Origin of the sequence: Bradyrhizobium sp. CCBAU 53351 (genome assembly GCF_015291745.1) — a bacterium.
Taxonomy (GTDB): domain Bacteria; phylum Pseudomonadota; class Alphaproteobacteria; order Rhizobiales; family Xanthobacteraceae; genus Bradyrhizobium.
The window spans coordinates 6,337,814-6,563,746 of sequence record NZ_CP030059.1 but is presented as its reverse complement, the minus strand read 5'-3'; the positions used below and the strand labels follow the sequence as shown (position 1 = coordinate 6,563,746).

The 225,933-nt window shown below is 65.0% G+C and carries 215 protein-coding genes, 1 other RNA gene and 1 pseudogene (2 of these 217 only partly in view); 134 read left to right on the top strand and 83 right to left on the bottom strand.

The annotated features are described in order from the left end of the window. On the bottom strand, positions 1-759 hold the 5' portion of the coding sequence (locus XH83_RS31190) for a TauD/TfdA family dioxygenase (RefSeq protein ID WP_194404424.1). It extends 129 nt beyond the left edge of the window; only the first 759 of its 888 coding nucleotides appear in the window; the start codon lies at positions 757-759; its stop codon lies off the left edge, out of view. A 98-nt stretch (positions 760-857) separates the two neighbouring features. Continuing rightward, the gene (locus XH83_RS31185) at positions 858-1,637 is read right to left on the bottom strand and encodes an SDR family NAD(P)-dependent oxidoreductase (protein WP_194404423.1); all 780 of its coding nucleotides are present in this window, start codon (positions 1,635-1,637) and stop codon (positions 858-860) included. 97 nt (positions 1,638-1,734) lie between these two features. On the opposite strand from XH83_RS31185, the gene XH83_RS31180 reads away from it, so the two are divergent. Together XH83_RS31180 and XH83_RS31175 are read left to right on the top strand one after the other, a co-directional pair. Then, positions 1,735-2,472, top strand: coding sequence for an SDR family NAD(P)-dependent oxidoreductase (locus XH83_RS31180; protein ID WP_194404422.1), 738 nt, complete (start codon positions 1,735-1,737; stop codon positions 2,470-2,472). Positions 2,473-2,564: 92 nt separating this feature from the next. Beyond that, the gene (locus tag XH83_RS31175) at positions 2,565-2,936 is read left to right on the top strand and encodes a CsbD family protein (protein ID WP_194404421.1); all 372 of its coding nucleotides are present in this window, start codon (positions 2,565-2,567) and stop codon (positions 2,934-2,936) included. 170 nt (positions 2,937-3,106) lie between these two features. Here XH83_RS31175 and XH83_RS31170 read toward each other — a convergent pair whose 3' ends face one another. After that, positions 3,107-4,810 carry a DUF459 domain-containing protein gene (locus tag XH83_RS31170; RefSeq protein WP_194404420.1) on the bottom strand — a complete coding sequence of 568 codons (1,704 nt, stop codon included), beginning with the start codon at positions 4,808-4,810 and terminating at the stop codon, positions 3,107-3,109. A 170-nt stretch (positions 4,811-4,980) separates the two neighbouring features. Next, the gene (locus XH83_RS31165) at positions 4,981-6,366 is read right to left on the bottom strand and encodes a lytic murein transglycosylase (protein WP_371746192.1); all 1,386 of its coding nucleotides are present in this window, start codon (positions 6,364-6,366) and stop codon (positions 4,981-4,983) included. 231 nt (positions 6,367-6,597) lie between these two features. Here XH83_RS31165 and XH83_RS31160 point away from each other — a divergent pair, with 231 nt between their 5' ends. Further along, a complete protein-coding gene (locus XH83_RS31160) occupies positions 6,598-7,476 on the top strand; it encodes a UTP--glucose-1-phosphate uridylyltransferase (protein ID WP_194404419.1) in 879 nt (292 codons plus the stop codon). Between the two features lie 105 nt (positions 7,477-7,581). On the opposite strand, the gene XH83_RS31155 is transcribed toward XH83_RS31160, so the two are convergent. Then, on the bottom strand, positions 7,582-9,078 hold the full coding sequence (locus XH83_RS31155) for a diguanylate cyclase (RefSeq protein ID WP_194404418.1): 1,497 nt from the start codon (positions 9,076-9,078) through the stop codon (positions 7,582-7,584). 154 nt (positions 9,079-9,232) lie between these two features. Here XH83_RS31155 and XH83_RS31150 point away from each other — a divergent pair, with 154 nt between their 5' ends. Then, positions 9,233-9,496 (top strand): hypothetical protein, encoded by a 264-nt coding sequence (locus tag XH83_RS31150; RefSeq protein WP_194404417.1) that lies wholly within the window; start codon positions 9,233-9,235, stop codon positions 9,494-9,496. Between the two features lie 139 nt (positions 9,497-9,635). On the opposite strand, the gene XH83_RS31145 is transcribed toward XH83_RS31150, so the two are convergent. Together XH83_RS31145 and XH83_RS31140 are read right to left on the bottom strand one after the other, a co-directional pair. Next, positions 9,636-12,512 carry an EAL domain-containing protein gene (locus tag XH83_RS31145; RefSeq protein WP_194404416.1) on the bottom strand — a complete coding sequence of 959 codons (2,877 nt, stop codon included), beginning with the start codon at positions 12,510-12,512 and terminating at the stop codon, positions 9,636-9,638. A gap of 139 nt (positions 12,513-12,651) precedes the next feature. Continuing rightward, the gene (locus XH83_RS31140) at positions 12,652-13,650 is read right to left on the bottom strand and encodes an NAD(P)H-quinone oxidoreductase (RefSeq protein WP_194404415.1); all 999 of its coding nucleotides are present in this window, start codon (positions 13,648-13,650) and stop codon (positions 12,652-12,654) included. A gap of 116 nt (positions 13,651-13,766) precedes the next feature. On the opposite strand from XH83_RS31140, the gene XH83_RS31135 reads away from it, so the two are divergent. Both XH83_RS31135 and XH83_RS31130 read left to right on the top strand, forming a co-directional pair. Beyond that, the gene (locus XH83_RS31135; protein ID WP_194404414.1) at positions 13,767-13,958 is read left to right on the top strand and encodes a DUF1192 domain-containing protein; all 192 of its coding nucleotides are present in this window, start codon (positions 13,767-13,769) and stop codon (positions 13,956-13,958) included. 504 nt (positions 13,959-14,462) lie between these two features. After that, positions 14,463-14,972 carry a DUF1465 family protein gene (locus tag XH83_RS31130; RefSeq protein ID WP_018318720.1) on the top strand — a complete coding sequence of 170 codons (510 nt, stop codon included), beginning with the start codon at positions 14,463-14,465 and terminating at the stop codon, positions 14,970-14,972. Positions 14,973-15,128: 156 nt separating this feature from the next. On the opposite strand, the gene rpmE is transcribed toward XH83_RS31130, so the two are convergent. Further along, positions 15,129-15,356: a 50S ribosomal protein L31 gene (gene rpmE / locus XH83_RS31125; protein ID WP_008137002.1), complete on the bottom strand. Its 228-nt coding sequence runs from the start codon at positions 15,354-15,356 to the stop codon at positions 15,129-15,131. Positions 15,357-15,553: 197 nt separating this feature from the next. Here rpmE and XH83_RS31120 point away from each other — a divergent pair, with 197 nt between their 5' ends. Then, entirely contained in the window at positions 15,554-17,404 is a 1,851-nt protein-coding gene (locus XH83_RS31120) for an ABC transporter ATP-binding protein/permease (RefSeq protein WP_194404413.1), read from the top strand. Positions 17,405-17,572: 168 nt separating this feature from the next. Here XH83_RS31120 and XH83_RS31115 read toward each other — a convergent pair whose 3' ends face one another. The 4 genes from XH83_RS31115 to XH83_RS31100 all read right to left on the bottom strand — a co-directional run bounded on the left by XH83_RS31115 (position 17,573) and on the right by XH83_RS31100 (position 20,547). Continuing rightward, entirely contained in the window at positions 17,573-17,788 is a 216-nt protein-coding gene (locus XH83_RS31115; RefSeq protein ID WP_194404412.1) for a hypothetical protein, read from the bottom strand. A 108-nt stretch (positions 17,789-17,896) separates the two neighbouring features. Continuing rightward, positions 17,897-18,343 carry a GNAT family N-acetyltransferase gene (locus XH83_RS31110; protein ID WP_194404411.1) on the bottom strand — a complete coding sequence of 149 codons (447 nt, stop codon included), beginning with the start codon at positions 18,341-18,343 and terminating at the stop codon, positions 17,897-17,899. After that, positions 18,343-19,371, bottom strand: coding sequence for a peptidoglycan -binding protein (locus tag XH83_RS31105; protein ID WP_194408455.1), 1,029 nt, complete (start codon positions 19,369-19,371; stop codon positions 18,343-18,345). Before XH83_RS31105 ends, XH83_RS31110 begins: the two co-directional genes overlap by 1 nt. A 159-nt stretch (positions 19,372-19,530) precedes the next feature. Beyond that, positions 19,531-20,547 carry a flagellar motor protein MotA gene (locus XH83_RS31100; protein WP_194404410.1) on the bottom strand — a complete coding sequence of 339 codons (1,017 nt, stop codon included), beginning with the start codon at positions 20,545-20,547 and terminating at the stop codon, positions 19,531-19,533. Positions 20,548-20,716: 169 nt separating this feature from the next. On the opposite strand from XH83_RS31100, the gene XH83_RS31095 reads away from it, so the two are divergent. The 4 genes from XH83_RS31095 to XH83_RS31080 all read left to right on the top strand — a co-directional run bounded on the left by XH83_RS31095 (position 20,717) and on the right by XH83_RS31080 (position 27,608). Next, on the top strand, positions 20,717-21,736 hold the full coding sequence (locus XH83_RS31095; RefSeq protein ID WP_194404409.1) for a cyclopropane-fatty-acyl-phospholipid synthase family protein: 1,020 nt from the start codon (positions 20,717-20,719) through the stop codon (positions 21,734-21,736). A 219-nt stretch (positions 21,737-21,955) separates the two neighbouring features. Beyond that, positions 21,956-23,146, top strand: a complete 1,191-nt coding sequence (locus tag XH83_RS31090) for an efflux RND transporter periplasmic adaptor subunit (RefSeq protein WP_371746190.1) — start codon at positions 21,956-21,958, stop codon at positions 23,144-23,146. Positions 23,147-23,152: 6 nt separating this feature from the next. After that, complete coding sequence (locus XH83_RS31085; protein WP_194404408.1) at positions 23,153-26,311, top strand: multidrug efflux RND transporter permease subunit; 3,159 nt, start codon at positions 23,153-23,155, stop codon at positions 26,309-26,311. 169 nt (positions 26,312-26,480) lie between these two features. After that, on the top strand, positions 26,481-27,608 hold the full coding sequence (locus tag XH83_RS31080) for an AAA family ATPase (protein ID WP_194404407.1): 1,128 nt from the start codon (positions 26,481-26,483) through the stop codon (positions 27,606-27,608). Positions 27,609-27,633: 25 nt separating this feature from the next. Here the strand turns inward: XH83_RS31080 and XH83_RS31075 are convergent, their stop codons facing one another. The 8 genes from XH83_RS31075 to tkt form a co-directional block, all read right to left on the bottom strand. Further along, entirely contained in the window at positions 27,634-28,425 is a 792-nt protein-coding gene (locus tag XH83_RS31075) for an inositol monophosphatase family protein (RefSeq protein WP_194404406.1), read from the bottom strand. An 84-nt stretch (positions 28,426-28,509) separates the two neighbouring features. Continuing rightward, on the bottom strand, positions 28,510-29,592 hold the full coding sequence (locus XH83_RS31070) for a tetratricopeptide repeat protein (RefSeq protein WP_194404405.1): 1,083 nt from the start codon (positions 29,590-29,592) through the stop codon (positions 28,510-28,512). Positions 29,593-29,600: 8 nt separating this feature from the next. Then, on the bottom strand, positions 29,601-30,290 hold the full coding sequence (locus XH83_RS31065) for a thiamine phosphate synthase (RefSeq protein ID WP_194404404.1): 690 nt from the start codon (positions 30,288-30,290) through the stop codon (positions 29,601-29,603). Positions 30,291-30,293: 3 nt separating this feature from the next. After that, positions 30,294-31,319 (bottom strand): class I fructose-bisphosphate aldolase, encoded by a 1,026-nt coding sequence (locus XH83_RS31060; RefSeq protein WP_194404403.1) that lies wholly within the window; start codon positions 31,317-31,319, stop codon positions 30,294-30,296. Positions 31,320-31,545: 226 nt separating this feature from the next. Beyond that, a complete protein-coding gene (gene fba / locus XH83_RS31055; RefSeq protein WP_194404402.1) occupies positions 31,546-32,613 on the bottom strand; it encodes a class II fructose-bisphosphate aldolase in 1,068 nt (355 codons plus the stop codon). Between the two features lie 55 nt (positions 32,614-32,668). Beyond that, positions 32,669-33,865 carry a phosphoglycerate kinase gene (pgk, locus tag XH83_RS31050; RefSeq protein WP_194404401.1) on the bottom strand — a complete coding sequence of 399 codons (1,197 nt, stop codon included), beginning with the start codon at positions 33,863-33,865 and terminating at the stop codon, positions 32,669-32,671. Positions 33,866-34,010: 145 nt separating this feature from the next. Then, the gene (gap, locus tag XH83_RS31045) at positions 34,011-35,018 is read right to left on the bottom strand and encodes a type I glyceraldehyde-3-phosphate dehydrogenase (protein ID WP_194404400.1); all 1,008 of its coding nucleotides are present in this window, start codon (positions 35,016-35,018) and stop codon (positions 34,011-34,013) included. 148 nt (positions 35,019-35,166) lie between these two features. Continuing rightward, entirely contained in the window at positions 35,167-37,152 is a 1,986-nt protein-coding gene (gene tkt, locus XH83_RS31040) for a transketolase (protein ID WP_194404399.1), read from the bottom strand. Between the two features lie 375 nt (positions 37,153-37,527). Between tkt and XH83_RS31035 the strand changes: the two genes are divergently transcribed. The 5 genes from XH83_RS31035 to XH83_RS31015 all read left to right on the top strand — a co-directional run bounded on the left by XH83_RS31035 (position 37,528) and on the right by XH83_RS31015 (position 40,212). Further along, the gene (locus XH83_RS31035; RefSeq protein ID WP_018318703.1) at positions 37,528-37,848 is read left to right on the top strand and encodes a DUF4164 domain-containing protein; all 321 of its coding nucleotides are present in this window, start codon (positions 37,528-37,530) and stop codon (positions 37,846-37,848) included. Further along, on the top strand, positions 37,845-38,228 hold the full coding sequence (locus tag XH83_RS31030; protein ID WP_194404398.1) for a cell division protein ZapA: 384 nt from the start codon (positions 37,845-37,847) through the stop codon (positions 38,226-38,228). The genes XH83_RS31035 and XH83_RS31030 overlap by 4 nt, the downstream gene beginning before the upstream one ends. A gap of 201 nt (positions 38,229-38,429) precedes the next feature. After that, positions 38,430-38,590, top strand: a non-coding RNA gene (gene ssrS, locus XH83_RS31025) — 6S RNA. 223 nt (positions 38,591-38,813) lie between these two features. Then, entirely contained in the window at positions 38,814-39,410 is a 597-nt protein-coding gene (locus XH83_RS31020; RefSeq protein ID WP_194404397.1) for a 5-formyltetrahydrofolate cyclo-ligase, read from the top strand. Then, positions 39,388-40,212: a TIGR00282 family metallophosphoesterase gene (locus tag XH83_RS31015; protein WP_194404396.1), complete on the top strand. Its 825-nt coding sequence runs from the start codon at positions 39,388-39,390 to the stop codon at positions 40,210-40,212. Before XH83_RS31020 ends, XH83_RS31015 begins: the two co-directional genes overlap by 23 nt. Positions 40,213-40,391: 179 nt before the next feature. Here XH83_RS31015 and XH83_RS31010 read toward each other — a convergent pair whose 3' ends face one another. Together XH83_RS31010 and XH83_RS31005 are read right to left on the bottom strand one after the other, a co-directional pair. Beyond that, on the bottom strand, positions 40,392-41,816 hold the full coding sequence (locus tag XH83_RS31010; RefSeq protein WP_194404395.1) for a methyl-accepting chemotaxis protein: 1,425 nt from the start codon (positions 41,814-41,816) through the stop codon (positions 40,392-40,394). A 108-nt stretch (positions 41,817-41,924) separates the two neighbouring features. Further along, positions 41,925-43,673, bottom strand: a complete 1,749-nt coding sequence (locus XH83_RS31005; protein ID WP_194404394.1) for a methyl-accepting chemotaxis protein — start codon at positions 43,671-43,673, stop codon at positions 41,925-41,927. A gap of 218 nt (positions 43,674-43,891) precedes the next feature. Here XH83_RS31005 and XH83_RS31000 point away from each other — a divergent pair, with 218 nt between their 5' ends. The 9 genes from XH83_RS31000 (at position 43,892) to XH83_RS30960 (ending at position 49,556) form a co-directional block, all read left to right on the top strand. Continuing rightward, complete coding sequence (locus tag XH83_RS31000; protein ID WP_194404393.1) at positions 43,892-44,638, top strand: YebC/PmpR family DNA-binding transcriptional regulator; 747 nt, start codon at positions 43,892-43,894, stop codon at positions 44,636-44,638. Between the two features lie 122 nt (positions 44,639-44,760). Continuing rightward, the gene (gene ruvC / locus XH83_RS30995; RefSeq protein ID WP_194404392.1) at positions 44,761-45,288 is read left to right on the top strand and encodes a crossover junction endodeoxyribonuclease RuvC; all 528 of its coding nucleotides are present in this window, start codon (positions 44,761-44,763) and stop codon (positions 45,286-45,288) included. Then, the gene (ruvA, locus tag XH83_RS30990) at positions 45,285-45,902 is read left to right on the top strand and encodes a Holliday junction branch migration protein RuvA (protein ID WP_194404391.1); all 618 of its coding nucleotides are present in this window, start codon (positions 45,285-45,287) and stop codon (positions 45,900-45,902) included. The genes ruvC and ruvA overlap by 4 nt, the downstream gene beginning before the upstream one ends. Next, positions 45,899-46,957: a Holliday junction branch migration DNA helicase RuvB gene (gene ruvB, locus XH83_RS30985; protein ID WP_194404390.1), complete on the top strand. Its 1,059-nt coding sequence runs from the start codon at positions 45,899-45,901 to the stop codon at positions 46,955-46,957. The genes ruvA and ruvB overlap by 4 nt, the downstream gene beginning before the upstream one ends. 124 nt (positions 46,958-47,081) lie before the next feature. After that, positions 47,082-47,999 (top strand): metallophosphoesterase, encoded by a 918-nt coding sequence (locus tag XH83_RS30980; protein WP_194404389.1) that lies wholly within the window; start codon positions 47,082-47,084, stop codon positions 47,997-47,999. 58 nt (positions 48,000-48,057) lie between these two features. Next, the gene (locus XH83_RS30975) at positions 48,058-48,267 is read left to right on the top strand and encodes a hypothetical protein (protein ID WP_194404388.1); all 210 of its coding nucleotides are present in this window, start codon (positions 48,058-48,060) and stop codon (positions 48,265-48,267) included. A 6-nt stretch (positions 48,268-48,273) separates the two neighbouring features. Then, the gene (locus tag XH83_RS39835) at positions 48,274-48,417 is read left to right on the top strand and encodes a type II toxin-antitoxin system RelE/ParE family toxin (protein ID WP_246776358.1); all 144 of its coding nucleotides are present in this window, start codon (positions 48,274-48,276) and stop codon (positions 48,415-48,417) included. Positions 48,418-48,559: 142 nt separating this feature from the next. Continuing rightward, positions 48,560-49,009, top strand: coding sequence for a tol-pal system-associated acyl-CoA thioesterase (gene ybgC, locus XH83_RS30965; protein ID WP_194404387.1), 450 nt, complete (start codon positions 48,560-48,562; stop codon positions 49,007-49,009). 79 nt (positions 49,010-49,088) lie between these two features. After that, positions 49,089-49,556 (top strand): nuclear transport factor 2 family protein, encoded by a 468-nt coding sequence (locus XH83_RS30960; protein WP_194404385.1) that lies wholly within the window; start codon positions 49,089-49,091, stop codon positions 49,554-49,556. 75 nt (positions 49,557-49,631) lie between these two features. On the opposite strand, the gene XH83_RS30955 is transcribed toward XH83_RS30960, so the two are convergent. Continuing rightward, complete coding sequence (locus XH83_RS30955; protein ID WP_194404384.1) at positions 49,632-50,339, bottom strand: type 1 glutamine amidotransferase; 708 nt, start codon at positions 50,337-50,339, stop codon at positions 49,632-49,634. 50 nt (positions 50,340-50,389) lie between these two features. Further along, positions 50,390-51,316, bottom strand: coding sequence for a LysR substrate-binding domain-containing protein (locus XH83_RS30950; RefSeq protein WP_194404383.1), 927 nt, complete (start codon positions 51,314-51,316; stop codon positions 50,390-50,392). Between the two features lie 272 nt (positions 51,317-51,588). Here XH83_RS30950 and XH83_RS30945 point away from each other — a divergent pair, with 272 nt between their 5' ends. From XH83_RS30945 to XH83_RS30900, 10 genes are all read left to right on the top strand, one after another. Then, positions 51,589-52,623: an ABC transporter substrate-binding protein gene (locus tag XH83_RS30945; RefSeq protein ID WP_194404382.1), complete on the top strand. Its 1,035-nt coding sequence runs from the start codon at positions 51,589-51,591 to the stop codon at positions 52,621-52,623. A 24-nt stretch (positions 52,624-52,647) separates the two neighbouring features. After that, positions 52,648-53,688: an ABC transporter ATP-binding protein gene (locus XH83_RS30940; RefSeq protein WP_194404381.1), complete on the top strand. Its 1,041-nt coding sequence runs from the start codon at positions 52,648-52,650 to the stop codon at positions 53,686-53,688. Then, positions 53,685-54,560 (top strand): ABC transporter permease, encoded by an 876-nt coding sequence (locus XH83_RS30935; protein WP_194404380.1) that lies wholly within the window; start codon positions 53,685-53,687, stop codon positions 54,558-54,560. The genes XH83_RS30940 and XH83_RS30935 overlap by 4 nt, the downstream gene beginning before the upstream one ends. Further along, positions 54,557-55,366 (top strand): ABC transporter permease, encoded by an 810-nt coding sequence (locus XH83_RS30930; RefSeq protein ID WP_194404379.1) that lies wholly within the window; start codon positions 54,557-54,559, stop codon positions 55,364-55,366. The genes XH83_RS30935 and XH83_RS30930 overlap by 4 nt, the downstream gene beginning before the upstream one ends. A 9-nt stretch (positions 55,367-55,375) precedes the next feature. Further along, positions 55,376-56,512, top strand: coding sequence for an FAD-binding oxidoreductase (locus tag XH83_RS30925; protein ID WP_194404378.1), 1,137 nt, complete (start codon positions 55,376-55,378; stop codon positions 56,510-56,512). A 19-nt stretch (positions 56,513-56,531) separates the two neighbouring features. Further along, a complete protein-coding gene (locus tag XH83_RS30920) occupies positions 56,532-56,828 on the top strand; it encodes a (2Fe-2S)-binding protein (protein ID WP_194404377.1) in 297 nt (98 codons plus the stop codon). Continuing rightward, positions 56,825-58,243: an NAD(P)/FAD-dependent oxidoreductase gene (locus tag XH83_RS30915; RefSeq protein ID WP_194404376.1), complete on the top strand. Its 1,419-nt coding sequence runs from the start codon at positions 56,825-56,827 to the stop codon at positions 58,241-58,243. The genes XH83_RS30920 and XH83_RS30915 overlap by 4 nt, the downstream gene beginning before the upstream one ends. Next, positions 58,240-59,361 carry an FAD-binding oxidoreductase gene (locus tag XH83_RS30910; protein WP_194404375.1) on the top strand — a complete coding sequence of 374 codons (1,122 nt, stop codon included), beginning with the start codon at positions 58,240-58,242 and terminating at the stop codon, positions 59,359-59,361. Before XH83_RS30915 ends, XH83_RS30910 begins: the two co-directional genes overlap by 4 nt. Before the next feature lie 11 nt (positions 59,362-59,372). Next, positions 59,373-59,720, top strand: coding sequence for a RidA family protein (locus tag XH83_RS30905; RefSeq protein WP_018317734.1), 348 nt, complete (start codon positions 59,373-59,375; stop codon positions 59,718-59,720). 169 nt (positions 59,721-59,889) lie between these two features. Further along, positions 59,890-61,503: an ABC-F family ATP-binding cassette domain-containing protein gene (locus tag XH83_RS30900; protein WP_194404374.1), complete on the top strand. Its 1,614-nt coding sequence runs from the start codon at positions 59,890-59,892 to the stop codon at positions 61,501-61,503. 187 nt (positions 61,504-61,690) lie between these two features. On the opposite strand, the gene XH83_RS30895 is transcribed toward XH83_RS30900, so the two are convergent. Continuing rightward, positions 61,691-63,025, bottom strand: coding sequence for a dicarboxylate/amino acid:cation symporter (locus XH83_RS30895; protein WP_194404373.1), 1,335 nt, complete (start codon positions 63,023-63,025; stop codon positions 61,691-61,693). Between the two features lie 140 nt (positions 63,026-63,165). Between XH83_RS30895 and XH83_RS30890 the strand changes: the two are divergent. The 10 genes and pseudogenes from XH83_RS30890 (at position 63,166) to XH83_RS30845 (ending at position 77,580) form a co-directional block, all read left to right on the top strand. Beyond that, positions 63,166-64,454 (top strand): annotated as a pseudogene (locus XH83_RS30890) (solute carrier family 23 protein). Between the two features lie 73 nt (positions 64,455-64,527). After that, complete coding sequence (locus XH83_RS30885; protein ID WP_194404372.1) at positions 64,528-65,364, top strand: SDR family oxidoreductase; 837 nt, start codon at positions 64,528-64,530, stop codon at positions 65,362-65,364. 116 nt (positions 65,365-65,480) lie between these two features. After that, the gene (locus tag XH83_RS30880) at positions 65,481-67,280 is read left to right on the top strand and encodes a cation:proton antiporter (protein WP_194404371.1); all 1,800 of its coding nucleotides are present in this window, start codon (positions 65,481-65,483) and stop codon (positions 67,278-67,280) included. 55 nt (positions 67,281-67,335) lie between these two features. Continuing rightward, positions 67,336-68,157: an NAD-dependent protein deacetylase gene (locus XH83_RS30875; protein WP_194404370.1), complete on the top strand. Its 822-nt coding sequence runs from the start codon at positions 67,336-67,338 to the stop codon at positions 68,155-68,157. 141 nt (positions 68,158-68,298) lie between these two features. After that, on the top strand, positions 68,299-70,383 hold the full coding sequence (locus XH83_RS30870; RefSeq protein ID WP_194404369.1) for a hydantoinase/oxoprolinase family protein: 2,085 nt from the start codon (positions 68,299-68,301) through the stop codon (positions 70,381-70,383). 2 nt (positions 70,384-70,385) lie between these two features. After that, positions 70,386-72,044 carry a hydantoinase B/oxoprolinase family protein gene (locus tag XH83_RS30865; RefSeq protein WP_194404368.1) on the top strand — a complete coding sequence of 553 codons (1,659 nt, stop codon included), beginning with the start codon at positions 70,386-70,388 and terminating at the stop codon, positions 72,042-72,044. A 37-nt stretch (positions 72,045-72,081) separates the two neighbouring features. Continuing rightward, on the top strand, positions 72,082-73,083 hold the full coding sequence (locus tag XH83_RS30860; RefSeq protein ID WP_194404367.1) for a TRAP transporter substrate-binding protein: 1,002 nt from the start codon (positions 72,082-72,084) through the stop codon (positions 73,081-73,083). Positions 73,084-73,093: 10 nt separating this feature from the next. Beyond that, positions 73,094-73,687, top strand: coding sequence for a TRAP transporter small permease subunit (locus XH83_RS30855; RefSeq protein ID WP_194404366.1), 594 nt, complete (start codon positions 73,094-73,096; stop codon positions 73,685-73,687). A gap of 31 nt (positions 73,688-73,718) precedes the next feature. Further along, positions 73,719-75,023, top strand: a complete 1,305-nt coding sequence (locus XH83_RS30850) for a TRAP transporter large permease (RefSeq protein WP_194404365.1) — start codon at positions 73,719-73,721, stop codon at positions 75,021-75,023. Positions 75,024-75,429: 406 nt separating this feature from the next. Next, positions 75,430-77,580: a methyl-accepting chemotaxis protein gene (locus XH83_RS30845; RefSeq protein ID WP_194404364.1), complete on the top strand. Its 2,151-nt coding sequence runs from the start codon at positions 75,430-75,432 to the stop codon at positions 77,578-77,580. 69 nt (positions 77,581-77,649) lie between these two features. Here XH83_RS30845 and XH83_RS30840 read toward each other — a convergent pair whose 3' ends face one another. Then, a complete protein-coding gene (locus tag XH83_RS30840; protein ID WP_194404363.1) occupies positions 77,650-78,294 on the bottom strand; it encodes a glutathione binding-like protein in 645 nt (214 codons plus the stop codon). Positions 78,295-78,397: 103 nt separating this feature from the next. Between XH83_RS30840 and XH83_RS30835 the strand changes: the two genes are divergently transcribed. Continuing rightward, positions 78,398-79,042 carry a TetR/AcrR family transcriptional regulator gene (locus XH83_RS30835; RefSeq protein WP_194404362.1) on the top strand — a complete coding sequence of 215 codons (645 nt, stop codon included), beginning with the start codon at positions 78,398-78,400 and terminating at the stop codon, positions 79,040-79,042. A 174-nt stretch (positions 79,043-79,216) separates the two neighbouring features. Here the strand turns inward: XH83_RS30835 and XH83_RS30830 are convergent, their stop codons facing one another. Next, a complete protein-coding gene (locus tag XH83_RS30830) occupies positions 79,217-81,184 on the bottom strand; it encodes a methyl-accepting chemotaxis protein (protein ID WP_194404361.1) in 1,968 nt (655 codons plus the stop codon). 167 nt (positions 81,185-81,351) lie between these two features. Beyond that, positions 81,352-82,317 carry a glyoxylate/hydroxypyruvate reductase A gene (locus tag XH83_RS30825; RefSeq protein ID WP_194404360.1) on the bottom strand — a complete coding sequence of 322 codons (966 nt, stop codon included), beginning with the start codon at positions 82,315-82,317 and terminating at the stop codon, positions 81,352-81,354. 141 nt (positions 82,318-82,458) lie between these two features. On the opposite strand from XH83_RS30825, the gene XH83_RS30820 reads away from it, so the two are divergent. The 4 genes from XH83_RS30820 (at position 82,459) to XH83_RS30805 (ending at position 85,279) form a co-directional block, all read left to right on the top strand. Further along, entirely contained in the window at positions 82,459-82,827 is a 369-nt protein-coding gene (locus tag XH83_RS30820) for a YciI family protein (protein ID WP_194404359.1), read from the top strand. Beyond that, positions 82,824-84,110, top strand: coding sequence for an RNA polymerase sigma factor (locus XH83_RS30815; RefSeq protein ID WP_194404358.1), 1,287 nt, complete (start codon positions 82,824-82,826; stop codon positions 84,108-84,110). Before XH83_RS30820 ends, XH83_RS30815 begins: the two co-directional genes overlap by 4 nt. A 185-nt stretch (positions 84,111-84,295) precedes the next feature. Beyond that, entirely contained in the window at positions 84,296-84,835 is a 540-nt protein-coding gene (locus XH83_RS30810; protein WP_194404357.1) for an SRPBCC family protein, read from the top strand. A gap of 30 nt (positions 84,836-84,865) precedes the next feature. Then, the gene (locus tag XH83_RS30805) at positions 84,866-85,279 is read left to right on the top strand and encodes a VOC family protein (RefSeq protein ID WP_194404356.1); all 414 of its coding nucleotides are present in this window, start codon (positions 84,866-84,868) and stop codon (positions 85,277-85,279) included. A 121-nt stretch (positions 85,280-85,400) separates the two neighbouring features. On the opposite strand, the gene XH83_RS30800 is transcribed toward XH83_RS30805, so the two are convergent. The 4 genes from XH83_RS30800 to XH83_RS30785 all read right to left on the bottom strand — a co-directional run bounded on the left by XH83_RS30800 (position 85,401) and on the right by XH83_RS30785 (position 89,501). Continuing rightward, on the bottom strand, positions 85,401-85,772 hold the full coding sequence (locus XH83_RS30800; RefSeq protein ID WP_194404355.1) for a hypothetical protein: 372 nt from the start codon (positions 85,770-85,772) through the stop codon (positions 85,401-85,403). 538 nt (positions 85,773-86,310) lie between these two features. Further along, entirely contained in the window at positions 86,311-86,745 is a 435-nt protein-coding gene (locus XH83_RS30795; RefSeq protein WP_194404354.1) for a hypothetical protein, read from the bottom strand. A gap of 113 nt (positions 86,746-86,858) precedes the next feature. Beyond that, positions 86,859-87,647, bottom strand: a complete 789-nt coding sequence (locus XH83_RS30790) for an SDR family NAD(P)-dependent oxidoreductase (RefSeq protein WP_194404353.1) — start codon at positions 87,645-87,647, stop codon at positions 86,859-86,861. 189 nt (positions 87,648-87,836) lie between these two features. Beyond that, the gene (locus tag XH83_RS30785) at positions 87,837-89,501 is read right to left on the bottom strand and encodes a PAS domain-containing methyl-accepting chemotaxis protein (protein WP_194404352.1); all 1,665 of its coding nucleotides are present in this window, start codon (positions 89,499-89,501) and stop codon (positions 87,837-87,839) included. A 314-nt stretch (positions 89,502-89,815) separates the two neighbouring features. On the opposite strand from XH83_RS30785, the gene XH83_RS30780 reads away from it, so the two are divergent. The 7 genes from XH83_RS30780 to XH83_RS30750 all read left to right on the top strand — a co-directional run bounded on the left by XH83_RS30780 (position 89,816) and on the right by XH83_RS30750 (position 94,658). Further along, positions 89,816-90,181: a nuclear transport factor 2 family protein gene (locus tag XH83_RS30780; RefSeq protein WP_194404351.1), complete on the top strand. Its 366-nt coding sequence runs from the start codon at positions 89,816-89,818 to the stop codon at positions 90,179-90,181. A 109-nt stretch (positions 90,182-90,290) separates the two neighbouring features. Continuing rightward, positions 90,291-90,695 (top strand): YciI family protein, encoded by a 405-nt coding sequence (locus tag XH83_RS30775; protein WP_194404350.1) that lies wholly within the window; start codon positions 90,291-90,293, stop codon positions 90,693-90,695. Between the two features lie 59 nt (positions 90,696-90,754). Further along, complete coding sequence (locus tag XH83_RS30770; RefSeq protein ID WP_194404349.1) at positions 90,755-91,120, top strand: YciI family protein; 366 nt, start codon at positions 90,755-90,757, stop codon at positions 91,118-91,120. Positions 91,121-91,247: 127 nt separating this feature from the next. Further along, positions 91,248-92,000 carry a TetR/AcrR family transcriptional regulator gene (locus XH83_RS30765; RefSeq protein ID WP_194404348.1) on the top strand — a complete coding sequence of 251 codons (753 nt, stop codon included), beginning with the start codon at positions 91,248-91,250 and terminating at the stop codon, positions 91,998-92,000. Positions 92,001-92,118: 118 nt separating this feature from the next. Then, positions 92,119-92,604 carry a DUF2852 domain-containing protein gene (locus XH83_RS30760; protein ID WP_194404347.1) on the top strand — a complete coding sequence of 162 codons (486 nt, stop codon included), beginning with the start codon at positions 92,119-92,121 and terminating at the stop codon, positions 92,602-92,604. Positions 92,605-92,956: 352 nt separating this feature from the next. Further along, positions 92,957-93,850, top strand: coding sequence for a peptidoglycan-binding protein (locus XH83_RS30755; protein WP_194404346.1), 894 nt, complete (start codon positions 92,957-92,959; stop codon positions 93,848-93,850). Between the two features lie 106 nt (positions 93,851-93,956). After that, positions 93,957-94,658: a peptidoglycan-binding protein gene (locus tag XH83_RS30750; protein WP_194404345.1), complete on the top strand. Its 702-nt coding sequence runs from the start codon at positions 93,957-93,959 to the stop codon at positions 94,656-94,658. Between the two features lie 88 nt (positions 94,659-94,746). Here XH83_RS30750 and XH83_RS30745 read toward each other — a convergent pair whose 3' ends face one another. Next, a complete protein-coding gene (locus tag XH83_RS30745; RefSeq protein WP_194404344.1) occupies positions 94,747-95,907 on the bottom strand; it encodes an acyl-CoA desaturase in 1,161 nt (386 codons plus the stop codon). 319 nt (positions 95,908-96,226) lie between these two features. Between XH83_RS30745 and XH83_RS30740 the strand changes: the two genes are divergently transcribed. The 13 genes from XH83_RS30740 to XH83_RS30680 all read left to right on the top strand — a co-directional run bounded on the left by XH83_RS30740 (position 96,227) and on the right by XH83_RS30680 (position 112,003). Then, on the top strand, positions 96,227-96,994 hold the full coding sequence (locus XH83_RS30740) for a serine acetyltransferase (protein ID WP_194404343.1): 768 nt from the start codon (positions 96,227-96,229) through the stop codon (positions 96,992-96,994). Positions 96,995-97,122: 128 nt separating this feature from the next. After that, complete coding sequence (locus XH83_RS30735; protein WP_194404342.1) at positions 97,123-97,380, top strand: hypothetical protein; 258 nt, start codon at positions 97,123-97,125, stop codon at positions 97,378-97,380. Between the two features lie 535 nt (positions 97,381-97,915). Then, positions 97,916-98,632 (top strand): protein TolQ, encoded by a 717-nt coding sequence (tolQ, locus tag XH83_RS30730; protein WP_018641591.1) that lies wholly within the window; start codon positions 97,916-97,918, stop codon positions 98,630-98,632. 43 nt (positions 98,633-98,675) lie between these two features. Next, positions 98,676-99,125, top strand: a complete 450-nt coding sequence (tolR, locus tag XH83_RS30725; RefSeq protein ID WP_028152217.1) for a protein TolR — start codon at positions 98,676-98,678, stop codon at positions 99,123-99,125. Between the two features lie 3 nt (positions 99,126-99,128). Continuing rightward, positions 99,129-100,091, top strand: a complete 963-nt coding sequence (locus tag XH83_RS30720) for a cell envelope integrity protein TolA (protein WP_194404341.1) — start codon at positions 99,129-99,131, stop codon at positions 100,089-100,091. Positions 100,092-100,132: 41 nt separating this feature from the next. Beyond that, a complete protein-coding gene (tolB, locus tag XH83_RS30715; RefSeq protein ID WP_194408453.1) occupies positions 100,133-101,482 on the top strand; it encodes a Tol-Pal system beta propeller repeat protein TolB in 1,350 nt (449 codons plus the stop codon). A gap of 239 nt (positions 101,483-101,721) precedes the next feature. Continuing rightward, entirely contained in the window at positions 101,722-104,052 is a 2,331-nt protein-coding gene (locus XH83_RS30710) for a bifunctional diguanylate cyclase/phosphodiesterase (protein ID WP_194404340.1), read from the top strand. 192 nt (positions 104,053-104,244) lie between these two features. Continuing rightward, positions 104,245-104,979: a hypothetical protein gene (locus XH83_RS30705; RefSeq protein WP_194404339.1), complete on the top strand. Its 735-nt coding sequence runs from the start codon at positions 104,245-104,247 to the stop codon at positions 104,977-104,979. A gap of 331 nt (positions 104,980-105,310) precedes the next feature. Then, positions 105,311-105,799: a peptidoglycan-associated lipoprotein Pal gene (pal, locus tag XH83_RS30700; protein WP_151647458.1), complete on the top strand. Its 489-nt coding sequence runs from the start codon at positions 105,311-105,313 to the stop codon at positions 105,797-105,799. A 202-nt stretch (positions 105,800-106,001) separates the two neighbouring features. After that, on the top strand, positions 106,002-107,045 hold the full coding sequence (ybgF, locus tag XH83_RS30695; RefSeq protein ID WP_194404338.1) for a tol-pal system protein YbgF: 1,044 nt from the start codon (positions 106,002-106,004) through the stop codon (positions 107,043-107,045). Between the two features lie 76 nt (positions 107,046-107,121). Continuing rightward, positions 107,122-108,180: a tRNA lysidine(34) synthetase TilS gene (tilS, locus tag XH83_RS30690; RefSeq protein WP_194404337.1), complete on the top strand. Its 1,059-nt coding sequence runs from the start codon at positions 107,122-107,124 to the stop codon at positions 108,178-108,180. Positions 108,181-108,468: 288 nt separating this feature from the next. Further along, the gene (ftsH, locus tag XH83_RS30685; protein WP_097659839.1) at positions 108,469-110,394 is read left to right on the top strand and encodes an ATP-dependent zinc metalloprotease FtsH; all 1,926 of its coding nucleotides are present in this window, start codon (positions 108,469-108,471) and stop codon (positions 110,392-110,394) included. 163 nt (positions 110,395-110,557) lie between these two features. Continuing rightward, complete coding sequence (locus tag XH83_RS30680) at positions 110,558-112,003, top strand: hypothetical protein (RefSeq protein ID WP_194404336.1); 1,446 nt, start codon at positions 110,558-110,560, stop codon at positions 112,001-112,003. A gap of 1 nt (position 112,004) precedes the next feature. Here the strand turns inward: XH83_RS30680 and XH83_RS30675 are convergent, their stop codons facing one another. The 3 genes from XH83_RS30675 to XH83_RS30665 form a co-directional block, all read right to left on the bottom strand. Then, positions 112,005-112,688: a class I SAM-dependent methyltransferase gene (locus tag XH83_RS30675; protein ID WP_194404335.1), complete on the bottom strand. Its 684-nt coding sequence runs from the start codon at positions 112,686-112,688 to the stop codon at positions 112,005-112,007. A 7-nt stretch (positions 112,689-112,695) separates the two neighbouring features. Continuing rightward, entirely contained in the window at positions 112,696-113,691 is a 996-nt protein-coding gene (locus XH83_RS30670; RefSeq protein WP_194404334.1) for a glycosyltransferase family 2 protein, read from the bottom strand. Positions 113,692-113,865: 174 nt separating this feature from the next. Continuing rightward, entirely contained in the window at positions 113,866-115,428 is a 1,563-nt protein-coding gene (locus XH83_RS30665) for a hypothetical protein (protein WP_194404333.1), read from the bottom strand. Between the two features lie 351 nt (positions 115,429-115,779). On the opposite strand from XH83_RS30665, the gene XH83_RS30660 reads away from it, so the two are divergent. Further along, on the top strand, positions 115,780-115,944 hold the full coding sequence (locus XH83_RS30660) for a Flp family type IVb pilin (protein ID WP_194404332.1): 165 nt from the start codon (positions 115,780-115,782) through the stop codon (positions 115,942-115,944). A 69-nt stretch (positions 115,945-116,013) separates the two neighbouring features. On the opposite strand, the gene XH83_RS30655 is transcribed toward XH83_RS30660, so the two are convergent. After that, positions 116,014-116,931 (bottom strand): phosphatase PAP2 family protein, encoded by a 918-nt coding sequence (locus XH83_RS30655; RefSeq protein WP_246776357.1) that lies wholly within the window; start codon positions 116,929-116,931, stop codon positions 116,014-116,016. Positions 116,932-117,254: 323 nt separating this feature from the next. Next, positions 117,255-117,686: a RidA family protein gene (locus XH83_RS30650; protein WP_194404330.1), complete on the bottom strand. Its 432-nt coding sequence runs from the start codon at positions 117,684-117,686 to the stop codon at positions 117,255-117,257. 128 nt (positions 117,687-117,814) lie between these two features. On the opposite strand from XH83_RS30650, the gene XH83_RS30645 reads away from it, so the two are divergent. Both XH83_RS30645 and XH83_RS30640 read left to right on the top strand, forming a co-directional pair. Then, positions 117,815-118,801 (top strand): M23 family metallopeptidase, encoded by a 987-nt coding sequence (locus tag XH83_RS30645; protein WP_246776356.1) that lies wholly within the window; start codon positions 117,815-117,817, stop codon positions 118,799-118,801. Between the two features lie 274 nt (positions 118,802-119,075). Next, positions 119,076-119,756 (top strand): TetR/AcrR family transcriptional regulator, encoded by a 681-nt coding sequence (locus tag XH83_RS30640; RefSeq protein WP_194404328.1) that lies wholly within the window; start codon positions 119,076-119,078, stop codon positions 119,754-119,756. A 151-nt stretch (positions 119,757-119,907) separates the two neighbouring features. Here the strand turns inward: XH83_RS30640 and pyk are convergent, their stop codons facing one another. Together pyk and XH83_RS30630 are read right to left on the bottom strand one after the other, a co-directional pair. Then, positions 119,908-121,344, bottom strand: a complete 1,437-nt coding sequence (gene pyk, locus XH83_RS30635) for a pyruvate kinase (RefSeq protein WP_194404327.1) — start codon at positions 121,342-121,344, stop codon at positions 119,908-119,910. Continuing rightward, the gene (locus XH83_RS30630; protein ID WP_194404326.1) at positions 121,341-121,922 is read right to left on the bottom strand and encodes a DUF1036 domain-containing protein; all 582 of its coding nucleotides are present in this window, start codon (positions 121,920-121,922) and stop codon (positions 121,341-121,343) included. The genes pyk and XH83_RS30630 overlap by 4 nt, the downstream gene beginning before the upstream one ends. 186 nt (positions 121,923-122,108) lie before the next feature. On the opposite strand from XH83_RS30630, the gene XH83_RS30625 reads away from it, so the two are divergent. The 3 genes from XH83_RS30625 (at position 122,109) to XH83_RS30615 (ending at position 123,464) form a co-directional block, all read left to right on the top strand. Then, a complete protein-coding gene (locus XH83_RS30625; RefSeq protein ID WP_194404325.1) occupies positions 122,109-122,420 on the top strand; it encodes a DUF1244 domain-containing protein in 312 nt (103 codons plus the stop codon). Positions 122,421-122,610: 190 nt separating this feature from the next. Beyond that, entirely contained in the window at positions 122,611-122,883 is a 273-nt protein-coding gene (locus tag XH83_RS30620) for a DUF2312 domain-containing protein (protein WP_142250883.1), read from the top strand. Positions 122,884-123,038: 155 nt separating this feature from the next. Beyond that, positions 123,039-123,464, top strand: coding sequence for a DUF1801 domain-containing protein (locus XH83_RS30615; protein WP_194404324.1), 426 nt, complete (start codon positions 123,039-123,041; stop codon positions 123,462-123,464). Positions 123,465-123,585: 121 nt separating this feature from the next. Here the strand turns inward: XH83_RS30615 and XH83_RS30610 are convergent, their stop codons facing one another. From XH83_RS30610 to XH83_RS30600, 3 genes are all read right to left on the bottom strand, one after another. Then, complete coding sequence (locus XH83_RS30610) at positions 123,586-125,202, bottom strand: DUF882 domain-containing protein (RefSeq protein WP_246776355.1); 1,617 nt, start codon at positions 125,200-125,202, stop codon at positions 123,586-123,588. Positions 125,203-125,483: 281 nt separating this feature from the next. Further along, positions 125,484-127,718, bottom strand: a complete 2,235-nt coding sequence (locus tag XH83_RS30605) for a murein L,D-transpeptidase (RefSeq protein ID WP_194404322.1) — start codon at positions 127,716-127,718, stop codon at positions 125,484-125,486. 346 nt (positions 127,719-128,064) lie between these two features. Beyond that, complete coding sequence (locus XH83_RS30600) at positions 128,065-129,561, bottom strand: sigma-54 dependent transcriptional regulator (RefSeq protein WP_194404321.1); 1,497 nt, start codon at positions 129,559-129,561, stop codon at positions 128,065-128,067. A gap of 127 nt (positions 129,562-129,688) precedes the next feature. Here XH83_RS30600 and XH83_RS30595 point away from each other — a divergent pair, with 127 nt between their 5' ends. Further along, positions 129,689-131,647, top strand: coding sequence for a M3 family oligoendopeptidase (locus tag XH83_RS30595; protein ID WP_194404320.1), 1,959 nt, complete (start codon positions 129,689-129,691; stop codon positions 131,645-131,647). Positions 131,648-131,669: 22 nt separating this feature from the next. On the opposite strand, the gene XH83_RS30590 is transcribed toward XH83_RS30595, so the two are convergent. Beyond that, entirely contained in the window at positions 131,670-132,452 is a 783-nt protein-coding gene (locus tag XH83_RS30590) for a sterol desaturase family protein (RefSeq protein WP_194404319.1), read from the bottom strand. 87 nt (positions 132,453-132,539) lie between these two features. Between XH83_RS30590 and XH83_RS30585 the strand changes: the two genes are divergently transcribed. From XH83_RS30585 to XH83_RS30535, 11 genes are all read left to right on the top strand, one after another. Beyond that, positions 132,540-133,238 carry a TetR/AcrR family transcriptional regulator gene (locus tag XH83_RS30585; protein WP_194404318.1) on the top strand — a complete coding sequence of 233 codons (699 nt, stop codon included), beginning with the start codon at positions 132,540-132,542 and terminating at the stop codon, positions 133,236-133,238. A gap of 69 nt (positions 133,239-133,307) precedes the next feature. Continuing rightward, positions 133,308-136,280: a cell division protein gene (locus XH83_RS30580; RefSeq protein WP_194404317.1), complete on the top strand. Its 2,973-nt coding sequence runs from the start codon at positions 133,308-133,310 to the stop codon at positions 136,278-136,280. A gap of 139 nt (positions 136,281-136,419) precedes the next feature. Beyond that, positions 136,420-136,572, top strand: a complete 153-nt coding sequence (locus tag XH83_RS30575) for an aa3-type cytochrome c oxidase subunit IV (RefSeq protein WP_018317799.1) — start codon at positions 136,420-136,422, stop codon at positions 136,570-136,572. A gap of 138 nt (positions 136,573-136,710) precedes the next feature. Further along, positions 136,711-137,838 carry a Re/Si-specific NAD(P)(+) transhydrogenase subunit alpha gene (locus tag XH83_RS30570; protein WP_194404316.1) on the top strand — a complete coding sequence of 376 codons (1,128 nt, stop codon included), beginning with the start codon at positions 136,711-136,713 and terminating at the stop codon, positions 137,836-137,838. An 11-nt stretch (positions 137,839-137,849) separates the two neighbouring features. After that, positions 137,850-138,167, top strand: coding sequence for a proton-translocating transhydrogenase family protein (locus XH83_RS30565; protein WP_024337650.1), 318 nt, complete (start codon positions 137,850-137,852; stop codon positions 138,165-138,167). A 38-nt stretch (positions 138,168-138,205) separates the two neighbouring features. Then, a complete protein-coding gene (locus XH83_RS30560) occupies positions 138,206-139,603 on the top strand; it encodes an NAD(P)(+) transhydrogenase (Re/Si-specific) subunit beta (RefSeq protein WP_194404315.1) in 1,398 nt (465 codons plus the stop codon). A 215-nt stretch (positions 139,604-139,818) separates the two neighbouring features. Then, positions 139,819-140,616, top strand: a complete 798-nt coding sequence (locus tag XH83_RS30555) for an alpha/beta hydrolase (protein WP_194408452.1) — start codon at positions 139,819-139,821, stop codon at positions 140,614-140,616. A gap of 97 nt (positions 140,617-140,713) precedes the next feature. Further along, on the top strand, positions 140,714-142,048 hold the full coding sequence (locus XH83_RS30550) for a sodium:proton antiporter (protein ID WP_246776523.1): 1,335 nt from the start codon (positions 140,714-140,716) through the stop codon (positions 142,046-142,048). Between the two features lie 50 nt (positions 142,049-142,098). Further along, positions 142,099-143,196 (top strand): calcium:proton antiporter, encoded by a 1,098-nt coding sequence (locus XH83_RS30545; RefSeq protein ID WP_194404314.1) that lies wholly within the window; start codon positions 142,099-142,101, stop codon positions 143,194-143,196. 52 nt (positions 143,197-143,248) lie between these two features. Then, positions 143,249-143,533, top strand: a complete 285-nt coding sequence (locus tag XH83_RS30540; protein WP_194404313.1) for a cupin domain-containing protein — start codon at positions 143,249-143,251, stop codon at positions 143,531-143,533. Positions 143,534-143,625: 92 nt separating this feature from the next. Continuing rightward, complete coding sequence (locus tag XH83_RS30535; protein WP_194404312.1) at positions 143,626-144,606, top strand: hypothetical protein; 981 nt, start codon at positions 143,626-143,628, stop codon at positions 144,604-144,606. Between the two features lie 26 nt (positions 144,607-144,632). On the opposite strand, the gene XH83_RS30530 is transcribed toward XH83_RS30535, so the two are convergent. Together XH83_RS30530 and rpsU are read right to left on the bottom strand one after the other, a co-directional pair. Beyond that, positions 144,633-145,283, bottom strand: coding sequence for a tetratricopeptide repeat protein (locus XH83_RS30530; RefSeq protein WP_194404311.1), 651 nt, complete (start codon positions 145,281-145,283; stop codon positions 144,633-144,635). Between the two features lie 214 nt (positions 145,284-145,497). Next, the gene (gene rpsU, locus XH83_RS30525; protein ID WP_014492442.1) at positions 145,498-145,794 is read right to left on the bottom strand and encodes a 30S ribosomal protein S21; all 297 of its coding nucleotides are present in this window, start codon (positions 145,792-145,794) and stop codon (positions 145,498-145,500) included. A gap of 259 nt (positions 145,795-146,053) precedes the next feature. Here rpsU and aqpZ point away from each other — a divergent pair, with 259 nt between their 5' ends. Further along, positions 146,054-146,776, top strand: a complete 723-nt coding sequence (aqpZ, locus tag XH83_RS30520; RefSeq protein ID WP_194404310.1) for an aquaporin Z — start codon at positions 146,054-146,056, stop codon at positions 146,774-146,776. Positions 146,777-146,823: 47 nt separating this feature from the next. On the opposite strand, the gene XH83_RS30515 is transcribed toward aqpZ, so the two are convergent. Together XH83_RS30515 and purE are read right to left on the bottom strand one after the other, a co-directional pair. Further along, a complete protein-coding gene (locus tag XH83_RS30515; protein ID WP_194404309.1) occupies positions 146,824-147,930 on the bottom strand; it encodes a 5-(carboxyamino)imidazole ribonucleotide synthase in 1,107 nt (368 codons plus the stop codon). Continuing rightward, on the bottom strand, positions 147,927-148,415 hold the full coding sequence (gene purE / locus XH83_RS30510; protein ID WP_194404308.1) for a 5-(carboxyamino)imidazole ribonucleotide mutase: 489 nt from the start codon (positions 148,413-148,415) through the stop codon (positions 147,927-147,929). Before purE ends, XH83_RS30515 begins: the two co-directional genes overlap by 4 nt. Positions 148,416-148,556: 141 nt before the next feature. Between purE and XH83_RS30505 the strand changes: the two genes are divergently transcribed. Then, positions 148,557-149,282 (top strand): GGDEF domain-containing protein, encoded by a 726-nt coding sequence (locus tag XH83_RS30505; protein WP_194404307.1) that lies wholly within the window; start codon positions 148,557-148,559, stop codon positions 149,280-149,282. A gap of 75 nt (positions 149,283-149,357) precedes the next feature. Here the strand turns inward: XH83_RS30505 and XH83_RS30500 are convergent, their stop codons facing one another. The 3 genes from XH83_RS30500 to XH83_RS30490 all read right to left on the bottom strand — a co-directional run bounded on the left by XH83_RS30500 (position 149,358) and on the right by XH83_RS30490 (position 150,170). Further along, a complete protein-coding gene (locus XH83_RS30500; RefSeq protein WP_194404306.1) occupies positions 149,358-149,609 on the bottom strand; it encodes a hypothetical protein in 252 nt (83 codons plus the stop codon). Positions 149,610-149,631: 22 nt separating this feature from the next. Continuing rightward, positions 149,632-149,850 (bottom strand): hypothetical protein, encoded by a 219-nt coding sequence (locus tag XH83_RS30495; RefSeq protein WP_194404305.1) that lies wholly within the window; start codon positions 149,848-149,850, stop codon positions 149,632-149,634. 113 nt (positions 149,851-149,963) lie between these two features. Further along, the gene (locus tag XH83_RS30490) at positions 149,964-150,170 is read right to left on the bottom strand and encodes a YdcH family protein (RefSeq protein WP_008546179.1); all 207 of its coding nucleotides are present in this window, start codon (positions 150,168-150,170) and stop codon (positions 149,964-149,966) included. A 330-nt stretch (positions 150,171-150,500) separates the two neighbouring features. Here XH83_RS30490 and XH83_RS30485 point away from each other — a divergent pair, with 330 nt between their 5' ends. After that, entirely contained in the window at positions 150,501-150,680 is a 180-nt protein-coding gene (locus XH83_RS30485) for a YdcH family protein (RefSeq protein ID WP_061880823.1), read from the top strand. A gap of 147 nt (positions 150,681-150,827) precedes the next feature. Here the strand turns inward: XH83_RS30485 and XH83_RS30480 are convergent, their stop codons facing one another. After that, positions 150,828-151,931: an NAD(P)/FAD-dependent oxidoreductase gene (locus XH83_RS30480; protein ID WP_194404304.1), complete on the bottom strand. Its 1,104-nt coding sequence runs from the start codon at positions 151,929-151,931 to the stop codon at positions 150,828-150,830. Positions 151,932-152,133: 202 nt separating this feature from the next. Between XH83_RS30480 and XH83_RS30475 the strand changes: the two genes are divergently transcribed. The 6 genes from XH83_RS30475 (at position 152,134) to XH83_RS30450 (ending at position 159,867) form a co-directional block, all read left to right on the top strand. Beyond that, the gene (locus tag XH83_RS30475; RefSeq protein ID WP_194404303.1) at positions 152,134-154,821 is read left to right on the top strand and encodes an EAL domain-containing protein; all 2,688 of its coding nucleotides are present in this window, start codon (positions 152,134-152,136) and stop codon (positions 154,819-154,821) included. A gap of 36 nt (positions 154,822-154,857) precedes the next feature. Beyond that, positions 154,858-156,318, top strand: a complete 1,461-nt coding sequence (locus tag XH83_RS30470) for a glycerol-3-phosphate dehydrogenase (RefSeq protein ID WP_194404302.1) — start codon at positions 154,858-154,860, stop codon at positions 156,316-156,318. Between the two features lie 75 nt (positions 156,319-156,393). Beyond that, on the top strand, positions 156,394-157,566 hold the full coding sequence (locus XH83_RS30465) for an ABC transporter ATP-binding protein (protein ID WP_194404301.1): 1,173 nt from the start codon (positions 156,394-156,396) through the stop codon (positions 157,564-157,566). Then, a complete protein-coding gene (locus tag XH83_RS30460) occupies positions 157,563-158,477 on the top strand; it encodes an ABC transporter permease (protein ID WP_194404300.1) in 915 nt (304 codons plus the stop codon). The genes XH83_RS30465 and XH83_RS30460 overlap by 4 nt, the downstream gene beginning before the upstream one ends. Positions 158,478-158,481: 4 nt before the next feature. Further along, positions 158,482-159,294 carry an ABC transporter permease gene (locus XH83_RS30455; RefSeq protein ID WP_194404299.1) on the top strand — a complete coding sequence of 271 codons (813 nt, stop codon included), beginning with the start codon at positions 158,482-158,484 and terminating at the stop codon, positions 159,292-159,294. A gap of 174 nt (positions 159,295-159,468) precedes the next feature. Further along, entirely contained in the window at positions 159,469-159,867 is a 399-nt protein-coding gene (locus XH83_RS30450; protein ID WP_194404298.1) for a hypothetical protein, read from the top strand. On the opposite strand, the gene XH83_RS30445 is transcribed toward XH83_RS30450, so the two are convergent. From XH83_RS30445 to XH83_RS30430, 4 genes are all read right to left on the bottom strand, one after another. After that, positions 159,842-160,708: a carbohydrate ABC transporter permease gene (locus XH83_RS30445; RefSeq protein WP_194404297.1), complete on the bottom strand. Its 867-nt coding sequence runs from the start codon at positions 160,706-160,708 to the stop codon at positions 159,842-159,844. The two genes, XH83_RS30450 and XH83_RS30445, sit on opposite strands and share 26 nt — an antisense overlap. Further along, the gene (locus XH83_RS30440; RefSeq protein ID WP_194404296.1) at positions 160,705-161,577 is read right to left on the bottom strand and encodes a carbohydrate ABC transporter permease; all 873 of its coding nucleotides are present in this window, start codon (positions 161,575-161,577) and stop codon (positions 160,705-160,707) included. Before XH83_RS30440 ends, XH83_RS30445 begins: the two co-directional genes overlap by 4 nt. A 94-nt stretch (positions 161,578-161,671) precedes the next feature. Further along, positions 161,672-163,057 carry an ABC transporter substrate-binding protein gene (locus tag XH83_RS30435; protein WP_194404295.1) on the bottom strand — a complete coding sequence of 462 codons (1,386 nt, stop codon included), beginning with the start codon at positions 163,055-163,057 and terminating at the stop codon, positions 161,672-161,674. 226 nt (positions 163,058-163,283) lie between these two features. Next, positions 163,284-164,264, bottom strand: a complete 981-nt coding sequence (locus tag XH83_RS30430; protein ID WP_194404294.1) for a LysR family transcriptional regulator — start codon at positions 164,262-164,264, stop codon at positions 163,284-163,286. 118 nt (positions 164,265-164,382) lie between these two features. Here XH83_RS30430 and XH83_RS30425 point away from each other — a divergent pair, with 118 nt between their 5' ends. Beyond that, a complete protein-coding gene (locus XH83_RS30425; RefSeq protein WP_194404293.1) occupies positions 164,383-165,456 on the top strand; it encodes a 4-oxalomesaconate tautomerase in 1,074 nt (357 codons plus the stop codon). A 48-nt stretch (positions 165,457-165,504) separates the two neighbouring features. Then, entirely contained in the window at positions 165,505-166,890 is a 1,386-nt protein-coding gene (gene dctA, locus XH83_RS30420; RefSeq protein WP_194408450.1) for a C4-dicarboxylate transporter DctA, read from the top strand. 126 nt (positions 166,891-167,016) lie between these two features. On the opposite strand, the gene XH83_RS30415 is transcribed toward dctA, so the two are convergent. Next, a complete protein-coding gene (locus XH83_RS30415) occupies positions 167,017-168,903 on the bottom strand; it encodes an AsmA family protein (RefSeq protein ID WP_194408449.1) in 1,887 nt (628 codons plus the stop codon). Between the two features lie 287 nt (positions 168,904-169,190). On the opposite strand from XH83_RS30415, the gene XH83_RS30410 reads away from it, so the two are divergent. The 3 genes from XH83_RS30410 to XH83_RS30400 are packed head-to-tail and all read left to right on the top strand — an operon-like array spanning position 169,191 to position 171,222. Beyond that, positions 169,191-169,898 (top strand): CoA transferase subunit A, encoded by a 708-nt coding sequence (locus XH83_RS30410; RefSeq protein WP_018317833.1) that lies wholly within the window; start codon positions 169,191-169,193, stop codon positions 169,896-169,898. Between the two features lie 15 nt (positions 169,899-169,913). Continuing rightward, complete coding sequence (locus XH83_RS30405; RefSeq protein WP_027532494.1) at positions 169,914-170,564, top strand: 3-oxoacid CoA-transferase subunit B; 651 nt, start codon at positions 169,914-169,916, stop codon at positions 170,562-170,564. Positions 170,565-170,586: 22 nt separating this feature from the next. Further along, positions 170,587-171,222, top strand: coding sequence for a GNAT family N-acetyltransferase (locus tag XH83_RS30400; protein WP_194404292.1), 636 nt, complete (start codon positions 170,587-170,589; stop codon positions 171,220-171,222). Positions 171,223-171,256: 34 nt separating this feature from the next. On the opposite strand, the gene XH83_RS30395 is transcribed toward XH83_RS30400, so the two are convergent. From XH83_RS30395 to XH83_RS30380, 4 genes are all read right to left on the bottom strand, one after another. Beyond that, positions 171,257-172,135 (bottom strand): SUMF1/EgtB/PvdO family nonheme iron enzyme, encoded by an 879-nt coding sequence (locus tag XH83_RS30395; RefSeq protein WP_194404291.1) that lies wholly within the window; start codon positions 172,133-172,135, stop codon positions 171,257-171,259. 51 nt (positions 172,136-172,186) lie between these two features. Further along, positions 172,187-173,284 (bottom strand): copper-containing nitrite reductase, encoded by a 1,098-nt coding sequence (gene nirK / locus XH83_RS30390; RefSeq protein ID WP_194404290.1) that lies wholly within the window; start codon positions 173,282-173,284, stop codon positions 172,187-172,189. A 123-nt stretch (positions 173,285-173,407) separates the two neighbouring features. Beyond that, complete coding sequence (locus tag XH83_RS40430; RefSeq protein WP_194404289.1) at positions 173,408-174,283, bottom strand: copper chaperone PCu(A)C; 876 nt, start codon at positions 174,281-174,283, stop codon at positions 173,408-173,410. 25 nt (positions 174,284-174,308) lie between these two features. Further along, on the bottom strand, positions 174,309-174,509 hold the full coding sequence (locus XH83_RS30380) for a hypothetical protein (RefSeq protein ID WP_194404288.1): 201 nt from the start codon (positions 174,507-174,509) through the stop codon (positions 174,309-174,311). Between the two features lie 211 nt (positions 174,510-174,720). Between XH83_RS30380 and hemN the strand changes: the two genes are divergently transcribed. Together hemN and XH83_RS30370 are read left to right on the top strand one after the other, a co-directional pair. Continuing rightward, the gene (gene hemN, locus XH83_RS30375) at positions 174,721-176,073 is read left to right on the top strand and encodes an oxygen-independent coproporphyrinogen III oxidase (protein ID WP_194404287.1); all 1,353 of its coding nucleotides are present in this window, start codon (positions 174,721-174,723) and stop codon (positions 176,071-176,073) included. 133 nt (positions 176,074-176,206) lie between these two features. Next, positions 176,207-176,404, top strand: a complete 198-nt coding sequence (locus XH83_RS30370; RefSeq protein WP_028138343.1) for a DUF1858 domain-containing protein — start codon at positions 176,207-176,209, stop codon at positions 176,402-176,404. Between the two features lie 111 nt (positions 176,405-176,515). Here XH83_RS30370 and XH83_RS30365 read toward each other — a convergent pair whose 3' ends face one another. After that, on the bottom strand, positions 176,516-177,226 hold the full coding sequence (locus XH83_RS30365; RefSeq protein ID WP_194404286.1) for a Crp/Fnr family transcriptional regulator: 711 nt from the start codon (positions 177,224-177,226) through the stop codon (positions 176,516-176,518). 128 nt (positions 177,227-177,354) lie between these two features. Between XH83_RS30365 and XH83_RS30360 the strand changes: the two genes are divergently transcribed. Next, positions 177,355-178,566, top strand: a complete 1,212-nt coding sequence (locus XH83_RS30360; protein ID WP_194404285.1) for an NnrS family protein — start codon at positions 177,355-177,357, stop codon at positions 178,564-178,566. Between the two features lie 2 nt (positions 178,567-178,568). Here the strand turns inward: XH83_RS30360 and XH83_RS30355 are convergent, their stop codons facing one another. Next, positions 178,569-179,606 (bottom strand): AraC family transcriptional regulator, encoded by a 1,038-nt coding sequence (locus tag XH83_RS30355; protein WP_194408448.1) that lies wholly within the window; start codon positions 179,604-179,606, stop codon positions 178,569-178,571. Between the two features lie 205 nt (positions 179,607-179,811). Here XH83_RS30355 and XH83_RS30350 point away from each other — a divergent pair, with 205 nt between their 5' ends. Then, on the top strand, positions 179,812-180,432 hold the full coding sequence (locus tag XH83_RS30350) for a response regulator transcription factor (protein WP_194404284.1): 621 nt from the start codon (positions 179,812-179,814) through the stop codon (positions 180,430-180,432). Between the two features lie 168 nt (positions 180,433-180,600). Beyond that, positions 180,601-182,280, top strand: a complete 1,680-nt coding sequence (locus tag XH83_RS30345; protein WP_194404283.1) for a mucoidy inhibitor MuiA family protein — start codon at positions 180,601-180,603, stop codon at positions 182,278-182,280. 47 nt (positions 182,281-182,327) lie between these two features. Here XH83_RS30345 and XH83_RS30340 read toward each other — a convergent pair whose 3' ends face one another. The 4 genes from XH83_RS30340 to XH83_RS39820 are packed head-to-tail and all read right to left on the bottom strand — an operon-like array spanning position 182,328 to position 185,379. Then, positions 182,328-183,128 (bottom strand): heme ABC transporter ATP-binding protein, encoded by an 801-nt coding sequence (locus tag XH83_RS30340; RefSeq protein WP_194404282.1) that lies wholly within the window; start codon positions 183,126-183,128, stop codon positions 182,328-182,330. Then, the gene (locus XH83_RS30335) at positions 183,125-184,216 is read right to left on the bottom strand and encodes an iron ABC transporter permease (RefSeq protein WP_194404281.1); all 1,092 of its coding nucleotides are present in this window, start codon (positions 184,214-184,216) and stop codon (positions 183,125-183,127) included. Before XH83_RS30335 ends, XH83_RS30340 begins: the two co-directional genes overlap by 4 nt. Beyond that, the gene (locus XH83_RS30330; protein WP_194404280.1) at positions 184,213-185,166 is read right to left on the bottom strand and encodes a hemin ABC transporter substrate-binding protein; all 954 of its coding nucleotides are present in this window, start codon (positions 185,164-185,166) and stop codon (positions 184,213-184,215) included. The genes XH83_RS30335 and XH83_RS30330 overlap by 4 nt, the downstream gene beginning before the upstream one ends. 6 nt (positions 185,167-185,172) lie before the next feature. Then, positions 185,173-185,379 (bottom strand): hemin uptake protein HemP, encoded by a 207-nt coding sequence (locus tag XH83_RS39820; protein WP_246776352.1) that lies wholly within the window; start codon positions 185,377-185,379, stop codon positions 185,173-185,175. A 264-nt stretch (positions 185,380-185,643) separates the two neighbouring features. On the opposite strand from XH83_RS39820, the gene XH83_RS30320 reads away from it, so the two are divergent. The 6 genes from XH83_RS30320 (at position 185,644) to XH83_RS30295 (ending at position 191,034) form a co-directional block, all read left to right on the top strand. Next, positions 185,644-187,989, top strand: coding sequence for a TonB-dependent hemoglobin/transferrin/lactoferrin family receptor (locus tag XH83_RS30320; RefSeq protein ID WP_194404278.1), 2,346 nt, complete (start codon positions 185,644-185,646; stop codon positions 187,987-187,989). A 93-nt stretch (positions 187,990-188,082) separates the two neighbouring features. Then, positions 188,083-188,415, top strand: a complete 333-nt coding sequence (locus XH83_RS30315) for an antibiotic biosynthesis monooxygenase (protein WP_194404277.1) — start codon at positions 188,083-188,085, stop codon at positions 188,413-188,415. A 27-nt stretch (positions 188,416-188,442) separates the two neighbouring features. Continuing rightward, positions 188,443-188,952: a heme utilization cystosolic carrier protein HutX gene (hutX, locus tag XH83_RS30310; protein ID WP_194404276.1), complete on the top strand. Its 510-nt coding sequence runs from the start codon at positions 188,443-188,445 to the stop codon at positions 188,950-188,952. 24 nt (positions 188,953-188,976) lie between these two features. Continuing rightward, positions 188,977-189,753, top strand: coding sequence for a tonB-system energizer ExbB (gene exbB, locus XH83_RS30305; RefSeq protein ID WP_194404275.1), 777 nt, complete (start codon positions 188,977-188,979; stop codon positions 189,751-189,753). Positions 189,754-189,757: 4 nt separating this feature from the next. Next, positions 189,758-190,204, top strand: a complete 447-nt coding sequence (gene exbD / locus XH83_RS30300; protein WP_194404274.1) for a TonB system transport protein ExbD — start codon at positions 189,758-189,760, stop codon at positions 190,202-190,204. Next, the gene (locus XH83_RS30295; RefSeq protein WP_194404273.1) at positions 190,204-191,034 is read left to right on the top strand and encodes an energy transducer TonB; all 831 of its coding nucleotides are present in this window, start codon (positions 190,204-190,206) and stop codon (positions 191,032-191,034) included. The genes exbD and XH83_RS30295 overlap by 1 nt, the downstream gene beginning before the upstream one ends. Positions 191,035-191,167: 133 nt before the next feature. On the opposite strand, the gene XH83_RS30290 is transcribed toward XH83_RS30295, so the two are convergent. The 5 genes from XH83_RS30290 to XH83_RS30270 form a co-directional block, all read right to left on the bottom strand. After that, the gene (locus XH83_RS30290) at positions 191,168-192,523 is read right to left on the bottom strand and encodes an esterase-like activity of phytase family protein (protein ID WP_194404272.1); all 1,356 of its coding nucleotides are present in this window, start codon (positions 192,521-192,523) and stop codon (positions 191,168-191,170) included. Positions 192,524-192,608: 85 nt separating this feature from the next. Continuing rightward, on the bottom strand, positions 192,609-193,451 hold the full coding sequence (locus XH83_RS30285; protein WP_246776522.1) for a carbohydrate ABC transporter permease: 843 nt from the start codon (positions 193,449-193,451) through the stop codon (positions 192,609-192,611). A gap of 49 nt (positions 193,452-193,500) precedes the next feature. Beyond that, on the bottom strand, positions 193,501-194,457 hold the full coding sequence (locus XH83_RS30280; RefSeq protein WP_194404270.1) for a carbohydrate ABC transporter permease: 957 nt from the start codon (positions 194,455-194,457) through the stop codon (positions 193,501-193,503). A gap of 169 nt (positions 194,458-194,626) precedes the next feature. After that, positions 194,627-195,967, bottom strand: a complete 1,341-nt coding sequence (locus XH83_RS30275) for an ABC transporter substrate-binding protein (RefSeq protein WP_194404269.1) — start codon at positions 195,965-195,967, stop codon at positions 194,627-194,629. Between the two features lie 84 nt (positions 195,968-196,051). After that, positions 196,052-197,095 (bottom strand): C-terminal binding protein, encoded by a 1,044-nt coding sequence (locus XH83_RS30270; RefSeq protein WP_194404268.1) that lies wholly within the window; start codon positions 197,093-197,095, stop codon positions 196,052-196,054. 254 nt (positions 197,096-197,349) lie between these two features. On the opposite strand from XH83_RS30270, the gene XH83_RS30265 reads away from it, so the two are divergent. Further along, on the top strand, positions 197,350-199,035 hold the full coding sequence (locus XH83_RS30265; protein ID WP_194408447.1) for a methyl-accepting chemotaxis protein: 1,686 nt from the start codon (positions 197,350-197,352) through the stop codon (positions 199,033-199,035). 156 nt (positions 199,036-199,191) lie between these two features. Here XH83_RS30265 and XH83_RS30260 read toward each other — a convergent pair whose 3' ends face one another. Further along, positions 199,192-200,169 (bottom strand): tripartite tricarboxylate transporter substrate binding protein, encoded by a 978-nt coding sequence (locus XH83_RS30260; protein ID WP_194404267.1) that lies wholly within the window; start codon positions 200,167-200,169, stop codon positions 199,192-199,194. Positions 200,170-200,328: 159 nt separating this feature from the next. After that, the gene (locus XH83_RS30255; RefSeq protein WP_194404266.1) at positions 200,329-201,264 is read right to left on the bottom strand and encodes a DMT family transporter; all 936 of its coding nucleotides are present in this window, start codon (positions 201,262-201,264) and stop codon (positions 200,329-200,331) included. A 93-nt stretch (positions 201,265-201,357) separates the two neighbouring features. Between XH83_RS30255 and XH83_RS30250 the strand changes: the two genes are divergently transcribed. Further along, complete coding sequence (locus tag XH83_RS30250) at positions 201,358-201,759, top strand: DUF1330 domain-containing protein (RefSeq protein ID WP_246776351.1); 402 nt, start codon at positions 201,358-201,360, stop codon at positions 201,757-201,759. Positions 201,760-201,857: 98 nt separating this feature from the next. Then, entirely contained in the window at positions 201,858-202,082 is a 225-nt protein-coding gene (locus XH83_RS30245) for a DUF3551 domain-containing protein (protein WP_194404265.1), read from the top strand. Between the two features lie 4 nt (positions 202,083-202,086). Here XH83_RS30245 and XH83_RS30240 read toward each other — a convergent pair whose 3' ends face one another. Continuing rightward, entirely contained in the window at positions 202,087-203,019 is a 933-nt protein-coding gene (locus XH83_RS30240; RefSeq protein ID WP_194404264.1) for a DMT family transporter, read from the bottom strand. A 367-nt stretch (positions 203,020-203,386) separates the two neighbouring features. Here XH83_RS30240 and XH83_RS30235 point away from each other — a divergent pair, with 367 nt between their 5' ends. Further along, complete coding sequence (locus tag XH83_RS30235) at positions 203,387-204,679, top strand: adenylosuccinate synthase (protein WP_194404263.1); 1,293 nt, start codon at positions 203,387-203,389, stop codon at positions 204,677-204,679. A 37-nt stretch (positions 204,680-204,716) separates the two neighbouring features. Beyond that, positions 204,717-206,327: a hypothetical protein gene (locus XH83_RS30230; RefSeq protein WP_194404262.1), complete on the top strand. Its 1,611-nt coding sequence runs from the start codon at positions 204,717-204,719 to the stop codon at positions 206,325-206,327. Between the two features lie 153 nt (positions 206,328-206,480). Here XH83_RS30230 and XH83_RS30225 read toward each other — a convergent pair whose 3' ends face one another. The 3 genes from XH83_RS30225 to XH83_RS30215 all read right to left on the bottom strand — a co-directional run bounded on the left by XH83_RS30225 (position 206,481) and on the right by XH83_RS30215 (position 207,544). Continuing rightward, a complete protein-coding gene (locus tag XH83_RS30225) occupies positions 206,481-206,777 on the bottom strand; it encodes a hypothetical protein (protein WP_246776350.1) in 297 nt (98 codons plus the stop codon). A 265-nt stretch (positions 206,778-207,042) separates the two neighbouring features. Next, positions 207,043-207,267, bottom strand: a complete 225-nt coding sequence (locus XH83_RS30220) for a hypothetical protein (protein ID WP_194404261.1) — start codon at positions 207,265-207,267, stop codon at positions 207,043-207,045. 34 nt (positions 207,268-207,301) lie between these two features. Continuing rightward, entirely contained in the window at positions 207,302-207,544 is a 243-nt protein-coding gene (locus tag XH83_RS30215; protein WP_194404260.1) for a hypothetical protein, read from the bottom strand. 142 nt (positions 207,545-207,686) lie between these two features. On the opposite strand from XH83_RS30215, the gene XH83_RS30210 reads away from it, so the two are divergent. Continuing rightward, on the top strand, positions 207,687-208,112 hold the full coding sequence (locus XH83_RS30210; RefSeq protein WP_194404259.1) for a DUF5413 family protein: 426 nt from the start codon (positions 207,687-207,689) through the stop codon (positions 208,110-208,112). A 60-nt stretch (positions 208,113-208,172) separates the two neighbouring features. Beyond that, positions 208,173-208,712, top strand: a complete 540-nt coding sequence (locus tag XH83_RS30205) for a DUF4112 domain-containing protein (RefSeq protein WP_194404258.1) — start codon at positions 208,173-208,175, stop codon at positions 208,710-208,712. Positions 208,713-208,870: 158 nt separating this feature from the next. Here the strand turns inward: XH83_RS30205 and XH83_RS30200 are convergent, their stop codons facing one another. The 4 genes from XH83_RS30200 to msrA form a co-directional block, all read right to left on the bottom strand. Then, on the bottom strand, positions 208,871-209,164 hold the full coding sequence (locus XH83_RS30200) for a hypothetical protein (RefSeq protein WP_194404257.1): 294 nt from the start codon (positions 209,162-209,164) through the stop codon (positions 208,871-208,873). A gap of 213 nt (positions 209,165-209,377) precedes the next feature. Then, positions 209,378-209,539 (bottom strand): DUF3309 family protein, encoded by a 162-nt coding sequence (locus XH83_RS30195; protein WP_194404256.1) that lies wholly within the window; start codon positions 209,537-209,539, stop codon positions 209,378-209,380. Between the two features lie 108 nt (positions 209,540-209,647). Further along, the gene (gene msrB / locus XH83_RS30190) at positions 209,648-210,067 is read right to left on the bottom strand and encodes a peptide-methionine (R)-S-oxide reductase MsrB (RefSeq protein WP_194404255.1); all 420 of its coding nucleotides are present in this window, start codon (positions 210,065-210,067) and stop codon (positions 209,648-209,650) included. Positions 210,068-210,097: 30 nt separating this feature from the next. Next, entirely contained in the window at positions 210,098-210,802 is a 705-nt protein-coding gene (gene msrA, locus XH83_RS30185) for a peptide-methionine (S)-S-oxide reductase MsrA (protein WP_194404254.1), read from the bottom strand. 254 nt (positions 210,803-211,056) lie between these two features. On the opposite strand from msrA, the gene XH83_RS30180 reads away from it, so the two are divergent. After that, positions 211,057-212,733, top strand: coding sequence for a caspase family protein (locus tag XH83_RS30180; protein WP_194404253.1), 1,677 nt, complete (start codon positions 211,057-211,059; stop codon positions 212,731-212,733). Between the two features lie 10 nt (positions 212,734-212,743). Here XH83_RS30180 and XH83_RS30175 read toward each other — a convergent pair whose 3' ends face one another. After that, on the bottom strand, positions 212,744-213,859 hold the full coding sequence (locus tag XH83_RS30175; RefSeq protein WP_194404252.1) for an ATP-dependent RecD-like DNA helicase: 1,116 nt from the start codon (positions 213,857-213,859) through the stop codon (positions 212,744-212,746). 404 nt (positions 213,860-214,263) lie between these two features. Between XH83_RS30175 and XH83_RS30170 the strand changes: the two genes are divergently transcribed. From XH83_RS30170 to XH83_RS30110, 13 genes are all read left to right on the top strand, one after another. Further along, positions 214,264-214,611: a 4Fe-4S dicluster domain-containing protein gene (locus XH83_RS30170; RefSeq protein ID WP_194404251.1), complete on the top strand. Its 348-nt coding sequence runs from the start codon at positions 214,264-214,266 to the stop codon at positions 214,609-214,611. After that, entirely contained in the window at positions 214,604-214,939 is a 336-nt protein-coding gene (locus XH83_RS30165; RefSeq protein ID WP_194404250.1) for a chaperone NapD, read from the top strand. The genes XH83_RS30170 and XH83_RS30165 overlap by 8 nt, the downstream gene beginning before the upstream one ends. Before the next feature lie 26 nt (positions 214,940-214,965). After that, complete coding sequence (gene napA, locus XH83_RS30160) at positions 214,966-217,515, top strand: nitrate reductase catalytic subunit NapA (RefSeq protein WP_194404249.1); 2,550 nt, start codon at positions 214,966-214,968, stop codon at positions 217,513-217,515. A gap of 19 nt (positions 217,516-217,534) precedes the next feature. Continuing rightward, a complete protein-coding gene (napG, locus tag XH83_RS30155) occupies positions 217,535-218,299 on the top strand; it encodes a ferredoxin-type protein NapG (RefSeq protein WP_194404248.1) in 765 nt (254 codons plus the stop codon). After that, complete coding sequence (napH, locus tag XH83_RS30150) at positions 218,296-219,240, top strand: quinol dehydrogenase ferredoxin subunit NapH (RefSeq protein ID WP_194404247.1); 945 nt, start codon at positions 218,296-218,298, stop codon at positions 219,238-219,240. The genes napG and napH overlap by 4 nt, the downstream gene beginning before the upstream one ends. Next, positions 219,237-219,704 (top strand): nitrate reductase cytochrome c-type subunit, encoded by a 468-nt coding sequence (locus XH83_RS30145; RefSeq protein ID WP_194404246.1) that lies wholly within the window; start codon positions 219,237-219,239, stop codon positions 219,702-219,704. The genes napH and XH83_RS30145 overlap by 4 nt, the downstream gene beginning before the upstream one ends. A 7-nt stretch (positions 219,705-219,711) precedes the next feature. Further along, complete coding sequence (locus XH83_RS30140; protein WP_194404245.1) at positions 219,712-220,428, top strand: NapC/NirT family cytochrome c; 717 nt, start codon at positions 219,712-219,714, stop codon at positions 220,426-220,428. Between the two features lie 5 nt (positions 220,429-220,433). Next, a complete protein-coding gene (locus XH83_RS30135) occupies positions 220,434-221,030 on the top strand; it encodes a DUF2478 domain-containing protein (protein WP_194404244.1) in 597 nt (198 codons plus the stop codon). Between the two features lie 118 nt (positions 221,031-221,148). Then, positions 221,149-222,354 carry an LLM class flavin-dependent oxidoreductase gene (locus XH83_RS30130; RefSeq protein ID WP_194404243.1) on the top strand — a complete coding sequence of 402 codons (1,206 nt, stop codon included), beginning with the start codon at positions 221,149-221,151 and terminating at the stop codon, positions 222,352-222,354. A 226-nt stretch (positions 222,355-222,580) separates the two neighbouring features. Then, positions 222,581-223,357, top strand: a complete 777-nt coding sequence (locus XH83_RS30125; protein WP_194404242.1) for a LuxR C-terminal-related transcriptional regulator — start codon at positions 222,581-222,583, stop codon at positions 223,355-223,357. A 187-nt stretch (positions 223,358-223,544) separates the two neighbouring features. Further along, positions 223,545-224,429, top strand: coding sequence for an AraC family transcriptional regulator (locus XH83_RS30120; RefSeq protein ID WP_194404241.1), 885 nt, complete (start codon positions 223,545-223,547; stop codon positions 224,427-224,429). 198 nt (positions 224,430-224,627) lie between these two features. Then, the gene (locus XH83_RS30115; protein WP_194404240.1) at positions 224,628-225,701 is read left to right on the top strand and encodes a sugar ABC transporter substrate-binding protein; all 1,074 of its coding nucleotides are present in this window, start codon (positions 224,628-224,630) and stop codon (positions 225,699-225,701) included. 60 nt (positions 225,702-225,761) lie between these two features. Next, positions 225,762-225,933, top strand: partial view of an ATP-binding cassette domain-containing protein gene (locus tag XH83_RS30110; protein WP_194404239.1) — the 5' portion only. Its footprint extends 653 nt past the window's final position; the window shows 172 of its 825 coding nt (coding positions 1-172); its start codon is at positions 225,762-225,764; its stop codon lies off the right edge, out of view.

The following is a 225,933-nucleotide window of genomic DNA, read 5'->3' as shown; positions in this document are numbered from 1 at the left end:
GTCATGCAGCTTCCATTTGTGGACGTAGACGAACTCCGCCTGCGTCGCGTGCTCGTTGAGATCGCGCAGCAAGAGGCGTCCCTCCGGCACGCTCATGCCGACGATCTTGCCCGCATGCGATGACAGATACAGCGACTTGCGACGATGCACGGGATGGGTCCGCACCAGCCGTTGCAGCACCGGCTTGAACATCTGCTTCTCGTCGTCGGTGTATTCGGTGAAGCCGAGCGATCCCCGCGAATACATCAGCGAATGTTCGCAGATGAAATCCTCGATCTCCGCCTTGGTCTCGTCGTCGAGCGCATCATAGGCGGCGCGCATGTCGGCGAATTCGGTGTTGCCGCCCTTCGGGTTCACCACGCGCGCCGACAGCAGCGAGAATTTTGCCGGGATTGGGCGGAACGAGCTGTCGGAGTGCCACAGGCAATTGCCGAGGTTGAACAGATTGGCGCGGCTGTCCTTCGGCAGCGGCTTGCCGTCCTTGCCGAGGTTGGAGACGTCGTTCAGGCCCGAGCTGAGGCGGTATTCGTCGGCCTTGGTGATGTTGCCGCCCCGGGCGTCCTCGCGCTGGCCGAAATTGAGCGCAAAGGCCATCTGCTGCTCGTCGGTGATGTCCTGGTCGTGGAAGACCAGCACCGCGTATTTGTCCATGGCGGCCTCGACCTCGCGTGCTTCGGCCTCCGTGAGAGGCTTTCGCAGATCGAGGCCGGAGACCTCGCCGACAAAATGCTTCTGAAGCTGCCGGATGGCGATCGTCATGACGTTCTCTCCCGCGGGTCGCGAGCGGTTGGTCCCGCTCTGTCGGCGAAAAAGCTACTCTCCGACCCGGCGTTGTCAACGCTCGGCATGCATGGCTCTCACGCGTTCCGCGCCATCAACCCGCCATCCACCGGAATCACCGCGCCGGTGAGGAACGACGCCGCCGGCAGGCACAGGCTCAGTGTCATGTGCGCGACCTCCTCGGGGTCGCCGTAGCGTCCGAGCGCGGTGCGGCGCTTGGCGTAGATCGTCTTGTGCTCTTCCGAGATGCGGTCGGTGATCGCGGTGCGGATCGGGCCCGGGCAGATGCAGTTGACGGTGATGCCTTCGCGGCCGAGCTCGACGGCGAGCGAGCGGGTGAGGCTGGCAACGCCGCCCTTCGCTGCCGAATAGGGGCTGTGCAATGCGGTGGCGCCGAGCGCCTCGGTCGAAGCGATGTTGACGATGCGCGCGCACTTGGACTTGCGCAAATGCGGCAGCGCGGCGCGGATGATGCGCGGATGCGCCGTCAGCATCACCGCGATGCCCCTGGCCCAAGCGTCCTCATAGGCCTCGTCGTCGATCGCGACCCGCACGGAGATGCCGGCATTGTTGACCACGATGTCGAGCCCACCGAAATGCGCGGCGATCTCGTCAACGACGCGCTTGATCTCGCCGCCGTCGGCAACGTCGAGCTTCCATGCCTTTCCTGATCCGCCGCTCGCGGCGATCTCCCCGGCAACCGCCTGCGCGCCTTGCGCGTCGAAATCGGTGACGGCAACGTTCGCGCCTTCAGCGGCGAACACGCGCGCCGTCGCGCGCCCTATCCCGCTCGCCGCGCCGGTGACGAGAACGGTCAGGCCCTTGACGGACCGGCTGAGCTCCTTGAACTCGGACATGTTGTTTCCTCGGGAAGTCGCTTGTTCTTGTTATGATTGACAAGGCTGGCACCGATCCGCAGACAGGTCAAACAAGCAAGACAAAAGGGAGGCCGCGATGGCGAACGAGCTCGATTTCTCAGGCAAGCAGGTGCTGGTCGTCGGTGGTTCGAGCGGGATCGGCAACGGTATCGCGCAGGCGTTTCGCGCGCGGGGCGCGCAGGTCGCGGTTTGCGGCACGCGTGCTCGCGCAACGGAATATTCCGCGGAGGAGGGCTCCGATCTCACGGGTCTTTCCTACGCGCAGCTCGACGTCAGCAACCCCGCTGCGGTCGAAGCGTTCAAGCCGTCCTTCGACAGGCTGGACGTGCTGGTGCTCGCGCAAGGCGCGGTGCTCTATCGTCGCGGCGAATTCGAGATGGCCGGATTCCGCAAGGTGGTGGAGGTCAATCTCATGAGCCTGATGGCTTGCGCCACGCGTTTTCATCCCATGTTGCGGGATGCGAAGGGCGCGCTGATCATGGTGTCCTCGACCGCGGCCTATCATTCCACCATGGGCAATCCCGCCTATAACGCCTCGAAGACCGGCGCGGCCGGATTGACGCGGACGCTGGGCGAGGCCTGGGCCGAGGACGGCATCCGCGTCAACGGCATCGCGCCGGGGCTCGTCGACACCAAGATGACGAAGGTGACGACCGACAACCCGAAGCGGCTCGAAGGCGCGCTCGCGCGCATCCCGCTGCGGCGATTGGGCACGCCGGCCGATATGGCGGGCGCGGCCCTGTTCCTGGCCTCGCCGCTGTCGTCCTACATCATTGGCCAGACGTTGGTCGTCGATGGCGGGCTGATTTTGTAGTTTGTTGCCGGGCCACACATACACTTTCGTCATGGCTTGGAACTGCGCTGCTCCTGATCGGTTACTTGGGCTGACCCCCGAGGAGGAGCATCATGGATACGGATCGGATTGTTGGCGCGGCCAAGGACTACGCAGGTAAGGCGGAAAGCGCGATCGGAGACATGGCAGGCGATTCCAAGACGCAGGCCTCAGGCAAGGCACGCGAGGCTGCGGGCACCGTGCAGAATCTCTACGGCCAGGCCAAGGATGCCGTGCGTGACGCCGCGGACACCGCGACCAGCTACGCCAAGGACGCCTATGACAACAGCGGCGACACTTTCCGCGATGGCACACAGGCGCTGTCGAAGAAGGTGCAGGACAATCCGCTCGGTGCGCTGATGGTGGCCGGCGGCATCGGCTTCGCGCTCGCGCTGCTGATGTCGCGCCCCGCGCGTCGTCCCCCGCCGTCGCGCTGGCGCTACTGAGGGCTGAGCGACAAGCACGCATCTCGTGCCCCGGACGCAGCGCGCCACGCAGTGGTGCGCTGCTGAGCCGGGGCACGTTCTTTTTCGAAGGCCGTGAGAGGAATTGGATCCCGGCTCTGCGCAGCGTCTACGCTGCTGCGCGTGCGGGACACGCGATCGCCGTTCCGAAATTACCGGAACATCTCCGCCGAACGTCCGACGTTACCCGGCGGACGCGGGACCCCCGGATTGGGATTCGGATTGCGAGGTCCGGGCGCGGGCGTCAGTTGACGCGGCGGTGCCGGCTGCGGTGAGCCGAAGCCGAAGAAATCCCGGAAGGATGGGCTCGCCTGTGCCGGCTGTTGCGGCGGGACCGGCGGCTTCTTCGGCGCCAGCTTCGGCGGCGCGATCGCAGCGGCTGCCCCCGGTGCATTCGGGCCGTTGCCGTCAGGCGTCGTCGCGGCAACAGGCGTATCGCCCTTGGCCTGCTCGCGGCCGACTTCGCGGCGCGGCCAGGCATAATCGTCGGCGCGGCCGGCGGGAGCTGCCAGCGGCTCGCCCTTCACCATCGTTTTTGCTGCGAGCGCATCGACGGCGGCGGGACGCGAGCCCGGGCCGCCCAGCAATTGATCGGTCGAGATCGAGGCGGCAACCAGCGGCACGATCGGCCCCGCCAACGGCCGCGGCGCGGGCTTGCCGGGCTCGGCGCTGGTATCGGGGGTCGCAGGCTCGCTCGGCAGCGCGATCGGGCCGGAGCGTCCCGCCAACAGGCGCGTGATCTCGCGCTCGACATAATGCGCGAGCTTGCGCGCGCCGGCCTTGGTGAAATAGACGCCGTCAGAGCTGCGCAGCTGGCGGATCTGGCCTTCGAAGTCCGGGCCCTTCTGCAGGAAGCGGCCGGCTTCGTCGACGAAACCGTCCCAGACATCGACATAGGTGATGCCGGCCTTGGCCGCGCCCTCGCGATAGAGCGAGTCAAGGAACAGCGTATCCGCGGTGCCCTTGGGTCCGCGAACCGCGGGCAGGCCGACCCAGAGCACCGGCACGCCCTTGGATTTGAGGACGTTCGCGAGCTCCTCGATCTTCTTGCCGTAAAGCTCGATCCAGCGCTCGTCGCGGAATTCGTAGAGGCCGTTCGGATTGCGGGCGGTCTTTTCGGGGGCGGCCGCCGGCGTGTCGGCGTTGTCGGCGTCATCCTGCGGCAGGTCGGCATCGGCAGGCTTGTCGTCGGGCTTGGCGGCTGTATCGTGGCCGGGCTTCGTCTCGCCGGGCTTTCCGTCGCTTTTTCCCTGTGGCTTGCCGCGCGCGCCCTTGTCGCTCTTCTTGTCCTTGTCCGCAGGCTTCTCCGCCGCCGGCTCGCGGATCGCGGCGCGGTCGTTGAGGCCGAGCATGACGACGATGACGTCGGGCTTTTCGGTCTCCAGGATGCCCCTTGCCGCCGCCGCCCAGTCCGAGGGCTCACCCTTCGGCTGGTACTTGATCAGGCCTGAAACGGTCTTGTGCTTGCGGATCACGCCCATGTCGGGCTGCTCGGCATAGGCGTCTTCCAGGCCATAAGCGAGCCAGTCGGCCATCGCGTCGCCGAGCACCAGCACGTTCTTCTCAGGGATCGTGTCGCGCTTGGCCGGCCCCGGCGCGCGCGAAAAATCCTGGCGCGGTGCCTGCGGTTGTTGCTGTTGGAACGGTGCAAAGAAGTCGCCACCGAACCATCCGCCGCCACCACCGCCGCGTTGCGGCGGCGGCGCCGAGCGCTGCGGCGGACCGCCGAAGCCAGGGAAGTTGAAGAACTGTGCCGAGGCAGGCCCCGCAACCGACACCAGAATCGCAAGCGCCGTCCCCAGCGCGATCAGCGGGCCGGTCTCGGTCAGCGCCTTGAACAGGGACTTCTTCGACATGCGATCTCGGGCACGCGCAACGGGGATCGGGATTGGCTCAATATAGTAACGGAATCGGGCGCCAAACGGGCAAATTCCATCGCAGATTCTTGTCCCATACACCGGGGAACAGCCGCCTCCGTCAAGGTCGGCGGGCGAAATCCCTGTTCAGGGTTATTTTCGGGACGATTTTACCGCCCGCGCAGCCGGTCCAGCACGTCGGAGGAGGCAAATCCGTCGGCGGGCACCCCGATCGAGGCCTGGAAGTTACGCAGGGCTTCCCGGGTCTGGCCGCCGAACTGGCCGTCCGGGGTGCCCTTGTAGAAGCCGCGCTGGGCCAGCAGCTGCTGCAGTTCCAGCCGCTCGGTGCGCGACAGCTCGCGCTCCTGGCGCGGCCAGGGCTGCACGAAGGGCTGCCCGCCGCGCAGGCGGTCGGCGAAATGGCCGATGGCCAGCGCATAGGCCTCGGCCGGGTTGTATTTCATGATGACGCGGTAGTTCTGCAGCATCAGGAAGCCCGGTCCCTGCGCGCCCGCCGGGGCCAGCAGATAGGCTTTCTCGGCCGGATGCGGGAAGGGCTGGCCGGTCGCCCGCTTCAGCCCGAGCTTCTCCCATTGCGCGATCGGCATCGCCTTGGCGCGGTCGGCCAGCATGTAGTTGAAGCCCTGGGGCACCACGACCTCGAAGCCCCAGGTCTGGCCGGCCTGCCAGCCGTCCTTCTTCAGATTGTTGGCGGTGGAGGCGATCAGATCGGTGGGATTGTCGACGACGTCGCGGCGGCCGTCACCATCGCCATCGACGGCAAAGCGCTTGAACGCGGTCGGCATGAACTGGGTCGGGCCGAAGGCGCCGGCCCAGGAGCCGCGCATCTGCTCCGGCCTGAGATCGCCGCGGTTGACGATCTCGAGCGCCGAGAGAAACTCGTCCTTGAAATAGGCCTGGCGGCGGCCGATGCAGGCGAGCGTCGCGGTCGATTGCAGCACGCTGCGGTCGCCCATCTGTGTCGAGTAATTGGACTCGATGCCCCAGATCGAGGCGATGATGTAGCGGTCGACGCCGGTGGCCTTCTCGGTAGCGTCGAACTGCGCCTTGTATTTGGCGAGCACCTCGCGGCCCTTGGCGAGACGGTTGTCGTTCACGAGGATGTCGAGATAGTCCCAGATCGATTTGGTGAACTCTGGCTGCGAATCCATGAGATCCATGATGCGCAGATCGGGGCTGAGGCCCGCCGTGAAGCGCTGGAAGTTTTCCTGCGTGACGCCGCGTCGTGCGGCATCGGGCCACATCCCGGCGACGCAATTATTGAAATTGCCGGCGGCCTCGCGGATCGCCGTAGCCGCCATCAAGGGATGGCCGGAGGCGCCGTCCTCGCCGCTCCAGGGCTGGGGGCCGCCGGAGCTCGTCGGGGCTTGCGACGGCGCAGGATTGGGGCCGGAGAAGATGCCGCCGAACAGGTTGGACAGGCCGTTCTGCGCCTGGGCATGCGCGCCGGCAGGCAGCAGCAGAACGGCCGCAATCATCATTGCGCCCGTTGCGGATACCGCCCGTCTTGCTTGCCCTGCCACCGATCGCATCATGTCCCACCCGTCGGGCTGTTCAAAAATCCGCCATCAGGAGGCCTGGTTACGGTTGCCAATAGCTTAACAAAGGTGAAATTTTGGTGGCGGCCTTTTTCTTAACTCTGCGCGGATGAGGCCCCACATCCGCCTTTGTTGGCGGCTGCAAACAGGCTAGCAAGATGCCATTGCTCCATTCTTGGCTCCGCTTCCAGCTTCGTTCCATCTGCCCCCAGGTATTCGAACAATCCCATGAAAATTCGCAAAGCAGTATTCCCCGTCGCCGGCCTCGGCACCCGTGTCCTGCCCGCCACCAAGGCGATGCCGAAGGAAATGCTGACCATCGTCGACAAGCCGCTGATCCAGTACGTCTATGACGAGGCGAGGGAGGCCGGCATTGAGCACTTCGTCTTCGTCACCGGCCGCAACAAGAACGTCATCGAAGATCATTTCGACCGGATGTTCGAGCTCGACGCGACGCTTGCGGCGCGCGGCAAGAAGGCCGAGCAGGACATCCTGGCGCAGAACCAGCCCGAAGCCGGCGCCGTCAGCTTCACCCGCCAGCAGGCGCCGCTCGGCCTCGGTCACGCGGTCTGGTGCGCGCGCGACATCGTCGGCAACGAGCCGTTCGCCGTGGTGCTGCCCGACGAGCTCGTGCTCAACACGCCGGGCTGCCTCAAGCAGATGATCGAGATGGCATCCTCGCTCGGCGAGAAATCCAATCTGGTCGCCGTCGAGGCGGTGCCCGACCATCTCACTCATCAATACGGCATCTGCGGCGTCGGCAAGCGCAGCGGCAAGATGTTCGAGGTCGACGGCATGGTCGAGAAGCCGGCCAAGGGCACCGCGCCCTCCAACCTCTCGATCACCGGCCGCTACATCCTGCAGCCCGAGATCTTCAAGATCCTGGAGACGCAGGAGCGCGGCGCCGGCGGCGAGATCCAGCTCACCGACGCCATGATCGGCCTTGCCAAATCGCAGAAATTCTACGGCGTCGAGTTCGAGGGCGAGCGCCACGATTGCGGCTCCAAGCCCGGCTTCCTGCGCGCCAACATCGCCTACGGCCTGAAGCGGCCGGAGCTGCGCGACGGGTTGATCGCGGAGATGAAGAAGTATCTGGGGCAGTCATAGCCACCCACGCCGTCGTCCCTGCCTAGTGCGCAATTGCGCACTAGGCAGGGACGACACCGGTGGTGTGGCGGATTGCGTCGCGTTCAATAACGGCGGCGTAGCGCCTCACGCCACCAGCGACAGCTTCGGAAGGCTCGCCACCACCGACTGATTGCGCCCGCCCGCTTTCGCCGCATAGAGCGCCTTGTCGGCGGCGGCGACCAGGACCGACCAGTCCATGCCGGCGGTGGGAATGAGGCTGGCGACGCCGCAGGACACCGTCAAGATCACCTGCTCATCGGACCAGCCCTGCACCTTGGTGCGGATCGCCTCGGCGACCTTGAAGGCGTCGGCGGCCGAGATGTTCGGCAGCAGCACGGCGAATTCCTCGCCGCCATAGCGCGCGGCACAGTCGCCGGCCCGGCTCACCGAATCGGAAATGCAGATGGCGATGCCGACCAGCACCTGGTCGCCGGCCTGATGGCCGAACGTGTCGTTGTAGGCCTTGAAGTGATCGGCATCGATCATGAGCAGCGCGACCGGCGCCTTCTGGCGCATGGCGCGCCGCCATTCGACGTCGATGACGGAATCGAACTTGCGGCGGTTCTTCAGGCCGGTGAGCGCGTCCGTCGTCGCCATCTCCTCGAGCTTGCGCTCGGCCTCGGCGCGCCGGCCGATCTCCCGCGCCAGCACCAGGGTCGATCCCAGCACGAACAGCGCGAGCACCAGCACCACGGCGCCGATGCGAAACGCCTCTTTCTGCCAGAGCGCGAAAACCGCGGCCAGAGGCTTGCCCGCCACCACGAACAGCGGTCCGCTGTCGGCGCTGCGGACATAGAGCCGCGGCGTCGGATCGACCGGGCCCTGTCCGGAATAGGCGGCGCCGACCGGGAGGTTGTCCGCCTTCCAGGCCCGGCGGTCGTTCAGGTTCGTGCCGATGATGTCGAGATCGAACGGCCGCCGCATCATGATGGTGCGGTCGCGCTTGAGGACGGTGATGGTGTCTTCGGGGTCGAGGTTCAGCCGCTCGAACAATTCGTGGAAATAGCTGAAGCGGATCGAGCCGGCGACGACGCCGAGGAATCCACCGTCGGTGTCGCTGATGCGCCGGCTCAGCACGATCGAGTAAGCGCCGCGGAACAGCATCGGGCGGCTGATGAAGAGCCCGGCCTCGGGATTGTCGCGATGGACCCTGAAATAGTCTTCCTCGCTCCGGTTCTCCGGGAGGGGATCGAGCGTGGAGGCGTCGATGGCCAGCCTGCCCTCGGGGTCGAACACCTGGATGGCGCCGAAATGCCTCGCCGTCGTCGCGTGATCGAACAGGATCAGGTGACGGACCGGCTTCGACACCGTCGCCAGCTCGGGCAGCAGCATGTTGCTGGCGACCGCCTTCAGCGAGAGGTCGTAGATCTCGACGTTGCGGCTGACGTCGGACTGGATGGTCGTCGCGAGGTTCTCGAGCGTCTGACGGGCGAGCGCCTCCTCGCCGCGACGCATGTCGAGCATCACGTTGACGCAAATGGCGGAAAAGCCGATCACCGTCACCACGGACGAGATGATCAGCAGCTTCGCCGAAATCCGCCACGGCCGGCGGGCCATGACGTCGCGCCATCCAGATAACATCGCTCGCTCCCGATATTAGTGGATGCGCCCGAAAGCTTGAGCAGTGTTTAAGGCAGGACGGAGCTGCCGTAGTGAGTTAAGAATCGGTATACGCAGCCCACGGTTTTGGGCAGGCCCGGTGTGGGCAGACCCGGTTTCGGACAAGAGGACTGATGTGAACGACTACGACGCGTTGCGCGACTATCTGATGCGGCAGAAGCAGGATGAGCTGGTGCTGAGCTTCGAGCAGATCGAAGAGATCATCGGCGCGGCCCTGCCGCGCGCGGCCAATCGTGCCTCGTGGTGGGACAGCCTGCGCAGCCCCGACATCCAGATGCCGCAGCGCGAAGCGTGCCTCGCCGCGGGCTTCGTCGCGACGCGCATGCCCGATGGTACGAGCGTGCGGTTCACAAAGCGCAAGCCGCAGAGGCGCTGGTAGCGCAGTGGCACACTCTTCCCCTCTCCCCTTGTGGGAGAGGGTGGCTCGCCGCGTAGCGGCGAGACGGGTGAGGGGTTCTCTCCGCGAGCCAATCTCTTGCGGTTGAACTCGCGGAGACAACCCGGGAGAAAGAAGAAGATCAGCTCGCCGCTTCCAGCCGCACTTCCGTCAGCAGCCGCATCGCGGCATCGGCATCCATCGGCTCGCCGAAGGCGAAGCCTTGGGCGTATTCGCAGCCCATCTGGTAGAGCTCGACCGCGTCCGAATCCGTCTCGGCGCCCTCGGCGACGACGTCCATGCCGAGATCGTGGGCGAGCGCGATGATCGACTTCAGGATCACCGGCCGCGTGCCGCGGTTGGTGGTGCGCACGAAGGACTGGTCGATCTTGATGGTGTCGAACGGGAAGCGCTGCAGATAGGCCAGCGAGGAATGGCCGGTACCGAAATCGTCGAGCGACAGTCCGGTGCCGAGCTCGCGGATCCGCGTCAGCATCTGCGCCGCGTGCTCCGGGTTCTCCATCACCAGCGATTCCGTCAATTCCAGCTTCAGCGTGCCGCGCGCCACCGAGGAGCGCGACAGCACGGTGCGGATGTCGTGGATCAGGTCGTGGCGCAGCAATTGCCGCGACGAGACGTTGACGGAGGCGAAGATCGGCTCGCGCGAGCGCATCGCGCGCTGCCACACCGAAAGCTGCTTTGCGGTCTGGTCGAGCACGAACATGCCGAGATCGACGATCAGGCCGGTCTCTTCCGCGATGGTGATGAACTCCGACGGCGCCATGCGTCCGAGCTTGGGGTGATCCCAGCGCACCAGCGCTTCGAAGCCGGCGACGGAGCGATCCTCGAGCCGCACGATCGGCTGATACAGGATCGTCAGCTCCTGGCGCTCGATGGCACGGCGCAGCTCGCTCTCCAGCGTCAGGCGATCGGTCTTCCGCGCCCGCATCGCCGGCTTGTAGACGTCGATGCGGTCGCCGCCGATGCGCTTGGAATGATACATCGCAAGCTCGGCGTCCTTGATGATCTCGTCCGTGAGCTGCGTTTGCGGATCGGAGAGCGCGAGGCCGATCGACGCGGTCAGGAAGATCTCGCGGTCGTTGAAGGCGATCGGCGCGCGGATGGTCTTGCGGATGGTCTCGGCGAAGGCGGTGATGCGGGCCGGGTCCTGCTCCGACAGCAGGATCAGGCCGAACTGGTCGCCGGCCATGCGGGCCAGCGTGTCCTGCGGCTTCAGGATGCGGGTGAGGCGGCGGGCCAGCGTCAGCAGGATGGAATCGCCGACCGCGATCCCGACGGAATCGTTGACCTGCTTGAAGCGGTCGAGGTCGATCACCATCAGCGTCGGCCGCAGCGTCGGCATGGTCTTGGCGAAATGCGCGACCGCGCCGAGCCGGTCCATGAACAGCTTGCGGTTGGGCAGGCCGGTGAGGTTGTCGTGCACGGAATCGTGCAGCAGGCGCTCCTCGGCGTTGCGCAGCTCGGTGACGTCGGTGAGCGTGCCGACGACGCGCGAGACCTCGCCGTCCGAGCCGACCACCGGCCGCGCCTTCAGCGCGAACCACATGAAGTGGCCATCGGGGGTACGCAGCCGGAAGTCCTGCACCAGGCGGCCGCGGCGCTGGTCGAGCACGCTGTCGAGCGCGGCGCGGAAACGGTCCTGATCCAGCGGATGCAGTACCTCGAGCCAGGAGGCCGCAGGCCCCTCCAGCGTGCCGCGCTTGAGGCCGAGCAGGGCTTCCGTTTCGGGGCTGGTGAAAACCTTGTCGGCCGAAACGTCCCAGTCCCAGATCAGGTCGCCGGAGCCGGCCAGCGCCAGGGCGCGCCGCTCGATGTCGGAGACGACGCCGGTGGAGGCGCCGCCGCCGGCAAAGGCGTGCTGCATCACCGTGAAGCCGATCAGCATCACGATCAGCACGAGGCCGCCGAGCAGGGCGGGGCCGACGATGTCGTTGGTGACGGAGCCGGCGACCGTCATGCCGGCCGCGACCACCCAGACCACGAGGAGGAACCAGGTCGGGATCAGCAGCACGGCGCGGTCGAAGCCGTGGGTGGAGAGATAGACGATCAGCGCGAAGCCCGCGAAGGCGATCAGCACCAGCGAGATGCGCGCGATGCCGGAGGCGACGGCCGGATCGAACAGCGCGAGCGCGACCAGCGATCCCAGGAAGGCGAGCCAGCCCACCGTGATGTGCGAATAGCGCACGTGCCAGCGGCTGAGATTGAGATAGGCGAACAGGAACACCAAGAGCGTCGCCGCCAATATCGCTTCGCCCGCCGCGCGCCAGATGCGCTCGGCGTTGTTCGACATGTCGAGCACCTTGCCCCAGAAGCCGAAGTCGACGCCGATATAGACCAGCACCGCCCAGGCCAGTGCCGCGGCGGCCGGGAACATGATGCTGCCCTTCACCACGAACAGAATGGTCAGCACCAACGCGAGCAAGCCGGAGATGCCGATCACGATGCCCTGGTACAGCGTGAACGAGTTGACCTTGTCCTTGTAGGCTTCCGGCTCCCACAGATAGAGTTGCGGCAGCTTGTCGGTGCGCAGCTCCGCGACGAAGGTGATGACGGCGCCGGGGTCGAGCGTGACTCGGAAGACGTCGGCGGTCGGGCTTTCCTGCCGCTCCGGCCGGTCGCCGGTCGAGGGCGTGATGGTGGCGATGCGCGACAGGCCGAGGTCGGGCCACAACAGCCCTGAGGAGACGATGCGGTAATGCGGGGCGACGATCAGGCGGTCGAGCTGGTCGTCGGTGTTGTTGGCGAGCGCGAACACCACCCAGTTCTGGCCGCCCTCGCGGGCGCGCACCTCGATGCGGCGGACGATGCCGTCGGTGCCGGGCGCGGTGGAGACCTGGATGCGATCGGCATCGCTGCGCTGATGCTCGAGCACGCCGGTGAGGTCGATCGCGGGCGCGTCACTGCGAACGCTGACGGCGTCGAGCGCGCGTGCAGGGGACGCGGCAACGAGCATCATGAGGCCCAGCGCGATGGGCGCGAGGCACCTGATCAGACGCAAGGTCAGTTCTCCGCGTTCGACGCAAACTCTTCGGTGAAGACGATTTCAGACCGAACGAAAGTGGTTCGGTGCGTCGCGATAGATGCCACGAAAGCGAGGAAAATCAAAGGGTTTCCGCCTCGCCCTGTGGGCCGGCGGCCTAGACCTCCAACACAATTTTGCCAATATGTGCGCTCGTCTCCATGCGCCGATGCGCATCGGCTGCCTTTTCCAGCGGGAAAGTGCTGTCCATTAGCGGTTTGACGCGGCCTTCGCGCAAAAGCGGCATCACTTTCGCTTCGATTGCGGCCACCATCGCCGCCTTGTCCGCATTAGTACGGGGGCGCAGGGTCGAGCCGGTATGGGTGAGGCGTTTGACCATCACCTTGGCGATGTTGACGCTGACCTTGGGCCCGTTGAGAGTTGCGATCTGCACGATGCGGCCGTCCACCGCGGCGGCATCATAATTGCGATCGACATACTCGCCGGCGACCATGTCGAGGATCAGATTGACGCCTTCCTTGTTGGTCGCTTCCTTGACCACGGCGACGAAGTCTTCCGTCTTGTAATTGATGGCGCGGTCGGCGCCCAACTTGAGGCAGGCGTCGATCTTGTCCTGCGATCCCACGGTGACGAACACTTTCGCGCCGAACGCCTTCGCGAGCTGGATCGCCATGGTGCCGATGCCGGAGGAGCCGCCGTGGATCAGCAGCGTCTCGCCGGCTTTCAGGCCGCCGCGCTCGAACACATTGTGCCAGACGGTCATCAGGGTTTCCGGCAGCGCGCCGGCTTCCTTGATCGACAGCGCCGGCGGCACGCTCATCGCCTGGGCGTCCTGGGCGATGCAGTACTGCGCATAGCCGCCGCCGGCGACCAGCGACATCACCTTGTCGCCGATCTTGTGCCGCTTGGCGTTGCTGCCGACCGCGACCACTTCACCGGCGATCTCCAGGCCGGGCAGGTCGCTGGCGCCGGGCGGCGGCGGATAGGCGCCGGAGCGCTGCGCGACGTCGGGCCGGTTCACGCCGGCGGCCTGCACCCTGACCAAAATCTCGTCCGGTCCGGGCTGCGGAACGCTGCGCTGCTCAGGAATCAGCACCTCCGGTCCGCCGGGCTTGGAGATGGCGACCACGGTCATTTGCGCGGGCAGCTTGTCCATGATGTGTCCTTGAGCAAAGGTGCGGGAGGAAACGAGGCCTTTGCTTAGCCAGAGCGGTCCGGGCTGGCAACCGCTTCAGCCGTGGGTCCGGTCCGCGGACGAGAGGAGGAACGACGATGGCGATGGAAGACGACGACCGCCCGCGCAAGAAGATCACGCACGAAATCGGACAGGATCTCTCACTCTTGTCGGTGGAGGAACTGACCGAGCGCGTCACGCTGCTCAAGACCGAGATCGTCAGGCTGGAAGAAGCCGCCACCAAGAAGCGCGCCTCGCGCGATGCGGCGGATCATTTCTTCAAGAAGTAGCGATCTCGTGTCCCGGACGCGGTGCGGCCCTGGCGATGCGAAGCATCGTCCAGCGCGCCGCTCCGCAGAGCCGGGATCCACGCCTCACCCCATGCATCTGCCAAAGAACTGGGCCCCGCCTCAGCCGTGCAGCACTTCGTGCCGCACCGCGTCCGGGGCACGCTCGGCCACTGGCCGACATGGCTAACGAACTCTCAAAAAATTCGCTCGTTTACTCCGGATTAAGCTTTTCACTTTATGACTGGAACTGTCCTCGTTTGGACACCGAGTGGCTCCTGTCCACTCTGTTTGACGCCTCCCTGTTATCAACTTCAAAAGCCGCCGGTCTCCGGCGGCTCTTTTTTTGCTTTTTGCATCCCGTTGCGGTTGAATTCCTGGGAATGACCCGCGGAAACCATATCCGCGCTTGTCACTGGACTCGGCGTCCCGCCCGCGCAATGATTTGTTCATCATAAGCCGGCGCCAAAGCCGGACAGTCAAACAGTTGCGTAAGAGGCGTTAACCATGGAACGTTTGCAGGCCGACGGCGCTCTCGTTCAACTCAGCGAGCGGTTCACCAATTCTGCGGCGTTCGGCGTCCTGTTCCGCGAGGGCATGGATCTCGTCGAAGAGACCGCCGCCTATCTCGACGGTGCCGGCCGCACCGAGGCCAAGGCGCTCGACCGTGCCGTCAGCCTGACCTACGCAACCGAGAGCATGCGCCTCACCACCCGCCTGATGCAGCTCGCCTCCTGGCTGCTGCTGCACCGCGCGGTGAAGGAAGGCGAGATGACGCTGAGCCAGGCCAATCGCGAGAAGACCAAGGTCAAGCTCAGCGCCGCCGATCCCGGCCCCACCGACACCATCGAGAAGCTGCCCTCGCAGCTCCAGGACCTGATCCATCGCTCGATGAGCCTGCAGACCCGCGTGCGCCGCCTCGACACCACCATCCACACCCCGCCGGCCGAGCACATTGCGATCGGCAATCCGCTGGTGCCGCACCTCAACGCGCTGAAGGCCGCGTTCGAAAGGTAACGCCGCGTTGTCATTCCGGGGCGGCTCGTAGAGCCGAACCCGGAATCGAGGTTACGGGTTCGATGCTACGCATCGCCCCGGAACGACAGTCCCAAAAACACAAAAACGCCCCCGGCTCTCCGGGGGCGTTTTCCGTCTCCGGCCTTGCGGGCCGGATCAATCCTTTTTGAGGAAGCCCGAAAACTTCTTCTGGAAGCGCGAGACGCGGCCGCCGCGGTCCAGCATCTGGGCGTTGCCGCCGGTCCAGGCCGGGTGCGACTTCGGGTCGATGTCGAGGTTCAGCGTGTCGCCTTCCTTGCCCCAGGTCGAGCGGGTCAGGTACTCGGTACCGTCGGTCATCACGACCTTAATCGTATGATAATTCGGATGAATTTCGGCTTTCATGGCAAATTCCTCGGCGCCCGGCGCCTGTTCTGGTGGCTCGCGAATGACGGATTTGGCCGGCTCTATACCCCACGAAACCCCGTAAAACAAGCCGGGCTTGCGCGGTGAACCGGGTTTGCCCCTAAGGGACATCCCGGATTTGCCACTACTGTTGCACCGGCCTATTGGGAGCAAACGAATGCAATGGGTCGGATCTCATGAGCGCAGTGGAACGGCTTGATGGCCAATATGTCGATCAGCCCGGAATGAACGCCGCGGACACAACCTCGATCGAAGCCGAGCTGATCGAAGAGCCGGCCAAGGGCCGTGCCAAGCTGCGGCCGCTGCTCGCGCTGGCGCCCTATGTCAGCCGCTATCGCGGCCGGGCGGCGCTGGCCTTCGTCGCGCTCACGGTCGCGGCCCTGACCACGCTGCTGGTACCGATCGCGGTGCGCCGGATGATCGATTTCGGCCTGACCCCTGAAGGCATCGAGCTGATCAACAGCTACTTCTCGGTGATGCTCGCGGTGGTCGGCGTGCTCGCACTCGCCAGCGCCGCGCGCTACTATCTGGTGATGACGATCGGCGAGCGCATCGTCGCCGACCTCAGGCGCGACGTCTTCGCGCATCTGCTCTCGCTGTCTCCCGCCTTCTTCGATTCCGCGCGCAGCGGCGAATTGATCTCGCGGCTCACCGCCGACACCACCCAGCTCAAATCGGCCGTCGGCGCCTCCGTCTCGATCGCGCTGCGAAATCTGATGATGTTCCTCGGCGCCACCGCGATGATGGTGATCACGAGCCCGAAGCTGTCGGGTTTCGTGCTGCTGGCCATTCCCTTGATCGTGCTGCCGCTGGTCGCCTTCGGGCGCTGGGTGCGCCGGCTGTCGCGCAACGCGCAGGACACGCTCGCCGAGGCCTCCGCCTATGCGGGCGAACTGGTCGGCGCGATCCGCACCGTGCAGGCCTATACCAGCGAAGGGTTCGCCGAGAAGCGTTTCGGCGGCGAGGTCGAGCAGGCCTATGAGGCCGCGCGCACCTCGACCCAGGCGCGCGCCGTGCTCACGGCCATCATCATCTTCATCGTGTTCGCAAGCGTGGTCGCGATCCTCTGGATCGGCTCGCATGACGTCCTCACGGGCGCGATTTCGCCGGGCCGGCTCGGTCAGTTCGTGCTGTATGCGGTGTTCGCGGCAGCGGGCCTCGGCCAGCTCAGCGAGGTCTGGGGCGAGGTCTCGTCGGCCTCCGGCGCGGCCGAGCGCCTGTTCGAGATCCTGCATGTGAAGCCCGAGATCAAGGCCCCTGCGGCTCCGCGCGCGCTGCCTGTGCCGGCACGCGGCGAGGTCGGCTTCGATCAGGTCAGCTTCGCCTATCCGGTGCGGCGCGACGTCAATGTGCTCGATGCCGTGTCGTTCACCGTGCGGCCCGGCGAGAAGGTCGCGATCGTAGGTCCGTCCGGTGCCGGCAAGAGCACGATCTTCCACCTCCTGCTGCGCTTCTACGATCCGCGCAGCGGCGCGATCTCGCTCGACGGCGTGCCGGTCAAGTCCGCCGATCCCAGCGATTTCCGCTCGCGCATCGCGCTGGTGCCGCAGGAATCCAACGTGTTCGCCGCGAGCGCCCGCGAGAACATCCGCTTCGGCCGGCCCGATGCGACCGATGCCGAAGTCGAGCGCGCCGCCGAGCTCGCCCATGCCGCCGAGTTCATCCGCCGCCTGCCGGAAGGTTTCGAGACTCCGCTCGGCGAGCGCGGCGTGACGCTGTCAGGCGGCCAGCGCCAGCGCATCGCGATCGCGCGCGCCATCCTGCGCGATGCGCCGCTGCTGCTGCTCGATGAAGCGACGTCCGCGCTCGATGCCGAGAGCGAGACCCTGGTGCAGACCGCGCTGGAGGAGCTGATGCGCCACCGCACCACGCTGGTCATCGCGCACCGCCTCGCCACCGTGCTGTCCTGCGACCGCATCCTGGTGATGGACCAGGGCCGGATCGTCGAGCAGGGCACCCATGCCGAGCTCGTCGCCGCGAACGGACTTTACGCGCGGCTGGCGCGGCTGCAGTTCGAGGGGGCGTAAGGGGCTTCGATCGTCACCACAACCACAGTGTCATTCCCCGCGCAGGCGGGGAATCCAGTACGCCGCGGCGCCTCGGTTCTAACCTCACTGTCTCGGAGTACTGGATCACCCGCCTTCGCGGGTGATGACAGCGGAGCTTGGCGCAAGGGCTGGCGCCCCTCAGTCGACTTACCGGCACTTCGGCGAGAGCGTCGGCACGTTCGGCCACGGCCAGTTCTTCCAGCTGCCGTCCTCGCCGACGCAGGCCGTCGGGGCAGGGCCGTTCGCCGGAGCATGCGTCCCGATCGATGCAAAGCGCTGGTCGACATAGCTCGTCGACACATATCCGGCGACGATGACGGCCAGAAAGACCGAGGAACCTTGAGCCCAATCGCGCAGCTTCATCGCTCGTCTCCATCCGCTTGTCATCGCTGCTCTGCATCAACGACTAGCAGACGTTCCTGGATCCCTGCGTGACGGGCCTCACGCCCGCCGGAATTACTTACGTCGGGATCACGCCTTCCACGCCAACTTCAGCACCGGCCGGCCCGAGGTCGGGTTCACATCGTCGCCGGCATGGGCAAAGCCGTTGCGCTCGTAGAAGCGGATGGCGCGGGAATTGTCCTTGTTGACGAGCAGCGTCACGCCTGAGGGCGACAGGCGCTTGGCTTCATCGACGAGCAGCCGCGCGGCATCCGAGCCCCAGTGATCAGGATCGACCACGAGCTGATCGAGATAGCCCTCGCCGTCGATGGTGACGAAGCCGGTCAGCGCGCCGTCCTGTTCGGCCACCACGACCTGCGCCTTCGGCACCAGATCCTTGCGCCAGCGCTCGCGCCACCATTCCAGCCGCGCCGCGAAGTCGATCTGCGGATAGGCCTGCTGCCAGCTGCGATGCCAGAGGTCGATCGAGGCGGCTTCGTCCTCGGGCCGATAGGGGCGGAGGTGGATCGCGCTCACTACCGCTCCGTCAGCTTCAGCTCGATGCGGCGGTTGCGCTTGTAGGCTTCCTCGGTATTGCCGGGATCGAGCGGCTGGAATTCGCCGAAGCCGGCCGCGACGAGGCGCTGCGCGGGCACGCCGAGCGAGACCAGATATTGCACCACCGAGATCGAGCGTGCCGCGGACAGGTCCCAGTTCGATTTGAAGTTCGGGCCGTTGACCGGGCGTATGTCGGTGTGGCCGTCGACGCGCAGCACCCAGGGAATCTCGTTCGGGATCTTCTTGTCGAGCTCGATCAGCGCGGTCGCGAGCGTGTCGAGCTCGGCGCGGCCCTCGGGCAGCAGCATCGCCTGTCCGGTGTCGAAGAACACTTCGGACTGGAACACGAAGCGGTCGCCGACGATGCGGATGTCGGGCCGGTTGCCGAGGATGGCGCGCAGGCGGCCGAAGAACTCGGAGCGGTAGCGCGACAATTCCTGCACGCGCTGCGCCAGCGCCACGTTCAACCGGGAGCCGAGATCGGCAATGCGGTTCTGCGATTCCTTGTCGCGCTTCTCGCTGGCGTCGAGTGCCTCCTCCAGCGCGGCCAGCTGCCGGCGCAAAGCGCTGATCTGCTGGTTCAGCACCTCGATCTGCGCCAGCGCCCGCGCCGAGACCGCCTTCTCCGAATCCAGCGCCTTGCCGAGCTCGGAGGTCTTGCCTTGCGCGTCGTTGCCGGCGGCGGCGAGACCGTCATAGAGGCCCTTGATGCGGTCGCGCTCGCCCTCGGCCGAGGCAAGGCCTGCCTTCAGTTGCGAGACCTGGTCGTCGAGCGTGAGCTTGCCGAGCTTCTCCAGCGACAACAGCTCGTTGAGTTGCGCGATCTTGGCGTTGAGCTGCTCCAGCGCCTTGTCCTTGCCGGTAACCTCCTGGGACAGGAAGAACTGCACCACCAGGAACACCGACAGCAGGAACACGATCGACAGCACCAGCGTCGACAGCGCGTCGACGAAGCCGGGCCAGTAATTGAAGGAGCTGTCGCTGCGGCGGCCGCGGGCCAGTGCCATATCGTCGATCTCCACTCTCGTGTCCCGGACGCGCTGCAGCCTGCAACGCTGCTGCGCAGAGCCGGGACCCATCTGTCATTCAGAAGGTGCTGGGCCCCGGCTCGGCGACGCATCACTTCGTGCTGCATCGCGTCCGAGCACGAGACCTCCGTTTGATCTTCAGCTCTTCTCCGGCTGCCGGGCGAGGCGCTCCAGCAGGCGCCGGATCTCGCGGTTCTGCTCGCCCTGGCCGTCGGCCCATTCGCGGATCATCTGCTGCTCGGTGCGCATGTGCGAGACCAGGGCCTGGATGGCTTCGGCAAGGCTCGCCATTGCCGCCGTGGTGCCGCGGCTGGTGCCGCCTTCCTCGAGCACGGAGCGCAAGCGTTCGACCGCGGCCTGCAGTTCGCCGCTGGCGACCCCGCCGCCGCCGGACGCGACCGCGACGTCGCCGCTGCCATATTCCCGCACGGTGGTGGCGAGCCAGTCCTCGAGGTCGGTGTAGAAGCGGTTCTGCGCCTGGCTCGACTGCAAATCGAGGAAGCCGAGGATCAGCGAGCCGGCGAGGCCGAACAGGGAGCTCGAGAACGAAATGCCCATGCCGCCGAGCGGGGCGGCGAGGCCCTCCTTCAGGGTGTCGAACAGGGCGCCGGAATCGCCGCCGACCTTGAGCCCGTCGATCACCTTGCCGACCGAGCCGACCGTCTCGATCAGGCCCCAGAAGGTGCCGAGCAGGCCGAGGAAGACCAAAAGGCCGGTCATGTAGCGCGAGATGTCGCGGGCTTCGTCGAGGCGCGTCGCGATCGAATCGAGCAAATGCCGCATGGTGGTCTGGGTGATCGACATCCGGCCGGAGCGCTCGCCGCCGAGGATGGCCGCCATCGGCGCCAGCAGTTTCGGGTGCCGGGCCGGCGCCAGGCCGGGATCGGCGATGCGGAAATTGTTGACCCAGGAGACCTCAGGGTAGAGGCGGATGACCTGCCGGAAGGCCAGGATGATGCCGATGAACAGCACCCCGCCGATCAGGGCATTGAGCCCGGGATTGGCGAAGAACGCCTGGATGATCTGCTTGTAGAGCACCACGCCCACCAGCGTGCACAGCACCAGGAAGACCAGCATCCGCACCAGGAAGACGCTGGGCGAGGACAGTTTTGTGTACTCGATATCCATGGTGGAGCGGGAAGTGCCAGACGGCATGGCCGGTATCATCCGTTACGAAAACTTGCTTGCGGTGCGCACTATGGCACAGCGGCAGCCCAAAAAAAGCGCCGGATGCGCCGATTTCGGGGACGGCGCTGGGAACCCGGACCGGAAGCGGCGCTTTGATAGACAGGTATCTGCAGAAGTTCGCTATTCGGGGGGCCGCATGAGCGTCGTTTCCGCGATTATGGGGACTGCCGAACGCGTGCCGCTGCCGGACCTCGTGATCCGCGCCGCGATCCAGCGCCTGTGCTCCCGCACTGCAACGCGCCTCGCCAGCCATGACGCGGCCACCGACGCCGCCTTCGCCGGCCGGATGATGCTGCGGCCGATCGTCGAGGATTCCGAGGCCGGGCGTGACGAGGTGCCCGCTTCGTTCTTCGCCGACGTGCTCGGCCCCTGCCGCAAATATTCCTGCTGCTTCTACAAGACCGATTCGAGCACCTTGCAGGAGGCGGAGGAGGAGGCCTTGCGCCAGACCGTCGAGCATGCCGGTCTCGCCGACGGCCAGACCATCCTCGAGTTGGGCTGCGGCTGGGGCTCGCTGTCGCTGTGGATGGCGCGGCAGTTTCCGCACGCCAAGGTGACGGCCGTGTCGACCTCGCAGGCGCAGCGCGCTCATGTCGAGGCGGAGGCGCAGCGGCGGGGTTTGCTGAACCTGCGCGTCGTCACCGCGGACATGAACGTGTTCGCGCCCGACGGCCAGTTCGACCGCATCGTCTCGGTCGAGATGTTCGAGCAGATGATGAACTGGCGCAAGCTGATGACGCGCCTGCGCTCATGGCTCGCGCCCGAGGGGCGGTTCTTCATGCAAATCGTCAGCCACCGCTCCGGCTCGCAGCTGTTCGACCGGCTCGATCGCGACGACTGGATTGCGCAGCACGTCTTCACGGGCGGTCTGATGCCAAGCCATCACCTCGTCAGGCAATTCGACGACGTCTTCACGGTCGAGAAGGAATGGTGCTGGAGCGGCACGCATTATCAGCGCACCGCGAACGACTGGCTCGCCAATTGCGATAGGCATCGCGACACGATCGAGGCGTCGTTGCGCAAGGTCTATGGCGAGGAGACCGCGCTCTGGCTGCGGCGCTGGCGCTGGTTCCTGCTCGCGACATCGGGCCTGTTCGGCTACGCCGATGGAACCGAATGGGGCGTCAGCCAATATCGGTTGAAAGCTGCCGGGTAATTGCGAACTTCTGTCGCAGCACGCCGGAAGGGAACTCGATTCACGATCCGGTGACTCGCGAAATCGATCGTTTTTTCAGCGAGTTAGATCGTGTGACAATGAGCCGCCCACGCCCTCATTGCGTCGCAGCAAACACCGTCTATTTTCCTTTTCACGTCAGACTGTCCAGATCCTTTCTGGAAGCCTGAGAGCAATGTGATGAACGGGGCAACTACCTTTATGCCAGCGCTACATGTGCGATCCGCCTGCATGGCTATAATGCTCGCGGTCGCAGCGCCGCTGCTTGCGGGCTGCGAGGAATCCAACTCCGCCATAGTCCAAGCACAACCGGCCGAACCGGATGTCAGCGTCGTCACCGTCAGGCCGCAGCCTCGCTCCATCGTGCGGGAACTTCCTGGCCGCGTCGCGCCGACCCGGGTCTCCGACGTGCGGCCTCGGGTTTCGGGCATCGTGGTGGAGCGCCTGTTCCACCAGGGCAGCGAAGTAAAGGCGGGCGATCCGCTCTACCGCATCGATCCCCGTCCGTTCGAGGTCGAAGTGTCAGCCAACCAGGCGGCCCTCGCCAAGGCCGAAGCTGGGCTGATGCAGGCCAAACAGCAGGCGCACCGCATCGCCATGCTGACCAGCCAGCGTGCCGCCCCTGAAGCCGAGAACGAGAAGGCGATCGCGGCAGAGCGTCAGGCGCATGCCGAGGTCGAGGGCCGCAAGGCCGATCTTGCCCGGGCAAAGCTGCACCTCGACTACGCCACCGTGAGGGCGCCGATTGACGGCGTCGTCGGCGCAGCGTTGGTCAGCGAGGGCGCGCTCGTGATGCAAAACGAAACCAATCTCGCCACCATTCAGCAGCTCGATCCGATCTACGCCGACTTCACTCAATCGGTGAACGAGCTGAATCAGTTGCGCCGCGCCTTCGAGAGCGGCGACCTCGAGCGCATCGCACCCGATGCGGCCAAGGTGCGCCTCGTGCTCGACGACAACACGATCTATCCGCTGAACGGCAAGCTGTTGTTTTCCGATGCCAAGGTCGACGCCAATACCGGACAAGTGACCCTGCGCGGCGAGTTTCCCAATGCGAATCGTGAACTGCTGCCCGGCATGTACGTTCGCGTGCGGCTCGAGCAGGGCATCGACGCCGACGCGATCGCGGTGCCGCAGCAGGCGATCCAGCGTAACGGGGGCGGTGGCAGCGAAGTCTTCGTCGTCAAGGACGACCATCGCGTTGCGGTGCAGCCGGTGCGCACCGGCTCGGTGCAGGACGGTGTCTGGTTTGTCACCGAGGGCCTGAAGGCCGGGGACAAGGTCGTCGTGGAAGGGTTCCAGAAGTTCGCGGCTGGCGACAAGGTCAAGCCGCAATCCTGGGCCGAGGCAGGGACCATCGTGGAAAGTCAACGCGCCCAGATGATGCAGTAAGGCATCATGGCGAGTTTCTTCATCGACAGGCCGATCTTCGCCTGGGTGGTCGCGCTGTTCATCTGCTTGATCGGCGCGATCGCCGTGCCGCTGCTGCCGGTCGCGCAATATCCGATCATCGCGCCGCCCTCGATCTCGATCTCGACCAGCTATCCCGGCGCCTCGCCGGAAAACCTCTACAACAGCGTCACGCGGCTGATCGAGGAGGAGCTCAACGGCGCCTCCGGCATTCTCAATTTCGAATCGACCAGCGACTCGCTCGGCCAGGTCGAGATCATTGCCAACTTCCAGCCGGGCACCAATACCAACGACGCCTCGGTCGAGGTCCAGAACCGCATCAAGCGCGTCGAGGCACGCCTGCCGCGCGCGGTGATGCAGCAGGGCATCCTGGTCGAGGAGGCGTCCAGCGCGGTGCTGCAGATCATCACGCTCAGCTCGACCGATGGCAGCCTGGACGAGGTCGGTCTCGGCGACTTCATGATCCGCAACGTGCTGGGCGAGATCCGCCGCATTCCCGGCGTCGGCCGCGCTACGCTCTACTCGACCGAGCGCTCGCTTCGCGTCTGGGTCGATCCGGCCAAGCTCGTCGGCTACGGGCTCACCGCCGACGACGTCAACAAGGCCATCGCCGCGCAGAACGCGCAGGTCGCCTCGGGCAGCATCGGTGCCGAGCCGTCGACGTCGAGCCAGCGCACATCCGCGCTGGTGCTGGTCAAGGGCCAGCTCTCTTCGCCGGACGAGTTCGGCTCCATCATCCTGCGCGCCAATGCCGACGGTTCCACCGTGCGCCTGCGCGACGTTGCGCGCATCGAGGTCGGCGGTCTCAGCTACCAGTTCAACACGCGACTGAACGGCAAGCCGACCGCCGGTCTTTCCGTGCTGATGTCGCCGACCGGCAACGCGCTGGCGACCGCGAGCGCGGTCGAAGAGAAGATGAAGGAGCTGTCACGCTTCTTCCCGGCCAATATCACCTACCAGATCCCTTACAACATCACGCCCGTGGTCGAGGCCTCGATCGAGAAAGTGCTGTCGACGCTGGTCGAAGCCGTGGTGCTTGTGTTCGTGGTGATGTTCCTGTTCCTGCAGAACATCCGCTACACCATCATTCCGACCATCGTGGTGCCCGTGGCGCTGCTGGGCGCCTGCACCACGCTGCTGCTGGCCGGCTATTCCATCAACATGCTCTCGATGTTCGGCATGGTGCTCGCGGTCGGCATCCTCGTTGACGACGCCATCGTCGTGGTCGAGAACGTCGAGCGCATCATGGCCGAGGAGGGCCTGCCGCCGAAGGATGCGACGCGAAAGGCGATGTCGCAGATCTCGGGCGCCATCATCGGCATCACGCTGGTGCTGATGGCGGTGTTCGTGCCGATGGCGTTCTTCCCGGGCTCGGTCGGCATCATCTATCGTCAATTCTCGGTCACCATGGTCGCCGCGATCGGCTTCTCCGCCTTTCTTGCGCTGTCGCTGACGCCGGCGCTGTGCGCGACCTTGCTCAAGCCCGTCGCAGCCGGCCACGGCCATGCCAAGCGCGGCGTGTTCGGCTGGTTCAACCGCGTGCTCGAAGGCGGCAAGGAAGGTTATTCCCGCACCGTCGGCTTCTCGCTGAAGCGCACCGGCCGCCTGATGTTGGTCTATGCCGCGCTTCTGGTTGGATTGTCCTGGGCTTTCGTCAACTTGCCCGGCGGCTTCCTGCCGATCGACGATCAGGGCTTCGTCACCACCGACGTCCAGACGCCATCGGATTCGTCCTACGCCCGCACCGAGGCCGTGATCGAGAAGGTCGAAAAATATCTTGCAGCACGGCCGGGCGTCGAGGATGTCACCTTCCTCACCGGCTTCAGCTTCTCAGGTCAGGGCATGAATACGGCGCAAGCCTTCATCACTCTGAAGGACTGGTCGGAGCGCGGGCCGAAGGATTCCGCCGCAGCGATCGTCAACGACATCAACCGCGATCTGTCGTCGATCAAAGACGCGAAGATCGCGGCGCTGCAGCCGCCGCCGATCGACAATCTCGGCAACTCCTCGGGCTTCTCGTTCCGCCTCCAGGACCGCGGCCAGAAGGGCTATCAGCAATTGATGCGCGCCGCCGACCAGTTGATCGCGGAGGCCAATGCGAGCCCGGTGCTGCAGAAAGTCTATGTAGAGGGCCTGCCCGAGGCGGGCGTCGTCAATCTCGTGATCGACCGCGAGAAGGCCGGCGCCTTCGGCGTCACCTTCGAGGACATCAACAACACGATCTCGACCAATCTCGGCTCGAACTACATCAACGACTTCCCGAACCGCGGCCGCATGCAGCGCGTCGTGGTGCAGGCCGACGCCCGCGACCGCATGCGGACCGAGGACATTCTTAATTACAACGTCAAGAACAGCCGCGGCCAGCTCGTGCCGTTCTCGTCTTTCGCCACGGTGGAATGGGCGCGCGGGCCGACGCAGATCGCCGGCTTCAACTATTATCCGGCGGTGCGCATCTCCGGCGAAGCCAGGCCCGGCTTCACCTCGGGCGATGCGATTGCCGAGATGGAGCGGCTTGCGGGAAGACTGCCGCGCGGCTTCGGCTATGAATGGACCGGGCAGTCGCTCCAGGAAAAGCTGTCGGGCTCGCAAGCGCCGTTCCTGCTCGCGCTCTCGGTGTTCGTGGTGTTCCTGTGTCTGGCCGCGCTCTATGAAAGCTGGACCATTCCGCTCGCGGTGCTGCTCACCGTCCCGCTCGGCATCGTCGGCGCGGTGACCGCGGCGATGCTGCGCGGCCTGCCCAATGACGTCTATTTCACCGTCGGCCTGATCACCATCATCGGCCTCGCGGCCAAGGACGCGATCCTGATCATCGAATTCGCGAAAGACCTGCGGAAAGAGGGCAAGCCCCTGGTGGAAGCCACCATCGAAGCCTGCCGCCTGCGCTTCCGCCCCATTTTGATGACGGGCCTTGCCTTCATCTGCGGCGTGCTGCCGATGGCCATCGCCCACGGCGCCGGCGGCGCCAGCCAGCAGGCGCTCGGCAGCATCGTGATGGGCGGCATGATCGCGGTGGTGATCCTGGCGCTGCTGATGGTGCCGGTGTTCTTCGTCTCGGTGCAGCGCGTGCTGGCGGGGGACAGGGAGAAGGCGGCGGCGAAGGATGGTGAGGCGTACGGGCCGCCGGCGCCGGCAAGAACCGGCCACTGAACGCCGGATCGGTCCTAACCGCCGGAGTTGGATGCGCCGTCGCTTGATGTCGACGGGCGTCCGGCTTGCTTTCGCGCGAGCGTCGACCGAGACTGCATCCCTGGATTGATGGGATGTGCGTTGGCGCTGGACCTGCGAACGCACCAGACCTGCCGACTGAAAGCATGCGATGCGTCCGACCGACATTACGATCTCGAACTATCGCTCCATCCGGCGGCTCTCCATCCCGATCCATCCCCTGTCCGTCTTTGTAGGCGAGAACGGTGTCGGCAAGTCCAACCTCTACAAGTCCTTGTCGCTGTTGCGCGATGCGGCAGCCGGGCGGATCACGCGGACGATCGCCGACGAAGGCGGGTTGAATTCGGTCTGCTGGTCCGGCGTCCGCAAACGCGGCGAGGATGGGAGATTACGGTTGTCGGTCAAGTTCGACCGTCTCAAATACTCCATTGAAGTCGGATATCCGGCCCCGCTCGAGGCGGCGTTTTCCGGTGAGCCGATGATCAAGTCCGAAAGCATCGAGGGGGTGCAGGGCAAACGAACGGTTCTGCTGATGGAGCGAAAGAATTCGCTCGTCCGCGTCCGCAGCGAGAGCGGCGCATGGAGCAGCCACAGGGATGCAGTGCTGCCGTCGGAGCCGGCGCTTGCGGGCTTTTTCGACGGCAAGGAATGCCCTGAGATCGACCTGCTCAGAAACGCGATGCTGGGCTGGCGCTTCTATCACGACTTTCGTACCGATCCGGCGTCGCCGGTTCGAAAGCCCTGTCTTGCGATCACGACGCCCTCGCTCAGTGCCGACGGAAGCGATCTCGCTGCGGCCCTGTCGACGCTCTACACCATCAGAGGAGATGCCACCGACCTGCAGGATGCGATCCAGGACGCATTCCCGGGCGCCGAGCTCCGCGCATGGGAACAGGGCGGCGTGTGCGAATTCGATCTGCAGCTGGAGGATATGCCGCGGCCGTTCAGGGCTCACGAATTATCCGACGGGACACTGAAATACATTTGCCTGCTCGCGGTGTTCATGGGCTATCGGCTTCCGCCCTTCATCGCGCTGAACGAACCCGAGACCAGCCTGCATCCGTCGCTGCTGGCGCCATTGGCCCGGCTGATCGCCAAGGCATCAAGTCGCGCCGACATCTGGATCGTCACCCATTCGGAGCAGCTGATGGAGGCCCTGCGAAGCGAGAGCTCCGTCCCGCTTCGCCGCGTCATCAAGTCGAAAGGCGCCACCGCGATCGAGGGGCTGACCCTCGGCGGGGAATATCGAGACGATGAGGCCGACGATGACGAGTCTTAGCCGATGAGATCGAGCAGTCGTGCGGCTACGCCGGCTTCCGCAAGATTCTCACCAGCTCCCCGTGCACGTACTCGTTCCCGCACACCACGTCCCCGGTCACCAGCGCATCGCCGGGCGTGCTGATGTCGCTCACCGTGCCGCCTGCTTCGCGCACCATCAGCATACCGGCGGCGATGTCCCAGGATTGCAAATTGCGCTCCCAATAGCCGTCGAGGCGGCCGGCGGCAACGAAGGCGAGATCGAGCGAGGCGGCGCCGAAGCGGCGGAGGCCCGCGACGCGGTCCTGGATCGCGGTCATCTCGCGGCGGAATTCCTCGTGGTCGCCGCGGCCGATATGGGGCAGGCCGCAGGCCACCACGCATTCGTTGAGCTGGCGGCGTCCGGCGACGCGCAGGCGCTGGTCGTTGAGGAAGGCGCCCTTGCCGCGCTCGGCGATGTAGAGCTCGTCATTGGCAGGGTTGTAGATCACGCCGGCGATGATCGTGCCCTCGCGCACGAGGCCGATCGAGATCGCGAATTGCGGGATGCCGTGCAGGAAGTTGGTGGTGCCGTCGAGCGGATCGACGATCCAGGTATGGCTCTTGTCGCTGCCTTCCCGCATGCCGCCTTCCTCGCCGATGAAGCCGTAGCCGGGGCGGGCCTTGGCGAGGTCCTGGTAGAGGATCTCCTCGGCGCGCTTGTCGGCGAGCGAGACGAAATTCGCCGGTCCCTTCAGCGAGACCTGGAGATGTTCGATCTCGCCGAGATCGCGCTTGAGGCTGCGGCCGGCGCGGCGCGCGGCCTTGACCATGACGTTGATAGTTGCGGAATACAGCATGAGCTCTGGTCTTGATCGGGGGAAATGGCGCGAAATCGCGCGTGTTTGGAGGATTGGGTGCCCTGCGAGGGGCTGAAGGTCAAGTCATTTGCTCCCAAGCCATTTTTTGGCGGCGGCCTCCGCCTTGGCCCGCTCCTCGGGCGGAAGGTCGGAGAATTGCTTGTCGAGCTCCGGGTCGCCCTTGCCGGCGGTCTTGGCCACCAGGTGCCATTTGAAGCCCTCGACCTTGTCCATGGGCGTGCCGACGCCGTTGATCAGCACCCAGGCCAGCCGGTTCTGCGCGATCGCGCTGCCCTGGCGGGAGGCCTTGCGGAGCAGGGCGACGGCAGCCGGCTGGTTCTTCGGCGTGCCGGTGCCGTTGAACATGGCGATGGCATATTCCACCTCGGCGTCGACATTGTCGGCGAGCGAGGCGGCCTGCAGCAGCCGCACCGCGCGTTCCGGATCCTTCGGCACGCCCGTGCCTTCCTTGTAGAAGGTCGCGAGCGCGTATTGCGCCTCGGGCAGGCCGGCATCGGCGGCCTGGCGCAGCAGCTCGGCTGAACGCCTGACGTCCTGCGGCAGGGTCTGGCCGTCCAGATAGAGCAGCGCGAGGTTATAGGCCGCCTTGGGCTCGCCGAGCTTGGCGGCGGACGCCATCAGCTTGACCGCCTCGTTCTTGTCGACCGAGCCGCCGCGGCCTGAAATGCGCAGCATGGCGAGCGCGAACATCGCCTCGCGGTCGCCGGCGTCCGCGGCGCGCTTGTACCATTCAGCCGCCTTGGCGTAGTCGCGGCGAATGCCCATGGCGTTGGAATAGAGCTCGCCGAGCATGGTCATCGCCTTGGGGTCGCCGCCTTGCGCGCGGGCGGTGGCGAGGTCGAACGCGGTTTTGTACTGGCCGCGCTGATAGGCGCCGTACACCAGATCGGCGCTGGAATTGTCGGTCGGCGGCGCCGGGATCACGGTCGGGGTCGGCGTCGGCTTGGAAGAGGGGGCGGGCTTGGGCGAGGCCGAAGGTTTCGGCGCCGGCGCAGCCTCCTTCTTCTTGGCGGGCGGGGCCGGCTTGGGCTTCTGCTTCTCCGCGGGCGGACTGGGGATTGTCGCCGGCGGGGTGATCTGAAGCTGCGCGGCCGCCGGTACCGTGAGCAGCAGCGTCGCCAGCATGGTGATGCAGGGGAGTTTCATGTCGGGCGCTAGCCGTGCTCGCTGCCCGCAGGATCTGGGCTGGCTATCGCCGTCGCGTGCGCCTTCTTGATCGCGGCGTCGACCTCGATCAGCGCCGCCTTGGGCCCGCGCGGATCGGACCAGATGAAGTCGCCGACCAGCACGAAATCGGCGCCGCTGAGCGCGAAGTCGTGGGCCTCTTCCAGCGACAGCGCAAAGCCGACGCAGGGCGGCTCGAACAGCTCGGCCCACCAGTTCAGCCGTTCCGCGATCGCTTCCGCCGACGGACGCTGTCCCTTCGCATCGGGCTCGCCGAACAGCACGTAATCTGCGCCGATCTCGCCCGCCTCCATGGAATGGTGCCGCGTCGTCAGCCCGCCGACACCGGCGATGCGATCGGGCTTGAGCGATGGCAGCGCCTCTTTCAGTGCGGCGATGCCGGGCAGGTGCGCACCGTCGGCGCCGCCGCGCGCGACCAGCTCGGCATGGCCCTCGACCAGCAGCGCGGCCCCCGCCTTCTGCACCGGCGGTGCGAAGGCCTTGACGCGCGAGATCATGGTACGCTGGTCGGTCTCCTCCAGCCGCAGCAGCACGGCCGCGACGTCGGCGGCGGCAAGCAGGGCCGGCAGCTCGCCGAGAAGCGCAGCGGGATCATCGACGACGGGCGTCGCAAGATAAAGGCGAGGCGCCGGGCGCGGCGGAGGCGGTTTGTTCGACAAGATCTAGGCTGCCTTCTGTTCCAGGCTACTTTGCCATTCGCCCTTGGAGGCGAGGCCGTTCATCCGCGCGCGATGGCTGAAGGCGCGCTGTCCGGCCGCGACGTTCTCAGGCCTCCCGGACCAGGCCTTCTGCGGCGCCGCCTGCAGCGCGCGGCCGTAGGAGAAGGTCAGGCCCCAGGGCAGCGGGCCGAGCTTGTGCATGGCGTTGAGATGAGCGGTCGCCTCTTCGTCCGACTGGCCGCCGGAGAGGAAGGCGATGCCGGGCACGGCCGCGGGCACGCAGGCCTTGAGCAGGCGGACGGTTTTCTCCGCGACCTCCTCGACGGGCGCCTGCTTCGCGCATTTCTTGCCTGAGATCGCCATGTTGGGCTTCAGCACCATGCCTTCGAGCGCGACGCGCTGCACGCGCAATTCCTGGAACGTCTTGTTCAGCACGCGGCTCGTCACCTCATAGCAGCGGTCGATGTCGTGGTCGCCGTCCATCAGCACCTCCGGCTCCACGATCGGCACGATCTGCGCGGCCTGGCACAGTGCGGCATAGCGCGCCAGCGCGTGGGCGTTGACGCTGATCGCGGTCATCGAGGGAATACCGCTGCCGATGTCGATCACCGCGCGCCATTTGGCGAAGCGCGCGCCGCGTTCGTAATATTTCTTTAAGCGTTCGGCGAGCCTGTCGAGCCCGACGGTGACTGTTTCGCCCGGGCACATCGGCAAGGCCTGCGTGCCTTCGTCGACCTTGATGCCGGGAATGGCGCCGCTCTGCTCGATCAGCTTCACCAGCGGCGTGCCGTCCTTCGCGTCCTGCCAGATCGTCTCGTCATAGAGGATCACGCCCGAGATGTACTGGCTCATGGCGTCCTTGGAGCGGAACAGCATCTCGCGATAGTCGCGGCGGTTCTCTTCCGTGGACTCCACGCCGATTGCGTCAAAGCGTTTCTTGATGGTGCCGGAGGATTCGTCGGCGGCGAGGATGCCCTTGCCCGGCGCGACCATGGCGGTCGCCACCTTGTTGAGCTCAGTCAGATTCATCGAGAGGTCCTCCCAAAACGACTCTGCCCTTGCCCGTGAAAATAGACCGTTCTCGGGCAATTGCCGAGCTATCGTTCGTCGCAGGGTAAAGGGGGGAGGCCGGTCATTCCGGGGCGCGCCCCTAGGCGCGAGCCCGGAATCCATTGATTCGCGTCGACGGTGGCACCATGGATTCCGGGCTCGCGCTGCGCGCGCCCCGGAATGACGGTGCCTGCCCTTACGCCGCTTACGCCACCTTCGGATCCAGCTCGCCCTTGGCGTAGCGCTTGGCCATCTCGGCGGTGGTCAGGACACGCTTGATCTTGGAGGCCTGGCCTGCCGTGTTGAACTCCTGCAGGCGCTGCTTGCACAGCTTGGTCATGGCTTCCATGGCCGGCTTCAAGTACTTGCGCGGATCGAACTCTTCCGGGCTGTCCTTCAGCACCTTGCGGATCTGGCCGGTCATCGCCATGCGGTTGTCGGTGTCGATGTTGATCTTGCGCACGCCGTTCTTGATGCCGCGCTGGATCTCGGCCACCGGCACGCCCCAGGTCGGCTTCATCTTGCCGCCATTGGCGTTGATGATCTCCTGCAGATCCTGCGGCACCGACGAGGAGCCGTGCATGACGAGATGCGTGTTCGGCAGCTTGCGGTGGATCTCCTCGATCACGTTCATGGCGAGGATGTCGCCGTCGGGCTTGCGGGTGAACTTGTAGGCGCCGTGGGACGTCCCCATCGCGATCGCGAGCGCGTCGACCTTGGTCTCCTGGACGAACTTCACGGCCTCGTCCGGATTGGTCAGCAGCTGGTCGTGGCTGAGCTTGCCTTCTGCGCCGTGGCCGTCTTCCTTGTCGCCCATGCCGGTTTCGAGCGAGCCGAGCACGCCGAGCTCGCCTTCCACCGAGATGCCGCCGAGATGGGCCATGTCGGTCACGGTCTTGGTGACGCCGACATTGTAGGCCCAGTCGCCGGGGGTCTTGCCGTCGGCCTTCAGCGAGCCGTCCATCATGACGGAGGTGAAGCCGGCCTGGATCGCGGTCATGCAGGTCGCGGCCTCGTTGCCGTGGTCGAGATGCACGCAGACCGGGATGTGCGGATAGATTTCGGTGACCGCGTCCATCATGTGCTTGAGCATGATGTCGTTGGCGTAGGAGCGCGCACCGCGCGAGGCCTGGATGATGACGGGCGCGTCGACCTGGTTGGCCGCGTCCATGATCGCCAGCGCCTGCTCCATATTGTTGATGTTGAAGGCCGGTACGCCGTAATCGTTCTCCGCCGCGTGGTCGAGCAGTTGACGTAACGTGATCCGAGCCATCTGTCTTGTTCTCCCGTTGGGGCCTTGCAAGGCCGCGATGTTTGCCGACTTGAATTTACTTGACGCGCAGCACCTCGACGCCGGGCAACGGCTTGCCTTCCATCCACTCGAGGAACGCGCCACCGGCGGTCGAGACATAGGTGAAGTCACCGGCCACATGGGCCTGGTTGAGCGCCGCGACGGTGTCGCCGCCGCCCGCGATCGAGATCAGCTTCTTGGCCTTGGTGCGCTCGGCAGCGTGCTTGGCGGCCGCGACCGTGCCGCGATCGAAGGGCTGCATCTCGAATGCGCCGAGCGGTCCGTTCCAGACCAGCGTCGCCGCGTCGTCGATCGCGGCGTGGACGCGGGCGATCGACTGCGGGCCGACGTCGAGGATCATGCCGTCGGCCGGAATCGCGTCGAGCCCATAGGCATGCGAGGGCGCGTTGGCGGCGAAGTGATAGGCAACCGTGGCGTCGACCGGCAGAATGATGGCGCAGTTGGCGGCTTCCGCCTTCTCCATGATGCGCAGCGCGGTGGCGCTGAGATCCTTCTCGGCCAGCGACTTGCCGACCGCAACGCCCTGGGCGTGCAGGAAGGTGTTGGCCATGCCGCCGCCGATCACCAGCGCATCGACCTTGCTCACGAGATTTTCCAGGAGGTCGATCTTGGTCGAGACCTTTGCGCCGCCGATGATGGCGATGACGGGCTTGGTGGGCGAGCCCAGCGCCTTCTCCAGCGCATCGAGCTCGGCCTGCATGGTGCGCCCGGCATAGGCCGGCAGCTTGTGGCCGAGGCCTTCGGTCGTGGCGTGGGCGCGGTGCGCGGCCGAGAAGGCGTCGTTGACCCAGATGTCGCCGAGCTTTGCCAGTTCCGCGACGAAAGCCGGATCGTTCTTTTCCTCTTCCTTGTGGAAGCGGGTGTTTTCGAGACAGAGAATGTCGCCGTCCTTCAAGCCTGCGACCGCCTTGGCCGCGGGCTCGCCGATGCAATCCTCGGCGAAGGCGACGGGCTTCTTCACGACCTTCGCAAGCGCTTCAGCCACGGGCTTGAGCGAGTCCTTGGCGTCGCGTCCCTTCGGCCGGCCGAAATGCGCGAGCAGGATGACCTTGCCGCCCTTGTCCGAGATCTCGGTGATGGTCGGCGCGACGCGGTCGAGCCGGGTGGTGTCGCTGACGCGGCCATTGTCCATGGGCACGTTGAGATCGACGCGCAGCAACACGCGCTTGCCCTTCAATTCGACGTCGTCGAGGGTGCGGAATTTGTTGGTCATCTCTCTTGTCCCGGGCGCTGCGCAGCGCGAAGCGATGCGCTGCAGAACCGGGACCCACATCACAGCGAGTCCCGCAATTGAATGGGTCCCGGTTCTGCGGAGCAGCGCTTAGGCGCTGCACCGCGCCCGGGACACGAGACCTGGTTCAGATCACCTTCGCGATCGCAGCGGCGGTGTCCGCCATGCGGTTCGAGAAGCCCCACTCGTTGTCGTACCAGGACATCACGCGCACCAGCGTGCCGTTCTGCACCTTGGTCTGGTCCTCGTGGAAGGTCGAGGAGTGCGGGTCGTGGTTGAAGTCGATCGAGACGTTCGGCGCGGTGGTGTAGCCGAGGATGCCCTTGAGCTGCTGCTCGCTGGCGCGCTTCATCGCCGCGTTGATCTCCTTGGCGTCGGTGGCGCGCTTGGCGACGATCTTGAGGTCGACCACCGAGACGTTCGGGGTCGGCACGCGGATCGCGACGCCGTCGAGCTTGCCCTTCAGTTCGGGCAGCACGAGGCCGATCGCCTTCGCAGCACCCGTCGAGGTCGGGATCATCGACATCGCCGCCGCGCGGCCGCGGTAGAGATCCTTGTGCATCGTGTCGAGCGTCGGCTGGTCGCCGGTATAGGCGTGGATCGTGGTCATGAAGCCGGTCTCGATGCCGACGAGGTCGTTCAGCACCTTGGCGACCGGCGCCAGGCAGTTGGTGGTGCAGCTTCCGTTGGAGATGACCAGATGATCCTTGGTCAGCGTCTCATGGTTGACGCCGTAGACGATGGTGGCGTCGGCGCCGTCGGCGGGCGCGGAGACCAGCACGCGCTTGGCGCCGGCGGTCAGATGCGCGGAGGCCTTGTCCTTCGAGGTGAAGATGCCGGTGCATTCCATCGCGATGTCGACGCCGAGATCCTTCCAGGGCAGCTTCGAGGGATCGCGCTCGGCGGTCACCTTGATCTTGCCGCCGCCGAGATTGATCGAGTCGCCATCGACGGTGACGGTGCCGGGGAAGCGGCCATGGACGCTGTCGAAACGGAGCAGATGAGCGTTGGTCTCGACCGGGCCGAGGTCGTTGATGCCGACGACCTCGATGTCCTTGCGGCCGGACTCGGCGATAGCCCGCAGGATGTTGCGGCCGATGCGGCCAAAACCGTTAATTCCAACGCGGACTGCCATGTTTCGTCTCCTTCAATGACCGTTGTCATCCCGCACAACGCGCTATGCGCGCCTGCGAGGGTTTTTTAGGGGCGGGCGCCCGGTTCGGCCGGGCGGTGCTTGATCATATGGGAGATTACGTAGTCCTTTTTTACGGCAAGCTCAACTCTCAGGAAACGCGCTTCAGCACAGCGTTAACCGCAGCCTCGGCGGTAATACCGAAGTGCTTGTAAAGCTCTTTGGCCGGGCCGCTTTCGCCGAAGGAATGCATGCCGACGAATTCGCCATCCTGGCCGATCACGGCATCCCAGCCCCAGCGTACGGCAGCTTCAATCGCGACCTTCACTGGCGCATTTCCGATGATGGCGGCGCGCTTGGCCTCTGGTTGCGCTAACAACAGCTCGAGCGACGGAACGGAAACAACGCGCGAGGCGATGCCGCGTTCCGCGAGCTGCTTCTGGGCGGCGACCGCGATCTCGACCTCGGAGCCGGAGGCGAACAGCGTCGCCTTGGCTTCGCCCTCGGCTGCGACCAGCTCGTAGGCGCCGGCCGCGCAGGGGTTGTCGTTCGGTGCGGTGGTGCGCAGCTGCGGCAGGTTCTGCCGCGTCAGCGCCAGCACGGTCGGACCGTCCACGCGATTGAGCGCGAGCTCCCAGCACTCGGCGACCTCCATGGCATCGCACGGCCGGAACACGCGCATGTTCGGAATGGCGCGCAACGCGGCGAGATGCTCGACCGGCTGATGGGTCGGACCGTCTTCGCCGAGCCCGATCGAGTCATGGGTCATGACGTACACGACGCCGGAGCCCATCAGAGCGGCAAGGCGCATCGCGGGACGTGCGTAGTCGGTGAACACCAGGAAGGTCGCGCCGTTCGGTGCGAAGCCGCCGTGCAGGAAAATGCCGTTCATCGCGGCGGCCATGCCGTGCTCGCGGATGCCGTAATGGATGAAGCGGCCCTTCGGCGTCTTGGCGGAGAAGGCGGTCGCCGACTTCGCCTTGTTGTTGTTGGAGCCGGTGAGGTCGGCCGAGCCCGCCAAAAATTCCATGGGCATCGCGCCGGCGATCACCTCGATCACCGCTTCCGAGGACTTGCGGGTCGCCGCTGTCATCGGCTTTTCCAGCAGCTCCTTCTTGTAGGCGCGCACCGCCTTTGCGAGCGAAGCGGGACGCTCGTGGCGCAGGCGACGCTCGAACTCGGCGCGCTTGCGGCTGCCGAGCTCGCCGAGCCGTGCTTCCCATTCCTGGCGCGCCGCCGCGCCGCGGCTGCCGGCTGCGCGCCACGCCTTCAGCACGTCCTCGGCGACCGCGAACGGCTCGAGCGAGATGCCGAGATTTTCCTTGGCGGCCTTGAGCTCGTCGGCGCCGAGGGCCTCGCCATGCACCTTCGAGGTGCCGGCCTTGTGCGGCGCGCCGAAGCCGATGGTGGTGCGGCAGGCGATCAGCGTCGGCTTGTTGGATTTCTTCGCGCGCGTGATCGCATCGGCAATCGCCGCCTGGTCATGGCCGTCGATCTTCTCGGCCGCCCAGCCGGCCGACTTGAAGCGCTTCACCTGGTCGACGGAATCGGCGATCGAGGTCGGGCCGTCGATCGAGATGCCGTTGTCGTCGTAGAGCACGATCAGCTTGTTGAGCTTCCAGTGGCCGGCCATCGCGATCGCTTCCTGCGACACGCCTTCCATCAGGTCGCCGTCGGAGGCGAGCACATAGGTGTGGTGATCGACGATCTTCTTGCCGAACTCGGCGGCGAGCATCTTCTCGGCGAGCGCCATGCCGACCGCGGTCGAGATGCCCTGGCCGAGCGGACCGGTGGTGGTCTCGATGCCCTTGGTGCGGAAATTCTCGGGATGCCCGGGGGTGAGCGAGTCGACCTGGCGGAACTGCTTGATCTGGTCCAGCGTCATCTCGGAATTGCCGGTCAAGTACAGCAGCGAATAAAGCAGCATCGAACCGTGGCCGGCCGAGAGGACGAAGCGGTCGCGGTCCGGCCAGGCGGGCGCGGCGGCGTCGAATTTCAGGAACTGCGTGAACAGCACGGTGGCGATGTCGGCGGCACCCATCGGCAGGCCGGGATGACCCGACTTCGCCTTCTCGACGGCGTCCATCGAAAGCCCGCGGATCGCGTTGGCCATACGGGAGTGATCGACCTGCGTCATGTCTGAAATCCGTCTGAAATGAGGCGCTTGGAGGCGATGTACGCCCGCGCGGGAGGAGCCTGGCGGCCACTGAAGGTCGGGGCTGGGATAGCACCTCGGTTCCGGGAGTCCAAGGCAGTCAAACGCGGATTTGGCCGCAAAAGTTGCCTCTGTGGAGATCGCTTTTCCGTCAGGTACCTGGGAGGGAGGAACTGACGGATCGGGACGGCCTCCGTCCCGATTGATCGGTGCATAGTTTCGCGGCGGCGTTGCGCTGGGCTAGCTTGCTTTGTAAATTTCTGGTTCTAACCGCTTGCCGAACCGAGTCTTTTGCCGGGCGGCAAGCTCCAGGAAAAGGCCACTGGGCAAAGGCCGCCAGGTTCCACCGCTGACTGCATGAACGATCGCGTGTCCAACAGTGCCGCCATGACGGAGTCCTCCGCGGTCGAGATCGAGATCGCGACCCGCAGGCTGATGGCGGCGCTCGACGCGCTCGAAAGCGCGGTGGAGCGCCGGCGCGACGCCGATCGCGACGAGAACGAGCTCGCGGCGCGGATCCAGGCGCTGGGCGCGGACCGCTCGCGGCTTGCCGACGAGCTCGACGGCGCGCTGGTGAAGGCGCGCAAGCTCGAGCGCACCAATCGCGAGATCTCCGACCGGCTGGATTCCGCGATCGTCACGATACGCTCGGTGCTCGATACCGGAGAGGACGGATGAGCCACATCAACGTCACCATCAATGGCCGGCAATATCGCATGGCCTGCGAGGAGGGCCAGGAGGTGCGGCTGCTCAAGCTCGCCGAGAGCCTGGAGACGCGGATCCAGTCGCTGCGCGGAAAGTTCGGCGAGATCGGCGATGCGCGCCTCACCGTGATGGCGGCGCTGACCGTCTGCGACGAACTGGTCGACGTCGGCAACCGTGTCCGCAGCATGGAGCAGGAGCTGACCGAGCTGCGCGATTTCCGCAATGCCGCCGTCGAGCGCGCCAGGATGACGCAGACTGCGGTGGTGAACGCCCTGAACGCCGCCGCCGAACGCATCGAGAAGTCGACCCAGGTCCTGAACCGCACCGTCGGCAACGGGATCGCGATTGGGTAACGAGCCGCGAAAGCTGCGCTGAGTAATCGCCCCGGATCCTCTGCGGGATTGTCCCGATGTGGAGACACCCTCTCCCCAACCCTCTCCCGCAGACGGGGGAGGGAGCGGACTTCCGCCGTGGCTCGCAGCCCGCTTCATTACGCCGAAGCACGCTCTCTCGCCGGGCTGGCGATTCGTCAGTATCGTTGTTACATTGGCCCTGCGAGGCTGCGACGCGCGTCAGGAGCCATATATCCCCGGGGCCTTATCGATCCTTTAGGGAACTGTCCCTGGCCGGGCCCGTGGGCCCGGACATATGGTGCCCACCTACTTTCGTAGGGAACTCCGGGATCGAGTGCTTCAACGGCGTACGCGGCTTCGCTCTGTTTCTTCCTTCTGGTTCGTGCCTGTCGAATTGCGTCCCCGACACGCTTGCGGTCCAATCTCGGTGTCATGCCCCCTTAATGCGCAATTGCGCACGTGGGACCGGGGGCATCGAGTACGCCGCCGCGTCGAGGTCTAGCACTGGCGTCTCTGGAATATCGGATCGTCCGCGTCGCGGGTGATGACGGCGGAGCAAGACTTCGCCTTCGGGGGAAAACGCGCATGCCCAACACGAAAGCCGAACTCCGTGCCAAAGCCCTCGCGGCGCGCGACGCCTTGAGCGAGAAGAAGCGCAGCGCCGCCGCCGCAAAGCTCGCCAAGCGTGGGCTCCCGTTCAAGCTTCTGCCCGGCAGCATCGTGTCCGGCTATTCGCCGATCCGCAGCGAGATCGATCCGATGCCGCTGATGAAGGCGCTTGCGGAGCAGGGCGCCAAGCTGGCGCTGCCTTGCGTCACCGCGCGCGGCCAGGCCCTGGTCTTCCGCATCTTCCATCCGAACGATCGTCTGATGCTCGGCCCGCTCGGCATTCCCGAACCGTCGCCGGCGGCGGCTGAAGTCATTCCGGATGTCATGCTGACGCCGCTCGCGGCATTCGATCGCCTCGGCCATCGCATTGGCTATGGCGCCGGGCATTACGATTTCACCTTCGCGCATTTGCGCAAGGCCAAGCAGATCGTCGGCATCGGGCTTGCTTTTGCAGCGCAGGAGATCAAGGCGGTTCCGGCACTATCGCACGACGTCGCGCTGGATTATGTGCTAACGGAATCGGACGTGTTCGATTTCCGGAGTTCTGAAGTTGCGCATTCTCTTCGTGGGTGATGTCGTCGGCCGAGCGGGGCGCAACGCCATCGCCGAATATCTGCCCGGCATGGTCAAGGACTGGTCGCTCGATTTCGTCGTCGTCAACGGCGAGAATTCCGCCGGCGGCTTCGGCATCACGGAAGCGATCTATCAGGAGTTTCTCGACGCGGGCGCCGACGCGGTGACGCTCGGCAACCATTCCTGGGACCAGCGCGAGGCGCTCGTGTTCATCGAGCGCGCCGAGCGCCTGGTGCGTCCCGCCAACTATCCGCGCGGCACGCCCGGCCGTGGCGCCGCCCTGGTCGAGACCAAGAACGGCAAGCACGCCCTCGTCGTCAACGCGTTGGGCCGCGTCTTCATGACCCCGTTCGATGATCCCTTCGCAGCATTGGAGCGCGAGCTCGGGGCCTGCCCGCTCGGCGTTGCCGCGGACGCCATCGTCGTCGATTTCCATTGCGAGGCGTCGAGCGAGAAGCAGGGCATCGGCTTCTTCTGCGACGGCCGCGCCAGCCTCGTCGTCGGCACGCACACCCATGTCCCGACCGCCGACCACCAGATCCTCACGGGCGGCACTGCCTACATGACCGATGCCGGCATGACCGGCGACTACGATTCCATCATCGGCATGCAGAAGGAAGAGCCGCTGCGCAGGTTCACCTCGGGAATCCCGTCAGGCCGCTTCGAGCCGGCCGGGGGCGCAGCGACGCTGAGCGGCGTCGTGGTGGAGACGGATGATGCCACGGGCCTTGCGCTGAAGATTGCGCCGGTGCGTGTCGGTGGAAGGCTGGAGCCGGCGACGCCGAAATTCTGGTTGAGCTGAACGCCGGCGTCTCACTCTCCGTGTGATCCCTGCGAACGCGTCGGCGTGCTCCTGTTTTGCCCGACGAGTCAAAACGCTCTCATGGCCTGCCTCCGCAAGCCATTGATTCCGCACGCCCCGGCTACTGTGCATGGGGTTGTTTTCGAGCTTTTGAGTTGGGGACGCCGGAGTACCCGCCGTCAGCCCTGCCTAAATCCCATCCGGAAGGCGCCCCAGTGCTTGCCGCGGATCACGATCGGCGAAGACAGATCCTTCATCAGCACGAACTGTCCGCCGCCCATGTCGCGGCGGTAGGTCTGGAGCAGGAACGGCTTCGTGTTGCCCGCGACCTTCTTCACCGTGCGGTCGTTGAACAGGCGGCGGTTGCGGCAGTTGGCGTTATTCCAAACGGGGTCCTTGCCCTGCGGCAGGCGGTAGTTCGGATTGTGGGTCGGCAGATAGCCATCCCGCGCCCAGGCGACGCAATAGACGATGCGCGGATCCGATTTCTGGATCGGGTCCTGGATCGCGGGCAGCACGCGGTCGGTGAATTCGACGTAGTTGGTGAGGTACTGCTTCGGATCGGTGCCGGGAATTTCGCGATAGGTCTCGTCGAGCAGCTGGTCCAGCGTGATGTCGCCGCGATCGATGGCGGCTTCGAACTCGGCCGTGATCCGCTGCGCGGTGTCGACCACGACGCGGATGAGCGGCGTATCCGAAGTCTCGACGCCGCTGTCGGCGATCAGCGCGATCAGGCCTTCGGACGTGTCGAGCAGCTTGGCCACGCGCTCGTCGGCATTCTTGAGGTCGCGCGAGGAGAGGTCGACGCCCTTCGCGAGCTCGTTGAGCTCGCTGATGACGGTGTCGCAGTGTCCAAGGTTGGAGGTCGCCGCGCGCGTGACGCTGCCGATCTCCGCCTCGACCGACGCAAATCCCTGCTGGACGCGCGAGATGATGCTGGAGATCTGTTGGGCGCCTTCGCCGGCGGTCTTGGCACGTTGCGAGGCATCGCTGCTTTCGCCGATCAGGCCTTCGATCTGACCATCGAGGTCGCGCACGGTGTCCGAGATCTGATGCGTGGCCTGGCGGGTGGCTTCGGCGAGGTTCTTCACTTCGCTTGCGACCACCGCGAAGCCGCGGCCGGCATTGCCGGCGCGGGCGGCCTCGATGGTCGCGTTCAGCGCGAGCAGATTGGTCTGCTTCGCGATCGCCTCGATCGAGCCGGACACCTTCGCCACCTGTGCAAGCGCCGAGCCGACGGCGCTAAGGCGCGCTTCGATCCGCTCCACCGCTGCGACGAGCTCGGAGATGTGACTGACCGCGGTGTCGACGGCGCTGCGGGACTGCGCGATCTCGCCGACCGCCGCCGACGTGGTCGTCTGCACGGCCTGCGATGCATTGGCGATGTCGTGATTGGCCGAGACCATCGTCTCGGCCGTGCTCTGGAGGTGATGGAACCGGTCGGACTGGTTCGCGACGCGGCTTGCGACTTCCTGGACGTTGCCGGCAATATCGGCGAGCTCCACGCCGAGGCCGCCGATGCGGTCGGCGAGCTGATCAATCAGCCGTTCGGCCAGCGTGCGGTTGGAGCCGGTGTCCATGACGGCAAGTTGTACGACGGACATGTTCGATGAGTCCTCCAGTCAGAGCCGCAACCCGGCTCACGGCGGCATTCCCATTCCAGTCGCGACTTTAGAGGATGATTCGCGGCAGGCGTCTTGCCTGAGCGTGCACTACAGCTTGTAGGCGGTACGGAATCCACCCCAGTGCCGGCCCTGCACGCGGATCGGGACGTCGATCTCGCGCATCATCACCGTGTTCCCGTTGCCCATGTCGCGCGCATAGCTTTGGACCAGGTACGATCGCAGGTTGCGCGCGGCAGCCAACCCCGCCGGATCGTTGAATATCCGGCGGTTGCGGCTGTTGGCCGTGTTCCAGGCAACGTCGCCCGGCCGCTGCGGATGCGAATAGATCTTGTTGTGCACCGGCAGGAAGCCGTTGCGGTCGACCATGGCGCAGAACGCCATGCGTTGGTCCTTCGCCAGAAAGGTTTCCTGGAATGGCGGCAGCGCCCGGTCGGCCCAGTCGAGATATTTCGTGCGGTATTGCTGCGGATTGGTCCCGGCGATCTCGGCATAGTCGGTGTCGAAGAGGTCGTCGATCTTGACCTCGCCGCGTGCCACCGCCTGCTCGAAGATATTGGTCAGCGCGTTGCCCGCCTCCATGGCGCGGGTGACGAACTCGGTGTTCTCCTCGTGGATCGACCAGAGCTTGTCCTCGATCTTTTCGCGGAGCTCGGCATTGGGGCTGGCGAACTGTGCGCGGGCGCCGGCCTTGGACTGCTCGATCACGCGCAGGCGGCAGGCGCCGACGTCTTCGAGCGTGCCTTCGATCATCGCTTGCGGTGCGAGCCGGCCAGCGTCAGCGCCGCCGATCAGCACGCCGTCCATCGAGATCTCATAGACCGGCATCACGCCGCGCGCGCTCTCGAGCTTAAGATGGCAGGGCAGCCGTTCGGTCTTGCGGCGATCGTCGTGCTCGCTCTGACGCAGCAGCACGGCGCAGCGCGACTTCAGCTTTTGCGCGAAGGTGGTGACGGCTTTGCCGGCACTGGCGACGTTCTCGCCATGGCTCTCGGCAGCCTTCGTCGCGGCATCGATCTCGGCCGCGCTCTCGCCGACCGAGACGATGAACTCCGAGGCGCTCGCGGCATTGCCGGAGACTTCGCTGGTGGTGGCGTTCTGTTCGGCGACCGCCCCGTTGACGGTCTCGAACACCGGGCGGATCGCCTCGATCGCCTGCGAGATGCGGTGCACGGCATCCGCGGAGCCGGCGGCGTCGCGCTGCAATGCGTCGATCTTCTTGGTGATCTCTTCGGTCGCGCCTTGCGTCTGCACCGCGAGGGCCTTGACCTCGGTGGCGACGACCGCGAAGCCTTTTCCCGCAGCGCCCGCGCGCGCGGCCTCGATCGTCGAGTTGAGCGCGAGCAGCGTCGTCTGCCGCGCGATCTGCGCGATCAGATTGACGACGTTGCCGATGGCGGCTGAGGATTCGCGCAGGCGATCGACATTGGCGCGGGCTTCCTGTGCCGCGGCGCTGGCCTCGTCGGCGAGCTTGCCGGCCTCGCGAACCTGCGTCCCGATACCCAGGGCGGATTGGGTGAACTTGTCGGCGGCATGGGCGAAGGTGGACGCGGTCGATTGCGCGGCGTTGGTGCGGCCGGTCAGGGCATCGGTGCGGTCGCGGATGGCGGCAAGCGTCGCCGCGGTCGCTTCGGCGCCGCCGGCCACCGAATTGGCGGCGCGTTCGAGCTGGCGGATCATGGCGCCGAGCTCGAGTTCCAGCAGCTCCAGGATCTCCCGCGCCGAATCAGTTTCGGCCACGGCAGCGGGCTCGGAATGGGCCGCCGGCTGCAGAGCCGCCGGGGCGGCCGCAGGCGCGGCCTGGTCCGGCAGGCGCTTCCGAAATAGTCCGAACGCCATCAGCTCTCTCTCGTCGGGATAAGGTCGGGCGCTATTTTCGCAGTCCGGAATGAAATCAGGGTTAACGGTGCCTCACCTCTAGGCACCGTCCATTACGGAGGCTACCTTTACAGTGCTACCTCAGAGGCCCAGATCCCTTTGATTCCGGTGGGGGGGCGGCCTATAAGGCCGCGCTTCCCACGCTCACCTTTGGCTGACGATTTTCCAAGAGACCACGCATGGCCGGACATTCCCAATTCAAGAACATCATGCACCGCAAGGGGCGGCAGGATGCGCAGAAGTCGAAGCTGTTCGGCAAGCTGGCGCGGGAAATCACCGTCGCAGCCAAGCTCGGCGCGCCCGACCCGGCCATGAACCCGCGCCTGCGTGCGGCTATCATCGCGGCGCGCCAGGAGAACATGCCGAAGGACAATATCGAGCGTGCCGTCAAGAAGGCGCTCGGTAACGAGGGCGAAAACTATGACGAGATCCGCTACGAGGGCTACGGCCCCGGCGGCGTTGCCGTCATCGTCGAGGCGCTGACCGACAACCGCAACCGCGCCGCCTCCGACATCCGTTCCTTCTTCACCAAGTCGGGCGGCAATCTCGGCGAAACCGGCTCGGTGTCCTTCATGTTCGATCGCACCGGCATCATCGAATACGACCGCAGCGTCGCCTCCGACGACGCCGTGCTGGATGCCGCGATCGAGGCCGGCGCCGACGATGTGGTGTCCGGCGAAGGCGGTCACGAGATCTACGCCTCGACCGAAGGCTATCGCGACGTCGCCAAGGCGCTGGAAGCCAAGTTCGGCGAGCCGCGCAAGGCCGCGCTGATCTGGAAGCCGCAGAACACGGTCGCCGTCGACGACGAGACCGGCGAGAAGCTCCTGAAGCTGATGGATCTGCTCAACGAGCACGACGACGTCCAGCAGGTCTACGCCAATTTCGAGATCTCGGACGCGCTTGTGGCGAAGATGGGTGGCTGAGGCCGCATGAACGGTGCGCTCCCTCGCCCCGCTCTTGCGGGGAGAGGGTTGGAGCCCACTTCCCCTGTTACTTCTGTTCTGTTTCTGTTTCGCTATCGTCGGCCAGCCGCTATCACTGGCCCATGACCGCGCTCCCGATTCGCCAACCCGTCCGCATCATCGGCATCGACCCCGGCCTGCGCCGCACCGGCTGGGGCGTGATCGAGGCTGACGGCAACCGCCTGATCTATGTGGCCTGCGGCTCGGTGGAACCGCCGAACGACCTGCCGCTGGCGAGCCGGCTGCTCGCGATCCATGAAGGGCTGGCGGCCGTGCTTTCGAACCACCAGCCGATGGAAGCCGCGGTCGAGCAGACCTTCGTCAACAAGGACGGCGTTGCGACGCTGAAGCTCGGCCAGGCTCGCGGCGTCGCCATGCTGGCGCCCGCAATGTTCGGCATCTCGGTCGCCGAATACGCGCCCAACCAGGTCAAGAAAACCGTCGTCGGCGCCGGTCACGCCGAGAAGGCCCAGATCGCGATGATGCTGAAGATCCTTCTGCCCAAGGCCGATCCGCCGTCGGCAGACGCCGCCGATGCGCTCGCCATCGCCATCACCCATGCCCATCACCGCCAGAGCACCGCGCTGCGGCTGAAGGTGGCGAGCCTATGATCGGCAAGCTCAAGGGCCTGATCGATTCCTACGGCGAAGACTTCGTCATCCTCGACGTCGGCGGCGTCGGCTATCAGGTGCACTGCTCCTCGCGCACCTTGCAGCATCTGCCCTCGCCGGGCGAAGCGGCCGTGCTGTCGATCGAGACCTATGTCCGCGAGGATCAAATCAAACTGTTCGGCTTCCGCACCGATCAGGAGCGCGAATGGTTTCGCCTGCTGCAGACCGTGCAGGGCGTCGGCGCGAAGGTCGCGCTCGCCGTGCTCGGCACGCTGGCGCCTTCCGATCTCGCCAATGCGATCGCGCTGCGCGACAAGGCGGCGGTGGCGCGCACGCCCGGCGTCGGCCCCAAGGTCGCCGAGCGCATCGTCACCGAATTGAAGGACAAGGCGCCGGCCTTCGCCAATGTCGATCCCGCGGTGGTGCATCTCGCAGGCGCGGTCGACGATCAACGAGCCCCACGCCCGGTCGCGGACGCGATCTCCGCGCTGGTCAATCTCGGCTATGGCCAGCCGCAGGCGGCTGCCGCGATTGCATCGGCCTCGCGCAGCGCCGGTGAGAATGCCGAGACCGCGCAGCTCATTCGCCTTGGCCTGAAGGAGCTCGCGAAATGAGCGATCCCAAGGCCAGCCGCATGGTCTCGCCCGAGCGCCGCAGCGACGATGTCGGCGACACCGCGCTGCGCCCGCAATCGCTGTCTGATTTCGTCGGCCAGCAGCAGGCGCGCAAGAACCTCTCGATCTTCATCGAGGCTGCGCGCAAGCGCGGCGAGGCGCTCGATCACGTGCTGTTCGTCGGTCCGCCCGGCCTCGGCAAGACCACGCTGGCGCAGATCGTGGCGAAGGAGCTCGGCGTCGGCTTTCGCGCCACTTCGGGACCTGTCATCGCCAAAGCCGGTGACCTCGCCGCGCTGCTGACCAATCTCGAAGAGCGCGACGTGCTGTTCATCGACGAGATCCATCGCCTCAGCCCGGCGGTGGAAGAGGTGCTCTATCCCGCGATGGAGGACTTTCAGCTCGACCTCATCATCGGCGAAGGTCCGGCCGCGCGCTCGGTGAAGATCGAGCTGTCGAAATTCACGCTGGTCGGCGCCACGACGCGCGCAGGCCTGCTCACCAATCCCTTGCGTGATCGCTTCGGCATTCCGGTCCGCCTGAATTTCTACACCATCGAGGAATTGGAAAGCATCGTCAGCCGCGGCGCGCGCGTGCTCAATGTCGGCATGAGCGCTGACGGCGCCAACGAGATCGCGCGCCGCGCCCGCGGCACGCCGCGCATCGCCGGGCGTCTGCTCCGTCGCGTGCGCGATTTTGCTTCCGCTGTCGATGCCGACAAGATCGATCGCAAGATCGCCGATCACGCGCTGAGCGCGCTCGAGGTCGACGCTGCGGGTCTCGACGCCATGGATCGCCGCTATCTCACGACCATCGCGATGAACTATGGCGGCGGACCGGTCGGCGTCGAGACCATGGCCGCGGCATTGTCCGAGCCGCGCGATGCGATCGAGGACATCATCGAGCCGTATCTGATCCAGTGCGGCTACCTCCAGCGCACCCCGCGCGGCCGCTTGCTCACCTCGCACGCCTTCCGCCATCTCGGCATCGCCGAGCCCTCGCGCGATGCGGCGGCACAGTTCGGCCTGTTCGGCACCGACGAGAGCGACGACTGATCTGCGCAAACGGCGCGCTCCTTTCATGAACTTCTGGTGATCTCGTGCAGACGATCTGCACGAGCGCACCCCAATTCCGCTCCATTCGGACCGCATCAAAAGAGCGCATTCCGATCGGGTTTTCATGATCACGCGCCGTCATTTCATCCGTTCCATCGGCGGGCTGTCCGCCCTCGGCGTCTCGACCGCCGCCTACGGCGTCGGCATCGAGCCGGTGCTGCGGCTCCGCGTCACCCGCTATCATCCGAAGCCGCGGCAATGGCCGTCGGATCTTTCGCTGAAGATCGCCGCCATCGCCGACATCCATGCCTGCGATCCCTGGATGTCGCTGGAGCGGATCGAGGGCATCGTCGAACGCACCAACGCGTTGAAACCCGATCTCATCGTGTTGCTCGGCGACTATGTCGCTGGCCTCCATCACGTCACGCGCTTCATTCCGTCGCGCGAATGGGCGAGGGTGCTGGCCGGCCTGAAGGCGCCGCTCGGCGTCCATGCCGTGATGGGCAATCACGATTATTGGGACGACAAGACCGTGCAGCGTGCGGGGCACGGGCCGACCATCGCGCATCGGGCGCTGGAGGCGGCCGGCATCCCCGTCTACGAGAACGATGTCGTGCGCCTTTCCAAGGACGGCCGCCCGTTCTGGCTCGCCGGGCTCGGCGATCAACTCGCGTTCCTGCCGGCGCGGCGCTTTCGCAGCACCGGGCGCTTCGGCGCCGACGATCTCGCGGGTACGCTGGCGAAAGTCACCGACGATGCGCCAATCATCCTGCTCGCGCATGAGCCCAACATCGCGCCGCTGGTGCCTGCGCGCGTCGCGTTGCAACTGTCCGGCCACACCCATGGCGGCCAGGTCCGCCTGCTCGGCTGGTCGCCGGCGGTTTCGCCCAAGAACGGTATGCGGCTCGCCTATGGCCACTTCCGCCTGAAATGCGATCTCATCGTCTCCGGCGGTCTCGGTTGCAGCATCATGCCGGTCCGCGTCGGCGTGCCGCCTGAGATCGTCGAAGTGACGCTGGGGCGGGGACCCCTGGTGGTGTAGCCGTCAAATTTCGAGTCAGCATCTGGGCACCAGTCCAAGGCTGCGCTATATTGATCCGATGAGTTCTGCCGTCGAGAAAGCTGTTGAAGCTCTTGAGCTGCTGCCTGAGGAAATGCAGGAGTCCGCGGCCGACTTCTTGTTGTCCCAAGCCAAGAAGTTTCGGGCCCTCAGAGACGCGATCGACGAAGGGATGGCGGATGTCGAGGCCGAACGCGTGGTCCCCTGGGATCTCAACGAGTTTCTCGAGCAAACGCGGGCGAAGCGGTAGAGCCTCGTGCAGGTCGTTCTGTCCTTGCGCGCCCGTACGGACCTTTTTGACATCCATTCATATCTTGCAGGGCATAGCCTAGCGGCAGCGGATCGATTGGCTGCGAGATTCTCCGAGCGGTTCGAAGAGTTGCGACAATTCCCTTCTTAGGACCAGATCGGAGTGAGCTAAGGGCATCCCTTCGCGGGCTGTCGATCGAGGGTTATATTGCATTCAACCTCATTCGGACTGATCGCATAGTTATTGTGCGGGTCTTGGATGGGCGTCGAGATATAAAGCGAGAGTTTTCGAAATGACTGCCCATCTCGACGGCGAGATCCGCGACGGCCGCCACCACATGCAGGTGCGCGTCTACTACGAGGACACGGATTTTTCCGGCATCGTCTACCACGCCAATTATCTGCGCTACATGGAGCGTGGACGCACCAATCATTTGCGCTTGATGGGCGCCGAGCAGCAGGCGCTGTTCGAGCAGGCGGAGACGGAAGGCACGGGCTTCGCCTTCGTGGTGCGCTCGATGCATCTGGATTTCCTCAAGCCCGCGCGGATGGACGATGTGCTCGACGTCGTGACCTGGCCGGTTGCGGTGAAGGGCGCCTCCATCGTGCTGGCGCAGGAAGTGCGGCGCGGTGAAAACGTGCTGGTGAAAGCCGAGGTCCGCGTCGCCTTCATCAGCGGCGGCCGCGCCCAGCCGATCCCGAAATCGATCCGCACGCTGATGAAGGCTGATGTGATTTCGTGATCGGCCGATAGGGGGTCGCCACTCGACCCCGCCTTGCGCAGCGATAGATTGCGGCCCCAACCAATCGATGAGGCTCATCATGTCGCGTCCGCCGCTTCCGCCCTTCACCCGTGAGACCGCCGCGCAGAAGGCGCGCATGGCGGAGGACGCCTGGAATTCACGCGATCCGGTCCGTGTCTCGCTGGCCTATACCGAGGACAGCCGCTGGCGCAATCGCTCCGAGGTCTTTCAGGGCCGCGAGGCGATCGTCGCCTTCCTCACGCGCAAATGGGAGAAGGAGCACGACTATCGCCTCATCAAGGACCTCTGGGCCTTCGACGAGAACCGCATCGCCGTGCGCTTCCAGTACGAATGGCACGATGCAAGCGGCCAGTGGTATCGCTCCTACGGCAACGAGCAATGGGAGTTCGACGAGCACGGCCTGATGAAGCGGCGCGAAGCGTCGATCAACGACATTGTGATTGCGGAGAAGGATCGCCGGTTTCACTGGGCCGCGCCGGGGCCACGGCCGGCGGATGTGCCGGGTTTGGGATGCGATCCGTTTTGACATTCGCGAAATAGCGCGGTGCGCTTGCTGTGCTCTCTCCAACAGGGGAAGAAGGGAAGGGGAGCGTACCGCTAGCTAGACGCGCCGCGCCAAGAACCTTGTAATCGCGCCACCGAGCTTCGCATTGTCCATAGGCTCCGCCAGCGACGCCCTTGCCGTTGCGACCACCGCATCCGGCGCCTTGCCGTCCCGCAGATCGCAGCACACTTGCGCAAAGGCCACGTCGAACTCCGGATGCGGCTGCATGGTCAGCGTCGTGCCGTTGGCGTAGAGCAGGCCGGCATGCGGGGTGAACTCCGACGACAGAATCGTCAGCGCATCGTCCGGGGGCTCGATCACCTGGTCCTGATGCGAGGCGGCGATGGCGACCGCGTCGCCGTCGACGACGCCGTTCTCCGGCAGCACCTGATAGACGTGCCGGCCAATCCCCCAGCCCTTGTCCGACTTGCGCACGGTGCCGCCGAGCGCCTGCGCGATCAACTGATGACCGAAGCAGACGCCGACCATCGGCGTCTTGTTTGCGTAGGCCGTGCGCACGAAATCTTCCAGCGGCGCGATCCAGTCGAGGCCGTCATAGACGCCGGCAGCGGCCCCGGTAATCAGGACGGCCTCGATCTTGCCCGGATCGGGAAGCGCATCGCCATTCGGGATGCTGACGATGTCGACCGTGGCCGCCGGATCCTCGGCGCGGACCATGCGCTCGAACATGTCGGGAAACGAGCCGTGACGCTCGCGATATTCCTTGGGAACGAGGCCGGTCTCGATGATGGTGATGCGTGCCATGTGCCCTGCTTCGGTTGCGTAGCTATAACACTGCACCAATGGCGTCCACGTCAACCGCCTGCAAGCTGGCTCGCCGTCTGGTCCTCGAATTCCTCGAGCGCCTTGCGCATGGTCTCGACGAGATCCAGCGCCACGGGCGACGGGCTGCGCTGCGCCGGGAAGACGGCGGAGAACTCGAAGTCGATGCGCGGCAGGAAGCGGCGCGCGACGACGCCGCGGGTGGAAAATTCCCGCGCGGTGAAAGGGTCGCAGATCGCAACGCCGAGCCCCGACGACACCATGCCGCACATGATCTCCGACAAGGTGGTCTCGACCCTGAGCACGCGGCGGACTTCATGGCGATTGAAGACCTGGTCAACGAGATGCCGGCTTGATGATCCCGCCGACAGCGAGATGAAGGTCTCGCCTTCGAAATCGCTGGGCTCCAGGACGTCCTTCTCCGCAAGGCGATGACCCGTCGGCAGCACCGCGACGCGCGCGGGCGCTGGCAATCGCAGGCTGGGCAGGCCGGAATGGGCGATCGGCACCTCGGCAAAGCCGATGTCGCATTGGTTGTTCAGGACCCAGTCGACGACGATTGGAGAGATCACGCCGAAGAACGCGAGGTTGAGGTTCGGCCGCTCCTGCAGGAAGTGCCCTGCGAGGCGCGGCAAATAGCCGTTCGCCAGCGCCGGCAGCGCGGCGATGCGCAGCGAGCCGGTGCGGCGGCCGCGAATCTCCTCGGCGGCGGCGGTGATGCGTTCGAGACCGACGAAGGAGCGCTCGACCTCGGTATAGAGCGCCATCGCCGCCGCGGTCGGCACCAGGCCAGTGCCGCGCCGCTCGAACAGCTCCATCTTCAGCAGGGCCTGGAGGTCGCGCAGCAACCGGCTCACCGCCGGCTGCGTCACCACCATCAGCTTCGCAGCCTCCGTGACGCTGCCGGTCAGCATCATCGCGCGGAAGGCCTCGACCTGCCGCGAATTGATCCGCGCCATCTCGTCATCCAATCATAACATTTCGGCATGCAGAGGGTGCCATTATTCATTGGACGATGGAAGTATTGGTCTGCGATCTTTTTCATCAGAGCTGGAGCCAGCCCGCTTTTTCGGCAGATTGGAGGGGTTTTGACCTCCAAATCGCGCCAGACCCGCCGAACAGGGGCCGGAGCCCTGATCTGAGAGGGATTTGCGCGGAAGGAAATGCGGAAGGCGCCCCAGCCGGAGATTTGTCGGCACGTCACCTCATTCCGGTATGGAGATCGGTCCACATGACAACTTTTCGCCTTCTGACCGCGGTCAGCATCGCAGCGCTCATCGCGGCCCCGTCAGCCGCCTCGGCCCAGCAAAAGACACTCTACGTCGCCGGCTATGGCGGCTCGTTCGAGAAGACGATCCGCGACGAGGTGATCCCGGCCTTCGAGAAGGAGAACGGCGTCAAGGTCGAATACGTCGCCGGCAACTCCACGGATACGCTGGCCAAGCTGCAGGCGCAGAAGGGCAACCAGCAGATCGACGTTGCCATCGTCGATGACGGCCCGATGTACCAGGCGATCCAGCTCGGCTTCTGCGGCAAGCTCGACGGCCTGCCTGCCGATCTCTACGACACCGCGCGCTTCAAGGACGATCGTGCCGTCGCCATCGGCATCGTCGCGACCGGCCTGATGTACAACACCAAGGTGTTCAAGGAGAAAGGCTGGGCGGCACCGACCTCCTGGAACGATCTGAAGGACACGAAATACGCCAAGCAGCTCGTGATCCCGCCCATCAACAACACTTACGGTCTCGAAGCGCTGGTGATGCTGTCGAAGATGAACGGCGGCGGCGAGACCAACGTCGATTCCGGTTTCAAGATCTTCAAGGAACAGATCAATCCGAACGTGCTCGCCTATGAGCCGTCGCCGGGCAAGATGACCGAGCTGTTCCAGTCCGGCCAGGCCGTGATCGCGGTGTGGGGCACCGGCCGCGTGCAGAGCTTTGCCAATACCGGCTTCCCCGTCGACTTCGTCTATCCGAAGGAAGGCGCGGCGACGCTGCTGACCACGGCGTGCCCGATCGCCAAGCCCAATGCCTCGCCGCTGGCGGCAAGCTTCGTCAAGATGCTGCTCGACCCAAAAGTCCAGCTCGTGATGCTAAAAGATTACGGCTACGGCCCGGTGCTGAAATCGCTGGTGATCCCGCCCGAGCTCGGCAAGATGGCGCCGATCGGCGAGCGTGCAGCAAAGCTCTACAATCCGGACTGGACCGTCATCAACGAGAAGCGCGAGGAGTGGACCAAGCGCTGGAATCGCGAGGTCGAGCGCTGATCTGAGCGTTCGCGGAGACAGCGCATGGCTTATCTCGAGCTCGACCGGGTCGCAAAACAGTTCGGCGCGCAGACCGTGGTCAACGACTTCAGCCTGTCGGTGGGGAAGGGGGAATTCATCTCCTTCCTCGGCCCCTCCGGCTGCGGCAAGACCACGACGTTGCAGATGATCGCGGGCTTCCTCGATCCCTCACGCGGCGCGATCCGCCTGGAGGGCAAGGACCTGACCGCGATCCATCCGGCCAAGCGCGGCCTCGGCATCGTGTTCCAGAGCTACGCGCTGTTTCCGCACATGACGGCGGCCGAGAACGTCGCGTTCGGCCTCGAGATGCGCAACGTGTCGCGGGCTGATAGGGCTGAACGTGTCCGCGCAGCGCTCGCGATGGTCGGCCTCGCCGGCTTTGAGGACCGTCATCCCCGCCGCATGTCCGGCGGGCAGCAGCAGCGCGTGGCGCTGGCGCGCGCGCTGGTGATCAAGCCGAGCGTGCTGCTGCTGGACGAGCCCTTGTCGAACCTCGATGCCAAGCTGCGCGAGGAGATGCAGATCGAACTGCGCCAGATCCAGCGCACCATCGGCACCACGACGATCCTGGTCACGCACGACCAGAACGAGGCGATGTCGCTGTCCGACCGCATCGTGGTGATGAGCCAGGGCAAGATCGAGCAAATCGGCACGCCGCAGGAAACGTATGAAAGGCCGGCCTCGGCCTTCGTCTCGCAATTCCTCGGCAAGACCAATGATTTTGCCGGCACGATCGACCGGACCGTCACGCCCGCGCAGCTGGTGGCGGGCTCCTGGAGCGCGCCGGCGCCCGCCGGGCTCAGTGGCCCCGTCACCGTCAGCATTCGCCCCGAAAGGATCGGTTTTGGCGATGCCGGCCTCGGCGCAAAGATCGTCACGCGCATTTTCCAGGGCAATCACTGGCTATTCCAGTGCGAGAGCGAGTGCGGCCCGGCGATCGTGATCCGCCAGAACGACGGCACGGCGCAGCCGGCCGAAGGCGACGCCGTTCGCCTGACCTGGCGCCCCGAGGACATGAGCGTGCGCGCGAGGACTGCGGCATGAGCATGGCCGCCGAGGAGCGCAGCGTACGCGCGCCATGGGCGCTGACGGCGCCCGCCCTGATGCTGTTCGTCGGCGTGCTGCTGATTCCGCTGGCGATGACGGTGATGCTGTCGTTCCACGATTGGGGCCAGTACAAGGGCATCGAGCCGGTTTTCATCCTGAAGAACTGGCACGAGATCGCGACCGATCCCTATTATGCCGAGATGTTCTGGCGGACCTTTCGCATCGCGATCCTGACCACGCTGCTCACCGCGCTGCTTGGCGCACCCGAAGCCTACATCCTCAACCGCATGAGCGGTCGCTGGAAGAGCTTCTTCCTGCTGGTCATTCTCGGGCCGCTTTTGATCTCCGTGGTGGCGCGCACGCTCGGCTGGGCGCTGCTGTTCGGCGGCAACAACGGCCTCGTCAACAAGCTCCTGATGTCGCTCGGCGTGATGCGCTCGCCGATCCCCTTCATGTTCACCGAAACCGGCATGGTGATCGCGCTCGCGCATGTCATGATGCCGTTCATGGTGCTGTCGGTATGGGCGGCGCTGCAGCGGCTCGATCCGCAGATCGAGAATGCCGCGATGTCGCTCGGCGCCGGCCCCGCCACCATCATCCACCGCATCATCATGCCGCAGATCATGCCGGGCGTGCTGTCGGGTGCGATCATCGTGTTCTCGCTCTCGGCCAGCGCGTTCGCGACGCCGGCGATCATCGGCGGCCGGCGGCTCAAGGTCGCCGCGACGCTGGCCTATGACGAGTTCCTCAACACGCTGAACTGGCCGCTCGGGGCGGCGGTCGCCACGCTGCTGCTGGTTGCGCTGGTGCTGATCGTGGTCGGCAGCAACGCCCTGATCGAGCGGCGTTATGCGGAGGTGTTCCGATGAGACGGAACGGCCCGTTTGCGCTGATCTTCCACACCATCTTCGTCATCGTCATGGTGGCGCCGATCCTGGTGGTCTGCCTGGTCGCCTTCACGCCCGAGGGCTTTCTGTCACTGCCGACCAATGGCTTCTCGCTGCGCTGGTTCAGGACGATCGCGAACTATCCCGAATTCATTCACGCCTTCTGGGTCAGTCTCGGCCTCGGCGCGCTCTCGTCCTTCGTCGCGCTGCTGTTCGCGGTGCCGGCGGCGCTGGCGATTGCGCGCTATCGCTTCCGCGGCCGTGATGCGCTCGCCGCGCTGTTCCTGTCGCCGCTGATGATCCCGCATGTCGTGCTCGGCATCGCCTTCCTGCGCTTCTTCACCTCGGCCGGCCTCGGCGGCAGTTTCGCCGCGCTGATCATCGCGCATGTCATCATCGTGTTTCCGTTCGCGCTGCGGCTGACGCTGGCGGCGGCGACCGGCATGGACCGCACGGTGGAGATGGCGGCGGTCTCGCTCGGCGCCGGCGGCTGGACGCTGTTTCGCCGGGTGACGCTGCCGCTGATCCTGCCCGGCGTCATCAGCGGCTGGGCACTCGCCTTCATCCAGTCCTTCGACGATCTCACCATGACCGTCTTCCTCGCCGCGCCCGGCACCGAGACGTTGCCGGTGCGCATGTTCCTTTACATCCAGGACAACATCGATCCGCTGGTGACGTCGGTCTCGGCCTGCGTGATCGCTGTAACCATGACCGCCCTCATTCTGCTCGACCGCTTCTACGGGCTCGACCGCGTGCTCGCCGGCAAGGGCGGCGACACCGGGCGATAGGAGAAACCCATGTCAGGAGACTATGACGTCGCCGTCGTCGGCGGCGGATTGCTCGGCTCCGCCATTGCCTGGGGCCTCGGCCGCCTCGGCAAGAAGGTGGCCGTGCTCGACGAAGGCGACATCACCAAGCGCGCCTCGCGCGCGAACTTTGCGCTGGTCTGGGTGCAGAGCAAGGGGCTCGGCATGCCCGCCTACACGGTGTGGACGGTGCAGGCCTCGCAGGCGTGGGGCCGGCTGGCGTCCGAGCTGAAGCAGCAGACCGGGCTCGACGTCGCCCTCCAGCAGAACGGCGGCTTTCATCTCACGCTGGGCGAGGAAGAGTTCGGCCAGCGCACCGAACTCGTCAAGCGGATGCACAACCAGGCCGGCGCGGCCGACTACAAGATGGAGATGCTGCGGCCCTCGGACGTGAAGAAGGCGCTGCCGCTGATCGGGCCCGAAGTGTCCGGCGGCAGCTATTGTCCGCTCGACGGCCACGTCAATTCGCTGCGCACGTTCCGGGCTTTCCATACCGGGTTCAAGGCGTTCGGCATCGACTATTTTCCGGAGCGGCCGGTCTCGGCGATCAGCAAGAGCGGCGGCGAATTCCGCCTGACCACGCCGAAGGGCGAACTCCGCGCCGCCAAGATCGTGCTTGCTGCCGGCAATGCCAACCAGACGCTCGCGCCGATGGTCGGCCTTTATGCACCGATGGGTCCAACCCGCGGCCAGGTCGTCGTGACCGAGCGCACCATGCCGTTCCTGCCGCATCCCTTGACCACGATCCGCCAGACCGACGAGGGCACGGTGATGATCGGCGACAGCAAGGAGGACGAGATCGATGATCGCACCCTGAAGCCCTCGATCAGCGGCGTCATGGCCGATCGCGCGCAGCGCATGTTTCCGCATCTGTCGCGGCTCAACGTCGTCCGAAGCTGGGCCGGCATCCGCGTCATGCCGCAGGACGGCTTTCCGATCTACGACCAGTCGGAGACGCATCCCGGCGCCTTCGTCGCCTGCTGCCATTCCGGCGTGACGCTCGCGTCCAACCACGCCTTCGAGATCGCGCGCATGGTCGTGCAGGGCGCGCTGGAGCCCGAGCTGGTCGGCGCGTTCTCGGCCAGCCGTTTCGGCGCCGCCGGCGCGGCGAACAACAGCGGCTACTAGAGATATTGAGGAAGCCAGGATGTTCAGACGATCCGAACAGGACAAACGGCCGGCCGTGCAAATCTTCGTCGACGGCGTCGCCGTCGCGGCACGCCAGGGCGACACCGTCTCTGCCGCGCTGCTGGCCTCCGGCGTCGACGCACGGCGCTCGACGGCGGTGAGCGGCGCGCCGCGCCTGCCCTATTGCATGATGGGCGTGTGCTTCGACTGTCTCGTCACCATCGACGGCGTCGGCAACCGCCAGGGCTGTCTCGTGCCCGTCGCGGAGGGCATGCAGGTCGAAATCCAGAAGGGCAAGCGGGAGATCGGAAAATGACTGTGGCTCCCAAGCGCGAAGACTACGACGTCGTGGTGATCGGCGCGGGACCTGCGGGCCTCGCCGCCGCGGCAACCTCTGCCGAAGCCGGCCTCGCAACGCTGCTGCTCGACGAGAATGCCGGTCCGGGCGGTCAGGTGTTTCGCGCCATCGCCTCGACGCCGGTCACGGATCGCAAGCAGCTCGGTGAGGACTATTGGATCGGTGCCGATCTCGTGCAGTCGCTGCGCGCTGGCAGCACCGAGGTGATCCATCGCGCGACCGTCTGGAGCCTCGATCGCAATCTCGACATCGCGGTTTCGATCGGCGGCGCCTCCGCCTTCGTTAGGGCGAAGCGCGTGATCCTCGCGACCGGTGCGCTGGAGCGGCCGTTCCCGATTCCCGGCTGGACCTTGCCGGGCGTGATGACCGCCGGCGCGGCGCAGACCATGCTGAAATCCTCGGCGCTGGTGCCCGACGGCCGCACGGTGATCGCGGGCCAGGGCCCGCTGCTCTGGCTGCTCGCCGCGCAGATTTTGCGCCTCGGCGGCCGCATCGACCGTATCCTCGACACCACCGAGCGCGGCAATTATTTCGCGGCGCTGCCGCATGCCTTCGCCTTCCTGACCTCGCCCTATTTCGCCAAGGGCCTGTCGATGATGCGCGAGGTGAAGGCGAAGGTGCAGGTCGTCTCCGGCGTCACCGAGGTTGCGGCGGCCGGCGACGGCCGGCTCGCGAGCGTGAGCTATGTCGCGGGCGGCAAGCGCGAGACCATTGCCGCCGATCTGCTCTTGCTGCATCAGGGCGTCGTGCCCAACGTCAATCTGGCGATGGCGGCCGGCGTCGAGCACCGCTGGGACAATCTGCAACTGTGCTGGTCGCCGGTGCTCGATGCGAGCGGCAATTCGTCGGTTGCCGGCATCGCGATCGCCGGCGACGGCGCCGGCATCGGCGGCGCCAATGCGGCCGTTGTGCGCGGCCGCATCGCCGCGCGCGCGGCGGTCGAAGCGCTGGCCCCCGCGTCTGCCGCGAAGCTTGCGCCGATGGCAACGCTCCGTTCCGATCTCGCCAAGGCGGAACGCGGCCGCGTCTTCCTCGACACGCTGTTCCGCCCCGCGCCGCAATTCCGGATCCCCTCGGGCGACACTATCGTCTGTCGCTGCGAAGAGGTGACGGCAAAGGACGTGCTCGATTCCGTCGCGATCGGCGCGACCGGGCCCAATCAGCTAAAAGCCTATCGCCGCACCGGCATGGGCCCGTGCCAGGGCCGTCTCTGCGGTCTCACCGTCACGGAGCTGATGGCGCAGGCGCGCGGGAAGACGCCGCAGGAGATCGGCTATTACCGCCTGCGAGCGCCGGTGAAGCCGATCACGCTCGCCGAGCTCGCCGCCGTTCCGAAGAGCGAGGACGATATCAAGGCGGTGGTGCGGGGATGACCCGAAACGTGGATGCGATCGTCGTTGGTGGCGGCATCCACGGATGCTCGACCGCGCTGCATCTCTGCCTCGCCGGGCTGAACCCGGTGCTGATCGAGAAGGACTATGCCGGCCGCCATGCCTCCGGCGTCAACGCCGGCGGCGTGCGCCAGCTCGCGCGACACATTCCCGAGATCCCGCTCTCGATCCGCTCGATGGGAATCTGGGAGAAGATTTCTGATCTCGTCGACGACGATTGCAGCTTTGAAAGCTACGGCCAGGTGCTGGTCGCGGAGAACGAGGAGGAGCTCGCGGTCTGCCGCGCGCGTGTCGCCGAGCTCAACGCGCTCGGCTTCACCCATGAAGAGCTGATCGACGCTGCCGAACTCCGGCGTCTCGTGCCGGCAGTCGCCGAAACCTGCCCCGGCGGCGTCGTGTCGCGCCGTGACGGCGCGGCCAATCCGGCGCAGGCGACAACGGCGTTCCGTCGCAAGGCCGAGCAGCTGGGTGCGACCGTGCGCGAAGGCATGGCCGCCGGCAACATCCGCTATGACGACGGCCTCTGGCATGTCGATGTCGGCCCTGAAACATTTGCCGCGCCGGTGCTCGTCAATGCCGCCGGCGCCTGGGCCGGCAAGATCGCGGCTGATCTCGGCGAGCCCGTGCCGGTCGAGACCGTGGCGCCGATGCTGATGATCACCTCGCGCGTGCCGCACTTCATCGATCCCGTCGTGATCCTGCGGGGGCGAAAGCTCTCCTTCAAGCAATTCAAGAACGGCACCGTGCTGATCGGCGGTGGTCATCTGGCGACGCCCTATCAGGATCGCAACGAGACGGTGCTGGACTGGAAGAGCCTCGCGACCAGCGCTCGCACCGTGTTCGAGCTGTTCCCGGTGATGCGCAGCGCCACCATCGTCCGCGCCTGGGCCGGCATCGAGGCGAAGATGAAGGACGATATTCCTGTGTTCGGCCCGAGCAGCCGTCACAAGGGCCTCTATCACCAGTTCGGCTTCTCGCTGCACGGCTTCCAGCTCGGCCCCGGCGCCGGCGCCGTGATGGCGGAGCTGATCGTCAACGGCGGCACCCAGACCCGCATTGGCGATCTCGGCATCGACCGTTTCCATCCTTCCACGCTCTAAAGAGGAACATCATGAGCATCACCCGCAGCATCCGCACGCCCATCATGCACCGCGCCGTCGAAGCCAATGGCTTCGTCTTCCTCGGCGGCACCATCGCCGACGACACCTCGGTCTCGATGGGCGAGCAGACCCGCAACATCCTCGGCAAGATCGCCGGCTATCTGAAGGAAGCGGGAACCGACAAGAGCCGCGTCGTCAGCGCCTCGATCTTCGTCACCGATCTCTCCAAGAAGAAGGAGATGGACGCGGCCTGGACCGAGTTCTTCGGCGACAATCTGCCGACCCGCGCCACCGTCGGCGTCGCCGATCTCGGCGGCAGCGCGCTGATCGAGGTGGTGGTCACCGCGCTGAAGGGCTGATGGCACAGCGACCAGGGACGATAGCGCCTCTCGCGCTGTCGTCTCCTCGCGCCGCGCCTTGATCTCGCCCTTCGAAGGGAATAGTTAGAGGCTCCCTCAACCAGGATCGTTCCAGCCATGGATTTCACCCCGACCGCAAAGCCCATCCGCCTTGCCCACGGGGAATTCCATGCCTGCCTCCATCATCCTGTCGAACCTGTCGCTGTCCACGCCTGACGGCCGTCCTCTTTTCTCCGACGTCGATCTGACATTTGCGGACGAGCGGACCGGTCTCGTCGGCCGCAATGGCGTCGGCAAGACGACGCTGCTTGCGTCGGTCTCAGGGGAGCACCTTCCTCAGTCCGGACGCGTTCTGGTCAACGGCAGCATCGGCCTGCTGCGTCAGGACGTGCAATGGCCGGCAAGCGCGACCGTGGCCGATCTGTTCGGCGTGCGGCCGGCGCTCGAGCTGCAGCGCCGAGCCGAGCGGGGCGAGGCCTCCGCCGACGATATCGCTGCGATCGACTGGACGCTCGATGCGCGGCTGGAGGCCGCGCTGGCGCGCCTCGGGTTCGCTTCCTCTCCCGACACCGAGCTGTCGTCCCTGTCCGGCGGCCAGATCACAAGGGTTCGGCTCGCGGCGTTGGTCTTTGCCGAGCCCGACTTCCTGCTGCTGGACGAGCCCACCAATAATCTCGACCAGGACGGACGCAAGGCCGTAACCGATCTGCTGGCAGCCTGGCGCGGCGGTGCGATCGTCGTCAGCCACGATCGGGACCTGCTCGACACCATGGATGTGATCGTCGAGCTGACGTCGCTCGGCGCCGCGCGCTACGGCGGCAATTGGAGCAGCTTTCGCGAACAGAAAGCCGTCGAGCTCGCCGCCGTCAGGCACGACCTCGCGCATGCCGAGAGGCGGCTGTCCGAGATCGACGGCAAGGCGCAGGAAGCCGCAGAGAAGAAAGCGCGTAAGGACAGCGGCGGCAGAAAGAAACGCGCCAAGGGCGACATGCCGCGCATCCTGGCCGGGGCGCGCAAGGATCGCAGCGAAGACACCGGGGGCAAGACTGCGCAGATCGCCGAGCGGCAGCGCGCAAACGCGCGCGAGGCCGTCGACGCGGCGCGTCGGCGCGTCGAGATTCTTCAGCCGCTTTCCGTCAAGCTGCCGGCGACGGGTCTGCCGGCGGGCAGGGAGGTGCTCTGGCTCGACGGCGTCAGTGCCGGCTACCGGCCGGAGCAGCCCATCTTGCGCGATCTCTCATTTGCGATCGTCGGGCCGGAGCGCGTCGCGCTGGTCGGGCCCAATGGCTCCGGCAAGACGACACTGCTGAAACTCGTCGCGGGCGAGCTGCGACCGCTTTCAGGCGTGGTACGGGTCAGGCCGGATTTCGCGCTGTTCGACCAAAAGGTCAGTCTGCTCGATCCGGGGCTCTCCATCCTGGACAATTTTCGGCGCCTCAATCCGGCAGCGGGTGCGAATGAGTGCCATGCCGCGCTGGCCCGGTTCATGTTTCGGGCCGATGCCGCCTTGCAAGGCGCCGGATGTTTGAGCGGCGGGCAAATGTTTCGCGCAGGGCTCGCCTGCGTGCTGGGCGGGCAGACGCCGCCGTCCCTCTTGATCCTGGACGAGCCGACCAATCATCTCGACCTCGAGTCCATCGAAGCCGTCGAAGCCGGATTGCGGGCCTATGACGGTGCGCTGCTCGTCGTCAGTCATGACGAATCGTTCTTGCAGGAAATCGGGATCACGCGGCGGATCGATGTTGCCGGCAAGTTGCCGCGCATCGATGGCGGGATCGTCTGACCCCGCCTGGCAGTTTTGAATTTGGCAGTGATTTTCAAAAACCCGACGCCCTGCCCCCAGCGCGTCGGGTGGAAAAAATGAGTATCAATTTCGTGATCCCAACCCGATTGTTGTGACGCCTGCCGCATCATTTTACTACTCCGGGAAACTACCGCGTCGGAACCTGCGGGCTTCGCGGTGCGCTGGCCTATGAGGCCGTGCTTCCACCCGGCTCCAGCGCCTCGCCGATCTCCAGCGGGTGGGCCATGGTCTCGTGCAGCGCCTCGCGGTCGAGCTCGCCTTCGGAGATGCTGATCACGACGCATGCAACGCCGTTGCCGATCAGATTGGTCAGCGCGCGGCACTCGCTCATGAACTTGTCGATGCCGACCAGGATCGCGATCGACTGGATCGGGATGTCAGGCACGATCGAGAGCGTCGCTGCGAGCGTGATGAAGCCGGCGCCGGTCACGCCCGAGGCACCCTTCGAGGTGATCATGGCGATGCCCAGGATGCCGAGCTCCTGCCAGATCGTCAGATGGGTGTTGGTCGCCTGCGCCAGGAACAGCGTCGCCAGCGTCATGTAGATGTTGGTGCCGTCGAGGTTGAAGCTGTAGCCGGTCGGGATCACGAGGCCGACCACCGAGCGCGAGGCGCCGAGATGCTCCATCTTCTGGATCATCTGCGGCAGCACCGTCTCCGAGGACGAGGTGCCGAGCACGATCAGGAGCTCGTCCTTGATGTAGGCGATGAAGCGCAGGATCGAGAAGCCGGCGAGCCGCGCGATCGCGCCCAGCACGATCAGCACGAACAGGATGCTCGTGAGATAGAACGTGCCGATCAGCGCCGCGAGGTTGAGCAGCGAGCCGAGGCCATAGGCGCCGACGGTGAACGCCATCGCGCCGAAGGCGCCGATCGGCGCGACGCGCACGATGATGCGGATGATGCCGAAGAACATCTTCGCGGCCTTGTCGATCGCATCCGCAATCGGTTCGCCGGCCTTGCCGAGGAAAGCGATGGCGAAGCCCGAGAGGATCGAGATCAGCAACACCTGCAACAGGTCGCCGCGGGCGATCGCGCCCAGATAGCTGTCGGGGATGATCGCCATCAGATGGGCGACGATGCCCTCTTCCTTGGCCTTGGTGACGTAGGTCGCCACCGATTTCGGATCGATCGTGGCGGGATCGATATTGAAGCCGTGGCCCGGCTGGAGGATTTCGCCGACCAGCAGGCCGACGGCGAGCGCGACCGTCGAGACCGCTTCGAAATAGATCAGCGACTTCAGCCCGACCCGGCCGACGCGCTTGAGGTCGCCCATCGAGGAGATGCCGTGCACGACGGTGCAGAAGATGACAGGCGCGATCATCATCTTGATCAGCGCGATGAAGCCGTCGCCGAGCGGCTTCAGAGCCTTGCCGAGATCGGGATAGACATAGCCGATCAGCACGCCGAGCGCGATCGCGATCAGGACCTGGACGTAGAGGATCTTGTACCAGGGTTGGTGCCGGCGGAGGATGGCTGGCTGGATCGCGACTTGTGTCATAGAGTGTGCCCTGAACGCATTGATGGTGCAGGATTCGGCTTGTGCATGACCTGCACCATGTGATGGCCGCCGCAGAAGTGACAATCACATTTTTGTCGGATCGCACGAAGATCGATCGTTGCACCGCAATTGGGGGGAACATGGCGACTGCGACCGGCTCCGGCCAGCAAACGCCGGGCTATTTTCCGCGCTGGAAACTCAGGACCACGGGCGTGATCATGCCGGAGGAGCGGCTGTCATGGGGGCAGACAATCGTCTCCGGTCTGCAGCATTGCGTCGCGATGTCCGGCTCGACGATCATCGCGCCGCTGCTGATGGGGTTCGATCCCAACGTTGCGGTCCTGTTCTCGGGCATCGGCACGCTGATCTTCTTCGTCATCGTCGCCGGGCGCGTGCCGAGCTATCTCGGCTCGAGCTTCGCGTTCATCGCCGTCGTCATCGCGGCTACCGGCTATGCCGGGCAGGGGGCGAATCCCAATATTTCGGTTGCGCTCGGCGGCATCGTTGGCGCCGGCGTGATCGCGCTGATCGTGATGTGGTCCGGTGTCGGCTGGATCGAGCGGCTGCTGCCGCCGGCTGTCACCGGCGCCGTGGTCGCCGCGATCGGCCTCAATCTCGCGCCCGTCGCGGTCAAGGCGGTGAGCGCCAATACGTTCGACACGGCAATCGGGCTCGCGACCGTTCTGATCATCGGCGTGGTCGCCGCCGCAGCCCCTGGCCTGTGGCGCAGGCTGCCGATCATCCTCGGCGCAATCGGCGGATATTTTCTGTATCTGCTGTTCGCGAACGGTCTCGGCTTCGGCAAGCCAATCGACTTCACCCAGCTTTCGGCCGCGCCGTGGTTCGGCCTGCCGAATTTCACAACGCCGACGTTCCAAGCCGACGCCATCTTCCTGATCGCGCCGGTCGCCGTCATTCTAGTTGCCGAGAACCTCGGCCACATCAAGGCCGTCGGCGCCATGACGGGCCGCAGTCTCGATGCCTATCTCGGCCGCGCCTTGTTCGCCGACAGCCTGGCGACCATCGTCGCGGCCTGCGGCGGCGGCACGGGCGTCACCACCTATGCCGAGAATATCGGCGTCATGGCCGCGACCAAGGTCTATTCGACATTGCTGTTCGCCTTCGCTGCCATCGTGTCGATCCTGCTCGGCTTCTCGCCGAAATTCGGCGCGCTGATCCTGTCGATCCCGGGCCCCGTCATCGGCGGCCTCTCGATCGTGCTGTTCGGCCTGATCGCGGCGATGGCGGGCCGGATCTGGGTCGAGAATAAGGTCGACTTTGCAAATCCTGCAAACCTGATCACCGTGGCCGTGGCGTTGACCGCGGGCGCCGGCGATCTCACGCTCAAATTCGGATCGGCACCGCAACCTTTGGCGCGATCATCCTCTATCAGATCCTGACCTCGCCACTCGCGCGCCGCGCGGAATGAATCCCAGGGATGCACTGAAGGGATGGAACAAAAGGCGCTTTCCGTCGATGATGAGGCATTCCGGAGAGAACCCATGCCGCAACTCGATCGCTCGACTTCGTTTCCCTCGCGCCTCGTCGGCCAATACGCGCTGGTGACCGGTGCCTCGCAGGGCATTGGCCGTGCCGTCGCCATCCGGCTTGCCCAGGAAGGCGCGACCGTCGCCATCAATTATTTCGAGCACGATGACCGGGCGGAGGAGACGCTCGCGCTGGCGCGGGCCGCTTCGCGCGATCGCGGCCACGGCGCGCCCGATCATTGCATCGTCAAGGCCAATGTCGGCGATGAGCAGGAGATTGCTGCGATGTTCGAGACGATCCTTTCGCGCTGGAAGCGTCTCGATTGTCTCGTCAACAACGCCGGTTTCCAGAAGGAATCGCCGAGCGAGGCGCTCGATATCGAAACCTATCGCCGGATCATCGACGTCAACCTGAACGGCGCCGTGCTCTGCGCGCAGAAGGCACTCGCGCATTTCGTCAAGCGCGGGGCAGGGGGCAGCATCATCAACTGCTCCAGCGTCCACCAGATCATTCCGAAGCCCGGCTATCTCGCTTATTCGATCAGCAAGGGCGGCATGGCCAATCTGACGCGCACGCTGGCGCTGGAGTTCGCCAGCCGCGGCATTCGCGTCAACGCGGTCGGTCCCGGCGCGATCGACACGCCGATCAACGAGGCCTGGACCGGCGATCCCGAGAAACGCGGCGTCGTCACCTCCCACATTCCCATGGGGCGCGTCGGCACGCCGGAGGAGATCGCTGCGGTGTTCGCCTTCCTCGCCTCCGATGATGCGAGCTACATCACCGGGCAGACCCTCTATGCCTGCGGAGGCCTGACGCTATTCCCCGAATTTCGCGAGAACTGGGCGAGCTGAAGGTCAGCGCGGCTGCGGCGACGAAGGTCCGGACCGGATAGGGGACTGCGGCGCCGTGTGCTATCGACCGTGGACGGCGCTGCCGCTATTGCCAAGCGCCGACACGTGAAGGGCTCGTGACCACAAATATCAACATCAATGCCTACAGCGACGCGCTGGTGGTGCTCGGGACCGCCGGCGTCGTGGTGCCGATGGTCCGCCATTGGGGCATCAATCCCGTGCTGGGCTATCTCGGTGCCGGCGCCATTCTCGGCCCGCTCGGGCTCGGCTCGCTCGTTCGCGATATCCCGTTCCTGTACTGGTTCACGGTGACGGATGCGCAGAACGTCGAGGGGATCGCCAATCTCGGCATCGTCTTCCTGCTGTTCCTGATCGGGCTCGAGCTGTCGTTCCGGCGGCTCGTCACGATGCGGCGGCTGGTGTTCGGACTCGGCGGCTTGCAGGTCCTCGTAACATCCGCCCTGATTTTCGGCGTCACGCGTGTCTCCGGACAAAGCTCCGATACGGCCGTCATCCTCGGTGCCAGCCTTGCGCTGTCCTCGACGGCGATCGTGCTCGAGCTCCTGTCCGCCGAGAGGCGGCTCGCGACCACGACCGGGCGTGCCAGCTTTTCGGTGCTGCTGGCCCAGGACCTCGCAGTGGTTCCCATTCTGGTTTTTGTCTCGGTGCTCGGCGCAGGCAGCGGCGGCTCCGTGCTAGGGCACATCTCCAGCGCGATCCTGAAGGCGGTCGTGGCGGTCGCTTTTCTCATTTTGGTCGGACGGCTGCTGATGCGTCCGCTCTTCCAAATGGTCGCCGGCACCCATTCGACGGAATTGTTCGTCGCCGCGACCCTGTTCGTCATCGTCGGCGCAGGCCTTGCCGCGCACCAGGCCGGCCTGTCGATGGCGCTCGGAGCCTTCGTTGCAGGCTTGATGCTGGCGGAGACCGAATATGGCAAGGCCATCGAGGCTACCGTCGAGCCGTTCAAGGGCCTGCTGCTCGGCATCTTCTTCTTCACCGTCGGCATGGCTATCGACTTCCGCGTGTTCATGCGCGAGCCCGGCTGGCTGCTGGCGGCCGTCATCGGCATTCTCGCCGGCAAGGCGATCGTGCTCATCATCCTCGGCCGCCTGTTCAGGCTGTCATGGCCGTCGGCGATCGAGATCGGTTTCCTGCTGGGCCCCGTCGGCGAATTCGCCTTCGTCAGCATCGGAATGGCCGCGGCCGCCGGCCTGATCGAGCCTCGCGTGTCGGGCTTTGCCGTCGCCCTCACGGCCGTGACGATGGCGTTGACACCCCTGTTGAACGTGCTTGCCCAGCGATTGGCCGCCAAGCTGAGGAGCGAGCGCACGGCCGATCCCGAGCTCGCGGTGCGGCCGCCCGGCGACCGGGCGCAAGCCATCGTGATCGGCTACGGCCGCGTCGGAAAGGTCGTCTGCTCGCTGCTGACGAGCCATGGCCTCGACTACATCGCGGTCGATCACGAGGCCGTCGCCGTGGCGCGTGACCGCCGCGACGGCCACAAGGTCTATTTTGGCGATGCGACAGAACCGGGCTTCCTCGAGGCCTGCGGCCTGATGCAGACCACTGGTGTGATCATCACCATCCAATCGCGACCGGCGATCGACGCGGTCGTCGAGCGGATCCGCGCGGTGCGGCCGGATGTGCTGATCGTGTCGCGCGCGCGGGATGCCGAGCATGCCCGCCATCTCTATGCGATCGGCGCAACCGACGCTGTGCCCGAAACCATCGAGGCCAGCCTGCAGTTGTCCGAAGCCGCGCTGGTCGGCCTCGGGGTTGCGGTCGGGCACGCGATAGCCTCGGTGCACGAGAAGCGGGACGAATTCCGGCTGACATTGCAGCGGGCCGCGCGCATCGCAGGCGAGGAGAAGGTTCGCCCGCTCGATCTCACGAGACGCGGGGCCCCGCGATAACGGGCCGGGCCGCCGTGATCTGGCAAAACCCGATGGCGCGGACTACATCTGCCTCATGGCAAACGCTCCGCTGGCAACCCCTCCGCTCCAGGATTTCGTCGACCGGCACGATAGGCTGTTCGTGCTGACCGGCGCCGGCTGCAGCACCAATTCGGGCATCCCCGATTATCGCGACAGCAATGGCAATTGGAAGCGGACCCAGCCGGTCAACTTCCAATCCTTCATGTCGGACGAGCTTACGCGGCAGCGCTATTGGGCCCGCAGCCTGATCGGCTGGCGGCGGTTCGGCCAGGCGAAGCCGAACGACGCGCATCACGCGCTCGCGCGGCTCGAGGCGAGCGGGCGCTGCGAGATGCTGCTGACCCAGAACGTCGACCGGCTGCATCAATCCGCCGGCCACCGCCAGGTGATCGATTTGCACGGACGGCTCGACCTGGTCCGCTGCATGGGCTGCGGGGCGAAGACGCCGCGGAGCGAATTCCAGGATGCGCTCGGCCGCGCCAATGCGGAATGGCTGATGCTCGATGCCGCCGATGCGCCCGATGGCGACGCCGATCTGGAGCACGCGGAATTCTCGTCCTTCCAGGTACCTGCTTGCGAAACCTGCGGCGGCATCCTCAAGCCCGACGTCGTGTTCTTCGGCGAGAACGTCCCGCGCGACATCGTCGCGACCGCGCAGGACCATCTGTCGCAGGCCGATGCCATGCTGATCGTCGGCTCGTCGCTGATGGTCTATTCCGGATTCCGCTTCGTAAAGGCTGCCGCGCAGCGCAACATTCCGATTGCGGCGGTCAATCTCGGCCGCACCCGTGCCGACGATCTCCTGACGCTCAAGGTCGAGGAGCGCTGCGAGGCGGCGCTTGCATTCCTGCTCTGATCGCGCGGGCTGCGAACACGCCTTGCCTATTGCATAGGTGCCGCGCAAAATAGCCGGGCACGGCGTTGCCGGCATGCCTCATGGCACGGGAATTGCTGCGCTTTCAGCCACAGTCTAGACGATCAGCACGGAGAATTTGGAATGCTTGAGGGAGCCGAGGTGCGGCTTGCCGTCGATATCGGTGGCACGTTCACCGACATCGTGCTGGACGTGGGCGAGGCGCGCAAGACGCGCAAGCTGCTGACGACGCCGCAGCGGCCCGAGCAGGCGGTGTTGGACGGCATGCGTCTCATTCTTGCCGACGCGCGCGCCCATATCAGTGACATCGACGTCTTCATTCACGGCACCACGCTGGCGACCAACGCGATCATCGAGCGCCGCGGAGCCAGGACGGCCCTGATCGCGACCGACGGCTTCCGCGACGTGCTCGATATCGGCACCGAAAGCCGCTACGACCAGTACGATCTCGGCATCGACAAGCCGAGGCCGCTGGCGCCGCGCAGCCTGCGTTTCACCGTGCCCGAGCGCGTCGATGCCCATGGCGCCGTCCGCCTCCCGCTGGACGAGGCGGCAGTGCGCGCACTCGCGCCAAGATTGCGCGAGCTGGGCGTCGAGAGCGTCGCGATCGCCTTCCTGCACTCCTACGCCAATCCCGAGCACGAGCGCCGCGCCGCCGCGATCCTGGCCGATGAGATGCCCGGCATCTCCGTGACCGTGTCCTCCGCCGTCTGTCCCGAGATCCGTGAGTATGAACGCACATCGACTGCGGTCGCGAATGCCTATGTGCAACCGCTGATCGACGGTTATCTCGCCCGCATGGCCGACGCCTTGCAGGTCGAACAGTTCCGCGGCGCGATCTACCTCGTCACTTCGGGCGGCGGCGTCACCTCGATCGAGACGGCGCGGCGTTTTCCGGTACGTCTCGTCGAATCCGGCCCCGCCGGCGGCGCGATCTTCGCGGCGCAGATCGCGGCAAGGCTTGGCGAGAGCAAGGTGCTGTCCTTCGACATGGGCGGCACCACCGCAAAGATCTGCCTGATCGAGAAATACCAGCCCGAGACCTCGCGCGTGTTCGAGGTCGATCGCGCCGCGCGCTTCCTCAAGGGCTCCGGTCTGCCGGTGCGCATTCCCGTGATCGAAATGGTCGAGATCGGCGCCGGCGGCGGCTCGATCGCGCATGTCGACGCCATGAAGCGCGTCACGGTCGGCCCGGAGAGCGCCTCGTCGGAGCCGGGCCCCGCCTGCTACGGCCGCGGCGGCCAGCGTCCGGCGGTGACCGATGCGGACGTTGCGCTGGGCATGATCGATCCCGATGCGTTCGCCGCCGGCACGATCAAGCTCGACCCCGAGCTGTCGAAGCAGGCGCTGCTGCGCGACGTCGGCGAGCCGCTCGGCCTGTCCGCGGAAACCGCGGCCTATGCCGTGCACGAAGTCGTCTGCGAGAACATGGCGAGTGCGGCGCGCGTCCACGCGGTCGAGCGCGGCGAGATCGTCGGTCAGCACACCTTGATCGCGTTCGGCGGCGCCGCGCCGCTGCATGCGGCGCGCGTTGCCGAGAAGATCGGCGTCTCCCGGGTGATCGTGCCGTCGAATGCCGGCGTCGGCTCGGCCGTCGGCTTCCTGGCCGCTCCCATCGCCTATGAGCTGGTGCGCAGCCGCCATGTCCGGCTCGACGATTTCGACACCGAGGGGGTCTCCGACCTCTTGCAGGAGATGGTGACCGAGGCGCGCGCTTTGGTCGAGCCTGGCGCTGCCGGTGCGCCGGTGCGCGAGCGCCGTGCCGCCTTCATGCGCTATGTCGGCCAGGGTCATGAGATCTCCGTCGAGCTGCCGAACCGGCGGCTGACGGCAGCCGATCTCGCGGGCCTCCGCCAGAAGTTCGAGGCGGACTATTCCGCGATGTTCGAGCGGGCCATTCCAGGCGCGGCGATCGAAGTCTTGAGTTGGTCGGTGCTGGCGACCACCGAGGCGCGCAATCCGCCGGCCGTTGCTTCCGTCGCGCGCAAGCCCGCGGCCAAGGCGTCCGGCAGCCGGAAGTTCTTCGACGGCCGCGCCGGCGAGGTCATCGAGATCCCGCTCTATCGCCGCGAGGACATGGTGCCGGGCGCGACCATTGCGGGACCCGCCGTGATCGCGGAGGACGAAACATCTACTTTTGTCTCGACCAGTTTCGACGCGCATATCGACGGTGCCGGCAGCATCGTCATGGAACGAAAGGCGGCCTGATCATGAGCAAGGCAAATGGCGCAAGCCTGATCGACCTTCAAATCATGTGGCACCGGCTGATCGCCGTGGTCGAGGAGCAGGCGCAGGTGCTGCTGCGCACCGCCTTCAGCCCGATCGTGCGCGAATGCGGCGACCTCTCCGCCGGCGTGTTCGACCTCAGGGGGCGCATGCTGGCGCAGGCGGTGACCGGCACGCCCGGTCACGTCAACTCGATGGCGGAATCGGTCAAGCACTTCATCAACCATTTTCCGCTGGAGACGATGAAGGAGGGTGATGCCTACATCACCAACGACCCCTGGATGGGCACCGGCCATCTCAACGATTTCGTCGTCACCACTCCCTGCTTCAAAGACGGCAAGGTCGTCGCGCTATTCTCCTGCACCAGCCATCTCATGGACATCGGCGGCATCGGCTTCGGGCCTGACGCCACCGACGTGTTCATGGAGGGGCTCTACATCCCCATGCTGAAACTGATCGACCAGGGCATCGTCAACGAGACGCTGATGGCGATGATCCGCACCAACACGCGCCTGCCGATCGACACCGAGGGCGACACCTATTCGCTCGCCGGCTGCAACGACGTCGGCTGCGAGCGCCTGGTCGAGATGATGACCGAGTTCGGCATCGACACGCTGGACGAGCTCGGCGACTACATCTGCGATCGCTCGCGCGAGGCCGTGCTGGCGGAGATCGCAAAGCTGCCGAAGGGCAGCTGGCGCAACACGATGGTCGTCGACGGCTATGATGCGCCGGTGACGCTGGCGGCGACGCTGACGATCTCGGACGACGGCATCCACGTCGATTTCGACGGCACGTCCGCCGCCTCGAAATTCGGCATCAACGTGCCGCTGTCCTACACCACCGCCTACACCGTGTTCGGCCTCGGCTGCGTCGTCGCCTCGCAAATCCCGAACAATGCCGGCTCGCTCTCGCCGCTGACGGTCTCGGCGCCGGCGGGCGCGATCCTCAATGCGCCGAAGCCGGCGCCCGTGGCCTCCCGCCACATCATCGGCCAGATGCTGCCCGACGTGGTGTTCGGCTGCCTGCGTCAGATCATCCCCGAGCGCGTGCCGGCGGAGGGCACCTCCTGCCTGTGGAATCTCAACGTCCGCGGCCAGACCCGTTCCGGCGTCGGCGGCAATTACGGGTTCTCGATGGCGGTGACGTCCAATGGCGGCACCGGCGCGCGCTTCGGCAAGGACGGCCTGTCAGCCACCGCCTATCCAAGCGGCGTGCGCGGCACGCCGGTCGAGATCGCGGAGACGCAGACGCCGTTGATCTTCTGGCGCAAGGAGCTGCGTCCGGATTCCGGCGGGGCAGGGCGCACCCGCGGCGGTCTCGGCCAGATCATCGAGGTCGGCAGCGGGGTCGATGCGCCGTTCGACATCCTCGCGGCCTTCGACCGCATCGATCATCCGCCGCGCGGACGCGATGGCGGCAAGAACGGCGAAGCCGGCTATGTCGGTCTCAAGTCCGGCAAGAAGCTGCGCGGCAAGGGCTTTCAGCAGGTGCCGCCGGACGACCGCCTCGTGGTGCTGACGCCCGGCGGTGCCGGCATCGGCGCGCCGACCGAGCGCGATCGCGCGGCGGTCCAGAACGATATCGAAAGCGGGCTCGTGTCCGCGGACAATGCTGTTGCAGTTTATGGATATGCGCGCTGACGGTGTCAGTGCACGTGGTAACAAACGGAGGAGCTCGATGATCACGCGACGGAATTTCACCGCGGGCGCAGCGACGCTGCTCGCCGCCGGCCACATCTCGACCCGCGCCCGGGCAGCGACGACGAGCTGGGACATGTCGACGGTCTGGCCCGACGGCAATTTCCACACCCAGAACGCGATGGCCTTCGCGGAGGAGGTGAAGAAGCAGACGGGCGGCGCGGTCGCCATCACCGTGAAGGCCGGCGGCCAACTCGGCTTCAAGGGGCCCGAGCATCTGCGCGCCGTGCGCGACGGCCTGGTGCCGCTCGCCGACGTCCTCAACATCCAGCAGGTCGGCGACGAGCCCTTCATGGGCGTCGAGAGCATTCCGTTCCTCTGCGGCTCCGTGGACGAGCTGAAGGTGCTGCACAAATACGTGCGGCCCGAATACGAGAAGATTGCCGCGCGCAACAACCAGAAGATCCTCTACATCGTGCCGTGGCCGACGCAGTATCTGCACCTCAAGGCCAAGGTCGCCGACGTCGAGGGCCTGAAGAACATCAAGATCCGCGTGCCCGACAAGAATGCGGTGGACATGCTGAATGCGATCGGCATGGCGGCGGTGATGATCCCCTGGGGCGAGACGATCCCCGCGCTCGCCTCGGGCGCCGTATCGGGCGTCTCCACTTCGTCGGTATCAGGTGTCGACGGCAAGTTCTGGGAATTCCTGAAATATGTGTACCCGACCAACCACGTCTGGTCGTCGCAGATGCTCACCGTCAATCTCGATTCCTGGAAGGCGCTTACCGCGGACCAGCAGAAGCTCGTGACGGACATCGCGGCAAAGATGGAGCCGGGCTTCTGGGCGAACTCGCTCAAGGCCGACGTCGACAGCCTCAACCGCCTCAAGGAAGGCGGCATGGAGGTGGTGCCGGTCTCTGACGCGATGATGAAGGACATCCGCGCCAAGACCGCGCCGCAGCTGGACGCCTTCCTCAAGCGCGTGCCGGCGGCCGACAAGCCGGTGCGGGCCTATCTCGCCGACATGAAGCGCGGCTGAGGGCCGCGTCGTGGTGAGCGTTTCGCCCGAAGCACCACAGAGCCTCAACGCAGCGGCGCCCGCGCCGTTGCGCATCCTGCTCGACGGCATCGATCGTCTCGGCCGGCTCGACGGCTGGATCGGCGGCGGCTGCCTGTTGATGCTGACGCTGCTGATGCTGTGCGAGGTCGCGACGCGGTTCCTGTCGAACTTCCTGCCGTTCTTTCCGCCGAGCATCTCGATCGCCTGGGAGTATTCCTCCTATCTGATGGCGGCGTCATTCACCTTCGGCGCCGCCATGACCTTGCGGGTCGGCGGCCACATCCGCGTCGTGCTGCTCCTGAAGAACGCCCCAGTGGCGGTGCAGCGCGCGCTCGAGATCCTCTCGGCCGCGGCCGGTTTCGCCTTCATGGCCTTCCTGACATCGTCGATGGCGAAGTTCGCCTTTGCCGCGTACACGCGCGGCCAGGTCTCGACCTCGAGCGATACGCCGCTGTGGTTTCCGGAAGCCGTCGTCACCTTCGGCATGCTGCTGCTCACGCTGCAGTTCCTGGCGCGCGCGATCCAGGCCGTGCTCGGCCTGCCGCTGGAAGATCACCGCATGAAGGCCTCGCCCGTCGAATGACCGCCTTGCCCGCGCCCGGATTTAGGATCGCATGACCATCGAAGTCGTTGCCCTGTTCGCGATCCTGTTTGCGCTGCTGGCCTGCGGCGTGTGGATCGGCCTGACGCTTGCGCTCACCGCGACGCTGCTGCTCGCGATGTTCCGGTCGATCCCGCTCGACAAGCTGTTGCCGCAATACGCCTGGAACATCCTGACCACGCAGGAACTGCTGGCGCTGCCGCTCTTCATCCTGATGGGCGAGCTCTTGTTCCGCACGCGCCTGTCGCGCTCGCTGTTCCAGGGGCTGGCGCCCTGGGCCGGGCTGCTGCCGGGCCGTCTCCTGCATGTCAACGTGATCGGCTGCACCATCTTCGCGGCGATCTCGGGCTCGTCGGCCGCGACCACGCAGGTGATCGGCCGCATGTCGCTCAACGAGCTGTTGCGCCGTGGCTATTCCCGCGACATCGCGATCGGCTCGCTCGCCGGCGCCGGCACGCTGGGCTTCCTGATTCCGCCGTCCAACATCATGATCATCTACGGCGTGCTCGGCGACGTCTCGATTCTCAAGCTGTTCACGGCCGGCGTGCTGCCTGGGTTCCTGCTCGCCGCCAGCTTCATGGCCTGGGTGATGCTGCACACCAGCCTCAAGCCCGCGATGGTGCCGGAGACCGAGGCAAAACTCTCGCAGGTGCCGTGGGGCGAGCGCTTCGCCGCGCTGAAGGATCTCGCGCCCGCGCTGTTCCTGATCGCCTGCGTGCTCGGCTCGATGTATGGCGGGCTCGCCACTCCGTCGGAAGCCGCCGCCGTCGGCGTGCTCGGCGCGGCGCTGGTCGCCTGGGCGCAGGGCGCGATGTCGCAGCAGGTGATGCGCGACGTCTTGATCGGCTCGGTCGTCACCTGCTCGATGATCGCGCTGATCGTGCTCGGGGCCTCGATCCTCGGCAATGCCGCGGCCTTCCTCGGCATTCCCCAGGCGGTCGCCGCCTTCGTCAAGGGGCTCGGCCTGTCGCCCTTCATGCTGATCGTCGTGCTGGTCATCTTCTACCTCGTCCTCGGCTGCTTCCTCGACGGCTTCTCGATGATCGTGATGACGCTGCCGATCGTGCTGCCGATCGTGAAGGGCGCGGGCTTCGACGAGGTCTGGTTCGGCGTCTTCCTGGTGCTCGCGGTCGAGATGGCGCAGATCACCCCGCCGGTCGGCTTCAACCTGTTCGTGATCCAGGGCCTGACGGACGACGGCCTCGGCTACATCGCGCGCGTCACGATGCCGTATCTGATGATCATGGTCGGCTTCGTGCTGCTGCTGACGCTGTGGCCGGGCATCGTCACGATCCTGCCGCGGGTGCTGTACGGGTAATTCGCTCCTGGAGCAGCAGCGTAAGAACGCTGCAGTGCGTCCGGGACACGAGTGACGCGCCGTAGCTACGCTTCGTCTTGTTGCTGACGCCGCGGCACGGCATCGTCACGATTTTACCGCGCGTGCCGTGTGGCTAGCTGCGAACGAGAAGCGGCTGCAATGTTCATGCGATCAGAGTTGCAACGCGCGATCGCGAATGCATGTGACACTGCAGGATCATCTCGACCATCCTGCGGTTGCCGTGGTTCTACGGTCTCCCGCATGAGATGCGTTTTTGCCGAAAACCGTGCGACAAAATGATTTCATTGATCGGCTCGCTGCTCGGTCTTTAGGCAAATTAAATCCTTTCGGCGCTTACCTGAAGTTCACAGGTTCGATTTTTGCGAATGCCACGTTGGAGGCTCCCATGCGGACCAATCTTCCGGTCACGACCACCGAATATCCCATTACCGACAAAGCCCTCATCGTCTCGCGCACCGATACGAAAGGGAAACTGACCTACTTCAACGATCAGTTCGTCGAGGCCTCCGGGTTCACCGAGGCGGAGTTGATGGGGCAGCCTCACAACATCATCCGCCATCCGGATATGCCGCCAGCGGCCTTCGAAAATTTGTGGGCGACGCTCCAAGAGGGAAAGCCCTGGTCGGGCGCCGTCAAGAACCGGCGCAAGAACGGCGACTTCTATTGGGTGCTGGCGACGGCCTCTCCCATTCGAGAGAACGGACAGATCGTCGGATACAGCTCCATCCGCACCAAGCTGCCCGCCGACCAGCGCGCCGAAGCCGAGCAGGTGTATGCGAAGATCCGGGAGAACAAGCCGCACGACTATAGGTTGGACGCCGGCATGCTCCGCAGACGTTCGTTCAGCGATCGGTTGGCCATCTTCACGGGCACGCTGAATGCGCGCCTGGTGACGCTCGTCGCCATCCTCTCGCTGTTCCTGCTCGTGATCGGCGTCATGGGCTTGCAGGGGACGCGCCAAAGCAATTCGCGGCTGCAATCGATTTACGAGGATCGTGCGGTGCCGCTGGCACAGCTCTTCGAAATCAATGACCGGATGAGAGACAACACGGTGCTGCTATTCGAGGCGGCCGCCAATGGACGCGCCGGAAAGCCGGTCGAAGGAATCACTGCCAAGGTGAACGCCAATTTGGAGAAAGTCGGGAAGGCCTGGGCCGACTACATGGCGACCTACCTGACGCCGGAAGAAAAAGGTGTTGCCGACAGCTTCACGCCCAAGCGCGTGAAATATGTCGAGCAAGGGCTGAAGCCGGCGCTGTCGCTCGCTGCCGAGCGAAAGTACGACGAGCTCGCCGCCGTGCTGGCCGGGCAGGCGCGCGAGCTGTACGAGGCGGCGAAAGCCGATCTCGACAAGCTCGTGGCGATCCAGGTCAAGGAGGCCAAGGCCGAATACGACGCGGCCGAACACGAATATGGCTGGCTGGTCGGCGCGGCGCTTGCCCTCCTGGTGACGAGCATCGCCATCGGCGGGCTCGTGAGCCGGCAAACCATCCGTGCCATCGTCCGCCCGCTTCAGCGCCTGAACGATGCGATGCTCAGCATCAACCAGGGCAAGCTCGACAACCGCATCGTCGTCGAACGAGACGACGAGCTCGGCGTTGCCTTGCGAAACCTGCAGACGCTGCAGGCTATCGTTCGATTCGACCGCGACGAGCTGAAGGCGACCGAGAAGAGGTCAGCGACCCAGCGCAAGCTGGAGATGATCAAGCTCGCCGGCAGTTTCGAGAGCGCGGTGGGCGAGATCATCGAAACCGTCTCGTCGGCCTCGACGGAGCTGGAGGCCTCGGCGAACACGCTGACCTCGACCGCGGAGCGCGGAGAGAAGCTCGCGACGATGGTCGCGGCGGCTTCCGAAGAAGCCTCGACCAACGTGCAGTCCGTCGCGAGCGCGACGGAGGAGTTGTCATCCTCCGTCAACGAGATCGGCCGGCAGGTCCAGGAATCCGCGCGAATGGCCAATGAGGCGGTCGAGCAGGCGCGCATCACCGATCAGAAGGTCGGTGAGCTGTCCAAGGCTGCGGCGCGGATCGGCGACGTGGTCGAGCTCATCACCACGATCGCGGGTCAGACCAATCTGCTCGCATTGAACGCAACGATCGAGGCTGCGCGGGCCGGCGAAGCCGGCCGCGGCTTTGCCGTCGTCGCCTCCGAAGTGAAGGCCCTGGCCGAGCAGACCGCCAAGGCCACCGGCGAGATTTCCCAGCAGATTTCCGGCATTCAGGGCGCGACCCAGGACTCGGTCAACGCCATCAAGATGATCGGAAGCACGATCAAGTCCTTGTCGGAGATCTCGTCGACCATTGCGGCGGCTGTCGAGGAGCAGGGCGCGGCGACCCAGGAGATCGCACGCAACGTGCAGCAGGCCGCTCAAGGCACCCACGAGGTCTCGTCGAACATCACGGACGTCCAGCGTGGCGCGACCGAAACCGGCTCGGCCTCGTCGCAGGTTCTCAATGCGGCGCAAGCGCTTTCAAGCGACAGCGAGCGGTTGCGGACGGAGGTCGGTCGCTTCCTTGATGGTGTCAGAGCGGCCTAGGCGAATTCGACAGCAAGTCGTTGTCCCCTCGGGGGAACAACGACTTGACGGCGCAGCGTTCAGTCCAGCCTATGCCGCCGCCTTCTTGCGCGCGAGCTCGGCCTTGTACAGCTCGAACTCTTCCGCAATCGCTTTCGCGACCGAGGGCCGCTGGCGCAGACGTTCGTAATAGGCCTTCACGTTCGGCCATTTCGCAAGCTCGATCGGCGGCGTCGCCATGGTCCAGTTGATGACGGTGACGAGATAGGCGTCCGCCACGCTGAAATGGTCGAGCAGGAAGTCGCGCCCCTTCAGGTAGTTGTCGAGATAGTCGAGCCGCGACAGGTTCTTCTCCAGCGCATAGGCCTTGGTTTCCTGCGGCGCCTTGCGATCGAGCACGGGAATGAACAGACCCTTGTGCAACTCGGTGCCGATGAAGCACAGCCATTGGTGCAGGCGCGTGCGGTCGATGCCCTCTGCGGCGCCGATCCCGGATTGCGGGAAGCGGTCGGCGACGTATTGCAGGATCGCCGCATTCTCCGTCAGGACCACGCCCTCGTCGGTGCGCAGCGTCGGCACCAGGCCAATCGGGTTGACGGTGCGGAAGTCGGAGCCGTCGCTCAGCACTTTCTTGGTCGCCGGGTCGACTTCGAGATAATTCGCCCCGGCGCCGGCTTCATACAGCGCGACGCGGGTCGCCATGGAACAGGCGAGCGGCGAGAAATAGAGATCCATCTGTAGCCTCCTCGGGCAATTCTTGAGGTTTCGCTCAACCTGGCCAGATTGATTTTTGTACTGTCTTGCATAATATAAATCTGGTCAAGGATTATTTTGCGAAATGGTACAAAAATCGAAGCCGCCAACTGCTGCCAATGAGCCCAAGCGCCGCGGTCGGCCGCGCGCTTACGAGCCGGAGGTCGCGCTCGGCAAGGCGCTCGACCTGTTCCGCAGGCAGGGCTTTGCCGCGACCTCGCTCGACGACCTCAGCCAGGCCACCGGCATGAACCGCCCGAGCCTCTATGGCGCCTTCGGTGACAAGCGGGAGCTCTACATCAAGAGCTATCAGCGCTACCGCGAGGAAGCGCGGGCCTCCATGGCTGCGATCTTTCGCGAGGAGATGCCGGTGCGCCAGCGGCTGGAGCGCATCTTCGCCTCCGCGCTGAGCATCTATCTGTCCGGCGAGACCGGTCCGCGCGGCTGCTTCACGGTGGTGACCGCGGCGTCGGAAGCCGTTGGTGATCCCGAGATCCGCGCCATGGTGCTCGACGGGCTCACCGAACTCGACAAGGCCTTTGCGAGCTGCTTCCGCCGCGCCAAGGAGAAGGGCGAGTTGCCGGAGAGCGCCGATCCGCTCGTGCTGGCTCAGATCGCGTCGGCCACCGTCCACACCATCGCCATCCGCTCGCGTGCCCGCGTTCCCCGCAACGAGCTGGAAGCAATCGTCAAGGGCGCCATCGATGTGATGGTGGGAGCCAAGGAGTAGGCTGTCGTCCCGGACAAGCGCAGCGAAGCGGAGCGCAGATCCGGGACCCATACGCCGCAGCAATTCATTGTGCGAGGACTCGGAGTCGCCACCTTGCGCCGCAACTTCTCCCTGTGGTTATGGGTCCCCGCGTTCGCGGGGACGACACTGAAGTCGCCGCGTTGGTTTCGTCCCCTACGCCGCGCGGATCTGCCCGAGGAAGCGATCCACCTCGTCGCGCAGCCGTTGCGACTGTTTCGACAGCTCGACCGCCGAACCCAGCACTTCCTCCGCCGCCGTGCCGGTGGCGGCGATGCCGTCGGTGACGCCCGCGATGTTTTGCGAGACCTCGCCGGTGCGGGCGGCGGCCTGTTGGACGTTCTGTGCGATCTCCTGTGTCGCCGTGCCCTGCTGGCCGACGGCAGCCGCAATCGCGGCGGAGATTTCGTCGACCTGCTGGATCGTCGCGCAGATCGACTGGATGCCGTCGACCGCGCCTGACGTCTCGCCCTGCACGGCCGTGACCTGTGCGCCGATCTCCTCGGTCGCCTTCGCCGTCTGCGTTGCCAGCGCCTTGACCTCGGAAGCGACCACGGCAAAGCCGCGGCCGGCTTCGCCCGCACGCGCCGCTTCGATGGTCGCGTTCAGCGCGAGCAGGTTGGTCTGGCCGGCGATGCCGTTGATGAAGGAGACGACGTCGCCGATCTTCTGTGCGGCTTCCGCCAGGCTCTGCACGCGTGCATTCGACTGCCGTCCGTCGTTGGCGGCCTTGCCGACCACCTCGGTCGCGTGGGCGAGGCGGCGGCTGATCTCGGTCATCGACGAGGACAGTTCCTCCGCCGCTGCGGCGACGGTCTGCACGTTCTCCGAGGCCAGTGTCGAGGCCGACGACACCGCGCGCGTCTGCTGCCTGGACTGCTCGACGATGGCCGACATCGAGCGGGCCGTATGCTCCATCTCGACCGCGGCCGAGGACACCGTGGTGACGACGTCGCGGATGCTGGCCTCGAAATTGTCGGCAAGCGCGGCGAAGGCGCGCCGCTTCTCCGCCTCCGACTTCGCCTTGGCTTCCAGCTGCTCGGCCTGGAGCTCGTTGAATCTCACGGCATTGTCGCGGAACACCGTGACCGCCTTCACCATCGCACCGACCTCGTCATTCGCCTTGCTGGCGGGAACGGCGACGTCGATGCGCCCGTCCGCAAGCTCGCGCATGACGGACGTGATGGCGAGGATCGGACGCGAGATGCTGCGGGCAATGAGATAGCCGACGATCGCGGCTAGCACGAGGCCGAGCGCGGCGATGCCGAAGGCAAGCAGCCAGGCGCGGTCGGCCGAGGCTACGTAATCGGCATTGTCCATCACCAGCTCGACGGCGCCGAGCGGCTTTCCGGAGAAATCCTTGACCGGTCCGAGCAGCGCGGCGACCGGAATGTTGTCGAGCTTGGCCTGCCTCACGGTGAAGTCGCCGGCGGTGGCGCGGCCGTAATCAGCCGCGTCGAAGAAGCTCTTGCCCTTCAGCGTGCCGCCGAACAGCTTGAAGGCCGAGCCGTCGGCCAGATGGAAGGCGATGTCGACGTGGCGGTTCGCCTTGAAATCGTCGAGGAAGGACTGGCCGAAGGTCAGGCCGAATTCGACGGTGCCGAGTTGCTTGCTCCCTTGCGCGATCGGCACCACGCCCCGGATGCCGAGCCCGGCGACGCCGCCTTCGAGGCCGACGACGACCTTGTGCTCCTGGTTGGCGACCAGAACGGTCTTGCGGAAGCCGGAGAGGTCGTCGCCGAATTTCGCGGGCTGGTGCACGCGCAGGAAAGAGGTCGCCGGCGCCGTATGGAACTGGAACTGCTCGACACCGTATTCCGATTTGGTCGCGGCAAAGACCGGCCCGAACAGGGCGGTCAGGGCGTTGCGGTCCTGTTTGGCCATTGCATCCTGCGTCGCCGGCATCGCGGCTACGACCGTGCTCATGGCGGCCGCGCGGTGCGACTCCTCCGCGATCCGCGACAGCAGGGCATCATAATGGCTGCGCAGCTCGCGCTGATCGGCGCGGTCGATGATCCCGGCGATGATCCACATCGCCCCGAGCACGGCAAACAGGGCCGTCGCCGCCGCCGTCACCGCGAGGGCAACCGTGATCCGCATCCTGAGGCCGAGGCTCGCGCGCATATTCGACTCGTTCGTTGACCGTTGGTTAAGAACGCATATCAAGTTCTCGCTAAGAGAGGGTGAACGGGATACCGGCGGAGCGCAGTGGTTGTGGGGGAGATCGTCGGGGCAGGGCTGTCTGACCCACCTGGCATGAGGCGCGCGTGCCTCTTCCGGCCAGCTAAAGCCTAATACCCCCGCGTCCGGTCCACCACGTTGTCCAACGCGCCGCCAGCCTCGAACCGCGCGATCTGCTCGGCGACATAGGCCGAGATCGCGTCCGCATCGGTGTCGGCTGCGTTGTGCGGTGTCAGCACCACCTTTGGGTGGGTCCAGAACCGGCTGTCCGGCGGCTGCGGCTCCTGCACGAAGACGTCGAGCGAGGCGGCGCCCAGCGTGCCGTCGTCGAGGCAGGCCAGGATATCGGCCTCGTTCTGCAGGCCGCCGCGGCCGGCATTGATCAGCACGGGTGCGCCGAGCGGGCTGTTGCGGTTGAGCTTTGCGAAAACGTCGCGGTTGAGGATGCCGTGCGTATCAGGCGTCAGCGGCAGAAGGCAGACCAGGATGTCGGTCTTGCGCAGGAACGCGTCCATGCCTGCAGTACCATGGAAGCATTCGACGCCCGCGATGGTGCGGGGGCTGCGGCTCCAGCCGGCGACACGGAAGCCGAGCCGGCGTAGCACGTCGGCGGCATCGGCGCCGAGCGTGCCGAGGCCCATGATCCCGACCGTGACCGCGCTGGCCGGCCACTGATATTTCGGCTCCCAGCGCCTCGCGCGCTGCGAAGCCCGCAAATAGGGCTCCTGGCGGTGGTGCATCAGCACGTGCAGCACGACATATTCGGTCATGCGGTTGGTGAGATCTGGCACGGCGACGCGGACCAGCGGCACGTCAGGCAGGCTCTTGTCCGCCATCAGCGCATCGACGCCGGCGCCCAGATTGAAGATGGCCCGCAGATTGGGAAACGCGCCGAGAGCGCCCGGCACCGGCTTCCACACCGCGGCATAGTGCACCTCGGCCGGGTTGAGCCCGCCATCCGGCAGCAGCACCACGCGACGGTCGCCGCAGACGGCGTCGAACCGGGCCTTCCAGCGCTCCGGCGACCAGTTCTGCTGCGTGCTGTTGATCAGGACGGCCAGGGTGCCCATGGTCATGCGAAGTGCCTCGTCAAAGTTCCGCTGGAGAAGGCCCTCCTTGGCACGATCTGCCTGATTTTTCCTGCAAATTTTTTCCGCAGTCCTGTCGGAGCGGGGCATATTGGCGCGTCTTTAGAACAGACGAGGAAAGTGTCGCCTATGCTTTATGCCATCCTTTGCTATCACGATGAGGACTTCGTCGGCTCCTGGAGCAAGGAGCAGGACGAGGCCGTGATGAAGAAGCTCGCCGTGGTGCAGGAGAAGCTCACCCAACAAGGCCGGCTCGGCCCGGTGGCGCGGCTGTTGCCGACCACGGCGGCGGCGACCTTGCGCAAGGAAGACCCGCCGCTGGTGCTCGACGGTCCCTATGCCGAGACCAAGGAGCAGCTGCTCGGCTTCTACATCGTCGACTGCAAGAATCTCGACGAGGCCCTCGACGTCGCCCGCGATCTCGGCGCCGTCAATCCGGGCGGCGCCTACGAGGTGCGTCCCGTCGGCGTGTTCAGGCCGGGAGGACTTTCGACGTGAGCGAAGCCGACACCGCCTGGATCGAGACTGCGCTGACCTCGGCGCGCCCCCAGGCGGTCGGCGCGCTGCTGCGCTATTTCCGCGACCTCGACACGGCCGAGGAGGCCTTCCAGAACGCGTGCCTGCGCGCGTTGAAGACCTGGCCGCAGAATGGGCCGCCGCGCGATCCTGCCGCCTGGCTGATCATGGTCGGCCGCAACGTCGCCATCGACGAGGTGCGGCGCACGCGCAGGCAGCAGCCGCTCCCTGAGGACGACCAGGCGATCTCCGATCTCGACGACGCCGAGGGTGCGCTCGCGGAGCGGCTCGACGGCTCGCACTACCGCGACGACATCTTGCGGCTGATGTTCATCTGCTGCCATCCGCAATTGCCGGCGACGCAGCAGATCGCGCTGGCGTTGCGCATCGTCTCGGGCCTGACCGTGAAGCAGATCGCGCGCGCCTTCCTGGTCTCGGACGCGGCGATGGAGCAGCGTATCACCCGTGCCAAGGCGAAGGTCGCCGAGGCGGGGACGCCGTTCGAAGCGCCCGGCGCGGTCGAGCGCTCCGAGCGGCTCGCCGGTGTCGCGGCGATGATCTATCTGATCTTCAACGAGGGCTATTCGGCGAGCGGCGACACCGCGGAGATCCGCAAACCGCTCTGCGAGGAGGCGATCCGGCTGGCACGGCTGCTGCTGCGGCTGTTTCCGAGCGAGCCGGAGATCATGGGGCTCACCGCGCTCATCTTGTTGCAGCATGCACGCAGCGCCGCGCGCTTTGCCGCGGACGGCTCGCTGATCCTGCTGGACGATCAGGACCGTTCACTGTGGAACGGGACCATGATCGCGGAGGGGCTTGCCTTGATCGACAAGGCGATGCGCCATCGCCGCAGCGGGCCGTACCAGATCCAGGCTGCGATCGCCGCGCTGCATGCCCGCGCGTCCGCACCGGACGAGACCGACTGGGCGCAGATCGACCTGCTGTACGGCGCGCTCGAGGTCGTGCAGCCCTCGCCGGTGGTGACGCTCAACCGCGCAGTCGCGGTCTCCAAGGTGCGAGGGCCGCAAGCCGCGCTCGATTTGATCGAACCGCTGGCCCCCAAGCTCGCCAATTACTTCCATTTCTACGGCGTCCGCGGCGCCTTCCTGATGCAGCTCGGCCGCAACGACGAAGCCCGCATCGCCTTCGACCGCGCCATTGCCCTCGCCAACACATCCGCGGAAGCCGCCCATATCCGCATGCATCTCGATCGCCTGATCCGGGACAGCCAGCCGAAGGCAAAGGAAACTGTGAAGGCGAAATAGGGGCGCCTCGTCATTCCAGGGCGATGCGAAGCATCGAACCCGGAATCTCGAGATTCTCAGGGGCGTAATTGCGCACCGGAGTCCGGTCCTTCGGACCGTGCCGGAATGACGATCAAAAAACATTGCATCAATTGTCGGCTCCAGCCATCCCGTTTCGTCCTTTGCCCGTATCCACGGAGCCATCCATGCTGAAAGCCATTGCCATCATCGCCATCGTGCTCGCGGTCGGAATCGCGGGCGTCCTCGTCTTCGCATTGACGAAACCCGACACCTTCCGGGTCGAGCGCAGCCTCGCGGTGAAGGCGCCGGCGGGTGCGATCTACCCGCAGGTTGCCGATTTCCACCGCTGGACCGATTGGTCCCCCTATGAGAACCGCGATCCCGCCATGAAGCGCAGCTTCGGTGGATCCAAGGAGGGCAAGGGCGCGACCTATGCCTGGGACGGCAACAACAATGTCGGCGCCGGCCGTATGGAGATCCTCGAGGCGAACGGGCCGTCCAAGCTTCGCATCAAGCTCGATTTCGAACGGCCTTTCGAAGGTCACAACACCGCCGAGTTCACCTTTGTGCCGCAAGGCGATGCCACTCTGGTCACATGGGCGATGTACGGTCCGGCTCCGTTCATGTCCAAGATCATGCAGGTGTTCATCAACATGGACAGCATGATCGGCCAGGATTTCGAGGCCGGTCTCGTCAGTCTCAAGAAGCTGGCCGAGAAACAATAAACCTCACTGCAAACGAAGAGGAGAGAAACGATGCTCAATGCCTATCTGTTCTATCAGGACAATTGCGAAGCCGCGTTCAGCTTCTACGCCAAGGTTCTCGGCGGCAAGATCGATGCGATGATGCGCGCCTCGGAGGCGCCGCCGGACATGCCCGCCGCGCCCGGCCGCGAAAAGACGATCATGCATGCGCGGATGTCGCTGCCCGACGGCAGCATGCTGATGGCCTCCGACGCTCCGCCGGAGCATTTTCACAAGCCGCAGGGCTTCTCGATTTCGCTCACGGTCAAGGATCCCGCCGATGGCGAGCGCAAGTTCAACGCGCTCGCCGACGGTGGCAGCGTCACCATGCCGTTCAGCAAGACCTTCTGGGCGAAGGGCTTCGGCATGTGCGTCGACAAGTTCGGCATTCCCTGGATGGTGAATTGTCCGGCGGAAGGCATGTGACGCGCGCATGTTTGGTTGAGTTGGAAATCCCCTCTCTCCAAAAGCTGCGGGAGAGGGGACACGGGGAGCCGTCACAGGGCGCAAGCGTCGTTCCGTCACGCGCCGATCGGCCGATTCCCTTTTACCGGATTGATCCGGTCACCTCCTCGCCTTGCGGCGAGGGTTGCACGCAGCGAGGGCAGATGACGAGCTTGGTGCCGAGCTGCCTGTCGTTCTCCGCTTCGATCTCGTCGTGGACCGCCCACCACGCCTCGGAGTAGGGCCGCAAGGTGCCGAGCACGCGTTCCCGTTCCCGATTTGGATCGCTCGCCGCAGGCGCGGGACTCGCTGCTTGCCGCCTCGCGCTATGAGGGCCGCTCTTGTTGGCGGCGCTCTTGTTGGGGTCTTGGCCAAGGCCATCCCACGCGATCGGACGACGCTCCTGCGCCGGTGCGACTGCACATCCGAGCAGCGCTGTGCAGAAGGTGAGCAAGATGAAGCCGTGTCGCAGCATGCCGGACCCAAAGTTCGCGCAATGCGCACGCTCCGCACAGGGAACTCGCATCGCGTCGGTGAAATGGAACTTAAGGCAAACGAGTTGGCCGGCATGGCCGCGGAATGAACTCAACGAGTCGCATCACTTTGCGGGAGCAGTGAGGCCGCTTCGTGAAACCGCGCGGACTGCATCGCACAACAATTGACGCAATATTGGGCTGTGATGTGCACGTCAGAATCGCTATTGGTGACTCATAAAATCTAAAAAGCTGGGGTGGACGTCACTTGTGGAAGGGGAGCGACCGATGGCGGCGGCGCTACAGATCAATTTTGCCCTGTGGGGGATGCTTATCTGCGTCAGCATGAAGCTGGGGCCGGTGATCCAGACTCTTTATTGAAGGCAGCCAAGCGTGATGGCGTAGCAGACCCGGTGCGCACATTCGGTGCGAACACAGGGAACCTGCCGTATGGCCTCGCGCCGGGCAAGCCACATGCCATTGGTGTGACGCGGTTCACATAACTCGTTCACGTCACATGCGGCGCGGTTGCCACATTCGTCAGCGGCAGCGCGGATAGATCGCGGCGAGATCACGCCCCTTGAGCAGGAGCAGCCGCGAGGTGAGGCCACCGCGGCGGCTGATCCAGTCGCGGACCGGGCCAGGATAGGCGGCAAGCACAGCGACCGATGCTTCCGGCTCGGCATAAAAGCGCCCGCGCCGGTCCACCGAACGTGCTGCGTGGAAGCCCAGCACGGCACGCTTGGTGACACAGATGCGTTCCTCCGGCACGATGCTCAGCACCAGCGTGCAGGCAGACAGGCAGGGACCGTCGATCACGACGCGCTCGCCGCTCTCGCGCACCTTCTCGAACAAATCGAGGAACGGTCCGACCTGTCCGCCCGGAGATTGGATGATGCGGATTTCGGCGGCGGCCGGCGAAATCGCAAGAAGTGCCGATGCGAGCATCACGGCTTTGACGAAAGCGCGTCGCATGGAGCACTCCACAAGCTCGGTTTCGTAAGGGTGGGCAAAGCGCGCCGTGTCCACCAATGTCACGTGGTGGATACGGCGCTCACGCGCCGTTGCCCACCCTACAATTTCCGTACCTACCCGTTCCGCCTTTGACCGCGCAGCGTCGGCAGGCCGATCCCGGCCGCATCGAAGCCACCATCAACGGCCAAAATTTGTCCGGTGATGTAGCTCGCATTTGCCGAGCACAGGAAGTAGATCGCTTCCGCGAGCTCCTCCTCCAGGCCGTAACGGTTGAGCGGGATGGCGTCGTGATAGTCCGCGCGGATCTCCTTGGTGTGCACCTGCTTGGCCATCGCGGTGTCGACCGGCCCCGGCGCGACCGCGTTGACGCGGATGTTGAGCGAGGCGAGCTCGACCGCGAGCTGCTTGGTCAAATGCGCGAGACCGGCCTTGCTGGTGCCGTAGGCCGAGCGCAGCGTCGAGGCGCGCACCGCCGAGATCGAGGTGATGTTGACGATGGCGCCGCCATGGCCCTCGCGCATCAAGGGCACGGCCGCCTTGGTGCAGAGGAAGGGGCCGGTGAGATTGACCTCGAGCACGCGGCGCCAATCGGTCTCGGATGTCTCCATCAGCGGTGCGAACACGGCAATGCCGGCATTGTTGACCAGCGCATCCAACCGGCCGAACCGGCGCTCGATCGTCGTCATAGCATCGCTCACGGCAGCTGCGTCGGAGACGTCGCAGGTCAGCGCCAGCGTCACCTCGTTTTGGTCGATCCCGGCGACCGCCCGGCCGAGCAACTCGCCCTCGATGTCGAGCAGCCCCACACGCCAGCCCTCGGCCAGGAACTTCTTCGCGGTCGCAAGTCCGATGCCACGCGCGGCTCCGGTGACGAGGGCGACTTTTTGCGGGGAGGCGGGCATGGGCGATTTGTCCTGTGTCGAAAAAACGGGCGCGCGTGAGCAGCCGCTCCTTTTACTGTGCTTCGGTATCGATGAGGAAGAGCTTATGCCGCTGGAGCGGCGCGCTCACGCTTGAACCGTCCCCCTGCGGTGGCCACTTCTTCAGAGGCCCCCGAAGGAGGACAGGACTAAAACCGCGGAGACGACGCCCTATGACAGCTCTGCCGAGGCGCGCTGCATGTTGGCCGACATGTCGGAGGTCACGATGCTCTGCTCCTCGACCGCGGCGGCGGTGGAGGCGATGAACTCGTTGACGCCGGCGATCGCAACCTTGATCGCGCTGAGCGAGCTCGCAACGTCGCCGGAGATGGTGTTCAGCGCGTCGATCTCGGAGGTGATCGTGTCGGTCGCGCGCTTGGCCTGGCCGGCGAGGTTCTTCACCTCGGAAGCGACCACCGCAAAGCCGCGCCCGGCTTCGCCCGCTCGCGCCGATTCGATCGTGGCGTTAAGTGCGAGCAGGTTGATCTGGCTGGTGATGCCCGAAATCATGTCGACAATGCCGCTCATGGCGTGCGCCGCCGTGGCCAATTTCTGCGCCTGGGTGTCCGCGGATTCGACCCTCGTGGTCGCGACCTTGGAGGTCTCCCGCGACTTCGCCATGGTCTCGGAGATTTCGCGGATCGAGGCGCTCATCTGCTCGCTGCCGGCGGCAACCGCCTCGATCAGTCCGCGGGCATTGTCGGCCTTCTTGCGGCCGATCGCCTGCGCGGTGATGTCGGTGGCGTATTTCACCACCTTGTAGGGCTTGCCGTTGAGGTCGAAGATCGGATTGTATGACGCCTGGATCCAGATCTCGCGGCCGCCCTTTGCGATCCGCTTGTATTCGGCGGCCTGGTATTCGCCGCGGTTGAGCGTCTCCCAGAACTGGCGGTAGGCGGCCGAGTTCTTCTCGTTCGGCTCGACGAACATCGCGTGGTGCTGGCCCTTGATCTCGGCCAGCGCATAGCCCATCGCCTTCAGGAAGTTCTCGTTGGCGGTGCGGATCGTGCCGTCCATGTTGAACTCGATCACCGCTTGCGATTTCTGAATTGCGGCGAGCTGGCCGTCATTGTCGGCCGCCTTCATCTTCTGCGCGGTGACGTCGGTCGCGAACTTCACAACCTTGAACGGCTTGCCGGCTTCGTCGAGGATCGGATTGTAGGTGGCGATGATCCAGATCTCCTTGCCGCCCTTGCCCAGCCGCTTGTATTCGGCCGCCTCGAACTCGCCGCGGTTCAGCTTGGCCCAGAACGCGGCATAGGCCGCACTCGCGCGGTCCTCGGGCGTCACGAACATGCTGTGATGCTTGCCCTTGATCTCGTCGAGCGAGTAGCCCATCGCGGCAAGGAAATTCTCGTTGGCGGTGACGATGGTGCCGTCCATGTTGAACTCGATCACGGCCTGGGCGCGATTGATCGCGGCGATCTTGCCGGAATCCTCCATGGTCTTGATCTTGTACGCCGTGATGTCGGTGGCGAACTTGATGAAGCTAATGACCTTGCCGTTCTCGTCGCGCAGCGGCGCATAGGAGGCGTGGATCCAGACCTCCTTGCCGCCCTTGCCGAAACGCTTGTATTGCGTGGTCTGGAATTCGCCGCGGTTCAGGCTGGCCCAGAAGTCGCGGTAGCGCGCGCTGTCGCGCTCGGCCGGGCTGACGAAGATGCTGTGATGCTTGCCCTTGATCTCGGCCAGCGTGTAGCCGCTGATCTTGAGCAGGTTCTCATTGGCATCGAGGATGGTGCCGTCGAGACCGAATTCGATCACGGCCTGTGACCGGTCGAGTGCCTCGACCTCCGCGATCGCATGTCTGATCTTCTTGCTCTGGAAATTAAACACGTTGGCTCCGCAATGCTCAGAAACGAATCGGCAATACCGTTATCCCGAACTGAAAGTTGCAGGCTCTTCTTGATCATCTGTAAACCATGCTCAATCCTCCGCCGGTTCCGCAATTCAATGTGCATCGGTCCCAACTCCTTCAACTAACGGGTGTTTTTGATCTGTATGCACGGCGGAGTTCATAACTCGGACCCGCACTTTTACGGAGGCCCAGGAGAAATATTTTTCGCGTCGCGTGACCGCGCATAGCCGGCGGTGTCGGCAGGCTCAGGCGTGAACCGTCTTTATAGGATGTTTGTCTGCGGAGACGATTGATGCCCGACGTCCATGAACGCCTGATCCGAGACCTCTTCGCCGCCTATCTCGCCAACGACCGGCCGCGGGTTGCCGACGCGTTGGCCGACGATTTCCGCTTCACCAGCCCGTTTGACGACGACCTCGACAAGGCGACCTATTTCGAGCGCTGCTGGGGCGACAGCGGCTGGATCGCGCGCCATGACATCGAGCGCATCTTCGTCCGGGGCGAGGAGGCCTTCGTTACTTATCTCTGCCTTGCGACGGATGGCCGGAGTTTTCGCAACACGGAGTTCTTCACCTTCGCGGCCGGCAAGGTCCGGCGCATTGAGGTCTATTTCGGCGCAGCCCGAAAGGACGGTCGGTTTTTGCCGCAGCCGCGCTGAGGTTCCTCGAAATAATTTCACTCTCGTGTCGGTTCCACAAGGTTCCGTTCGTCTTGAAGGCGAGCGCGACCCGGGCGCCAGCCCGGCAGGACGAACAACGAGGAACCCCATGCGATTCATGATGCTGATGATCCCGCTCGGTTACGAGACCGCGCCGCCGGACGTGCAGCTCGATCCCGAGCGGGTCGCGGCGATGATGCGCTACAATGAGGCGCTGAAGGACGCCGGCGTGTTGATCACGCTCGACGGTCTGCATCCGCCGTCGATGGGCGCGCGGGTTTCGTTTGCGACCGGCGAGCCCATTGTCACCGACGGCCCGTTCGCCGAGGCCAAGGAAGTCCTCGGCGGGTATTGGATGATCGAGGTGGCCTCGCGGGCCGAGGCGATCGCCTGGGCAAGGCGGTGTCCGGCCTCGCCGAACGAAATCATCGAGATCCGGCAGGTGCAGGAGATGGCCGACTTTCCGCCTGACGTGCAGGCCGCTGCCGCCGGTTTTGGCGACCTGAAGACATAGCCCGCATTGGCCGCGAGGAGATCGCGGCCGTCATCACGATATCAACAAGGGAGAGAGCGATGAGCACCGAACACAGATTCCTCGCCATTTACCTCGGCAGCATGAGTGGCGAGAAGATGAAGGCCTGGCATGCGATGCCCAAGGCGGAACGGAAGGCAAAGGAGCGCGAGGGCATGGCCGCTTGGCACGGCTGGGTCGAGAAGCACAAGGATGTCATCGTCGAGCTGGGGGGCCCGCTCGGCAAGACCCGCAGGATCGACGGCCGCGGCATCTCCGAGATCAGCAATGCGCTGACCGGCTTCACGGTGGTACGCGCCGCCTCGCAGGAGGAAGCCGCAAAACTGTTCGAGAACCATCCGCATTTTGCGATCTTCCCGGGCGAGGCGATCGAAGTCATGCCCGTGCTGCCGATTCCGCAGATGTAGCTGCGGACGAAGCCCAATTCCGGGCGATGTTGTCGCTCCGGCCCGGCATCGCCGTGGAAGCACGGGGTTAATCACGCCCAATTCCCGCTAGTGACCTTCACCGCCGGCTCATGTAAAAGTCGTTCACATGAGCTGGCGCAAGGAGCAGCGCCGCGCCGAGCGCGGCTATCATCACGGCAATCTGAAGGAAGCACTTCTGCAGGCCGCTCTCGGGCTGATCGCCGAGAAGGGTGCGGCCGGCTTCACCTTCGCCGACGCCGCGCGCATGGCCGGCGTCAGCGCCGCGGCGCCCTATCGGCATTTCCGAGACCGCGACGAGCTGTTGTCCTCGATCGCCCAGCGCGGTTTCGAGCAGTTCGAGGCGCGCCTGACCGCGGCCTGGGACGACGGGCGGCCCGACACGGTCACCGCATTCGAGCGCGTCGGCAGGGCCTATCTTGCTTTCGCCCGCGAGGAGCCCGCCTTCTACAACGCGATGTTCGAGTCCGGTCTGCCGGTCGATGCCAATCCGGCGCTGCAGGCCGCGAGCGAGCGCGCTTTCAACATCATTCGCGCCGCGGCCGAGCGGCTCGCGGCGCTGGCGCCGCCCGGCATGCCCCGACCGCCGGCGATGATGATGGCCCTGCACATCTGGTCGATGGCGCACGGCGTCGCCTCGCTGTTCTCCCGTGGCGACGCCGCGCGACGAAAACTGCCGATGTCGCCGGACGAGTTGCTCGAAGCCGAGGTGTTGATCTATCTGCGCGGTCTCGGCTTCCCGACCGATCGCCGTCCGCCAGCCAAGAGCGCCGAGCCGCCGCCGGTGCCACCGGAGGCGTCCTCCGGTTCAGGCATGCCGCCCGGCGGCTCGCCAGGCGGTCCTTGGGGCAAGCCGAAATAAAATTACGCAGATCATCACGCGGGCGTGTCTTGCAGCCAGCTTGACAAAATCGCGGGATGGTCTAGCTATGTAAATGTTATTTACATTCACAACGGCTGATGCCGTCATGGAGAAGGAAATGGCCTACACCGCTGATGTCAATCGCTGGCGCGGCCCTTCGGACCAAAACTACGAGCGCCCCCATATGCTCGATACGCCCTGGCATCCCGGCTGGATCGCCGTGACCATCCTCGGCTTCATCATCTGGTGGCCGATCGGACTTGCCCTTCTCTTTTTCACACTCGGGAGCAGAAGAATGTCGTGCTGGAGCCACCAGGATCGCTGGCAGAACAAGATGGAAAAGATGCAGTACAAGATGGACCGCATGCGCGGCCGCATGGAGCGCCGCGGCTTCGGCTTTGGCTTCGGCCCGCCGTCCTCCGGCAACCGCGCCTTCGACGAATACCGCTCTGAGACGCTGCAGCGCCTCGAAGAGGAGCAGGTCGAGTTCAGGAACTTCCTCGATCGTCTGCGTCACGCCAAGGACAAGGAAGAGTTCGACCAGTTCATGGCGCAGCACAAGACGCGTCCGACCCCGCCGCCGACCGATCAGCAGCAGGGCTGACCTTCAAGCCTGACATCTCTCAAAGCCTTCAGGCGCATGCCCCCAAAGTCCTGATGGCCCCGAGCCGCCCGTCTGCGCAACCCGCAGGCGGGCGGTTTGGTTTTGAGGATCTGCTTTCGATTCTCCGCGCGCGAAGAGGAGGAGCGGAGTTCGGACGACGTCCGGACGACGGGTTGTAGTTACGCACGACAGCAACCGTAATCATTGGCCGGGCAACCACCTCTCATGCCGCCGACTGCGGCGATCCGGCTCGCCCCGAAATTGAATCAGCTCTTGCAACCAGAGGGTGCCGCGCGTAACCTCGGGGCGTTTCATGCGATGATATTTGGCTGAATATTTCGGGAGTATTTTCGTGCGGATCGTATCGATCGTTCGGAAAGTGGCCCCTCGCTGCTATCCCAATTATCTCAAGGCCTTTGAAGACGGCGACGACATCTTCGACCGCTTCAAGATCAACACACCCCTGCGCATCTCGCACTTCCTCGCCCAGGCGCTCTACGAGACGGGCCGCGGTACGGTCCTGTTCGAGAACCTCAAATACAAGACGGCAGCGCGCCTCCTCGAGATTTTCGGCGTCGGCAATCACACCGCGGCCATCCGCCCCGACGAGGTCGATCAATATCTCAACAATGATCGCGCTCTGGCCGAGCGCGTCTACGGGCTGGGGAATCCAAAGAAGGCGAAGGAGCTCGGCAACACCAAGCCCGGAGACGGGTACAAATATCGCGGCGGCGGCCTGATGCAGACGACGGGCGGCGCCAACTATCTGCGCATGGGCAACCTTGCAGGCGTGGATTTCTACAATGATCCGGACCTGATCGTCGCACCCGAAGCATCTCTCCTTCCCGCACTTCACGAATGGAACGAGGGAGGACTGAACGCTTGCGCGGATCAGAACGATATCCGCACGATCACGCGCATCATCAACGGCGGCTACAACGGCCTCAGCGGTCGCACGGAGCTGTTCGAAACCGTGTGGAGCGCAATCGGCAAGAGCGGCGCCAACCAGGTGGCCTGGAAAGCCGCGGCTACTTCGGATGAAACGCGCGAGCTTCAGGAGGCCCTGAACGATCTTGGCGCCGACCCGGCGCTTGTCGTGGACGGACGATATGGTCCTGCCACCGAGAAGGCCGTCACGTGGTTTCAACGCCAGGCCAAGATACCGGTCGATGGAAATGCCGGCATGGTCACGCTGGCGGCGCTGAAGCTCCGCTTGAACGCAAGGACTGCTTCAGAGCGCGCTTGAGCGCTCGTCGCCTTTAACATGCGAGCTTCGCCGGAGCTTCGCAGATGGATGTCTCGATGTTGAGGGCCGAACTTTAGCGAATTTGATCACGCAGAAGGGAAATAGCATGACTGACGGCGAAAAGATGCTGAAGCTGGCCGAGTCCCGCATCGGCGAGAAATACGTCAACGTCTGCGTGCCGAAGAACAACAAGAACTGGCACGGTCCATGGGACTGTGCGGAGTTCATGTCCTGGCTGGTGTATCAGGTCGGCGAAAAACTGTACGGCTGCGTTGATGACGACGGCAATCCCGCAACGGTCGAGGCCTATACCGGCGCCTGGAAGAGCGACTCGCAGAGACTTGGAAAGCGCGTTCCGTGGCAGCAGGCCGCTGCAACGGTCGGAGGCATTCTGCTTCGCTACCCGCCCGGACCGGGCATGATGGGCCACATCGTCGTATGTGACGGCAAGGGAGGCACCGTGGAGGCGATGGGCACGGCCTATGGCGTCCGTCGCGGCAAGGTGTCGGGCCGGAATTGGGATACTGGCGTCTTTCTCCCAAACTTCACGTACGGGGAGGCGGGTGAAGATCTCGATGTGGCCGAGCCGACCCAGCTCTATGCGCTCGGGCGCCCGGGCATGAAGGCGTCCGTGGTTCGCGATATTCAGCGCGCCCTGAAGGAGCTGGGGTTCAATCCGGGGCCGATCGGCGGTGAATATAACGACCTGACGGTGGCGGCGGTCGCGGCGTTTCAGGCGACCAAGGGACTCGTCGTCGACGGCCAGGTCGGGCCTCAGACGGCAAAGCGCTTGAAGGTCGAGCTCTAGGGTTGGCGCAGTTCTTTCAGTTGCCGGCGCGTACGACGCACGCGCCGGCAGCAGCACCGGCACCGAGCTGCTTCACCTGAGAAACGGTTCAGCGCACTGTCACTAGCTGCGACCGAACCGAAGCCAGGAAGTGCTCGTAGGCGTGATCAACGATCTCGTTGAGCGATCGCGTCCGCGCGAAGATCGCCTTGGCCTCCGTGAGAAACTCTTCGCGGGTCGGGATCTTCGGCAGATGCAGGTGGGTCAGCGCGTCCACGCCGTCATGCGCGCGATTGAGGATGTCGTGCAGCGTCGGCAATTGCTGGGCGAGGTCGGCCCGGTGCAGCGCCGACGAGATCGCGTGCGCGAGAGCCTGTGCATCGAACCGTCCGGCCAGCTCGCGGGCGGCGCGATTGATCACCCGGGCGCCGAGCGGCTGCTCGTTGCGTAGCACCTGTTCGGGCGGTGCCTTCATGTCCCAGACGATACCGAACCACGACAGCATTGTCAGGACGTAATAGGTGACGTCGATCTCCCACCAGCGAAAGCCCTGTCGCACGCTGCTCTGGTAGGCGTGATGATTGTTGTGCCAGCCCTCGCCCATGGTGAGGAGCGCGAGCAGCCAGTTGTTGCGGGAATCATCGCCGGTCACATAGCGCTTGCGCCCGTGAACGTGGGCGAGCGAATTGATGCAGAAGGTCGCGTGATAGACCAGCACCGTGCTCCACAGGAAGCCGACCACCAGGCCCGACCATCCCCCAACCAGGAAGCAGAGTCCTGCAAGCACGAAGGCCGGAAGCAGCTCGAGCCGATGCAGCCACAACAGCTCCGGATAGGCCGTAAGATCGCCGACCTTCACGAGGTCGGTCGCATCGTGCTCGCGATAGAAGATCCAGCCGACATGGCTGTACAGGAAGCCGCGTTGACGCGGCGAATGCACGTCCAGCTCGGTGTCGGAATGCAGATGATGGTGGCGATGCTTGGCGGCCCACCACAACACGCTCTTCTGGGCAGTGCTTTGCGCAAGGCAGGCTAGAGCGAACTGAAACACCCGGCCGGTGGCAAAAGCCTTATGCGAGAAATAGCGGTGGTAGCCTGCCCCGATGGCAAACATGCGCACGACATACAGTGAAGCGCAGATCGCCAGGGCTTGCCAGGTGACGCCTGTCCAGATGGCGGCAAAGCAGCCGAGATGAACCAGCACGAACGGTATGGCGGAGGGGTACATGACGTCGTCGTGGTGGTCGTCGGCGGGCGCGTTAGGCGACATGTCTTGGCGTGACCTCAGGTAACGGGGATCCGGGATTCGTGTCGGCAGCACTGCGAGCCACCGGGTACGAAAAACCCGCGGATGGCGGACCACCGCGGGGTTGAACCAGCTGCTTGACGTGGGCGTCCCGGCCAAAGCAGCGTCGGCCGGACATTCGACGGACTATATGGGCGTGGATGCCTGGCATGCAAGCTCGTAGCCTCACGGGGAGCTGCGGCATGGTGCTCGGGTCGCGCGCCGTGCTCGCGGCGTGGCGAGCGGGCTGCCCACGGCCTATATTTCGAGATGTGGAGCAAGTACCCAAGCACCGGAGGCGGCGATGACGCCAGCTGTGACCGCGACGAACGATCGCCTCTGGCAGAAGATTCGCGACGAGGCGCAGCGTGCGGTTGCATCCGATCCCGTCTTCGGCAAGTCGCTGGCCGAGACCATCCTCGTGCATGAGAGTCTTGCCGCGACTCTGGCCGATCTGATCGGGCGCAGGCTTGGCGGCAACCTCGCCGAGCAGGCGCGCTTCGCAGCGTTTGCCCGCAACGCGTTTCACGCCTCGCCGGAACTGATCGAAGCTGCGGGCTGCGACTTGCTGGCCATCGTGCGCAGCGATCCCGCCATCAGCGGCCCGTTGGCGCCGCTGCTGCATTTCAAGGGCTATGTCGCGCTGCAGGCCTGGCGCGTCTCGAACTGGCTCTGGCGCCATGACCAGCGCGATGCCGCGCTCCTGTTTCAGAACGAGGCGTCGAACGTGCTGCAGGTCAGCATTCATCCGGCCGCCAGCATCGGCGCGTCCGTCTATCTCGATCACGCCACGGGCATCGTGATCGGCGCCGATGTCGTGATCGGCGACGAGGTCACGATCCTGCAGAACGTCAGCATCGGCCGCAACGACGAACTGCCGCCGCGCTCGCCGCGCATCGGCCGCCATGTCTTCATCGGCGCCGGCGCGACCATTCTGGGCGATATCCGGATCGGTGACTTCGCCAGGATCGGCGCCGATACGGTCGTGACCTCCGACGTTCCTGGCGGCTGCACCGCGGTCGGAAATCCCGCACGATTGACCAACTGCCCCGAGCCCGCCTCGGCGGCCTGACACGCCTCCAATGGCGACGTCGTGATCCCGGTGCCCGTCTGAAAACGTGCGCCCCATAGAACCTGGTCGCGACGAGATCCGACCAAGCCGCAACGGCGCCTTTTTCGCCTGTGCCGACGGGTAGGGCCATGACCATTGCTGAATGCAAGGAGACCAGGCAGCGCATCGCTCTGTTCGCGCGTGCCTCAGACCGGTTCGAGCGGTTCGGGTGCTGGCTGCCGCTCGCGATTGCATTCCTCAATGGATGGCCGACAGAGGTCAAAACCTATCAGGAGTTCGTAGACGGCGGTGCCTGGCACCTCTTTCTCAGCGGCGCCCTCTATCAACTCGCCGCCTTCGCGCTCAGGCGTGCGGTCTCATTCGCCGAAGCGGGTCTTGACCCGTGATCCTGCTGCGCGATTTCACCCTCTTCGGTCTGCCCGTGGCGATCGCCGCTGGCGGCTGGCTGTATGCGTTCAGCCTGCGCCGGCAGCGCCGCCTGTAACCCCGGGCCACGTCGCTGCGATTGGCGGAAAGTGATTTTCGGGACAATTTTCCGGGGTGGGCGTGGTTCCTCGGGTCGAACCGGGACACGGGCCGGGCCTGCCCACCACCCCCAACCGCCTACGCCGCCTACCTTTCCCGCGGCCTAATTCACCTCTGGTAACCCGGCATTAACCAACGCCGGGCTCTGGTAAGGGCGGACAGTCGCGCCCAAAGCCCGCAGCCGAGCCCCGTCAAGGCCCGGGGCCAAAGGCCCATAGTTTTGACATCTTGGCAGGGAATGCAGACGGCCGCTTTGGATGAGCCCCTGCACCCCAGAAAGACAAGGCTTTGAGCGGGCTTGCCGGCCGCGCCGGTTCTGACGCGGCCCATTGGGGAACCGGCAGCCATTTGCTGGCCGGCACATCGGGTAACGATCGCCTTGAGAGGATACTGCTTATGAATCCGGCCGACGTGGCTCAGTCAGCCCTTCCGGTTGCCGCTTCCGCGGACGTGTCGCTGATCGCGCTGTTCTGGCAGGCTCACTGGATCGTGAAAGCGGTGATGCTGGGACTTCTGTCCTGCTCGGTCTGGGTCTGGGCGATCGCCATCGACAAGATCTTCCTGTTTGCCCGCACCCGCCGCTCGATGGACCGGTTCGAGCAGGCGTTCTGGTCCGGCGAGTCGATCGAGGAGCTCTATCGGACGCTCTCCGCCAAGCCGACGCATTCGATGGCGGCCTGTTTCGTCGCGGCGATGCGCGAGTGGAAGCGCTCGTTCGAGAGCCACGCCCGCTCGGTCGCGGGCCTGCAGATGCGCATCGACAAGGTCATGAACGTCTCGATCGCGCGCGAGGTCGAGCGGCTGGAGCGCCGCCTGCTGGTGCTGGCAACGGTCGGCTCCGCCGGCCCCTTCGTCGGCCTGTTCGGCACGGTCTGGGGCATCATGTCGAGCTTCCAGTCGATCGCGGCGTCGAAAAATACCTCTCTGGCGGTGGTGGCGCCCGGCATCGCGGAGGCGCTGTTTGCGACCGCCGTCGGCCTTATCGCCGCCATTCCTGCCACTATCTTCTACAATAAGTTCACGTCCGAGGTGAACCGGCAGGCCCAGCGGCTGGAGGGCTTCGCCGATGAATTTTCCGCCATTCTGTCGCGTCAGATCGACGAGCGGGGCTGACGGGCGGCATGTATAGTGTGAAGGGCAATTTGGGCACGCGATCATGGCGATGAACGTTGCGAGTTCGTCCGGCGGCGGCGGGCGCCGAGGCCGGCGCAAGCCGGTCGTGGCCGAGATCAACGTCACGCCGATGGTCGACGTGATGCTGGTGCTGCTCATCATCTTCATGGTGTCGGCGCCGATGCTGACGGTCGGCGTGCCGCTCGACCTGCCGCAGACCCAGGCCAAGAGCCTCGAAAACAACGACCAGAAGCCGATCCAGATGTCGGTCGACATCAAGGGCAAGGTGTTCATCAACGATGCCGAGATCGCGATCAACGAACTGATCCCCAAGCTCAAAGCGATCACGGACGCGCGCGGCGGGCTCGAGGAGCGCATCTATCTGCGCGCCGACAAGAAGGCGGATTACGGCACGGTGGCCAAGGTGATGGGCCTGTTGTCCGGCGCCGGTTTCAAGAAGCTCGCCCTCGTCACGGAAGCGGATCAGGGGTAAGCCGTGAAGGTGAACGTCGACAAGACACTCGTTGCGTCGATCGCCCTCCACGTCCTCGTGCTGGGATGGGGGCTCGTCACCTTCAGCAGCAAGGCCTACATCGCGCCGGAAGAGTCGCTGCCGGTCGACATCATCTCCACCGATCAACTCGCCAAGATGATGGCGGGACAGAAGACCGGCAAGAAGGAAGAGCCGAAGCCGAAGGTCGAGAAGATCGCGGAGCCGAAGCCCGAGGAAGACGCGGTCGGCAAGGTCACCGAGAAGAAAGAGCTGATCAAGACCAATTCGCAGCCGGAGCCGCCGCCGAAGCCGGTCGAGAAGCCGGTGGAGAAGAAGCCCGAGCCGCCGAAGCCCGTGGCTGAGGCGAAGCCGAAGGAAGAGCCGAAGCCGCAGGAAAAGAAGCCTGATCCGGCCAAGGAAGATCCGATCGCCGAGTTGCAGAAGAAGCTGGAGACGAAGAAGCCGCCGCCGAAGCCCGTGGAGCAGAAGGTTGCGGCGGTGCAGCCACAGCAGCAGCAGCCGAAGCCCAAGGAACGCAGCTTCGATCCCGCGCAGATCCAGCGCGATCTCGACAAGCGCGCTGCGACCCGGCACGAGCAGACCGGCTCGGCGCTGAATGCGTCAGCCTCGCTGGGGGCAGCGACAGGGACTTCCGCCAACAACGTTGCGACCTGGCAAGGCGCCTTCCAGGGCGCCGTCAAGCGCTGCTTCACGCCGACCTATAATGGGCAGGACGCCAATCTCTACGAAGCCGACATCGACATTCCCATGAAGGTCGATGGCTCTCTCGCCTCCGAGCCCATCATCGTCGCGGTGCGAGGGCCCTCGCGGTCGATCGCCCAGGCGGTCGCCGAGAGCGCCAAGCGCGCCATCGTGCAGTGCCAGGTCTATTCGTTCCTGCCGAAGCAGCAGTACGACAGCTGGAAGCTCATCCCGATGACTTTCGGCCTGAAAGATATGTTGTGACATCCGAACAAAAGAATTTTGCAATGAATGACGTCCGATCGATGAACCGCCGCCGCTTCATGACCCTGACGGGGTCGACGCTCGCGATGCTCGGGGGCGGGCATGCTTTTGGCCAGACCCAGCAGGGGCGCCTTCGCATCGATCCAACCGAATTCCAGCCAATCCCGATCGCGATCTCCGGCTTTGTGCCGGGCTCGCCCTCCGACGGCGACGTCGGCAATGGCGTCACACAGGTCATCACCAACAACCTGAAACGCTCGGGCCTGTTCGCGCCGATCGACCAGGCCGCCTTCATCGAGCGCATCAGCAACATCGACGTCGCGCCGCAATTCCAGAACTGGAAGACCATCAACGCACAGGCGTTGGTCACAGGCCGGATGACGCGCCAGCCGGACGGCAGGCTCAAGGCCGAATTCCGTCTCTGGGACGTCGTCACCGGCCAGCAGCTCGCCGGCCAGCAATATTTCACCTCGCCGGAATATTGGCGCCGGATCGCCCACATCATCTCCGACCAGATCTACGAGCGGATGACCGGCGAGAAGGGCTATTTCGACAGCCGCGTGGTGTTCGTGGACGAAAGCGGCCCGAAGGAGCGCCGCGTCAAGCGGCTCGCGATGATGGACCAGGACGGCGCCAATGTGCGCTATTTGACCCGCGGCTCCGATCTCGTGCTGACGCCGCGCTTCTCGCCGAACTCGCAAGAGATCACCTACATGGAGTTCGGCCAGGGCGATCCGAAGGTCTATCTCTTCAACATCGAGACCGGCCAGCGCGAGATCGTCGGCAACTTCCCCGGCATGACCTTTGCGCCGCGCTTCTCGCCGGACGGCCAGCGCGTCATCATGAGCCTGCAGCAGGGCGGCAATTCCAACCTGTTCGTGATGGATTTGCGCTCGCGCTCGACCACGCGCCTCACCGACACGCCGGCGATCGACACCTCGCCGTCCTACTCGCCGGACGGCACCCGCATCTGTTTCGAGTCCGATCGCGGCGGCCGGTCGCAGATCTACGTGATGGCGGCGGGCGGGGGGCAGGCGCAGCGCATCTCGTTCTCCAAGGACGACACCAACGCCAGCTATTCGACCCCCGTGTGGTCGCCGAAGGGCGATTACATCGCCTTCACCCGGCAAGGCGGCGGGCAGTTCTCGATCGGCGTCATGAAGCCTGATGGCTCTGGCGAGCGGCTGCTCACCTCCGGCTTCCACAATGAAGGTCCGACCTTCTCGCCGAACGGCCGCGTGCTGATGTTCTTCCGCGATCCCGGCGGCAACGGCGGGCCGTCGCTGTACAGCGTCGACATCTCCGGTCGCAACGAACTCAAGGTGCCGACGCCGGGCTTCGCCTCAGACCCGGCCTGGTCGCCGCTGTTGTCCTCGACGGCAGGTCAATAGACTCGCGCGTTCGCAACGCGCGATTTCTTCGAAGAAAAGTGCATCGATTCTTGGCATTCGGTGAGGAAAGCAATCCTTTCTTCACCTTGCGCCCGGCAAGGCTTGCCCAGTTGCTTGATATTTAAGCGAAAATCGGTTCGCCGTTACCGAAAAACAACTCGACTTTAACGATGTTCCCTCAGAAAGACTTCATATGGCTTGAGTAAAAGTACGCGCCAAACAGGACGCGTAACAAGCCAATGAAACTGGCCGACCAGAAGCAGAGTGATCGAGACGAGCTGGAGCCGATACTCTTCGCCGCTCTCATCAACTCCATGGTGCAGAATTTCTGGGCGATCTTCCTCGGCTCGGCCTCCGCGGCCGTGGCCGCGGTGATGACTGCGCTAAAGACGGGCGACGTGCTTCTGTGGCCGATCGCATTCCTGCTGATCGCCATCGGCACCGCGCGTGCCTTCCAGATGCGCGGATACGAGAACCGCACCCAGCCGCTGTCGTTCGAAGAGGCCAAGCATCTGGAGCCGCGTTACTGGATCGGCGCGCTGAGCTACGCGGCGGTGCTCGGCGTGTGGGCCTTCGTCGTCATCTACAACAACAACGATCCGGTCGCCGACATGCTCTCCGTCGCCATCGGCATCGGCTACACCGCGGGCGGCGCCGCCCGCAATTACGGGCAGCCCCGTGTCATCCAGTGGCACGTCGCGCTGGCCTGCGGTCCGATGTCGCTCGCTCTACTGCTGCACGGCGGCTTTTATCACATCGGTCTTGCCGTCCTGCTCGTGTTCTTCTTCATCGGGCTCAAGAACATCAACCTCAGCCTGCACGCGATCTTCGTCAAGGCGTTGACCTCGAGCTTCCGCGAATCCGCATTGGCGAGCCAGTTCGACACCGCGCTCAACAACATGCCGCACGGCCTGTGCATGTTCCGCGCCGACGGCCGCCTTGCGGTGATGAACCACCGCTTCGGCGAGCTGATGAGCTTGCCGGAGGATCTCGTCAAGCGCGGCGCCACGGCCGCCGACATCGTGTCGGCCTGCGTTTCCGCCGGATCGATCTCGGCGGAGAGCGGTGACCAGATCCTGGCTGAGATCGAGCATGCGCGGGTCTGCGAGATCGTCACCGCCGATCCGGATTCCTCGCGCGGCCGCACGCTGTCCTGGACGTTCCAGCCGATGTCCCGCGGCGGCACGGTGCTGCTGCTGGAAGACATCACGGAACGCACCAATGCGGAAGCCCGCATCAGCCATCTGGCCCGTTACGACGAGCTCACGGCGCTGCCCAACCGGGTCAGCTTCCATGACGAGATCGAGCGGCTGCTGAAGAATTCGCATCATGCCGAGCGGCTTTCGGCGCTGCTCTTTGTCGACCTCGACCAGTTCAAGCAGGTCAACGACACGCTCGGTCACCCCTGTGGCGACCAGTTGCTTTGCGCCGTCGCCAATCGTCTGCGTGAGATGCTGCGTCCCGACGATTTCGTCGCTCGCTTCGGCGGCGACGAGTTCGTCGTGTTCCAGCAGGACATCGCTTCGCCCGAGGACGCCGCCGCGCTTGCCCGCCGCATCGTCGAGCGGCTGAGCGAGCGCTACCGCATCGACAATCACCTCGTCGAGATCGGCGCCAGCGTCGGCATCGCGCTGACCTCGCCGGAGGGCGTCAGCGCCGACACGCTGCTCAAGAACGCCGACATGGCGTTGTATCGTGCCAAGGCGGATGGCCGCGGCACCTTCTGCTTCTTCCGCGACGAGATGGCGGCGACCGTCGAGGCGCGCCGCATCCTCGAGCTCGATCTGCGCAAGGCGCTCGCCAACGAGGAGTTCGAGCTGTTCTATCAGCCGCTGGTCAACCTGAAGTCCGGCAAGATCACCACCTGCGAGGCGCTGCTGCGCTGGAACCATCCGGTGCGCGGCACGGTCTCGCCGGTCGACATCATTCCGGTCGCCGAGGACATGGGCCTGATCGTCGACCTCGGCCGCTGGATCCTGCGCCGCGCCTGCATGGAATGCATGAAGTGGCCGGAGGGCGTCAGCGTGGCCGTCAACTTCTCGCCGCAGCAATTCCACCAGCGCGACGTCCTGAGCGAAATCCGCTACGCGCTCGAAGTGTCGGGCCTGCCGGCGCATCGGCTGGAGATCGAGATCACCGAGTCCTCGCTGCTGCGCAACACCCAGCTCACCCACGACATCCTGTCGCAATTGCATGCGCTCGGCGTGCGCATCTCGCTCGACGATTTCGGCACCGGCTATTCCAGCCTCAGCTATCTGCACAATTTCCCGATGCAGAAGGTGAAGATCGATCGCTCCTTCCTCGAGGGCATCGACACCGACCGCCCGCTGACGCTACTGCGCGGCGTGGCGCGGCTATCCGCCGATCTCGGCATGTCCGTCGTGGTCGAGGGCATCGAGACCAACGAGCAGCTCGATCTGATCAGCGCCGACGGCACCGTCTCCGAGGCGCAGGGCTATCTGTTCAGCCGTCCGGTGCCTGCCGTGCGGATGCGCCAGCTGCTCAACGCTTCGCATGGACGGCGCGGCGAAGGCCAGCTTCAGGTCGTCGGCTCGCGCTCTATCGCTTAAGTCCATTTCCCGAAACGTCTCATCATTTCACGCTGTTGCAGGGTCACCGTAGTGCTACGGGGGTTAACCCTAACCCTTCGATTGCTTTGCAAGCTTGTTAAGAAGGTGTTAATAAATTCCCACGCGCGCGCAAGTTGTCTTGCAGGAAAGACCTTCGAATACCGCGGCGTGATTGTGGGTAAGGGAGTTGGAATGCAGTCCTCAGCCAGATCTGTCATTTCGGCTGTTGGACGAGGAGCAGAACTCCTGACCGACGTCGATTATCACCTTGCGGAAACCGCGGCGGAGAAAGAGGAGATCTACAATCTCCGCTATCGCGCCTATTTGAGGGAAGGCGCCGTCAAGCCGTCTGCGGACCAAAGGGTCACCGACCGCTACGACGAGCTGCCGAACGCGTGGACCTTCGGCGTCTATCTCCATGGCGAGCTCTGCAGCTCGGTGCGCATCAGCGTGCTGACGTCGGAATGGCGCGAATCCACTTCGGCCGACGTCTTCCCGGACATCCTGCTGCCGCGGCTCGACCGCGGCGAGGTCATGATCGACCCGACCCGCTTCGTCGCCGATCCCGACCAGGTCAAGCGGGTTCCGGAATTGCCCTATCTGACGACCCGTCTCGCCTACATGGCCTGCGAGCATTTCAATGCCGATCTCGGCCTCGCCATCGTGCGTTCCGAGCATCAGGCCTTCTACCGGCGGGTCTTCCTGCACGAGACCATCGCCGAGCCGCGGCTGGTTCCCGGCCTCACCAAGCCGTTCGGATTGATGGCGGCGGATTTCCCCACCTTCCGTAAGAAGGTGTTCGAGCGTTATCCGATCATGCGGTCGACCGCTTTCGAGCGGCGGATGCTGTTCGGACGCGGCGGCCAGCGTCAGGTGCCGCAGCGGCCGGTGCTCGTGGCCGACCTGGCGGACGCCGCGCACGCCTGAGACCGTGCCGGCCCGGTCCTGGATCCCCGCCGGGATCCGAAAGAGGCCTCAGGGCAGGACCTGGCCATGAGCCGGGTGCCGGCATGTCGCCCACCGGCACCACACCCTCCACCCAAAATTCCGGCAAAAGGCGGCGTTTTTGCTGACGGGCCCGGCTTGCCTTCACCCTCGCGCCACATTTACAACCCATTAACCATGACGGGTGCTTTTCGCTGGTTGGGGGCATTTGACCGGCTGAGGCAAGGTTCCGTCAAGGTTGACGGAACGTTCGCTTAACCAACCCCCTGTAGACCGGACAGCAGTGGACGAACGTGAGCGTGGAGGCTCCGGAATGAAATATCCTATGCGTATCCTCCAGGGATTGAAGCTGGCGGCAGTGGTCGCAATCGCGCTGTCGATGGGCGCCTGCGCCAACAAGAATGCTGCGACGGATGCGATGGCCAATGCGGCAACGCCGGGCAGCCAGCAGGACTTCGTGGTCAATGTCGGCGACCGCGTGTTCTTCGAAAGCGACCAGACCGATCTGACCCCGCAGGCGATCGTGACCCTGGAGAAGCAGGCGCAGTGGCTCCAGAGCTATCCGCGCTACAGCTTCACCATCGAAGGTCACGCCGACGAGCGCGGCACTCGCGAATACAACATCGCGCTCGGCGCCCGCCGTGCCCAGTCGGTGCGGTCGTTCCTCGCCTCGCGCGGCATCGATCCGAACCGCATGCGTACGATCTCCTACGGCAAGGAGCGGCCGGTCGCCGTCTGTAACGACATCTCCTGCTGGTCGCAGAACCGTCGCGCCGTCACCGTGCTGAACGCGAGCTCCTGATACCGGGACACTGACACTCAGTCAGGCGCCGTTCATCTTCAGAAACCGATCATGCCGGCGCCCTCTCGGGCGCCGGTTTCGTTTCAGCAATCCGTGACCTAAAACCCCGTGGTGCCTGTCACAGTTTTGGCGTACTCCCCTTCAATGTGTGGCGCGTCGCATGTTCCGTCGCAGGCCATTTCGCTTTCGTCGTCAGGGCAAGATGTCATCCAGATTTAAGGTCTTTACCGGCACCGTGGCGATGGCCACGCTGCTCTCTTTGGGCTCGCCTGCATTCGCGCAGACGGACGATGATCCCGAGATGCGGATCGAGCGGCTGGAGAACCAGCTGCGCCAGCTCACCGGCCAGAACGAGGAGCTGCAGTACCGCAACCGCCAGCTCGAAGAGCGGCTGCGGGCGCTCGAAGGCGGCGCGCAGGCCGCACCCGGACAGGCGCCCAATGTCGCGGCCATGCCGCCCGCCCACATCGCACCAAATCAGGTCGCGCCGGGCTATCGCCAGCCGCAGCAGCAGGCCGTGCAGCCGAATTACGAGCAGCCGCAGGTCGCATCTCCCGCGCCGATCGTTCAGGAGCAGCCGGCGCCCGGCGCCCCCGGCAAGAGCCGCCGCGGCGATGCCTTCGACCCCGGCCAGAATCCGAATGCGCCCGGCGCGCCGCGCGCGCTCGGGGGCGGCCAGCAGCCGATGTCGGCAGGAGCTCCGGGCGGGCGTAACGCCGGCGAGCCGCTCGATCTCGCCAACACCAGCCCGCGCTATCAGCCGCAGGCCGCCCCGCCGGCGGCCCAGCCCGGCTATCCGCCCGCCCAGCAAGGCTATCCGCCACAAGCTGGCGCTCCGGCCTTGACCACGCTGCCGCCCTCGGCAACGCCGCGCGACGAGTTCGACCTCGGCATCGGCTACATGCAGCGCAAGGACTATGCGCTCGCCGAGCAGACCATGAAGAACTTCACCCAGAAATATCCCAGCGATCCGCTGCTCGGGGACGCGCAATACTGGCTCGGCGAGAGCTATTTCCAGCGCCAGCAATATCGCGACTCCGCGGAAGCCTTCCTCGCCGTCACCACCAAATACGAGAAATCGGCCAAGGCGCCGGATGCGCTGCTGCGGCTCGGCCAGTCGCTCGCCGCGCTGAAGGAGAAGGAGGCCGCCTGCGCCGCCTTCGGCGAGGTCGGCCGCAAATATCCGCGCGCCTCCGCCGGCGTCAAAGCCGCCGTCGACCGCGAGCAGAAGCGGGTGAAGTGCTGACGCCTGGGTCCTGACAACGCGGTTGGTGCTGCGCTAGATTGCGCCTGCCATTCGCTGGCGATTGCTGGGCAGCGTCATGTCAGACGACGACAATTCTCCGATCTCGGCACGCGAGGCGAGGCGGCTCTTCGCCGGCCTGCGAAGCGCGCCGGCGCTGGTGCTCGCCGTCTCAGGCGGCCCCGATTCGGTCGCGCTGATGTGGCTTGCGGCGCGCTGGCAGCGCAGCTTGGCGCGCGCGCCGGTTCTCACCGCCGTCACGATCGATCACGGCCTCCGGCAAGAGGCGGCGCGCGAGGCGCGCGAGGTCAAGCGGCTTGCCACCGAGCTTGGCCTGCCGCACCGGACCCTGCGCTGGCGCGGGGCCAAGCCGAAGACGGGAGTGCCGGCCGCCGCGCGCGAAGCGCGCTACCGCCTGCTCGCAGAGGCCGCGCGTGCCCTCGGCGCGAGCCATGTGCTGACCGCCCATACCCGCGACGACCAGGCCGAGACATTGTTGATGCGGCTGCTCCGCGGCAGCGGACTTGCCGGGCTCTCGGCGATGGCGCAGCTGACGGAACGCGACGGGATCGTGCTGGCGCGCCCGCTGCTCGACGTTCCGAAGGCGCAGCTGATCGCGACCTTGAAGCGGGCCAAGATCGGTTTCGCCGACGACCCCACCAACCGCGACACCGCCTTCACCCGGCCGCGGCTGCGCGCGCTGCTGCCGCTTCTCGCGGCCGAGGGAGGCGATGTCAGGAATCTGGCGCGGCTTGCGACGAGGCTGGCGCGGGCCAATGCGGCGGTCGAGGTGCTGGCCGACGGCGCCGAGCGCTTCCTCCGTTTGCGGGATCGCGGCGAAGCGCCGCAGGTGGGGGCGCGAAGCTTCGAGGCTTCGGCCTTTGCCGCCCTGCCGGACGAGGTGCGGCTGCGGCTCCTGCTGCGGGCCATCAACGCGCTCGGGCATGAAGGTCCTGCGGAACTCGGCAAGGTCGAAACCCTCCTGGCGGCGCTCGATCAGGCCATCGCCGCACCTCCTCGCGCAGCCTCAAATGGCCGGCCAGCCATGAGGCAGACGCTTGCGGGAGCCTTGATCAGCCTCGCTGGCGGGCGTATCCAGATCGCGCCGGCGCCGGCCCGGCGGCGCAAGGACGCATGAAAGGCCCCGAGGGCCGCATGAAGTCGGATCATGACACCGGCCATTTCGGCCCCGCAGCGTCAGGACACCTTAACCAGGCAGGAAAAACCCCGCCTCAAGCGCCATTATTTCAGCGGGAATCGCTCTAAGATGGGCTAAATAGTCCCATCTCGTTCCCTTGGCAGCGACCGGGGCGGCACCTAAATTGTATGCGTCTAACCGAGAGGATTCCTTGGGGATTTCCTCGTACGGCCTAAAATAACCGCCCGAGGATCAGGCCGCGATCCGCGCGACCACGAAGGAAGATCGATGAACGCCAATCTGCGCAATTTCGCCCTCTGGGTCATCATTGTCTTGCTGCTGTTGGCGTTGTTCACGCTCTTCCAGAATCCGGGTCAGCGAGCCTCCTCGCAGGACATCGCCTTCTCGCAACTGCTGAGCGAAGTTGACCGCGGCAATGTGCGCGACGTCGTGATCCAGGGGCCTGACATTCACGGCACCTTCACCAACGGCTCCAGCTTCCAGACCTATGCGCCGAACGACCCGACGCTGGTGAAGCGCCTGTATGACAGCAAGGTGCAGATCACCGCGAAGCCGCCCGGCGACAACGTGCCGTGGTTCGTCTCGCTGCTGGTCTCCTGGCTGCCGTTCATCGCGCTGATCGGCGTGTGGATCTTCCTGTCTCGGCAGATGCAGGGCGGCGCCGGCAAGGCGATGGGCTTCGGCAAGTCGCGCGCCAAGATGCTGACCGAAGCGCATGGCCGCGTCACCTTCGAGGACGTCGCCGGCGTCGACGAAGCCAAGCAGGACCTGCAGGAGATCGTCGAATTCCTGCGCGACCCCGGCAAATTCCAGCGCCTCGGCGGCCGCATTCCGCGCGGCGTGCTGCTGGTCGGCCCTCCCGGCACCGGTAAGACCCTGATCGCACGTGCGGTCGCGGGCGAAGCTAACGTGCCGTTCTTCACCATTTCGGGTTCGGACTTCGTCGAGATGTTCGTCGGCGTCGGCGCCTCTCGTGTGCGCGACATGTTCGAGCAGGCCAAGAAGAATGCGCCCTGCATCATCTTCATCGACGAAATCGACGCCGTCGGTCGTCACCGTGGCGCCGGTCTCGGCGGCGGCAATGACGAGCGCGAGCAGACGCTGAACCAGTTGCTGGTCGAGATGGACGGCTTCGAGGCGAACGAGGGCGTGATCCTGATCGCCGCGACCAACCGCCCCGACGTGCTCGATCCCGCGCTGCTGCGTCCGGGCCGCTTCGACCGTCAGGTCGTGGTGCCGAATCCCGACGTCGTCGGCCGCGAGCAGATCCTGAAGGTCCACGTTCGCAAGGTGCCGCTGGCGCCGGATATCAACCTCAAGACCATCGCGCGCGGCACCCCGGGCTTCTCCGGTGCCGACCTGATGAACCTCGTCAACGAAGCCGCGCTCACCGCCGCCCGCCGCAACAAGCGGATGGTGACGCAGGCCGAGTTCGAGGAAGCCAAGGACAAGGTGATGATGGGTGCCGAGCGCAAGTCGCTCGTCATGACCGAGGAAGAGAAGCTGTTGACGGCCTATCACGAGGGCGGCCACGCCATCGTTGGCCTCAACGTGCCCGCGACCGATCCGATCCACAAGGCGACCATCATCCCGCGCGGCCGTGCGCTCGGCATGGTGATGCAGCTCCCCGAGCGCGACAAGCTGTCGATGTCTCTGGAGCAGATGACCTCGCGCCTCGCGATCATGATGGGCGGCCGCGTCGCCGAAGAGCTGATCTTCGGCCGCGAGAAGGTGACCTCGGGCGCCGCCTCCGACATCGAGCAGGCCACGCGCCTCGCCCGCATGATGGTGACGCGCTGGGGCCTGTCGGAAGAGCTCGGCACGGTCTCCTACGGCGAGAACCAGGACGAGGTGTTCCTGGGCATGTCGGTGTCGCGGACGCAGAACGCCTCTGAGGCGACCGTGCAGAAGATCGACTCCGAGATCCGCCGTCTGGTCGAGGAAGGCTACAAGGAAGCAACCCGGATCCTCACCGAGAAGCATGCCGACCTCGAGGCGCTGGCCAAGGGCCTGCTGGAGTTCGAGACGCTGAGCGGCGACGAGATCGTCGATCTGCTCAAGGGCAAGAAGCCGAACCGCGAATCCGTGCTCGAGCCGACCACGCCGCGCGCCTCCGCGGTGCCCCCGGCCGGCAAGTCGCCGCGCCCGCGGCCCGATGCGGATCCCGGCCTGGAGCCGCAGCCGCAGGCGTAATCGCCGGACGTCATATGAGATTGAAAAACGCGGCGGAAACGCCGCGTTTTTTGTTGGCTGGCTGCGCATCGCGGGGCGCGAGCGAAGTGCCTGAACCGCCTTCGCGGCAAACGCGCGAAACATTAAAGAAGAACTTAACGCTTGCGGCCTACTTTGGCCCGCCATGACTGACCAGGTCGTCCACAGCGCGGTTCAACCGTTCTCGGCACGTGCAGCGCTCCCTTGGGCAGTAGGCCTTTGCGTCTATGCCATGCTGCTGGTGGCGGGGCCGCGGCTGCTTGCCGATCCCGACAGCTATTCTCACATCGAGGTTGGACGCTGGATCATCGCGCACGGCGCCCTGCCGGCGAGCGACCCGTTTTCCTTTTCGATGCGCGGCGCGCCCTGGATCACCTTCGAATGGTTGTCCGAGGTCATCTACGCCGGAATCTACGCGCTTGCCGGCTGGCCAGGCGTGGTCGCCATCGCGGCCGCGGCGGTCGCGCTCGCCTTCGGCCTGTTCACGTCCTTCCTGCTGCGCGAGCTTTCGCCGACCCTGACGCTGCTCATGGTGGTGGCGGCCGTCGTCTTGCTGGCGCCGCACATGCTCGCGCGTCCCCATGTCTTCGTGCTGCCGGTGATGGTGACCTGGGCGGCTGCGCTGGTCCGCTGCATGGATCGTGCGGGGCCGCCGCCCTATTGGGCCCTGCCGCTCCTGGTGCTGTGGACCAATTTGCACGGGAGCGTGGTGCTGGCGCTTGGACTGATCGGCCCGGCGGTGCTCGAGGCGCTGCTGCGTGAAGCCCGAAGCGAATGGCCGCGCGTGCTGCTGCGCTGGCTGCCATTCACGGCCCTTGCGGTCGCGGCATCCTGCCTGACGCCGCACGGGCCGGAACCGCTGCTGATGCCGCTGACGACGCTCGGCCTCGGCTCCGCGCTCGCCTGGATCGCGGAATGGCGGCCACAGGATTTCAGCCACATCGGTGGCTTCGAGTTGCTGCTGCTAGGCAGCATCTTCGCGCTCTCGCGCGGCATCACGCTGCCGGTCGTGCGCGCCCTCGTGGTGATCGGCCTGCTGCATTTCGCGCTGGCGCAAATCCGCAATGCGGATCTGCTGGCCATGCTGGCGCCGCTCTATCTGGCGGCTCCGCTAGGCCGGAAGTTCGGCGGACCGGCCGAGGATGATGCGGCGGTCGCCTCGCGCGGCCTGAACCTGGCTGGGCTCGGTGTTTTGATCGCGATGAGCGGGGTGGCCCTGGCGCGTGACGTCAGGCCGGCTCCATCCGTCGCCCCGCAAGCCGCGATCGCCAAGGCCGACCTTGCCAAGGCGGGGCCTGTGCTCAACGATTATTCCTTCGGCGGCTATTTGATCTTTTCCGGCATTCCCACCTTCATCGATGGTCGCGGCGAACTGTACGGGGGCCCGTTCATCAACCGCTACAATCGCGCGCTGGCGCTGGTCGACCTCGTAGACTTTCTCAAGCTGCTCGACGAATACGAGATCGGCGCGACGCTGCTCGCACCCAGCACGCCGGCGGTCGCCATGCTCGACCGGCTGCCGGCGTGGCAGCGCGTCTACAGCGACGATGTGGCGGTCGTGCACAAGCGGCGGGATACGCCGCAAAAATAACTCAGGCGGTTCCGAAGGCGGCGTATTGGCCGCCGAGCCACACGCCGCTCAGGGCGCCTTCCAGGCGCCGTGCCGGCTTGCTGTCCCAGGGAAGCAGCAGGAAATGCCGCGCACCGATCTCGCGCAGGCCGCCAGCCGTCATCAACTTTCGGGTCGTGCCGGCACCGAGCAACACCGCGTCCCGGTCGAACTCGCAGCGCGCGACGGCAAGCCGCGTCAGCGGATTGTACGGATTGTGCTCGATCACGCAGACGAGCCCGCCGGGGCGTGCCACGCGGCGCATCTCGGTGATGAACTGCGCCCACTCGGTCGGCACGATATGGTGCATCACGCAGACGGCAGTGACGAGATCGAAGCTGGCATCGGCAAACGGAAAAGTGCGCCCGTCGAACTCCCGGTAGTCGACCCCGTGATTGCGAGCGCGCGCCTGCGCCAGGCTGGCCGAGGAGACGTCGATGCCGCTCAAGCGGCCGACCATGCCGTGCAGCAGCGGATGAAGGCTGCCGACGCCACAGCCGACGTCCAGCAAGTCGGGCTTCTCGAGATCCAGCCGCTGCGCGATCAGATCGCGCAGCAGATCGGCCTTTGCGCGCATGAAGAAATCATGCGGCAGGCCCGAGAAGTCGATCGAGGATTGCACCACATCACGGTAATTGTCGTGATAGCCGTCGAACAGTTCGGTCATGCGTTGGTCACTCGTTGACGGCGTGGATCGCCGGCGTCGCCGCCGTCTCGTCGCGATCGAAGCCGACGCGGGCCTGCACCACGTAGAGCGGGCGGCGCTTCACCTCGGCATGGATCCGGCCGACATAGAGCCCCACGATGCCCGTCATCAGCATGTTCATGCCGCACAGCAGCGACACGACGACCATCGTCGAGGACCAGCCGGTGACGAGGTGACTGTCCTTGCTGAGCCACAACAGGACGACCCAGCCGCCGTAGAGCAGCGCGAGCCCGGACACCGTTAATCCGCACCAGATGGCAAGCCGCAGGGGCAGATCGGAAAAGCCGAGCGCGGCGTTCACCGCCAGACGAACCATCTTGAACAGCGGGTACTTGGTTTCGCCCGCGGCGCGCTCGAGGCGATGGAAGGCGACCTCGGCTTGGCGGAAGCCGAGCCAGGCGATCATGCCGCGCACGAAGCGGTCCTGCTCCGGCATCTGCCGCAGCGCCTCGAGCACCTTGCGATCGATCAGGCGGAAGTCGCCGACATCGGCGGGGATCCCGACCGAGGACATCTTGCCGAGAAGCCGGTAGAACAGATGCGCGGTCGCGCGCTTGAAACGGCTTTCGCCCTCGCGCGACAGGCGGCGGGCGTGGACGATGTCGTTGCCCTCCTTCCACTTCGCGATCAATTGCTCGATCACTTCGGGCGGATCCTGCAGATCGGCATCCATGACGATGATCGCGTCACCTTGCGCGGCGTCCATGCCGGCGGTGATGGCGATCTGGTGGCCGAAATTTCGCGACAAGCCGATGTAGCGAAAGCGCGAGTCGCGCGCGGCGAGCGCCTTTAGCACAATCGAGCTGGAATCGCGGCTGCCGTCGTCGACGAAGATCGCTTCCGCCGGCCCGTCGAGCCGGAACATGACCTGGTCGAGCCGGCGCAACAGGACCGGCAGCACGGCTTCCTCGTTGAACACGGGGATGACGAGGCTGTAGCGGATCGATCTGGAAGTGGCCGCCATGCGAGGGGATTCCGACTGAGTTGCAGGGGCGGAAGTCTATGAGACGGTGGTTAAGGTCGCCTTGCCGCAACCGTTAAGGGTCTAGCGCCCGGAGCATTGCCGGAGGCGAAGAGCGGGGAGGCGGAGCGGGATGGTGAAGGCCGCTTAACCACGCTTGGCAGCCGCGGCGTTGGTCTAGGGCTTGCGGCGGATCCTGTAGAGAACAAATCGCTCCGAGGTCTCCAAGACCTCCAGCCGATCCGGCAGCGGGTTCGCGGTCGGCGCCCCAAGCATATAGAGGTAGTCGAAGTCGCGGTCCCAGCTGCGGACGAACGGCGGAACGTCCGCCGGCGGCTGGCCTGTCGCGATCGCGGCCAGCAGGCCTGACGGCACCGGTCCGCCATAGGGAATGGCGATATTGCGCACGGCCTCGCGCGGCCGCACGGGCTGCTTGCCCGTTTCAGTGAACAGGTTCGGCACGAACGCATTGGCGTAGTGCACGGCCAACGTCGGCGCATAATACATGGGATACGAGGTGAGGTCGGCGAAGGGCGGGTCTCCATCGTCGACCGTGCTGCCGACCAGGACACGCGAGCCGCGATCGATCTTCTGGAACGAGGCGATGATCGCCGCGTAATCGGCGCGGTAAGGCAGCCACACCGAAAGAACGACGGCGAGATTGAGCAATATGATGCCGCTAATGCCTGTTAGCGCCGCCATTCTGCACCGCCGGCTCGGCAGCGATAGCGAGCAGAAGGCCGGCAGGATCAGGGCCGCGGCGGGAATCACGCGAAGATCGACGAAGGAGGTTCCGAACAGCTTCGATGGAATGACCAGATAGAGCAGCGCAAAACCGATCGCGAGCCAGGTGCCTGAAGGCTCGAGCCGGAGAATGCCGCGTCGTGCTGCAAAAAACAACCCGATCATCAGCGCCAGTCCGGTCGCTGCCGCCGTCGTCAGATTGTAGCCGTTCATGATGCGCAGCGGCCAGATCGGCTTGAAGGCAAGGAACCAGCTCGTCCCTTCGCTTCCGATCGAGCCTGCAGTGAAATGCATGAGCGCAAACAGCGCCAGCGCCGGGAGCGCCAGCGCGCCAAGCCGTGCGGCCGAGACGGGATAGGCGACCTGCCGTTGGCGAATGCGCGACAACTCGAACAGGCCCAGCGTCGCGCCATAAATGCCGAGCGAAAAGAAATGCGCCACATACAGCGCAGCGACGAAGATCAGATTGGCGAGGAAACGCAGCGGCCATGGGCCTTCTGCCAGCATCAGATAAACGGCGATGCCCCAGAGCGCGAGGCCGAGCCCGAACTCGAAATTCACGAAGCCCCAGCTGAACGGCAGGCAGTAGAGGACAGCGAGCGCAGCGAAGCCGGCAAGCTCGACCCGTCCCTTCCGGACCCATTCGAGCAGCAGCGCGCCTCCGACGATCAGCAATTGGCTCAGCAGCAGAAACAGCCGTGTGGCGCTCTCGACGCTCATCAGCCGCGCCATCTGCGGGACCAGCAGATCCATGCCGAGATTGGGATAGAAGGCCCAGGTCACCTCGTAATGCGGATTGGCATTGGGGGTGCCGCTTTGGCTCAGAATGTACATGCGGGCGAGGTGATTGGGATAATCGACCATCGCGGGAATGGGGGTCAGCAGCACCGGAAGAAACGAGACGGCCGCCAGCACCGCAAGAACGATGATCGCGATGGGTCGGTCCGAGCCGGGACGCGTGGGGAGTGTCAAGGCCGGCCTGTCGGAAGGAACCATGTCATGGGATCGCTGTGCGGCGCGGATTTCCGAGAGGACCATGCTCGAACAACGTCATGAAACGCGGCGATTGAATCATCATGTCGCGCTTCGGTTCGAGCGGGCGGCATTTGACCATGGCGGTGATAACTTCGAGTAAACCGGCAGCGTCTTGCCGGCTTCATGTCCCGACAATTTAACAGATTATTTTAGATTTCGATTTACCATCGGCAATCCGCTCGGAGTTTACGCAGTCGAATTAACTGCGGCGCAATTCTTTGTCTCTACGTTCAGTTCCATGGTCGGGCGGCGCTGGGAAGCCGAAAAGACCAGATCAGTTGCAAGCCTCGTGTACTCATTTGGAGCACCTCTATGAAGAACCTCGTTGCGCGTTTCGTGAAGGATGAATCCGGCGCCACCGCCATTGAATACGGCCTGATCGCTGCCGGCATCGCGCTGGCGATCATCACCGTCGTCAACAACCTCGGCACCACGCTGAACACCAAGTTCACCGCGATCTCGACCGGCCTCAAGTAAAGCCGGACGACCAGAAGATTTCAGAGAGCCCCGTCCTTGACGGGGCTCTTTTCTTTTGGACGAGGCTTGTCAATTCTCCTGGACGAGGCCTGTCAGTCCGCTCGACGCAGCGGGCGCTGCAGACCCATGCAGCGCGCGGCTCCGGCCGAGGTAGAACTTCGCCGCCCAGATCGAAGCCGCTGCGAGACCGACGCCGGCAGCGACGTCGATGATGTAATGCGCGCCGATCACCGGCGTCGCCGCGATCATCGCCAGGTTGAGCACGGCCGCGATGCCGCCGAGGCCGCGCACCGGCCACAGCGCCCACATGTAAAGCACCCCGGATGCCGCGTGAAAGCTTGGAAACGAGACGATTCCGGAGAGAAAGAACAGCCGAAGCTCCTGCAGGCTGCCGTCCCGGAGCGCCAGGATGTCGCGCAGCTGCCCGGCATAGACCTCGGTGTTGATCTCCGGGAAATGCGCGGCCGACAAATGCAGGCCATAATAGGTGCCGATCGCGGGGACCACGGCCGAGATCGTGATGGTGACCGCGAGCGCGAGGCTCATCGCCAGCATGAATAATTGCAGCCGCACATAGCGCGCCGTCAGTGCCAGCACGACGGGAATGCCGAGCAGCGGAAACTTGATCAGTCCATAGGCGCGCGTGAGGCAGTTCGCGAGCCAGGGGTGCTCGTTGACATAGCGCGCGATCGGTTCCGGATCGAGGCCCAGCGCCCGGTCGATCGCCAGCAGCGCCTGGTCCTGCAGCGGCCAGTTCAGCTTGCCCGCGACGTAAGTCAGTGGCCCGATAATGGTGCAGAGCAGGAGGAGCTGTCCGATGGTGCCGAGCGAAAACACCAGCTTCGGGTCCGCAAGGTCTCCTTTGACGATCCGGTGCCCATAGACGATCGCGGCCAGCGCCGCGGCGATCGCAACGGTCACGCCAAAGGCGACCGGCTCGAGAGCGAGTCCGGTCAAGGGAAGGCCAAGCGCCAGCAGGGTCCCCATCCCGAGAATCGGAAGCCAGTTGAGTTGGAAAAGCTGCCAGGCGGTCCGGGCGTCCCTGTCGAGCATGGTGTACCGAGATGGAATTACATTGCCTCCGCACAGTTACGGATCTGCATTAAGATCGCCGTAAGAAGTGTGGTTATCGGACTTGGAACCATTGCATGGTACTTTTATCTATGCGTTTACAGCGCCTCTCCCGGGGGCGTCCCACGCGTTTGGTCGTTCTGTGATCCGGATTGGAAGACCAAGCCCTTTTTCGAGACTACGATGTTTCGATCTTGGGTAGACCGTACAATTCGGGCCCAAAATTGAGGGCGCGTGACCTAAAGCCGTTCGCGGCCTGCTCCCGCAAGAAAAACGTTGGAGGGCTTGACCTCTATCAGGAATGCGTCGTTCGCGAGACCTGCCACCCCGATCCACGTTGCGCATGGCGGGTTGTCGCCGAATGTTGCCCTGAGCGCGCCACTGATCGCCTCGCCTTCGTGCAGATGATCGTGCTTGATGTAGAGACGGAGTGAGCCGACATCATTGAGCGTTGCCCCAACCGACGCCAATGCGACAGCCAGATTTTCCAGGCTCTTTTCCAGTTGACGTCCGATGTCGCCGGGGCCAACGATCTTTCGATCGGCATCCCAAGCGACCTGGCCAGATATATTTGCAACGTCACCAAACGGTGTCCGGATGATTGCGACCTGTGCAAAGCCATACGGCCGGCTATCAAAGAGTCCTGCAGCAACCTGAATGGATCGGCTCATTGTAGCTCCTTGCTTTTTGGTGCGGGCTGACGGCCTGCGGCAGCATGATACTAGCCAGCTTTCGGGCGCCGCGTGTGGCGCGTCTTGGCGCCAAGCTCATTGAACGGACGGATCGGATGAGAAGGTGTTTGGCTGCATCGGCTATTTGCATGCTCGTCACTTGCGCATCAGTATCTCACGGCTCCGAGCCACAGCTTTTCGCCTGGCCGGTTGCCTGCGAGTTGGAAACGACCTGCTTCATCCAGAACTACGTCGACCATGATCCCTCGGACAATGCCTTGGACTTTCGATGCGGGCACCGAACCTATGACGGCCACGACGGCACCGACATCCGGTTGCCCGATCTGGACGTTCAGAGAAAAGGCGTCGAGGTCGTTGCTGCCGCGGCGGGGCGCGTCGTGCACACGCGCGACGGCATGGATGACGTATCGGTCAAGGTCGTCGGCAAAGCCGCAATCGCCGGCAGGGAATGCGGCAACGGCGCGGTCGTCGAGCACGAGAACGGCTGGAGCACGCAATACTGCCACATGGCCAAAGGCAGTCTCAGAGTGAAGCCCGGTGACAGGGTCAGCTCCGGGCAGGCGCTCGGGTCGGTGGGCCTGTCCGGAAACACCGAATTCCCACACCTGCATTTCACCGTGCGGCATGACGGGACGGTTGTGGATCCGTTCGCTGAGGGCGCCGCGAAAGGCGAATGCAGCTCCGGCCGTTCGCTGTGGCAGCCGACGCTGAACACCGTTTCGAACTATCCGGCCGCCGAAATCATCAATGCCGGCTTTGCCGATCGAGCAGTGACCATGGACGAGATCGAGACAGGCGAGTTCGAGCGATCCTTGCCTGGCTCTCATTCGGCCGCCATCGTCGCCTATGTTCGCGCGATCGGACTTCAGGCGGACGACGAGCAAATTCTCGAGCTGAAGTCACCCGAAGGGCAAGTGATCGCCGAGTATCGGGCACCGAAGCTGCCGCGCGACCAGGCCCAATATTTCATCTCGGCCGGAAGGAAGCGCGGAGGCGTCGTCTGGCCGCCTGGCACCTATAGGGCAACTTACGTTCTTCGCCGAAAAGCTGCCGAGATCGGGCGGCGGTCCTTCCAGTTGGACATCGCGCCATAGCATCGCGTCTCGCGAAGCCGGCCATCGCACAGGCGGCATTTCGGCTCCCTTTCGGCAAGCAGGAATCCGCGGCGAGGTGGAGCGAGCACGCCCTGATCAGCTTCCGCAACCAGGGTTGGCGCTTCAGTCCTGTCGCCGTGACGCTCCACGCATTTCCCATCTTGTCATCTACCCTGAATAGTTGTTCAGTCCTTGCGGGGCGATTTGCATCTTTGACGTGACGAAGCGTTCGGCCGCAGGGCGTGCGGCACGCGTGTGGGACAGGAAGCGCGCCATGGTTTATCGGCGGACGCATCAAGTGGTGAAGCGCCTTGCGGCGCGGCGCAGTGCGATTCTCGCGGCGGCGCGGGAGACTGCGGCGGAAGGCGGGATGGCGGCGGTGCAGATCGCGCCGGTCGCGGTCCGGGCCAATGTCGCGGCCGGCACGGTCTACCGCTATTTTCCCTCCAAGGCCGAGCTGATCTCTGAACTCATCGCCGAGGTCTCCCGCGACGAGCTCGCGGCGATCCGCCGGGCGGCCGATGCGGCGCCGGGGCCGTCCTCGGCCTTGGCCGCGGCCGTGACCACCGTGGCGGTCCATACCCTGTCGCAGCGCCGGCTCGCCTGGGGCATCCTGGCCGAGCCCGTCGATGTCGATGTCAGCGCCTCGCGCCTGGCCAGCCGGCGCGAGATCGCGGGCGAGATTGCTGGGCGGATCGACGCTGCGGTGCGGGCCGGTCACCTGCCGGCGCAGGACACCGCGCTCGCCGCCACCGCGTTGCTCGGTGCGCTGCACGAGGCGCTGGTCGGGCCGCTCGCGCCCGACAATCTCGATGATCCCGTCAAGATGCGCGATGCGGTGCAGACCGTGACGCTGCTGGCGCTGCGCGCGGTCGGCGTCATGGACGCCCGCGCCCGCGGTCTGGTGGTGCAGCAGACGCTGCTGCCGGCGACGAAGGCGCTGGTTGGCGCGTAAGAACCGCCGCGCGACCGGGGCGGCGGCCTGATCCCGCTCAGGTCGTTGAGCGGGAAAGCCTTTTCGTCAGATCGCAGCAAGCTCGCCGGACCCTCCGGCTACTGTGCATGGGGTTGTTCTTCGATATTTGTGTTGGAGGGGTGCCGGCGACCTACATGTTCGCGTCGCCTTCGGGGCCGACCGAGGCGATGCGCACCATGTTGGTGGTGCCGGGAATGCCGAGCGGCACGCCGGCGACGATGAGCACGCGCTGGCCGGCACGGACAAAACCGTCACGGAACGCGATCTGGCCGGCACGGCTGACCATGTCGTCCTGGTCGCGGGCATCCTCAGCGACCACGCAATGTACGCCCCAGGCGACGGCGAGCCGCCGTCCTGCCGTGATGTTCGGCGTGATTGCCACGATCGGCGGCTTCGGCCGTTCCCGGGCCACGCGCACTGCGGTCGAGCCCGACGAGGTCCAGCAGATCAAGGCGGGCAGGTCGAGGGTCTCGGCGATCTGCCGCGCCGCATCCGCGATCGCATCGCCCACGGTCGCTTCCGGCGCCGGGCGCTGGGCCATGATCACCGAGCGGTATGTCGGGTCGCGTTCGACCTCCTCCCCGATGCGGTTCATGGTCGAGACCGCCTCGACCGGGAATTTGCCGGCCGCCGATTCCGCCGACAGCATGATGGCGTCGGCGCCCTCATAGACCGCCGTTGCGACGTCCGAGACTTCGGCGCGGGTCGGGACCGGCGACTGGATCATCGATTCCAGCATCTGGGTTGCGATCACCACCGGCTTGCCGGCGCGGCGCGCCATCCGCGTCATCTGCTTCTGCAGGCTCGGCACGCGCTCGAGCGGCAGCTCCACGCCGAGGTCGCCGCGCGCCACCATCAGCGCGTCGGAGGCCTCGATGATGTCGGCGAGGCGGTCGATCGCCTGCGGCTTCTCGATCTTGGCCATGACGGCGGCGCGGCCGCGGATCATCTTCTTGGCTTCGAGCACGTCGTCGGCGCGCTGCACGAAGGACAGCGCGATCCAGTCGATTCCGGTGACGAGCGCCGCCTCGAGGTCGGCGCGATCCTTCGGCGTCATGGCGGAGACCGGCAGGTCGGTGTCGGGCAGGCTGACGCCCTTGCGGTCGCTCATCTTGCCGCCGACCACGACACGCGTCACCGCGTGCTCCTTCGAGGTCTCCTCTGCGATCAGGCGCACCTTGCCGTCGTCGAGCAGCAGCGCATGGCCCGGCCTGAGCGCGGCCAGGATCTCGGGATGCGGGAGGTGGACGCGCGTGGCATCGCCGGGCGTCTTGTTGGAATCGAGCGTGAAGGTCTGGCCGTTCTGGAGCTGCACCGAGCCTTCGGCGAAGGCGCCCAACCTGAGCTTCGGGCCCTGCAGGTCGACCAGGATGCCGATCGGCCGGCCGTAGCTCGACTCGACGTTGCGGATCGTCGCCACCAGCTCCCGCATCTTGTCATGCGGGGTGTGGCTCATGTTGATGCGAAACAGGTCGGCGCCGGCCTCGAACAGGCGGCGGATCATCGCGAGATCTGAAGAGGCCGGTCCCAGGGTCGCGAGAATCTTGATACGGCGAAGACGCCTCATGGCTTATTTCCAGACTGGGGTGGCAGGCCGGGCGAGCCCGGGGGCGTAGCACCGGGCGGGCTGGTGGGCAAACCCGGAACCCCGCCTGGGCCAACCGGACCGGGCAGGCCAGGTACGCGTTGCTGCGCCGGCTGTTCGTTGGCGTCGGTCAGTTGCACCGTCCACGCCCGCTGCTCGCCGGTGTCGACCTCGAAATAGCCGGTCCGGTCGTAGCCGCGCGCGAGGCAATCCTCGGTGCCGCGGATGGTGAACTCCTTGTCGCGCGAGCACATGAAGGCCTGCCCCGACCACTCGCCGCCGCGATCATAGTCGATCGCGTAGATGTAATAGTAACGGGCGACCAGCGTTCCCCGCAGCAGGGTCTCGCAGGAGCGCGACGAGATGTTCCACCAGCCTTCCGTGGTCCAGCCTTCGGCATCCTTGTAGCCGAGGGCAATGCCGACCCGGCTCGATGTGTTGTTGCAGAGCCGGAAATCGGCCGAGGCCGGGCTGGCGCCGAGGCATAGCCAGGCGACCATCAGCACCGGGACCAACCGGGCGAGCAGGCGAAGCGGGGAGCGGGGAGATTCGGCAATCATTGTCGCGGTAGCTATACCAGATCATTGACGATTTGGCGTAGGGCCGGGGAACCGCCACGAATGAGCGGCAACCCGGCTTCGGACCGGTCTGCGCCGGGATATGGCAAAATCTGTGACAGGGCCCAATTGATCCCGTAAGGGTGACCCCCATCGGGGTCAGGCCCAAAGGATACCGGGGATACAGCCATGGCAATCGACGACAAAACCAGAACCGAGCTCGAGGCGGCCGCTTTCCGGCGTCTGGTCGATCATCTCAAGACCCGGACCGACGTCCAGAACATCGACCTGATGAATCTGGCGGGCTTCTGCCGCAACTGCCTGTCCAACTGGCTCAAGGAAGCCGCCGACGCCCAAGGTGTCGCCTTGAGCAAGGACGAGAGCCGTGAGGCCGTCTACGGCATGCCCTACGAGACCTGGAAGTCGAAACATCAGGGCGCGGCCACGCCCGAGCAGCTCGAGACCATGAAGAAGGTCCATCCCCACGGCCACGGGCATTGAGTTCGCGCAAGCCTTGAGTCGCAACGCACAACAGCTTTCTTCGCCCCGCCGCAGGAAGGTGTGGGCGCGCTGTGGATGAGCGCGATGCTGCCTTGAACGCGACCGGCGCCAACCCTAAGGGTTCTGCCAGCACGCGCGGTGAGGGATGCCGGCGTCACCTCGTTTTGCCAGTTCCATTTGGAGTACCAAGATGGCCACCACCGCCGCCGTCCGCGATGACGAGCCCGCGACGAAATTTGCCAAGGACCAGCTCAAATCCATCATCGAGCGCATCGAGCGGCTGGAGGAAGAGAAGAAGGCGATCTCCGACGACATCCGCGACGTCTATGCCGAGAGCAAGGGCAATGGCTACGACGTCAAGGCGCTGCGCACCATCGTGCGGCTGCGCAAGCAGGACCCCAACGAGCGCGCCGAGGCCGAAACGATTCTCGAGACCTACATGCAGGCGCTGGGGATGATCTGAGGCGCTCGCGCCTCAAACGTCACTGCCGTAGCCCGGATGGAGCGCAAGCGGAATCCGGGTTCTGGCAGCGCAGGACGCATTCCCGGGATGACGCTTTCGCTCCGTCCGGGCAAAAAGGGTGGCGTGTTGCCCTTCGTTTGTGAACGGAGACCGCCGTGACTGCGCCACCGCTGCCGCGCGAATTGAACCGTGCCTTCGGCGCTCTGCCGGCACCGATCGGCAAGCGGCTGCTGCAGGTGCGCGACCTGATCTTCGCGACCGCCGCTGCGGACGAGCATGTCGGCCGCCTTACCGAGACCCTGAAATGGGGCGAGCCGGCTTATCTGACCGATGAGACCGGCAGCGGATCGACGATCCGGCTTGGCCGCGTCAAGGACTCCGACGCCGCCGCCATTCTCTTCAACTGCAAGACGACCCTGATCGACACGTTCCGCGAACGCTTTCCCGATCAGTTCGAATATCGGCAAACCAGGGCGCTGTTGTTGCCGGTATCGGGCAAGCTGCTGACGCGGGAGCTATCGATCTGTCTGTCGCTGGCGCTGACCTATCATCGGGATCGGCGGGGCAAGAAGGCGCGGTAGCACCACCTGCAGCCCGGATGGAGCGCAGCGAAATCCGGGGCCGTCGTTGCATGCGGCATGATTCCCGGATTGCGCTTCGCTCCGGGCTACGAGAGTGAAATTCTGGAAACAGCAGCGGCGCTCAGCGTAGCGCGGCGGTCCGCACGACGAACGACGTCGTCTGGAGCTTTGCGGTGGCGCTGCCGGAGAAGATCTCGCAGGACAGCCCCTGCATCGGGTCGTCGGCAAAGCCCATCGCGATCACGGCCCGCGGCTTGACGAAATAGGCGCGCAGCGCCGCGGTATCGAGCTCGCCCATCAGCGTGACCGACATCGCACGGCTGGCGCTCGGCGACAGCATCACGATCTTGAGCCAGACGCTCTCGCCCTTGGCGGCAGAGAGGCGCGTCGCGGTCGCGACCAAGCCGTCGGTGCTCTTGCCGACCACGGTGTTGATCTCCGTCGCCTGGGCGAGGCTGCGCGAGGCGGGGCGGGCCGAACGCGGGATCGGCGCCGAGGCGGCAACGACATTGGCGCGGTCAACCGGGGAGGCCGCGGGCGCGAAAGCCAGCGCCTGCAGGGCCGCGTTGGACACGCTCGCGGTTGCCTGCGGATCGGTGGCGGCGGCAAGGGCCTGGCGGGCCTTCAGCGCAGCGACCTGCGCCGGCGTCGCCTGCTGTGGCGCGGCCGGGACGTCATCCCAGAAGCCGCGGGCATTGATGATGTCGGCCGGCGTCTCCGGCTTGCCGTCAGCAGATTTGCCGGCAGCGGGCTTGTCAGCAACCGGCGCGGGCTTCGGCTTGGGCGGGGCAACGAGCTGCGCATCGGCCGAGGCGAGCTGGATCGCGGCCATTTGCGGCTTGGCGCGGGGCGTCGGCACCGGTTCGGTGGGCTTGGCCGCGGCTGCGACGACGGTGGGGGCTGCCGGCTTCGCGGCCGGGGCGGGCGCGCCCTCGTCATCCTCGTCGCTGCTGGCAGTCGGAGCTGCCGATTTGCCCCTGAACAGGGCGGCGAAGAAGTTCGGCTTGCTGCTGCTGGAATCGTCGCCGTTGCCGCGGCGCTCGATCTCGGCCTTGGCGAGCTCATAGCCCTTCAGCGGCGTGCCGTCGGTCGGCAGATGCACCGTCTTGCCGTCCGGGAAGACGCGGGCGAGCTGATCATGCGTCATGCGCGGCCAGTGCCGGATGCTGCCGGTGTCCAGATGCACGAAGGGCGAGCCTGAGGTCGGATAGAAACCGACGCCGCCGCGCTGCAGGCGCAAGCCGGCGAAGCGGATCTGCTCCAGCGGCACGCCCGGAATGTAGAAGTCCATCGCATGTCCCAGCATGTGCTGGCTGAAGCGCGCCACCCCGGAGGAGCGGCGGCGGAGCATGGCGTTGGTGGCGGGGGAGCGGTAGGACGAGATGATCTGGATCGGCTGCCTGGCGTCGACGTCGCGATAGACTTCCCAGAGGATGTCGAACAGGCGGCGGTCCATGACCGTCTCGTCCTGGGTGCGCCAGTCGCGCAGGAAGTGGTTGAGCTGCTTCAGCGCCGCTTCGTCATAGCGCCCGTCGCGCTTGAAGGTGACGGTGAGGTCTTCGCCGGAATGGGTGTGGTGGAAGGAGAGCGTCTTGGTCTCGTTCAGCGCGGCCGCGTTATGAACCGATCCCGCGGCAGCAAGCAGCAACGCGGCAGCGAGGCCGATGCGCGAACCGGCCTTCACTCCCGCATGGGACAACGACAGCACAGCGAATTGGCGTGCGAGACCAGTCAGCACGTATGAGCCCACCCAGTCGACGAGCGTTCAAAATGGACTCTCCCGCCAACCCCGTTAGCAGCGCGAAGAGGATGAACGCTTTCTTAAAGCGAGAAGGTTAATTCGAGGTTGACCTTCCCGCCCCCAAACCAAGTCAGAATACGATCCTAACCGGTTGACTGTGGCAAAAAAACGCCCGCTCCCCGGGTCGAGGTGGACAATGGTTAACGTTAAACGGCCCCATCCATGGGATAGGGCCGTTGATATCGTTGCAGAATTTTGGAAGCGGCCGTCGAGCAGGCTTACCGGGTAAATACCCGCTGCTGCTGGGGCCGGCGGCCGACCGGAGCCGGCGGCGGGGTCGGAGCCCCGCCTCCGAACAGCCGCTCGAAGAAGTTCGGGCCGGACGAGCCGAAGCCGCCGCCATTGTTGGCCACCGCGACGCCGGAGGGCAGGGTCGTCGCCGGGCGCGAATAGCTGGGCTGCGAGTGCGCAACGACGGCCTCGAGGTCCTTGCCGCGATTGTTCTTCAGGATGTTGATCATGGTCGCGTCGCGGCCATAGACGTCCTTGCGGAATTGCAGCTTGCCGGCGTCATCCACGAACGCGGTCTGATAGGTGATGTTGACCGGCACTGGCGTCGGGAATTTCAGGTCGATCTCGCTCCTGCCGTACATGCTGCGCACGCGCTCCGGCGTGTACTTCTCGTTCGGCATGACGATGTTGAGCAGCACCGAGGCGTACTGATCGGGGTTCTGCACGCGCATGCAGCCATGGCTGAAGGCGCGATCTTCCCTGGCGAACAGGTTCTTGTCCGGCGTGTCGTGCTGATAGACCAGGAACTTGTTCGGGAAGTTGAAGCGGATGCGGCCGAGCGCGTTGGCTTCGCCGGGCGGCTGCGAGATGTGCACCGAGCCATCGCGGTTCTGCTCGAGCTTGAGGCCCATGCGCTGCAGCACGGTGGGGTCCTGCTGAAGCGCCGGCAGATACTCGTTGTAGACGATCGACGGCGGCACGTTCCAGGTCGGGTTGACCGTGATGTACTTCATCGTCTCGGTGAGCAGCGGAGTCGCATGCGTGCCCGGCTTGCCGGTGACGACGCGGGTGGTCCAGACCTGCTGGCCGCGCTGCATCACCTTCAGCGTGTAGTCGGGAATGTTGAGGATCACATAGGCATCGCCCAGCGATGGCGCGCCGAGGTCGCGCGGCAGCCAGCGCCAGCGCTCCATATTGACCAGCACGACGTCGATCTGCTTGTCGCGCTTCGGGGTGTTGAGCGCCTTGACCGTCTTGTCATCGAGGATGCCGGTCGCCTTCATCTCGGCGCTGTTCTGGAACTTGCGCACGGCGTCGGCGACGGCGGCGTCATAGCGGGTGTCGCTGGCGTTCTCGGCGAGGCCCAGCTTGGCGCGGAGCTGCGGCACGCGCGGATCTTCCACGACGATTTCGGCCTGCTTCTTGGTGGCCGGAGTGTATTTCAGCGCCGGACCGTCGGCGATCTCGATCGCCGGGCCGCTGCCCTGACCGCGAAGCTCCGCGAGCTTCGCCTTCAGCTCCTTGTAGAGCTTGTGCGGCGGGTTGTAGCTGTCGAGCGCTGCGGAAGCGTCAGTTGCGGTCGTGACCTTGGCGAGCACCTCGTTCGGGTCGACCGGATGCTCGGGATAGAGGATGTCGCCAGAGACCTGCGACCAATGCATGCGGCCGCTCTGGGCCTGGCGCGCATAGTCGAACATGCTGGCGGTAAGCTTGAGCTCGGCATCGGCCAGCGCATCGGGCGTGGTGGCGCTGGCGAAATCCGGCACCGGATAATCCGCAGGATTGAGGCCGTCGGAGGCGGCGTCCTTCAGCCGCGCGATGACGCCCTTGGCCGCAGCCGTCAGGCTGCCGCCTTGCGTCCAAACCGGCGCGAAGTCGCGTGCGCCGTAAAATTTCTCGATCGCCGCGCGCTCGTTCTTGCGGTCGAAATGGCGCGACGTCTTCGTGCCGATGATGTCCTTGAGCTTGTCGGCGACCGGCTGGTCGGCGGCGGGGACGCTGCTCGCAGCCTTGACCGGCTCGGCGGCCGGAGCCGCAGCGGCGGCGGGTGCCGCAGGTGCAGCCGGATTTGCCGTGGCGGTGTCCGCCTTCGCAGGCTCCGTCTTTGCAGGCTCCGTCTTTGCAGGCTCCGTCTTTGCAGGCTCGGTTTTGGCAGTCTCGCTCTTCGGCGCCTCGGTGGCGGGCGTCGTGGCGACGTCGGAAGGCTTGGTCTCGACCTTGTCCGCGGCGGGGGCGACGTCAGCCTTCACAGGCTCCCTTGCCGGCTCCTTGGCGGAGTCCTGAACCGTGGCGGTGGTGTCGAGCTTGATGTCCGATGCGGTCGGGGGCGGGACATTGGCCGGCTCGGGGCGCGGGATCGCGGCTTCGATCGCGAGCTCCGCAGCGCTGCTGCGCGCCTGATCCTGCGCCAGGGCTGAGCTGGCCGACACCGTGAGGAAGGTTGCCGCGACCGTCATCAAGACACGGTCGAAGCCCGCACGGTGGTTCAAACAGTCACGCATTGTGTCGCACCCCTCGGGTGAACTGTCCCTTATGGAACAGCTTCGTTATCGCCAATTGAGCTTCGGCTAAATCGCGCCGGCCTCTCGAAAGTTGCACGCCTGCACGCAACGATTCATACGCAGACGATATACAGACCCCGGTTTTGCAGCCAGCGCTAACCGGGACAACTCACGCCAAACTGACTTCAAGGGAGCCTCTTGGCAACGGATTGTGCGCTGGCCTCAAGCGCTTTTCCCTGTGTCTGTCACTTCCAAGTCACGGTTCAAGTCGCAGTCGAATTCCGTCGTCATGCGAACGGCTTACAACCGGCTCGCATCGCCTCGCGAACCTCCGTTCGCATGAGGCTCAGTGCGTCTCTTCGCCGCTTTTCCCGCCATGGCCGGGAACCCCGGCTTCGTCGAGTTTGCGGTATAGGGTGGACCGGCCGATTTTGAGACGGCGGGCCACCTCGGACATCTGGCCGCGATAATGCGAGATCGCGAAACGGATGATCTCGTTCTCCATGTCCTCGAGTGCGCGGACATCGCCGGTCGGGGTCAGCATGGCCAAAGTTCCCACGGCCGGGAGAGGCGCGATTGGTATGTCGTTACCTGACACGACCGACGGGCTCGCCGCCGGCTCGAGCATCAGCGGTGCGGTCGGAATCTCGGTGGCGTGGTGCGGCTGCGACGCGAGCAGCGGGAAATCACTGAGGCCGAGCTGGTCGCCCTCGCTCATCACCACCGCACGGTAGACCGCATTCTCGAGCTGGCGGATGTTGCCGGGCCAGTCGAGCTGGGCGAGATGCGCCATGGCCTCGCCGCTGATGCCGGTGATCTGGCGGTTCTCCTCGGCGGCAAAGCGCGCCAGGAAATGCCGGAGCAGATGCGGGATGTCCTCGCGCCGGGCCCGGAGCGAGGGGATCGTCAGCGGCAGCACGTGCAGGCGATAGAACAGGTCTTCCCGGAAGTGTCCCTGCTTGACCCGCTCCAGCAGCCGGCGATTGGTGGCCGAGACGATGCGGACGTCGACCTTGACGGGCTTGCGGCCGCCGACCGCCTCGACGGCGCCTTCCTGAAGCGCGCGCAGCAGCTTCACCTGCGCGGTCAGCGGCAGCTCGCTGACCTCGTCCAGAAACAGCGTGCCGCCATGGGCTTCGACGAATTTGCCCATGTGCCGTTCGGTGGCGCCGGTGAAAGCACCCTTTTCGTGGCCGAACAGAATGGACTCGACGAGGTTGTCGGGAATCGCGCCGCAATTGACGGCGACGAACGGCTTCGCCTTGCGCTCGCCGCTGCCATGGATGGCGCGCGCGAACATCTCCTTGCCGACGCCGGACTCGCCCTCGATCAGCACCGGAATGGAAGAGTTCGCGGCCTTCTGCGCGGCGCGCATCACCCCGGCCATCGCATCGGCGCGGGTGATGATATCGGAGAAGGTCAGCCGGCCCTCGCGGCTGTGCCGGATACGCTGCAATTCGCCCTTGAGCGCGGAGGCGTTGAGAGCATTGCGCAGTGAAACCTGGAGTCGCTCGAGGCCGACCGGCTTGACCACGAAATCGGCCGCGCCAGCGCGCATCGCCGAGATCACGTTGTCGATGCCGCCATGGGCGGTCTGCACGATGACGGGGACGCTGAGGCCCGCTTCGCGGATTTTGGCCAGCACGCCCATGCCGTCGAGGCCGGGCATCACGAGATCGAGGATGACACCGTCGATGGCCGGAGCATCGGGAGCGGTGAGGGCGGCGATCGCGGCATCGCCGGAGTCCACGACGACCGTCTCATAGCCGCATTTCTGCACCATGTTCTCGACCAGCCGGCGTGCTACGGCATCGTCGTCGGCGATCAAAATACTGGCAGCCATGGTGTTCCCCGCACGCTACTACTATCTGTCTCGAATCGGGGCACTCTGGCCGAAGCCGATTAACGCACTCTTAAACCTTGATGCCGCCGCCCGCCGCCGCGATTGTTGAACACAGGTTTCCCACACAATGAATTCGCGATCCAAGTCTGCTCTCAACAAGTCTGCTCTCAACAAGTCTGCTCTCAACAAGCCTGCTCTCAACAAGTCTGCTCTCCGCAAGTCTGCTGCTGCGAAGACATCTGCCGTCAAGAAATCGGCCGCCAAGAAATCTACCGACAAGGCAAAACCCTCCGCAAAACCCGCGAGCAAAACCGGCAATCTTCCCGAGTGGAACCTTTCCGATCTCTATTCCGGGATCGATGCGCCGGAAGTGGCGCGCGATCTCGAAAAGATGGATGCCGACTGCGTCGCGTTCGAGACGGACTACAAGGGCAAGCTCGCGACAGGGACAGCAAACGAAAATGGCGGAAAATGGCTCGCGGAGGCGGTGCGACGCTTTGAGGCGATCGACGATCTCGCCGGCCGCCTCGGCTCCTATGCCGGGCTCGTCCATGCCGGCGACAGCGTGGACCCTGCGATTTCAAAGTTTTACGGCGATGTTTCGGAGCGGCTGACGGCGGCGTCGACGCATCTTCTGTTCTTTGCGCTCGAGCTCAATCGCGTCGATGACGATATTTTGAACCGCGCGATGCAAGCCCCCGAGCTTGCGTACTACCGCCCGTGGATTGAGGATCTGCGCAAGGAGAAGCCGTATCAGCTCGACGACAAGCTGGAGCAACTCTTCCTGGAGAAGGCGCAGACCGGCTATTCCGCCTTCAACCGGCTGTTCGACCAGACCATCTCCGGCCTGCGTTTCAAGGTCGGGTCCAAGGAGCTGGCGATCGAACCGACGCTCAATCTGCTGCAGGACCGTGATGGCGCAAAGCGCAAGAGCGCGGCTGACGCACTGGCAAAGACTTTCAAGGCCAATGAGCGCACCTTTGCGCTGATCACCAACACGCTCGCCAAGGACAAGGACATCTCCGACCGCTGGCGCGGTTTTCAGGATGTTGCGGATTCCCGGCACCTCAACAACCGGGTCGAGCGCGAGGTGGTGGATGCGCTGGTGGCCTCGGTGCGCGCGGCCTATCCGAAGCTGTCGCATCGCTATTATGCGCTGAAGGCGAAGTGGTTCGGCAAGAAGCGGCTGGCCTATTGGGACCGCAACGCGCCGTTGCCGTTTGCCGCAACCGACGTCATCGGCTGGCCCGATGCGCGCAACATGGTGCTGACGGCCTATCGCGGCTTCTCGCCCAAAATGGCCGATATCGCCGAGCGCTTCTTCACCGATCGCTGGATCGACGCGCCGGTGCGGCCGGGCAAGGCGCCGGGTGCGTTCTCGCATCCGACCACCCCCTCCGCGCACCCTTACGTGCTCATGAACTACCAGGGCAAGCCGCGCGACGTGATGACGCTCGCCCACGAGCTCGGCCATGGCGTGCATCAGGTGCTGGCGGCCAAGAACGGTGCGCTGATGGCGCCGACGCCGCTCACGCTGGCGGAGACCGCGAGCGTGTTCGGCGAGATGCTGACGTTCAAGCGGCTCCTTGCCCAGACCAAAAATGCAAAACAGCGCCAGGCGCTGCTGGCCGGCAAGGTCGAGGACATGATCAACACCGTGGTGCGGCAGATCGCGTTCTATTCGTTCGAGCGCGCGGTCCACACCGAACGCAAGAACGGCGAGCTCACCGCGACGCGGCTCGGCGAGATCTGGCTGTCGGTGCAGGGCGAGAGCCTTGGGCCTGCGATCGAGATCAAGGCGGGCTATGAGAACTACTGGATGTACATCCCGCACTTCATCCATTCGCCGTTCTACGTCTACGCCTATGCTTTCGGCGATTGCCTCGTGAACTCGCTCTATGCCGTCTACGAAAACGCGGCCGAGGGCTTTGCCGAGCGCTATCTCGACATGCTCGCAGCCGGCGGCACCAAGCATTATTCCGAGCTGCTGCGCCCGTTCGGGCTCGATGCCAAGGATCCTAAATTCTGGGATGGCGGCCTGTCGGTCATCGCCGGGATGATCGACGAGCTGGAGGCGATGGGCTGAGAGTGAACGCGGACGCCTTGCTCTAGCCGGTCGCGTTGGGGCTGCGGCCGAGGCTGTTCTGCCCGGCCGCGGGCTCATTCACGTCGACGAAGCCGAGCATCGCACCAAACCGGTCGGTCGCCGGCTTGTCGAAGCCGACCGCGCCCTCGAAGCTTGCCGGATTGCGGAAGGTGCCGAACAGCATGTCCCAGATCGGCAGGTCGCCATAATTGAAGGCGTGCACGTCGCGCTGGTGATGGATGCAATGCGCCTCCGGCCGCTGGATGACGAAGCCGAGCCATTGCGGCGTGCGCACATTCATGTGCTGGAAATAGCCGTAGAAGGCGGCGATATAGCCGGTCGCTGCCGCCGCGACCGGATCGAGCCCGAGCACCAGCGTCGTCACCACGGATGCGATCGCAAAGAATGAGATCGTCTCGAGCGGGTGAAAGAGGGCCGCGCCGGACATGTCCATGCGTTGCGGGCTGTGATGGATCTGGTGGAACAGCCGCCACATCAGGGGAAAGGTGTGCGCGCTGCGGTGCCAGCCGTAATTGACGAGTGAGAGCACGACATAGCCGAGTGCCGCACCGCCCGCGACGCCGAGACCGGTGAGGTCCATCCACCTGTGCCGCTCCAGCCAGGCTTCCGGGATCAGCAGCGGGGTCAGCGTCGCCAGCAGGCCCTGAACGGTCAGGAAGCAGAAGCCCCTGAGCCGCCAATAAGGAATCTCCGGGAATTGCCGCGCCGGGATCAGGCGCTCGATGGCCAGCATGACGAGATAGGTCACGGGCACCAAGAGGCCAAACAGGTCGATCGCGGACATCGCTGCGGCTCCAAACTTACAGTGTAAGGTGATTCCACAATACCGCCTTGCGGTGTAAGGTTGCAAGCGGTTTCGATTCGGAATGTCATGACCAGAAAAGCCAGAGCGGGCCGGAAAGCCCCGACTGTCCCGCGCAAGCGTCGGGTCGCGCGCGAAGGGGGCAGGGGGCTGTCCCGCGAGCTCATTGCGGCCTCCGCGATGGCGCTGGTCGATCGCGAGGGACTGGCCAAGCTCTCGACGCGCCGGCTGGGGGAGGAGCTCGGCTGCGAGGCCATGAGCATCTATCATCACTTCCCGAGCAAGGCGCATTTGATGGATGCGCTCGTCGATCTGATGCTCGCACAGGCGCGGGTGGCGATGGAGCCGCAATGGGATTGGCGCGAGCGCCTGCGCCGGGCGGCCCACGGCTTCCGCGCCATGGCGCTCAAGCACCCGGCCTTCTTCCCGTTCTTCGCCGTGCACCGGCTCAATACGCCTGCCGGGGTCGCTTATATCGACGGCATCATCGGCATCCTGCGCGAGGCGGGCTTCTCTGACCGCGACGCCGCAATCTATTTCCGCGAGCTCGGCTATTACCTGACGGGCGCGGCGCTGGATGAGACGGCGGGCTATGCCCGCGGTCCCTCATCGGCGGAGCCGGTCCCGAACGAAACGATCGCCGCCAGCTTCAGGCATCTTGCGGCGGCTGCTCCGTATTTTCAGCCGGCGCATTTCGACGCGACGTTCGAGACGGGTCTGGAGATCCTGCTCGCCGGCATTGAACGCTCGGCCCAGAGACGAGACTAAGCCAGTAGATACTTTATCGTGCTTTTCAACTATTGATTGTTGATCGTGATTTGCGCTGGGGAGGCTCGCATGGCCGATCGGGGACAGGTTCCGCGACCTGAAGCAGCGCGGAACGCCGCGGCCTTCGAGGAGGAAACGCCCTGGTGCCAGAAACACCAGCAGATCGTTCGCGACGAGATCAGGGCGATCAACACGCGCCGCGAGACGGCGCGGCAGCTTGATCCCGACCGCGTCGATGCCTGCCAGATGCTCGACGTTGTCGGGCTCGCTTTGTCCGGCGGCGGCATTCGCTCTTCAGCCACCTGTCTCGGCGTGCTTCAGGCATTGAACCATCACGATCTGATCGGGCGAATCGACTATCTCTCCACGGTGTCGGGCGGCGGCTACATCGGCACCTCGCTCAGCACCACCATGACGGTGACCGGGCGTTTCGTGTTTGGCGAGCGGCCGGCCGGTGGAATTGCGACCGCCAGCGAGATCAGCGACACGCCGTCGGTCGGCCATATCAGGAATTACTCCAACTATTTGATCCCGGCTGGCGTCCGCGACCTGCTGACCGGGATCGCGATCGTGGCGCGCGGCCTGATCGCCAATATCGGACTGACCCTGCCGGTCGTGCTGCTGCTCGCGGCCGTCACGATCTGGTCGACGCCGCTGCGGAGCTGCCTGACGGTCGCGAACTTCTTCGGCGTCGATCTCGCCGACGGCGCGTTGCCGCAGTGTGAGCTGCATCATTTCGGCTGGGTCGCGGACCGCTTCGGCTTCGCGGCGATCGGCACGATGGTCGCGCTGGGGCTGCTCGTCTGCGGCGGAATTGCCTATCTGGTCGCGCGTGCCGAGCGTGGCATGGGTCCGACGCTGTCCTTCATTTATGCCGCGGCGATCGCGTTCCTGCTCGGCATCGCCTGCGACTTCGCGCGCCTCCTGCAGATCAAGCATTTCGCGCTGACGCTGGCGACCGCGATCATCGGTATAGGCCTGTTCTTCGTCTGGGCGCTCAAGCAATCATTGGCGAGCCCCGAAAAACGTCAGGAGTTTCGTTCGCATTGGCCGACTGCCGGCGCGACCTTCCTGGTGCTGCTTGCCGTGATCGCATTCTTCGAGTTCCAGCCCTTCATGCTGTCGCAGATGTTCGATGTCGTCGACAGCGATGCGATCGGCGGGCCGGTCGGCGGCGTTGCCGTCACCTGGATCAAGGCGTTCGCTGCGATCGCCGCGCCGATCGGCGTGTTCGTCACGGCCTTCAGGCAGCAATTCGCCGAATTCCTCAAAGGCAACAGCGTGTCCTCGCAATGGGGTGCGCTGCTGGTCGCGATCATTGCCAAGGTCGCGCTGTGGATCGCGGGCCTGGCGCTGCCGCTGATCATCTGGGTCGCCTACCTCTATCTGTCCTATTGGGGCATCGCCAACGACCCGCTCGAAAAATGCCAGGCGCCTCTGGCCCTCGTCGGGCAGAGGAGCTGCCTTGCCGCCAGCAAATCGACCGCGCCCGCATCGGGCAATCTGGCCGGCAAGATCGCGTTCGACGCGGGCGCGGGCACCTTCACGGCCGAGATCACGCCGCGGCCCGCCGCACCGGCGGCGACGATGGAGTGGCTGACGCCGGTCTCCCACGTGCCGGCCTGGCTCAGATCCGCCGCGAGCAACGTCGCACGACAATTCCATTGGTCGGATGCAGGTTCGGGCTATTCGCACAGCCTGCCTCTGGTCATTCTTTATGCGCTCGTCGGCTTGCTGCTGTTTGCGATCTCCTGGTCTTTGACGCCCAACGCGAATTCGCTGCACCGTCTCTACCGAGATCGGCTGAGCAAGGCGTTTCTGTTCGACCCTGATCGTTCGGCGGACGGCAATATCGCGCGCGCCGAGGCGAGCCTCGACCAGGGGCGTGATTTCATGCCGCTCGATCGCATGAAGCTGAGCGAGCTCTATGCAGCCGCCAGGGACGGCGCCGACAAGGATGGCGTGGCGGCGGCGTCGAAGCTGGGGGCACCCTATCATCTCATCAACACGGCGCTGAACATCCAGGGCTCCGACTTCGCCAACCGGCGCGGTCGCAACGCGGACTTCTTCGTCTTCTCGCCGCTCTATGTCGGCAGCGAAGCGACACGCTACGCCAGGACGGAGGCGGTCGAGCGCCTGGAGCAAGGCCTCGACCTCGCCACCGCCATGGCGATCTCAGGGGCTGCGGCGTCGTCGAACATGGGCTCGAACTCGATCAAGGCGCTGACGCCGACGCTCGCGCTGCTCAACGTGCGGCTGGGCTATTGGCTGAGCAATCCGCGCTATGTCGAGGCCACGGCCCGACCGCAGCGGCGCTCCACGCCCTTGTTCCTGTGGTCGGAAATCTCTGGCCGTCTCTACGAGAACAGCGACGGCGTCTATCTCACCGACGGCGGCCACATCGAAAATCTCGGCGTCTACGAGCTGCTGCGCCGGCGTTGCAAGGTGATCGTCGCAGTCGACGCGGAAGCAGACGCGCCCATGAATTTCGCCTCGCTGATGAAGCTGCAGCGCTACGCCCGCATCGATCTCGGTGTCCGCATCGATCTGCCCTGGACCCCGATCCGCGACCGCACGCGTGCCATCATGGCGGAAAATGCGGACAAGACCTCCGCGCAAGCGTCCCCTGGGACATCGGAAGAAGCCTCGAAGCCCCACGTTCACGTGGCGATCGGCGTCATCGACTATGGCGGCGATGACAAAGGCTATCTCGTCTACATCAAGTCCTCGTTGTCCAGCGACGAGAACGACTACATCCGCGACTATGCGCGGCGGAACGCTACGTTTCCCCACGAGACCACCGGGGATCAGTTCTTCTCGGAGGAGCAGTTCGAGGTCTATCGCGCGCTCGGGTTTCACATGACCCATGGTTTCCTGGCCGGCGACCATGATGTCGCGGTCGGTCCCGGCACTGCCCCGCGCATGGCGCGGTTCACCGCGGCTGGAGAGACGGCCGTCGCCGAGGTGCGCACGGCGCTCGGGCTCCCGGCGCTCCGGCGACGGCCCGTGAGTGCCGCCGCCACGGAGGTCGATCAGGACTGAGCAGCACGCGTCCCGATTCCCGGCAATTGGAATTCCAAATCACCTGATTTGCAGGAAAACCGCGTCCGCCTGCCGTTGCCCTACCCGAAACTTTGCGGTATCCCAGCCTAAGAATTGAACTTTCGACTGGGGACATTCCATGGCTGATCATAGCGAAGTGGCGTACAGCACCGCCGACGGCAACGACTACGTTGCCCACGAGCAGACCTACGAGGGCTTCATCAAGCTGGTGAAGTACGGCACGGCCTCGGTCGCGCTCATCGTGATCCTGATGGCGATCTTCCTGACCTGACCGATCGGCAGCTGCACACGCCAGCGGCAGCAGCTGCCCAGAATATTTGCATTCAAGCCGGTGCTAAAACCGGTATCGAACGCCGCGGGAGTAACGCTCAAGTTTGCGCGCGCGCTGTCCCGCGCCGCCGGAGGACCTATGAAGATCGCCGTTGCCAAGGAAATCGATCCGTCGGAGCCGCGTGTCGCCGCTTCGCCTGATACGGTGAAGAAGTTCAAGGCGCTGGGCGCCGAGATCGCCGTCGAGCCGGGTGCCGGACTCAAGTCGGGCCTGCCGGATTCCGAATTTACCGCCGCAGGCGCCACCGTCAGTGCAGACGCGCTGAAAGATGCCGACATCATCATCAAGGTGAAGCGCCCCGAGGCATCGGAGCTGTCGCAGTACAAGCGCGGTGCGCTCGTCATCGCCATCATGGATCCCTACGGCAACGAGGCCGCGCTGAAGACGATCGCCGATGCCGGCGTCTCCGCATTCGCCATGGAGCTGATGCCGCGCATCACCCGCGCGCAGGTGATGGACGTGCTGTCCTCGCAGGCGAACCTTGCCGGTTACCGCGCCGTGATCGAGGGCGCCGAAGCCTTCGGCCGCGCCTTCCCGATGATGATGACCGCGGCCGGCACCGTGCCCGCCGCCAAGGTGTTCGTGATGGGCGTCGGCGTCGCCGGCCTCCAGGCGATCGCGACCGCACGCCGCTTAGGGGCCGTCGTGACCGCGACCGACGTGCGTCCCGCCACGAAAGAGCAGGTCGAATCGCTCGGCGCCAAGTTCCTCGCCGTCGAGGACGAGGAGTTCAAGAACGCGCAGACCGCCGGCGGCTACGCCAAGGAGATGTCCAAGGAGTACCAGGCCAAGCAGGCCGCGCTCACCGCCGAGCACATCAAGAAGCAGGACATCGTGATCACCACCGCGCTGATTCCGGGCCGGCCCGCGCCGAAGCTCGTGTCCGGCGAGATGGTCAAGTCGATGAAGCCCGGTTCGGTGCTGGTCGATCTCGCCGTCGAGCGCGGCGGCAATGTCGAGGGTGCGAAGCCGGGCGAGGTCGTCGACCTCGATGGCATCAAGATCGTCGGTTACACCAACGTCGCCGGCCGCGTCGCTGCCTCGGCCTCCAGCCTCTACGCGCGCAATTTGTTCTCCTTCATCGAGACCATGGTCGACAAGAAAGAGAAGAAGCTCGCCGTCAACTGGGACGACGAACTGGTCAAGGCCACCGCGCTCACCAAAGACGGCGCCGTCATCCACCCGAACTTCCAGCCGAAGGTTTAAGGAGACCCGCCATGGAGCATGCTGCACAGGTCGTCGACCCCTTCATCTTCCGGCTGTCGATCTTCGTCCTCGCCGTCTTCGTCGGCTATTTCGTGGTGTGGTCGGTGACCCCGGCCCTGCACACGCCGCTGATGAGCGTGACCAACGCGATCTCCTCGGTGATCGTGGTCGGCGCGCTGCTCGCGGTCGGCGTCGGCATGGTTTCGAGCGGCTCGGGATGGGCGCGCGGCTTCGGCTTCGTCGCGCTCATCTTCGCCTGCGTGAACATCTTTGGCGGCTTCCTTGTCACCCAGCGCATGCTGGCGATGTACAAGAAGAAGTCGAAGTAAGCGGCCACCTCGGGCTGAAGGATTAATGGGGACCTGAGATGAGCGCCAATCTCTCTGCATTCTTGTATCTCGTGGCGGGGGTGCTGTTCATCCTGTCGCTGCGCGGACTTTCGAGCCCGGCTTCGTCGCGCCAGGGCAATCTGTTCGGCATGATCGGCATGGCGATCGCGGTCGCCACCACGCTGGCGAGCCATCCGCCGGCCGACGGCGTCGCCTGGGTGCTGGTCATCCTCGCGGTCGCCATCGGCGGCGGCATCGGTGCGGTGATCGCCCGCCGCGTGCCGATGACCTCGATGCCGGAACTGGTCGCCGCCTTCCATTCGCTGGTCGGCATGGCCGCGGTGCTGGTCGCCGCCGGCGCGTTCTACGCGCCCGAGGCCTTTGACATCGGCACGCCCGGCAACATCCATACGCAGAGCCTGGTCGAGATGTCACTCGGCGTCGCCATCGGCGCGCTAACCTTCACCGGCTCGGTGATCGCGTTCCTGAAGCTGTCCGCGCGGATGAGCGGCGCGCCGATCATCTTGCCCGCCCGCCACATCATCAACATCGCGCTCGCATTGGCGCTGGTGTTCTTCGTCGTCCGCCTCGTCCTCACCGGCGGCGCGTTCGATTTCTGGATGATCACCATCCTGGCGCTGGCGCTCGGCGTGCTCATGATCATCCCGATCGGCGGCGCCGACATGCCGGTCGTGATCTCGATGCTGAACTCCTACTCCGGCTGGGCCGCGGCCGGCATCGGCTTCACGCTGGGCAATTCCGCGCTGATCATCACCGGCGCGCTGGTCGGCTCCTCCGGTGCGATCCTGTCCTACATCATGTGCCACGCGATGAACCGCTCGTTCATCTCGGTCATCCTCGGCGGCTTCGGCGGAGAAACCGCCGCGGCCGGCGGTGGCGGCGGCGAGCAGAAGCCCGCCAAGCTCGGCTCGGCGGACGACGCGGCCTTCATCATGAAGAACGCGCAGAAGGTCATCATCGTGCCCGGCTACGGCATGGCGGTGGCGCAGGCTCAGCACGCGCTGCGCGAAATGGGCGACATCCTGAAGAAGGAAGGCGTCGAGGTGAAGTACGCCATTCACCCGGTCGCGGGCCGCATGCCCGGCCACATGAACGTGCTGCTCGCCGAAGCCAACGTGCCCTATGACGAGGTGTTCGAGCTCGAGGACATCAACTCCGAGTTCGCGCAGGCCGACATCGCCTTCGTGATCGGCGCCAACGACGTCACCAATCCGGCGGCCGAAGAGGACAAGACCTCGCCGATCTATGGCATGCCCGTGCTGCAGGTCTGGAAGGCCGGCACCGTGATGTTCATCAAGCGCTCGCTGGCGTCAGGTTATGCCGGCATCGACAATCCGCTGTTCTATCGCGACAACACCATGATGCTGCTCGGCGACGCCAAGAAGGTCACCGAGAACATCGTCAAGGCGATGTAGCGCGCGAACGAGACGGACCGTGGCCATCAACAGGGAATGGCACCGGTCCCATCGCATGCCGCCCAAGGCGGCGCGAGCAGCGCATCAAATGGCACGCCGCCCACAAGGCGGCGTGCGGCTGCCGCGACGTCCCGGCAAGCCTTCGGCCTGACGTCATGAAATTGCTGCGGAGCCGTCGCAAGCCCTGAGTGGAAACCGGGGCCGGCCGCGCAATGATCACCATCGCCAAATGGACCGTCATCCTGCTCGTGGCCGTCTATCTCGCCGGGCTCGTCCTGCTGTATGTCCGGCAGCGCGAGATGCTGTTTCCCATACCGACGATTGAGCGAACCTCGCCCGCTGCGGCGGATTGTCCCGAGGCGGAGGAGCATGTCCTGACCACCTCGGATGGCGAGAAGGTCATTGTCTGGCACGTGCCGGCGAAACCCGGCCGTCCCGTGATCCTGTATTTTCCGGGTAATGGCGATTTCCTTGCCGGTCGTGTCAGCCGCTTCAAGGCGATGACGGCCGACGGCACCGGCCTCGTCGCGCTGTCCTATCGCGGCTATGCCGGCTCGAGCGGCGCGCCGAGCGAGCAGGGCCTGCTCAGCGATGCGGCCGCCGCCTACGCTTTCACCAGCGCGCGCTATGGGGCGGACCGAATCGTCGCCTGGGGCTTTTCGCTCGGGACGGGCGTGGCGGTCGCGCTTGCCTCCGACCACGCCATCGGCAAATTGATCCTGGAGGCGCCGTACACCTCGACGGTCGATATTGCAGCATTGGCATTCCGCTACGTGCCGGTGCGCCTGCTCATGCGCGACCAGTTTCGTTCCGACGAACGGATCGCGCGCGTCACGGTGCCGCTGCTCGTGATGCATGGCACCAATGATCTTGCCATTTCGATCCTGTTCGGAGAGCGTCTGTTCGCGCTCGCGCATGAACCGAAGCAGTTCGTTGGTTTTGCGGGCGGCGGACATGACAATCTCGATAGTTTCGGTGCGGTCGAAACGGCAAGGCGCTTCATTGGATATTAAACGACCTGTCACGCGGCTCCGGGGCGTCTTCCTCCTTGCCGTCTTCATCTTGTTGCCGCAGCAGGCATGGGCGGCCACCGGGCTCGACGGTGCGGCGATGCGCTGGCCCTATGCGCTGCCCTTTGCGGGTCTGTTGCTGTCGATCGCGCTCGGGCCCTTGTTGTTTCCGAAGATCTGGCACTACCATTACGGCAAGATCGCCGCCGCCTGGTCGCTGGCGGCGCTGGCCTCGCTGGTGATTTTTGCCGGAGGCGCGGCGACGCTGGCGGCGCTCGTGCACGCTCTGCTCGCTGAATATCTCGGCTTCATCGTGCTGCTGTTCTCGCTCTATGTCGTGGCCGGCGGAATTCTCATCACCGGCGACATCAAGGCCACGCCGGCGATCAATGCCGGCATCCTCGCGCTCGGTACCCTGGGCGCGAGCATCGTCGGCACCACGGGTGCCGCGATGATCCTGATTCGTCCGCTGATCCGGGCCAACCGGCCGCGGCGCCACAACGCCCATGTCATCGTCTTCTTCATCATCCTGGTTGCAAATGTCGGCGGCGCGTTGAGCCCGCTCGGCGATCCCCCGCTGTTCGTCGGTTTCCTGCACGGCGTCGACTTCTTCTGGACCACCAGGACCATCTGGCTGCAGACCGCGGTCGTGGCCGGATTGCTGCTTGCCATTTTCGTCGCCGTCGACGTCTGGCGCTTCCGCAGCGAGCCTTTGCTCGACGACGCCGGCCCCGGCAAGCCCGTCCGCATCCGCGGCCTCGTCAATCTCGTGCTGATAGCCGCCATCGTCGCGAGCCTGCTGGTGTCGGCGATGTGGAAGCCCGGCATTGCCTTCGACGTTCTCGGAACGAAGTTCGAGCTGGAGGATATCGCGCGCAATTTGGCGCTGCTGGCCATTGCGGCGCTGTCGGTGTGGCTGACGCCGGACGAGCACAGGCTCGCCAACGGCTTCACGTGGGAGCCGATCCGCGAGGTCGCAAAGCTGTTCGCCGGCATCTTTGTCGCCATCATCCCGGTCATCGCCATGCTCAACGCCGGCCACCACGGCGCCTTCGCGTGGCTGTTGTCGGCCGTGACGGCACCGGACGGCACGCCGCGTGAGGTGGCCTATTTCTGGTTCACGGGCTTGATGTCGGCGTTCCTCGACAATGCGCCGACCTATCTGCTGTTCTTCGAGCTCGCCGGCGGCGATCCGCAGGTGTTGATGCATCAGCTCTCGGGCACGCTCGCTTCCATCTCCATGGGGGCGGTCTACATGGGGGCGCTGACCTATATCGGCAATGCGCCGAACTTCATGGTGAGCAGCATCGCAAGCGAGAACGGCATCGAGATGCCGAGCTTCTTCGGCTATTTCCTGCGGGCCGGCGCCGTGCTGATCCCGCTGTTCCTGCTGCTGACGTTGCTGCCGGTCGCGCCGATCCTGCGCTGGCATTGAATCTGCCGGCCGATTTGCTACAGCTCGGCGGACATGATTGGATCCGGTGGATGAGCGCCCATAATCCGACGCCCCGGTCATCCTGGATCTTCCCGGCGCTGGCCGTACTGTTGTTCGCAGCCGTCAGCGCGACGGGCTACGTGTTCACGCTCTCGCCGAGCGGGCTCGTCTTCGCCATCGTCCTCCTGGTCATCCTGTTCGGCGCGGTGTTCGCCGCGGTTCATCATGCCGAGGTGATCGCCGAACGGGTCGGCGAACCCTATGGCACGCTGGTGCTGACACTCTCGGTGACCATCATCGAGGTGGCGCTGATCACCACGATCATGCTGGGTGACAAGCCTGCGCCGGCACTGGCGCGTGACACCGTGTTCGCCGTGGTCATGATCGTCTGCAACGGCCTCGTCGGGCTCTGCATCTTCATCGGCGGTCTGCGCTATCGCGAGCAGGGCTTTCAGCTCTCCGGCGCCAACGTTTATCTCAGCGTCCTGTTCGCGCTCGCGACCATCACCCTGATCATGCCGAACTACACGACCAGCACGCCGGGGCCGGTCTTTTCGGCGGCTCAGCTCGGTTTCGTCGACGTGGTCACGCTCGCCCTGTACGGCGTGTTCCTCTACACCCAGACCGTCCTGCACAAGGATTACTTCGTCCATGAACGGGCGGACGGGGAGGCCGGCGAGGTGCACCCGTCGGGCAGGATGTTCGTGCTCAGCATCGTGCTGCTGCTGGTTGCGCTGCTGGCGGTCGTGCTGCTGGCCAAGAAGTTTTCGCTGGTGGTCGACGCCGTCGCGGCCAAGATCGGCGCGCCGCCGGCCTTCACCGGGCTTCTGGTCGCGCTCCTGATCCTGATGCCGGAGGGCGTCGCGGCCGTCTCCGCGGCTCGCAAGAACGACCTGCAGAAGAGCATCAACCTGGCGCTCGGCTCGTCGCTGGCCACCATCGGGCTGACGATCCCGGCCGTCGGCACTGCCACCTACGCGCTCGACAAGGAGCTCGAGCTCGGCCTCAGCGCCCAGGGCAGCGTGCTTTTGCTCCTGACCTTCTTCCTGAGCATGCTGACCTTCGGCACGGGCAGGACGAATGTCCTGTTCGGGCTGGTCCATATGGTGGTATTTGCCGTCTACGTTTTCATGGTTTTCGTACCCTGACCCACCGCCTCCGCGACCCCTTCAGGTCCGGGTCACATCCCTGGAGTTCCCGATGCTTGCCGCCAAATCCGAAGTTCAGGTCGATAACGAGGAGGTTCGGGTCACCGAATGGCGGCTCGGTCCGGGCAGCGCCACCGGGCATCACACCCACGGCATGGATTACGTGATTGTTCCCGTCGTGGCGGGGGAGATGACCATCGTAGCCCCCGGCGGCGAGCGGTCCAAGGCGCAGCTGGCGGCCGGGAAATCCTATTTCCGCAAGGCTGGCGTCCAGCATGACGTACTTAACGAAACCTCAACCGAGATCGTGTTCCTTGAGATCGAGCTGAAGCCGTAACTTCGGCCTTAACACTTGCCATCGATCCGTCGCAGTTGATCCCTTACAATGCCCCAAAGTTCCCGCATCAGATCGCGCGGGGAGTGGCCGGAATGCTGAAATACCTCGCTAAAATTTCGATGGATATTTTCCCCTCGGTGCTCGCGACGATCATCGGGGCGTACATCGTTAATCACTACATCAACGCCAGGCCGGCGGCTGATGCCCCCTCGGCCGTCGTGGCTCCCGCCGAGGCCGGCAAGGACGGCAAGCCCGCCGATGTCGCCAATCTCCCGGCCCCTGGCGTCAAGGCGAAAGGCATCCCCGAGAAGCACGTGACGGACAAGCCGGCGGCTGAGAAGGCCGCCGATCAGCCTGTCGTCGAGCACAAGGCCGCGGATGTGACGCCGGGCGATGCCAGCCCGCGCGGCAAGGCGCCCGCGCGCGAGAAGGCTGCCGCCAAGTCTACGCCGACTTCGCCCGCGGCTACACCCGCTTCCGCTGCCCCGGTGGCGGAGGCCAATTCGGCGCCGGCTGCGACCTCCGACGCCAACGATCTCGTGCGTGCCGCGATCGAACGCCTGCGCAAGACGCCTGAAGGCAAGTCGTCTGAGAGCAAGTCGTCTGAAGCCAAGTCGTCGGAAGCCAAGTCCGCTGAGGCCAAATCTTCCGAAACCAAGCCGTCCGAGATTCGACCGTCCGAGCCCAAGTCAGCCGAGCGGCCGGCCGAGCCTGCCGTGCGGGAAGCCTCCCGCACGCCCGAGGCCCCGCGAATCATCAATATGGAGCCGGCCGCGGTCCGCCCGCTGCCGCCGCCGATTACGGTGTCGACGCCGTCACCCGAGGCCTATGGCAATAATGGTTCCTCGTCGGCCAATCCGCCTTACACGGCCTCGGTTGGCAACGACGATCCGAATCGGATGACGCCGCCGGCCGACATTCCCGTGCCGATGATCGCGCCGCCGCTCGATCTGCGCGCCGATGCCGGTGCCTCCATGCCACGGCCGAAGAAGACCAACGTGGCCGACGAGATGCTGTCAGGCATGAAGTCGATGTTCCACTCCGTTCTGCCGAAGAGCGCCACCCCCGACTAGACAACGTCTGCGCTGCGCCCAGACCGTCAGCCGCCGACGCGGGCAAGGCCGCTGCGCGCGGTGTCGTCGCGTGGGCGAAGCGAGACGGCCCGTGTGTAGGAAGCGGCCGCCTTGGCCTTGTCGCCCAGCCGTTCATAGGCCTGTCCGCGCGCGGTCCAGACCTGGGCGCTGTGCGGATCCACCTCGGAAGCCTCATCCAGATCGGCTGCGGCTTCCTTGACCTTGCCGAGCGCAAGATAGCTGATGGCGCGGCCGAGCAGCGGCTCGACCTTCTGGGGGTTGAGCCCGCTCGCAGCAGTGAAATCGGCGATCGCGAAGTCGTGCTGATGATTGCCCTGGTAGATCAGGGCACGGCCATAAAGCGCCTGCGCATTGTAGGGATCGAGATCGACCGCGCGATTGAACTCGTCGAGCGCTGCCGCGGTCTCGCCTGACTTCGCCAGGGATTGGGCTTTTGCGGTGCGGGCCTGAGCTTCGGTGACGTTGCCGGCGCTCACCGCGCTCTCAGCGGGCGCGGCCGCCTTGGGTGCTTCCTGCTGCGGCTTGTCCTTCTCCGGCATCAACGATCCCAGATCGAAGGAGCAGCCGCACAGCGCGATCCCCGTCAAAGCCAGCGCGAACGGCCACCAGATCCGGCGTCGCCGCGCCAAGCCGCGTTGGGGGAAAGGGGAGGCCATCTACGGTCGCTCGCGCTAGAGCATGATCCGGAAAAGTGTGAAGCGGTTTTCCGAAGAGTTCATGCTCAAACAATAGACCAAAGCACGATGAAAGACCCATCGCGCTTTGGTGCCGCATCGTGCGTGCCCCGTCCCAGAAAGGCACCGCCCACAAACAATGACGCGGGCCAGGGGCCCGCGTCATCGGAAACTGAATCTTGCAAGATCCGGTGGATCAGCGCGGTCCGCGCGGACCTGCACCCGGGCCGCTACGACCGCCACGATCACCGCCGGGACCGGCGCCGAACACCGGCTTCGGCTTCATCGGCAACAGGCCTTCGCGCTGCAGCTTCTTGCGGGCCAGCTTGCGCGCACGGCGCACGGCTTCGGCCTTTTCGCGGGCCTTCTTCTCGGACGGCTTTTCGTAGTGACCGCGGAGCTTCATCTCGCGGAAAATACCCTCGCGCTGCATCTTCTTCTTCAGCGCCTTGAGGGCTTGATCGACATTGTTATCGCGAACGAGAACCTGCACGCGGCATCCTCTTTAGTGGATCGGATTTGAATTCTGGTAAGACGAAGGGGATGGCGAAACGCGCAAGCCCTTAACCTTGAGGGCGCGGATGTATCAGACAAAACCGGGGATGTCCACCGGCCAAGCGGGGATTCGGGCCAAGTTCAGCCATTAAATAAGGCAAAATATCTCCGTGCGGCCCTGATTTGGGAGATTTGACGCCAAGGGTGGGGCCGTTTCCGGAGCTTTGTTCCGGAATCTTGAAAGCAGGGGACGACACATGGATATCAAGAAATACGCTGCTGAAGCCATCGGCACCTTCTGGCTCACATTCGCAGGTTGCGGGAGCGCGGTGATCGCCGCCGGCTTTCCGCAGGTCGGAATCGGCCTGGTCGGTGTCTCCCTCGCGTTCGGGCTTAGCGTGGTCACCATGGCCTATGCGATCGGCCATATCTCGGGTTGCCATCTCAACCCCGCGGTCACCGTCGGTCTTGCTGCCGGCGGCCGTTTTCCCGCCGGGCAGATCCTGCCCTATGTGATTGCCCAGGTGGCAGGTGCGATCGTGGCGGCTTGGCTGCTCTATGTCATCGCGAGCGGGGCTCCCGGATTCGACGTCAGCAAGGGCTTCGCATCCAACGGCTATGATGCGCATTCGCCCGGCCAGTACAGCATGATCGTCTGCTTCCTCACCGAGGTGGTGATGACCATGATGTTCCTGTTCATCATCATGGGCGCCACGCATGGCCGCGCGCCCGCCGGCTTCGCACCGCTCGCGATCGGGCTCGCGCTGGTGATGATCCATCTCGTCAGCATCCCCGTCACGAACACGTCGGTGAACCCGGCGCGCAGCACGGGCCCCGCGCTATTCGTCGGCGGCTGGGCGACAGCGCAGCTTTGGCTGTTCTGGGTCGCACCGCTGATCGGCGGCGCGCTGGGCGGGGTGATCTATCGCTGGCTCAGCGAGGAGCCCACCGGCGTCGTCGCGGGCGTGAAGACGGTGTAACACGAAAGGGGATCGCAGCGATTGCTGCGGTCCCCCACGTGCCCTTGTCACTTGTCTTTCGACGGCCTGACTTCGGTGACGTGGCCCATCTTGCGGCCGGGGCGCGGCGCGCCCTTGCCATAGATGTGCACGGTCGCGCCCGGCACGCCGAGCCACTTCTCGTAATCGTTGATCTCGTCGCCGATCAAATTTGTCATGGTGACGACCTCGCCATGGCGCACCGGCTTGCCGAGCGGCCAGCCGGCGATGGCGCGGATGTGCTGCTCGAACTGCGAGACCGACGCGCCGTCGAGCGTCCAGTGCCCGGAATTATGCACGCGCGGGGCGATCTCGTTGACCAGCACCTTCGGTCCCGTGCCATTGGCGAGCACGAACATCTCGACGGCGAGCACGCCGACATAGTCGAGCGCGCTGGCGATCTTTCCGGCGATGCCGCGCGCTTCCTCGGCAAGCGAATCCGGGATCCGTGCGGGTGCGCGCGAGATCTTCAGGATGTGGTCGCGATGCTCGTTCTCGGTGACGTCGAAGCACTCGACCTCGCCTGTGATCGAGCGTGCGGCGATCACGGAAATCTCGCGCTCGTACGGCACGAAGGCTTCCAGGATCGCCGATTTGGTGGCGAGGCTGGTCCACACCTTGGCGATGTCGTCGCCCGCGCGGATGATGGCCTGGCCCTTGCCGTCATAACCGAAGCGGCGGGTCTTGAGCACGGCCGGAAGACCGATCCTGACGATGGCCTCGCGCAGCGAAGCCACCGAGGTGACGTCGGCGTAAGCGGCCGTACCGATGCCGAGGCGGGTGACAAAATCCTTCTCGGCGAGCCGGTCCTGGGTGGTCTCGAGGATCTTGCGGTTGGGCAGCACCGGCCGGCGCGCATCCAGCACCATCGCCGCAGCCGAGGGCACGTTCTCGAATTCGTAGGTGATGACGTCGACGTCGTTGGCGAACAGTTCGAGCGCTTCAACGTCGGCATATTCGGCGCAGGTCGCGTTCAGCACGACGTCGAAAGCGGGCGAGTCCGGATCGGGCGAGAACACCTGGCAGCGCAGGCCGAGCCGTGCCGCCGCCATCGCCAGCATCCGTCCCAATTGTCCGCCGCCGAGGATTCCGATGGTGTCGCCGGGCTTCAGCTTCACCTGCTTTGCGTCACTCACGCCTTGTCCTCCGGGCGCTCGGCAACCGCCTCGGTTTGCGCCTTGCGCCAGGCGGCGAGGCGATCCGACAGGGCCGGGTCGGACAATGCCAGCACGGCAGCGGCAAGCAGTGCCGCATTGATGGCGCCCGCCTTGCCGATGGCGAGCGTGCCGACCGGGATGCCCGCGGGCATCTGGACGATCGAATGGAGCGAGTCGACGCCCTTGAGCGTCTTCGATTCGACGGGCACGCCGAACACCGGCAGTTCCGTCAGGGCCGCCGCCATGCCGGGCAGATGAGCAGCGCCTCCGGCGCCGGCGATGATGATCTTGTAACCCGCGGCCTTGGCGCCCTTGGCGAAAGCAAACAGACGGTCGGGGGTGCGGTGGGCCGAAACGATGCGGGTGTCGGCGGCAACGCCGAGCGCGGCAAGCGTGTCGGCGGCATGCCGCATCGTGTCCCAGTCCGACTGGCTTCCCATGATGATGGCGATCGGCGCGGTCATGACGTTAATTGTGCCCGAAAAACAGAAGGATAGGCCAGATTAACGGTTCCGGCCGGCGGCTCGCAAGGCGGTGGCAAGGAGAAGGGAATGCACTATCCTGTCTTGGTGAATCCCCGCAAGCCTTCATTGAGCAGGATGCCCATGAAGAAACCAAAAAGGGCGAGCGCTGCGAAGGCCAAAAAGGGCCGGAAGACCAGCGCCAGCCGTTCCAAGGCCGCCCCGAAGCGGCTGACCAGGCGTCCGGCGCAGCCGCCGCGGCGTGGCGCGTCGAGCGATGATGGAGCCAAGGAAACCACGAGAGCGACGATCCGGGGCTTGCGGACCAAGCTCAAGGAGGCGCTGCGCCGGGTCGCGGAGCTGGAAGCTGCGGCCGATACCGACTTCCTGCTCGAGATCCCCAACCGGCGCGGCTTCGAGCGCGAGCTCGCGCGCGCCATCGCCTACATGAAGCGCTACCGCGCCAGTGGGGCGCTGATTGTGCTCGACGTCGATCGGTTGAAGCCGATCAACGATTCGTTCGGTCACGGCGCCGGCGACGAGGTGCTCAAGGCGATTGCCGCCACGCTGACGCGGCAGGTCCGTGCCTCCGACGTGGTCGGCCGGCTCGGGGGCGACGAGTTCGCGCTGCTGCTCTGGAATCTGAGCGAGACCGATGCCAAGGCGAAGGCCGCCGCCTTCGAACAGGCGATCGACGAATTGTCCTTCGTCTTTCGCGGCCAGCACGTGACCGCGGGTGCCTCCGCCGGCGTCGCACTGCTGGGAGCGCAATCCGACGCAGGCCGCGCCCTGGAGGAGGCAGATGCCGCCATGTATGTGCGCAAGGCGCACCGGCGGCACGAGCCGCGGATCAGGCTGGTCAGCAGCTAGAGCATGATGCGGACCCGAAGGGCCGCGTCAGCGAAAAGCGTGAAGCGGCTTTCCGAAGAGATCAAGCCACGACCCTTACAGCGTGGCGAGATCTTCCGGCACGTTGCCGAATTTGCGCAGCAGCGTGGCGTCGCCGAATTCGCCGGTCATGGGATCGCCGCTGCGGCTGAATGCGACCGCACCGATGTGGCCTGCACCGCGCGACAAGGCCTCGGCGCGCCGCAACGCGGAGGTCGAACTCTGACATTCTTCCGCTGCGCCGGCGACAGGCGAGCCGTCGGCGTCGATGAAAAAGGGCATTGCAACGTAATAGGTCACGTCCGACATGGCGTTGCTCCAATATTGAAGTTCAAGCGGCGCTGCTCTTGCTCCGCGTCTTGCTGCGGGAGGTGTCCGGAATGCAGCCGGCGGAGATCGCCGCCTGCAATTCCTCCAGTTCGGCTTCCAGATATTCGTTGGCCATGATCAGCGCCTTGATGGTGCTGCGCAGATTGCCGTCGCACATCGCGATGGCCTGGTCGCAGGCCTGTTCATAGTGGCTGTTGTCGAGAAGGGCGGCTGTCGACATCTGCGTTTCCTCGGGCGTTCCAGGGGGCGTTGGGTATCCGAATGTTCTTATTTTGTTCTTTTTGAGTCAAGCGGATTCGATGCCCAGCAGAGTCGTCGCGCGCGGTCTGTGGATCAGGCGATGATGTCCGGGGTAATCTGGTCTTCGATGAACGCGATGCGGTCGCGCAACAACAGCTTGCGCTTCTTCAACCGCTGCAGCCGCAACAGGTCGGGGGCGGGCGATTGATGCAGTGCATCGATCGCCGCATCGAGATCTCGGTGTTCCTGCTGCAACCGGGTGAGCTCGGCTTCGAGCTCACGCTCGTCTTCATTGGTCATGTCTGCGGTGGCCGAAAACCGATAGGCGTGAGACTAAGGCTGTGGATGCCCTGTGGAAATTATCGTCCTTGCGCGGCGTGATCGCAAGCGATCTGCGATCCCTCCTCGCCGATCTCCCGCAACATATTTCTGAGGAGCGCTGACGGGGCCGCGCAAGCGCATTGATATCATGGATTTTTCCCGCGGGGTTCCTTTACTCACGCTTCGTTACATATGAATTTTCAAAAATGAAGCTGCGACGACGGATACCCATCGACAGAACGAATCGGTGATGTAGACTTCATTGTCCGGATCGAATCCTGAGGTTCAACCCTACCGAGGAGGTTTCGAATGACAATTCAGGCACATCTCGTTGAATTGGAACGGAAGCACAAACTTCTGGAAAACGAATTGCACGAAGCTCTCGTGCACCTTTCAACAGACGACCTGCAAATTGTTGAGTTGAAGCGCCGGAAGTTGATGGTCAAGGACCAGATCGAGCGTCTGAAGCACGGCGACACGCTCCACTAGTAACCCCCGTAACAGCGTAGAGTTGATCGTACCCTTATCCAGCAGGGATGAGAGCTTTCCGCTCATCCCTGCTGAAGGGGTGCGCACCGCGCAAAGCCATGCGCGCGGCTTTTGGACTTCGTCTCGGTGCTCTAGAGGCCTGCGAGCCTAGACGTCTACGAGCTCGGCGACGTGATCGGCGATCGCGAGCGACGACGTCAGACCCGGCGATTCGATGCCGAACAGATTGACCAGACCTGCGATGCCGTGATCGCGCGGCCCCTGCATCAAGAAGTCTTGCGTGGCCACCGCGGGCGGCACGATCTTCGGCCGGATGCCTGAATAGCTCGGCATCAACGCGCCGTCAGGCAGTGTCGGCCAGTATTTGCGGATCGCCGGATAGAACCGCTCGGCACGCGACGGATCGACCTCGTAATCGATCGTCTCGATCCACTCGACGTCGGGGCCGAAGCGCGCCTGGCCGGCCATGTCCAGCGTCAGGTGCACGCCAAGTCCGCCGGGTTCGGGCACCGGATAGATCAGGCGCGAGAACGGCGCCTTGGCATTGCAGCTGAAGTAATTTCCCTTGGCGAGATAGGCCGGTGGAATGCGGTCCAGCGGCATGCCGTCGATGTTGCGCGCTACCGCCGTCGCCGAGAGCCCAGCGGCGTTGACGAGCAGGCCGCATTGCAGCGTCATCGGCGCCTCGCCGCCGGCCTCGATCTCGATGACGCCGCCGGCCGCCTTGGCACGGACCAGCGGGGTGTGAAACGCGAAGGCGGCGCCTGCCGCCTCGGCTTCGCCGCGCAGCGACAGCATGTAGGCGTGGCTGTCGATGATGCCCGTCGAAGGCGACAGCAGTGCGGCGTCGCAGGCCAGCGCCGGCTCCAGCGCGCGTGCCGCCTCGCCCGCGAGCAGCTGCATGTCGAGCACGCCATTGGCCTCGGCATGCGCCTTGATCGATTGCAGCTTGGCGGTCTCCTGCGGGCTGGTCGCGACGATCAGCTTGCCGCAGTTCTTGTGCGGGATGCCGCGCTCGGCACAGTAGCGGTAGAGCGCGTGCTTGCCGTCGACGCACATGCGCGCCATCCAGCTCCCGGCGCGGTAGTAGATGCCGGCATGGATCACCTCGCTGTTGCGCGAGGAGGTGATGGTGCCGATCGCCTCGGCCGCCTCGAGCACGATGACCTCGCGCCCGGCCTGCGCCAGCTTTCGGGCCACCGCGAGCCCGACCACGCCGGCTCCGACGACGACGCAATCGACCCTATCCATGGTTGTGCAGCATGTCCGCTGGCCGCGCCGGTGGCATCAGGCCCGGAACGAATGGCGCGGGGCCGCTTTCCGTTAAGGAAGAATTTATCATGTCAGGGCAATTGCCGTATTTCACGTCACATTTTTCTGTTGCGCGTACAGGCGTTTACCCGATCCAAACCCGGGAAGCCAGACAATCCGACGTTGAAATCGCGGGTGGCTGATGGCTGAGAAGAACTGGCACGAGGGCAGCACGCTTCCGATTGCTGTGCAGGCCGTTGTGTGCCTGGCCGGCACGGTTGCGCCCGCGCGCGCCTATGCGCTGTCGGACGGCTTCGCCGCGCCGAGCTATCTTGGTCAGCTCGATCCCAACGTGGTCTGGGAAGTCCTGATCGCGGGCATCGTCGTTTGTGCCTTCCTGGCCGCGATCGCGCTGTGGATCCATTCCTCGCTGCGCCGAACCAGGCGCTTGCAGCTGCGGCGCAACGCCTTCGTCTCTTCCGCCATGAACAATCTCAATCAGGGCGTGGTGATGACGGATTCGCAGCGCCGCATCATCTTCTGCAACGACCGCTATCTCGAGATTTACGGCCTGACGCGCTCGGACATCTGGGCCAACATGAACGGCTATGAACTCCTCGAGCTGCGGCGCAAGCGCGGGGTGCTCGGCGTGGCCTCCGACGACGAGTTCTATGAGAAGGCGGCCAGCACCAACGGCCTGATCACCGAGCTGCCGGACGGGCGGGCCATCCTGGTGAAATATTTCGTGCTGCCGAACGGCGGCTCGGTGGCGACGCATCTCGACGTCAGCGAGCAGCGGCGGCTGTCGCGGCAGCTCGCCTCGACCAAGCAGTTCCTCGAAACGGTGCTGGACAACGTCCCGGCCTGCGTGGCCGCGAAGAACATCGAGGATGGCCGCTATATCTTCGCCAACAGTGCCTATGAGCGGTTCTGGGGCTTCTCGCGCGACCACGTCGTCGGCAAGAATGCGCGCGAGCTGTTCGCGTCGGTTTCGGCTGCCAGCATCGAGGCGACCGACCGGGCGGCGCTCAATTCGCCGGACGGCCAGTTCCGCAACGAATTCGAGGTCGACCGCGGCGGCGAGCGGCGCATGGTCGCCTCGATCCGGATCGTGGTCCGCGACGAGAGCAACAAGCCCGAATTCCTGATGCTCGTGTTCGAGGACATCACCGACCGCCGCTCGCTTTCGAAGGAGCTGGAGAGCACCAAGAAGTTCCTCGAACTGGTGGTCGACAACATCCCGGTGGCCCTGATCGTCGAGCAGGTCAAGGATGGCCGCTATCTGCTCGCCAACCGCAGCGCCGAGACGATCCTCAATCGCAGGCGCGAGGAAGCCACGGGCCTGACGGCGTCCGACATCTTCAACCCCAAGGAAGCCAAGCTGATCATCGCGCGCGACGAGGCCGCGATCAAGAAACGCGGGATGATCACCGAGGAGCACCCGATCTCCACTAAGGACGGGCTGCGGCTGTTCCTGACCCGCCGCGCCACCGTGCTCGGCGATACCGGCGAGCCGCAATATCTGATCAAGACCCACGAGGACGTCACCGACCGCCGGCAGACCGAGTCGCGCATGGCGCACATGGCCTATCACGACGGCCTCACCGATTTGCCGAACCGCGCCGCCTTCCTGCAGGCGTTGACCCAGATGATCGAGGCCTGCGAAGGCACCGACGAGGAGTTCGCCGTCCTCTGCGTCGACCTCGACGGCCTCAAGGAGGTCAACGACGTCTTCGGCCACGCACTCGGCGACAAGCTCCTGGTCGAAGTGGCCCAGCGGCTTCAGGACTCCGCCCGCGGCGGCGTGGTCGCGCGCCTCTCCGGCGACGAATTCGGCCTCATCATCGACGGCAAGCAGCCGGATTCGGGCCTCGCGCTGGCGCAGCACCTCGGCGAAGCCGTCGCGAAGGAATTCCAGATCGACGGCCGGGCGGTTCGCGCCGGCGCCACCACCGGCATGGCGGTCTTCCCGCACAATGGTGCTGACGGCGCCTCGCTGCTCGCCAATGCGGGTGCGGCGCTGTTCCGGGCCAAGCAGAAGTCCCGCGGCACAATCAGCCTCTACCAGCCGGAGATGGACCAACAGATCCGCGATCGCCGCGTGCTGCACCAGGACCTCTCAATGGCGATCAAGAACGGCGAGCTCTCGCTTGCCTTCCAGCCGCAGGGGGCTGCGGGCCACAGCGTCGCCGAGAGCGAGATCATCGGCTTCGAGGCACTGGCGCGCTGGCAGCATCCGGTGCGCGGCCAGGTCTCGCCGGCCGAATTCATTCCGATCGCCGAGGAGAGCGGCCTGATCGTCGAGATGGGCGAGTGGATCCTGCGCGAGGCCTGCCGCGAGGCGGCGTCCTGGCCGAAGCCGCTCCAGGTCGCGGTCAATCTGTCGCCGGCGCAGTTCATGCACGGCGACGTGGTTGGCCTCGTCCATTCGATCCTGATCGAGACCGGCCTTGCACCCGGCCGGCTCGAGCTGGAGATCACCGAGGGCGTGCTGATCGAAGATTTCGACCGGGGCCTCGCGCTGCTGCGCCGATTGAAGGCGCTTGGCGTTCGGATCTCGATGGACGATTTCGGCAGCGGTTATTCTTCCCTGAGCTACCTACAGGCGTTCCCGTTCGACAAGATCAAGATCGACCGCGCCTTCATCATCAATCTCGGCCGCAACCCGCAATCGGCTGCGATCGTCCGTGCGGTGATCGATCTCGGCCATGGCCTCGACATGTCGATCATCGCCGAGGGCGTCGAAACGGTCGAGCAACTCGCCTTCCTCGCCAAGGAGGGCTGCGACGGCGTGCAGGGCTATCTGCTCGGCAAGCCGCTGCCGATCGGCAAATATGCCGGTCTTGTCGGTCGCGCCGAGGTCATGGAGCTTGCGCTCAAGACCGGCTAATCATCAAGGAGCGCTTCGCTCCTTCTCGACGGCTTCATGGCGGATTACGACCTTGCGATCATCGGCGGCGGCCTGAACGGTGTCAGTCTCGCGCGCGATGCGGCCGGCCGTGGTCTGCGGGTCATTCTGTTCGAGCAGGGCGATCTCGGCGGCGCGGCGTCCTCGGCGACACCGCGGCTGATCCACGGCGATCTGTCGGTGCTGGAGCGGCGCGGGTTCTGGCGGGTGCGCCGGTCGCTGGCCGAGCGTCCGATCTGGCTTTCCATCGCCCCGCATCTCGTGCGGCCGATGCGCTTCGTGATCCCCGCGCATTCCGACGAGCGTCCGCCATGGCTGCTGCGCGCCGGCTTGTTCCTCTATGACGGCCTCACCAGCCGGAACGGCCTGCCTGGATCTGTGACCCTCGACATCACCCATCATCCGGTCGGCAACGCGCTGAAGCGCCCATTCGGCACGGCCTTCGAATATTCGGACTGCGTCGTCGACGATTCCCGCCTGGTCGTGCTCACCGCGCTGGATGCATCCGAGCGCGGTGCCGCGATCCGCACGGGGGCGCGCTGCGTGCGCGCCGATCGAACCGACGTCTGGCGGCTCGCGGTGGTCGATCGCGGCCATCGCCGCACGATCACGGCCCGGGCGCTGGCCAACGCGACCGGGGGCTGGACGTCGATGGTCGCCGACACCGTGCTGCGGCAGCCGCAGCCGGCTATGGCGGCTACGCAGATGAGTCAGATCGTCGTGCCCAGGCTGTTCGACTCCGAGAATGTCTACGTGTTTCAGAACCACGATGGACGACTGATCTTCGCTCAGCCGTTCGAGCGCGCGTTCACGCTGATCGGCACGGTCACGCATGCCTTCACCGGAGATCCCGCGATCGTCGCAATGCCGGGGGCCGATGTCAGCTATCTCTGCGAGGCGGCCAGCCGCTATTTCCGCGACCGCATTTCGCCGACCGACGTGGTTCGGACGGTTTCCGGCGTCAACCTGACGCTGGCGTCCGCGCGGGGACGCGACGGCGCGATGCTGTTCCATGCCCGCCGACGCAAGGCGCCGCTGATCACGATGTTTGGCGGCGACGTTACCACCTCGCGCCTGCGTGCCGAGCAGGCGGTGACGAAGTTGACGCCATTCTATCCGATGTCGCCGCCCTGGACGGCCGCCGCCGTGCTGCCTGGCGGCGATTTCGCCTGGGATCGCTTCGACACCGAAGTCGACCTTGCGCGCGATCGATGGCGCTTCCTCACGGAGACGCAGGCCCAGCGCCTGGTCGGGGCCTATGGGGCGCGGCTGCCGGCGGTGCTGGGCGAAGCAAAGAGCCGCGACGAACTCGGCCCCGCCTTCGGCCCCGAACTGACCGGCGCGGAGGTGCGCTATCTCATGGCCCACGAATGGGCACGTTTTCCGGATGATGTCCTCTGGCGCCGCTCCAAGCTCGGCCTGACTATGCCGGCGGCCGATCGTGAGGCGCTCGGCGCGTTCATGGCGAATGTGATGTGAACGACCCGCCCCGAACCGGTTGAGCTGGGGACGATCGGCCGCTAGCGTGCGGCGGAATCGGGGTTGGCAGGGAACATGACGGACGAGTGGCCCAGAACGGACGGCGCGGCTGACGCGGCCGCGGCAGATGCGCTTCCCGCAACGGGCCAGCCGTTGCTGCGCATCGAGAACGTCGCCAAGACGTTCGGGACGTTCCGCGCCGTCGACGGCGTGTCGCTCGACATCAAGGCCGGCGAGTTCTTCGCGCTGCTCGGTCCGAGCGGTTGTGGCAAGACCACTCTGCTGCGCATGCTCGCGGGCTTCGAGGCCCCGGACGAGGGCCGCATCCTGCTTGGGGACAAGGATATCGCGCAGGCGCTGCCGCACGAGCGCCCGATCAACATGATGTTCCAGAACTACGCGTTGTTTCCGCATCTGTCGGTGCGCGACAACATCGCCTTCGGGCTGAAGCGTGCCGGCATGGCGCGCGCCGAGATCGCCACCCGTGTGGCCGAGATGGTCGCGTTGGTGAAGCTCGAGGGGCTGGAGAAGCGCAAGCCCGATCAGCTCTCCGGCGGCCAGCGCCAGCGCGTCGCGCTCGCCCGCGCATTGGCGCGGCGGCCACAACTTCTTTTGCTCGACGAGCCGCTCGCGGCGCTCGACAAGAAGCTGCGCGAGAGCACGCAGGGCGAGCTGATGGAGCTGCAGCGCCGGCTCGGCATGACCTTCATCATCGTCACGCACGACCAGGAGGAGGCGATGACGATGGCGAGCCGGATCGGCGTGATGAAATCAGGCAAGCTGGCGCAGGTCGCGAGCCCCCGCGAGCTCTACGAGGCGCCGCGCTCGCGCTGGATCGCGGAGTTCGTCGGCGACGTCAATCTGTTCGACGGCGAGACCAAATTGCGCGACGGTCATCGTCTGGTCGTCGGCACGCGTGATGCGGGCACGTTGGTGGTCGCCGAACCCCGCGAACCGGTCGGCGCGGGACGATTCTCGATCGCGATTCGTCCCGAGAAGGTCAAGCTGTCGCGCCGGGGCCCGGTGAGCGAGGCCGGCCGTGAAAACGCGATCAACGCCCTGGATGGCGTGATCGCCGACATCTGCTATCTCGGCGGAACCACCACTTACAAGGTGAAGCTCGATACCGGCGGAACGGTGCAGGCGTCCGTCGCCAACAGTGCGCGCCTCGACGTCGATGCCTACAGCCTGAATCAGCATGTCGTTGCCTGGTTCTCTCCCGACGATTGCGTGGTGCTGCAATCATGAGCGCCCGCCGCATCTTCGCGCGCCCGGCGCGCTTCGCCGCGATCGCCCCCTATGTCTGGATGGTGCTGTTCTTCCTGGTGCCGTTCGCCTTCGTGCTGAAGATCAGCCTGTCGCAGACGGCGATCGCGCAGCCGCCCTATGAGCCGGTGTTCGACCTGACGGCAGGATGGGATGCGCTCAGGGCGGCCTTTGCCACGCTCTCCATCGATAATTTCAAGCTGCTCGCTTCCGACGATATCTACGTGTTCGCCTATGTGCGCAGCCTCACCGTTGCGGTGACGGCCACCGCCCTGTTGCTGCTGATCGGCTATCCCATCGCCTATGGCATGGCGCGACTGCCGAAGGCTTGGCAGGCGGTGGCGATGGTGCTGGTGATCGTGCCGTTCTGGACCTCGTTCCTGATCCGCATCTATGCCTGGATCAACATCCTCCAGCACGACGGCCTGCTCAACCAGATCCTGCTGGCTTTGCACCTGGTCAGCCAGCCCGTGGTCTGGCTCTCCACCGACAGCGCGATGTATATCGGCATCGTCTATTCCTATCTGCCGTTCATGATCCTGCCGCTCTACGCCACGCTCGCCAAGATGGAGCCGGCGCTGGAGGAGGCGGCCGGCGATCTCGGTGCTCCGCCCTGGCAGGTGTTCTGGCTCGTCACCTTTCCGTTGTCGCTGCCTGGCGTCGGCGCCGGCGTGCTGCTGTGCTTCATCCCGATCGTCGGCGAGTTCGTCATTCCGGATCTTCTGGCCGGCTCCAATTCGCTGATGATCGGCCAGTCCCTGTGGCTCGAATTCTTCACCAACAAGGATTGGCCGGTCGCGTCCGCCGCGGCCGTCGTGTTGCTGGTCGTGCTGCTGGTGCCGCTGCTGCTTTATGAGCGGCTGCAGAAGCGGCAGCTGGAACAAGGGCGCTGAGACGATGCGCAGGGTCTCTCGCCTCTCCCGCTTCAACATCGCCTCGCTCGCGCTGGGTCTGGCATTCCTCTATCTGCCGATCCTCATCCTCGTGATCTATTCCTTCAACGCCTCGCGCCTCGTCACGGTGTGGGGCGGCTGGTCGCTGCGCTGGTATCACGAGTTCTTCAATGACCGCGCCATGATCGAGGCAGCCTGGATGAGCCTGCGGGTCGCGGTCTCCTCGGCGACCATCGCCACGCTGCTCGGCACGCTCGCCGCGGTCGCGCTGTCGCGTGGCGAGCGGTTCCGTGGCCGCACGCTGTTCTCCGGCATGCTCTATGCGCCGCTGGTGATGCCGGAGGTGATCACCGGATTGTCGTTGCTGCTGCTGTTCGTGGCGCTCAACGCCGAGCGCGGCTTCTGGACCGTGACGATCGCCCACACCACGCTGACGATGTGCTTCGTCGCGGTCGTCGTGCAGTCCCGCCTCGGCTCGCTCGATCGCTCGCTGGAGGAAGCGGCGATGGATCTCGGCTGCAACCCGCTCCGCGCGTTCGTCTCCGTGACGTTGCCGCTGATCGCGCCTGCGATCGTCGCCGGCTGGATGCTGGCCTTCACGCTGTCGCTCGACGATCTCGTCATCGCGAGCTTCACCACCGGACCGGGCTCGGCCACCTTGCCGATCCGCATCTATTCCGAGGTGCGTTTGGGGGTGAAGCCGGAGATCAACGCGATCTGCACGCTGGTGATCGCCCTGATCGCCGTCGTCATCGTCGTCGCCTCGCTGGCTTCGAAGCTGTCGAGCTCGCAGGGCGAGAGCGCAGCGCCGCTGTAACAACTGAGAGCGACGTGTCGCGCGCGCGGCGAAGTGACGCTGAATAACATCATTCTACCTCTGGATGTGTAATCCACTTCTCAGCTCTCCGCTGAGGTCGGGCGCATAAAGTTATGTCGCCCCACGGGCGTCAGCTCGCATTGCCTCACATCCTCATTTCACAAGGAAATCATTATGGCGAAGCGTAAGAAGAGCGACAGAAATCAGAAGTCATCTGCCTCTGAAACGTCGGGACGTCCCGAACAGCACCGAATTTGCAATCTGCTGCCGTCCCGCGACATCCAGAATGACTGGCAGCATGAAAATGCGCTGGCCGTAAACGCCGTCACCGCGCCCGCGGCGCTTCCGGCCAGTGTCGATCTGCGCGCGGCGTGGTGGGACATTGGAAACCAGGAATCGACGGGATCCTGCGTTGGCTGGAGCTCGACGGACGGCATCGCCCGGTATCATCTGGTCAAGGCCGGCAAGCTGGATGCGAAAGTCAAGCTGTCGCCCCGCTTTACTGGATGGCGTCCAGTCATGATCCTGAATCGCGCAAACCTGATGGTTACGACTTCACCGCACCTGCCGTGAGCCCGCCCACCATGTAGCGGCGGAAGGCGTAGTAGACTGCGGCCGGCGGCAGCGCGTAGATGAAGCCGGTGGTCATCAACAGCTCCCAGGGCGAGTCATCGGCGGCGAGGAAGTTGCCGAGCGCGACGGGGAGGGTGATCTCGCGGTCGTTGGAGAGCAGCAGGAACGCGTAGAGATATTCGTTCCAGGCCAGCAGCACCGCATAGGTGCCGATCGCGACCAGCGAGGGCATCATCAGGGGCAAATAGACCAGGCGGAAAATCTGCAGCGTCGTGGCGCCGTCCATCACCGCGGCCTCGTCGAGCTCGACCGGCAGCTTGTCCGACGCCTGCTTGAGCACCCAGATGGCGTAAGGCGAGGCGATCGTCACCATCGCCAGGATCAGCGACCAGTGATTGTTGAGCAGGCCGTAATTGCCCATGGTCCGGTACATCGGCACGGCCAGGAACGCGGCCGGAATGAAATAGGTGAAGAGCGCGAGGTTCAGCACGATGCGTCCGCCCGGCACTTTCAGCCGCGAGATCGAGAACGCAGCCGCGGTCGCGATGAACAGCGTCAGCACGCCGACGGACGCCGCAATCACCACCGAATTCCAGAACTGCACGTAGAAATCGCGCAGGAAGTAGTGCTGCTGCTTGAACACAATCTCGAAGTTGTGCAGCGTCGGATGGTCCGGCCACAGCTTGCCCGAGAATGCGTCCTCCTTCGGGGAGATCGCGAACAGGAACATGTGATAGATCGGGATCATCGTCCACAGGAAGACGGGAATGCCGATCAGCAGGAGCCGCGCTTCGATCCCGACTTCGCGCCAGGAAAACTCTCTTACGCCGGGGAGCTTCATCGGGACAACCGTTTCATCATGAAGTACACGAGCGGCAGGACGAACGGCATCGCGCAGACGATGGATGCCATTGCCAGCGAGAGCTGGTCGAGCCGGAGATAGCGGATGCCGAGCGTCGACAGCACGTGCGTGAGGTCGGCCGGGCCGCCGCCGGTGAGCAGATAGACGCTGTTGAAGTCGCCGAGCGTCCAGATCATCGAGAGCAGCGTGCAGGTGACGTAGAGCGTCTGCATCGACGGCCAGGTGATGTAGCGGAATTTCTGCCACCAGCTCGCGCCGTCGACTTCGGCGGCCTCGAACAGATCGTGCGAGATCGCAAGGCGGCCGGTGATCAGGATCAGCGTCCAGAACGGCAGAGACTTCCAGATATGCACGGCGATCGCCATGGTCAGCGCCACGGTCGGATCGTTCAGCCAGTTCGGGCCGTCATCGCCGGTGAAGGAGAAAATGAAATGGTTGATCATGCCCCATTCGGGATTGAGCATGAAGCGCACCGACAGGATGGTCGGGATCGACGGCACGGCCCAGGGCAGGATGAAGATCACCGAGAGCCATTTGATCCAGGGGCGCTGCTGGGCGAAGAAGCCGGACAGGAACAGCGCGATCAGCATCTTGATGTTGATGCCGATGACCAGGAAGATCAGCGTGTTGACCGCAGCGCGCGCGAAGATCGGGTCGTTATAGAGCGCGACATAGTTCGAGGGGGCCCGCGCCAGCCACAGCCCGTAGCAGACGGGATAGACCACGAAGGCGAGGAAAACGAGCAGATAGGGCGCGAGCAGCACGATGCCCCAGACCTGCGCCGGGGTCAGCCGAGACGACAGGGGCGGGCCGGGGACTGCCTGATCGCCTGAGAGCGTGATCGCCATTCTTTTTGGACTCTTCAAAGAGAAGCCGGCCGCGAAACGCGGCCGGTGTTGTTCTTACACCTCTCCCCGCAATGCGGGGAGAGGGGCGGATGAATTAACCCGCGACCTGCTTGATGCGGGCGATCAGTTCGTCGACGGCTTTGTCGACCGGAACCTTCTCGCTGACGACGCGGTTCATCGCCTTCGCCCACACGTTCTCGTTGTTGAGAATCGTGAACTTCCAGTTCTTGGTGAAGTCGAACGCCGCGGTGCCGCCCTTGAATTGGGTGTAGACGGCCTTGCGGTGCTTGTCAGCCTGCCAGAACGGGCTTTCCTGGCTTTCCTTCGTCACCGGGAACCAGCGGCCGAGCGCGCCCTCGATGTAAGGACGGACGTTCTCTTCCTGGAGCAGGAAGCTGATGAACTGCTTGGCCTCGGCCTTGTTCTTGGCCGCGGTGAACACCAGTCCGGTCTTGACGTCGGAGCGGTAGCGGATGGTCGAACCATCCGGTGCCTTGGGGAAGGAGGCCGTGATGATGTCCTGCTCATAGGCCTTCTTGCCGGCCTCGCGCTGCTCGGGCGTCAGCGCCTGGTTCGTGGAATCCTCAAACCACTTCGCTGCGATCGAGATCGTGAAGTTGTGGGTCATCACGATGGTCTTGTTGTGGAAGGCGACGTTGTTGTCGGGATCCTTCCAGGTCGTGGAGGACGGCGGCGTGCAGCCCTTGATGTAGGTGTCGGTGTAATCCTTCATCGCCTTGATCAGGTTCTCGCGAACCTTGGGATCGTCGACGGTGAGCTTGCCGTCATCGTCGACCAGCTTGACGTGGTAGGCGTCCATGAAGGTGTAGAAGGACTGGAAGGCGTCGGTGGATTCCACGCCCATCGGCTGACCGACGGCATAGATGCGCTGGCCGGTCGCCTTGCGGATCGCGGGCTGCACCTTGTCGCACCAGAAGGTCCAGTAACCGCTCCAGTCGTTCGGAATGTCGCTCAGCTTGAAGCCGGCCTTCTCCAGCATGTCGTTCCAGATCTGGACGTGCATGCTCTGCTGTTTCAGCGGAAAGCCGTAATAGGCCTTCTTCTTGGTGACGTCGTTGTAGAGGATCGACGCATCGAGCGTGTTCTGCACGAAGCGGCCCTTGATCGGCTCCATGACGTCGGAGAGATCCTCGAGCTTGCCCTCATAGGCCCACTTGCCCTGCGCCTGGACGTCATAGGAATCGGAATAGGCGACATCGGGCACGGTGCCGGCATCGAGAGCGGCGACCGTCTTCGGAATCATGTCCTGGATCGCATACTGCGACAATTCGACCTTGATGCCGGTCTTGGCTTCGAATTTCTTGATCGTCTCGATCAACGCGTCGTCTTCGGAGCGGTAGAAGCCCTTGCCCCACCAGACCGTGATCGTCTTCTGCTGCGCAAATGCGGGTGCAGCGGCTGCAAACAGCCCGGCCGCAGCGACCGCCAGTGATACTGCGCCAATAACCTTGGATTTCACGTTTTTCTCCCTCAAACGGCCGGTGTTTTTAACCGGTCGAAAAAACACTAGCGCAGGATGGTAGCGCAATCAACGCAGCATGTTATCAGACCTAGGTCGCGGGTGTCGGTCTGTGGTGATGCTTAACACGCGCATCGATCCAATCGCTGCATCAATTCACGGCGATCAATTCGCGTCATCAGAGGAATTCCCGTCCGGAGAACAGCTCGCCCGGCCCGGCGAGCCGTCAGCGTTTCCGCTTTGGACCTGTCGCCATCGTGTTCGAACTCGCCTCAGCCGATAGGGACCGCGGCTTGCCATGCCCGCTAGTTCGCAGCGGAGAGCGCCATGCCTCGAGCAGCATCTTGAGAAACTGGCTGGCATGAGGGGACAGGGTCGCCCCGCGCCTGCGCACGATGCCGATCGTCCGCGACACTTCCGGCTCGATCAGGCGTATGGTGTGAATGATCGGATGGCCGGCCGCGGGCGTCGCGAGCTTCGGGAGCACGGCGATGCCGAGACCCGCCTCGACCAGGCCAAGCGAACCGGAGAGGTGGGCCACTTCATAGGACCAGTTCAGCTGCAGCCCGTGTCGCGCCAGTGCATTGTCGATCAGCGCGCGATTGCCGCTGTTGCGACCGACGGTGATGACCCGGTGCGGCACGATCTCCGGCCAGCTGACCTGCTTGCGCGACGCCAGCGGATGGTCATGACGGCAGGCCAGCACGAAGGGATCCTCGACGAGCTTCTCGAATTCGATCTCGGCATGCGAGGCGCCGATGAAATTGATGCCGAAATCAACTTCCCCGCGCGCGACCGCTTCCAATCCCTCATTAGCGCCGATGTCCAGAATGCGGATGCGAATGCGCGGATACGCTTCCGCAAACCGGCCGATCGCACGCGGCAGGAAATAGAATACCGCTGTCGGCACGGCCGCCACCGAGACCAGGCCTGAGCTTCGCGCGCCGATGTCTTGGATGGCGAGCACCGAGGTCTCGAACTCGTCGATGAGGCGGCGCACCTTCGGCAGGAAGTCACGGCCGGTCATGGTGAGATTGACGTGGCGGGTCGACCGTTCGAGCAGGGGCGCGCCGAGACTTTCCTCGAGCTTCTGAATGCGCCGGCTGAGCGCGGGTTGCGACAGGTTGAGCGCCTTGGCGGTGCGGACGAAGCTTCCCGTCTCCGCCACGGTGATGAACGCCTTGAGGTCGAGCAACTCCGCGTTCATGGCGGCCTCCCCATTATACCGATATCCGAAATAATAACTCAGATATTTGCATTTCACAAAAGAGTTCTGCCGAGGGATGCTCCGGCCTGCGCGAGATTGTCGCCAACGGAACAGCTCCATGAACGATCAGATTGCCATTCCCTGTGTGGTCATGCGCGGAGGTACCTCGCGCGGACCGTTCTTCCTGGCCAGCGATCTTCCGGCCGACCCGGGATCACGCGACGCAGTCCTTTTGTCCGTGATGGGAGGCGGACACGATCTCGGAATCGACGGGATCGGCGGCGGCAATGCCGTCATCAACAAGGTCGCGATCGTCGGACCGGCATCGGTGCCCGGCGCCGACGTCGATTATCTGTTTGCCCAGGTGCGTGTTCGGGAAGGCATCGTCGATACCTCGCCGAATTGCGGAAACATGCTGGCGGCGGTGGGGCCGTTCGCAATCGAAGTCGGTCTGGTCGCCGCCGCCGCGGATCGCACGCATGTGCGCATCCACAACGTCAATACCGGCAAGCTGATCGACGCGACGATTGCCACGCCGGGAGGGCGGGTGACTTACGAGGGCGAGGCGCGGATCGACGGCGTGCCGGGAACGGCCGCGCCCATCGAATTGTCGTTCCCCAACGCGGCCGGCGCACGCACCGGCCGTCTGCTGCCGACGGGACGAGCGGTCGATCGCATCCACGGAATCGACGTGACCTGCCTCGATGCGGCGATGCCGGTCATGCTGGTCCGTGCGGCGGATCTGGGATGCAGCGGCCGCGAGGCGCCTTCCGATTTTGCCGACAGCAGCTTCCGCGCGCGTCTCGAAGACCTGCGGATGGAAGCGGGACGCCGGATGGGGTTTCCCAATCCCGCGAACATGGTGATCCCGAAACCGGTTTTGATTGCGCCGGCGAGCGGGGCGACGTTGAACGTCAGGTACTTCATGCCGCACGACTGCCATAGCGCGCTCGCGGTGACCGGCGCGGTCGCGATCGCCACGGCGTGCGTCACATCAGGAACGATCGCTGCAGAGATGGTCGGACCGCTGGCACCGCCGGTGCCGATCACGCTCGCCCATCCCTCCGGCCAGCTCGTGGTGAAGCTCGAGCCCGGCCCGGTTGCCCGGGTGTTGCGGACAGCCCGGCGGATCTTCGAGGGCCACGTCTTCGCCCGCCGGTCGCAAGTGCCTCATTCCGTGCTGGCGGCCTGACGCCCGCGCGAAGCCATCAAAGAAAACAGAGCCATGGGAGACAAGAGGATGCACAAGGAAGCGCTGGCTGGGCATGCGAGCACCGAGGCTCGGAAACCCTTCTACCGGATTCTCTACGTCCAGGTGCTCATTGGCCTCGTACTGGGTGTCCTCACGGGCCATTTCTGGCCCGAATTCGGCGCCGCGCTGAAGCCGTTCGGAGACGGCTTCGTCAAGCTGGTCAAGATGATGATCGCGCCGATCGTGTTCTGCACCATCGTCAGCGGCATCACCAGCATCAGCGATTCGCGCGAGGTCGGCCGCACGCTCGTGAAATCCATGGCGCTGTTCTATCTGCTGACCGTGCTCGCGCTGTTGGCCGGGCTCGTCGCCGTGTCGCTGATCCAGCCCGGCGCCGGCATGCATGTCTCCGTCAGCACGCTGGATCCGTCGGTGGCCGCGAAGTTCACCAAGCAGGCCAGTGCGACCGGATTTGCGGACTTCATGCTGCACATCATCCCGCATTCGTTCTTTGGAGCGTTCGCCGATGGTGAAGTGCTGCCGGTCCTGCTGATCTCCATCCTGATCGCCTTCGGCCTCAGCCGTGCCGGCGATGGGGGTGTCGTGGTGACAAAGGCAGTCGCCTCGTTCTCTCACGTGCTGTTCGTGTCGTTCGGCTTCATCATGAAGCTCGCGCCGCTCGGCGCCTTCGGTGCCATGGCGTTCACGGTGGGCCGCTACGGCATCCGTTCGATCGGCTCGCTCGGACTATTGATCCTGACCTTCTATATCGCCTGCTCCGTGTTCGTGGTGGTCGTGCTGGGTACGCTGGCGCGGCTGAACGGCTTTAGCCTGTGGAAGACCATCCGCTACTTCAAGGAAGAATTGCTGATCGTGCTCGGCACGTCATCCTCGGAGCCAGCGCTCCCTGGCGCGCTGCGCAAGCTGGAGCAGCTCGGGTGTCGCAAGGGGGTGTCGGGCCTGGTGCTGCCGATGGGCTATTCCTTCAATCTGGATGGCAGCGCCATCTATCTCACCCTGGCGTCTTTGTTCATCGCGCAGGCCTGCGACATCCATCTGTCCTGGGGCCAGATCGCGGCGATGCTCGGATTGATGCTGCTGACCTCCAAGGGAGCGGCTGGCGTCACCGGCAGCGGCTTCGTTGCGCTGGTCGCGACGCTTTCGGTGATGCCGGATCTGCCTGTGACCGGCGTGGCGCTGCTCGTCGGCATCGACCGCTTCATGTCGGAGGCGCGGGCGCTGACCAGCATGATCAGCAATTGCGTCGCGTCCATCACGATTTCGCTGTGGGAGAACGCCTGTGACCGAGAGGTCTTGGACCGCGAACTGGGCCAGGGCAGCACGCCTGCGACCGCGACCGCACCGAGGATCGCTGCCGCCCCGCTGGTGCGGGAGGACAAAAGCTGGATTTCGACGACGCAATCGGCCGCTTGAGGCCGCCAAGCCGAGAGAGCGATGTCATCTTTCCTAAGCGCGATGACGATGAATCGTCATCGCGCTTCAGATGTCGCTTGGACACGATCTTTTCGGAGAGCCGGCGCGCACTGTCCAGATCATGGATCAGTTGGACTTGGCGTTTTCCTTGGCATTCTCGGCCGTCGGCGATCCCTCGGGACGCTTTCCGCCGCCCGTAATGCGCTGCTTCAGCAGATCGAGGAAGGGGGACGCCGCGGGCGATTGCCGGATCAGGCTCTCAGGGTCGGGGAAGATCAGCGGATCGTCCCAGGGGCCCTGCACCATGAAGGGCAATTGAAAGCCGGACGTCGTATTGAGGCTTGCCACGCCCTTCATGTCGTATTCGCGTGTCGGCACCGAGGCGGTGCCGGTCAGCGTGATCTTCGCCGACGGCCCTTCAATGCGGATGTCCTCGGCGGTGGCGATGCCATCGGAGAATTTCACCGCGATGGTGAGATTGTTGTACGGCGTCGACCCGTTGCGGAAATTGCCGCCGCCTGAAAGCGGCCGCCGCTCCAGGCGCTTCAGGAGCTGCTCGGCATTGAAGCCCGAGATCGCGCCGTCGTGCCCGGTGACCGTCGCGCTGCCGTCGAGCGACTGCACGAGGCCAAACGGGCTCGAGCCCGAGGCGAACAGCGACACGTTGATGTTGCCGCGACCGGACAGCTTGTTGAGGCCGAACAATTCGGTGGCGCAGGCCTGGAGATCGACGTCGGTGAACTGGAATTGCGCCTTGATGTCGGCGACGGCGTCGGTGCGCGCGATGCCGAACGAGCCCTTGGCGATCCCGCCATAGACCTGGGCCTCGCCGACCGAGAGTGCCAGCGTCCCGTTGCGCAAATTGGCGCCGATCGCGGTGCGGCCGAGCTTGGTCGGCCCGACCGTCAGCTTGGCTGCCGACAGGCGCATGTCGAGGTCGGTGGTCGACAATCCCTGGAGATCGAACAGCTGCCTGTTCCAGTCGCGCGCCCCGCTCGCGAGCAGGCGGAAGGTGGAGATGTAAGGTGTGAAGTCGAGCGCGTCGGCGGCGAGCGTCGCCTGCAGCGTCTGCCGGCCGTTATTGGCGTAGGTCATGACGCCCTCGGCGGCGTTGCCGTCGAGCTCGACATTGACGTTGGTAAGCGCGATCGAGGGGCCGACGACGTTGGCGCGGGCCTTCAGCGCAAAACGGCCGAAGCCGCCGCTGGCGGGCTGCGGCTGCCCGGCCCAACGCAGCGCGTTGCGCAAGGAGGGGCTGTCGATCGTCAGCGTGCCCTCCATCATCGGGCTGGTGCGGTTGGCGACGCTGCCGTCGAAGGCGAGCTTGAGCGGCGCGCTGGCGATCCGTGCCTTCAACCCCGAGCGCTCGCCGGACAAAGCGGCGACGAAATCGGAAAAGCTGATCGAGCCGTCCACGCGCTCGCCGCGCCAGTCGAACTGTCCCGTCGCGGCGAAGGAGCGCGAGATCGAGGGCCAGGCCAGCGACAGGTCGATGTCGTCGAATTGCTCGGTGGCGTGGGTGGCGGCGTCCTCGTATTCGAGCACGCCGTCCTGGATCCGGATTTCGGAGAACGAGACCTGGTTCTCGGCCCCGGGCTTCATGGTGCGCGCGATGGTCTGGATGAAGGGCGTCCAGTTGCTCTCGCCGTCCGGCTTCAGGCTGACATGGATACGCGGCCGCAGCAGCGTCAGGTCGGCGATCTCGAACCGTTGCAGCAAGAGCGGCAGCAGCCGCAGATTGGCGGTGAGCACGTCGACATGGAGCGCGGAATCGCTGGTGCCGCCGCCCTTGAGGCCGACGTCGTGGAAGGAGATGTAGCTCGCGGGCAGCACCGAGATGTCGATGCTGCCCGCAACATTGAGCTCGAGGCCGGTAACGTCGCGGATCTGCGCTTCGACCGCCTTGCGCAGCGCGTCGCGGTTGATGAGCCAGGAGGTCGCGATCAGGGCGATCAGCGCCACGCCGAGCAGCGCCGCGATCGGCGTCCCGAGGCGCTTCATTCCTTGGGCCATGGTCAATGGCATGTCCTGATCGGGTTGGTCGTTGGAGCCAGAAGGGCGGGTCGGGAAACCTGCGTGCCCACGCCCAAGCCCTATTATGTTAAGTCCCGCAACTTGATGGGTTTTCTTGTCGCTTTCAAGGCCGCGGACGGTTCTGCCCACGGCGTGGGCAGCTTCTATCACCCGGGCGCGGTGCGGAGAACCCCGTATCATTGACGGCTTTGGAGGATTTCGCCTAATAATCGCCGCCAATAGGGCGCGACGCCTCCAAGCCGCAGGTTCAGTCGAAGGTTATTTGCATGAACAAGGTCTATCCCGACGCCAAGTCGGCTCTGTCAGGCATTTTGAAAGACAACATGATGATCATGTCGGGAGGTTTCGGCCTCTGCGGCATCGCCGAGGAGCTGTCGGATGCGATCCGCGAGTCCGGCGTCAAGGGTCTGACGGTAGTCTCCAACAATGCCGGCGTCGACGGCATCGGCCTCAGCCGCCTGTTGGAAACCCGGCAGATCAAGAAGATGATCTCGTCCTATGTCGGCGAGAACAAGCTGTTCGCCCAGCAATTCCTCGCCGGTGAGCTGGAACTCGAATTCAATCCGCAGGGCACGCTCGCCGAGCGCATCCGCGCCGGCGGCGCCGGCATTCCGGCCTTCTACACCAAGACCGGCGTCGGCACGCTGATCGCCGAAGGCAAGGAAGTGAAGGAGTTCGACGGCGAGAAGTATCTGATGGAACGCGGCCTGTTCGCCGACCTCGCCATCGTGCATGCCTGGAAGGGCGACACCGCCGGCAACCTCATCTACCGCAAGACCGCGCGCAACTTTAACCCGATGATGGCGACCGCCGCCAAGATCACGGTGGCCGAGGTCGAGCATCTGGTTCCGGCCGGTGAACTCAACCCCGACCACATCCACACGCCCGGCATCTTCGTGAAGCGCATCGTCGAGGTCGGCACGGCCAAGAAGCGCATCGAATTCCGCAACACCCGCCCGCGCACGGCAGCTTGAGATCAGGAGACGAAGATGGCCTGGACCCGTGAACAGATGGCCGCGCGCGCCGCGAAGGAATTGCGCGACGGCTATTACGTCAATCTCGGCATCGGCATCCCGACGCTGGTCTCGAATTACATTCCGGATGGTGTCGACGTCAGCCTGCAGAGCGAGAACGGCATGCTCGGCATGGGACCGTTCCCCTATGAGGACGAGGTGGATGCCGATCTCATCAATGCCGGCAAGCAGACGGTGAGCGAACTGCCGTCGACCTCGTATTTCTCGAGCGCGGATTCCTTCGGCATGATCCGCGGCGGCCACATGGATCTGTCGATCCTCGGCGCCATGCAGGTGGCCCAGAACGGCGATCTCGCCAACTGGATGATTCCCGGCAAGATGGTCAAGGGCATGGGCGGCGCGATGGACCTCGTCGCGGGCGTCAAGCGCGTCGTCGTGGTGATGGAGCACTCGGCCAAGGACGGCCCGAAGCTCCTGAAGAAATGTAATCTGCCGCTGACCGGCGAGCGTGTGGTCGACATGGTCGTCACGGATCTCGCCGTCTTCACCATCGACAAGCACGGCGACGGCGGCATGGCCCTGATCGAACTCGCCGACGGCGTCACGCTCGACGAGGTCAAGTCCAAGACCGAAGCCGAATTCCGCGTCGCGCTGAAGAACACCTGAGGTCTTCGCAAAGGGGGCGCGCGTGACGGTACGGTCGGCGCGTCCCGAAGACGCCGGATTCATCGCTCGAACCATCCTGTCGTCGCAGCGCGGCTATCGGCCGCGCGGTTGGTTCGACGTCGCGCTCGGCTGGCCCGAAGCGCAATGCCGCGACTTCATCGCGCGCATCGCGGTCGCGCAGGCCGTGTCGATGTGGCACGTCTCGCAATTCCTGATCGTCGAGGTCGATGGCAAGCCGGCCGCGGCGCTGTGCGCGCTGCCCGCAGCCGGTACCGGACCTGCAGCCTGGAGCGCGATCGCGGAAGTCGGGAACGCAACCGGGCTCTCTGAGACGGAGCTGGATGCGATCCGCCGACGCGGTGCCTATACACGGGCTTGCTGGGTCCAGGGCGGCGAGGGCGACTGGATGATCGAGCATGTCGCGACCGACCCCGCCTATCATGGCCGTGGTCTGGTTCAGGCGTTGATTGCGCATGCGCTCGACAAGGGCCGCGCGGCCGGATTTGGGCGGGCCACGATCTCGTTCCTGATCGGCAATGAGCCGGCCGAACGCGCCTACGCGAAGGCGGGCTTTGCCTTCGCGGAGGAAAGGCACGATCCCGCTTTCGAGACGATCATCGGCGCGCCCGGCTTTCGCATGTTCGCGCGGACGATTTGAGAGGCCGTGGTGCGGAAGGTAGCCCGCAAATAGACTACGACCTCGCCGACCACACCTTGCTCCAGCGCGCCGACACGCTCGCGACCCACGAAGTCTCTTCGCGCACCAGGCGGAAGCCGAGATTGGCTGGCGGCACGCCTTGGGCGCAGCCGCCGGCGCGGGCGTCGCGGATGAAATCGGTGACATAGGCGCGGTGCGCGCCCTCGGCGACGCGCACGCCGCAATTCACGGTGGGGCGACCGGCATTGCCTGCTTCGTCGACGCGCGAGCGCACGAAGCAGGTCGAGGTCCACTCCCAGACGTTGCCGGCGAGATCTTCAACGCCGTGCTCGTTCGGGCCGAACTTGCCGAACGGATAGGCCGTGGTGTCGGAGAGGTCGCGTTCGGATTCGCGCTCATAGCGGCTGATCCAGAGCTTCGAAGGATCGTTCGCATCGACTGCTACGCCATCGTCCTTGAATCTGGAGCCGGCGGCAAAGGCCCATTCGGCATCGCTGGGCAGGCGGTAATGGCGGCCGGTCTTGCGCGACAGCCAGCCCGCATAGGCCTCGGCGTCATGCCAGTTCACCTGCACCGCGGCGCGATCGGGGGCAACCGCCACGTCGCGATCGAGCGCGCGGCAGGCGCCGTCCTGCACGCAAAGCTGATAATTGGATGAAGAGACCTGGTTTCGCATGATGTGCAGCGGTCGGTCGACGCGCATCGCGCGCAGCGGTGCTTCCGCCTGCTGTCCGGCGCGCGTGAAGTCGCCGGCCTCGCGATAGGACAGGCTGCCCGGCGCGACGCTGACGATCGCAGGCTCCCCGGCCGTGCCGCGGACCGCCATGGTCGAAACCAGCGGCGCCATCGCGATCGGCCCCGCGAGTCCGGCGACGCAGGCGAGGGCCATTTTGAGCTTGAATGCGATCAGCATGGTCATTCCCTGAAGAAGAAGGGGCCGGTGATGACCGGCCCCTTGTCGCGTTTAGTTGGTCTTGGGAGCCGGTATTTCGGCAGGTGCCTTCACTTGGGTCATCAGATCGTCGTTCCACTTGCCTTCGACCTTGAAGTGCGCGGTGGCACCGAGGTCTGCGGCTTCGATCAGATTGTGCGTGACATAGGCGTAGATGCCGGGCTGCTGGAACTTGTACAGCGCAGCTCCTGCCGAGCCGCCGCGGATGAACCAGGTCTCGAGCCCGACCTCAGGTGCATTGCCGAACTTGCCGGTCTCCCAGACATAGTCGCCATGACCGCCGATCAGATGCGGACGGCTGTCGCGATTGGCCTGCGAATGCACGATCAGCACGTTCTCGCCGACATTGGCGGTCAGGGCGTTCTTGCCGGTGAGCGCGCCGGCCTTGCCGTTGAACACGACGTGGGTCGGGATCAGCTTCTTCATCACCTCTTCAGTGTCGGTGAAGGCTTCACCCGGCGAGTCGTAGGACTTGAAGTTGCCCTTCTCGTCGCGTGGCACGTACATGTCCTGCTCGCCGATGTAGTAGACCTTGTCGTACTTCAGCGCGTGGCCCTTGCCGTCGTTCAGGCCCTCGCGCGGCAGCACCATCACGGCGCCGTTCATGCCGGAGACGACGTGCCAGGGGATCATCGGGCCGCCCGGGGCGCAGTGATAGACGAACACGCCGGTCTTGGTCGCCTTCCAGCGCAGCACGACCTGCTCGCCGGGATTGATCAGGGTGAGCGCGCTGCCGCCGAGCGCGCCGGTCGCGGAATGGAAGTCGATGTTGTGCGGCATGGTGTTGGTCGCGGGATTGACCAGCGTCGTCTCGACGTAGTCGCCCTCATGCACGACCATCAGCGGGCCCGGCATCGAGCCGTTGAAGGTCATCGCCTGGAAAGTGGTGCCCTTCTCGTCGATGACGACCTTCTTCTCCTCGATCGTGAGCTTGAACTCGATGATCTTGGGGCCTTGCTTGGTCGCCTGCTCATGCGCATGCACGAAGGGCGGAGCGACCAGCTCGACCTTCTGGCGCGGCAGCTTGAGATCGTCGGCAGCCAAGGCGGGGGTCGCCAGCATCAGAGCGGTCGCTGCGGCGCCGATCAATGCGACTCTGCGGGTGAACATCTTAAGCATCCTTCATCTGGAAAGGTTTTGATGACGGGATGCACTGTGCGCCAACCGTGGCAAGAGTGTTTGCGCTGCGACAAGGTTTTGCCGGATTCGGTTCCGCAACAGTACGTAGGTGTCCTAACGGAGCAGGATTGGTGACACCACGTTAACCGCATCCAATGGCGTGATGCGGATGTCGAGGCCAAGCGACCAGCGGCCGGACAGTGGTGCCGACATCCTGACGCGCCACTGATCATGACTGATGCGCTCGGCATTTGCGGTGATCGGCGCCACGCCATGCTCGGAATTGCCGAGCGTGACCGCAACCGCATCCGCACTCAGGGGCAGTTCGTTGGCATCTTCGAGCTGGATTGCGATCTCCACCGGGCCGGCGCGTCCGGGAGAGACCGTGACGTTGGCCATGGCCTTTTCAGCATGGAGATGCGTGAAGAAGCTTTCGTCTGCGTCGGATGTCGCCGCGGGTGGGGCCGCCGTCGCCAGCTCCGCGCGATGCGCAGGCTCCGTCGCAGCGGTGCTCTCCGTGCTTGCGGGCGCCTGTGCGCCCATGGCCTGCACATCCAGCGTCACGTTCACGTCTCCGGCGCGCTCGAACGACAGCTTCACCGGCATCTGGTCGCCGGCATGCAGCGGCACATCGAGGCCGACGAACATCAGGTGTCCGCCGCCCGGCGCCAGCGTGATGACTTGTCCGGGTGCGATGACAAGCCCCTTGTCGAGCGGGCGCATGGTCATGATGCCGTCGTTGACGGTCATCTCGTGGATCTCGGTTCGAAGCGCGTGGATGGCCGATGCAGACTGCAGCCGCTCCGGCGCGTTTCCCCTGTTCTCGATCGTCAGATAGCCGCCAGCGACCTTGGCTCCGCCGGGCGTTGCCCGGCTCCACGCCTTGGTGATGACGAGATCGCCGCTGGTCGTGTCGGCGGCGCGGGCAGGCGACCCGACAAGGCATGTCAGGATGACGGCGCAGGCGACCGCGCGCTTGGATGAGATCATGATCGGGGCCCCGGACAGGACGTGACTAGAAGAGATGTGTGGCAAGCCAGACCGCCGCCCAGATCGCCAGCGACAGCACGGCGAGGACAGCGATGACGGCGGCCAGAGCGCGCGCGGTGCCGGCCGGAGCCGGTGCGACCGGGGCCGGCCGGAAGTCGTCGAAACGCGGGATATGGCCGCGGACGTCGAGCAGTGAGAAAATCAGTTCGAGGACGAGAAGCCTCATGGGCAAATGCTCCGGATGTCGTGCCAATTGCAATGATCATGGCCCGGAACCGGCCGCTGCGCTTTGCGCGAGCGCAACCTCCGGCGCGCGCCTCCTCCCGGGCCGACTTTGCGCGAGCGCAAGGTCGCCCCCTCGGATCCGGGTTAATGGAGTGCATTCCGTGATTTGCCGTGACGTCTGCACACGGCCGAAATTTACGAATGGGTAAGATATGAGAGCTGACCTCGCGGCGAGCTACGGCGAAGAACGATTGCCACGCTATACGAGCTACCCGACCGCACCGCATTTCTCAAAAGCGATCGGTCCGGACACCTACGGCCGGTGGCTGGCCGAGCTGCGGGCGAGCGCCAGCGCCTCGCTCTATCTCCACGTCCCGTTCTGCCGTGAGATGTGCTGGTATTGCGGTTGTCACACCCAGATCGTCCGCCGCGACGAGCTCATCGCCGGCTATCAGCGGACCCTGCGCAACGAGATCGTGCAGGTCGCCGAAACCATCGGCCGCCGCATCAAGGTGGAGCACATCCATTTCGGCGGGGGCACGCCGACGATCATGATGCCGGAGGCTTTCGCCGAGTTGATGGCGACGATGCGCCAGAAGTTCTTCGTGCTGCCTTCGGCCGAGGTCGCGGTCGAGATCGATCCCCGCACATTGACCGCCGACATGGTCGAGGCGATGCGGCTCTCCGGCGTCAACCGCGCGAGCCTTGGCGTGCAGAGCTTCGATCCCGTGGTGCAACGGGCGATCAATCGGGTGCAAAGCTTCGAGCAGACGGCGTCCGTAGTCGAGCAGCTTCGGCACGCCGGCATCGTCGGAATCAATTTCGACCTGATCTACGGCTTGCCGCACCAGACCGTCGCATCGTGCCTGGATACGGTTCGGCGCAGCCTCACCCTCGCGCCCGACCGCTTCTCCGTGTTCGGCTACGCCCATGTGCCCGAGTTCAAGAAGCACCAGCGCATGATCAACGAGGGCGTGCTGCCTGACGGTCTCGCGCGCCACGACCAGGCCTGCGCGATCGCCAATGCGCTGAAGGAGGCCGGCTACGTGCAGATCGGGCTCGATCATTTCGCGCGGCCCGACGATTCCATGGCGGTGGCCTTCGAGGAGCGGACGTTGCGGCGCAACTTTCAGGGCTACACCACCGACAAGGGTGAAGTCCTGCTCGGTTTCGGCGCGAGCGCGATCGGCCATTTGCCGCAAGGTTACGTTCAGAACGAGGTGCAGATCGGCGCCTATGCGCAGAGCATCGCCGCCGGCCGTCCCGCCACCGCGAAGGGCTACGGGCTCACCGACGACGACCGGCTGCGCGCCGACATCATCGAACGCATCATGTGCGAGTTCAGCGCCGATCTCGGCGATATCTGCGCGCGCCATGGCGCCGAGGCCGGGGCGATGCTGAACTCGGCGGCGCGTTTGAAGCCGCTGATCTCCGACGGCGTCGTAAGGCTGGAGGGCAATCGCCTCGCAGTCGCAAAAGACTCGCGCTTCCTGGTCCGCAGCGTCGCCGCCGCGTTCGACGCGCATCTCAATCCTGCAAAGCAACTGCACAGCCGGGCTGTGTAACCCTCTCTCCGCCATTCCGGATTCGCGACTTGGTCGCACCTGGAATGACGATGGATAGAAGCAGCGCCAGCTTGCGCTTCCACAAAGAAACTCCGCGCCCTTCCGCTATCGTCGTATCGGAACGGAGTTGTCCATGTCTTTTGGATCCGACGATCTGGTCGATGACATCATGCGCACGGCACCGCACACGATCCGCGTGTTTCTGGCCTTCAAACTGGCTTGTGTCGGTTGCCCGATCGCAACCTTCCACACGGTGGATGATGCCTGCCGCGAGCACGGCATCGACCGCGAAAAATTCCTCGCCGCGCTGGTTGATTGCGTGCCGGCGTGAAACGGTGTGGAATTCGCGCGGGCGCGCGCGGATTCTCGGGTGAGGGGCGGCTTTCGCCGTAAGCGGAAGCCCCCCACCCCTATCTTGGACGGAGGCGCCTTGGTGCGCCCGTCACACCGCCCCGCTGTCTGCGTTCCGTTCCGCCAACACGACGATCCCGTGCGGGTCGCGCAGGATGATGCGCTGGCGGCCGCTCTCGACGAGGCCTTGGCTCTCCCAGCCACTCAGGATGCGGCTGACGGTGTGCAGCGTGGTGCCGGTCATCTGCGCGATGTCCTGGCGGCTGATCGGGAAATCGATCTCGATGCCGTGGTCGAGCTTCTTGCCGGATTGCTTGGCGAGGCGCAGCAGCGCATGCGCGACGCGCTGCTCGACCTGCTGCGTCGACATTTCCAGGATGCGGGTGTGGCTCTCCTGGAGGCGCGTGCCGACGGTCTGGAGCGTGTTGGCGGCCAGCGAAGGAAATCGCTCGACCAGCCGCGGCCAGGCCGAGGTCGGCCAGATCAGCACGACGCTGTCGTCGACCGCGATTGCGGTCGCCGGATATCGCGCGGCCCCGATCGCCATGGCGAGCCCGAAGGTCTCGCCGGGCGCGACGTAGCGCACCACGATCTGCTCGCCGGTCGGCGTGGTCTTGGCCGCGCGGACGTGGCCGTGCAGCAGCAAGAAAAAGGACTGTGCGTCCGCGCCCTGCTCGAAGATGGCGCTGTTCTTGGGATATCGCGCCGAACGGGCCTCGCGCAGGATCTCGTCCAGAGCTTCCGGCGTGACCCCGGCAAACAGCGGCAAATGCGCAACCAGCGATGTGTCGACCTTGGCCATTCTGCCTCCTTGGCACTGGGAGTGTGATGGCACCTGCAATCGTCCGACAGTTTGCGATAGCGCAAAACGGGACGGCGGGCTGGCAGTATTTTTCCAGACACAAACTGAGATTTATTGGAGTTGACCTCATGGCTGGCGCCCGATCCCGAAAATATGTGGGCTGGCCGCTGTTTGCGAACAGTTTTCGGCCGTTTTTCCTGCTCGCCGCGATCCAGGCGGGGCTGTCGATCCTGGCCTGGCTGCCGATGTTCTATGGCGAATTGTCGGTGAGTTCCGCCTTCGCGCCGCGCGACTGGCACGTCCACGAGATGCTCTATGGCTTCCTGCCGGCTGTCATCACCGGGTTCCTGTTCACGGCCATTCCGAACTGGACCGGCCGGCTGCCGATCCAAGGCACCTCGCTTGGGGCTCTGGTGATGGTCTGGCTTGCCGGGCGTGCGGTGGTCACGTTGTCGGCCGATACCGGCTGGGCGTTCGCGCTCGTCGTCGATGCGGCCTTCCTGGCGCTGGTCGTCGCCGCCGCGGCGCGCGAGATCGTCGCAGGCGGCAATTGGCGCAACCTTCCGGTGGTGGGGCTGGTGTCCGTTCTGCTCGCCGGCAACGTCGCTTTCCATCTCGAGGCGCATTACCAGGGCGCGGCCGATATCAGCATCCGCGTCGGCATCGGTGTGGTCATGCTGCTGATCGCGCTGATCGGTGGACGCATCATTCCGAGCTTCACCCGCAACTGGCTGGTCAAGTTCAATCCCGGCCGCCTGCCGGTGCCGTTCGGACGCTTTGACGGCGCAGTGATCGGATGCAGCGCGCTCGCGCTCATCGCCTGGGTCGTCGCGCCGCTGAATGCCGTCACCGGTGTCCTGATGGCGCTGGTCGGCGGGCTGCATCTGGTGCGGCTTGCGCGCTGGGCCGGCGACCGAACCTTCCACGAGCGGCTGCTGGTGATCCTCCATATTGGTTATGTCTTCGTGCCGCTCGGCTTCATCCTGCACGCCATTGCAGTGTTCGGAGCGCTGCCGCCAAGCGCCGGCATTCACGCCTGGATGACGGGTGCCGCGGGAACCATGACGCTCGCGGTGATGACGCGCGCGAGCCTCGGCCATACCGGTCAGGCGCTAACCGCTTCGCCGGCGATCCAGGTCATCTATGCCGCGGTCGTCATCGCGGCTCTGGCCAGGGTCGCGGCGGTGGTATTTCCCGCGCAGAGCGATGTGCTGCTGCACATCGCTGCCTGCGGTTGGCTCGTCGCATTCCCAGGATTTGCCGTCGCGTTCGGCCCGCTGCTCGCCGGCAGCCGGCGGCGTGCTCTCGCGATCATGGGCGTGCCTGCGCCGGCGCGTTGAGCTCAAGCTGCGGTCGCCGACGGCGTATCGGCCGGCGCAGCCGGAGGCCGCACGCCCTTGCGCCAGTCGGTGATGGTGCAGCCGAAGCGGCCGCGAAACCAGCGCGCCATGGCGCTCTGCGCGGAGAAGCCAAGCTGCACCGCGATGTCACCCAGCGGCCGGTCGGGATCGTCAATCAACTGGATGACGAGATCGGCGCGTTGCGCATCCAGGATGGCCGAGAAGCTGGTGCCTGACGCTGCGAGATGGCGGTGGATGGTACGGCGGGTGCAGGCAAGATGCTCCGCGACGCGTTCGACGGTACAGTCGCCGGTCGCGAGCAGGGTCCGCACGACCTCGTCGACCTTTCCTTCCCAGCTTGCCGGCCGGGTCTCGATGGCCTCGATCCGCTTGCGCAGATAAGCCGCAATCAGGGGATGCGCGCTCGGGATCCGACGCTCCATGTCATGCGCCGACAGCAGGATCGCATCGTCCTCGGCGTTGAAAGTCACGCGGCAGCCGAAGAAGTCGCGATAGCGCTTGCGGTCCTTCGGCGGCGGATAATGCAGATGCACCTCCTGCGGTCGCCAATCGTGGCCGTACAGCGACTGGATGATGCGGTGGATGCTGCCCAACGCCATGTCGATCGACTGGCGCGGCGCCATCGGCCGACGGCCGCGCAGATGCAGCGTGACGGCCACGGTCTGCTTGCCGCGCGTGACGTCCAGCCGCATGCCCTCATGGTGGATATGGATGAAGCGCGAGAACGCTTCGATGGCTTCGCCGACGGTCGCCTGCTCGCGCACGATCAGGCCGACCGCGCCGAAATTGGTCAGGCCGCCGCGCTCGGCGAGACGTAAGCCGAAATCTTCGGCACCGGACGCCTTTGCCGACAATTCGAGCAGGCGGCGCAGGCCGGCGACGGCAATTGGGGTATCGGGTTTGTCGAGACAGGCCAGCGGCAGCCTGGCCTTGCGCATCATCTGTTTGGGATCGAGCCCCACCGACCGGGCAATTTCCGGGTAGTAGCTCAAGCCTGCGCTGCGAACGAGGTCGGTCATGCGAACCGTTCCTGCCAGCCATTCCCGCAGATGTCCCGAAATGTAAAGTTTCTGTCTCGATCCGTCAAATCCGGGAACCGGGCGCCGCATACATAAGGGAAACCGAAGCACTGGCGTGAATGCCGTGCTCATGACGGCGCGGCGCGGCGATGGGGCCCGCCTTCCGTTTCGGACCATTTGACCAAGACATTGCTGGATCGGGATTATGCCGGGAAACATGCTTTCCAAGGGTGAGGTATTCGTCATCGACACCGACGCTGCCTCCCGCGAACAACTTTCGACCGCGCTCCAACAGAGCGCCTATGACGTGATCTGCTTCGCAGACGGTGCGTCTCTGTTGTCCGAGGCGAAGGCGCGGATGCCGGCCTGTGTGCTGATGGAGCTGCCGCCGGATCGCTCCGGCCTCGACATGCTCAGGCGGCTGCGCGAGGAAAACTGCATGGCGCCGGTGCTGGTGACCTCGGCGAATGGCAGCATCGCCATGGCTGTCGACGCCATCAAGAGCGGCGCGACCGACTTCATCGAAAAGCCGTTCCGCACCCATGATCTCGTCGATCGGATCGATGCCGCCATCGACGAATTCGCCCAGCCCGGCACGAGCCGACAGGGCTGGCTGCCCGGTTGCGAGCCACTGACCGCGCGCGAAGTCGACGTGCTCGGGCACCTTGCCGCCGGCCTGACCAACAAGGAGATCGCCCGCCGCATGCATCTGAGCGCGCGGACGGTCGAAGGCTACCGCGCCGGCATTTTGAAGAAGGCCGGCGCGAAGAACGTGACCGATCTGCTCCGGCGCATCTTCGGCCAGGGCTCGCCGACCCAGGTGTGAGGATTGCCGCGGGACTGCAAGACGTTCCGCGGCCTTGGTACCGCCGCAGCGGCGCCCCGAGGAAACCCCAATCGAACCAGTTCCTTCCCTGCCGCGTCCAACCATGTTGGCGAGGCATCTTTCGCGCGTCCGGCTGGCGACGCGTCGATATCGGCAGGGAGGAATTTCATGCGCATCACCGCAAAACGTCTGGCAACGACGAGCCTGGTCCTGGTGACCACGGCGCTAGCGGTGCCGTCATGGGCCGCCGAATTGGACACCAATTCGGCGATCGACGCCGTCACCGTCTATCCCGATGGCGCGACCGTGACCCGGATCATTTCGCTGGACCTTGCTTCCGGTGACAGCACGCTGGTCGCCAGGGATTTTCCGCTCTCGCTCGATCCGTCCTCCCTCCGCGTCGAAGGCGAAGCAGGCGCCAAGCTCACCATCGGCACGATCGATGCGCGGCCACCGCGGACCACGCCGCCCGTCAACCTGCCCGAGCTCGACAAGCGCATCGAAGCGCTGAAGGATCAGCGGGCCGACCTGCAAGGTGCAATCGACTCGGCCAACGCAAGGCGCAAATTCGCGCAGCACTTTGCCGAAGCCTCGCCCACAGGTCTCGGGGACAAGGGCGAGGCCCGGCCGATCACCGAATGGCGCACGGCCTTTGCTGCGGTCGGCGAGGAGATCGCGACCGCCGACACGGCGATCCGCGACGCCACGCGCAAGCAGCGCGAGATCGACCGCCAGATCGCACAGCTCGAGGCCGAGCGCTCGGCCAAGCCGCCGAGCAAGCTGGAAGTGCGGATCGACGTCGCCTCGGCCGCAGCGACCAAGGCGACGCTGCGGGTGACCTATGCCGTGCGCAACGCGCGCTGGGTGCCGCTCTACGACGCCCGGCTCGACACCGGCGCCAAGGACCGCAAGCCGCAGCTCGAACTCGTGCGTCGCGCCGAGATCACGCAGTCAACCGGCGAGGATTGGTCGAACGTCGCGCTCGGCGTCTCCACGGTGCGCATCGGCCGCGGCGGCAGCGCCCCGGAGCTGAGCTCGCTGGTGGCGCAATATCCGCAGGTGCCGAGGCCGCTGGCGCTCGGCACGGCATCGGACCTGGCGCGGCCTGCACCCATGACCCGCCAGGCACAATCGCCGGCGATGGCCAAGATCGCGGAGGCGGCCGAGCCGCGCGAACGCGCGGACGAGCAGCAGGCGGTCGCCGAGATCGGCGGCTTCCAGGCGACGTTCAAGATTCCCGGCCGCGTCAGCCTCGGCGCCCAGGAGGGAGCCAAGAGCATGCGTATCGCAGCCATGAGCGTGCCCGCCGACCTTGCGGTGCGAGCTGCGCCAGTGCTGGACCCGACCGCCTTCCTCGAAGCCAGCTTCAAGCAGAGCGACGACACGACGCTGCTGCCGGGCAAGGTCGCGATCTACCGCGACGGCGCCTTCGTCGGCCGCGGCAAGATCTCGGCTTCCGCCAAGGACGACATCGTGCGGCTCGGCTTCGGCGCCGACGACAAGGTGAAGATCGAGCGTGCCGTGCTCAAGCGCAACGAGGGCTCGGCAGGCCTGCTGGTCACGACGTCCAAGACCGACGAGCGTTCGTTCAAGACCACGATCCGCAACGGTCATGATTTCCCGATCAAGGTTGCGATCGAGGATCAGTTGCCGGTCAGCGAGAGCGAGGACATCGTCGTCGAAATGCTGCCCGCGACCACGCCGCCCACGGCAAAGGATATCCACGACAAGCGCGGCGTGCTGGAATGGTCGTTCGATGCCAAGCCGGGCGAGGTGCGCGACATCAATTTCGCGTGGCGGATCCGCTGGCCGAAGGACAAGAGCATGGTGATCGTCCCGGCGGGGTAGGCGGCGCCCTTCACCTCGCCTTGCTTGCGGGGCGAGGGAGCGCACCTTCACCGCGAAGGCTCCGCCGCCCGCATCGATTGCGGCAGCACGTACGGCACGCCGTCGGCCTGATGCACCACGGCCTCGATCTCGAAAATATCGCGGATGATCTCGCTCGTGACAATGTCCGCGCGCGGGCCATCGGCGGCGAGCTTGCCACCCGCCAGCACGACGAGCCGGTCGGCGAAGCGGATCGCAAGATTGAGGTCGTGCAGGATCGCGATCACAGCCGTGCCGCCGCCAGCGCGGCGGCGGGCCGCTTCGACCATGTCGATCTGGTGGCGCAGATCGAGGCTCGAGGTCGGCTCGTCCAGCAGCAGAAGTCCCGGGCCATGCTCGGCCTCGCCGCAGGCAAGCTGCACCAGCACGCGGGCGAAATGGGCGCGCTGCTGCTCGCCGCCCGATAGCGTCGGCAATTGCCGGTCCCGGAAATGCGCAAGGCCGACCTCGTCGAGGGCCGCATCGACGAGCCGGCCTGCGTCACGTGCGCTGCGCTCGCCCGCGCCCATCAGCGCGATCTCCTGGACAGTGAAAGGGAAGGTGACGCTGATGTGCTGGGACAGCATCGCGCGGCGCGCGGCGAGCTCGCGCGGCGTGAAGCTGCTGATGTCGCGCTGCTTCAGGCGCACCTCGCCCGCGTTCGGCCGGAGATCACCGGAGAGCAGCCGCAGCAGCGTCGACTTGCCGGCGCCGTTCGGGCCGATGATCGCGACCATCTCGCCGGCGTTGACCTCAAGGCCGACGCCGTCGAGCAGCGTCGCGCGGCCGGCGCGCTTGCTGAGGGATCGCGCCTCGATCACGGCACTCATAGCGAGGCGAGCCCGCGCTGGCGCAGCAGGATGAAGAGGAAGAGCGGCGCGCCGACGGCTGCGGTCAGGATGCCGATCGGCATCTCCGCCGGCGCCACGATCGTACGTGCCAGCGTATCGGCGCCGACCATCAGGATCGCGCCTGATAGCACCGAGGCCGGCAACAGCAGGCGATGCGCGGGGCCAATGACGAGGCGGAGCAGATGCGGCACGACGATGCCGACGAAACCGATGATGCCGCTGATCGACACCGCGACGCCGGTCATGGCGGAGACCATCACGATCGAGATCCGCTTCAGGCGCTCGACATCGACGCCGCCGTGAAAGGCGTCGGCCTCGCCGAGCACAAGGAGATCGAGGCCGCGTGCGATGAAGGCGCAGGCGCCGAGCCCGATGACGAGGACCGGCGCGAGCACGACCGCTTTGGTCCAGGTCACGCCGCTCATCGAGCCCAGCATCCAGAACGTGATGTCGCGAAGCTGGCGGTCATCGGCGATGAAGACCAGAAGCCCGATGCCGGCATTGGCGATGGCGGTGATGGCGACGCCGGCGAGCAGGAAGATCGCGATCGATGTGCGCCCCGAGCGGCTCGAGATCCCGTAGAGGAGGGCGGTCGTGGCCAACGATCCCGCGAATGCCGCGAGCGGCAGCAGCTCGGTCTGCAGGAAGCGCAGCGACTCGCCGAAGCGCGAATCGGTGAAGACGATCGCGCTTGCGGCTGCGAGCGCGCCGCCGCTGGAGACGCCGACCAGCGCGGGATCGGCGAGGGGATTGCGAAACAGTCCTTGCATGATCGCGCCGGCCGCCGCGAGCAGGCCGCCAATCATCGCGGCCGCCGCGATCCGGGGCACGCGGATCGACCACAGCACGAGCTGGTCGCGGGCTGTCATGGCCGTGCTTTCGGCTGATAGCCCGAGTGCGGCAGGCAGGCGGGAGAGAGGGATGCCGGCGGCGCCGACGGTCAGCGCGACGATCGCGGTGACCGCGAGCACCGCGACCAGGAGCGGGATCGCGAGCGATGCTGACCGTCGCCTGGCGCTGGCGCTGCGTTCCGGGCTGCGCGTTCCAGTTCCGATCGCCACGCTCATTGCCGGCAATTCGCCGCCGACAAGGCCGACGTGAACCCATCGCTCCCTTCAGCCAATGCCGGATAAAGCCTTGCGGAGAGGTCGCGCGCCGCCGCGGCCGTGCGCGGCCCGAAGCCGAGCAAATAGAGCCCGTCCATGGTGATGAAGCTCTTGGTCGTCGCGACCGGCGTCAGTGCAAAGCCGGGGTGAGCATAGATCGCCTCGGCAGGAAGCGAGTCCTTGCCGCGTTCGATCGACAGCGCGACGTCGGGTCTTGCCGCTGCGATCGCCTCGTCGCCGATGATCTTGTAGCCGTCGAAATCATCGATGGCATTGGCGGCGCCGGCGAGCTGAATGATCTCCTCGGCCGCTGTCTTGCGACCGGCCACCAGCGCTCGCCCGTTCTGCAGTGACATCACGAACATCACACGCACCGGCTTGGTCACCCTGGCACGCAGGACGCGGAGCTGCGCAAGATCGGCGCTGACGGCGGCGCTCAGGCACGCGGCGCGCGCGTCGACGCCCATGGCGTGACCGACCAGTTTTATCTTCTCGATCAGACCGGCTTCGGTGAAGGTGTCGGGCACCAGCACCAACGGCACTTTCGCCGCTTCCAGGATGTCCATGGTCTCGCGCGGGCCCGAGCCCTGGATCGCCAGGATCAGGGTGGGATTGAGGCCCAGCACGCCTTCGGCCGAGATCTGGCGCATGTAGCCGACATTGGGTTTGTCGTGCAGCGCCGCCGCCGGATAAAGACTCGTGGTGTCGACGCCGACCAGCCGGCTCTCGAGCCCGAGCGCATAGAGGATCTCGGTGATGGCGCCGCCGATCGAGACCGTGCGCGCGAAGTCGGCGACGGTGACCTCGCGATTACGCGCGTCATGCACGGTGATACCGGCGGCGTGCGCGGCCGGCGCCAGCACGATCGTGATGGAGAGCAGGAGACTGGCGAAGGTGCGACAAAATGCCATTGCGGGTTACTTCGTTAGGATCAGTTTGTTCTGCGAGGTCAGGCGAAGCCGGTAGCTGTCTTCGCCATGCGCAATGATGATCTCGCGGGCGGCCGCGAACAGCTCGCGGCTGTCGATCCGGCTTCCACGCATGGTCAGAGTTCTCGTTGTCGCAGAAGAGCTTCCTGCCGATCCCGCCGCGTTGCCGTCGTTGTCTGCGGACGTTGCTGACATGTGAAATGTGATGCGCCTTCGAAATCCTTGGAGTGCTGCTTGTTTGTATAAGCGGCACGGGACGCATTCCAACGGCTGCAATTTACAATCGATATAAACTGCAACCTGATGTCATTGACCGTCAGAGTGTTGCCACGTAACCAATTTTGGCAGCGGGGGAACATGCCCGCGACTTGAGACATCAGCCAGCCAGTCGTTCGCGTTGCGAGCGCACGCCAGCCAGAAGACTCCAAAAACTAGAGTGAAGTGCAGGCTGGGGCTGATATGGCTGACGGGGCTAGGTATTCGCGCGCCCTGATTTTGGGCGCGTCGGTGGTTTCAATCGCGGCAATGATGACGGAGAGTGGTCTCGCGCAGACTGCATCGCCGCAAGCCGAAAACGCGTCCTCTGAGCGGCCCAAGCAGGCCAGGCGCAAGCCGCCCAAGCCACAAGTGGCGCAGCAGGCAACGCCTGAGGCGCTGAACGCCAGAGCGCAGGCCGGAGCTGCGTCGGTGCAGACGCTGGACACCATCACGGTCGCAGCGACGAAGACCAAGGAGCGCGCGATCGACTCGCTCGCGCCCGTCAGCTCCGTGTCGCTCGAGCAGATCCAGGGGCTTCAACCAAACCGGCTGTCGGATGTGCTCTACGCCGTTCCCGGCGTGTCATTCCAGGAGCGCGGCGATGATCCCGCGACCGTCGTCAACATCCGCGGCTTGCAGGAGTTCGGCCGCGTTGCGGTGGTCGTCGACGGGGCGCGCCAGAACTACCAGCGCACCGGCCACAACGCGAGCGGCTCCTTCTTCCTTGATCCCGAGCTGGTCGGGGGTATCGATGTCGTGCGCGGTCCGACGGCCAATATCTACGGCTCCGGCGCGATCGGCGGCCTCGTCTCGTTTCGCACCAAGGACATCGAGGACGTGCTGCGCCCCGGCGAGCGCTGGGGCGTCGATCTCTCCGGCTCCTATGGCTCCAACAACAATCGCGGCCTTGGCTCGGTGTTCGGCGGAGTCCGCGCCACGCCCGACGTCGATATCTTCGGCGGGGCGGTCTATCGCACGCAAGGCAATTACAAGGACGGCAACGGCACCGAGATTGGCAACACAGGCAACCAGGTCGAGAGCGGCCTGATGAAGCTCACGGTCCGTCCCGCGCTCGGCCATGAGGTCAAGTTCGGCGCAATATTCCAGGACTACCAATATGATATCGGCCAGTTCAACAGGGGGCCGACGACGACACCCGCGCTGATTGCGTTGAATCGCGGTTCGTCGGTTTATGCATCCGACGCCAAGAACTACACCGGCACCATCACCTGGAATTACGCGTTGCCGAGCGACAATCTGTTTGACTGGCACATGTCGGTCTACGGCAATCGCACCGACAACGACCAGACCAAGACCTATCATTACGGCACCACGCCGTCGGCCTATTGCAACGGCGGCTTCGGCAACAACGTTTCGGGCTGTGTTGGCGACAAGCGCGGCTATGTCCTCAATACCTACGGCATCGACGCCAACAACACCACGCGCTTCAACGTCGGCGGCTGGCGCAATGCGCTCACCGTGGGCTTCGACGCGTTCCAGGACGACGTGATCACGACCGACAGCCGCGGCAATTCCAACATCACGACGCCGAGCGGCATCCGTACCGTATCGGGTGGTTTCCTGCAGTTGAAGCAGAACTACAGCACCTGGTTCGAGGCGGTGAGCGCGATCCGCTACGACCGCTACGATCTGGAATCGGGCAGGACCAATGGCAGCGGCGACCGCTTCTCGCCGAAGATCACCCTCGGCGTCACGCCGGTTCCGGGCTTCCAGCCCTATGTGAGCTACGCCGAAGGCTATCGCGCCCCATCGATCACCGAGACGGTGATTTCCGGCGCGCACGCGACCGGTGGCGGCCCGGCCTTCTTTGTCTGTCCCAACGGGACCGCCGGCATCTTCTGCTTCCTGCCTAACCCGAACCTTCGTCCCGAAGTCGGCAAGAACAAGGAAGTCGGCATCAACCTGAAATACGATAACATCTTCACTGCGTCCGACTCGTTCCGCGGCAAGATCAATCTGTTCCGGAACGACGTCAGCGATTATATAGACCTCGTTCCGTTCGGGTTCGTCACCTTCCCGGGCGTTGGCTCGTTCGCTCAGTTCTACCAGTACCAGAACATCGCGCAGGCCCGCATCCAGGGTTTCGAAGTGGAGACCATGTACGATGCCGGCGACTGGTTCGTCGGCGTCGCCGGCCACTACATCCAGGGCAAGAACGCCGTCACCAATGTCGGGCTTGCGACCATCACCCCGCGCAAGGTCGTCACGACAGGTGGTGTCCGCCTGCTCGACCGCACGCTGATCCTGTCGGCGCAGTGGGCCTCGTTCGGCGCCAACAACGATGTCCCCGCCGGTTATCTGCCGGCGACCGGCTACGAGCTTGTCAATCTGTACATGACGTACAATGCGACCAAGGACATCGTTTTCTCGGCCTCGATCGACAATCTCTTGAACCAGTACTATCGGCCTTACGCCATTCCCGGCACGTCGACCGACGGCACCACGCAGAACGACGTGCTGTGGTCGAGCCCGGGACCGGGCCGGGTCTACAAGGCCGGCATGAAGATTCACTTTGGAGGTGCGTAACGCGCACGGCAACACCACAAACCTCCGCCGGGCCGCGCTGATGCTCCAGCGCGGCTTCGGTGCGTTTCGTTTTGATCAGAAGGAGAGACTTTGATGTTCATCGCCATGAATCGTTTCCAGGTGAAGAAGGGCGCGGAGACCGCGTTCGAGACCGTCTGGGCCACGCGCGAATCCTATCTCGGCAGCATGCCGGGTTTCGTCGAGTTTCATCTGTTGAAGGGCCCGGAGGCCGAGGACCACACGCTCTACTCGTCGCACACCAGCTGGGTCGACAAGGCGGCGTTCGAGGCCTGGACGCGCTCCGAGGAATTCCGCCGCGCCCATGCTCGTGCCGACAACAGAGCAGGCGAGAGCCTCTATCTCGGCCATCCCAAGTTCGAGGGCTTTGAGGTGATCCAGAGCGAGCGCAAGGCCGCGGCAGCTTGAGGCAATGACGCACAGGAGGAGCCGGACATGTTGAGCACCGATCTCGCCGATCTCAGGGCCTATATGGCCGACAACCCTGGCGCGGTGATCGAGGACGTCGCGCGCGAGCGCAACGTCACCCCGCGTACGGTGATCGAGGCGCTGCCATCCTCCATGGTGCGTCTCGGTGGCGGCGAGCACTTTGCCGCCGCCATGCAGGACATCGCGGCGTGGGGTGAGGTCACGCTGATCGTTCACACCGATGATGCGATCTTCGAATTCACCGGCGCCATTCCCGCCGGCGAGATCGGCCGCGGCTATTTCAACCTGATGCAGCCGAAGGGCCTGCACGGCCATCTGCGCCACGAGCGCTGCGCGGCTATTGCCTTCGTCGAGCGGCCCTTCATGGGCAAGACCTCCGCCTTCGTCGCTTTCGTCAATGCCGACGGCGGCATCATGTTCAAGGTGTTCGTCGGGCGCGACGAGACAAGGGCGTTGCGGGCGGATCAGCTGGTGCGGTTCCGGCAGCATGCAGATCGGATCGTGGCCGCAGTGTAGTTCGCTTCAACTCAGGAGCTCAGGATGCAGAGCAATTCCAGGCTTCGGCATGTGATCCTAACCATCGCGCTGGCGCTCGCGCCGGCACCGGTCTTCGCGATCGACCAGGCCCCGCTGCCGCGCAATCTGTCGCCCTGGGGCATGTTCCTCGGCGCCGACGTCGTGGTGAAGACGGTGATGGTCGGACTCGCCGTCGCCTCGCTGGTGACCTGGACGGTGTGGCTCGCCAAGACCATCGAGCTGCGCCGCAAGGGCGCGCTCGCCCTCGAGCGGACGCGCGCGCTGGAAGGCAATGTGACGCTGGCCCAGGCATCCGCACGGGCCGGCGACGTCCACGACGCAGTTGCCCAGCTCATCCAGTCCTGCGCCAGGGAGGCCGAGCTCTCCGGCGGCGTGCTCGACGACGGCCTTCAGGAACGTGTCGCGCTGCGGCTCGAGCGGGTCGAGGCGGCAATGTCTCGGCAGATCGCGCGCGGCACCGGCGTGCTCGCGACCATCGGCGCGACCGCGCCGTTCGTCGGGCTGTTCGGTACCGTCTGGGGCATCATGAACTCCTTCGTCGGCATTTCGGAGAGCCACACCACCAGCCTCGCGGTGGTCGCACCTGGTATCGCGGAGGCGCTGCTTGCCACCGCGCTTGGCCTCGTCGCGGCGATCCCGGCGGTCGTGATCTACAATCATCTCGTTCGCCGCATTGCCAATTACCGCGCCCTGCTCAGCGACGCCTCGGCGCAGCTGATGTTGCTGGTCAGCCGCCAACGCGACCACAGGGAATTCCGTCTGGCGCGGGCGGCGGAGTAGAGCTATGGCCGCAAAGCTCGGTACGCACTCCGGATCGCCGCTCAAGCGCGGCGACCAGGGCGATCTCGACGTCACCCATGAGATCAACGTCACGCCGTTCATCGACGTGATCCTGGTGCTGCTGATCATCTTCATGGTGGCCGCTCCGCTCGCCACTGTCGATATCGGCGTCGAGCTGCCGGCAACTGCAGCCGAGCCGGCGCCAAGGCCGGACAAGCCGGTCTTCGTCACCGTCAAGCCGGACTTGTCTGTCGCAGTCGGCGAAGACGTCGTCGCCCGCGAAGCGCTCGGCACTTCGCTCGACGCCGCCACCAAGGGCCGCAAGGACGAGCGCATTTATCTGCGCGCCGACAAAGCGGTCTCCTATGGCGACCTGATGGAGGTGATGAACATCTTGCGCAACGCCGGTTATCTCAAGGTCGCGCTGGTCGGCCTCGATGGGCGCAGTTGATGGCCGCTAACGCCTTTGCCTTGCACGAGCCACTCGGTGAGAGGGAGGTCGCGAGCTGGGGCTTCTCGGCGGCGGTGATCGTGGCACTGCATACTGCAGTCGCGCTGCTTGGGATGAATTGGCAGAGGTCGCAACCGGAGCAGGGCGTCAGCCTGCCGGCGATCATGGTCGATATGGCGCCGTTGACCTCGGCGCCGCAGTCAACGCAGGATGACGTCGCACCGGGGCCGGTGATGCAGCAAGCCGGCGCCTCGCCGCCGGAGCCGGTGCAGCAGCAGGCCGCCGAGGAGACGATCGCGCCGACGCCACCTCAGGACAAGCCCGACGTCGTGGCGCCGCCGGAGCCAAAGCTCGAGCCGGCACCGGCCAAGCCGGAGCCCGCGAGGATCGTGCCGGTCGAAAAGCCGGCGCCCGCAAAGCCGAAGTTGGTTCGCCGCGAGGCGAAGAAGCCGTCGGAGGCGACGCCTGCGCCGCGCACCAGTGCGGCCCCGCGCGCCGAGCGAGAGGCGCCGATGGCATCGGCTCAGAGCGCCGGCGCCACGGCCTCCATGATCGCGTCGTACAATCAACGCGTCCGTGCGCATCTGATGCGCTTTCACTCCTATCCGGCCGGCGGAGGCGGCCAGCGCGGCGTCGCCAGGCTGAGCTTCACCGTCAGCCGCAGCGGGCAAGTGACGTCCAGCCGCCTTGCCAGCTCGTCCGGCGTTGCTGCCTTCGACGCCCAGGCCACGTCGATGGTCCGCCAGGCCTCGCCGTTTCCGCCCATACCCGACGAGATCAAGAACGGCTCGATGAATTTTACGATCCCGGTGGAATTTACGGTGCGCTGATTCCACCGCTGTCATGCCCCGGCTGGACCGGGGCATCCGGTACGCCGAGGCCTCACGTTTGACTCGCTGGCACCGCGGCGTACTGGATCGCCCGGTCGAGCCGGGCGATGACCGTGTTGAGAGAGCCGGGGCCCTACTTCGCCTTTAGAAAGTCCGCGACCTCCAGCAGCATGAACTCGTCGTCGTCGGCCTTGTTGGGATCGCGGCTGGAGGAAAACGGCAGATTGTTGTCGTTGCCGACGATGATGTGGATGTCGTCGACGCGATCGACGTTCTCGATGGTGAAGAACGGGAAGGTGTAGACACCGTCGTTGAGCGGCTTCCTCGCCTTCTTGTCGGGATCCCTGATCTTCATGAGGTCGATATAGCCGATCTTGCGCACGGGCTTACCGACATTGGCATCGCTGAGCTCGATCTTGTAGATGCGCTTGAACTTGGCAAGATCCGGGAAGCAATTCTCGCCGCGGGTGCCCTGCGGGCAGGCCTTGTCCGCGCTGCCTTCGCCGTTGTCGCGCTCGATGATGAGACCGGAGGCCGGGTCGATCATGTTGAAGTCGCCGATGGCGTTGCCGTTCTGCTCGAACACATATTGCCAATAGCGGCCGGTGAATTTTTCCGCGGCGACGTCGAATTCTAGGATGCGGGAGGCTTCCTTGCCGTCGACCTTTTCCCAATCCTTCTTCTCCGCATCCCAAAGCGGCCCCTCGAGCAGGCCGTAGAGGAATTTGCCGTCCTTGGAGGATGCAAAGCCCTCATAGCCCTTGGAGCGGCGGAGGTTGACGTTGGTGTAGGTTGCACCCGGCGCGCCCGGCGTTGCCACCGCCCAATTGTCCGGCGAACGCACCGGCTTGCCGTCGGCGACCGTCTCGAACACGCCGAGGATCTTTCCGGATTTGTCGGCCTTCAGGATATAAGGGCCGAACTCGTCACCGATCCAGAAGACGTCCCCGATGATCTGAAAACCCTCGGTATCGAAGTCGGAGCCGGTGAGATAGCGCTTCTCGGTGTCCTCGTGCACGATGCGGAAAGGCACCTTCTTGTCGGGATCGTGCAGGAAGATCGTTTCCAGCCGCTCGATCTTGCCACCGGCCCAATCCATCTTGTAGCGGTTCAAATACAGCATCGAATCCGGCGAGTTAGCGCGTGCGCCCATGCCGTTGTCGGTGATGACCCAGAAGCTGCCGTCGGGCATGGTCTTGATGCCGGAATGGCCCTGCAGCGGCTGGCCCTTGAACGGCAGCGACACGCCGGTCGGACGCTCATAGGACTTGCCCATCACGGTGCCGAGCGCGTCGACGCGCTTGCCGGTGGTGTACTTTCCTGACGTCTTGAGATCGGCGGGGGCATCGGCGGGAGCATCGATGAACGTGGCGGCCGGCATCACCACGTGGCCGGCGAGCTTGGCGGGGAATTCACCTTCACTCTGCGCGAGCGCTGGGCTCACGGCGAGAATGATCGTTGCGACGGTGGAGAGAAAAGTCGCGCGCATGTGCGTCTCCTGTTGGCGGACGCACGCCTTATGCGGATCGCGTGTTGCAGTTTTGTGAAGCCGGGCCAAACGCCGCAGCGGCGATCTACTCCTTCACCGCGCCGGTCAGCGAAGACACGTAGTAATCCACGAACAGCGAGTAAAACACGGCGACCGGGAGCGATCCCAGCAGCGATCCCGCCATCAGCGCCCCCCACTGATAGACGTCGCCGGTGACGAGCTCGGTCAGGATCGCGACCGGCACGGTCTTGTTGGCGCCGCTCTGGATGAAGGCGAGCGCGTAAATGAACTCGTTCCAGGACAGCGTGAAGGAGAAGATGCCGGCCGAAATCAGCCCGGGCACCGCGAGCGGCAGCGTGATCCGCCGCAGGATCTGCAGGCGCGTCGCGCCGTCGACAAGCGCGCATTCCTCGAGCTCGTAGGGGATCGACTTGAAATAGCCGATCAGGAGCCAGGTGCAGAACGGCACCAGGAAGGTCGGGTAGACCAGGATCAGCGCCAGCGGCGAGTCGAACAGGCCGAACTGCACCACGACGGTAGCGAGCGGGATGAACAGGATCGACGGCGGCACGAGATAGGCGAGATAGATGCCGAGGCCGACATAGGGGCTGCCGCGGAAGCGCAGGCGTTCGATGGCGTAGGCGGCGAGCGTCGAGGCGACCAGGGACAGCGTGGTCGAGCCGATCGCGACCAGCATCGTCGTCTTCAGCCAGCGCGGATAGGAGGTATCGAACAACAGATGCTTGATATGGGCGAGCGTCGGCGAGGAGATCCAGAACGGGTTGTGATCCCGGTAGTTCATCAGCTCCGCGTTCGGCTTGAACGAGGTGATCGCCATCCAGTAGAACGGAAACAGCAGGATCAGCACGAAGCAGCCGAGCGGCAGGTAGATCATCATCAGCCGCCGCAGCCCGGAATCCCAGGCCATGGTGTCGGGTGCGGCCTTGGCGTCCGCGACGCCGGTTTGCGCGACGATATCAGTCATTGGCCTCTCCCTGCTGCCATTTGCGGCGCGCCAGGCCGAAATAAGAGAACAGCGTCGCGAACACCAGGAACGGGATCATCGACACCGCGATCGCCGCACCTTCGCCGAGCTCGCCGCCGGCGATGCCGCGCTGAAATGCCAGCGTCGCCAGCAGGTGGGTCGAGTTGACGGGCCCGCCGCGGGTGATGGCGTAGACCAGCTGGAAGTCGGTGAAGGTGAAGATGATCGAGAAGGTCATGACGATGGCGAGGATCGGCATCATCATCGGGAAGGTGATGTAGCGGAAGCGCTGCCAGGCGCTGGCGCCATCGAGCATCGCGGCCTCGTAGAGCGAGGGCGAGATGGTCTGCAGGCCCGCCAGCAGCGAGATCGCGACGAAGGGAATGCCGCGCCAGACGTTCGCCGCGATCAGCGAGAAGCGCGCCGGCCAGGGCGAGCCGAGGAAGTCGACATTGCTCGATCGCCAGTGCAGCACGTCGACGAGCAGATAGGAGATGATCGAGAACTGCGGATCGTAGATCCACCAGAACGCCAGCGCCGAGAGCACGGTCGGCACGATCCAGGGCAGGAGGATGATGGCACGCAAGAGGCTCTTGAACGGAAAATGGTTGTTGAGCAGCAGCGCGAGCCAGAAGCCGAGCGCGAACTTCCCGAAGGTTGCGATTCCCGTATAGACCACGCTGTAGAACACCGCGTTCCACCACAAGGGATCGGTGAGCAGATACTGGAAGTTCTCGAAACCGACGAAGATGCCACGCCGGCCGATCGTGGTGTCGGTGAAGGCGAGCCAGATGCCGAGGCCAAGTGGATAGGTGAGGAATACCGAGAGCAGCCCGATCGCGGGCGCCAGGCACATCACGATGAGGAATGGCTTGTAGTCGAACAATCGCACCAGCCAGGAGGGCTGCCGATGCGCCAGGGCGTGGGAGGAGAGTGTCGTCACGGACATCAGTGTGTTGTCCCGTCTTTGAAGACCACCACGGCCGTCATTGCGAGGAGCCCGTGACAAAATTGCGGAGCAATTTTGCACTGGTGCGACGAAGCAATCCGGACCATCTCCGCGGAGGGGACCTTGGATTGCTTCGCTGCGCTCGCAATGACGACGCTTCTATCCGGCGCTACTTCTGCCGCCGGAAGTACCGCTTGCAGCGCTGCTCGGCTTCGGCGGCCGCGGCCTCCGGCGTGGCCGCGCCGGTGGCGACAGACGCGCACATCTGAATTAGCACGTAATCGGCGCTGACGGCGCCGGTCGCCGTCGAGATCGGCCCCTTGTAGCCGTCATAATAGGTGCTGTTCATCGTGTCCTTGAACAGCTTCACCTTGGGATCCTGCGACCACACGGCGGCCTCGGCATAGGCGGCCAGCGGCTGCGACCAGTAACCGGAATTGGCGTTGAGCCACGGCTCGTACTGGTCCTTTTCCAGCATGTATTGCAGGAAGGCCTTGGCGGCGTTGGGGTAAGGACTGTGCTTGAACACCATGGCGTTCAGCGTCAGGCCGGCCATCGGAGAGACCTTGGCGAGGCCTTTGGGCAGCAGCTGGTGCTCGCTGTCCTCGGCGATCGCCTTGGTCGCCGGGTCGTTCTTCAGCGAGAAGTACAGCGAGACGCCGTTGGCGGTCAGCGAGATCTCCTGCGAGGAATAGGCGCGGTTGTTGCTGACGTCGTTCCACGACGGCGTGCCGGCGATGAAGGTCGGGTAGAGCTCCTTGACCCAATTCAGCGCGGCGATCGTCTCCTTGCTGTTGATCACGACATTGCCTTCCTCGTCGAGCAGGGACGCGTTGTGCGACCACAGCGCCCAGTTGGCGAAGCCGTTGCCGTCGCCCTTGGCATTGCCGAGCGCGAAGCCGGCCGGCTTGCCGGCCTTGTGCAGCTTGCGGCAGAGGTCGAGGATTCCGGCATGGTCTTCCGGCACCTTGTCGAAGCCGACCGATTGCAGGATCGACTTGCGGTAGATCAGGGGCCCCGCGGTGGCGCCAAACGGCAAGCCGATCCAGGCGTCGCTCTTGTTCTTCTTGCCGTAGCGCTGCGCCAGCGGCAGCCAGCCGCCATAGCGCTTTCCAACATAGTCGGCGACGTCGGTCAGCTCGATCAGCTTGTCGACGTAGATGTGGGGGGCGTCGGAGAAGCCGATGATGATGTCGGGGCCCGCGCCGGAGTTCGAGGTGACCGCGGTCTGCTGGTTGATGTCCTCCCAGCCGACGAAGTCGACCTTGACCTCGACGCCGGTCTCCTTGGTGAACTTCGCCGCATTGGCGCGGAACACATCCTCGTCGGCCTGGACGAAACGCACCGGGCGCAGCATGCGCAATGACGCGCCCTTCTCGATCTCGCGCTTGGGCGCCGCCACGTCGGCGGCCTTGATCGTGGATGTTTGCGCTGCAGCACCGGTGGCCGCGAGCGTTGCAGCGGATAGGCCCAGCGCCAAGGCATCACGACGTGTGATGTCGTTCCTCATCAGTACCTCCCTATGATGTTCCCCTCCCGGCGTTGATCGCCGGTGAAGGGTCGTTTCGACCGTAGGCGCCTTTGCGCCGGCCGCCTAGCTGTTCGGCCCGCGATCCATGCTGACGGGTTGCCAGCGGCGGAGCGAGGTCGTCTGCAGCACCGACGGATTGACGCAGCTTACCGGCCACATGCCCTGCAGCACCAGTGACAATTCGTAGCCCACCCGGCGCTTGCGCGCCTCGTCAAACCGTGCCGAGGCCGAGGCGACGTGGGCCGTCAGCGTCACGTTCTCCATGCCGAGCAGGGGATTGTTGTGCGAGGGCGGCTCCTTCTCCAGCACGTCGAGGGCGGCGTGCGCGATCCACCCCTCCTGCAGCGCCTTGATCAGGCTCTCCTCGTCCACGGTGGCGCCGCGCCCGGTGTTGATGAAGATCGAGCCCTTCTTCATCTGCCGAAAGTGCTTCTCGGTCAGCATGTGATGCACCTCGGGCCTTGCCGGAGCATGCATCGAGACGAAGTCGGATTGCGACAGCACCTCGTTCAGCGTCGCCGGGATCACGCCGTGATCGTACATCAGCGTTTCCTGGATGAAGGGATCGTAGGCCATCATGCGCAGGCCGAACGGCGCCGCACGCTTCGCAACCGCCCGCGCGACACGGCCGAACGAGACGAAGCCGAGCGTCTGGCCCATCAACCTGGGAACCTTGAGCAGCGCCGGCCGGCCCTCGGCCCAGCGGCCATCGCGCACCATGCGGTCCTGCTCGACCAGGCGGCGGAAGCCGGCAAGCAGCAGCATCATCGCGTGGTCAGCAACTTCCTCGATGAAGGTGTCGGGGATGTTGGTCACCGGGATTCCACGGGCCGTGGCGGCCTTGACGTCGACGCTGTCGACGCCGACCGAGCCGAGCGTGATGACCTTGCAAGTCTCCAAGCTGTCGATGATCGACTTGGTGATGGGGATGCCCTTGGCATAGATGGCGTCGGCATTCTTCGCGGCGGCGATGAACCCGGCCTCGTCGGCAGGGGCCTCGACGATCTCGGCATCGATCGGATCGAGCGCTTCGCGCTCGTAGGAATAGTCGCTGCCCGCGACCGTGAAGCTCGCGCCCTTCGGCGTCACCACCCTGTATTTCGGCATTGTCTCGCTCCCGATTTGGTTTGTCGGTTCTTGTTGTGACCCGTCTCCGCGGGCGGGCCTTTGCGTCTTTTACGCGAAATCGGGGTGATGACGTACAATTCCCGGTTGTCGGCCTGCAGATAAATCGCCGTTTTTCGCGGCTGCGTCCGGGCTTCTACGGAGGCACGTAAGTAACTTGCTAAGGGGTGTCCCACTAAAGGTTGATTCAAATCAAAGAGGTCTGCGGTGCGTCCGCACCATTCGAGGAGCCCATGGTGAAGTTGAGCAATCTGAAGATCGCCCCGAAGCTCGGCATCCTTGTCGGCGTCACCTTGTTTGGCCTTTGCATCTCCGGCGTCCTCGCCGGCTATTTGATGAAGCGCGAGATGGTGACCGCGCGCATCGACCAGGCCAAGGCGATCGTCGAGCTGGCGCGCAATTATGCCGCCGCGCTGAAGAAGCGGGTCGATACCGGCGAGCTGACGAAGGATGCGGCGATGGCCGAGCTTCGTCGCTATGGCAATGCGATGACCTACGACAACGGCTCGGGCTATTTGTTCGGCACGTCCTATGAAGGCATCACGCAGCTCGCGCCCGATCCCAAGCAGATCGGCACCAACCGCATGGATGTCGTGACCAATGGCCGCAAGCTGTCCGTCGAGCTGATGGACGGTGTCAAGGCGAATGGGTCGATCCTGCTGCATTATGAATATGTGAAACCCGGCCAGGAGAAGCCGATCCGCAAGATCGGTTACGCGGTGGCGGTCCCCGGCTTCGACATGTATCTCGGCACCGGCGCCTATCTCGACGACATCGACACCAAGATGGGACCCGTCTACTGGCTGCTCGGCCTTGCCATCCTCGGCATCCTCATCGTTGCCGGCAGCGTCGCCTGGATGATCGGCCGCGGCATCAGCCGTCCGCTCGCCCTGCTCGGCGCCCGCATGAAGGACCTCGCCGACGGCAAGCTCGATGGCGATATTCCTGGCGTCGGTCGTGGCGACGAGGTCGGCGCGATGGCAGCCACCGTCCAGATATTCAAGGACAATGCCGTCCGCATCCGCGACCTCGAGAAGACCGAAGCCGATGCCAAGGAACGCGTCGCGGCGGAACGCCGCAGCGCGATGGAGGGGATCGCCAACGACTTCGAACGCAGCGTCAACGGCATCGTCCGCTCGGTCTCTTCGGCCGCGGCCGGCATGCAGACCACGGCGCAGTCGATGACCGCGACCGCCAGCGACGCCTCGTCGCGCGCGGCAACGGTCGGTGCGGCCTCGCAAAAGGCCTCCGGCAATGTCGGCACGGTCGCGGCGGCCGCCGAGGAGCTGTCGAGCTCCGTTGCGGAAATCTCCCGCCAGGTGACGCGCTCGACGGAAGTGGCGAGCCGCGCCGTCAGCGACGCCGAGCGCACCAATGCCACGGTGCAGGAGCTCTCCACCGGTGCCGAGAAGATCGGCGAGGTGGTCAAGCTGATCCACTCGATCGCGGCGCAGACCAATCTGCTCGCGCTCAACGCCACCATCGAGGCGGCCCGCGCTGGCGAGTCCGGCCGCGGATTCGCCGTGGTCGCCTCCGAGGTCAAGGCGCTCGCCAACCAGACCGCCAAGGCCACCGAGGAAATCTCCGCCCAGGTTGCGGCGATGCAGACCTCGACCAGCGATGCGGTGGCGGCGATCGGCGGCATCACGCAGACGATCGCAGAGATGAGCGAGATCACGGCAGGCATTTCCGCCTCGATCGAGCAGCAGGGCGAGGCCACCCGCGAGATCGCCCGCAACATCCAGTCGGTCGCAGCCGGATCGAGCGAAATCAACGCCCATATCGGCAGCGTTACCTCGGCCGCGGAAGCGACCGGCACGGCGGCAGGCGATGTGCTGACCAACGCCCGCGAGCTGGACAACCAGTCCGGCGCGCTGCGCAGCGCCGTCGACAGCTTCCTCGCCAAGGTGCGCGCGGCGTGAGCCGGCGCTCGATCGTTACCATCAACTACGACGTCATGCCCGGGCTTGTCCCGGGCATCCGCGTTCTTGGACATCGAACACGCCGTTGGGCGTGGATGGCCGGGACAAGCCCGGCCCTGACGGAGAATGCGGAGAGCGCAGCGCGCGCAAGCGCTCCTACTGCTTCTCGATCTTCGCGTTGGTGATCAGCTTCTCCCACAGCACCAACTGCTCGTTGACGAACTTGCCGAGATCTTCCGGCGTGCCGGAAAATGCGTCCATGCCGAGCGTGGCGAGCTGGGCCTTGATTTCCGGCTTCTCGACGATCTTCCTGATCTCGGCATTGAGCCGCGTCACGATCTCCTTCGGCATGCCGGCCGGACCGAAATAGCCCTGCCATGAGGTGATGTCGAAATCAGGCACGCCGGCCTCCTGCATCGAGGGCAGGTGCGGCACCAGCGGCGAGCGCTCCTTGGTGGTGACGGCGAGCGCGCGCAACGCGTTGCCGTTGACGTGCGGAAGGCCGGTCAGGATGTCGACGAACATCATCGAGACGCGGCCGCCCATGACGTCGTTGAGCGCCGGCGGCGAGCTCTTGTAGGGCACGTGCAAGAGGTCGAGCCCGGCATTGTGCGCAAAGGTCGCGCCCGACACGATCGCCGAGGATGATCCCGAGGCGTAGCTCAGCTTGCCCGGATTGGCCTTGCCATAGGCGACGAGCTCGCCGACGGTCTTGGCCGGCACCTCCGGATTGACGACCAGCATGAAGGGCAGGTCGCCCGTGCGCGCGATCGGCGTGAAGTCCTTGACGGGATCATATGTGAGGGTCTTGAGCAGATAGGGATTGGCCGAATGCGTGGTGTTGGTGGTCACCAGCAGCGTGTAGCCGTCGGGGGCGGCCTTCGCGACATAGCTTGCGGCGAGCATGCCGTTGGCGCCCGCCTTGTTCTCGATCACGATGCCGACGCCGAGCGCCTGCGACAGATGCTGCGAGATCAGCCGCGTCGTCGTGTCCGTGCCGCTGCCGGCCGCGAACGGCAAGACCAGCGTGATATTGCGGCTGGGATAATTGTCGGCTTGGGCAGCGGATGCGGCGGCAAGACACAATGCGGCCGTGGCGACGGCGCGCAGGTTTCGAATCAGCCCTGAAATCATCTTGAGACGTTCCCTCTTTTTGGTTGGCGGGGAACCTATCTTGTCTGGACAGAAATCAAAAGACGCGAGTTGACTCGGTCTCGTGCCCCGGACGCAGCGCAGCGCTTCTTCAGCGATGCGCTGCACGACACGAGACCGTCGTGTGTCCGCCGCGCGGAATTACTTCACGGCCGACCCCTGGCGCGAGGCGATCACGACGCCGGCGAGCACCAGCACGTAGCCGGTCAAGTGAAACGGCTGGAGCTTCTCGCCGAGCAGCAGGATCGCCATCGCCGAGCCGAACACCGGCACCAGATGGAAGAACGGGGCCGCCCGGTTCGGCCCGATCAGCGCCACCCCGCGGTTGAAGAAGAGGTAGGCCAGCGTCGACGGAAAGATCAGGATGTAGCCCAGCGTCGCCAGCGTCATCCCGTCGAGCTGCAGGACGCGGCCGCTTGCCGCCTCCCAGACCGCTGTCGGCAGCAGCATCGTCGCGCCGCAGCAGGTGGTGAAGGACAGGAAGGAGAGCTGATGGATCTTCGGCCGGCGCGGAATGAAGGCGGAGTAGATCCCGAACGCCACCAGCGAGGAGGCGAACATGATGTCGCCCCTGTTGAAGCTGATGCTCGCGAGCGCGGCGAGATCGCCGCGCAGGATGATGATCAGCACGCCGAGAAGCGAGATCGCGATGCCGGCGAATTGCGCACCCGTCAGCCGCACGCCGAACAGCACCAGCGACCACAGCGCCACGAACAGGGGACCTGCCGACTGGATCAGCAGGGCGTTCAGCGCCTCCGTATATTGCATCGCCCAGTACGAGATCGCGTTGTTGAAGGCGAAGCCGACCAGCGACAGGAACAGCATCAAGGGCAGGCTGCGCCGCAAGGCCGGCCAGTCCCGCTTCAAGTGCGGCCAGGCGAATGGCAGCAGGATCAGGAATACGCCGAACCAGCGGATCGTGGTCACCGTCAGCGGCGGCACATGCGCGCCGACATGACGTGCGAGCACGATGTTGCCCGCCCAGAACAGCGAGCTCAGGCTGAGCAGCAGATAAGGCTGATTGTTGAGCCAACTGGCCGGATTGGCGGCCTTTGGCGCGGGCGAAGCGATCGTCATTGGCGTTGGATTGGAGCTTGCGCCGGATTGGCGTTGGGGCACAAGTCACAGGGTCGCAATGCTACAATGCAGGCAAACCCCGAGGAGGTGCCATTGGCGGTTAATATGTTGAACGTCGAGGGCCTGGAGCAGCTCGATCCGCAGGCGTCGGTGGTGATGCTGAACCTGATGCGTTTCCACGCGCGCTCGCGCGACGGTGACGGGTCCGGCTGGGACGCCTATTTGCGCTACAGCGCCGTCACGGTGCCGATGATCAAGGCCCGCGGCGGCACCTTGCTCTGGACCGGCGAGGCCAAGGCTGTCGCGCTCGGACCGCACGCGGGCCATGACTGGGATTTCGTCGCGCTGGTCTATTACCCGTCCGTTGCGGCCTTCCTCGACATGATGACGTCGCAAGCCTACGAGCGTGAAGCCGATCCGCATCGCGTCAACGGCTGCGCCGAGCACGTCATCATCGCGACGCGCGAGGCCTACAGCAAGTTCAGCGCCGGCTGAACCCCGCCCGGCTCGCGGCCTTGATCTTGATCAATGGTCCGTCACCGCTTGCCAGCAAGGAATCGGGGTCAGCCTCCCGCGCGCCATCGGAGAATCCCATGCATCGTCTTGCCCTGGTCAGTCTGTCCGCCCTTGTCCTGTCGTGCGCCGCGGGGACCACCCCGGCCCATGCGGCGCGCTATTGCCTACAGGGGGATCAATGGGGCTATCCGGGAAATTGCAGCTTCAATACTTATGAGCAGTGCCGGGTCACGGCGTCCGGCACGCGTGCCTCTTGCGGCATCAATCCGAAATACGCGCACAGAAAGAAGGTTTCGCATTGAGGCGTCAGCTCGCCTGCTTCCGTGAGGCCACGAACACGCCCGACAGCACCAGCGCAAATCCGACGAAGTGAAACACCTGCGGGTGTTCGCCCAGGAACGCCATCGCCATGATCGAGCCGAACACCGGCACGACGTGGAAGAACGGCGCGGCGCGGTTGGCGCCGATCAGGCGCACGCCGCGATTGAAGCAGAGATAGGCGAGCGTCGAAGGGAACACCGCGACGTAGAACAGCGTCAGCAGGTTTGGCCCGTCGAGCTTCATCACGGGACGCGCGGACAATTCCCAGATCTCCAGCGGAATGAGGCAGGCCGCGCCGACCCCGAAGGTGAAGGCGAGGAACGACAGGCCATGCATTGGTGGCCGCTTCAGGGTCAGCACCGAGTAGAGCGCGAAGATGACGAGCGCGACGATGAAGATGAGGTCGCCCTTGTTGAATTCGATGTTCGACAGCGTGGTGAAATCGCCATGCAGCAGGATCGTGAGCACGCCGCACATCGACAGCAGCACGCCGAACGCCTGCCCCGCGGTGAGGCGGATGCCGAGGATGGCCAGCGACCACAGCGCCACGACCAGGGGCGCAGCTGATTGCAGCAACAGCGTGTTGAGGGCCTGGGTATGCTCCAGCGCCCAATATTGCAGCGTGTTGAAGGCGCCGATGCCGGTGATCGAGAGCGTGACCATCAGGCCGAGCTTGCTGCGGATCGCCGGCCAGTCCTGGGCGAGATGCTTCCAGGCGAACGGCAGCACCAGCAGGAAGGCGAAGAACCAGCGCAGGAACGATAGGGTGACCGGCGGGATGTGGCCGGCGGCGAGCCGCCCGACGATGGCGTTGCCGGCCCAGCACAACGCAGTGATGCTCAGCAGCAGGTATGGCTGGTTGGTGATCCAGCTGGGACCGGATGTTTCCGCGCTCGTGGTCTGACCGGTGGCGGACATTGTGATTGATCTGGCCCCGCATGCACCGGGGCTTCCGGCCCGGCGGGATCCGGGCCGGCTGATCGCCCGGCGATACCCAAAGACACGGAAATCGGGGCTGCATCAACGGGGGGCGGACGCATCGCGACCATGCAGCGGGTCAAATCGGTCTCACGCTTTGGTCGAAGCCTGCCGAGCCGCCCTGGAACGTTTCTGGATTTTCCGGGGATATCAAAGGCTTAAACTGCCTCTTGAGCCCCGAAAAACCCCCGTTCTTGCTTGCCTAGAGCGGCCGCTTCCTTTATCCGGGTGGCTGCCTTGCGTGCGAACGGCTTCCCGGCCGTCAGCTGGGCTGGCGCATCTAAAATCTTCGAAGGATTACCCGCGAATGGCCAATGTTGTCGTCGTCGGCGCCCAGTGGGGCGACGAGGGGAAGGGCAAGATCGTCGACTGGTTGTCGGAGCAGGCGGACATCGTCGTCCGCTTCCAGGGCGGTCATAACGCCGGCCATACGCTGGTGATCAACGGCAAGACTTACAAGCTTGCGCTGCTGCCCTCCGGCGTGCTGCGCGAAGGCAAGCTGTCGGTGATCGGCAATGGCGTGGTGTTCGATCCCGCCGCCTTCCTCGACGAGGTCACCAAGTTGCGCTCGCAGGGCGTCGCGGTCTCTCCGGACAATCTGCGCGTGGCGGAGAACGTCACCCTGATCCTGCCGCTGCACCGCGAACTCGATGCGCACCGCGAATCCGCCAATGCGGCGACGGCGATCGGCACCACCCGCCGCGGCATCGGCCCGGCCTATGAGGACAAGGTCGGCCGCCGCGCCATCCGCCTGATGGACCTCGCCGACCTCGACACGCTCCCGCACAAGATCGACCGGCTGCTGGCCCACCACAATGCGCTGCGCCGCGGCCTCAACCTGCCGGAGTTCGACGGCAAGGATATCCTGAAGGAACTGACCGGGCTGGCGCCTCAGCTTCTTCCTTATGCCGAGACCGTGTGGCGGCTGCTCGACATCAAGCGCCGCGAAGGCAAGCGCATGCTGTTCGAGGGCGCGCAAGGCGCGCTGCTCGACGTCGACCACGGCACCTATCCGTACGTCACCTCGTCCAACACGGTGGCGGCGCAGGCCGCGACCGGTGCCGGCCTCGGGCCGGGCGCGGTCGGCTACGTGCTCGGCCTGTGCAAGGCCTACACGACCCGCGTCGGCCAGGGCCCGTTCCCGACTGAGCAGGACAACGAGACCGGCCGCAAGATCGGCGAGCGTGGCCGCGAGTTCGGCACCAACACCGGCCGTCCCCGCCGCTGCGGGTGGTTCGACGCGGTGCTGGTCCGCCAGGCCGTCCGGACCTGCGGCATCAACGGCCTCGCGCTGACCAAACTCGACATCCTCGACGGCTTCGACACGATCGAGGTTTGCACCGGCTATAAGCTCGACGGCAAGGAGATCGACCATTTCCCGGCCGGCGAGGGCGCCCAAGCCCGGGTCGAGCCGATCTACGAGACTATCGAGGGCTGGAAGGAGCCGACCGCCAGTGCGCGGTCCTGGGCCGACCTGCCGGCCCAGGCCATCAAATATGTCCGGCGGATCGAGGAATTGGTGGGGTGCCCAGTCGCACTGCTTTCCACCAGCCCCGAACGCGAGGATACTATCCTGGTGCAAAACCCGTTTGAGGCTTAACGATCTCTTACCAGGACGCGGGTATAGTTGAGTTGAAATGGCTGATTACTATCCGCTGATCGCCCGCGCTATTGCCGCCCTGGACCCCAACGCTCCCGGCGAGAGCCGTCGCGCGCTTTATGAGCGGGCGCGCACGGCCCTCATCGCGCAGTTGCGCAGCGTGCAGCCGCCGCTCTCCGAATCCGAGATCACCCGCGAGAGGTTGTCGCTGGAGGAGGCCGTCCGCAAGGTCGAATCGGAGGCGGCCCAGCGCGCCCGCGAGGCCTCGCGCCCCGGCGGCGGCGGGCGCAGCGGCGGCAGCGGCGATGCGTTTCGCCGCGCCAGCACAAGAGCCACCGAAGGCAATGCGGCTGCAGCCGCGCCGTCCCAACCGCGGGCGCGTCCGGCTCCGCCGCCGCCACGGGCCGACCGTCCGTCCTTCAACGTCGACGACCAGGGCGATGCCCAGCGTCCGCCGCGCGCGCCCCGCTTTGACGCTCCGCGCCAACCGGCACCGTCTGCGCCGCCACCGATGCCGGAGCCGCCGGCGGCCGGACGCGATCGCGCCGGTGGGCGCCGTCCTCCTGATATGGGACCTCCGCCATCCCTGCCGCCGGCACCGGGCGTGCGCGGCTTCCGTGACATCACGGCCGATGCCAATGATCTCGGCGGCGCGGCCGCGCAGGCCAGCCGCGCCGCGCGCCGTACCTACGCCAACGTGCCTTCGCCCTCGCCGGAATTCGACCGGCTCGAGCCGAGCCTGGAAAACCGCGCCGGCGAGCAGGACGCACCCTATTCCTACGACGAGTCGATCGAGGAGGCGGAGCGCTACGCGCCGCAACCGCCTTCGCCGCGTCCGCGCATCGCGCCCGAGCGCGACGCCAAGAAGCGCGTCCGCACCGGCTCCGCCTTCCCGTTCAAGAGCGCGATCGCCGTCGGCATCGTGCTGATCCTGGTCGGCGCCGGCATCCTCTGGGGCAAGCCGCTACTCCAGATCGCGACCAATCTCATCAAGTCCTCGCCGACCCAGGTGGTGGAGGCGCCGAACAATCCCGCGCAGCCGCAGAGCAAGCCGAAGATCCCCGATCGGGTCGGTCAGCCTTCGGCCAGCGACCAGCCGGTCGCGCCGGTGGCGCAGAAGGTCGTGCTCTACGACGAGGATCCCTCCGATCCGAAGGGCAAGCAATATGTCGGCTCGGTGGTGTGGCGGCTGGAGCCGATCAAGGCCTCGGGCGCCCAGAAGGCCGACGTCGCCGTGCGCGCCGACATCGAGATTCCCGATCGCAAGTTCAAGATGACGATGTCGTTCCGCCGCAACACCGATTCCTCGCTGCCGGCGAGCCACACGGCGGAGCTGACCTTCATCCTGCCGCCGGACTTTCCGGGCGGCAGCGTCTCCAACGTGCCGGGCATCCTGATGAAGTCGAACGAGCAGGCGCGCGGCACGCCGCTCGCAGGCCTCGCGGTGAAGGTGACCGACGGCTTCTTCCTGGTCGGCCTGTCCAACGTCGATGCCGACCGCGCCCGCAACGTCCAGCTCCTGAAGGAGCGCTCGTGGTTCGACGTGCCGCTGGTCTACGCCAACCAGCGCCGCGCCATCATCGCCATCGAGAAGGGCGCCCCCGGCGAGCGCGCCTTCAACGACGCCTTCGCGCAGTGGGGCGATTAGGTCGAGTCAATCCCTCTTCCGTCATTCCGGGGCGCGCACAGCGCGAACTCAGGTGTGCAATTGCGCACCTGAGAATCCATTTGCAAGAATACCGTGCAGCACGATGGATTCCGGGCGCGACGCTGACGCGTCGCCCCGGAATGACGAGTGCAGCTACTGCGCCGCCGCTTCCCGCTTGCGCGATGAGGTGCCGGCAGCCGCTTCGCGGTCCATCACGGCGCGGCAGCCGGGGCTGACCTGCGCCTTGTTCCGCACCATGCAGGCTCTGACCCGCGGGATATCAGGGATTTCACTGGAGCACAGCCGCATCGCATCGCCCGTGCACATCTGCTGGGCTTCGGACGAGAAGGCGAGGCCGGGTGAGGTCTGGAGCGCGATGGCGGTGGTTGCGACGGCCAACAGCGAAGCGGTGGTCTTCAACAGCGAAGCGATGGTCTGAGTGCGTGTCATGCAGAATGGGTCCCCGATGTCCCTGGGCTTGAGCCACTTGGTTTTTGGGGCGCCGCACGCGACTTGATTTGCCGCATGTCACAGCCTTCACGCCGGGAACTCTGGTCCCGCATGTGGTCGCTCGATTTCTTGATTGTTCGAATCGAAAAGTGCTGCGCCGCCCGAGCGAAGTATGCGCCATTGCCGCGCGACCGCAATGGTCGGCACGAATGAAATTGCAGTTGTTGCGTGAACGTCACGCAGAAGGCGTGCGCGCGCGATCGGATCAGCCGATCGGAGTACGCGCCGCTTGTTCCACATCGCTCGCACCAAGCGCGGCGGCGTGTTCCTCGACGGCGGTGACGCCTTTGGCGGTGAGCTCGAACAGGTCACCGTCCTTCATCACATAGCCGTCGGCGATCAATTGCCCCATCTTGCCTTGCCGGTCGTCGGCGAAGGCAACGGACTGGCTGATGTCCCGCAGGATCGAGAGCTGTTCGTCGCGCAACATGGCTTCACTCTCCGTTCGCCGGGGACTGGGGTCCTCACATGCCGTGGCTCTGAAAAACCTTGCTGCACGACTTCGACAGCTTGGCCCGGTTGGCCTGCAGGCAGCCTTGCACCGCGCCGTCATTGCCGAGGTCCTTGCGGCAGAAGCGCGATGCGTCCCGCGAGCAGGCCTGCTGCTCCTGCGGCGAGCCCATGTGGCCTTGCGCGAGAGCAGATGCGTTCGGCAGGCCGCTCAGGGCCGCCAGCGTGATTGTCGCCAGGAGAAATTTGCGGGCCATCGGCGGCTCCAGTCTGCCAGGGATGATTCAGGTCCTGTCTGAACTCGTCGCCTTCTCACTTGTTCCCCCAAAGGCAGAGCCCGCCCCGCTATTCAAGGTTCCCGTGGCACTGCTATAACCACGGGACACGTGTGAGGGTTTGATGAAACGCTATCTGGTGTTTGCGCTGGTTGGCCCGTTCGTCGGCGGGTTCCTGCTGCTGCTGACGACGACCTATCAGTCCGGCTATTGGGCCCAGACCAGTCTCGGCGAGGTCGGCAAGCTGTTCGCGGTGTTCTTCAAGACCCTGCAATACAGCTACCTGTTCGGCGTCCTGCCCTCGCTGATGATCGGCGCGGTCGACGACATCCTGGTCCATATCAGGCGGATCGGCCCGGGCTTACGGATGCTGCTGGTCGGCCTGTTCGCGTTCGTGCTGGCCTCGCTCACCTACAGTTCGCGCGGGCCGGATTCGGGTGCGGTGCAGTTCATCCTGTACGGCCTCGTCGGGTTTGTACCGGCGGTGATTTCGTCCTGGCTCGTGCATAGATACATCAAGGAGCCGCAGGCGGTGGCGGCGCCGACCTGAGCGCGCGACGTTCGGGCGCGGCGCAGCAACTTCCGCCGCGCCGGTGCGTTCTTGAAGGCCATGACCATGTCCGACGACGATATCATCGCTCCGCGCAGGTCCCGTTCAGGGAGCGGTTCGCATGCGACCTCAGGCAAGGCGGCGCGCGGCCCGATCATCGACCAGGAGGGCCATGAGATCCGCCCCGAAACGCTTGAGCAGGGATTTCGCGAGTTTCGCTTCGACCTCGGGCAAGGCAATCCATTCGGCAATCTGACGCGCGAGCAACGGATCGCGCGGCTCGAGGCGATTGCAAAGCTGCTCGACGTCGCCTTCATCCTGCCCGGCACCAACATCCGCTACGGCATCGACGGCCTGATCGGTCTGATCCCCGTGGTCGGCGACATCATCACCACGGCGATCTCGCTGTGGCTGGTGCGCGAGGCCCGCGCGCTGGGCGCGCCCTGGTACCTCACCGCGCGCATGCTCGGCAACGTCGCGCTCGATGGCGTGGTCGGCATGGTGCCGTTCGCGGGCGACGCTTTCGACGTCATGTTCCGCGCCAACATGCGCAACGTGCGTCTGCTCCGCCGCTGGCTCGACAAGCAGCCGCGGATTTGAGAGCGTCGTTCTCCGTAATCGAACATGCCCGAATGGTCGTCATGCCCGGGCTTGTCCCTGGCCATGACGGCTGCGGAAACGCCGCGTTCAAAAACGCAAAAAGCGCGACAACCTTTCGGCCGTCGCGCCTTCTGCGCACATCGGAGGCTTGCGAAAACTTACGCCGCGTCGGCGTCGGTCTCTGCCGTCTGCGCCGGCTTGGGGCGGCGGGGCAGCGGGAAGGCTTCGCTCTCATAGAGCGAGCGGATGCCGTTCTGGTCGAAGCGCGCTTCCTCGACCTGGAGATAGGCGCCGTTCAGCGAATCCGTCGGCAACTGCTCCATCGCGAACTGCACGGCTTCGGCCGCGGTGCCGAACCGGCGATAAGTGAAGCCCGCACGCTTCTTCTTGCGGATCGCGGCGGGGAAGAGTTCGGCGGAGGTGTTGAAGTTGAACGGACGCAGTGGACGCATGGTCAAAGACCTCGTGATCTTCTCTGGGGCTTTAAGCGCGTGGGGTTTGGGAGGGCAGGGCCGCAATCGAGCGGGCCCGCCGCACATGCCATTTTCGCCCTCTAATATAGGCCGTTTTGACAAAAATGCGACCCCTGCGATGGGAGATGATGAATCCACGCATGGCAGCCCCGCAGCTGCAATAAATGTAGCAATTTCAATATTTTATATGATTTACAATTTTCCAAGAAGCAGCAGGACGACCAGCACCACGAGCACGACGCCCCCGATCCCCATGCCGGAATGGCCGAGGCCATAGCCATAACCGCCCATGCGGCCGGACAGGCCCCCGAGCAGATAAATGATCACCAGGATGATTAGGATGGTTCCGAGCATGGCTTCCTCCCTGGCGGCCGCCAAGATGCGATGATCGGCCGCACCGCCAGAGAAGAAAAGCACATCGGGCGGTCGGGTTCCATGAAGGAACCCGACCGCCCAGGCCGATTATTTCGGCTCCAGCTTCAGCGCCGCCGAATTGATGCAGTAGCGCAGGCCGGTCGGCCCCGGGCCGTCGGGAAAGACATGGCCAAGATGGCCGCTGCACTTGGAGCAGAGCACCTCGGTGCGGATCATGCCGTGGCTGGCATCCCGCTCCTCGTCGATATGGCTCTCGACGGCAGGCGCGGTGAAACTCGGCCAGCCGCAGCCGGAATCGAACTTGGCGTCTGACTCGAATAGCACATTGCCGCAGCCGGCGCAGACATAAGTGCCGGCGCGGTGGTCGTGCTCGTATTCGCCCGAGAAGGGACGCTCGGTCGCCTTCTCGCGCAGCACCGCGTACTGCATCGGCGACAATTCGCGCCGCCACTGCTCTTCGCTCTTGATGACCTTGTCGTCGGTGGTCTTCGTCTTGGTGTCGGGCATGGGTCTCCCGTTCTTGAAGTGATCTTGCGATCAGTTGGTGGCCTTGCTGGCACTGACCAGCGTCGGCTTTTCAATGTAGTTATCCGCGAACAGCTTTTTGAGGTTCTCGACCTTGGGCAGGTCGTTATAGGCGATGTAGGGCTGGTTCGGGTGCAGGGTCAGATAGTCCTGGTGGTAGGCCTCCGCCGGGTAGAACGCCTCCAGCGCGCCGACCTTGGTCACGATCGGCTTGCTGAAGACCTTGGCGCCGTTGAGTTGGGCGATATAGGCCTCCGCCACCTTCTTCTGTTCGTCCGAGGTGGTGAAGACGGCCGAGCGATATTGCGGGCCGACGTCGGGACCCTGGCGGTTGAGCTGGGTCGGGTCGTGCACCACCGAGAAGTAGATCTGGAGGATCTTGCCGTAGGAGATCTTCTTCGGGTCGTACTTGATCTCGACCGATTCGGCATGGCCGGTCCGGCCGCTCGAGACGGTCTGGTAGTCGGCGGTGGCCTTGGTGCCGCCGGCATAGCCGGAGACCGCATTGACGACGCCCGCGGTGTGCTGGAAGACACCCTGCACGCCCCAGAAGCAACCGCCAGCGACCACGGCGGTCTGGATCCCGCTCGCGGGGGCCGCATCCATGGCGGGGGCGGGAATCACGACCGCCTCCTCGGCGGCCCGGGACGGCGCCGCAAAGGTTAGCGAGAGGGCAGTGGTTGCGGCCAGCAGGGAGGCGAGGGCAGGTCGGCGCATGGCGGATCCTCTTTCGAAAGGTCTGACAGTCTAGGACGGTCGGGGCCGGACGAACAGTTGTCCGGCCCCTTTCGCATCATCCGAGGTACGGACGCAGCCGCCGAATGTTACGACGGGACGGACACGAGTCCGTGACGTGAGCCGCGCGGGGGGGGGCCAGCGCAACCTTGGCGAGGCCGGGAACTCCGCGTTAGATGAACCCGGGCGATCGATCATCGACTCAAGAAGAATTTGGCTGGAGCAGGCCTGACACCATGCTGCGCGTCGTTTCCCTGACCCTCGTCATCCTGGCCGCCGGCGTGCCGGGCGCGGCTGCCGACCCGCAGGCCGACGACCTCACCATCTGCCGTGACCGCCAAGCGGAAGCCCAGGCCCGCGCGAGCGCCTGCGAAAATCTGCTGAAGGCCGACAAGGTCAGTGGCAAGGACAAGGCGATCGCGCTCTCCGTGCGCGGAACCACGCAGCTCAACAAGCGCGACTACGACCACGCGATCGAGACCCTGTCCATCGCGCTCGATCTCGACCCGGACTACGTCATCGCCCTCAACCTGCGCGGCATCGCTTATGAGCGCAAGGGCCAGGACGACCTCGCCATGGCGGACTACAATCTCGCGCTTCAGAAGCGCCCGGCCTATGGCGTTCCCTACAACAACCGCGGCGTCATTCACGCACGCCGCGGCGCGCTGCAAAGCGCGATCGACGATTTCAGCCTGTCGATCAAGTACACGCCGAAATTCCTGCTGGCCTGGACCAACCGCGCCCGCGCGCGGACGCTGCTCAAGGATTTCGACGGCGCGATCGCCGACTTCGCCGAGGCCGAGAAGATCGACCCGGCCGCCCCGCAGATCGCCGGCAACCGCTGCGTCACCTACGGCATGATGAGGCAGTTCGACCAGGCCTTTGCCGACTGCAACCGCCTGATCGAGAAGCAGCCGACGAACGTGTTCGTGATCAACAATCGCGCCGATGTCAGCATGATGAAGGGCGACTTCGATGCCGCCCTGAAGGACTACAACGCGGCCCTCCAGATCAACCCGAACAATGTCCGTGCACATTCCGGCCGCGGCCAGGTCTACGAGCGCCGGAAGGACCTGGCGCAAGCCCGCGCCGACTATCGCGCCGCGGCCTATTCGCTGACGAAGTTCGACGACACCGAAGTTGCGCGCGCCCGCGCCATCGCGCAGGAGCGGCTCGCCGCGCTGACGCCGGGGAGCGCACCCACCGGCCGCCGCGTCGCGCTGGTGATCGGCAACGGCGCCTACAAGAACGTCCATGCTTTGCCCAATCCGCCGCGCGATTCCAGGCTGATCGCGAGTGTGCTGCGCGACGTCGGCTTCCAGACAGTGATGTCCGTCAGTGACCTCACCCGCGACAGGTTCTTCGACGCGTTGAAGGCCTTCGCGGAGGAAGCGGAGAAGGCCGACTGGGCCGTGGTCTATTACGCCGGCCACGGCTTCGAGATCGGCGGGGTGAACTATCTCGTTCCCGTCGACGCCAAGCTCGCCGCCGACAAGGACGCCGAGGCGCAGGCGGTCGCCCTCGAGCAGGTCATCGCCGCGGTCGGCGCCGCGCGAAAGATGCGCCTGGTGGTTCTCGACGCCTGCCGCGACAATCCGTTCGCGCCGACCATGCAGCGCACGCTGTCGCTGAAGCTGGTCGACAAGGGCTTTTCCAACATCGAGCCCGGTGCCGGCTTCATGGTTGTCTACGCCGCCAAGCACGGCGAGACCGCGATGGACGGCGACGGTGCCGCCAACAGCCCGTTCGCTACTGCGCTGGCCCGCGAGATCAAGCAGCCCCGCGTCGAGATCAGAAAGCTGTTCGACATCATCCGCGACGACGTCTGGGCCGCGACCAAGCACGAGCAGCAGCCCTTCACCTACGGCTCGCCGCCGGGACGCGAGGATTTTTACTTCGTGGCGGGGAAATGACGGAGTGGCTTTACACCACGATACTCAATCGTTTCGCCGCCCGCGTGATGCCCGTGTATAGCCACCGCGCCCGCGAATCCTGGAACGCAAAGCTCTCGTCGAACAGCACGACGTCGTCCCATTGCGAGCCCTGCGACTTGTGCACGGTGAGCACGTAGCCGTAGTCGAACTCGTCGTACGGCTTACGCTGCTCCCAGGCGATCTGCTCGATGCCGCCTTCGAAGCAATCGGCGCGCACCGAGACCTTGGTCACCTTGTGGCCGAAATCCTCGTCCGGCGACAGCCGCATCGAGAGAATGCGGGACTTCGAGCGCGAGGTGTTGCGCGACTTCACCCGCCACAGACCGCCGTTGAACAGGCCCTTCTTGCGGTTGTTGCGCAGGCACACCAGCTTGTCGCCGGCGACCGGAAAGGCGTCCTCGATGTTCTGGCGCTGCCGCACCCGCATGTTGTAGGCGCGGCGGGTGTTGTTGCGGCCGACCAGGACCTGGTCCGCGCCCATGACCCGGTCAGGATCGAGCTCCTTGCGCGAGACCACCTCGCTCTCGCCGTAGCGGCCGATGTCGAGCTCGCGGCCTTCGCGGACGTCCATCGACATCCGCACGATCGGATCGTCCTGCGCCTGGCGGTGCACCTCGGTCAGCATCGCATCGGGTTCGGTGTTGGTGAAGAAGCCGCCGCCCTGGATCGGCGGCAGCTGCGCGGGATCGCCCAGAACCAGCAGCGGGCAGTCGAACGACATCAGGTCGCGCCCCAATTCGGCGTCGACCATCGAACATTCGTCGATCACGATCAGCTTCGCCTTCGAAGCCGGCGCGTCGTCCCACAGCTCGAAGCTCGGCTGCTCCTCGCCGGATTCGCGGGCGCGGTAGATCAGCGAATGGATGGTGGAGGCGTCGTCGCAGCCCTTGTTGCGCATGACGAGGGCGGCCTTGCCGGTGAACGCGGCGAATTTCACCTCGCCGTCGACGCCTTCGGCGATGTGCCGGGCCAGCGTCGTCTTGCCGGTCCCGGCGAAGCCGAACAGGCGGAACACCGGCGGCGTGCCGTTACGGCCGGGCTTGGCCTTGAGCCAGTCGCCGACGGCCTTGAGCGCGGCATCTTGATGCGGGGTGAAGCTTGCCATTGTTGTCTTGAGAAAGGGGCGACGCGCGGCGATTCGCCGCTCTCCAAGGTAACCATTCGACCCGTCCTTTCAAGGCGGATGCGGCCCCGAGAATCGAGGCCGGCAGCGCTTCCTGGTCGTGCCTTCTCGGCGCGTGAATCGGCTTCGTCGGCTCAAACATGAAAGCCGGGTAAACGCCCTGATCGATTGGCGCAATTTCACACCGCAATGGACGCGCGGGTTAATCGTTCGTTGCGCGCAATGACGATGCGGTCTTGATCTAGCGCAATGCGATCTGGACAGCACGAACCTATGGTCCGCAGCGGTGACAATGGCGTCGACCGAGGTGTGCCCGATGGGGCGCATTCTCCTGGAAAATTCCTGAACACGGGGCTGCCCGTGGGGATTTGGATATGCCGAGACCAATGTCACGACGCTCGCTGTTTTCTGCCGTTCTGCCTTTCGCATCCGGCCGCGACGCACTTGCGCCGCAGCTGGAAGAGACGCGCCCCGAACAGGTGGCGACGGTCTCCAGCGCGAGCGCCTGCGTCGAAAGACACGGCGTGGTCTGTCGCCGTTGCGTCGAAGCCTGTGAGCATTCCGCCATCCGCATTCTCGCGCGCGAGAAGCTGGGCGCCGTGATCGATGCTGCGGCCTGCACCGGCTGCGGCGACTGCATCCCGGTCTGCCCGGTCGAAGCCATCGCGCTCGCGCCGCGGGACCGCATCGCGCTCGTATCCGAACTTGCAAACCTGGTCGTGCACAATGGCTGAAGCCACCAACATCTGCGGCGTTGCCGTCTATCTCGCACCGAATGCGGAGCGCGATCTGACGGACCGGATTCTGGCGCTGCCCGGCGTCGAGCTGGAGGCCGCATCCGGCGAAAGCCGACTCGCGCTGACCGTGATCGACACGCCGGCCTCGCTGGCGATCGACCAGATCGCCGCCATGCATCGTCTACCCGGCGTCGTCAGTGCCTCGCTGATCTTTCACGCATTCGATACGGCCGATGACGAGAGCGCCGTCGAGACCGAGCCGTCCGCGTGCTGCGGCGGCACCTGCCAGAATTCCGGCGCGCATGCGCGCGCTTCCGCAATTTGAGATTCGTTGAGCCGGAGAGACCGACGATGGTTACGAAACTGACGAACGGAAATGAAGCCACGGCGACGCGCCGCGATGCGCTGAAGGCAGCTGCAGCGGTTGCTGCCGCCTCGACGATCGGGGTCACGCTGCCGGAAGCGGCGACTGCCCAGCCGGGCAAGACCGACGGCATCCGCTGGGACAAGGGCGTGTGCCGCTTCTGCGGCACCGGCTGCGGCGTGATCGTCGGCACCAAGAGCGGCAAGGTCGTGGCGACGCAGGGCGATCCCGATGCGCCGGTCAATCGCGGCCTCAACTGCATCAAGGGCTACTTCCTGTCCAAGATCATGTACGGCGAGGATCGGCTCACCCAGCCGATGCTGCGCATGAAGAACGGCAAGTTCGACAAGAACGGCGACTTTACGCCGATCTCCTGGGACGCGGCCTTCACGCTCATGGCCGAGAAGTGGAAGATGGCGTTGAAGGCGGGCGGTCCGTCGACCGTCGGAATGTTCGGCTCGGGCCAGTGGACGATCTGGGAAGGCTATGCCGCCGCCAAGCTGTACAAGGCCGGCTTCCGCAGCAACAACCTCGATCCGAACGCGCGTCACTGCATGGCCTCGGCCGTCACCGGCTTCATGCGCACCTTTGGCATCGACGAGCCGATGGGCTGCTATGACGATATCGAGCATGCCGATGCGTTCGTGCTCTGGGGCTCGAACATGGCGGAGATGCATCCGATCCTGTGGTCGCGCCTCACCGATCGCCGGCTGACCCATGAAGGCTGCGAGGTCCACGTGCTCTCGACCTTCGAGCACCGCTCGTTCGAGCTCGCCGACAATCCGCTGGTGTTCACGCCGCAGAGCGACATGGCGATCCTCAACTACATCCAGAACTACATCGTCAATTCCGGCGCGGTGAACAAGGACTTCGTCGAGAAGCACGTCGAGTTCGCATCCACCGTGACCGACATTGGCTACGGGCTGCGTCCGACCCACGCGCTCGAGGTGAAGGCGGTCAACGCCTCGCACAAGGCCGGCAAGGACGGTGCGCTCGATCCGGCCGGCTTCAAGGACAAGATCGGGTTCGAGGAGTACAAGAGGCTGCTTGAGCCCTATACGCTCGACTACGCCCACAAGATGTCGGGCGTTCCGAAGGAGAATCTCGAGCGGCTCGCAAAACTCTACGCCGATCCCAAGAAGAAGGTCATCTCCTACTGGACGATGGGCTTCAACCAGCATGCGCGCGGCACGTGGGTCAATAACATGATCTACAACGTGCACTTGCTGGTCGGTAAGATTTCCGAGCCCGGCAACGGCCCGTTCTCGCTGACCGGCCAGCCATCGGCCTGCGGCACCGCGCGCGAGGTCGGCACCTTCGCGCATCGCCTGCCCGCCGACCTGGTCGTCACCAACCCGAAGCACCGCGAGACGGCCGAGAAGGTGTGGCAGCTTCCCGAGGGCACCATCCCGGGCAACATCGGCTACCACGCCGTGCTGCAGAACCGGATGCTGAAGGACGGCAAGCTGAACGCCTATTGGGTTCAGTGCAACAACAACATGCAGACGGCCCCGAACATGAATGAGGAGGGCTATCCCGGTTATCGCAATCCGGCGGCCTTCGTCGTCGTTTCCGATCCCTATCCGACCGTGACCACGCTGGCCGCGGACCTCATCCTGCCGACGGCGATGTGGATGGAGAAGGAGGGCGCCTATGGCAATGCCGAGCGGCGCACCCAGTTCTGGCGCCAGCAGGTGAAGGCGCCGGGCGAGGCGCGCTCGGATCTCTGGCAGGTGATGGAGTTCTCCAAGTACTTCAAGATCGAGGAGGTCTGGCCGGAGGAATTGATCGCCAAGAAACCGGAAGTACGCGGCAAGACGCTGTTCGACGTGCTCTATGCCAACAGCGAGGTGAACAAGTTTCCGATCACCGAATGCCAAAAGGGCTTCGAGAATTCGGAGAGCGCTGCCTTCGGCTTTTACGTGCAGAAGGGCCTGTTCGAGGAGTACGCGAAGTTCGGCCGCGGCCACGGCCACGATCTCGCGGATTTCGAGCAATATCACCAGGCGCGCGGCCTGCGCTGGCCCGTCGTCAACAACAAGGAGACGCTGTGGCGCTTCCGCGAGGGCTATGATCCCTACGTCAAGCCGGGCGAAGGCGTGTCGTTCTACGGCAAGCCGGACAAGAAGGCGCGTATCATCTTCTGCCCGTTCGAGCCGGCGGCCGAAACGCCCGACAAGGAGTTCGATCTGTGGCTGTGCACCGGCCGCGTGCTGGAGCACTGGCATTCCGGCTCGATGACGCGCCGCGTGCCCGAGCTGCACCGTGCCGTGCCGGCCGCGACGCTGTTCATGCATCCGGATGACGCGGCCGAGCGCAAGCTGCTGCGCGGCCAGCCGGTCAAGATCCAGACGCGCCGCGGCGAAGTGGTCACGCGGGTCGAGACCAAGGGACGCAACAAGCCGCCGCGTGGCCTCGTCTACTTCCCGTTCTTCGACGAAAGCCAGCTCGCAAACCAGCTCACGCTCGATGCGACCTGCCCGATCTCGAAGGAGACCGACTTCAAGAAGTGCGCCTGCCGCGTGACGTCAGCCTAAACCCCTCGATGGACGAGCCATGTCGGATTCCAGCTCAGGCATCCCGCGCGATCCGCGCCGCCGCAAGGCGCTGCAGGATATGACGCGTTTCGGCGGCGGCGCAGCCGTCGCCGCAACGATGCTGACTGGATTCGGCGTGTCTTCGCGGGCCAGACCTGCGCAGGCGCTGCGGCCTCCGGGCGCGTTGCCCGAGAAGGATTTCTTGGCGGCCTGCGTCCGTTGCGGCCTTTGCGTCCGCGACTGCCCCTACGACACCCTGAAGCTCGCGGACTGGGCTGACGGTCCCGCATTGGGCACGCCGTTCTTCCAGGCGCGCAACGTCCCCTGCGAGATGTGCGACACCATTCCCTGCGTCGAGGCCTGCCCGACCGGGGCCCTCCAGCATGCGCTGACGGACATCGCCAAGGCCAAGATGGGCGTCGCCGTGATCACGAGCCGCGAGACCTGCCTCAATCTGCAGGGTTTGCGCTGCGACGTCTGCTATCGGGTCTGTCCGGCCATCGACAAGGCGATCACGCTCGAAGTTTCGCACAACGCGCGCACGACCAAGCATGCGATCTTCGAGCCCGTCGTTCACGCCGAATATTGCACCGGTTGTGGCAAGTGCGAGAAGTCCTGCGTGCTGACCGAGTCCGCGATCAAGGTGCTGCCGATCGAAGTCGCCGCGCTGAAGCAGGACGAGCACTACAAGCGCGGCTGGGAAGAGAAGACCAAAGCCGGCGGAGCCCTCGTCGATGCGCCGCTCAAGCTGCCGGTGCGCAGACCCGAGGGAGGCGTGCCATGACGGCGAATGCCAGACCCTATGTCGAAGCGCGCGCGCAGAAAGGGCTTTGGGCCGCCTCGCGGTTTCTCGTGCTGCGCCGGACCAGCCAGCTGGTCTTCCTCGCATTGTTCCTGTCGGGACCGCTTCTCGGCGTCTGGATCGCCAAGGGCACGCTGGCCTCGTCCATGACCCTCGGCACGCTGCCGCTGACCGATCCTTTCGTCTTCCTGCAGTCGCTCGCGGCGCGCCATTGGCCCGAGGGCCTCTCGGTGATCGGCGCGGCCATCGTGCTCGCCTGCTATCTCCTGTTCGGCGGCCGGACCTATTGCTCCTGGGTCTGCCCGATCAATCCGGTGACCGATCTGGCCGCCTGGTTGAGGCGGCGGCTTAACATCACCTTCACGGCCAAGATCCGCCCGGACCTCAGGCTCTACTTCGTCGGCGCAGTGCTCGCGGCCTCGGCGCTGTCAGGGTCGATCGCCTGGGAGCTGATCAACCCGGTGACGGCGCTGCATCGCGCGCTGGTGTTCGGGCTCTGGTTCGGCGCCGGCGGAACGGCGGCGATCTTCGTGTTCGACCTGCTCGTCGCCAAGCACGGCTGGTGCGGTCATCTCTGCCCCGTCGGCGCGTTCTACGGTCAGATCGGCAAGGTCGCGCTGCTGCGCGTTACGGCCGACAACCGTGCGGCCTGCAACGACTGCATGGATTGCTTTGCCGTCTGTCCGGAGCCGCACGTCATCAGCCCCGCGCTCAGGGGCGAGCGCACCGGCGCCACGCCTGTCATCACCGCGGGCGACTGTACGGTCTGCGGCGCCTGTATCGACGTCTGCTCCAAGCAGGTCTTCCATCTCGGTCTGCGCGGCCGCAATGCGGTGCGCCCTGACCCCTCCATGACCGCGCCATCGCCAGCGGCGCGCGTCGTCACTTCCCAGCCGGCCGTCCTTGAAAGGGACCTTCCATGACGTTTGTTCGACTGATTCCGTTGATTGCGGTGGCGGCCGTGACCGTCGCACTTGCAATTCCGTTCGCGGCGTCGGGCCCGCTTGCGCAAGAAGCCAAGCCGGTCAAGGCGTTGCGCGAGGCCCCGCTGACCGAAATGTCGGCGCCGCCCGACGTGACCAAGCAGTCCGTGCCGGCGAGCGGCTTCGAGCGCGCCTATCGCCAGCAGCCGCCGCTGATCCCTCACAAGGTCGACGGCTACCAGATCACCACGCAGAACAACGCGTGCATGGGCTGCCACGACTGGCCCGGTAATACGCGTGTCAACGCGCCGAAGATCTCGGAAACGCATTACGTCGACCGCCAGGGCGTGCGGCTCGATAAGGTCGCCGGCACGCGCTACTTCTGCCAGCAATGCCACGTGCCGCAGGCCGATGCGAAGCCGCTGGTCGGCAACATCTTCCAGAACGCGACGCAGGCGAAGTGAGGCTGACATGCAGGACTCCAGCACTTCTGCCGCAATAGCCGCCGCACGGCCGGGACGCCTGAAGCGGCTGTGGCGATGGTTCTTCTCGCCGACGGCGCGCTATGCCTGGGGACTGATCGTCGTCGTCGCGTTCGCCGCCGGCGTCCTGTTCTGGGGCGGCTTCAACTGGGCGATGGAGATGACGAACAACGAGCAGTTCTGCATCTCCTGTCACGAGATGAAGGAAAACGTCTATCTCGAATACCGCAACACGGTTCACTATTCGAACCGCACCGGCGTTCGCGCCAGCTGTCCGGATTGCCACGTGCCGAAGGAATGGGGACACAAGGTCGTCCGCAAGATCCAGGCTTCCAACGAGGTGCTGCACAAGATCCTCGGCACCATCGGCACGCCGGAGAAGTTCAACGCGCACCGTATCGACCTTGCCAAGAGCGTGTGGCGCGGCATGAAGACGACGGATTCGCGTGAATGCCGCAACTGCCACAAGTTCGACCACATGGAGTATGCGGTGCAGGAGCCGCGCGCCTCCAAGCTGCACCAGACTGCGTTCGCGCAAGGCAAGACCTGCATCGATTGCCATCAGGGCATCGCGCACAAGCTGCCGCCCAAGGCGCAGGAGGGATATCGCGACATGCTCGATCATATCGACGAGGTCGGCCCAGTGCAGCGCATGATCGACTTCCTGCAGGATGCCGACGTCGCCAAGGCAAAGGCGGCGAGGTGATGGACATGCTCCAGCATTCTCGCGATACGGCGGATAGCGCCGCAAGGCCTTTTGCCGCCATCAGCGTTGCCTTGGTCTATGATTCGGGTCCCGCCGTGAACCGGTGGTTCTCAGGTCTCGTCACCGAGCTCCGCCGCTCCGGCAAGAGCCTGGCCGGCCTGATCCAGGAGGACGTGCCCCAGCCCGGTCGCACACGCTGCGACATGGTTCTGCACGAGCTCGCCACCGGCCGGTCGATGTCGATCTCCGAGGACCTCGGCGCGGGCGCGACCTCCTGCCGTCTGTCGACGCCGCGCCTGCTCGAGGCGGCGCAACTTGTCGAGGCCCAGCTCGCCGACGCCGAGATCGTCTTTCTCAACAAGTTCGGCAAGGCCGAGGCGGAAGGCGGGGGCTTGCGCGACCTGATCGCCCATTGCATCGAGTCCGGCAAGAGCCTCGTGATCGGCGTTCCCAGCGGCAACCTCAAGGCTTGGACGGATTTCTGCGGCGAGTATTTCAGGACGGTCGAGGTGACGGCAGAGCCGCACCACGACGCGATCGCGGCGCTTGCAGCTCTGCTCGGTCAGCATCCGCTCGGCAGCGAGCATCTGCAAATGGTCTGAGTCTGCGCGCCGGCGCGATCCCTGTTCTTCCACGTCGCGGAATGACGTCGTGGTGGACAGGATCGCCTCGCTCAATACAATGCCCGCAACAACAAGACAGTAGCGGGAGAGCGACGCCATGAAGTTCGGCATCTTCTACGAGCTGCAACTGCCGCGGCCCTGGGTGGCCGGCGACGAGCTCGCCCTCTATCAGAACGCGCTCTCGCAGATGGAGCTCGTCGACAAGCTCGGCTACGACCATGCCTGGGTCGTCGAGCATCACTTCCTCGAGGAATATTCGCACTCGCCCTCGCCCGAATCCTTCCTCGCGGCGGCCAGCCAGCGCACGAAGAACATCCGGCTCGGCCACGGCATCCTCCAGCTCACCACCAACCATCCGGCGCGCGTCGCCGAGCGTGTCGCGGTGCTCGATCTGCTTTCGAACGGCCGCTGCGAGTTCGGCATGGGCGAGAGTGCGTCCATCACCGAGCTGACGCCGTTCGGCCGCGACATGGAGACCAAGAAGGAGGTGTTCGAGGAGGCGGTCGCCGCGATCTTCCCGATGTTCAAGGACGCTGGCAGCGAGCATCACGGCAAGTATTTCGATATCCCCTTGCGCAACGTCGTGCCGAAACCGGTGCAGAAGCCGCATCCGCCGCTGTGGATGGCGTGCTCGCAGCTGCCGACCATCGAGCGTGCCGGCCGTCACGGCTTTGGCGCGCTCGGCTTCCAGTTCGTCAGCGCCGACGCCGCGCACGCCTGGGTGCACGCCTATTACAACGCCATGACCAAGCGGCTGCACAAGCTCGCCGACTACGAGATCAACCCCAACATGGCGCTGGTCTCGTTCTTCATGTGCGCCAAGACCGACGAGGAAGCGCGGGCGCGCGCGGACGGTGCCACCTTCTTCCAGTTCGCGCTGCGCTTCTACGGCGCCTCGCAGAACCGCCAGCGGCCCGCGCCCTACACCGTCAACATGTGGGACGAGTACAACAAGTGGAAGCGCGACAATCCCGAGGCGCAGGAGGCGGCGCTGCGCGGCGGCCTGATCGGCTCGCCCGAAACCATCCGCAAGAAGCTGAAGCGCTTCCAGTCCTCGCATATCGACCAGGTCATCCTGCTCAACCAGGCCGGCAAGAACAGCCATGAGCACATCTGCGAATCGCTCGAGCTGTTCGGCCGCGAGGTGATGCCGGAGTTCCAGAGCGATCCGGCGCAGGCCGAATGGAAGCAGGGCGTGATGAGCGGCGAGATCGAGCTGGAAGAGATCGACACGCAGGCCTTCACCGACCGCTACGGCAAGCTCGCCATCAACGTCGCCCCGGCGAAGGCGGCGGCGGGGTAGGGAGCTGTGCGCCTCCGATGGGCCCAGGCTCAGCAGCGCACCGCCGAAATGGCGCTGCGCTGCGTCCGGGGCACGAGACCGACAGTGGGGCAGGTGTCCCGGACGCGCCGCAGCGCGTAGCGCTGCCGCGCAGAGCCGGGACCAAGAAGTGGCAGGCGCGTCCGACTTTCAGTCAAATCCCATCACTGCTATCCTCGCGCAAGAGAACGTCTGGCGGAGGAAACCAATGCGGCCCGAAGGGATGGCCTCGAATCTGGCGGCCGGCGACGTCACGCCGGCGGTGCTCGCCATCGGTCGCCCCGACTTTCCGAACGTCCTCATCGACACGCTGCGCCGCCACGCCGATGTCGGCCATTGCATGGTGTTCGCGCTGGATCGCGCCGGGGCCGCGTCCTGCCTGCTCGATGCCGGCAACATCCCGATCGGCGGCGACCTCGGCGCGGCCTATGCCGGCCAGTTCCACGAATCCGATCCCAATCGCGACGCGCTGTTCGAAGGCGAGGGCGGCGGGCCGATCATGCTGCCGGCATTCGCGCCGCGGAAGTATGGCGCGCGCTACCGGAAGATCTTCTTCCACGATTCCGGAATCGTCGACAAATGCGCCACCGCGATCTGGGCCGGCGACACCTGCTTCTACGTCAACTTCTATCGCATCGCGGCCCAGGGCCGCTTCACCGCCGCGCAGCGCGAACGGCTTCAGGCGATTGCACCGGCGGTCGGCGCAAGCGTTGCGCGCCATTTTCAGCAGAAGGCGACGCCCGAACAGTCTCTCGCCACATTGTTCGCGACCCGTGCTCCGCTTGCTTCTCTCACGCCGCGCGAGCAGGAGGTCTGCCGGCGCATCCTCGCGGGTTTCAGCTCCGAGGCGATCTCACAAGGACTCGGCATCAGCGTGCATTCGACGCTGACCTACCGCAAGCGCGCCTATCAGCGGCTCGGCATCTCCTCGCAGGGCGAGCTGTTTGCGATCGTGCTGCAGCTGCTGACGCGCAGCCTGAACTGAGCCACCTCCTCGACGTCAGCGACGTCTGCTTCCGCCTGTCAAAAAAGTATCAGTTGCACATTCAAATCGTGGTGGCGTGCGGGGGTACCGGTCGTTACTCTCGCGGGGAGAGGAAGCGCTGAGCAAATTCAGCCGATAGGGAACAGGGGCGGTCATTGCAAACCGCACCGGCCTGAAGGGAGCGGATATGGAACCGGACCTGGAAGTTGTCCAGATACGGCGCGGCGAGTCGTTCAAGGCGTGGTCGCACGGCTACCCATTCCACACGGTCCGCTGGCATTTCCATCCCGAATACGAGCTTCATCAGGTCGTGGCGACCAGCGGTCGCTATTTCGTCGGCGACTTCATCGGCGAATTCGAGCCGGGCAATCTCGTGCTCACCGGTCCCAATCTGCCGCACAATTGGGTGAGCGATCTGCCGGCGGGGGGCACCATTCCGCTGCGCGGGCGCATCCTCCAGTTCAGCGAAGAGTTTATCGGTGACATGATGAAGGTCATGCCCGAACTGTCGGGCCTCGCCACGCTGCTCGAATTCTCCCGCCGCGGCGCGCTCTTCACCCGCTCGACCAGCGACAAGCTCGCCCCGCTGATGGAAGAGATCGTGACGGCGAACGGCGTGCGCCGGATCGAGCTGTTCCTGATGATCCTGGGAACGCTCAGCCGCGCCCGAAATTCGCGCCCGCTTTCCAGCCCGAATTATCTGCCCGACCCGTCCGGATACATGTCTGCGGGCATGAACAAGGCGCTCGCGTTCATCCGGCAGAACCTGACGCAGCCGTTCGGTGAAGCCGAACTCGCGGCCATCGCCGGTCAGTCGCAGAGCGCGTTTTCGCGCTCCTTCCGCCGGCACACCGGCATGTCACTGGTGCAATACGTCAAGCGCCTGCGCATCAATCTCGCCTGCCAGATACTGATGAGCGACGAGCAGGCGTCCATCACGGACATCTGCTTCGAGGTCGGCTTCAACAATCTCTCCAATTTCAACCGGCAGTTCTTGGCCGAGAAAGGCATGCCGCCTTCGCGCTTCAGGCGATTGCTCGCGCAAAACAGCGATACGGCGCGCGCTGCCTAGCCGGCGAAAAGCAAAGGAGGACGACCAACGGGAAGAAGAACGTGGGCATGCCGATGGCAGCCCGCGACAGGAATCGCTTGTCCAGGAGTTTCGCGCGGCTTCGCAGCGCTAGCACTTGTCTCCGCCGGCAAGGGAAGCAGCGATTGCTCATCTTTAGGGATCAACCACAGCACTCCAGTTCTGGAAAGGAAAGTCCGAATGAAAAGCCTCTCCCCGAAATATGCGGGCACACTTGCTCTGGCCCTGTCGCTGCTCGGCACGACGGCCATGCTCTCGCAGGCCGCCGAGGTGAAGGACGCCACCGTTGCCTTCCTGATGCCGGACCAAGCCTCCACCCGTTACGAACAACACGATTATCCGGGGTTCGCCGCGGAGATGAAGAAACTCTGCGAGAGCTGCAAGGTGATCTACCAGAACGCCAGCGCGGATGCGGCGCGGCAGCAGCAGCAGTTCAACTCGGTGATCTCGCAGGGCGCCAAGGTGATCGTGCTCGATCCCGTCGACTCCACCGCCGCGGCCTCCCTGGTCAAGATGGCACAATCGCAGGGCATCAAGGTCATTGCCTATGACCGGCCGGTTCCCGACGCCAAGGTCGATTTCTACGTCTCCTTCGACAATCAAGCCATCGGCAAGGCCATCTCCGAATCGCTCGTCAAGCATCTCAAGGCCGCCAATGTCACGGCGAAGGAGGGCGAGGGCGTGCTTGAAATCAACGGATCGCCGACCGATGCCGCTGCGGGACTCATCAAGAAGGGTATCCATGAGGGCCTTGATAAGAGCGGCTATCCCATTCTCGCCGAATACGACACGCCGGACTGGGCGCCGCCGAAGGCACAGCAATGGGCGAGCGGCCAGGTCACCCGCTTCGGCAAGAAGATCCTCGGCGTCGTGGCCGCCAATGACGGCACGGGCGGCGGCGCAATTGCCGCTTTCAAGGCCGCAGGCATCGATCCGGTACCGCCGGTTACGGGCAACGATGCGACGATTGCCGCGCTTCAGCTCGTCATCGCCGGCGATCAGTACAACACGATCTCAAAGCCCAGCGAGATCGTGGCCGCTGCCGCGGCCCAGGCGGCGGTGAAGTTCCTCTCCGGCGAGACGCCCAAGGCGGAAACCACGCTTTTCAATGCGCCGTCGAAGCTGTTTGTGCCGGCGGTCGTCACGCAGGAGAACCTGAAGGCGGAGATCATCGACAAGAAGATCCAGACGGCAGACCAGCTCTGCACGGGCCGATATGCCGCGGGTTGCAAGAAGCTCGGCATCACGCAGTAAACTGTGTTCGTCCCGGCCGCTCGGGCGGCCGGGACGGGCGTCGAGAGGGCGGACTGACAAATGACTGCGATCCCGGATGTCGAGCACGTGCAGGGCGAACCGCGTCAGCCGGTCCTGAGTCTTCGCGGAATTTCCAAGCATTTCGGCGCCGTGTCCGCCCTGACCAATGTTGATCTCGACGTGCATGCCGGCGAGGTCGTGGCGCTCGTGGGTGACAATGGTGCAGGAAAAT

Excerpts from the sequence above, each read along its gene's own strand:
- XH83_RS31185 (WP_194404423.1), bottom strand. The coding sequence starts at position 1,637 with ATGTCCGAGTTCAAGGAGCTCAGCCGGTCCGTCAAGGGCCTGACCGTT.
- XH83_RS31180 (WP_194404422.1), top strand. The coding sequence starts at position 1,735 with ATGGCGAACGAGCTCGATTTCTCAGGCAAGCAGGTGCTGGTCGTCGGT.
- XH83_RS31175 (WP_194404421.1), top strand. The coding sequence starts at position 2,565 with ATGGATACGGATCGGATTGTTGGCGCGGCCAAGGACTACGCAGGTAAG.
- XH83_RS31170 (WP_194404420.1), bottom strand. The coding sequence starts at position 4,810 with ATGTCGAAGAAGTCCCTGTTCAAGGCGCTGACCGAGACCGGCCCGCTG.
- XH83_RS31165 (WP_371746192.1), bottom strand. The coding sequence starts at position 6,366 with ATGATGCGATCGGTGGCAGGGCAAGCAAGACGGGCGGTATCCGCAACG.
- XH83_RS31160 (WP_194404419.1), top strand. The coding sequence starts at position 6,598 with ATGAAAATTCGCAAAGCAGTATTCCCCGTCGCCGGCCTCGGCACCCGT.
- XH83_RS31155 (WP_194404418.1), bottom strand. The coding sequence starts at position 9,078 with ATGTTATCTGGATGGCGCGACGTCATGGCCCGCCGGCCGTGGCGGATT.
- XH83_RS31140 (WP_194404415.1), bottom strand. The coding sequence starts at position 13,650 with ATGGACAAGCTGCCCGCGCAAATGACCGTGGTCGCCATCTCCAAGCCC.
- XH83_RS31135 (WP_194404414.1), top strand. The coding sequence starts at position 13,767 with ATGGCGATGGAAGACGACGACCGCCCGCGCAAGAAGATCACGCACGAA.
- XH83_RS31130 (WP_018318720.1), top strand. The coding sequence starts at position 14,463 with ATGGAACGTTTGCAGGCCGACGGCGCTCTCGTTCAACTCAGCGAGCGG.
- rpmE (WP_008137002.1), bottom strand. The coding sequence starts at position 15,356 with ATGAAAGCCGAAATTCATCCGAATTATCATACGATTAAGGTCGTGATG.
- XH83_RS31120 (WP_194404413.1), top strand. The coding sequence starts at position 15,554 with ATGAGCGCAGTGGAACGGCTTGATGGCCAATATGTCGATCAGCCCGGA.
- XH83_RS31115 (WP_194404412.1), bottom strand. The coding sequence starts at position 17,788 with ATGAAGCTGCGCGATTGGGCTCAAGGTTCCTCGGTCTTTCTGGCCGTC.
- XH83_RS31105 (WP_194408455.1), bottom strand. The coding sequence starts at position 19,371 with ATGGCACTGGCCCGCGGCCGCCGCAGCGACAGCTCCTTCAATTACTGG.
- XH83_RS31100 (WP_194404410.1), bottom strand. The coding sequence starts at position 20,547 with ATGCCGTCTGGCACTTCCCGCTCCACCATGGATATCGAGTACACAAAA.
- XH83_RS31095 (WP_194404409.1), top strand. The coding sequence starts at position 20,717 with ATGAGCGTCGTTTCCGCGATTATGGGGACTGCCGAACGCGTGCCGCTG.
- XH83_RS31090 (WP_371746190.1), top strand. The coding sequence starts at position 21,956 with ATGCCAGCGCTACATGTGCGATCCGCCTGCATGGCTATAATGCTCGCG.
- XH83_RS31085 (WP_194404408.1), top strand. The coding sequence starts at position 23,153 with ATGGCGAGTTTCTTCATCGACAGGCCGATCTTCGCCTGGGTGGTCGCG.
- XH83_RS31080 (WP_194404407.1), top strand. The coding sequence starts at position 26,481 with ATGCGTCCGACCGACATTACGATCTCGAACTATCGCTCCATCCGGCGG.
- XH83_RS31075 (WP_194404406.1), bottom strand. The coding sequence starts at position 28,425 with ATGCTGTATTCCGCAACTATCAACGTCATGGTCAAGGCCGCGCGCCGC.
- XH83_RS31070 (WP_194404405.1), bottom strand. The coding sequence starts at position 29,592 with ATGAAACTCCCCTGCATCACCATGCTGGCGACGCTGCTGCTCACGGTA.
- XH83_RS31060 (WP_194404403.1), bottom strand. The coding sequence starts at position 31,319 with ATGAATCTGACTGAGCTCAACAAGGTGGCGACCGCCATGGTCGCGCCG.
- fba (WP_194404402.1), bottom strand. The coding sequence starts at position 32,613 with ATGGCTCGGATCACGTTACGTCAACTGCTCGACCACGCGGCGGAGAAC.
- pgk (WP_194404401.1), bottom strand. The coding sequence starts at position 33,865 with ATGACCAACAAATTCCGCACCCTCGACGACGTCGAATTGAAGGGCAAG.
- gap (WP_194404400.1), bottom strand. The coding sequence starts at position 35,018 with ATGGCAGTCCGCGTTGGAATTAACGGTTTTGGCCGCATCGGCCGCAAC.
- tkt (WP_194404399.1), bottom strand. The coding sequence starts at position 37,152 with ATGACGCAGGTCGATCACTCCCGTATGGCCAACGCGATCCGCGGGCTT.
- XH83_RS31035 (WP_018318703.1), top strand. The coding sequence starts at position 37,528 with ATGAACGATCGCGTGTCCAACAGTGCCGCCATGACGGAGTCCTCCGCG.
- XH83_RS31030 (WP_194404398.1), top strand. The coding sequence starts at position 37,845 with ATGAGCCACATCAACGTCACCATCAATGGCCGGCAATATCGCATGGCC.
- XH83_RS31020 (WP_194404397.1), top strand. The coding sequence starts at position 38,814 with ATGCCCAACACGAAAGCCGAACTCCGTGCCAAAGCCCTCGCGGCGCGC.
- XH83_RS31010 (WP_194404395.1), bottom strand. The coding sequence starts at position 41,816 with ATGTCCGTCGTACAACTTGCCGTCATGGACACCGGCTCCAACCGCACG.
- XH83_RS31005 (WP_194404394.1), bottom strand. The coding sequence starts at position 43,673 with ATGGCGTTCGGACTATTTCGGAAGCGCCTGCCGGACCAGGCCGCGCCT.
- XH83_RS31000 (WP_194404393.1), top strand. The coding sequence starts at position 43,892 with ATGGCCGGACATTCCCAATTCAAGAACATCATGCACCGCAAGGGGCGG.
- ruvC (WP_194404392.1), top strand. The coding sequence starts at position 44,761 with ATGACCGCGCTCCCGATTCGCCAACCCGTCCGCATCATCGGCATCGAC.
- ruvA (WP_194404391.1), top strand. The coding sequence starts at position 45,285 with ATGATCGGCAAGCTCAAGGGCCTGATCGATTCCTACGGCGAAGACTTC.
- ruvB (WP_194404390.1), top strand. The coding sequence starts at position 45,899 with ATGAGCGATCCCAAGGCCAGCCGCATGGTCTCGCCCGAGCGCCGCAGC.
- XH83_RS30980 (WP_194404389.1), top strand. The coding sequence starts at position 47,082 with ATGATCACGCGCCGTCATTTCATCCGTTCCATCGGCGGGCTGTCCGCC.
- XH83_RS30975 (WP_194404388.1), top strand. The coding sequence starts at position 48,058 with ATGAGTTCTGCCGTCGAGAAAGCTGTTGAAGCTCTTGAGCTGCTGCCT.
- ybgC (WP_194404387.1), top strand. The coding sequence starts at position 48,560 with ATGACTGCCCATCTCGACGGCGAGATCCGCGACGGCCGCCACCACATG.
- XH83_RS30960 (WP_194404385.1), top strand. The coding sequence starts at position 49,089 with ATGTCGCGTCCGCCGCTTCCGCCCTTCACCCGTGAGACCGCCGCGCAG.
- XH83_RS30955 (WP_194404384.1), bottom strand. The coding sequence starts at position 50,339 with ATGGCACGCATCACCATCATCGAGACCGGCCTCGTTCCCAAGGAATAT.
- XH83_RS30950 (WP_194404383.1), bottom strand. The coding sequence starts at position 51,316 with ATGGCGCGGATCAATTCGCGGCAGGTCGAGGCCTTCCGCGCGATGATG.
- XH83_RS30945 (WP_194404382.1), top strand. The coding sequence starts at position 51,589 with ATGACAACTTTTCGCCTTCTGACCGCGGTCAGCATCGCAGCGCTCATC.
- XH83_RS30940 (WP_194404381.1), top strand. The coding sequence starts at position 52,648 with ATGGCTTATCTCGAGCTCGACCGGGTCGCAAAACAGTTCGGCGCGCAG.
- XH83_RS30935 (WP_194404380.1), top strand. The coding sequence starts at position 53,685 with ATGAGCATGGCCGCCGAGGAGCGCAGCGTACGCGCGCCATGGGCGCTG.
- XH83_RS30930 (WP_194404379.1), top strand. The coding sequence starts at position 54,557 with ATGAGACGGAACGGCCCGTTTGCGCTGATCTTCCACACCATCTTCGTC.
- XH83_RS30925 (WP_194404378.1), top strand. The coding sequence starts at position 55,376 with ATGTCAGGAGACTATGACGTCGCCGTCGTCGGCGGCGGATTGCTCGGC.
- XH83_RS30920 (WP_194404377.1), top strand. The coding sequence starts at position 56,532 with ATGTTCAGACGATCCGAACAGGACAAACGGCCGGCCGTGCAAATCTTC.
- XH83_RS30915 (WP_194404376.1), top strand. The coding sequence starts at position 56,825 with ATGACTGTGGCTCCCAAGCGCGAAGACTACGACGTCGTGGTGATCGGC.
- XH83_RS30910 (WP_194404375.1), top strand. The coding sequence starts at position 58,240 with ATGACCCGAAACGTGGATGCGATCGTCGTTGGTGGCGGCATCCACGGA.
- XH83_RS30905 (WP_018317734.1), top strand. The coding sequence starts at position 59,373 with ATGAGCATCACCCGCAGCATCCGCACGCCCATCATGCACCGCGCCGTC.
- XH83_RS30900 (WP_194404374.1), top strand. The coding sequence starts at position 59,890 with ATGCCTGCCTCCATCATCCTGTCGAACCTGTCGCTGTCCACGCCTGAC.
- XH83_RS30895 (WP_194404373.1), bottom strand. The coding sequence starts at position 63,025 with ATGACACAAGTCGCGATCCAGCCAGCCATCCTCCGCCGGCACCAACCC.
- XH83_RS30885 (WP_194404372.1), top strand. The coding sequence starts at position 64,528 with ATGCCGCAACTCGATCGCTCGACTTCGTTTCCCTCGCGCCTCGTCGGC.
- XH83_RS30875 (WP_194404370.1), top strand. The coding sequence starts at position 67,336 with ATGGCAAACGCTCCGCTGGCAACCCCTCCGCTCCAGGATTTCGTCGAC.
- XH83_RS30870 (WP_194404369.1), top strand. The coding sequence starts at position 68,299 with ATGCTTGAGGGAGCCGAGGTGCGGCTTGCCGTCGATATCGGTGGCACG.
- XH83_RS30865 (WP_194404368.1), top strand. The coding sequence starts at position 70,386 with ATGAGCAAGGCAAATGGCGCAAGCCTGATCGACCTTCAAATCATGTGG.
- XH83_RS30860 (WP_194404367.1), top strand. The coding sequence starts at position 72,082 with ATGATCACGCGACGGAATTTCACCGCGGGCGCAGCGACGCTGCTCGCC.
- XH83_RS30850 (WP_194404365.1), top strand. The coding sequence starts at position 73,719 with ATGACCATCGAAGTCGTTGCCCTGTTCGCGATCCTGTTTGCGCTGCTG.
- XH83_RS30845 (WP_194404364.1), top strand. The coding sequence starts at position 75,430 with ATGCGGACCAATCTTCCGGTCACGACCACCGAATATCCCATTACCGAC.
- XH83_RS30840 (WP_194404363.1), bottom strand. The coding sequence starts at position 78,294 with ATGGATCTCTATTTCTCGCCGCTCGCCTGTTCCATGGCGACCCGCGTC.
- XH83_RS30835 (WP_194404362.1), top strand. The coding sequence starts at position 78,398 with ATGGTACAAAAATCGAAGCCGCCAACTGCTGCCAATGAGCCCAAGCGC.
- XH83_RS30830 (WP_194404361.1), bottom strand. The coding sequence starts at position 81,184 with ATGCGCGCGAGCCTCGGCCTCAGGATGCGGATCACGGTTGCCCTCGCG.
- XH83_RS30825 (WP_194404360.1), bottom strand. The coding sequence starts at position 82,317 with ATGACCATGGGCACCCTGGCCGTCCTGATCAACAGCACGCAGCAGAAC.
- XH83_RS30820 (WP_194404359.1), top strand. The coding sequence starts at position 82,459 with ATGCTTTATGCCATCCTTTGCTATCACGATGAGGACTTCGTCGGCTCC.
- XH83_RS30810 (WP_194404357.1), top strand. The coding sequence starts at position 84,296 with ATGCTGAAAGCCATTGCCATCATCGCCATCGTGCTCGCGGTCGGAATC.
- XH83_RS30805 (WP_194404356.1), top strand. The coding sequence starts at position 84,866 with ATGCTCAATGCCTATCTGTTCTATCAGGACAATTGCGAAGCCGCGTTC.
- XH83_RS30800 (WP_194404355.1), bottom strand. The coding sequence starts at position 85,772 with ATGCTGCGACACGGCTTCATCTTGCTCACCTTCTGCACAGCGCTGCTC.
- XH83_RS30795 (WP_194404354.1), bottom strand. The coding sequence starts at position 86,745 with ATGCGACGCGCTTTCGTCAAAGCCGTGATGCTCGCATCGGCACTTCTT.
- XH83_RS30790 (WP_194404353.1), bottom strand. The coding sequence starts at position 87,647 with ATGCCCGCCTCCCCGCAAAAAGTCGCCCTCGTCACCGGAGCCGCGCGT.
- XH83_RS30780 (WP_194404351.1), top strand. The coding sequence starts at position 89,816 with ATGCCCGACGTCCATGAACGCCTGATCCGAGACCTCTTCGCCGCCTAT.
- XH83_RS30775 (WP_194404350.1), top strand. The coding sequence starts at position 90,291 with ATGCGATTCATGATGCTGATGATCCCGCTCGGTTACGAGACCGCGCCG.
- XH83_RS30770 (WP_194404349.1), top strand. The coding sequence starts at position 90,755 with ATGAGCACCGAACACAGATTCCTCGCCATTTACCTCGGCAGCATGAGT.
- XH83_RS30765 (WP_194404348.1), top strand. The coding sequence starts at position 91,248 with ATGAGCTGGCGCAAGGAGCAGCGCCGCGCCGAGCGCGGCTATCATCAC.
- XH83_RS30760 (WP_194404347.1), top strand. The coding sequence starts at position 92,119 with ATGGCCTACACCGCTGATGTCAATCGCTGGCGCGGCCCTTCGGACCAA.
- XH83_RS30750 (WP_194404345.1), top strand. The coding sequence starts at position 93,957 with ATGACTGACGGCGAAAAGATGCTGAAGCTGGCCGAGTCCCGCATCGGC.
- XH83_RS30745 (WP_194404344.1), bottom strand. The coding sequence starts at position 95,907 with ATGTCGCCTAACGCGCCCGCCGACGACCACCACGACGACGTCATGTAC.
- XH83_RS30740 (WP_194404343.1), top strand. The coding sequence starts at position 96,227 with ATGACGCCAGCTGTGACCGCGACGAACGATCGCCTCTGGCAGAAGATT.
- XH83_RS30735 (WP_194404342.1), top strand. The coding sequence starts at position 97,123 with ATGACCATTGCTGAATGCAAGGAGACCAGGCAGCGCATCGCTCTGTTC.
- tolQ (WP_018641591.1), top strand. The coding sequence starts at position 97,916 with ATGAATCCGGCCGACGTGGCTCAGTCAGCCCTTCCGGTTGCCGCTTCC.
- tolR (WP_028152217.1), top strand. The coding sequence starts at position 98,676 with ATGGCGATGAACGTTGCGAGTTCGTCCGGCGGCGGCGGGCGCCGAGGC.
- tolB (WP_194408453.1), top strand. The coding sequence starts at position 100,133 with ATGAACCGCCGCCGCTTCATGACCCTGACGGGGTCGACGCTCGCGATG.
- XH83_RS30710 (WP_194404340.1), top strand. The coding sequence starts at position 101,722 with ATGAAACTGGCCGACCAGAAGCAGAGTGATCGAGACGAGCTGGAGCCG.
- XH83_RS30705 (WP_194404339.1), top strand. The coding sequence starts at position 104,245 with ATGCAGTCCTCAGCCAGATCTGTCATTTCGGCTGTTGGACGAGGAGCA.
- pal (WP_151647458.1), top strand. The coding sequence starts at position 105,311 with ATGAAATATCCTATGCGTATCCTCCAGGGATTGAAGCTGGCGGCAGTG.
- ybgF (WP_194404338.1), top strand. The coding sequence starts at position 106,002 with ATGTCATCCAGATTTAAGGTCTTTACCGGCACCGTGGCGATGGCCACG.
- tilS (WP_194404337.1), top strand. The coding sequence starts at position 107,122 with ATGTCAGACGACGACAATTCTCCGATCTCGGCACGCGAGGCGAGGCGG.
- ftsH (WP_097659839.1), top strand. The coding sequence starts at position 108,469 with ATGAACGCCAATCTGCGCAATTTCGCCCTCTGGGTCATCATTGTCTTG.
- XH83_RS30680 (WP_194404336.1), top strand. The coding sequence starts at position 110,558 with ATGACTGACCAGGTCGTCCACAGCGCGGTTCAACCGTTCTCGGCACGT.
- XH83_RS30675 (WP_194404335.1), bottom strand. The coding sequence starts at position 112,688 with ATGACCGAACTGTTCGACGGCTATCACGACAATTACCGTGATGTGGTG.
- XH83_RS30670 (WP_194404334.1), bottom strand. The coding sequence starts at position 113,691 with ATGGCGGCCACTTCCAGATCGATCCGCTACAGCCTCGTCATCCCCGTG.
- XH83_RS30665 (WP_194404333.1), bottom strand. The coding sequence starts at position 115,428 with ATGGTTCCTTCCGACAGGCCGGCCTTGACACTCCCCACGCGTCCCGGC.
- XH83_RS30660 (WP_194404332.1), top strand. The coding sequence starts at position 115,780 with ATGAAGAACCTCGTTGCGCGTTTCGTGAAGGATGAATCCGGCGCCACC.
- XH83_RS30655 (WP_246776357.1), bottom strand. The coding sequence starts at position 116,931 with ATGGGGACCCTGCTGGCGCTTGGCCTTCCCTTGACCGGACTCGCTCTC.
- XH83_RS30650 (WP_194404330.1), bottom strand. The coding sequence starts at position 117,686 with ATGAGCCGATCCATTCAGGTTGCTGCAGGACTCTTTGATAGCCGGCCG.
- XH83_RS30640 (WP_194404328.1), top strand. The coding sequence starts at position 119,076 with ATGGTTTATCGGCGGACGCATCAAGTGGTGAAGCGCCTTGCGGCGCGG.
- pyk (WP_194404327.1), bottom strand. The coding sequence starts at position 121,344 with ATGAGGCGTCTTCGCCGTATCAAGATTCTCGCGACCCTGGGACCGGCC.
- XH83_RS30630 (WP_194404326.1), bottom strand. The coding sequence starts at position 121,922 with ATGATTGCCGAATCTCCCCGCTCCCCGCTTCGCCTGCTCGCCCGGTTG.
- XH83_RS30625 (WP_194404325.1), top strand. The coding sequence starts at position 122,109 with ATGGCAATCGACGACAAAACCAGAACCGAGCTCGAGGCGGCCGCTTTC.
- XH83_RS30620 (WP_142250883.1), top strand. The coding sequence starts at position 122,611 with ATGGCCACCACCGCCGCCGTCCGCGATGACGAGCCCGCGACGAAATTT.
- XH83_RS30605 (WP_194404322.1), bottom strand. The coding sequence starts at position 127,718 with ATGCGTGACTGTTTGAACCACCGTGCGGGCTTCGACCGTGTCTTGATG.
- XH83_RS30600 (WP_194404321.1), bottom strand. The coding sequence starts at position 129,561 with ATGGCTGCCAGTATTTTGATCGCCGACGACGATGCCGTAGCACGCCGG.
- XH83_RS30595 (WP_194404320.1), top strand. The coding sequence starts at position 129,689 with ATGAATTCGCGATCCAAGTCTGCTCTCAACAAGTCTGCTCTCAACAAG.
- XH83_RS30590 (WP_194404319.1), bottom strand. The coding sequence starts at position 132,452 with ATGTCCGCGATCGACCTGTTTGGCCTCTTGGTGCCCGTGACCTATCTC.
- XH83_RS30585 (WP_194404318.1), top strand. The coding sequence starts at position 132,540 with ATGACCAGAAAAGCCAGAGCGGGCCGGAAAGCCCCGACTGTCCCGCGC.
- XH83_RS30580 (WP_194404317.1), top strand. The coding sequence starts at position 133,308 with ATGGCCGATCGGGGACAGGTTCCGCGACCTGAAGCAGCGCGGAACGCC.
- XH83_RS30575 (WP_018317799.1), top strand. The coding sequence starts at position 136,420 with ATGGCTGATCATAGCGAAGTGGCGTACAGCACCGCCGACGGCAACGAC.
- XH83_RS30570 (WP_194404316.1), top strand. The coding sequence starts at position 136,711 with ATGAAGATCGCCGTTGCCAAGGAAATCGATCCGTCGGAGCCGCGTGTC.
- XH83_RS30565 (WP_024337650.1), top strand. The coding sequence starts at position 137,850 with ATGGAGCATGCTGCACAGGTCGTCGACCCCTTCATCTTCCGGCTGTCG.
- XH83_RS30560 (WP_194404315.1), top strand. The coding sequence starts at position 138,206 with ATGAGCGCCAATCTCTCTGCATTCTTGTATCTCGTGGCGGGGGTGCTG.
- XH83_RS30550 (WP_246776523.1), top strand. The coding sequence starts at position 140,714 with ATGCGCTGGCCCTATGCGCTGCCCTTTGCGGGTCTGTTGCTGTCGATC.
- XH83_RS30545 (WP_194404314.1), top strand. The coding sequence starts at position 142,099 with ATGAGCGCCCATAATCCGACGCCCCGGTCATCCTGGATCTTCCCGGCG.
- XH83_RS30540 (WP_194404313.1), top strand. The coding sequence starts at position 143,249 with ATGCTTGCCGCCAAATCCGAAGTTCAGGTCGATAACGAGGAGGTTCGG.
- XH83_RS30535 (WP_194404312.1), top strand. The coding sequence starts at position 143,626 with ATGCTGAAATACCTCGCTAAAATTTCGATGGATATTTTCCCCTCGGTG.
- XH83_RS30530 (WP_194404311.1), bottom strand. The coding sequence starts at position 145,283 with ATGGCCTCCCCTTTCCCCCAACGCGGCTTGGCGCGGCGACGCCGGATC.
- aqpZ (WP_194404310.1), top strand. The coding sequence starts at position 146,054 with ATGGATATCAAGAAATACGCTGCTGAAGCCATCGGCACCTTCTGGCTC.
- purE (WP_194404308.1), bottom strand. The coding sequence starts at position 148,415 with ATGACCGCGCCGATCGCCATCATCATGGGAAGCCAGTCGGACTGGGAC.
- XH83_RS30505 (WP_194404307.1), top strand. The coding sequence starts at position 148,557 with ATGAAGAAACCAAAAAGGGCGAGCGCTGCGAAGGCCAAAAAGGGCCGG.
- XH83_RS30500 (WP_194404306.1), bottom strand. The coding sequence starts at position 149,609 with ATGTCGGACGTGACCTATTACGTTGCAATGCCCTTTTTCATCGACGCC.
- XH83_RS30495 (WP_194404305.1), bottom strand. The coding sequence starts at position 149,850 with ATGTCGACAGCCGCCCTTCTCGACAACAGCCACTATGAACAGGCCTGC.
- XH83_RS30490 (WP_008546179.1), bottom strand. The coding sequence starts at position 150,170 with ATGACCAATGAAGACGAGCGTGAGCTCGAAGCCGAGCTCACCCGGTTG.
- XH83_RS30485 (WP_061880823.1), top strand. The coding sequence starts at position 150,501 with ATGACAATTCAGGCACATCTCGTTGAATTGGAACGGAAGCACAAACTT.
- XH83_RS30480 (WP_194404304.1), bottom strand. The coding sequence starts at position 151,931 with ATGGATAGGGTCGATTGCGTCGTCGTCGGAGCCGGCGTGGTCGGGCTC.
- XH83_RS30475 (WP_194404303.1), top strand. The coding sequence starts at position 152,134 with ATGGCTGAGAAGAACTGGCACGAGGGCAGCACGCTTCCGATTGCTGTG.
- XH83_RS30470 (WP_194404302.1), top strand. The coding sequence starts at position 154,858 with ATGGCGGATTACGACCTTGCGATCATCGGCGGCGGCCTGAACGGTGTC.
- XH83_RS30465 (WP_194404301.1), top strand. The coding sequence starts at position 156,394 with ATGACGGACGAGTGGCCCAGAACGGACGGCGCGGCTGACGCGGCCGCG.
- XH83_RS30460 (WP_194404300.1), top strand. The coding sequence starts at position 157,563 with ATGAGCGCCCGCCGCATCTTCGCGCGCCCGGCGCGCTTCGCCGCGATC.
- XH83_RS30455 (WP_194404299.1), top strand. The coding sequence starts at position 158,482 with ATGCGCAGGGTCTCTCGCCTCTCCCGCTTCAACATCGCCTCGCTCGCG.
- XH83_RS30450 (WP_194404298.1), top strand. The coding sequence starts at position 159,469 with ATGGCGAAGCGTAAGAAGAGCGACAGAAATCAGAAGTCATCTGCCTCT.
- XH83_RS30445 (WP_194404297.1), bottom strand. The coding sequence starts at position 160,708 with ATGAAGCTCCCCGGCGTAAGAGAGTTTTCCTGGCGCGAAGTCGGGATC.
- XH83_RS30440 (WP_194404296.1), bottom strand. The coding sequence starts at position 161,577 with ATGGCGATCACGCTCTCAGGCGATCAGGCAGTCCCCGGCCCGCCCCTG.
- XH83_RS30430 (WP_194404294.1), bottom strand. The coding sequence starts at position 164,264 with ATGAACGCGGAGTTGCTCGACCTCAAGGCGTTCATCACCGTGGCGGAG.
- XH83_RS30425 (WP_194404293.1), top strand. The coding sequence starts at position 164,383 with ATGAACGATCAGATTGCCATTCCCTGTGTGGTCATGCGCGGAGGTACC.
- dctA (WP_194408450.1), top strand. The coding sequence starts at position 165,505 with ATGCACAAGGAAGCGCTGGCTGGGCATGCGAGCACCGAGGCTCGGAAA.
- XH83_RS30415 (WP_194408449.1), bottom strand. The coding sequence starts at position 168,903 with ATGGCCCAAGGAATGAAGCGCCTCGGGACGCCGATCGCGGCGCTGCTC.
- XH83_RS30410 (WP_018317833.1), top strand. The coding sequence starts at position 169,191 with ATGAACAAGGTCTATCCCGACGCCAAGTCGGCTCTGTCAGGCATTTTG.
- XH83_RS30405 (WP_027532494.1), top strand. The coding sequence starts at position 169,914 with ATGGCCTGGACCCGTGAACAGATGGCCGCGCGCGCCGCGAAGGAATTG.
- XH83_RS30395 (WP_194404291.1), bottom strand. The coding sequence starts at position 172,135 with ATGCTGATCGCATTCAAGCTCAAAATGGCCCTCGCCTGCGTCGCCGGA.
- nirK (WP_194404290.1), bottom strand. The coding sequence starts at position 173,284 with ATGTTCACCCGCAGAGTCGCATTGATCGGCGCCGCAGCGACCGCTCTG.
- XH83_RS40430 (WP_194404289.1), bottom strand. The coding sequence starts at position 174,283 with ATGATCTCATCCAAGCGCGCGGTCGCCTGCGCCGTCATCCTGACATGC.
- XH83_RS30380 (WP_194404288.1), bottom strand. The coding sequence starts at position 174,509 with ATGAGGCTTCTCGTCCTCGAACTGATTTTCTCACTGCTCGACGTCCGC.
- hemN (WP_194404287.1), top strand. The coding sequence starts at position 174,721 with ATGAGAGCTGACCTCGCGGCGAGCTACGGCGAAGAACGATTGCCACGC.
- XH83_RS30370 (WP_028138343.1), top strand. The coding sequence starts at position 176,207 with ATGTCTTTTGGATCCGACGATCTGGTCGATGACATCATGCGCACGGCA.
- XH83_RS30365 (WP_194404286.1), bottom strand. The coding sequence starts at position 177,226 with ATGGCCAAGGTCGACACATCGCTGGTTGCGCATTTGCCGCTGTTTGCC.
- XH83_RS30360 (WP_194404285.1), top strand. The coding sequence starts at position 177,355 with ATGGCTGGCGCCCGATCCCGAAAATATGTGGGCTGGCCGCTGTTTGCG.
- XH83_RS30355 (WP_194408448.1), bottom strand. The coding sequence starts at position 179,606 with ATGACCGACCTCGTTCGCAGCGCAGGCTTGAGCTACTACCCGGAAATT.
- XH83_RS30350 (WP_194404284.1), top strand. The coding sequence starts at position 179,812 with ATGCCGGGAAACATGCTTTCCAAGGGTGAGGTATTCGTCATCGACACC.
- XH83_RS30345 (WP_194404283.1), top strand. The coding sequence starts at position 180,601 with ATGCGCATCACCGCAAAACGTCTGGCAACGACGAGCCTGGTCCTGGTG.
- XH83_RS30340 (WP_194404282.1), bottom strand. The coding sequence starts at position 183,128 with ATGAGTGCCGTGATCGAGGCGCGATCCCTCAGCAAGCGCGCCGGCCGC.
- XH83_RS30335 (WP_194404281.1), bottom strand. The coding sequence starts at position 184,216 with ATGAGCGTGGCGATCGGAACTGGAACGCGCAGCCCGGAACGCAGCGCC.
- XH83_RS30330 (WP_194404280.1), bottom strand. The coding sequence starts at position 185,166 with ATGGCATTTTGTCGCACCTTCGCCAGTCTCCTGCTCTCCATCACGATC.
- XH83_RS39820 (WP_246776352.1), bottom strand. The coding sequence starts at position 185,379 with ATGTCAGCAACGTCCGCAGACAACGACGGCAACGCGGCGGGATCGGCA.
- XH83_RS30320 (WP_194404278.1), top strand. The coding sequence starts at position 185,644 with ATGGCTGACGGGGCTAGGTATTCGCGCGCCCTGATTTTGGGCGCGTCG.
- XH83_RS30315 (WP_194404277.1), top strand. The coding sequence starts at position 188,083 with ATGTTCATCGCCATGAATCGTTTCCAGGTGAAGAAGGGCGCGGAGACC.
- hutX (WP_194404276.1), top strand. The coding sequence starts at position 188,443 with ATGTTGAGCACCGATCTCGCCGATCTCAGGGCCTATATGGCCGACAAC.
- exbB (WP_194404275.1), top strand. The coding sequence starts at position 188,977 with ATGCAGAGCAATTCCAGGCTTCGGCATGTGATCCTAACCATCGCGCTG.
- exbD (WP_194404274.1), top strand. The coding sequence starts at position 189,758 with ATGGCCGCAAAGCTCGGTACGCACTCCGGATCGCCGCTCAAGCGCGGC.
- XH83_RS30295 (WP_194404273.1), top strand. The coding sequence starts at position 190,204 with ATGGCCGCTAACGCCTTTGCCTTGCACGAGCCACTCGGTGAGAGGGAG.
- XH83_RS30290 (WP_194404272.1), bottom strand. The coding sequence starts at position 192,523 with ATGCGCGCGACTTTTCTCTCCACCGTCGCAACGATCATTCTCGCCGTG.
- XH83_RS30285 (WP_246776522.1), bottom strand. The coding sequence starts at position 193,451 with ATGGCCTGGGATTCCGGGCTGCGGCGGCTGATGATGATCTACCTGCCG.
- XH83_RS30280 (WP_194404270.1), bottom strand. The coding sequence starts at position 194,457 with ATGTCCGTGACGACACTCTCCTCCCACGCCCTGGCGCATCGGCAGCCC.
- XH83_RS30275 (WP_194404269.1), bottom strand. The coding sequence starts at position 195,967 with ATGAGGAACGACATCACACGTCGTGATGCCTTGGCGCTGGGCCTATCC.
- XH83_RS30270 (WP_194404268.1), bottom strand. The coding sequence starts at position 197,095 with ATGCCGAAATACAGGGTGGTGACGCCGAAGGGCGCGAGCTTCACGGTC.
- XH83_RS30260 (WP_194404267.1), bottom strand. The coding sequence starts at position 200,169 with ATGATTTCAGGGCTGATTCGAAACCTGCGCGCCGTCGCCACGGCCGCA.
- XH83_RS30255 (WP_194404266.1), bottom strand. The coding sequence starts at position 201,264 with ATGACGATCGCTTCGCCCGCGCCAAAGGCCGCCAATCCGGCCAGTTGG.
- XH83_RS30245 (WP_194404265.1), top strand. The coding sequence starts at position 201,858 with ATGCATCGTCTTGCCCTGGTCAGTCTGTCCGCCCTTGTCCTGTCGTGC.
- XH83_RS30240 (WP_194404264.1), bottom strand. The coding sequence starts at position 203,019 with ATGTCCGCCACCGGTCAGACCACGAGCGCGGAAACATCCGGTCCCAGC.
- XH83_RS30235 (WP_194404263.1), top strand. The coding sequence starts at position 203,387 with ATGGCCAATGTTGTCGTCGTCGGCGCCCAGTGGGGCGACGAGGGGAAG.
- XH83_RS30230 (WP_194404262.1), top strand. The coding sequence starts at position 204,717 with ATGGCTGATTACTATCCGCTGATCGCCCGCGCTATTGCCGCCCTGGAC.
- XH83_RS30225 (WP_246776350.1), bottom strand. The coding sequence starts at position 206,777 with ATGACACGCACTCAGACCATCGCTTCGCTGTTGAAGACCACCGCTTCG.
- XH83_RS30220 (WP_194404261.1), bottom strand. The coding sequence starts at position 207,267 with ATGTTGCGCGACGAACAGCTCTCGATCCTGCGGGACATCAGCCAGTCC.
- XH83_RS30215 (WP_194404260.1), bottom strand. The coding sequence starts at position 207,544 with ATGGCCCGCAAATTTCTCCTGGCGACAATCACGCTGGCGGCCCTGAGC.
- XH83_RS30210 (WP_194404259.1), top strand. The coding sequence starts at position 207,687 with ATGAAACGCTATCTGGTGTTTGCGCTGGTTGGCCCGTTCGTCGGCGGG.
- XH83_RS30205 (WP_194404258.1), top strand. The coding sequence starts at position 208,173 with ATGACCATGTCCGACGACGATATCATCGCTCCGCGCAGGTCCCGTTCA.
- XH83_RS30200 (WP_194404257.1), bottom strand. The coding sequence starts at position 209,164 with ATGCGTCCACTGCGTCCGTTCAACTTCAACACCTCCGCCGAACTCTTC.
- XH83_RS30195 (WP_194404256.1), bottom strand. The coding sequence starts at position 209,539 with ATGCTCGGAACCATCCTAATCATCCTGGTGATCATTTATCTGCTCGGG.
- msrB (WP_194404255.1), bottom strand. The coding sequence starts at position 210,067 with ATGCCCGACACCAAGACGAAGACCACCGACGACAAGGTCATCAAGAGC.
- msrA (WP_194404254.1), bottom strand. The coding sequence starts at position 210,802 with ATGCGCCGACCTGCCCTCGCCTCCCTGCTGGCCGCAACCACTGCCCTC.
- XH83_RS30180 (WP_194404253.1), top strand. The coding sequence starts at position 211,057 with ATGCTGCGCGTCGTTTCCCTGACCCTCGTCATCCTGGCCGCCGGCGTG.
- XH83_RS30175 (WP_194404252.1), bottom strand. The coding sequence starts at position 213,859 with ATGGCAAGCTTCACCCCGCATCAAGATGCCGCGCTCAAGGCCGTCGGC.
- XH83_RS30170 (WP_194404251.1), top strand. The coding sequence starts at position 214,264 with ATGTCACGACGCTCGCTGTTTTCTGCCGTTCTGCCTTTCGCATCCGGC.
- XH83_RS30165 (WP_194404250.1), top strand. The coding sequence starts at position 214,604 with ATGGCTGAAGCCACCAACATCTGCGGCGTTGCCGTCTATCTCGCACCG.
- napA (WP_194404249.1), top strand. The coding sequence starts at position 214,966 with ATGGTTACGAAACTGACGAACGGAAATGAAGCCACGGCGACGCGCCGC.
- napG (WP_194404248.1), top strand. The coding sequence starts at position 217,535 with ATGTCGGATTCCAGCTCAGGCATCCCGCGCGATCCGCGCCGCCGCAAG.
- napH (WP_194404247.1), top strand. The coding sequence starts at position 218,296 with ATGACGGCGAATGCCAGACCCTATGTCGAAGCGCGCGCGCAGAAAGGG.
- XH83_RS30145 (WP_194404246.1), top strand. The coding sequence starts at position 219,237 with ATGACGTTTGTTCGACTGATTCCGTTGATTGCGGTGGCGGCCGTGACC.
- XH83_RS30140 (WP_194404245.1), top strand. The coding sequence starts at position 219,712 with ATGCAGGACTCCAGCACTTCTGCCGCAATAGCCGCCGCACGGCCGGGA.
- XH83_RS30135 (WP_194404244.1), top strand. The coding sequence starts at position 220,434 with ATGCTCCAGCATTCTCGCGATACGGCGGATAGCGCCGCAAGGCCTTTT.
- XH83_RS30130 (WP_194404243.1), top strand. The coding sequence starts at position 221,149 with ATGAAGTTCGGCATCTTCTACGAGCTGCAACTGCCGCGGCCCTGGGTG.
- XH83_RS30125 (WP_194404242.1), top strand. The coding sequence starts at position 222,581 with ATGCGGCCCGAAGGGATGGCCTCGAATCTGGCGGCCGGCGACGTCACG.
- XH83_RS30120 (WP_194404241.1), top strand. The coding sequence starts at position 223,545 with ATGGAACCGGACCTGGAAGTTGTCCAGATACGGCGCGGCGAGTCGTTC.
- XH83_RS30115 (WP_194404240.1), top strand. The coding sequence starts at position 224,628 with ATGAAAAGCCTCTCCCCGAAATATGCGGGCACACTTGCTCTGGCCCTG.